Source organism: Shinella sp. GW821-FHT10F02 (genome assembly GCF_058809275.1).
On sequence record NZ_JBXASL010000004.1, the window covers coordinates 112,256 to 336,390 of the forward strand.

The window sequence follows — 224,135 nt, forward strand, 5'->3', positions numbered from 1 at the left end:
GCAAGCTCTTGAAGTATTTTACCCAGAGCGAGCTCCAGGCGATCATCGCCTCCGCGCAGAACCTGCGCGCCATCCCGCCGCATGAATTGCTAGACCTCGTCAACGAGTTCGAAGACCTCTTCACCGAGGGCGCCGGCCTCATGGACAATGCCAAGATGATGGAAGGCATTCTCGAGGAGGGCCTGACGCCGGACGAAGTCGATGGCCTGCTCGGCCGCCGCGCCACCTTCCAGGGCTACGAGACGACGATCTGGGACCGTCTGCAGGACGCCGATCCGGTCTTCGTCGCAAAGTTCCTGCTCAACGAGCACCCGCAGACCATCGCCTATATCCTCTCCATGATGCCCTCGGCCTTCGGCGCCAAGGTGCTGCTGGAGATTCCCGAGGATCACCGCGCCGACATCATCAACCGTACCGTCAACCTCAAGGATGCGAGCCCGAAGGCAACCGTCATCGTGGAAGCGCGCGTCATCGAGATGATCAATGCGCTCGACGCCGAACGCAACTCGATGGGTTCGAACAAGGTCGCCGACCTCATGAACGAGCTCGAAAAGTCGCAGGTCGACGAAATGCTCGCCTCGCTCGAAACGGTCTCCACCGAATCGGTCAAGAAGGTCCGTCCGAAGATCTTCCTCTTCGAAGACGTGCTCTACATGCCGCAGAGAAGCCGCGTGTCGCTGTTCAACGACGTCTCCGGCGACATCATCACGGCCGCGCTTCGCGGCTCGACGATGGAACTGCGCGAATCGATCCTCTCCTCGATCGGCGCACGCCAGCGCCGCATGATCGAATCCGATCTCGCTGCCGGCGACCAGGGCGTCAACCCGCGCGAAGTGGCGATCGCCCGCCGCTCGATCACGCAGGAAGCCATCCGCCTGGCGGCGGCCGGACAAATCCAGTTGAAGGAGAAGGAACAGGCGCGCGAAGCGGCCTGATCCCGCTTGACACCGTAACGCCACAGGCGGAGCGTACTTCCGGCCCGAATCTCCTGAATGGGGATTCGGGCCGTTTCTTTTAGGGAGCGCGACGTGTCGGACGACGACAAAGACAGCAAAACAGAACTCCCGACCGAGAAGAAGATTCGCGATGCGATGGAGAAGGGCAACACGCCCTTCTCGCGCGAAATCACCATCTTCGCATCGACGCTCGCGATCTATCTCTTCCTCGTCTTCTTCATGCCGGGCGGCATCGCGCGCATGAACGAGACGCTGCGCGACTTCTTCGAGCAGCCGGAGGCCTGGAACCTCAAGACCGGCACCGACGTGATCGCGATCTTCCGCCATCTCGGCTGGGAGGCCGCAACGCTTCTGACGCCCATCCTCATCATGATGATGGTCTTCGGCATCGCCTCCTCCGTGTTGCAGAACCTGCCGAGCCCGGTGCTCGAGCGCGTGCGCCCGCAGATTTCTCGCCTCAATCCGGTGAAGGGCCTCGGCCGCCTGTTCGGCAAGCAGGGCCTCGTCGAGTTCGCCAAGTCGCTGATCAAGATCCTGCTCGTCTCGCTCGTCGTGGCGCTTGCCATGCGCGGCAATTATTTCGCCTCGCTCGACACGATGTTCTCCGAGCCGGCGGCGCTGATCATGATGATGACCGCCGACATCAACAAGGTTCTGCTGATCATCCTGTTTGCCACCGCGCTCATCGCCGGCATCGACTTTGCCTGGACGCGCCATCACTGGTTCTCGGAACTGATGATGACGAAGCAGGAGGTGAAGGAGGAAATGAAGCAGTCGCAGGGCGACCCGATCGTGCGCGCCCGCATGCGCTCGATCCAGCGCGACCGCGCCCGCCGCCGCATGATGACGGCCGTGCCGCGCGCCACCCTCGTCATCGCCAACCCGACCCACTTCGCCGTAGCCCTGCGTTACGTGCGCGAAGAAGGCGACGCGCCGGTCGTCGTCGCCAAGGGCCAGGACCTCGTCGCGCTGAAGATTCGCGAGATCGCCGAGGAGAACGGAATACCGGTTTTTGAAGACCCGCCGCTCGCACGCTCAATGTTTGCGCAAGTCTCGGTCGATAGTGTCATTCCGCCGGTGTTTTACAAGGCCGTGGCAGAGCTGATTCACCGGGTTTATGCAGCTTCGCCTCAGACCAGACGGGTAAACTAGATCCGATGAGAAAATGCACCTATTCCGCCGAGCGCGAGAAGATTGTTGCTGAAGCAATCTGCCCGGTCGCCACAGAGCTCCGACTGCTCGACGCCGCCGATCTCGTCTCGTTGTTGCGTTTCGAGTGCTACGGTAACCTGGCCGATCTGGTCTCCTCGGCGGCGGAGCTGTATTTCCTGCCCGGCACGGTGAATTTCGGCGCCGGCGGCGACTACAGCCTCGATTGGGGCACCGAGCCGGAAGTGACGCTCGACATGGAGCTGCGCCCGCAGGGCGTCACGGTCTATGCGAAGCTTCTGTTGCAGAAGGACACGGCAGGCGTGGAAGTCACCCATGTCGCCTTCAACAATCCGTCCGCGGATCCCGACGACAACACGGCCTTCCTGCGCAAGAGCCTCCAGGAGGCGCGCTACGTGAAGTCCGGTGGCAAGGCGCCACCGGCTCTGCACGCTCATTAGAGCATTTCCGCAATTCCGGACGCAAAACCGCTACGCACTTTTGCTGGAATTGCTTTAAGGCAAAAGGCTCGTCAGGTGATGTAGCCGAGGCGGATAGCCTTGGCGATCGCCTGGATGCGGTTAACCGCGTCGAGCTTCGTCGTGGCGGTGCCGAGATAGGCGTTCACGGTGTGCACCGAAAGCCCCATCTTTTCGGCGATCGCTTCCGAGATGCAGCCGTCGCCGGCCATCTGGAGGCAGGCGATTTCGCGTTCGCTGAGCGCTTCGGAGGGCGCGAGCTTCTTTTCCTCGCAGGCCAGCATGTCGATCAGCACCTGGCAGCTCTTCATGTGCATATCGACGATGAGGTCGCTGGACGGCGCGATGAACGGGCCCACGAAGACGACATAGCCGTTGCCATGCGCGCCGAGGCGAATGGGGAAGGCCATGCCCGACCAGGCGAGAAGCCGCGGCGGGAGACGCGTCGTGAAGGGCTCCGCGCCCGATTCGGCGAACTGGTTGTCGCCGGCCCCTTCCCAGATCAGCGGCAGCATGGACGCTTCGAGATGGGCGAGCATGGCGGGGCCGTAGGCTTCGATAAGCGCGCGGGCATTGCCGTCGACATCCTGCGCCCAGTTGTGCAGCGAGAGCGTCAGCTTGCGTGCCGACGGCAGGCCATGGCCGCTGAGGCGAAGCACTGCGAAGTGCTCGGCGCCGATGATCGTCTGCATCACCTGAAGGCGGGAGACGAAATCGGAGGCGCGGGCCGCCTTTGGCGGGCGCGCAAGGCGGATTTCCGTCTCGATGGCCGTGGGGGCGGAAAGCTGGATGTCCATGATGCCCTCCTCAGACCAGGCTGTTGCGAACGGCCCAGGCGATTGCCTCGGACCGCGTCTTGGTCGCGGTCTTGCGCATCACGCTGGTGATGTAGTTGTTGATCGTGTTGCGCGAGATGCCGAGGATGACGGCGATCTCGTCGCTCGTCTTGCCTTCGGCGATCCAGTAGAGGCACTCGATCTCGCGTTCGGTCAGTTCCATCTCGCGATCCTGACGGAGGATCGCGCCCTTGCAGCAGACGCTGGCGAAATAGCCGGTCATGACGCCGACATCGCGCAGCTTGCTCTGGGAGAGGATGAAATGCTCCGGGAAGAGCAGCAGCAGCGACATGCGCGCCCGGCCGACATGGAAGGCGATGACGCAATATTCGCGGCTGACGCCTTTCGGCACCGGAGCGCCCTCGGCGAGGTGGTGGAAGCAGGGCTTCAACAGCCCGAGGCACTTGTCGAGTTCGCTCATGCGGGACTGGCTGGCAAGCACGGAGCCCGCGATGGAGCGCACCATGTCGAACGGCCAGTCCGAGGCCACGACGGTTTCGAGCCCGGCTTCGGGCGAGACATCGTGGCGGACGAGAAGGTAGTGGGACGCGCTGACATAATCGGTCAGCGCTCTCAGACCGGTGGACAGGCCCGCGCGGTTGGCGCAGCGTCCGAGGTGTTGAATCAGAAGCTCACGCGCACTCTTACGCTCACCTGACTCGGCGGAGAATCCATAGGATTCCCAGGCCGCGACATCCGACCGGATCGTTTCCATGATAGCCCCCTGTTCCGATTCAGAACGGACATTCCCGCCTCCTTCCCGCCAAAAGTTCGGAACCGTCCGAACTTCCCCCGGTCAGGCCGCATCGGCGAGAATCACCAAGCGAATCAGTGACTAAAGTGTACATCGGCCATCGCTAAAAACCACCGCCATCTTCTCGGGATTTACTTTTGCCGGCTTCCGTGAGTCGATTCGAAACGGGTGATTTGCCGGCTCACGAAGCGCTTAATCTCGCCGGTGAGCTAGAGGTAAGTGATTGTTAACCATACAATATTCATTTGCCGCAATCGGGGTGCCGCTTGAAAGTGGGCGCTAATTCGATTCACGATTGTGAATAAATAATACAAATCACAACCATAAAGATCATAAACTTTTTGCGAGCATCGGTCGCGTGCGGAATCGGCGGGGCGGGAAGTGACTCCGTCAGCGAAAAAATTGCGCGGATCAGCCAGGCGAGCGTTGCTGAAATGCGACACGAATTGGCAAATCAGCGTCGCCGTTTTGTCATCCGCAAAAGCACGGGCGCGGTCGTTGCCGACCGCGCCCTATGCCTTTTCGAAATTTTGGAACCGTCAGGCCGCTTCCTTGTCAACCGCCCACTTGCGCAGGATCTTGGCAGCGCGTTCCTCGCTGATCTCGACCATGCGGCCGAGGCGGCGTTCCGGGCCTTCCTTGACGCGGCGGTTGAAGGTGCCGTCGCCGTCGTCGCCGGCATTGAGCAGGTCGTCCGTGCTATCGAAGCCGAAGTCCGCACCGAAGCCGTCCATGAGGGTGGCACCGGGGCCGCCGACACCCGCCACCGGCGAGAAGTCGGGCAGTTCGAGGCCGGCCGCATCGCTTTCCAGCGCATTGGCCGAGGCACCGCCGCCGGTGACCGAGCGGACCGCCGGGCGAAGACCGAACCAGACCACCACGATGGCGACGCCCAGGAAGGCCAGCGCATTGATGATGCCACCGAGATTGCGCGTCAGCACTTCCATGATGCCCGGACCTGCCACGGCCTCGTCGAGGAGCTGATGATCGAGGAATTCCATGGCGTTGATCGTCACGATGTCGCCGCGGTCGGTGCTGAGGCCAGCGGCAGAAGAGACGATCTTCTGCATGTCGGCGATGTAGGCATCGATTTTCGCCTGGTCGGCAGGCTCGCCAACCATGGCCGCGATACGGGCGCGGTTGACGACGACGGCGACAGACAGCTTCTCGACCGCAAAGCCGCTGCGCACGGTGGCGACGGTCTTGCTGTTGATCTCGTAGTTGGTCTGCTCTTCCTTCTTGTCGGCTTCGTCGCTCGACTTCTGGCCGTTAGCGTCGCCCTCGGGGCCGCCCTGGGGAATGTTCTGCTCGACTGTCGCGGCTTTATTGTCGGCCTGCTGTTGAGACTTCTGGGTTTCCCGCGTGACGCGGACCGAGCGCTCGACGCGGGATTCCGGGTCGTAGACCGTCTCCTGGATCTGCTGCGAGTCCGTGTTGAGCGAGGCTGTAACGCTGGCGCGGAAATTGTCCATGCCAAGGAAGGGTGCGAGCGCTTTTTCGATATTGCGTTCGACTTCGCTCTGCACGGTCTGTACGGCCGTCAGAGAGCGGTTGACTGCGCCGTTCTCCGCATCGTCGCCGGAGGCGAGAAGCTGGCCGGCGGAATCGAGGATGGTGACGCCGTCGACTTCCAGGCCGGGCACGGAGGCCGCGACGAGATGGCGGATCGCGCCGGCCGATTCACGGCCGACCTGCGCGCTGGCGCGGATCATCACGGAAGCGGTCGGCACCTGCTCCGCCTTGCGGAAGTTGCCGCGCTCCGGCATGACGATGTGCACGCGGGCGGCGGCGATGCCGCTGATCTGCTGGATGGTGCGGGCGATTTCGCCTTCGAGTGCGCGAACGCGCGTCACTTCCTGCATGAAGGAGGTGAGGCCGAGCGAGCCGACCTTGTCGAAGAGTTCGTAGCCGGAATTGGCGCTGCTCGGCAGGCCGCGCTCTGCGAGATAGAGCCGCGCCTTGCCCGTCTGGCCGACCGGCACTTCGATGCTGCCGCCGTCCGTCCCGGTGTTGAAGTCGATATTGGCTTCGGCGAGCGCCAGGCTGATCTGGTTCACGTCGGTCTTTTCCAGACCGACATAGAGTGTCTCGTAAGCGGGTTTGTTAACCAGGATTCCGGCGGCAAGCACCAGACCGACCGAGACGATGGCGGCTCCCGCCAGCATCGCGAGCTTCGCCTGCCCTAGCGAAGCCAGGTTCTTGTAGACTTTCGTCAACTGTTCCAACAGATTCATTCTGTTCCCGCACGGACTAGTCGCCTGGACACCGGGCAACATGCCGGCGCTATCAGACGCATTTTCAATCTCGTGGGACGAAACCGGCGCATTTCCGCACGCGCCGCCTGCCCCATGGAATACCTGGATCTAACTGACCCGACATGGAGACTAGCCGGCGAAACTTGCGCGAGCATTTCGTTGCGGCGCACTGGAGCGTGTCCGCACAACGCAGGACGGCGCCACAGGGGCGCCGCCAAACTCACTGATTATAGTGTGTGGAATCGGCTAGAAGGCCTCGAAATCGCCGACTGCCTTGCCGATCGGCTGGGAATGGCCGTGGCGCATTCCGTTGCTCAGCGCCTTCTGCATATCGGCAAGCTTCACCAGATTGAGCGCCGTCGTGACGTCGACGATCCAGTTCTCCGGAATGCTTGCGGTGATCGTGTCGATGAACTCGGCGAGGCCGCGCGTCTTCTGGACGGCAAGGTCGATGCCTTGCAGCACCATCATGCGCTCCATGGCATTCGCTGCGGTTTCGCCGTGCACGGCGGCCAGTTGCGGCTCGATACGTTCGATCAGGTAGGCGACGTCGTGCAGTTCGGACACGATTCGCATCAGGACATCCGGAAGGGCTTCCTCCATGGCAGTCGCTGCACTCAGATACTCGGCTTGCATGGGTGACCCTTTTTATACCCTGTTCGCTTCCTTGGGGTGCGATTGCCCGGTCAGAAGAATTCGATCGAGCTCTCGACAGGCCTGGCGACGGGTACGGGCCGCTGCTCCAGCGCCACCGTCTTCTGCGTCTCCACCCCTGTCAGCGCATATTGCCGCGCCCGGCCGCTCGACGGCCAGTATTCCAGCTTGCGCCCATGCTCGCCGCCGGTGCTTTCACCGACGACCTTGATGCCTTCGTCCATCAGGAACTGCCGGGCGAACAGCGCGTTCTGCTCGCCGACATTGGAGAAGCGCGCGATCGTCTTCGCGCCCCCGAAAATCTTCGCCTCCAGCCGGTCGCGGCGCGCGCCCTGCTTCAAAAGGCCGTTGATCAGGAGTTCCATCAGGTGCACGCCGTAGCGCGTGGCGTCGCCGCCCGAGGCCATCGCCTCGGCCGAGCCCGGCAGCAGGAAATGGTTCATGCCGCCGACGCCAATGACCGGGTCGCGCATGCAGGCGGCCACGCACGAGCCGAGAATGGTGGTGAGCACCACATTCGGATCGTTGAGGACCTTGTATTCTCCCTGGATGACATGGACGCGGCGCGTCCCGGCGTCTGCTATCATTTCAATGCCCCGAACACGGCTTCGATGGCCGCCTTCATCTTTTCGATGGTGAACGGCTTGGCGAGAACGTTGTTGGCCCCGAGTGCCGCCGCCTTCTGCACCAGCGCGCGGTCGCCCTGCGCGGTGAGGATGATGAAGGCCGCCTTCTTGGTGGTGGGGTTGGACCGCACCGCCTGAAGGAACTCGATCCCGTCCATCTTCGGCATGTTGAAGTCGGAGATGACGAGATGGTGCGGTTGCTGGGCCATGATGGCCATGCCCTGCGCACCATCACCGGCTGCCGTGATCTGCTTGAAGCCGAGCTGTTGCAGGGCATCACCCAGCAGCAGGCGACTGGTCACCTGATCATCGACGATGAGGACTTTGATTTTTTCAGCGATAGACATTATTCGCTCCCTTCTCTACGGGCCGCAGTGATCTTCAAGATTTCCTCCCCAATGGAGGAGAGCGGAAACTGGTGTTCTACGGCGCCCAGCTCGAAAGCCACTCTCGGCATTCCATATACGACGCAGGTTTTTTCATTCTGACCGATGGTCCGCGCCCCTGCATGGCGCATTTTCAACAGGCCGCTTGCCCCGTCCCGGCCCATGCCGGTCAGGATGACGCCGACCGCATTGCGGCCGGCAAGTTCGGCCACCGAATCAAACAGCACATCCACCGAAGGGCGATGGCCGTTGACCGGATCCCGTTCCACCAACCGGCAGCAGGGCGCATGCGGGTTGGAGACCTGGAGATGACGTTCGCCCCCGGGTGCCAGGTAGATCTTGCCGATCTCCAGGCGGGCACCGTCCGTCGCTTCCTGCACCACGGGCGCGCAAAGCCGGTGCAGCCGGTCGGCAAAGCTCTTGGTGAAGGACGGCGGCATGTGCTGGGTGATGACGGTCGGCGGGCAATTGACCGGGAACTTCTGCAAGACCGCGATCAGCGCTTCCACGCCGCCCGTCGAGGCGCCGATGGCGACGACCCGGCGGCCGGGCTTGTAGCTGACGGCCGGGTTGACGTTGGCGGCGGTCGGCGCCAGCGGCGGCACGTCCGTGCGGACCTGGCGGCGCTGCGAGCGGGCCGCGGCCTTCACCTTTTCGGCGAGGTCGCCGAAGGGGCGGGCATCGCCCGGCTGCGGTTTTCCCACGCAATCGAAGGCACCGATTTCCAGCGCCATCAGCGAGGCTTCCGCGCCGCGATGGGTCAGCGTCGAGACCATTATCACCGGCATCGGCCGGAGCTTCATGATCTTGTCGAGGAATTCGAGCCCGTTCATGTTCGGCATCTCGATATCCAGCGTCACGACGTCCGGATTGAGCTGCTTGATCGCGTTGCGGGCTTCCATGGCGTCGCCGGCCTGGCCGACGACGTTGACGTCCGGATCTGCATTGAGCACGGCCGTGATCAGGCCGCGCATGGTCGGCGAGTCGTCGACGACGAGTACGCGCGCGGGTGCCATCATGCGCTCCTCCTGTACTTGCCCGTGTAGCGGTAGGTGGTGATGCCGATATTATCGAACTGGTTCTTCGCCTCGCCCGAGACGCGCTCCGAGTGGCCGATATAGAGGTGGCCGGCGTCGCCGAGCATGCCGGCGAAGCGCGACCAGATCTTCATCTGCGTCGGCTCGTCGAAATAGATGACGACGTTGCGGCAGAAGATCACGTCGAACGGACCCTTGAACGGCCATTGCGCCATCAGGTTCAGCTCGTTGAAGGTGATGAGGCGCTTTACGCGGTCATCGACCTGCCATTTCTGCCGGCCGCCCGCATCCACCTCGCGGAAGAACTGCTTGCGCATGGCGGGGTTGACGGTTTCGAGCGCATTGGCGTCATAGGCACCGGCGCGGGCGATGGCGAGAATCTTCGGGTCGATGTCCGTCGCGAGAATGCGGAAGTCGTAGTCCGCGGCGTTCGGCATCAGCGACAACACGGTGAGCGCGATCGAATAGGGCTCCTGACCATCCGAACAGGCGGCCGACCAGATGCGCACGCGGCCGCCATTGCGGGCGCGCGCCAGGAGGTCCGGCAGAACGTCGCTTTTCATATGGTCGAAATGATGGTTCTCGCGGAAGAAGCGCGTGAAGTTGGTCGTCAGATGCGACAGCATCTCCTTGCGCGGGCCGGCACCGGCGGGCGAGGACACGAGCGCGCAATATTCCCGGAAGCCCTTGAGGCCGAGCTGGCGGATGTGCTTCGACAGGCGCGAATAGACGAGCGAGGCCTTGGTCTCGTTGAGGTAGATTCCGGCATCCGCATAGATCATGGCCGCAATCTCGGAGAGGTCCTTGCGCGTCAGCGGGTATTCGCCGCTGGCAAGGCACTCGTCCGGAGACTGTCTTGCATCGATGGCCGGGGAATAGGTCATGCAGCTTCGCTTTCCGTATGCGGGAACAGGGCATCGAGTTCGATGAGGCAGATCATGCGGCCCTCGATGGCGAGGATGCCGCGGGCGTAGGCCTTCGCCGCCTCATTGGCGATGTCCGGCGTCGGCTGCATGTTGTCGTCGGTCACGGTCAGGATGTCGGACACCGCATCGACCAGCAGGCCCACCACCCTCGTCCCGACCTGGGCGACGATGATGACGTGGCGCACCGTCGGCTCGGCCGGCTTCATGCCGAGGCGCAGCGACAGGTCGACGATCGGCAGAACGGCACCGCGCAGGTTGATCACGCCCAGCACATAGGACGGCGCATGCGGCATCGACGTCGCCGGGGTCCATCCACGGATCTCCCGGACCGACATCACGTTCACGCAGAACTCCTGGTCGCCGATCCTGAAGGCGATCAGTTCCCGTCCGTGCGTGAGATTGTTTGCCGCGTACGTCATTGTCTCTTAACCGGTTGCAGCGAGCGAGATGTCTTGTCTGAGCGATTGGCCGCGCGAGGCGGCGACCACCGCATCGACGTCCAGGATGAGGGCCACGCGGCCGTCGCCGAGAATGGTGGCGGCGGCGATGCCGGGAACGTGGGTGTAGTTGGCCTCCAGGCTCTTGATGACGACCTGGCGCTGGCCCTGGATGGCATCGACCATGAGGGCGCGCTGGCCGCCGCCTTCCGATTCGACGAGGAGGGCCACGCCGTCCATCGGATTGGCCTGCGTATTGCGGAAGTTGAGGATCCGGCCGACATCCACCAGCGGGCAGAAGGAGTTGCGGATCGAGATGAGGCGCTGCGAGGCGCCGAAGGAGTGGATGGCGGAGGCTTCCGGCTGGAGCGTCTCGACGATCGCCGTCAGCGGCACGACCAGCGTCTGGCCGGCAACCGTAACCACCATGCCGTCGAGGACGGCGAGCGTCAGCGGCAGGCTCATGGTGAAGACGGAACCCTGGCCGGGCTTCGACGAGATCGAGATGCGGCCGCCAAGCGCCTGGATCGAGCGCTTGACCACGTCCATGCCGACGCCGCGGCCGGAAAGGTCGGAAACCTTGTCGGCGGTGGAGAAGCCGGCGTGGAAGATCAGGTTGTCGATTTCCTCGTCCGACAGGTTGGCGTCGGCTGCGATGAGATCGTTGTCGATCGCCTTCTGGCGCACCTTTTCGCGGTTGATGCCGGCGCCGTCGTCGGCAAGTTCGATGACGATGCGGCCGGAGCGGTGTTTTGCCGTGAGGCGGACGGTGCCTTCCGGGTTCTTGCCCAGCGCTTCGCGCTTCTCCGGCATTTCCAGGCCATGGTCGACCGCGTTGCGGATCATGTGCGTCAGCGGCTCGGCGAGCTTGTCGATGACGGTCTTGTCGACTTCGGTGTTCTCGCCTTCCGTGATGAGGCGGACCGACTTGCCGGTAATATCGGCGATTTCGCGAACGGTACGGGCCATGCGCTGGAAGACCGGCTTCACCGGCTGCGCGCGGATCGCCATCACCGAATCCTGGATCTCGCGGGTGAGCTGTTGCAGCTCTTCGAGGCCCATATTGATGGAGGACGTGCCGTTGGTGTCGTTCTCGACGACGCTCTGCGAGAGCATCGCCTGGTTGATGACGAGCTCGCCGACAAGGTTGATCAGACGGTCGACGCGGTCGAGGTCGACGCGGATCGTCTGGCCTGCGGCGGCAGCCTGGTTGGCCTGTGCGGCGCTGGCGGCGGAAGCCGCGGCCTTGGCATTCTCCGCGGCGCGGCTTGCGACCTGCGCCACCTTGCTGACAGTTTCGGCGGCGGCAACGGCGGCAGCCGCGTCGCTTTCAATGACGGCCGGCTCTTCGTCACCGCCGGTCGAACCGCCCTCGTCGAGGATCGACAGGTCGAACGGCACCGGCTGCATCGGCAGCTCTTCCTCGTTCGCCGCCTCGCCGACAATCTCTTCCTCGACGGTGCGGATGTCGAGATCGCAATCCCACTCGGCGAATTCGAAGACGGTGCGCACGCCGTCCTCGCCCTTGTCTGTCGTCACCGAGATCTTCCAGGAGAAATAGGCTTCCTCCGGGTTCATCTTGTCGAGCGGCGGCAGGCTGTCCATGTCGCAATAGATGCTCATCTCGCCGAGGCGGGAGAGATCGCGCAGAAGCAGGGCCGCTTCGTTGCCCTTGGCATAGAGATCCTTCTTCGGGCGGAAGAGGATCTGGCAGGTCGGCACGTAGCGATCGGCCGGCTCTTCGTCGAAATCGCCGAAGGAGAAGGGGATCGGCTGGAAGCCTTCGTCGTTGACCGCCGGCTTTTCGACGACCGGCGCCGGCGCGGCCGCCTTGGGAGCAGCAGCCGCAGGTTTCGGCGCGGGGGCCTCGGCGGCGGCCGGCACTTCGCCGTTCGCCAGCGCTTCCAGTTCGCGGATGAGGGTGCGGCTGCGCGCCTCGTCGACGCTTCCGCCGTCGCGCGCCGCATTGGTCAGGTCCGCCAAGACGTCGGCGGATTTCAGCATGACCTTCAGGACGTCCTGGGTCGGCTCCAGCTTGTTGGATCGAACGCAATCCAGTGTCGTCTCAAACACATGGGCGAAGGAAACGAGGTCATCGAGGCCGAATGCACCGGCACCGCCCTTGATCGAATGCACGGCGCGGAACACGGCGTTGACCGTCTCCGGGTCGCGATCCCCATCGTTCAACTTCAAGAGACCGGACTCCAGTTCCGCGAGTTGCTCCTCGCACTCCTGGAAGAAAATCTCTTTGATTTCGTTCATATCCATCGGGAGAAATCCTGGATTAGGCGGTTACGCGCTCGATTGCGTCGATCAGCTTCGTCGGGTCGAAAGGCTTTACGATCCAGCCCGTGGCGCCGGCCTGGCGTGCACGGTTCTTCTTCTCGGCGTCGCTTTCGGTCGTCAGAACGAGGATCGGGATTGCCCGGTACTTCTCGTTGCGGCGAACGCCCTCGATGAAGCCGAAGCCATCGAGACGCGGCATGTTGATGTCGGTGACGATGACATCCGGGTTCGCGTTTTCCAGAACTTCGAGGCCCTCGATGCCGTCTTCGGCCTGGATGGTCTCGAAGCCTGCATTGTTGAGGGTGACGAGAAGCATGTTTCGAATTGTCCGGGAATCATCCACGGTGAGTACTTTTTTCTTCATTGCCTAGCCTCCTGTGCCAGCAAGTGATCAATATTCACGCCAATAAGTTGCATTGTCTTCATGAAAGGTTCGGACACCTTGGCGAAGGTGAAGGGCTGCTTGTCCTCCTCCCAGCTCTTGGCGCCAGCCATCAATACCTGGGCACAGAGCGCACCGACCCGCTCGACCGCCGAAGCGTCGATGACGAGCGGACCGCCCTTCAGCCCCATAAGCTGTGCATGCAGCGCCGTCGCCTCGTTGAGATCGAGGACGGGGGCAAGGCTTAGACTTTTCTGAGCGGCTTTCTTGCTCGCCATTACCGGGTTCCTTGTCTGCGTCTGTGCAAAATCATCGTTGCGTCATTCCGGCCGGCGGGCGGATGGCTTCCTTCCGAAAGCCGGCTGCGCGCCGTCGAGAACCAGTGCCGGGGCCGTCTCTCCGTCATCTCACCCTCCGAAGCCGACGGCGCGAGCCGTGAGGAAATCGAGGGGTGAAGCCTGCACGTCGCTGCGTTCCGCGGCGACACGCGTTTCCGCCGGCGCGGGACGCGGGTTGCGACGAAGGTCGCGGCCCGACGAAACGTGGAATTCCCGGATCGTACGGCCGAGTTCGAGGATGACCGTGTGGAGGTCGCCGCCGGCCTCGCCGACGCGTCCCGCATCCGAAGCATCCGCTTCGAGCGCACGGCCGGCACGGCCGATATCCGCGGTGACGCCGTTCAGCCCTTCGGCATCGACGGCGCTTTCGCGCACGATGCCGGTGATGGCGTCGTTGATGTCGGCAACCTGGCGCACGATGTTGCCGATCGCGTCCTGGGTGCGGTGAACGTGCTCGACGCCGGCTTCCACCTGTGCCTTGGTGCCCGTCACGAGCTGCTTGATCTCACGCGCCGCATCCGCCGAGCGCTGGGCGAGTGCCCGCACTTCCTGCGCGACCACGGCAAAGCCGCGACCACTATCGCCGGCGCGGGCGGCCTCGATGCCGGCATTGAGCGCCAGCAGGTTGGTCTGGAAGGCGATCTCGTCGATGACGCCGATGATCTGGCCGATCTTTTCCGCCGACGCCTCGATATCCGCCATCGCGGACATGGCCTCGCCGACGATGTTGCCGCTTTCGGCGACGGACTGCTGCGTGGTGGCGGCGGCCGACTGCGCCTTGCGGGTCTCGCCCAGCGTCTGGCGCACGCGCTCGACGATGGTGCCGAGGGCATTCGCCGTCTCGATCAGGCTTGCCGACTGCTCGGCGGAGCGGGCCGACAGTGCACCGGCGCCCGAGGCGAGCGTGCCGACGAGGCGATCGGATTCCGTCGCGCGATCGGCGGCGGTGGTGAGGCGGGACTGGATCTCGTCGAGCGCGCCGTTCAGCGTCTCGGCAAGCTCGCGCCAGGCATCCGGCATCTCGCCGGAAACACGCGCGGAGAAATCGAGTGCGGAAAGCGAGCGGATCGTTTCGCCGAAGACGCGGTCGAGTTCCGCGCGGTCTTCGCGACGCTGTTCGCCGAGCGCCCGCTGATGGGCGTGGCGCAACTCGTTGAAGCGCAGCGAGACGCCGATCTCCATATCGACCATCGCGGTGCGCAGGAAAGCGGAGACGAGATCGGTCAGTTCCTGGCGGCGCGCCTTGGCACCGGAGAACATGGATTTCGGCCAGTATTGTTCGATGAGGCCGGTGACGACCGTTTCGACGACGACCGAATGGCCGGCAATGCGCCAGCGCGGGTCGAGGCCCATCTGGCTTTCGCTGTCGGACAGGACTTTGACCCGCTCGGCATAGAGCGCATCGAACCGCGCATCGGTCAGCACGCTCCAGTGGGAGCTCTGGAGGTCGTGCAAGCGGTCGATCTGGCGCTCGCTCTGGAAATGGCGGGCGGCATCGGGAAAGGTCTGGAAGCGCTGGAAGAGATCGCGCAGTGCCGTTTCGACATGCCGTTCGAGGGTCTGGCGGTGGCGGCGGAGCGTGTCGCCCTGCGTGCCTTCGACGCCAGCAAAGCGCAAACGGTCGCGCAGGCTGGCTGCCTGTCCCGTTCGTGCCTGTTCTGCCGGCATTTCCTGCACCAAACTGCTCCCAAACCAACGATGCCCCGGCCACCCGCAATGGATGGACGACTGAATTCTCGCATGGAGAGGTTGGCTACCGAGCCGTGCTCACGCGGCGGCACAGAGATGCCACCCGTCGATCCATGATCAAATTCGGTGAAACTCGAATACCGGCTCGGATCCGGTACGGCGGTTCGGCATCATGCCTGGGTGAGAAATGGCGAATTTCCCATTCCGACGTGTAGAGCAATGTTTATGGTTAATTCCTTGCCTGAAGGTTAATAGTTCATAGCTTGCTTATGGCATTGCTAAAATTAACAGAACCGACGTTGCGTAAGCCACACGCAAGCTCGCGCGCGTAGGGTCTGGGCATGGACTGACAATGATGTCAGGAGGAACGAACAATGATTGTTCTAGGACTGGGCGCCGCGCTGATCGCTTCTGCAACCCTCGCCGCCATCTACCTGCTTCTCGATATCGATGCTGGCCGCGCGCCGGCCAAGGCCCGGGTGTTCTGAAACAGGCCTCAGCGATCGGCAACGAGCGAGCGCCAGCGCGCCGCATAGTCGGCTGCGCCCGGCGGTAATTCTTCCGCAATCGTCACCAGCGCCGGCTCCGGCGCCCTGCCCGCGGCAAGGCAGGCCGCGCCGACGCTCGTGCCTGTCGCGCTGCCGCCGGCCAGCACCGCTCGACCGACCGCCACCTTCAGCATCACCAGGAACGCCCGGTTGGCCGCAAACGGCCCCTCGACGATCACCGGTCCTTCCGCGCCGATGAGATCGAGACAGGTCGCCGTCATCAAAGCGAGATGGAGGGCGATCACGGCCTGGGCTGCATCCTCGCTCAGGTCCTCGCGTGGAACGGTCCATGCTGCCTTGCGGCCGGGGAACGGCCCGGAATCCTCCGGCAGCGACGGGAGCAGCATGGCGCCACGCTCCAGCACCTCTGATATTGCGTCCGGCGGTAGGTTGCCCGACTTTCCGCCCAGCACCGAAAAAGCCCGGCCGCCCATGAAGCGGGCGGAGGGCACCGGCTCGCCGAGCGCATTGACGTTGACGAGCGTGTCGCGCGCCTCGTCCAGCGCGACCGGCCGCGCGCCCATCGCCATCACCACCACCCAGGTGCCCGTCGAGACCACCGCATAGGGCGCCTGCCGCGTCAGCACATAGGGCAGCAGCGAGGCGTTGGAATCATGAATGCCGCAATGGACCGGGATGCCCGGCCTGAGCCCCGCCGCTTGGGCGATTTCGGGGCGGATCGGCCCGAGCACATCGCCCGCCTTGCGGACGGGCGGCATGAGCCCGGTCCAACCCTGGCTTTCCACGAGGCTGGAAAAGCGCCCGTTGCGCGGCTCCCAGAGATCGGCATGGCAGCCAAGCGACGTCACCTCGCTCGCCGCAACGCCTGTCAGGCGGAAGGACCAATATTGCGCATACATGAGGATCCAGCGCGCCCTGGCGAATTTTTCGGGGAAGCGCTTCGACTGCCAGTAAATCTGCAATCCGGCATTGAGGCCGACGGGCAGCACGGGCGTACCGCTTTCCTCGAAGCGCGGACGGACGGTCCGGTATTCTTCGCCGAGTTCCTGCGGCCCGTCATGTTCATAGTCCAGGACGGGAAGGACAAGCGTGCCATCGTCGCCGACAAGAGCTGCCGTGGCGCCGTGGGTAGTAACCGAGATCGCATCGATCGAGTGTTCCCGATTGAGCGCGCCAAGGCTCTCGACGATGAAAGCCCAGAGTTTTTCGGTGTCGAAATGCGGATAGGGCGCGGCCTGCACCACACCGTTCGGCATGGTGCGCGCGGCAACCTCGCGAAAGCTTTCGCCATCAACGAGCACGACCTTGGCATTCGTCTTGCCGATATCGATGACGGCGACGATCATCGGCTCAGTCCATATGGAAGACGGTGACGAGCGGCACGGCGACCGGTTCGTTGTCCGGCTTCGTTTCCATGATGTCCGCCATGAACCCCCACCAGCGCTGCATCACCGGATGGCTCGGCAGGTCCGCCATCGTATGGTCGTCGCGCCGCCAGAGCACGCCGAAGAGCAGGTTGGTCTCCTCGTCGAGATGGATGGAATAGTCCGAGACGCCAACCTCCTTCAGGAGCGTAGAGAGTTCCGGCCAGATCGCATCGTGCCGCGCCTTGTATTCGGCGGCCATGCCGGGATTGAGCCGCATGCGAAACGCGTATTTCTCCATGGCTCAACGGCTCCGGAAGCGGCGGTAGAGGATCGGCAGCGCGATGACGGAGATCAGCAGCAGGCCGATGAAGATCGACATGACGATGCCCGGTACGTTCAGGAGGCCGAAGCCGAAGGTCACCATGCCCATGATCAGCGCCGCCAGCACCACGCCCGGAATGGTGCCGGAGCCGCCAAGAATGTTGACGCCGCCCAGCACGACCATCGTCACCACCTCCAGCTCCCAACCCAGCGCGATGGACGGGCGTGTCGAGCCGAGGCGGGCCGTGAGGCAGATCGAGGCGATCGCCGCCATCAGGCCGGTCAAAAGGAACAGCAAGAATTTGACGCGGCCGACGCGGACGCCGGAGAAAAGGGCCGCCGTCTGGTTGTTACCGATGGCGTAGACGGCGCGGCCGAAATTCGTCTTGTGCAGGACGACGCCGTAGACGATCGCCAAGGCCACGAAGAGGCAGAACTCAAAGGAGAAGACCCACCAGACATAACCCTGGCCGAACCAGGAGAAGCTGGCGGGATAGCCGGTAAAAGCCTTGTCGCCGAGGATGACGAAGGAGAGGCCGCGGAAAAGGCTCATCGTGCCGATGGTGACGACGATGGACGGCAGGCCGAGGCCGGTGACGAGCAGGCCGTTGAAGGCGCCGCAGAGCAGGCCGGTGGCAAGGCCGACCATGACGAGCGCCGGCGTATCGAAGCCGAGTTGCACGGCGTAGCCCATCGCGGTGGAGGTCAAAGCGATGATCGAGGCGACGGAGAGGTCGATCTCGCCGGAAATGATGACCAGCGCCATGGCGAAGGCGATCATCGCCTTTTCGGTGAAGTTGAACGTCGCGTCCGACAGATTCCACGGATCGAGGAAATAGGGCGAGGCGAAGCAATTGACGAGGAAGATCGCCAGCGCCACGGCGACCAGCAACGTCTCCCAGCTTTTCACCAGCCGTGCGCCGCGGCCTTCCAGCCGGTCGGGGATGTGGCGCGCCACCATCTGGGTCTCAGCCATGCACCGCCTCCGCTTTCCTGAGGATGACCCGACCTTTTCGCTTTTCGGCACGCGCATTCACGGCAACGGCGATGATGATGACCATGCCGGAAATCGCCATCTGGGCGAAGGGCGAGATGTTGATGACGGGCAGCGCGTTCTTGATGACCCCAAGGAACAGCGCCCCGAGCAGCGCGCCGCCGACGGAGCCGATGCCGCCGGCAATCGAGATACCGCCGATGACGCAGGCCGCGATGATGTCGAGCTCGAAGCCGGCCGCGATATCGACATAGGCGACGGCGTAGCGCGACACCCAGAGATAGCCGGAAAGGCCGGCGAGCGTACCCGACAGGCAATAGGCGAAGAAGCGCGTGCGGCCGACATCGATGCCGGTATAGACCGCCGCATGCGGATTGCCGCCGACGGCAAAGAAGGCGCGGCCAAGCGGCGTGCGGCGCATCACCACGACCATGATGCCGATGATGACGATCGACAGCCAGGAGAGCAGCGGGAAGCCGAGCACGGCTGCGCGCGGCAAGGCCTTGAAGGCATCGCTCATCTGGTGCGCGTTGATCCAGGCGCCGCCCGACAGCAGGAAGATCAGGCCGCGATAGATGGTGAGCGTGCCGAGCGTGACGACGATCGGCGGGATGTCGAGCTTCCAGACGAGCAGGCCGTTGATCGAGCCGAGCACGGCGCCAAGCGCCATGGCGATGAGGATGACCAGCGGGATCGGCAGGCCCGGCATCGCCGCATTCATCATCGCCGCCACCATGCCGGACAACGCGAGGTTTGCGGCCATCGACAGATCGATGCAGCGCGTCAGGATCACGGCCATCTGGCCGAGCGCCAGGATGATCAGGATCGACGTGTCGTTATAGACATTGGCGAGATTGCCCGGCGTCACGAAGGGCGGGAAGCGGATGGCGATCAGCGCCACCAGGGCGATGATCGCCACGACCAGCAGCATTTCGCGGTTCTTGAGCAAGAGCTTCATGCGGCCTCCTGAATGCCGGCGGCGGCGCGCACGAGTTTTTCGGCGGTGAGATCCGCGCGTTCGAAGCGGCCGGCGATGCGGCCCTCGCGCATGACGATGACCCGGTCGGCCATGCCCATGATCTCCGGGATTTCGGAGGAAACCATGATGACGCTGAGGCCCGAAGCGGCGAGTTCGCTCATGAAAGCGTGCACGGCGGCCTTCGAGCCGATATCGATGCCCTTGGTCGGCTCATCAAGGATGATCACCTTCGGCCGCGTCGCCAGCCACTTGGCGATTACCACCTTCTGCTGATTGCCGCCCGACAGCGTGCCGACGTCCTGATCGAGCGAGGCGGCGCGCAGATCGAGGCGCGCGGTGTATTCCCGCGCCAGCGCAAACTCTTCCGCCATGCGCAAAAATCCGGCACGCGAGGTGCGCGAGAGCGAGGGCAACGTGACATTCTGGAAGATCGGCAGGCCGATGATCGCGCCCTGCCGGCCGCGCTCCTCCGGCACATAGACGATGCCAGCCTCGATGGCTTCCGCCGGCGAGCGGATAACCTTGACTTCGCCATCCAGCCGGACGGCACCGGCCGAGGGCCTGGTGATGCCGATCAGCGACTGCATGAATTCCGAGCGGCCAGCGCCGACGAGGCCGTAGAAGCCGAGAATCTCGCCGCGGCGCAGTTCGAAGTTGATGTCCTCGAATTCGGTCGGGTGGCGATAGCCGGAGACGGTGAGCACCGGTTCGCCGATCGCGACGTCCTGCTTGGGAAAGACCTGGCCGACATCGCGGCCGACCATCAGGCGCACCAGATCGTCCTGCGTCGTCTCGCCGATCAGCCCCTCGCCCACCATACGGCCATCGCGAAAGACGGTGTAGCGGTCGGCGATGCGGAGGATTTCATCGAACTTGTGGCTGATGAAGAGGATCGCCTTGCCATCCGCCTTCAGACGGTCGACCAGTTCGTAAAGCTCGTGGATTTCCTTATGCGACAGGGCAGCCGTCGGCTCGTCCATGATGACGACGCGGGCGTCGATGGAGAGCGCGCGGGCGATCGCGACGAGGTGCTTGTTGGCGATGCCGAGATCGCGCAGACGGATCGACGGATCGAGATCGGCGCCGACACGCGACAGCAGGGCGCGGGCATCGGCGTTCATCCTTTTCCAGTCGATGAGGCTGAGGGCAGTGCGCGGGGCGTGGCCCAGAAAAATGTTTTCGGCGACCGAGAGTTCGTCGAACAGCACGGTCTCCTGATGGATGGCGGTGACGCCGGCTTTGGCCGCGGAATTGGCGGTCGGGAAGCGGGTCTCCACGCCGTCGACGCGGATTACGCCCTCGTCGGGCTGGTAGATGCCGGTCAGGATCTTGACCAGCGTCGACTTGCCGGCCCCGTTCTCCCCGACAAGTGCCGTCACCGAGCCCGGATAGAGCGCGAGCGAGACCTCGGCGAGCGCGCGCACACCGGGAAAGGATTTCGAGATCCCCTCAAGTGCGACAGCGGGCTTCATCCGCGATGTGGTCGTGTCCTGCAGCAAGTCTTGGTCCACTCGTTGGGTTTATTTTGCTCGGTCGCGAGCGATGCGGATGAGGTTGCCCCTCACCCTAGCCCTCTCCCCGCAGGCGGGGAGAGGGAACAGAGGCGGTGCGGCCAGGTTTCCTTCTCCCGTTCACGGGGAGAAGGTGGCCGGCAGGCCGGATGAGGGGCAGTCTCCATTCAGCCGCCAGATCAGAAGATCTTGGCGAACTCTTCGACGTTCTTGGCATCGTAGATGAACGGATCGGCCATGGCGCCTTCGTTCTTATCGTCGAGCTTGACGGTGCCCATGCGGCCCATCTTCAGTTCCGCGCCGGGCTTGGCTTCCGCGCCGCCGATCAGGTCATAGGCGATCATGGTGGCGGAGTAGCCGAGGTCGATCGGGTTCCAGATCGCGAAGGATTTGGAGGCGCCCGACTTCACATGGCCGGCCATTTCGGACGGCAGGCCGAGGCCCGTGACGTTGATCTGGCCGATCTTGCCGGCGTCGGTGACGGCCTGGGCGGCGGCGACGATGCCGACGGAGGTCGGCGCGATGATCGCCTTCAGGTTCGGATGCGACTGGATGAGGCCCTGCGTCTCGCGATAGGACTTGTCGGCAAGGTCGTCGCCATAGACGGTGGCAACCACGTTGATGCCCTTATAGTTGGGCAGAACCTTGGTCATCTCCTCGATCCAGACATTCTGGTTGGTCGAGGTGGCCGTGGCCGAGAGCACGGCGACGTCCCCGCCATCCGGCAGGTTATCGGCAGCGAGCTTGATGATCATGTTGCCGATCAGCGGGTTCGAGGACGGGTTGAGGTGCATCGAGCGACCTTCCGGCGCGACGCCCGAATCCCACGAGATGACCTTGATGCCGCGGTCCATGGCCTTCTTGAGGGCCGGCACCAGCGCATTCGTGTCGTTCGCCGAAACGGCAATAGCATCGACCTTCTGGGCGATCAGCGAGTTGATCACCTCGATCTGGCCTTCGGCGGTCGTCGTCGTCGGGCCGGTATAGATGACCTCGACATCGCCGAGTTCCTTGGCGGCCTCCTGCGCGCCCTTGTTGGCGGCCTCGAAGAAGCCGATGCCGAGCGCCTTGACGACGAGGGCGATCTTCTTGGTTTCCGCCTGCGCGCTGGCCATCATCGCGACCGAGACGGCCGCGGTCACAAGCAATGTCTTCAGAATTTTCACGACTGTTTCCTCCCAGTGAAAATCAACCCGCCGGCGTCATGCCGACGAGGGTGCATTCTGCGTTTTGGCGTCGGTCTGAACGTTTGCGACGATCAGGTTGACGCCGGCCTCCTCCAGCATCGCGGCATCCCTGTCCTCGATGCCCGAATCCGTGATGACGGTTGCGATGCGCTTCAGCCCGCAGAGAATGAGGCTGGAGCGCTTCTTGAACTTGGTGGAGTCGACCAGCACGATGAGTTCGTCGGCCTGGTCGATGAGCTTCTGTTCCGCTTGAATGAGCAGTGGATCGGCCTCCATCAGGCCGAGCGGCCCGAGGCCCTGCGCTCCCATGAACATGCGGCGCGCATAGAAATTGCGCGTCACGTCATTGTCGAAGGGGCTGAGCACGATGTTCTGCTCACGGTAGATCGTGCCACCGGAAAGCATGATCGTGTTCTTCGAATGCTTCAGCAGGTGTTCGGCGATGTTGAACGAGTTGGTGAAGACCTGCATGCGGCGGTTGGTCAGGAAATGCACCATCTGGAACGTCGTGGTGCCGCCGTTGATGATGATCGGGTCGCCATCCTCGCAGAGCCCAACCGCCTCCTTGGCGATCGCCTGTTTCTGGCGGGTGTTCAGTGTCTCGTTCACCGTGAAGGGCCGGCCGGCGAGGCCGACGAACTGCGGCGGATGGAGCGCCTCAGCGCCTCCGCGCACCCGGCGCAGCTTCTTCTGCACATGGAGTGCTGCGATATCGCGGCGGATCGTCGCCTCGGAACTGTCAGTCAGGTCCACCAGCTCGGGCACGGTGACGACCGGCTTTTCCTGAACGGCGGACAGAATGATCCGATGTCTTTCCTTTTCGTGCATGGTTCCTCCAGTGCTGGCAATGCTTCCATCAGGAACGCGCAATGTCAATCACAAGCAATCATATTTTTTCATTGTGCAGCGCAATATGACTGTTTTTGATCGTTTGTGATTGACATCCGCGAAGTTTCCATGAGATTTGAAAGCATGCCTTCAAGCGCGGCGATAGCCTTGCGAATGAGAAACATCGCCTTGCGCATGAGAAACACCGGGAGGAAATGCCGATGCTGGAGAAGAACCAGGGCGCACGCCTTGCAACCCTGTGGGATGACGCAAAGGCGTCGACGATGAGCGAGCCCGAGCGGCTGCTCTATCGTTCCAACCTGCTCGGCTCCGACAAGCGCATCACCAATTACGGCGGCGGCAACACCTCGGCGAAGGTCATCGAGAAGGACCCGCTCGGCGCGGGCGATGTCGAGGTTCTCTGGGTCAAGGGCTCGGGCGGTGATGTCGGAACGATCAAGATGGATGGTTTTGCCACGCTCTATATGGACAAGCTGAACGCGCTGAAGGGGCTCTATCGCGGCCTGGAGCATGAGGACGAGATGGTGGGCTACCTCCCCCACTGCACCTTCAACCTCAACCCGCGCGCCGCCTCGATCGACACGCCGCTGCATGCCTATGTGCCGAAGAAACATGTCGACCACATGCATCCGGACGCGATCATCGCCATTGCCGCCGCGAAGAACAGCCGCGAGCTGACGCAGCAGATTTTCGGCGACGATATCGGCTGGCTGCCCTGGAAGCGGCCGGGCTTTGAGCTGGGCCTGTGGCTCGAAAAGTTCTGCCTGGAAAACCCGACGGCACGCGGCCTCGTGCTCGAAAGCCACGGCCTCTTCACCTGGGGCGATACGGCGAAGGAATGCTACGAGACGACCATCGAGATCATCAACAAGGCGATCGCCTGGTTCGAGGACAACAACACGGCGCCGGCCTTTGGCGGCGCGGTGAAGCCGGTGCTGGCCGCTGCTGAGCGCCGTGCGGTTGCGGAAAAGCTGATGCCGGTCATCCGCGGCATGATCAGTGAAGACGAGAAGAAGGTCGGTCATTTCGACGATGGCGAGGCCGTGCTCGACTTCGTGACGTCGAGGAATCTGGCACCACTCGCGGCCCTCGGTACGAGCTGCCCGGACCATTTCCTGCGCACGAAAATCCGGCCGCTCGTCATTGATTTCGATCCGGCCAATCCGGATATCGACAAGACGCTCGCCGGCCTCGTCGATGCCGTCACCGCCTATCGGGCCGATTACGCCGCCTATTACGAGCGCTGCAAGCGGGATAACAGCCCGGCCATGCGCGATCCGAATGCCGTGGTCTATCTGGTGCCCGGCGTCGGCATGATCACCTTTGCCAAGGACAAGGCGACGGCGCGGATTTCCGGCGAATTCTATGTCAATGCCATCAATGTCATGCGCGGCGCTTCCGGCGTCTCCGACTATGTCGGCCTTCCGGAGCAGGAGGCCTTCGACATCGAATACTGGCTGCTGGAAGAGGCGAAACTCCAGCGCATGCCGAAGCCGAAGAGCCTCGCCGGCCGCATCGCGCTCGTCACCGGCGGCGCCGGCGGCATCGGCAAGGCAACGGCCAACCGGCTGATGGCCGAAGGCGCCTGCGTGGTGCTCGCCGATATCGACGAGACGGCGCTTGCCGCCGCGCAAAACGAGCTTGCCGGCCGCTACGGCAAGGATGTCGTGCGCTCGGTCGCGATGAACGTCACCGACGAGGCGCTGGTGGCGAAAAGCTTTGCCGACACGCTGGTCGAGTTCGGCGGCCTCGACATTCTCGTCTCCAATGCCGGCCTCGCCTCTTCCGCCGTCATCGAGGAAACGACGCTGGAGCTCTGGAACAAGAATATCAGCATTCTCGCCACCGGTTATTTCCTCGTCTCGCGCGAAGCCTTCCGCATCTTCCGCCGGCAGAAGGCTGGCGGCAACGTGGTCTTCGTCGCCTCGAAGAACGGCCTTGCCGCCTCCCCCGGCGCCTCGGCCTATTGCACGGCGAAGGCCGCCGAAATCCACCTCGCCCGCTGCCTTGCGCTTGAAGGCGCCTCCGAGCAGATCCGTGTCAATGTGGTGAACCCGGACGCTGTGTTGCGCGGCTCGAAAATCTGGACCGGCGAATGGAAGGAACAGCGCGCGGCGACCTACAAGACGGACGACCTGGAGGCGCATTATCGCGAGCGCTCCATGCTGAAAATGTCGGTCTATCCGGAGGATATCGCCGAGGCGATCTATTTCCTCGCGTCCGATATGTCGGCGAAATCGACCGGCAATATCGTCAATGTCGACGCGGGCAATGCCCAGTCCTTCACGCGCTGAGGAGATCGACCAATGACGATGATTTCCCAGGACGTGCTTTCGCGCGAGAACGACAGGCGTCTTGCCGATCTGAAGAGCGACTATCAGCATCTTGGCGCGCAGCTTGCCCGCCGTGGCGTCAATATCGATGCGGTGAAGCGCAAGGTCGCGGCCTATGCGGTGGCGGTGCCCTCCTGGGGCGTCGGCACCGGCGGCACGCGTTTTGCGCGTTTTCCCGGCGAGGGCGAGCCGCGCAACATCTTCGACAAGCTGGAGGATTGCGCGGTCATCCAGGAGCTGACCCGCGCGACGCCGACGGTCTCCTTACATATTCCGTGGGACAAGGTAGCGGACCTCAAGGAATTGAAGGAACGGGGCAATGCGCTCGGCCTCGGCTTCGACGCGATGAACTCCAACACCTTTTCCGATGCGCCGCAGCATGAGCATTCCTACAAGTTCGGTTCGCTCTCACACGCCAATGCCGCGACGCGCCAGCAGGCCGTCGAGCACAATCTGGAATGCATCGCCATCGGCAATGCGCTGGGCTCGAAGGCGCTGACGGTGTGGATCGGCGACGGCACGAACTTTCCAGGGCAGGCGAATTTCACGAAAAGCTTCGAGCGCTATCTCGATGCGATGAAGGCCATCTACAAAGAGCTGCCGGAGGACTGGCGGCTCTTTACCGAGCACAAGATGTACGAGCCGGCCTTCTATTCAACGGTGGTGCAGGACTGGGGTAGCAATTACCTGATCGCCCAGGAACTCGGCCCCAAGGCCTATTGCCTCGTCGACCTTGGCCATCATGCGCCGAACGTCAATATCGAGATGATCGTCGCCCGGCTCATCCAGTTCAGGAAACTCGGCGGCTTCCATTTCAACGATTCGAAATATGGCGACGACGATCTTGATACCGGCTCGATCGATCCCTACCGGCTCTTCCTCGTCTTCAACGAGCTGGTCGATGCGGAGGTGCGCCAGGCCGAAGGCTTTGCGCCGGCGCATATGCTCGACCAGAGCCACAACGTCACCGACCCGATCGAAAGCCTGATGCGCAGCGCCATGGAGGTCTGCCGCGCCTATGCGCAGGGGCTGATCGTCGATCGCGCGGCGCTCCTCGGTTATCAGGAGGGCAATGATGCGCTGATGGCCTCCGAGACGCTGAAGGCCGGTTTCCGCACCGATGTCGAGCCGATCCTTGCCATGGCAAGGCTGGAGTCCGGCGGCGCGATCGATCCGGTCGCGACCTACCGGGCGGCGGGCTACCGGGCGAAGGTCACCGGCGAGCGGCCGGCGGTGGCGAGCGGGGGCGGCGGCATCGTCTGAGCGGCTGAAGAGAAGTTTTCAAAGCCCCTTGCTTTCCGGAAAACGGCTGCCAGATTGAGCAGTGACAGAATGATGCTGTCAAAGGGAGCATTCCATGGGCATTGAAAGCATTCTTATTTTCCTCCTCATCGGCGCCATTGCGGGCTGGCTTGCGGGCCTGATCGTCTCGGGCTTCGGCTATGGCCTCATCGGCAATATCGTCGTCGGCATCGTCGGCGCCTTCATCGCCGGTTTCCTGTTTCCCCGGCTCGGCTTCTCCATTGGCGGCGGCATCCTCGCCGCGATCATCAACGCCACGATCGGCGCGGTGATCCTGCTCGTGCTCATCAAGGTTCTCAAGCGCGCCTGACCAAGGCGCAAGAATCCAAAAGGCCGTGGCGGGAAACCGCCACGGCCTTTTCGTTTCAGTTGACGCTCACCGGCTTCGAGCGCATGCGCGACACCGTCTCGCGCTCGGCGCGCTTGCAGCGCATCGGCGGCAGGCCGCGGTCCATCAGCGCCATATCCTCCAGCACCATGTCGCCCATCTTCTTGAAGGCGCTGTCGAGCGCGCCGGCACGGTGCGCCGAACGCACGAAGCCGGCAAGCGTTCGCACCGGATGGTCGAGCGGCAGCGGCTCCTCCGGATAGACGTCGCTTGCCGCAACGATATGGCCGGATGCGACGGCCGCCATCAGCGCCGGGAAATCGACCACGTCGGCGCGGCTGAGCAGGATGAAACCCGCGCCCCTGCGCATCGAGGCGAAGGCTTCGGCGCCGAGGAACCCCTTGTTCTCGCTTGTCACAGAAGCCACAACGAAGACGAAATCGCTCATCGCCAGCACTTCGGAAAGCGACGCCGGCTCGACGCCCGCCTCGCGCAGCATCGACGGCGGCAGCCAGGGATCGAAGACGCGGATTTTCGCGCGGAAGCCGGAAAGCAGGCGGTTCAGCGCGCGGCCGAGATCGCCGAAACCGACGATGCCGATTTCGGAGCCAGACAGAAGGCGTGCGGACTGGTTGCCCTCGCCGCCCCAGAGCTCTTTGCCCTCGCGGAAGGCGACGTCCGCATCGATCACGCCGCGCGCGATGTTCAAGGCCATGGCGAGGCCGAGTTCCGCGACCGGCTCGGCGAAGACCTGTCCCGTCGTCACGACGTGGATGCCGCGCGAAAACAGGATCTCGTAGGGCATGTTGTTGAGAAGGTTGCTCTCGACATTGAGGATGGCGCGCAGTTTCGGCATGCGCGCCAGCGTCTCGGCGGAGAGCGGCGGCTGGCCGAGGATGTAGCGCGCCTCGCCGAGCACGTCGTCGGAAAGTCCGGCGATGTTTTCCGGATCGGCCTCCACGATGCGGTAGGTGCTGCGCAGTTCGGCCGCGGCCTCCCGCGTGAAGATCAGATCAAGCGAGCGCGGCTCGGGCGCGCTGATCACCAGCGGCAGGGGGGCGTCGGTCATGGCTGCTCCGGAGAATGGATGGGGGAATGTTACCAGTCGAGGCCGCGCAGGTTGCGCTCGCGCGACAGCGGCATGCCGCTGCCCGTCGTGGTCACGCCGCTGCGCGTGCAGTCATAGACCGTGCGGCCCCAATGCTGCTGCGTGCTGTTTTCCGGCGGCGGAATGTAGCGCGGCGTGCAGTCCACCCGTTCCTCGGCTTCATGCTCCTGTGTCGTCACGACACCGGGCAGGTCATGAAAAACCTGTGCCTGCGCGGCGGCCGGGGCAAACAGGAGGGTCAGGGCGACAAGGGCCAATCGTATCGTCATCGTCTCTTCCGGCCGGCGGCCGGTCCTTCGTCTTCCACAAAGAAGTACCGCGAGCCGGAAACATGCGCTATAGGCCTCACGATAATCGTGCAGCTTAGATGGGGTTTTTCATGGCAAGTGCAATCCGCTATCACGAAGGCGACATTTCCGCGGCGGATGCGGCCCGCTACACCGGCGCCATCGCCATCGACACCGAGACGCTCGGCCTCATCCCGCGGCGCGACCGGCTCTGCGTGGTGCAGCTTTCGCCGGGCGACGGTACGGCGGATGTCATCCGCATCGCGGCCGGCCAGAAGGAAGCGCCAAACCTGACGGCCATGCTGGAAGATCCGGCGCGCCAGAAGATTTTCCACTACGGCCGCTTCGATATCGCCGTGCTGTTCCACACCTTCGGTATCACCACCACACCGGTGTTCTGCACCAAGATCGCCTCGCGGCTGACGCGCACCTATACCGACCGGCATGGCCTGAAGGACAATCTCAAGGAGATGCTCGAGGTCGACATTTCCAAGCACCAGCAGTCCTCCGACTGGGCGGCCGAAACGCTCTCGCCGGCGCAGCTCGAATATGCCGCCTCCGACGTGCTGCACCTGCATGCGCTGCGCGACAAGCTGAACGCCCGGTTGGTGCGCGACGGCCGGCTGGCCCATGCGGAAGCCTGTTTCGCCTTCCTGCCGACCCGCGCCAAGCTCGACCTCATCGGCTGGGAAGAGACCGACATTTTCGCGCATAGCTGAACCTTTTCGTGCAGGAGCAGCACCAGACCGGGCCGACGCTGGAGCCGCTGCGCCGCGTGATCCGCGGCCGGCTGGCGGCGCTGCCGCCGGGCATCGCCGAATTCGTGCTGTTCGGGCTGAAGCAGGCCTGGGCCTGCCTGTTCGGCGGGCTGATGCTCGCGCTGATCATCCTGACGAAACTCGTCTGGCAGCCGGACTGGCCGATCCATCGCTACGACGCACTGTTCGTGATGGCGCTCGCCATCCAGGTCACCTTCCTCAAGCTCAAGATGGAGAGCTTCGAGGAGGCGAAGGTCATTCTGATCTATCACCTCGTCGGCACGGCCATGGAGATCTTCAAGGTCCATATGGGCTCGTGGGTCTATCCGGAGGAGGCGCTCATCCGCATCGGCGGCGTGCCGCTGTTTTCCGGCTTCATGTATGCCTCGGTCGGCAGCTACATGGCGCGCGCCATCCGCATCTTCGACATGCGCTTCACCCACTATCCGCCCTTCTGGGCGACGGCGCCCCTGGCGATCGCCATCTACGTCAATTTCTACATGCACCATTTTTTCATCGACATCCGCGTGGTGCTCTTCGCGGCGACGGTGCTGCTGTTCTGGCGGGTGCGCATCTACTACACGGTCGAGCAGAAGCCGCGCTGGATGCCGCTCGTGCTCGCGGCTTTCTTCACCAGCATCTTTCTCTGGATCGCCGAAAACATCGGCACGGCGACGGGCGTCTGGCTCTATCCGGGCCAGAAGACGTGGCACATGGTGCCCTTTACCAAGCTCGGCTCGTGGTATCTGCTGCTCTATGTCAGCTTCGTGCTGGTCACGGTCGTCTGCCGACCGCAGCCGCCGGATACCCCCGAAATCCGACGGGCACAGGCTTAACGTTCGGTTAATCGCCTGCGGACTATTCTCCGGCAAGACTGGAGGTTGCCATGTTGACACCCCTGCAAAGCGCGCAGTCCACCGCCGCCGTCTCGGCGATGCAGTCGATCGTCGAGACGATCGAGGATCGGCGCCGCGAGGAAGCGGAAAAGACCAGCGGGCGCAAGACCGACGACGTCCTGCAGCCGGCGGCCCTGCGTTCGGATGACACCGCACGGCAGGCGAATGCCCGCATCAACGAACATTTCTTCGGCAGCAACGGCCGCGGCGAGGATACGCTCGCCAAGCTGATCTCCCGCTTCAGCGACGCGCTCGGCGTGACGCAGCAGGAGGGCGAAACGTCCCGCGCCTTCGCGCAGCGCCTTTCCGACATGCTGACGCTCGTCGACGGCATCGCGCTGCCGGCCAAGCGCAGCACCCTCAACGTGACGCTCGGCGGGCTCGGCACGACGCTGACCGCCGTGAAGCAGGCGATGGCCGGCCCCTCGGACGACCAGACCGCCAACCTCGTCGCCCGCCTCGCCTTCGCCTCCGGTGTGGAGCAGGGCGAGGAGGAAGCGGACGCCGATTTCGAAAAACGCCTTTCCAACATGCTGACGCGCCTGCGCAGCGAATTGCCGACGGACGTGGCGACGCTGGAAAGCAAATCCGGCCTTTCCGACCTCGGCCTCAAGGCGGCGGATCTCGTCGCGGCGATCCGCAGCCCCTACGGCGCGGAAGCGGAGCGCGTGAAGGAAGCGCTTGCCGAGAAGGCGCGCGACGAAAAGGCGCTGACGCCCGAGATGCGCAAGGTGCTCGCCCGTCTGGAAGACGCGGCCGACCCGAAGACCATCGAAGAGCTCAAGCTCGACCGCACAAAGCGCGACCCGACCCGCGTAGAGGATGCCGAGACCCGCGCCGAGCGCGAGGAAACGATCCAATCGCTGGAAGCCGGCGAGAAGCTCGAAGACGTGCAGAAACTGCAAGACGCCGTCGGCCGCGCCCATGAGGATGTGACGAAGGGCAAGACGGACGGCAAGGCACCGGACGACCCGGCAAAAGCCGCGGTCGACACGATCCAGCTGCTTGCAGCCGGTGCCGCGGCAACGGCACTTGCCGAGAAGACGCCGGCGAAATCCGACAAGGCCCCGACCGACGCCAAGGACATCACGGCGGAAACCGTTCGCGATCTCGATGCCGCAAGCGTGCGCGAGCAGGAGGAACGGGAAGAGGCCAAGAAGGAAATCTTCACGCTGCGCGTCGACGACAACGGCATCTACGACCTCATCACCCGCCAGCTCGTGGCCTGACGATCAGGGCTTGCGCCGCACGATGCCGAGCCGGGCGATGACTTCCGGCGGAATGGCGTAGCGGCGGACCGCATCCTTCTGGCTGCGCAGGCCGCACATTTCCCGCTGGATGAAGAAGGCCCAGACCTTGTCGGCGGCGTCGTTCAGGAGGTCCTCGCGTTCCAGCTCGGTGCAGCCGGCGGCGAGGCGCTCGGCAAGCAGCGCCAGCGCCTTCTCGACCTTCAGCCCATGCCGGCCGAGCGCGTCCGCCCGTTCCGACATCAGCTCGTATTCCAGGATGTTCAGCCCCGTGTCCTTGGTGAAGGAGGGGGCGAGCGCCTGCGGCGGGCGTACCGTCATCTCTCGTCTCCAGTCATCGAAGCCAAGATGGAGCGGCAAACGCCCGTCTGCAAGGGGATCAGGCGGCGCGGGCGCGCACCTCGTCGAAGGTCCAGTCGCGCAAAAGCTTGCCATCGCGCCAGACCGGCTGGAGCAGGTTTTCGCGGCCGACCAACTGGTCGACGCGCGCGGCTTCCAGGCCGCTTAAGCCCGTAACCACAGCCTGCCGGCCGGCCTTCGAGGCTTTCAGGTTCATCGTCGCCGGGCGCTTGTAGACGTCGTGCCAGGCGCCGGCCGTATCCTGCCGGGCATTGGCCTTCATGGCGAAGGAATAGGTGTCGCGGTTGACCTTCTGCAAAAGGCCCGCGCCCATGCCGAAGGCGATGTTTTCCGCGGAGAAGCCGAAGGCCTCCAGCCGGCCGAGGATGAGGCCGATATCCGCGGGCGAAATGCCATCGCCCTGGATGACGCGCACGCTGTCGTCGAGCACCTTGTAGCCCTTGGCATTCAGGTGCGTGCCGAAGGCATAGGCGAGCTGGCGCACGACCTGCACGGGCGTCTCCACCGGATCGCCGCTGTCGGGGCGCACGACCAGCGTGCCACCGGCTGTCTGCACCCGCTCCTTCAGTTGCTTGCCCCAGATTTCCGCGACGGCATTGTTGATGTCGTAGCTGTCGGAGACGACGGCATAGAGGCCCTTGGCCCCGAACTTGTCGATCATGTTGCCATAGGCTTCCGCCTCGTGTTCCTGGCCCCAGGAGGTCATGGTCGAGTGCTCGGAAGCCGGGATCGAGAAGCCGGCCATGTCCGCGCCATAGTAGCGGCGGGCGAAGAGCACGGCGCTCACCGTATCCGTGCCCATGAAGTTGACAAGATGCGCCGCACCGCCGATGCCCGCCTGCTCGAAGCTCGTCGTGCCGCGTGCGCCAAAATCGTGCAGGCGGAAGGGGAGGACGGCGGCCGGGTCGTCGCAGGTCTTTTCCAGCAGGGGCTGGATGATCTGCTTCACCTTGCGCGAATTGGAGGCGACCGTGCTCGGATACCAAATGGCGCGCAGAAGCGAGGTCTCGATATAGGAGGTCAGCCAGTAGCAGGCCGGATCGGTGTTCACCACCTGCACGACCGGAACGCCGCGGCGCACCATGGTGCCCTCCGGCAGCGCCTCGATCAGGAGCGGCAGGAAGCCGCCGTGCTTGTTGACGATATGCGCCCAGCCCTCGCGGTTGAACGGCAGGCCATGCGCCGTCACGATCCCTTCGGCCTCTTCGATATCCTGACGCGTGACCGGCTTCGACAGGTAGTCCTTGAGGAACATCTGGAGGCCGAAGAACAGCACTTCCGGCTGCTCGGAATGGCCGCGCGCCTCGACATAGGAGGAAATCGCGCGCGTTTCCGGCGGATACTGCAGGTAGTGGCTGAACTTGTAGCTGTCGGTGTTGAGGATGGGATTGGTGAGGTTCATCGAGGGGGTCTCCGCCGCATCCGCGGCCCGCAAAACACCGGCGGCCAACAGTGCCGAGAAGATTTACGCGAGCTGAGCATAAGGGGCAAGGCCCGTTTCGCGCGACAATTCGGGGTGAACAATGCTGCATGTGCGAAGCGTTTCGGCACGCGTTAGCAATTCGTTAACCATAAAATGCCAATTGTAATGGATAGGAAGTTGTTCGGAATATCGGGCTCGCCCGTCCGGCACAGTTGCAGCGGTTCAGTGTTTCGCCGGGTTACCCGTCGCCTCCGCAGAAATGCCCGGTTCGTCCGGGCCGAAGATCATCACCTCGCAGCGTCGCGCATGATGCGCCATCCGACGAACGATGGAACATTGGCAGGCTTTGCGATGCGGATAGCATCGGCCGGGAAGAACAGGAGGCGGGCATGCTGCCACGAGTGGCACCTACGACCGGGGCACTACAGCCCTCCCTCGCCCTTCAGGCCGGCACCCCCGTCGAGGCCGCCGTCAAGCCGCAGCTTTCCGCCACCGCCCTCGCCAACCTCCGCGCCGAGGTGCTGCTGCGCCTCATCGAGACCATGCTCAAGCACATGCCGCGCACGAGCGAGCCGAGCCCGAGCCGCGACCTGCTCGAGACGCTGCTTGCCGCGCTGAAGACCCTGCCCGGCCGTGAGGGCGAAGGCGGGCGCAAGCTTGCCGACCTTCTCGCCAAGCTGCCGCCAGAACTTCGCCCCGCCGTGGAAAAGCTGATCGGCACCGTGCTTTCCGCCATGCCGACGCGCAGCCTCGTCGAGGTGGTGCGCAACCCGAACGGACCGGAAGCGCAAAAGCTCGCCACCCTGCTGACGGCAAGCCTCGATGCCGACGATCTTCCCACCGCCGGCGCGGAACGCCAGCAGAAGCCGCTCGGTCTCACCGCCCAGCAGCTCGCCGCCGTCGGCCGCCATGGCCCGCAGCAGACCGCCCAGGCGACGCAGATCGCCGGCGATGCGCGCGCCCTCCAGACCGTGCTGAAGCGCATCTTCGATCTCGACAGCGGCAGCAAGCCGCGGACCGTGAGCACGGCGCGCGCGGTGGAGACGGAGCTGGCCCGCCCTGCCACCCTCGCCGGCGCGAACCGCCTGCCGGTTCAAGCAAATACGACAACGCGGACGGAGCTGCCCGTGCCGGCTCCCATCGCCAAGGTCGCCGACCGGCCGCCGGTGGAAGCGACCGAAGCGGTTACCCGCGACAACATCGACACGGAAGAAACGCAGAAAGCGGCCCCGGCCATGAAGCGGGACGAGATACCCGCCAAGGCGCAGACCGCCAATGCCGCCGGCCAGGCGCTCGCCCGCAGCGTGCCGCAAGCCGTGGCGCGCGACCTGCCGCAAGCACTCGTGATGCAGGCCGTCGCCCATCTCGTCGAAAACCTGTCGCCGGAAGAGGCGAAGTTCCTGCAGGCACTGCTGGAACAGCCCATCGATCCGCCGGAGGAGCAGAGCCAGAATCCCCTCAGCACCGAACTGCCGGAACAGGCCGCAGAACAGGCAGTCGAGACCGAAACGGTCGCCGATGGCGGCAAGATGCGCGCCGAGACCGCACAATCGACCCCGGCCCTGCCGCGCCAGACGGCAGAACTGGATGACGCCGTGCCGCTGCCGCAGCCGCGGGAAACCGTCCGGGCCGCCGTCGCGGTCGATACGACGCCCGAGAGGCTGCTTGCAGCAACGGTCTTGCCGCGCGAGGGCGTGCCGCTCGCCTTCGTGCCCTACCTGCCGGCGGAAGAGGATCTTGAATGGTTCGAAACCCGTGACACTGAGAAGGACGAAGAGCAGGCGGAGGGTGAAGGCGAAGGGGACGGCGAGAATGCGGATCCCAATGCCTCGGGCGACGAACCGGAAGAAGCCGCCCCGGAAACCACCGACATGGTGCGCCGGCGCGAGAAAACGGCGGAGATGGTCGGCGTCATCGAGCCGGGCCTCGTCTTCTACCAAAAACTCGGCGACTACTGGACCTGAACGAAAAAGCCCGCGGAGATCGCTCTCCGCGGGCTTCTTATTTTTCAGGCAAGCAAGGCTTACTCGGCGTTGTTGCGGTTCTTCAGAGCCGCGCCGAGGATGTCGCCGAGCGACGCGCCGGAGTCGGACGAACCGAACTGTGCGACGGCTTCCTTCTCTTCGGCGATTTCGAGCGCCTTGATCGAAAGCTGGATCTTGCGATCCTTCTTCGAGAAGTTCAGCACGCGGGCGTCGACGGTCTGGCCGACCGAGAAACGCTCCGGACGCTGTTCGTCACGGTCACGCGACAGGTCGTTGCGGCGGATGAACGAGGTGAGGTCTTCGTGGTTGACGAGACGCACTTCGATGCCGCCATCGTTGATCGCGATGACTTCAGCCGAAACGACGGCGTTCTTGCGCAGGTCGCCAGACGCAGCGGCGTCGCCGACCGAGTCCTTGCCGAGCTGCTTGATGCCGAGCGAGATGCGCTCCTTGTCGACGTCCACATCCAGAACGACAGCCTTGACGACGTCGCCCTTGTTGAACTCCTCGATGACCTGCTCGCCCGGACGGTTCCAGTCGAGGTCGGAGAGGTGCACCATGCCGTCCACGTCGCCGTCGAGGCCGATGAACAGGCCGAATTCGGTCTTGTTCTTGACTTCGCCTTCGACTTCCGTGCCAGCCGGGTGGCTGTGCGCGAAGGCCTGCCACGGGTTCTCGAGGGTCTGCTTGAGACCGAGCGAGATGCGGCGCTTCGTCGGGTCGACTTCGAGAACGACCACGTCGACTTCCTGGCTCGTGGACAGGATCTTGCCGGGGTGAACGTTCTTCTTGGTCCAGGACATTTCGGAGATGTGGATCAGGCCTTCGATGCCCGGCTCCAGCTCGACGAACGCACCGTAGTCGGTGATGTTCGTGACCGTACCGGAGATCTTCTTGCCCGTCGGGTACTTGGTGCCGATGCCATCCCACGGATCCGACTCGAGCTGCTTCATGCCGAGCGAGATGCGGTGGGTTTCCTGGTTGATGCGGATGATCTGAACCTTGACCTGCTGGCCAATGGACAGGATTTCCGACGGATGGTTGACGCGGCGCCAGGCCATGTCGGTGACGTGCAGCAGGCCGTCGATGCCGCCGAGGTCAACGAACGCACCGTAATCGGTGATGTTCTTGACGACGCCGTCAACAACCTGGCCTTCTTCGAGGTTCTGAACGATTTCAGAACGCTGCTCGGCACGCGATTCTTCGAGAACCGTACGGCGCGAAACGACGATGTTGCCGCGACGCTTGTCCATCTTGAGGATTTCGAAGGGCTGCGGGTTGTGCATGAGCGGCGTGACGTCGCGGATCGGACGGATGTCGACCTGCGAACGCGGCAGGAAGGCAACGGCGCCGTCGAGATCGACGGTGAAGCCACCCTTGACCTGGTTGAAGATGACGCCTTCGACGCGCTCGCCGGCTTCGAACTTGACTTCGAGCTTGGCCCAGCTCTCTTCGCGGCGAGCCTTTTCGCGCGAAAGAACAGCTTCGCCCAGCGCGTTTTCGATGCGCTCGACATAGACTTCGACTTCGTCGCCGACCTTCAGCGTGCCGTCCTTGGACTTGGCACCGAATTCCTTCAGCGGTACGCGACCTTCGACCTTGAGGCCGACGTCGACGATGGCGACGTCCTTCTCGATGGCCGTAACGATGCCCTTGGCGACATAGCCTTCGGCCAGGTCGTTAGACGCAAAGGATTCCTGCAGAAGGGCTGCGAAATCTTCGCGCGTGGGGTTTGCTTGAGACATGAAAACTCCTGGTGTGCCACTCGGACACGGGCGCCGGGGGTTAGCGTTGATGATAAACGGAGCTTTGTCCGCTGCCTCGTGAGGCAGCAAATCCGGCGCGGGGACAGGCTTCGTTCTAGTGCTTCAGAGCGGCGTCGATGATCGATTTAGCCGCCGAAAACGCCGCCTCTATACTCATTTCCGAGGTATCAAGCAAGTGCGCATCGTCGGCGGGGCGAAGCGGGCTGTCGGCGCGGCCCATGTCGCGCTCGTCGCGGCGGCGGATATCGTCGAGGATCGTGTCGAAATCAGCCACCCCGCCGCCCGCCACGATCTCGTCCAGCCGGCGCGTCGCGCGCACCTCCGGTGATGCCGTGACATAGAGTTTCACCGCCGCATCGGGGCAGACCACCGTGCCGATATCGCGACCATCGAGCACCGTGCCGGGCTCGCGCGCCGCAAAACCGCGCTGCGCCTCGACCAGCGCCCGGCGCACCGAGGGCATCACGGCGATCTTCGACGCCGCCTCGCCGATGTCGTGGGCGGACAGCACTGTGCGGTCGAGCCCGCCGAGATCGAGATTGCGCGCCACGCCGGCCGCCACCGCCTCGTCGTCGAGCGGCAGCCCGCGATCGATCAGCGCCTTCGCTGTCGCGCGATAGGTCAGGCCCGTATCGAGATGATGAAAGCCATAGTCCTCCGCAATGCGGCGCGACAGCGTACCCTTGCCGGCAGCGGCGGGACCATCGATGGCAATCGTTTTCATAGAACACCCATGTGTCACATGTTTTTCATGAAGGGTGTTAGCGGAAGACGAGGGGCGATGCCAAGAGGCAAGGTGCATGGCGTAAATTCATGAGCCGGCATCGCCACGCGCGAGCGTCAATCGTTCACCTCGATCTTCGCCCCAAGCCCCGCCATCAGGTCCATGAACTCCGGAAAGCTCGTCGCGATCATCGTGGCGTCGTCCACGGTCACGGGATGTTCCGAGACGAGGCCCATGACGAGGAAGCTCATGGCGATGCGGTGGTCGAGATGGGTGGCGACGGCCGCGCCCGAGGCATTACCGAGGCCCTTGCCATCCGGGCGGCCGCGCACGACGAGCGAGGATTCGCCCTCGTCGCAGTCCACGCCGTTGAGCTTGAGGCCGATCGCGACGGCGGAGAGGCGGTCGCTTTCCTTGACGCGCAGCTCTTCGAGGCCGTTCATCACGGTCGTGCCTTCGGCGAAGGCGGCGGCGACGGCGAGCACCGGATATTCGTCGATCATCGACGGGGCGCGGTCTTCCGGCACCGTCACGCCCTTGAGCTCGGAGGAGCGCACGCGCAGGTCCGCGACGTCTTCGCCGCCGGCAAGGCGCGCATTCAACACTTCAATATTGGCGCCCATTTCCTGCAAGGTGAGGATCAGGCCCGTGCGGGTCGGGTTCATCAGCACGTTGAGAATGGTGACATCCGAGCCCGGCACGAGCAGCGCCGCCACCAGCGGAAAAGCTGTCGAGGACGGATCGCCCGGCACGTCGATGACCTGGCCGGTGAGCTTGCCGCGACCTTCAAGCCGGATCGTGCGCACGCCGTCCGCATCCGTCTCGACGGTCAGGTTGGCGCCAAAACCCTGCAGCATCTTTTCGGTGTGGTCGCGGGTCATGATCGGCTCGATGACCGTCGTGATGCCCGGCGTGTTGAGGCCGGCGAGCAGCACGGCGGACTTCACCTGGGCGGAGGCCATCGGCACGCGGTAGGTGATCGGCGTCGGGGTCTTCGGGCCGTGCAGCGTCACCGGCAGGCGGTCGCCGTCGACGGACGTCACCTGAACGCCCATTTCGCGCAGCGGATTGAGCACGCGGCCCATCGGGCGCTTGGTCAGCGAGGCATCGCCGATGAAGGTGGACGAGAAATCGTAGACGCCGACGAGGCCCATGGTGAGGCGGCAGCCCGTGCCGGCATTGCCGAAATCGAGCGGCGCTTCCGGCGCCAGCAGCGCGCCGTTGCCGAGGCCGTTGATGATCCATGTATCGCCGTCCTTGCGGATCTTGGCGCCCATGGCCTGCATGGCCTTGCCGGTGTTGATGACGTCCTCGCCTTCGAGCAGGCCGGTGATGCGCGTCTCGCCGCTGGCAAGGCCGCCGAACATGAAGGAGCGGTGGGAAATCGACTTGTCGCCGGGGATGCGGACGGTCCCGGAAAGGCCTGAGGATTTGCGGGCGGTTGCGGGCCGGCTGCTTGCGCCGTGCGACATGGGCGTCTTCCTTATATACATCCACCGCTCCCCGGAGAGGATCGCCCGGGGAGAACGCGGGCTTGCTATCACAAACGATTTAAAGCGTCATCATCCCGCCGGAAAACATTCGTCCGGGAGCGGCGGCCGTTTTCTCCCGAAGTTTGGCTTTGACAGGATTGCCCAAGACGACTATGGGGACCGGCTAATCATTCTACCGTTCAACGCGCCGGCAACCCGGCCCCGCCGGAAACATACGGCACAGAGAAGGCTTCGACTGTGGCAAAAGCGGAACTCGGAACCAAACGCATCGATCCGGAAACGGGCAGGAAGTTCTACGACCTGAACCGCGATCCGATCGTCTCCCCCTACACGGGCAAGTCTTATCCCTTGTCCTATTTCGAGGAAACGGCTGCTGTCGCCGTTCTCGAAAAGGCTGAGGAAGAGGACGTCAACGAAGTCGATACGGAGAACACCGAAGTCGAACTCGTCTCGCTCGAGGATGCCGACGACGAAGCAGCGGCCGGCGACGACATCCCGGATCTCGGCGACGACGACGTCGAAATCGATGGCGACGAGGACGATACCTTCCTGGAACAGGAAGAAGACGACGATGACGACATGACCGGCCTGATCGGCGTCACCGGCGACGAAGACGAAGTTTAAGCTTTTGATTTTCCGGCCGGTTTCAAAAAAACCGGCCGGATGTCATTTTTCGGCTTGCCATCTCCGATCACCGGAAGTAATAAGCCGCACACCGAACGGACACACCGCTTCGGTTCCCGGAAAACCGGCCATGCCGGACCCGTTATGGGGCTATAGCTCAGCTGGGAGAGCGCTTGCATGGCATGCAAGAGGTCAGCGGTTCGATCCCGCTTAGCTCCACCAAACTTCCCTTGATCCATAAAAACTGAAATCGCCGGAACGCTACGGCTGTTCGCGTGTGCCTGGCACCTCGCGCTGGTCGGCGTCTTCGAGGTCGGTCTTCACGACGAAGGCGTCCGTGTGCTGGCGGGCGGCTTCTCGTACTGCGGCGAGGTTGGGGACGTCGTCGCCTTCGATTTCGCCGTCGCCCTGGTCGATTTCGCGGGCGGCCTGAAACCAGTGATCGTCGGGTTTGCCGTCAGGCTGGCCTTCCTGCTGCCAGAGTTCGTGGGCGCGTTTGCGGATTTTTTCTTCGCGGTCGTCGGTCATGGAGGTGCTCCCTTCGCATTTCAGCAATGAACGAAGGGCGCGGCGGGATGTTCCACGCCCTGCCCTTCGCCTCCGCCGGATTATGTCCCCGCTTGCGCAGGTAAGGAAGCGCGAATAAGCATGGGCTTTCGGGCGTCTCAGGGATTGGACGCACGCCTTGTCGGGGGACAAACATGAGCTTTACGGAAACGACGACCACTTCCTGGTTCTCCAGGCTGAAGGGCGCGCTGATCAAGATCGTGGTCGGCTTCATCCTTCTCATCGCCTGCATCTGGCTGCTGTTCTGGAACGAGGGCCGGTCGGTGAAGACCTACCGCGCACTCGTCGAGGGCGCGGGGCTCGTCGTGTCTGTCGACAATGGCAGCGTCGATCCGGCGAATGACGGAAAGCTCGTGCATATTTCCGGGCCGGTGAAGCCGGTCGGCGTGCCGGAGGACGACGTGCTCGGCATTTCGGCGGATGGCGCGGTCGGCGTCAATCGCATCGTCGAAATGTACCAGTGGATCGAGACCTCGAAGTCGGAGACGCGCAAGCAGCTTGGCGGCAGCGAGGAAACGGTCACCACCTATTCCTACCACAAGGAATGGAAGAGCAACGAGGTCAACTCCAACAACTTCCGCCAGTCGGGCCATGAAAATCCGCAGAAGCCCATCGACGATGCGAGCTTTCCGGTGAAATCCGCCACGATCGGCGCCTTCAGCGTGGATGGCCGCGCGGTCGCCCGCCTCGGCGACGAGCGCCCCGTGCCGCTGACCGCCATCGAGGCGAACCGGATGGGCGAGGCGGTGACGCTCGGCAAGCCGGTCTCCACGATTGCCGGCCAGGCCGTCTTCTCCTTCAACCCGGAGGACCCGCAGGTGGGCGATATCCGTATCCGCTTCGAGCGCTCGGACATTTCCGAAGCGAGCTTCGTCGGCGCGCAGCGCGGCAGCGGGCTGACGCCCTACAAGACGACGAACGGGCGCGACCTCTTCCTGAGCGACGCCGGTCTTCTCGATGCGCCCGCCATGTTCGATGCGGCGCAGAGCGAAAACACCATCATCACCTGGCTGGTGCGGGTCGGCGGCCTCGTCGGCATCTTCGTCGGCTTCGCCTTCATCCTGTCGATCCTCGGCGTGATCGCCGACGTGGTGCCCTTCATCGGCTCCATCGTGCGCTTCGGCACGACGGCGATCGCCCTCATCTTCACCCTGCTGATCGGCCCGGCCGTCATCGCCATTGCCTGGATCGCCTATCGCCCGTTCGTTGCCATTGCGGTTCTCGCCGCCGGCATTGCGATCGCGGCCGGCATCCTCTATCTGCGGCGCGGCAAGGCGGCGGCGACAACACCGGCTCTCGGGAGAGCGTGAAAGCGCCCGCACGACGACAACAGGGCGGGTGACACTTGACCTACTATGCCTCGAAGATCTTCTGGCTCGCGGCCCAGCCCTTGTCGCTTGCCCTCCTGCTGGTCGTGTTCGGCCTGCTGGCCGGGCTGATGCGCTGGAAGCGGCTGCGGACGACGGCAAATATTTTTGCTGCCCTCCTGCTCTTCGTCACGCTGTTCACCTCGACCGGCGCGGTCCTGCTGCAGGTGCTGGAAGACCGCATCCCGCGGGCGGAGCTACCGGCCGGCGGACCCGGCTGCGTCATCATGCTCGGCGGTGGCATCGAGGCGGAGGTGATTGCGGCGCGCGGCGGCTTCGAGATGAACCAGGCCGGCGATCGCTTCATCGAGACGCTGCGGCTGGCGCGGGAGTTTCCCGCGGCACGCATCCTGATTTCCGGCGGCGACGGCTCGTTCAGCGGCAACTATGAGGGCGATGCCGCGGTGGCGACACGCTTCTTCGAGGCTTTCGGGGTTCCTGCCGACCGGCTGATCCGCGAGACGGAATCGCGCACCACCTTCGAGAATGTCGAGAACACCAAGGCGCTATTGGCCGCAAACAGCCTCGACCGCTGCCTGCTGGTGACCTCTGCCTTCCACATGCCGCGCTCGGTCGGTCTGTTCCGCAAGCTCGACATCGACGTCTCGCCCTGGCCGACGGATTTCCGCACGACGGGCCAGGCCGGACTTACCTTCGATTTCAGCCAGCCTTCGACGAACAGCCAGTTGATGACGACGGCATTGCGCGAATGGACAGGCCTGCTCGCCTACTATCTCGCCGGCCGCACGCATGCTCTCTTTCCGCAATAGAAGCTATTTTTTCGAGATCGTGTCGAACTGGGCGCCGCGCACGCGGATCGTCATGATGCAATATTCGGAATCGTCGCGACCGCAGCTAGCGGCATTGGCCTTCAGTTCCAGCACCATGTTGCCGTAGCGCTTCTTCAGCTCGTAGCCGTAGAGATCGGCATTGGCGGCGAGGAAATAGCCGCCCTCGGCCACCTGGATGTAGAATTCATAGGGGCAGCCGACATTGCCGCACAGGCCGCCCGGCGTGCCGTCGCAATTGACCGCGCCGAGATTGACGATGGCGTCGGGAAGGCTGTCATTGTTGAAATCGATGGTTTCGGAAAAGTCCTCGCCGTAGATCGGCGTCTTGCAGCGCTTGGCGACCTCGGCCTGCGCCGTCGCGATGGCATCCGGCACGATTTCCGCCGCGCGGACCGGCAGGACGGTCGAAACGAGCGCTGCGCAGGCAAGCGCCAGGATTCTGATGCGGATGGCCATCTCTCAAACCTTTCCATGGCAGGCGATTCGGTCATTATGCGGACGGGCCGGCGCGCTGCCTGATTCTGCCCGGGTACACGGGCGCGCACTCTAACGCGGCAAAGCTGTCGCGAGGCTTGGCCCGAGAACGGGCCTGTGATGGAAGAGGACAACAAGCGTGCCGATCCTGGAACTGCTCGATTATACCGGTGTGGCGGTCTTCGCTGCCACCGGCGCGCTTTCGGCCTCGCGCAAGCAGCTCGACATCATCGGCTTCCTGTTCCTTGCGGCGGCAACCGGCATCGGCGGCGGCACGTTCCGTGACGTGATCCTCGGCGCAACGCCCGTCTTCTGGGTGGTGAACCCGACCTATCTCATCGTCTGCGTGGTGGTGGCGCTCGTCGTCTTCGTGCTCGCGCACCGCATCGAGTCGCGCTATCGCCTGCTGCTCTGGCTCGATGCGATGGGGGTCTCGGCCTATTGCGTCATGGGAGCGGCCAAGGGCCTTGCCGCGACGGGATCGCCGACGGTCGCGATCACCACCGGCGTGCTGACCGCAAGTTTCGGCGGCATCCTGCGGGACCTGCTAGCGGGCGAGCCTTCCGTGCTGCTGCGGCCGGAAGTCTATGTCACGGCGGCACTCATCGGCTCCGCTGCCTTCACGGCGGCGAGCGTTGCCGGCGTACCACTCTGGCTCGCCTCATCAATCGGAATCGGCGCGGCCTTCATCGTGCGCGGCGGGGCGTTGCGGTTCGGCTGGCGGTTTCCGGTCTACAGGCCGCGGCCGGGGCGGCATCCGGATGACGTGATGTGAGGGTTTAGAGTGCTCTCAAGGCTTGCGCGGGCGCAGGCGGATGATCACATCAACGTGAGCGATCTCCATGCCTTCCGGCGGCTCCGGCAAGTTGCCGATCGCGATATTGCTCACCGGAATGTCGAGAACGTGGTTTTCACCCTCGACGAAGAAATGGTGGTGGTCCGAGACGTTGGTGTCGAAGTAGGTCTTCGAGCTTTCGACCGCGAGAACCCGGATCAGGCCGGCCTCTGTGAACTGGTGCAGCGTGTTGTAGACGGTTGCGAGAGACACCGGAACGCCGGCAGTAACCGCTTCTTCGTGCAGTTCTTCCACCGTCAGGTGGCGGTCGCCTTTGGCGAACAGCAGGTCGGCGAGAGCCACGCGCTGGCGCGTCGGGCGCAGGCCGGAATGGCGCAGGCGCTCTTCGATGGGCAACTCGTGTGCATGCGTCATGGGCGACGGATCCGCTTGTCTGGCCTTGAACAACAATCTTGATATTTCGATATAACTTTAGCGCCGCCGGGATTCAATAGGATTACGGCGCTTGAAAGGCGCGCAACAGGCGGAAAAACCGGGGCCTTTGCTTGCCTCGCCCGAATTTAGGCTGGCTGTCACCGCAAGCATCATGTATGCGGACTGCTGAATTAACGTATCGCCCGGCCAGGGCGCGACGATAAAAAGGGGTGGTCCGGGGTGCTTCAATTCGCGCCTTAGCTGCTCTAAATCTAAACGCAATAAGCGTCTACGCGACCGGGGATGAGACATTCGATGACGACCAGGCAATCCAGCTACAACTATGAGGAAATTCTGAGCTGCGGCCGCGGCGAGCTTTTCGGCCCCGGCAATGCCCAGCTTCCTCTGCCTCCCATGCTGATGGTCCATCGCATTACCGACATTTCCGAAACGGGCGGTGCCTTCGACAAGGGCTATATCCGCGCCGAATACGATGTGCGCCCCGACGACTGGTATTTCCCCTGCCACTTTCAGGGCAACCCGATCATGCCGGGCTGCCTCGGCCTCGACGGCATGTGGCAGCTCACCGGCTTCTTCCTCGGCTGGCTCGGCGAGCCCGGCCGCGGCATGGCGCTCTCCACCGGCGAAGTGAAATTCAAGGGCATGATCCGCCCGACCACGAAGCTCCTGGAATACGGCATCGATTTCAAGCGCGTCATGCGCGGCCGCCTCGTGCTCGGCACGGCCGACGGCTGGTTGAAGGCCGACGGCGAGACTATCTATCAGGCATCCGACCTGCGCGTCGGCCTGTCCAAGGACAAGGAAGCCTGAGGCGGCGGCCTACGCCGCCTTCACCACGAGACGTTCTAGATAAAGGTCAGAAACATGAGACGGGTTGTTGTCACGGGTCTGGGGATCGTATCCTCCATCGGGAACAATGCTGACGAAGTAACGGCGTCGCTGCGCGATGCGCGCTCCGGCATCAGCTTTTCCCAGGATTTCGCCGACCACGGCTTCAAGTGCCAGGTCTGGGGTGCGCCGAACATCGACACGGCCGACCTCGTGGATCGCCGCGCGGCCCGCTTCCTGTCGCAGGGCGGCTCCTGGAACCACGTCGCCATGAAGCAGGCGATCGCCGATTCCGGCCTGGAAGAAGCCGATTACGCCGCCAACGAGCGCGCCGGCATCATCATGGGTTCGGGCGGCCCCTCCACCCGCACGCTGATCGAGGCCGCCGAGATCACGCTGAAGAACAACTCGCCCAAGCGCATCGGCCCGTTCGCCGTGCCGAAGGCGATGTCGTCCACGGCATCCGCCACGCTTGCCACCTGGTTCAAGATCCACGGCGTCAACTATTCGATCTCCTCGGCCTGCTCGACCTCGGCGCACTGCATCGGCAATGCCGCGGAAATGATCCAGTGGGGCAAGCAGGACATCATGTTCGCCGGCGGCCACGAGGATCTCGACTGGACCATGTCGAACCTCTTCGATGCCATGGGCGCCATGTCCTCCAAGTACAATGACACGCCCGCCACCGCATCGCGCGCCTATGACGTCAGCCGCGACGGCTTCGTGATTGCCGGCGGCGCCGGCGTGCTGGTGCTGGAAGAATACGAGCGTGCCAAGGCCCGCGGCGCCAAGATCTATGCGGAAATCGTCGGCTACGGCGCGACCTCGGACGGTTACGACATGGTCGCTCCGTCGGGCGAAGGCGCGATCCGCTGCATGCGCCAGGCGCTTGCCACCGTGAAGGGCGACGTCGACTACATCAACACGCACGGCACCTCGACGCCCGTCGGCGATTCGAAGGAGATCGGCGCGATCCGTGAAGTCTTCGGCGACAAGATCCCGCACATCCAATCGACCAAGTCGCTGACCGGCCATTCGCTGGGTGCAGCCGGCGTGCAGGAATCGATCTACGGCCTCCTGATGATGCAGGCCGGCTTCATCGGCGAGAGCGCGCATATCACCGAGCTCGACCCGGAATTCGACGGCGTGCCGATTGTGCGCAAGCGCATCGACAATGCCAAGATCGACACCGTTCTTTCCAATTCCTTCGGCTTCGGCGGCACGAACGCCACGCTGGTCTTCCAGCGCCACAACGGATGACCAGCATGACGGGGATCATGAACGGCAAGCGCGGCCTCATCATGGGGGTCGCGAACAATCACTCCATCGCCTGGGGCATCGCCCAGAAGCTGGCCGGCCAGGGCGCGGAACTCGCCTTCACCTACCAGGGCGAAGCGCTCGGCAAGCGCGTGAAACCGCTTGCCGCCGAGCTCGGCTCGGACTTCGTCATCCCCTGCGACGTCGAGGACATCGCGTCGGTGGATTCCACGATCGATGCGATCAAGGAAAAGTGGGGCAAGCTCGATTTCGTCGTGCACGCCATCGGCTTTTCCGACAAGAACGAGCTGAAGGGCCTTTACGCCGACACCTCGCGCGACAATTTTTCGCGCACCATGGTCATCTCCTGCTTCTCCTTCACGGAAATCGCCAAGCGGGCGGCAGAACTGATGACGGAAGGCGGCTCGCTCCTAACGCTGACCTATGGCGGCTCGGTGCGCATCATGCCGAACTACAACGTCATGGGTGTCGCCAAGGCCGCGCTGGAAGCCTCGGTGCGCTATCTTGCCGGCGACTACGGCCCGCGCGGCATCCGCGTCAATGCGATCTCGGCCGGCCCGATCCGCACGCTCGCCGGTGCCGGCATTTCGGATGCACGCGCCATGCTCTCCTGGCAGCAGAAGAATGCGCCGCTGCGCCGCACCGTCACCATCGAGGATGTCGGCAATTCGGCGCTCTACCTGCTTTCCGATCTGTCGAGCGGCGTCACCGGCGAAATCCACTACGTGGATGCCGGCTACAACATCACCTCCATGCCGACGCTGGAGCGTCTGGCAAAGGCCGACAGCGAATAGGATTTGCGGCGCGAAGCAAAAGCCTCGCGCCGTCTTCCCCTGCCTTCAAAGCGCCATCAGCACGACGACGAGCAGGATGACCACGGCGAGCACGCCGAGGAACAGCACGCGCACGCGACTGTTCATTTCCGGCACTTTTCCCTCCGCGGCGCGCTTCAGGAAGGCGAGCGGCACTTCGGAGGTCGGTGTGTGCCCCTCCGCCTCCTTCACATCCTTGACGATGACTTCCGCCACATCTTCCGTGATCGGCGGTCTTGCAGGTCCAAAAGCCATTACGGATCTCCTGAACGGAACGGTTCCGTGATGGTGGACCTCTTTCATTGAAATGGCAATCGGTCGCTATTCCAGCACGACGGGCACAAGCGAGAGAACGAGCAGCAGCGCCATCGCGCGGTTGAACAGCCGGAGGCTGCGCTCGCGGGTGATGAACCGCGCAGCCCCGACGCCGACGACGGTCCACGCCACGGTGCTGACAAGGGTCGCGCCGCCGAAGATGACGGCGAAGGCGGCTGGCACCGTCAGGTCTCCGGCGATGCCGCTGCCATAGGTGACGACGGCGCCCGCCACCATCACCCAGAGCTTTGGATTGACGAGTTGCAGCAGCGCGCCCTCGACGACCGTGAACGGCCGCTGCCTACCGCTCTCCGCGGCGAAGCCGGCGGGCGCGGCGTTGGCGATGCGCCAGGCGAGCCAGAGAAGATAGGCGACACCCACCCATTTCAGCACCAGATGCACGCTCGGCTCCGAGACGATCGATCCGCCCGCCGCGGCAACGGCGAAGATGATGACGGCGACACCGATGCCCATCCCGATCGCCACCGGAAGCGTGCGGCGGAAGCCGTAATTCGCCCCGGAGGCCGTCACCATCGTGTTGTTCGGCCCCGGTGTGCCCGCCATGGCGAATGCAAAGCCCGATGCCGCCAGAACCCAAGCCCAATCCATGTCGCTCTCCTCGTCAAACCGGGCAAGCCTAGCCGACCCCATGCGCAACGGGGTTGCCAAGATGCCAAAGCTGGGGAAGAGTTTGGCATCAGCTGCCGTTAACCGGCTTGAACGTTTGTGAGGATTCCAATGCAGCTCGACGACATAGACCGCCGCATCCTGCGCGAATTGCAGCAGGATGGCCGGATGCAGAATATCGAGCTGGCAAGGCGCGTCGGCCTGTCGCCCTCGCCCTGCCTGCGCCGGGTCAAGCTGCTGGAAGAGGCGGGCGTGATCAGCCGCTATGTGGCGGTCGTCGACCAGGCGAAGGTGGGCTTGCAGCTTTCCATGTTTGCCCGCGTCTGGCTCACCGCGCAGGATGCCGAGACGATCGACCATTTCATCGCCGCGATGAAGCGGCTGCCCGAGGTGGTGGAGTGTTACATCATGCTCGGCGAGAGCGACGCGCTGTTGCGCGTCGTCGTGGCGGACCTTGCGGACTACCGCCGCTTCCAGGCGGCGAACCTCACCCGCAAGAACGGCATCCAGAACGTCAAGACGGACGTGCCGAGCGAGACGATCAAGCAGACCTTCGCGCTGCCGCTGTGAGCATTTAGACTAGCGCTTGCCCCATAGGACCTTGAAGCGGGCGTTGCGGCAGACCTCGCCGCTCTCCTTGAAGGCCTCCTTCAGCACCGGCTCATAGGGCAGGCCGCGGTTGGCGACCATCAGCAGGCGGCCGCCGACCTTGAGCGCCTTCGCCGCCGCCTGGGTCATGCCGGCGCCGAGCGCGTGGTCGGCCGCGTGGCCTTCATGGAAAGGCGGGTTCATGACGATGAGGTCGTAGTGGTCGCGCGGCGTCTCGGCCGTCAGGTCGAACCAGTAGTAGCGCGTCGGGATGTTCGGGCAGTTCTCCGCCATGTTCTCCTTGGCGGCTTCGAGCGCTTCGTAATGCGCCTCGAACAGGTCGATGCCCTTCACCTGCGGCGCGCGGCCGCCGAGCATGACGGAGAGATAGCCCCAGCCCGCGCCGAAATCGGCGGCATGGCCGTGGAAATCTTCCGGGATGCGGGTGGCGAGCAGTTCCGACCCGTCGTCGATCCGGTCATGCGAGAACATGCCCGGCGCTGCGGTAAAGCGGCCGACGATGCGCACCGGCTTGGCCGCGAGCTTGGCGATGGCGTCAGCCGGGTCTTCTGGACGGGCGAACCAGATGGCGAGGCCGTGGTATTTCGGCATGTAGTCGCCGGTCAGGCCGAGCTGGTCCAGCCGCTTGCGCATAGACTGGATGCCGTCTTCCTTGCCGCCGGCAACGACGATGATGCCGCCCGTGCGCACGCGGCGCAGCGCTTCCGCGATGCGGTTCTCGTTCTCGCCCTTGTGCTTGTTGATCAGGATCAGCGCGCCGTCATAGTCCTCGCCCTCGACCAGCGGCTTGACGGGCACGCGCACCGCCTCCAGGCCGCGATAGAGCGGGCGAAGCGGCTGGACCGCGTCGAGCATCGCCCCAAAGCCTTCCGGCGGCCGCTGGCCGGCCTCTGCGCCGAGGAACAGATAGCGCTCGTCCTCGCCGGGCATGGCAAGCGTGCCGGAGGCGAAAGGATGGAACAGGGTTTTCAGGGCTTCGCGGGTCATATGGGTGGGCTTTCGGACGGGCGGGAGAACAGATTGAGCATAAGTAAAAGGGGCGCGGAACGTGCCGCTCCGCGCCCCTTTCAAAGGTAGAGGGTACGATTATTCGGCGGCTTCGCCGTCGCCCTTCTTCTCGGCAGCGACTTCCTTGCCGGTCGCCTGGTCGACGACCTTCATGGAGAGGCGAACCTTGCCGCGCTCGTCGAAGCCCATCAGCTTGACCCAGACCTTGTCGCCTTCCTTGACGACGTCGGAGGTCTTGGCAACGCGCTCCTGGGCGAGCTGCGAGATGTGCACGAGGCCGTCGCGCGGGCCGAAGAAATTGACGAAGGCGCCGAAGTCGGCGGTCTTGACGACCGTGCCTTCGTAGATCTGGCCGACTTCCGGTTCCGCAACGATCGAGTGGATCCACTTGCGGGCCGCTTCGATCTCCTTGCCGGAGGACGATGCGATCTTGATCGTGCCGTCGTCTTCGATGTTGATCTTGGCGCCGGTCTTCTCGACGATTTCGCGGATGACCTTGCCGCCCGTGCCGATGACTTCACGGATCTTGTCGACCGGGATGTTCATGACTTCGATGCGCGGTGCGAATTCGCCGAGCTGCGAGCGGCCTTCGGAGATGGCATTGGCCATTTCGCCGAGGATGTGCTTGCGGCCGCCCTGCGCCTGGCTGAGCGCGACCTTCATGATCTCTTCGGTGATACCGGCGATCTTGATGTCCATCTGCAGCGAGGTGATGCCGTCGGCGGTGCCGGCGACCTTGAAGTCCATGTCGCCGAGGTGGTCTTCGTCACCGAGGATGTCGGAGAGAACGGCGAAACGGTCGCCTTCGAGGATCAGGCCCATGGCGATGCCGGCAACCGGCTTGGCCAGCGGAACGCCGGCGTCCATCAGCGCGAGCGAGGTGCCGCAAACCGTTGCCATCGAGGACGAGCCGTTCGACTCGGTGATCTCGGAAACGACGCGCAGCGTGTAGGGGAACTGTTCCGCCGTCGGCAGCATCGGGCGGATGGCGCGCCAGGCGAGCTTGCCGTGGCCGATTTCGCGGCGGCCCGGGGAGCCCATGCGGCCCGTTTCACCGACCGAGTAGGGCGGGAAGTTGTAGTGCAGCAGGAAACGTTCCTTGTACATGCCGGTCAGGCTGTCGACATACTGCTCGTCTTCGCCGGTGCCCAGCGTCGCAACGACGACAGCCTGGGTTTCACCGCGGGTGAAGAGGGCCGAACCGTGCGTGCGCGGCAGGATGCCGACTTCCGAGACGATGGCGCGAACGGTGTCGAGGTCGCGGCCGTCGATGCGGCTCTTGGTGTCGAGAATGTTCCAGCGAACGATCTTGGCCTGGAGGTGCTTGAAGACGGCGCCGATCACTTCGGCGGTGTACTTCGGCTCGACGCCTTCCGGGAAGAAGTGGGCCTTCACCTTCGCCTTGACGGCGTCGACGGCGGCGTAGCGGTCGGCCTTCTGGGTGATCTTGTAGGCAGCGCGCAGTTCGGTTTCGGCCAGGCCCAGCATTTCGGCTTCGAGCGCGGAATGATCTTCCGGGTTGAAGTCGCGGGGTTCCTTGGCAGCCACTTCAGCAAGCTTGATGATCGCGTCGATGACGGGCTGGAAGCCCTTGTGGCCGAACATGACGGCGCCGAGCATGACGTCTTCGTTCAGTTCCTTGGCTTCGGATTCGACCATCAGAACGGCGTCCTGCGTGCCGGCGACGACGAGGTCGAGAACGGACTCGTCCATCTCGTCGAGATGCGGGTTCAGGACGTATTCGCCGTTGATGTAGCCGACGCGCGCACCGCCGACCGGGCCCATGAAGGGAACGCCGGAGATCGTGAGCGCTGCGGAAGCGGCAACCATCGACAGGACGTCGGGATCGTTTTCGAGGTCATGCTGGACGACCGTGACGACGACCTGCGTGTCGTTCTTGTAGCCTTCCGGGAAGAGCGGGCGGATCGGGCGGTCGATCAGGCGGGAAACCAGCGTTTCCTTTTCCGACGGACGGCCTTCGCGCTTGAAGTAGCCACCCGGGATCTTGCCGGCGGCGTAGGTCTTTTCCTGGTAGTTGACGGTCAGCGGGAAGAAATCCTGGCCCGGCTTCGGCGCCTTGGCGGAAACGACGGTGGCGAGAACGACGGTTTCGCCATAGGTCGCGAGAACCGCGCCATCAGCCTGACGGGCGATCTTGCCGGTTTCCAGCTTGAGCGGACGGCCCGCCCATTCGATTTCAACCGTATGGGTATCGAACATGTCTTGTCCTTCTTGGCAGATACGCGCACCGCCGCCCGAAAAGGCGCAGGTGGTCTATCCGCTTTCATGACGCATCATGGGCAAGACAACGGGAGGCTTCCGGGTGTTGGCTCGCGAACTCTGCGGGCGAAGGCTCTTTGAGCCCGGCCGACGACAGGCGCGCGCCTGAAGCATCCTGCAATCCTGCCCCATGACAGGTCATCGGTTGGTTCCGCAGGACCGGCCCATCCGGCCTGCTGGAGAATTCCGTTTCACGAGGCGGTCGCAACCGGCACAGGCAAAACGGTGTGTCCTTATTTCGCAATCCCAAACGCAAAACCGCGGTCCGCGCTCTTGCTGGAATTGCTTTAGCGGAATTCTCTTCCGCGAAAGAAAGCGGCGGGCGCTCGTGAGAACGCCCGCCGAAAAGGCTTAGCGGCGAATGCCCAGGGCAGCAATCAGCTTGCTGTAACGGGCTTCGTCCTTCTTCTTGAGGTAATCAAGAAGCGAGCGACGGCTGGAAACCATGGTCAGAAGGCCACGACGGGAGTGGTTGTCCTTCTTGTGGTCCTTGAAATGGCCGGTCAGGTTGTTGATCCGCTCGGTCAGGATAGCAACCTGGACTTCCGGGGAACCGGTGTCGCCTTCGACAGTTGCATATTCCTTGATCAGCGCAGCCTTGCGCTCAGCAGTAATCGACATCGTATGTCCTTTCATGAATGGAGAACTTAGGACGCCAAAAGCCGGGATGTCGTCCAGCAATGGCCGTGAATGCAAGCGGAGCCTGGGCCCGCATTGCTGGCGGTGCCTATAAACCATTCCCTTATGAAAGGGAAGAGCCGTCGTTCGGGACGCCTAGCGCTGCTCGGCCGGTTGGCTCGGTCCCGCCTCGCGCGTTTCTCCCGGCTGCTTGCAGACGACATAGGCGCCGAAGATCCAGCCGAGCCGTTCGCCCTGCCGCGCGACGAAGAGCCAGTGTTTCTGGCCGATCTTTATCTCGTCGACCACCTCGACCACCGAGCCGTTCGCAAGCGTCGTCAGGATCGTGCCGTTCGGCGCCGTGCGCACGTTGAGCGGCGTGCCCGTGGGGTCGTCGACGTAACATTCGCCATAGGCGGCGAAGGCGGAAGGGGTGGAGGCGGCAAGGCATGCCAGGACGGCGAACACGCGCAAGAAGGACGTCATGAAATAGACCTGCAATGGATATGTCGGAAGAAAGCCGGCTTGCTCATGGCGCGGTGCCCTGCTGGTGGACGTCCTCATCGCGCAGCCGCGCCAGGGGGATCGTCACCCGCCATTCGATGCCGTCGTCATGCACGATAAAATCGAGCTTGGCATCGAGCGCCATGCCGAGCATGCGCTCCAGCACGACGCTGCCGAAACCCTTGCGGCTTGCGGCGATGGCATCCTTGTCGATCGTCGCCCGGCTTTCGCGCCAGACGAGATTGAGATCGTCGCCCGATGTCACCCAGCTCAGCGATACCACGCCCGTCTCATTGGCGAGCGCACCGTATTTCGTGGCATTGGTGGAAAGCTCGTGTAGCGCCATGCCAAGCGTCTGCGAGGCCTGCGGATCAAGCAGCACTGCGGGGCCGGCAATGCGCACGCGCGTCGTGTCGTCGGGCGTGAAGGGCTTCAGCTGGTTCTTGGCGAGTTCGGCGAGGTTCACGCCCTGGGTGGCATTGGCGATCATCAGGTCCGTCGAACGGGCGAGACCGGCGACGCGCTTGCGGAAGGTATCCGCAAAGTCAGCCGCATTGTCCGCACCCGCCGCCGACTGGTTCAGCATGGCCTGGATGACGGTCAGCTGGTTCTTCGAGCGGTGCGCCACCTCGCGCATCAGAAAGCGCACCTCGTTTTCCGATTTGACGCGCGCATCGGCCGCCTCGGCGAGCGCGCGCGACACCGTTTCCAGCTCGGAAATGGCATAGGGGCGCGGCGCGACCCGTTCGCCGTGGCCGAGCCGGCGCGCATCATGCGCAAGCAGCCGCACGTCACGCGACAGCACGCGGGCGATACCGACGGCGCTGGCGGCGGCGAGCGCTGCAAAGACCGCGCCGCCGATCGTCAGCCAGAGGAAGGAGGAGACGGCCGGCCCCTGCACATCCGAGGACTTTGCCCAGGCGATCATGCGCCAGCCGGCAAGCGAGGAGAACTCCGTGACAACCTGATACTCGGTGCCGCCCTGCCGCATGGTGCTGACGCCGAGGCGCAGCGACGGCACGACGCGCAGGAAGAAGGGCGTTCCGGTCTTCTGCTTGTCATCCGTCGAGACGATGACCGTGCCCTCGGAATCAAGCACCGCGGCATTCCAGCCGGGCGAGAGAATATCCGGATTGACCGCGCGCCGGAGCGACTCGGCATTTTTCGTCAGCGTCAACAGCACATGCTGGCCATTGGCAAGGCGCATCGGCTGGTAGACGTTGAACACCCATTGCTGCGCGGTCCTGCCGAAGAACAGGTCCGAGACGATGCGCTCGCCGCGTGCCAGCGCCAGGCCGGCGGAAACCGGCTCCGACGTCGTGTTCAGCACCGTGCCGTACGGCACGCGCGTGTTGAGCAACTGCCGCATCGTCTGGTCGATGACGAGGAAATAGATGTCCGTGCCTTCGAGCGCCTTGGTCGCCTGCCCATGCAGGGACGCGTAATCGCCCTTCTCCAGGCTGTCCGAGGTCGACAGGAAATTCAGCGTCGAGAACATGCCGGAAATCTCGCGCTCGACGGCGCGGTTCACGGCACCCGTCGAGGTGCGCAGCAGCGATTCGAAGATGCGTTCCTGCGCCTCGTTGGTGCGCTTCAGCACGACGATGGAGAAAAGGAAGGACGGAATGACGATGACGAGGATGAGGCAGACGAGGTAGAAGACGACCGGGTGGTGCATGCGCCGGCGGCTCTGAACAGGGCCTGCGCCCTCACCCGCGTCCTCATCGGACACCGTTCTGTCAGTCGGCGCAATCGTCAACGGCCAGCCCTTTCACCCTTCGCCCGCGACCGGGCGAGACGGCAATGCGCCGCCCTGCCCGCTTGTGAGCGAACCTCGCCGGCCATAAAGCCTGTAGCTTGTGGTGAAATCAAGTCGGCAGCGATTGGTTCCGCCGACCCTTTGTTAGCCGGCAAAGACCCGCTTGGGCCGGAATTCACCGCCGCCGATCTCACCGATCGCCACCAGTTTTCCGCGCGCCGTGGCATAGGCCTCGTCCGCCGAAACCGGCGCATCGCGGCCGCGCAGGATGATCGGATTACCCATGCGCAGCCGATGCGCCTGGTCGTCATTGATGACGATCTGCGGCAGGCTGGACAGCGCCTCGCCGGTGTCGATCAGGAAGGCGTCAAGCGCTGCCAGGCGCTCGGCCTCGTCCTCGATCTTCTCCAGCGCCGTAAGCTCGGCGAGCGGCACCATGTCGTCCTCACCGAATGGCGCGACGAAGCTGCGGCGCAGCCCGGAAATATGGCCATAACAGCCGAGCTGGCGGCCGAAATCGCGGGCGAGCGCGCGCACATAGGTGCCCTTGCCGCATTCGACCTCGAATTCCGCCGTGTTCTCGTCCGGGCAGCCGATCAGCGTCAGCCGGTGGATTTCCACCTCGCGCGAGGGGATTTCGACGACTTCGCCTTCTCGGGCGAGATCATAGGCGCGCTCGCCGTCGATCTTGATTGCAGAAAACTGCGGCGGGATCTGCTGGATGGTGCCGGTATATTCGCCGAGGATCGCCTTGATCTCATCGGCGGTCGGGCGCTTGTCGGCGCTCTGCGTCACCGTGCCTTCGAGGTCGTCCGTGCTGCGCTCCTCGCCCCAGGTGACGGTGAATTCGTAGATCTTGCGGCCATCCATGACGTAGGGCACGGTCTTGGTGGCGTCGCCCAGCGCGATCGGCAGCATGCCGGAGGCGAGCGGATCGAGCGTGCCGGCATGGCCGGCCTTCTGCGCCTTGAACAGCCACTTTATCTTGGCGACGGCCTCGGTCGAGCCGAAATCGAACGGCTTGTCGAGGATAAGCCAGCCGGAAATCGGCCGGCCCTTGGGCTTGCGGGGCTTGGACATCTTATTCCTAGGTTATTTGTCGCCGTCGTCGTCGGCGGCAAGATCGCGGGCGACTTCCGGCGAACGCAGGATTTCGTCGATCTTCTTGTAATTGTCGAAGCTCGTATCGTCGCGGAAGCGCACGTCGGGCATGTACTTCATCTGGCGAAGCTGGGAGCCCATACGGCCGCGGATGAACTTTGCGTTCCGGTTGAGCGCCTCGATCACCGTGTCGTGGTCCTTGACGCCGAGCGGCGTCACGAAGGCCGTGGCGTGCTTGAGGTCGGGCGACATGCGCACCTCCGAGATGGAGATCACCGTCGTCTCGATCAGCGGATCGCGCACTTCGCCGCGCTGAAGCACCTGGGTGATCGCCGCGCGCACCTGCTCGCCCACGCGCAGCATGCGTTGCGAGGGCGCTGAGGATGTTGCTCTTACCATGGTCGTCACCTTTAAAAAAATGCGAGCGCCGAAACGATCCGGCGCTCGCATGATGTTTGGATCGCCGGACGCTTAGAGCGTGCGCGTGATGTGCTCCACGCGGAAGCACTCGATCGTGTCGCCGGCGCGGATGTCTTCGTAGTTCTCGAAGGCCATGCCGCATTCCTGGCCCATCGGCACTTCGGCGACTTCGTCCTTGAAGCGCTTGAGCGTCTTGAGCTTGCCTTCGTGGATGACGACGTTGTCGCGTACGAGACGCACGCCGGCACCACGCTCGACCTTGCCTTCGATGACGCGGCAACCCGCGACCTTGCCGACCTTCGTGATGTTGAACACCTCGAGGATCTCGGCATTGCCGAGGAAGGTTTCGCGCCGTTCCGGCGAGAGCAGGCCCGACATGGCCGCCTTCACGTCATCCACCAGATCGTAGATGATGTTGTAGTAGCGGATTTCGAGACCGGCACGCTCGGCCGCGGTGCGGGCCTGTGCGTTGGCACGGACGTTGAAGCCGATGATGGCCGCATTCGACGCCTCGGCAAGCGAGATGTCGGATTCAGTGATGCCGCCGGCGCCCGAATGCACGATGCGGGCACGGACTTCGTCGGTGCCGAGCTTGTCGAGAGCGCCGGCAATGGCTTCGATCGAGCCCTGCACGTCGCCCTTGATGACCAGCGGGAACTCCTTGAGACCCGTGGACTGGAGCTGGCTCATCATCTGCTCGAGCGAGCCGCGCGAACCGGCCTGGCGGGCAACCTGCTTCTCGCGGGCGAGACGCAAACGGTATTCCGAGATTTCGCGGGCACGGCTTTCGTTTTCGACGACGGCGAAGCGGTCGCCGGCAGCCGGCGTGCCGGAGAGACCCAGCACCTCGACGGGCATCGAAGGCCCTGCCGACTTGACGTGTTCACCCTTGTCGTTGACGAGCGCGCGCACACGGCCCCACTGGTCGCCGGCCACGATGATCTGGCCGGGCGTCAGCGTGCCCTTCTGCACAAGAACCGTCGCGACGGCACCGCGGCCGCGGTCGAGTTCGGCTTCGACGACGACGCCCTCGGCGGTACGGTTGACGTTCGCCTTGAGGTCGAGGATTTCGGCCTGCAGCAGCACGGCTTCGAGCAGCTTGTCGAGGTTCAGGCCGTTCTTGGCCGAGACTTCGACGTCGAGCGTTTCACCGCCCATCGATTCGACGAAGACCTCGTGCTGAAGGAGCTGGTTGCGCACCTTCTGCGGGTCGGCTTCGTGCTTGTCGATCTTGTTGATCGCCACGATGATCGGAACACCGGCCGCCTTGGCATGATTGATGGACTCGATCGTCTGCGGCATCACGCTGTCGTCGGCCGCGACCACGAGGATCGCAATGTCCGTCGCCTGCGCACCACGGGCACGCATCGCGGTGAACGCGGCGTGGCCGGGGGTGTCGATGAAGGTTATCTTGTGGCCGTTGTGCTCGACCTGGTAGGCGCCGATATGCTGCGTGATGCCGCCGGCTTCGCCGGAGACGACGCTCGTCTTGCGGATAGCGTCGAGCAGCGAGGTCTTGCCGTGGTCGACGTGACCCATGATGGTCACGATCGGCGGACGGGCTTCCAGATCGCCGTCGTCGTCGGATACATTGAAGATGCCTTCTTCGACGTCGGATTCCGAAACGCGCTTGACGGTGTGGCCGAATTCGCCGGCGATGATTTCAGCCAGGTCGGCGTCGATCAGATCGCCGGGCTTCATCATCTGCCCTTCCTTCATCAGGTACTTGATGACGTCGACGGCGCGTTCGGACATGCGCTGCGACAGTTCCTGGATGGTGATGGTTTCCGGCAGGATGACTTCGCGCATGACCTTTTCGCGGGTCTCCTGCATCTGGCTGCGCTTGAACTTCTCCTGGCGACGGCGCATGGCCGAAAGCGAACGGCCACGCTGCGTGGCGTCCTCGTCGGTCGAAGCGGTCGTCAGCGTCAGCTTGCCCTGGCGGCGGCCATCATCGGCCTTCGGACGTGCCGGGACCTTGGCAGGCTCCGGACGCGTGACCTTGCCACGGTTGACCGGGGCACCGCCGCGCGGGCGTGCTGCCTCTTCCTCTTCCGTCTCGCGACGGCCACGGCCGGGAACGGCTGCAGGCGTGACGGCCGGAGTGGTGCGGGTCGGCTGCGGGCGGCTGTCGGCGCCTGCGGGCGCCGTAACGGCGGGCTTTGCGACCACGACCGGCTCGGCGGCAACTTCGGCCACGGCCGGGGCCGGCGAAGCGGCCTCGATGGCGCGGCGCTCGGCCTCTTCCTTCTCCAGGCGCAGACGCTCTTCTTCGGCGGCCTTCTGGCGCGCTTCCTCTTCCACCTTGCGGCGGGCCTCGTCCTCGGCGCGCTGGCGCGCTTCGGCGGCGTCGCGGATCTGCGCTTCTGCAAGCGCGCGACGACGGGCCTCGACTTCATCGGGGGAAAGCTGGTTCAGCACGACGCCGCCGCGCGGACGGCTATGTTCCACCTGGGGGGTCTGGCGCTGCACCGGGCGCGGCTGCTGCGGCTGCGGCGCGGGCTGGCGCTGCTGCACCGGTGCAACAGGTGCTGCTACCGTGCGTTCGTCTCCCGGGCGGCTGAAGTGGCGCTTCGTGCGGGTCTCGACCACGACGGCCTTCGTCCGGCCACGACCCATGTCCTGGCGAACGGTTCCCTGCTGAACCCCCGAGGGCTTCAGGCTCAGGGTCTTCTTGCCAGCCACACTGATCGTCTTGTCGTCTTCGTTGTCGGTCATTCCGTTCCGTTCCTAAGATCAGAGCCGGATGCGTATCACCAGACTCCGTCGTTCAATTGTGTTCGTCCAATGCGATTTCGGCCGGCCGAATGCCGGTAACCGCGTCATCGGTTGGTATGGCCAGCGCCACCTTTTGCCATCATTTGGCTGTCGCCCCGGTACTTTTCGAGCATGATTGCGCGCTTCACTACACCCTCACCCGCCTGCCCTGCAAGCGCTGCGGCGTGGATAAAAGCATTCTGGCCCAAAAGGCCCTCCAATTCACTCTCCGAGAAGAGCTTGAAGGACGGTATTTCCGTCTCGTCATCGCGCAGGAAGCTTGCCGCCTTGCGCGCCTGGTCAATTTTCCGGACGCCATCGGCGGCGGCATCCGTCGCGTGGAAGACCGCAAGTGCCGCCAATGCACGCACCGCCTGGTCGACCTTCGAGGAACCCGTGATGAACTGGGCCGCCTTGCGCGCCATGTTCATCATGCCGCCAAGCTGGCCCGCCAGAAGACGGTCCACTTCGGCGCCGAGTTCCGCATCCGCCCTGGCTTCCGCCTTCAGCGCCCGCGAAAAAAGCTTCTTGGCGACCGCCTTGTCGACGATCGCCCGTTCGGCCTTCACCCAGCATCCACGTCCGGGGAGCTGACGCTTCAGGTCCGGAACGACATTTCCGTCCGGGCCGGCGACGAAGCGGATCAGATCATCCGCCTCACCCTTTTCGCGCGTCACGATGCACATGCGGTCGTTCACGCCGTCGTCGTCCTTCTTACCCATATAGGTCCTCGCAATTCCGTTCGCAAAACCGTTCATACACTTTTGCTGGAATGCTCGGCCAACGGCGTCTCCAGCGCGCGGGACGCCGATCAGGCGTCCTGCTCGCCGCCTTCGACAACCGGTTCTTCTTCGGTAGCCAGGTCCTCTTCCGTGATCCAGCCAACCGCGAGGCGGGCCTGAACGACCATGGCTTCGGCTTCGGCGCGCGAGACTTCGAGCTTCGAGAACAGGCCCTCGAACTTCTTCGTCTCGCCGTCCTTGCGCTCCGACCAGCCGACGAGATCGTCAGCCGCGCAGCCCGCAAAGTCTTCCATCGTCTTGATGCCGTCCTCGCCGAGCGCGACGAGCATCTGGCCCGTCATGCCGTCGATCTGGCGCAGGTCGTCGGCAACGCCGAGTTCCTTGCGCTTGGCGTCCATCTCGGCCTCGATGCGGTCGAGATATTCGCGGGCACGCGTCTGGATTTCCTGGGCCGTGTCTTCGTCGAAACCGTCGATCGAGGCAATTTCGTCGAGATCGACATAGGCCAGTTCCTCGACGGCGGCAAAGCCTTCGGAGGCCAGAACCTGGCCGACCATCTCGTCGACGTCGAGCGAATCCATGAACAGGTTGGTGCGCTCGTTGAATTCCTTCTGGCGGCGCTCGGACTCCTCGGCTTCCGTCAGGATGTCGATATCCCAGCCGGTGAGCTGCGAGGCGAGGCGCACGTTCTGGCCGCGACGGCCGATGGCGAGCGAAAGCTGCTCGTCCGGCACGACCACTTCGATGCGCTCCGCATCCTCATCCAGAACGACCTTGGCGACTTCCGCCGGCTGAAGGGCGTTGACGATGAAGGACGCCGGATCCTGGCTCCACGGAATGATGTCGATCTTCTCGCCCTGAAGCTCGCCGACGACCGCCTGAACGCGCGAACCGCGCATACCGACGCAGGCGCCGACCGGATCGATCGAACTATCGTTCGAGATGACGGCGATCTTGGCGCGCGAACCCGGATCACGGGCGACGGACTTGATCTGGATGATGCCGTCGTAGATTTCCGGCACTTCCATGGTGAAGAGCTTCACCATGAACTGCGGATGGGTACGCGACAGGAAGATCTGCGGACCGCGCTGCTCGCGGCGCACGTCGTAGACGAAGGCGCGAACGCGGTCGCCGTAGCGCATGTTTTCGCGCGGAATCATCTCGTCGCGGCGGATGATGCCTTCGCCACGGCCGAGATCGACGATGACGTTGCCGTATTCGACGCGCTTGACCGTGCCGTTGACGATCTCGCCGATGCGATCCTTGTATTCGTCGAACTGGCGGTCACGCTCGGCTTCGCGCACCTTCTGCACGATGACCTGCTTGGCCGACTGGGCGGCGATGCGGCCGAAATCCATCGGCGGCAGCGGATCGGCGATGAAGTCGCCGAGCTTGGCGTCCGGGTTGCGGTCGCGGGCAAGCTCCAGCGGGATCTGCGTCGAATAATCCTCGGCCTTCTCGACGACTTCCAGCAGGCGCTGGAGGCGGATTTCGCCGGTCTTGGAATTGATGTCGGCGCGGATGTTCGATTCCGTGCCGTAACGCGAGCGGGCTGCCTTCTGGATGGCGTCGGCCATCGCGGCAAGCACGATCTCGCGGTCGATGACCTTTTCACGGGCCACGGCATCCGCGATCTGCAGAAGCTCAAGCCGGTTCGCACTGACTGCCATTGTCTCAGGTCTCCATGATCAAGCCGGGGCGAAGCCTCCGGTTCCGTCCTCTCCGTTTCGCCCGCGTCGGGGGCAAAACGCACTCACATAGTCATTCGTCGTCTTCGACTTCGTCGTTCTGGTTCGCGGCCTGCGCGGCCTTCGCCTTCTTGTCGGCGGTCAGCGCGTCGCGGATCAGGTCGTCGGTCAGGATCAGCTTACCCTCGGCAAGCGCCGTGAAGGGGATGACGACCGAGGGCTCCTCGCCATAGGCGGGCTGGTCCCGCTCCAGCGTAAAACCGTTTTCGTCGGCGGCGACGATCTTGCCGCGGAAGCGCTTGCGGCTGTCGACGAGGATCGACGTCTCGCACTTCACCAAATGGCCGAGCCAGCGCGTGAAATCCGACTTGCGGACCATCGGCCGGTCGATGCCGGGCGACGACACTTCGAGATGATACGCCTTGTCGATCGGATCCTCAACGTCGAGCACCGGCGAGACGGCCATCGAGACCTTTTCGCAGTCCTCGACGGTCATGGTGCCGTCCGGCCGCTCGGCCATGATCTGCAGGGTCGCGCCGTTCTGTGCCGAAAGGCGAACGCGCACCAGCCGGTAGCCGATCTGCTCGATGCTCGGCTCGATGATCTCGGCGACGCGCCGGTCGAGACCGGTCTCGACGATCAGGCGCGGCTCGACGGCCGCATTTTCTGTCTGGGTCGTGTCGTTCATGACATGCCCTCCCGGGATAGTCGTTATCATGCGCTCGATCGGGGCAATAAAAAAGAGCGGGTCCTCGCGGGCCCACTCTTCATCTGACGATCAAGAATTTGACGGTGATATAGACGCTCTCGCCCGCAATTGCAAGTTCGGCTTCCGAGGTCGGTTTTTCGCCCGGCTTCGACTTGCCGCATTCCCCCGATGGGCTAGATTGCTCGTAACGCTGCGTCGAGAATGAGTGCCTGCCCGTGCCAGACCGGACATCCCCCCTTGCCCCCTTCCGGAACGAAACCTTTCGGCTGATCTGGGCGGCAAGCCTGGTCTCCAACTTCGGGGGGCTCATCCAGGCCGTCGGTGCGGCGTGGATGATGGCCTCGATCTCGTCTTCCGCCAACATGGTCGCACTGGTGCAGGCTTCGACCTCGCTGCCGATCATGCTTTTCTCCGTCGCCGCCGGCGCGCTCGCCGACAATTTCGACCGGCGTAAGCTGATGCTGACCGCCCAGTGTTTCATGCTGACCGTGGCGATCGCGCTGACGCTCTGTACCTGGTACGGCGTCATCACGCCCTGGCTTCTGCTTACCTTCACCTTCCTGCTCGGCTGCGGCACGGCGCTGAACAACCCCGCCTGGCAGGCCTCCGTCGGCGACATGGTGCCGCGCGAGGACCTGCCCGCCGCAGTCTCGCTCAACAGCATGGGCTTCAACCTCACCCGCAGCGTCGGCCCCGCCATCGGCGGCGCGATCGTCGCAGCGGCCGGAGCAGCCGCCGCCTTTGCGGCGAATGTGCTGAGCTACTTCGCCCTGCTCTTCGTGCTCTTTCGCTGGAAGCCGGCCATTCCGCCGCGCACCCTGCCGCGCGAGGATTTCATCCGCGCCATCTCGGCCGGCCTGCGCTATGTCTCGATGTCGCCGAACATCGGCAAGGTGCTCCTGCGCGGCTTTGCCTTCGGCCTCGCGACCAGCTCCATCCTCTCGCTGCTGCCGCTGATTGCGCGCGACCTCGTCTCCGGCGGGCCGCTGACCTACGGCGTGCTGCTCGGCTGTTTCGGGCTCGGCGCCATCGGCGGTGCGCTGATGAATGCGCGGCTGCGCGAACGCTTCACCAGCGAGACCATCGCCCGCCTCGCCTTCACCGGCTTTGCCGTCAGCGCGAGCGTTTCCGCCATCAGCACCACCGCTCTCCTGACCGGCGCCGTGCTGCTGGTTGCCGGTGGCTCCTGGGTCATGGCGCTCTCGCTGTTCAACACGACCGTGCAGCTTTCGACGCCGCGCTGGGTGGTGGCCCGGGCGCTCTCGCTCTACCAGACGACGACCTTCGGCGGCATTGCAGCGGGAAGCTGGATCTGGGGTACGACGGCGGACACGCACGGGGCGCAGACCGCGCTGCTGGCCTCCGCTGTGGTGATGATCGCCGGTGCGGCGCTTGGCCTGCGTTTCGCGCTGCCGGAATTGCAAAGCCTCAATGTCGACCCGCTCAACCGCTTCAGCGAGCCGGACCTGCCGCTAGACCTGAAGCCGAGAAGCGGTCCGATCGTCATCCTGATCGACTACGAGATTGCTGAAGGCGACATTCCGGACTTCCTGGAGGCGATGACCGAGCGGCGGCGCATCCGCATCCGCGACGGCGCCGGGCAATGGGCGCTAATGCGAGATCTCGAAAACCCGACCGTCTGGACCGAGACCTACCATGTGCCGACCTGGGTGGAATATGTGCGCCACAACCAGCGCCGCACCCATGCGGATGCCGCCAACGGCGAGAAGCTGAACCAGCTGCACAGCGGCGCCGAGCCACCCCGCGTCCACCGCATGATCGAGCGACAGACGATCATCCCGCACGAATACGAGCGGTTCAAGCAGCAGGTCGAAATTCACTAGCTCCTAGCGGAGTTTCGTCTTCAGCGAGGCATCCGGATAACAGGTCGGCGTGAGGCCGGCCTTGGCCTGCCAGTCACCGAGCGAGCGGCGCGTCTTGTAGCCCGGCAGGCCATCGACCTTGCCGACGTCGTAGCCCTTGGCGACCAGCGCCTTCTGCATGGCCAGCACATCCGAGCGCAACATCTTGCCGACATCGCCCCATTCGCCGCGGAACGGACCGCTGCCATAGGCGATGCGATCGGCGAGATTGCCGATGAAGAGGGCGTAGAGGTCGGAGTTGTTGTATTCCTTGAGCACATAGAAATTCGGCGTGACGATGAATTCCGGCCCATGCGTGCCGGCCGGAACCAGCATCATGCCGGAGGCCTTCGCCTCGCCGGAGGAAAAGCCCTTGCCGGAAATGCGCGTGATGCCGGTCGATGCCCAGGCCGAGATCGGTTTTTCGAGATCCGGCCCCTCCTGCGCGCAGGAGACGCCCGCCGGAATCGTGACCTCGTAGCCCCAGCCGCGACCGGCCTGCCAGCCCTTCTTGGCGAGGTAGTTGGCGATCGACGCCAGGCTGTCCGGCACCGAGCCCCAGATGTCGCGCACGCCATCGCCATCGAAATCGACGGCATATTGCAGGAAGCTCGTCGGCATGAACTGCGGCTGGCCGAGTGCGCCGGCCCAGGAGCCCTTCAACTGCGCCACCGTCCGGTCGCCGCCATCGACGATGTGGAGGGCTGCGATGAGCTCCTTGCGGAACATGTCCTTGCGCGTCGACATGAAGGCCTTGGTTGCGAGCACCTCCACCGCCGAATAGGGGATTTTCGCGCTGCCGAAGCCGGATTCGCGACCCCAGATCGCGACGACGATCTCGCCCGGAACGCCGAAGCGCTGCTCGACCTTGCGGAGCGTCGCGGCATGGGTTTTCGCAAGGCTGCTGCCCCGCCCCGCCAGCCCTTGCAGGCGCTTTTCGGAGAAATAGGCGCCGGGCGAGGAGAATTCCGCCTGGCTCTGCGACTGTTCCTTCTTGGGCTTCGAGCCCGGCGGCACGAGATCGGGCAGGTCCCAATTGAGCGTCACGCCCTCCATCGCAGCGCGAAAGGTCTTTTCGCTGACCCCGGTTTTTTGCGCGGCCGGCCAGAGGTCCTTGTCGATCCAGGCCCGGAACATCGTCTCGACTTCGCCCTTGGAGGCGGCGTAGGCGGGAAGGGCAGCGGCGAAGAGCGCCAGTGCAAGTATGGGTGCGAAGCGGGCGCGAATACCCCCCTCTGCCCTGCCGGGCATCTCCCCCTCAAGGGGGGAGATCGAATCGTGGCACCGCCTTGCCCCCAGCCGATCTCCCCCCTTGAGGGGGAGATGCCCGGCAGGGCAGAGGGGGGTGAGCCGCAGGAGCCAACCTATCATAATCGAAACCCTTCCCTCAGATCGCCGTGCGGGCGCGCAAAGCGGCCGTCAATGTTCCTTCGTCGAGATAATCGAGCTCGCCGCCGACCGGCACGCCGTGGGCGAGCCGTGTGATCTTCACGTCGAGGCCGGAGAGCTGGTCGGTGATATAGTGGGCGGTCGTCTGGCCCTCGACGGTGGCGTTGACCGCGATGATGAGTTCGCGCACGCCGCCCTTTGCCACACGGTCGACGAGGCCGCGGATGTTAAGGTCGTCGGGGCCGATGCCGTCGAGCGGCGAGAGCGTGCCGCCGAGCACATGGTAGGCAGCGTTCATCGCCGCGGCGCGCTCCAGCGCCCAGAGATCGGAGACGTCCTCGACGACGATGATGACCGTGTGGTCGCGGCGCACGTCCGTGCAGACGGTGCAGGGATCGCTGGTATCGACATTGCCGCAGCACGAGCAGATGCGCACCTTGCGATGCGCCTCGCCCATCGCGTCGGCGAGCGGCCCAAGCAACTGGTCCTTCTTCTTGACGAGATGCAGCGCGGCGCGGCGCGCCGAACGCGGCCCGAGGCCCGGCACTTTCGCCAGGAGCTGGATCAGTTTTTCGATTTCGGGGCCGGTGACTCGTTTTGCCATTGCCGGTATCTAGCCCATATCCAGGGGAAACGGAATCTCGGGAGTTCGACGCGTGATCAAAATCCTCGCCGTGTGCACGGGCGTCGCCCGCCCGGTCCCTGGCAAAAGCTACAAGACCGGCATTTTCAAGACGCCGACCGATGCGGCTATCATGGTGGACCGCGAAGGCCTGCTCGGCGATGCGATCTGCAACAGGAAGCACCATGGCGGGCCGGAACAGGCGGTCTACGGCCTCGGTTCGATCGATCTCGACTGGTGGTCGAAGGAACTCGGCCGGACGATCGAGCCCGGAACCTTCGGCGAAAACCTCGTCATCGAAGGCGTCGACAGCCGCGCGGTCTCCGTCGGCGACCGGTTCGAGACGGAGAGCGTGCTGATGGAGGTGACCTCCACGCGCATTCCCTGCAACACGCTGACCGCGCGCATGGGCGATCCGGGTTTTGCCAAGCGCTTCATGCAGGCCGGTCGGCCGGGCTTTTATTGCCGCGTGCTGCGCGACGGCGTGGTTCAGGTGGGCGACGCGGTGACCTACACGCCGTTCGACGGCGAGCCGGTCTCGATGCCGGAGCTTCTGCGCACCTATGGCCGGAACCTGCCGGAGGACGACCGGCTGCGCTACCTCGCGGCCCCCATCAACGACAAGCTGCGCGCCGCGCTGACCGGCTGATCAGCGGGCGGCAATTGCCGCCGCCGCACCCGCCATCGTCCCGGCGCTGACGCGGTTGGCGATGCGCACGGCGCGCGGGCTCTTGAGGAAGAGCCGGGCGCGGGAGGCAAGGAACACCCAGGCAAGGTCGATTGCCACCAGCACGACGAACATCGTCACGACCAGTTCCAACCAGCCGACCAGCGTGACGGCGCCGAGATCGATGATCGCCGGCAGCAGCGCCACGTAGAACATCATGATCTTCGGATTGCCGAGCGTCACCGTCAGCCCGGCGAAGAACAGTTTCAGGCCGGAACGCGCCTCGGGAAGTGCCGCTTCGTCCGCATCGGTCGGGGCTAACCACATTTTCCAGGCGAGGTAGAGCAGGTAGGCGACGCCAAACCATTTGATGGCGACGAAGGCGGCGTGGAAGGTCTCGGCAATCGCGGCGAGGCCGAGCACGGCGCAGGTGAGCCAGATGCCCTCGCCGATCCACATGGCGGCGAGGAAGGGAAAGACGTCCCTGGCGCCACGCGACAGAACACGGGCAACCAGCGCCGCGATGCTCGGACCGGGCGAGCCCGCCGCCATCATCAGCGCGCCGGCAAAGACAAGCAGGGTCATCAGGCTCATCGAAAATCCTCCTCGAAAAACCCGACCTTATAGAATCAGAACGGCAGTTTGAAGCCGGGCGGGATCGGCAGGCCGGCGGTCAGCGCCTTGGTCTTCTCGGCGGTCAGCGCCTCGGCCTTGTCCTTGGCGTCCTTGTGGGCGGCGACGATCAGGTCTTCGAGGATCTCGACGTCGTCTTCCTTGAAGAGCGACGGATCGACCTTCAGGCCCTTGAGGTTGCCCTTGCCGTCGAGCGTGACCGAGACGAGGCCGCCGCCGGAGGTGCCGGCGACTTCGAGCGCCGCGATCTCCTCCTGCATCTTCTCCATCTTGGCCTGCATTTCCTTGACCTTGCCCATCATGCCCATGATGTCGCGCATCGGTCTCTCCTCTTTTTATTGACTGTCAGGTTTCGATATCGTCGCCGGGCAGGATGTCGCCCTCGGCGGATTCCGCAACGGCCGCGACCTCGATGGTCTCCGGCTCGTCTTCCGTTTCCTGCACCTTGATGCGCACGTCGGTGATCTTGGCGCCCGGAAAGCGCTGCAGGATCGCCGCCACGTCCGGGTCCTGGCGCGCATCGGCGACGCGCGCCTCCTGCGCCTGGGATTCGGCTTCCGACAGGGTCGGGCCGCCGGCCTCGCGCGACAGGATCACCATCCAGCGCGCGCCGGTCCATTCCTGCAAGCGGTTCTGGAGGTCGGGCACCAGCGATTTCGGCGCATCATTGGCAAGGCTGATTTCCAGCCGCCCGGCCTCGACGCTGACCGGACGCACGAAGGCGCGCACGAGCGCGCGCAGCCGGATGTCGCGGTTCTTGGTGCAGAGATCGGCGACATCCGAGAGCGACTTGACCGGCACCAGCGGCACCGCCGCCGGCTGCTCGGCCGGTACGGGCTCGATGCGGCCGACCGGCTCGGGCGCGGGATCGGCCTGCGGCACGGGGCGCAACATGGTCACGGTCGCGCCACCCGACTGGGCGCGCTGGGCCGGGGCGTCCGGCTGCCGTGAGATGGCCGAAACGGAAGCGGCCTGCGACGTCGGCTGGCCGCCGTTGCCGCTATAACCGCCGGATTGCGGCGCGCGAGAACCCTCGCTGCCGGAAAACTCGGCGAGGCGGCGGGCGGCATCTTCCGGCGAGGGCAGGTTTGCGGCATGTGCCAGGCGGATGATGACCATCTCGGCGGCACCGGCCGGGCGACTGGAGGATTCCGTTTCCGGAATACCCTTCAACAGCATCTGCCACATGCGCGACAGCGCGGTGACCGCGATGGAATTGGCGAACTCGACGCCGCGCACCCGCTCGATCTCGCTCAGCGACTGGTCGCCGGTGGCGTCGGGCACATATTTCATGCGGGTGACGAGATGGGTGAAATCGGCAAGGTCCGTCAGCACGACCGGCGGGCTCGCACCGGCTTCGTATTGCGCGGCGAATTCGGCAAGGGCGGAAGCCGCGTCGCCCTTCACGATATGCTCGAAGAGATCGACGATGCGGGCACGGTCGGCAAGGCCGAGCATGGAGCGCACGGCATCCACCTCGACACGCCCACCGCCATGCGCGATCGCCTGGTCGAGGAGCGAGAGGCCGTCACGGGCGGAACCCTCGGCGGCACGCGCGATCATGGCGAGCGCATCGGCCTCGGCCTCGACGCCTTCCTTGCCGAGAATGGTGGTGAAGAGGCCGACGAGATCGGAGGCATCGATGCGGCGAAGGTCGAAGCGCTGGCAGCGCGACAGCACCGTGATCGGCACCTTGCGGATTTCCGTCGTCGCGAAGATGAACTTGACGTGCTCCGGCGGCTCTTCCAGCGTCTTCAACAGGCCGTTGAAGGCCTGCGTGGAGAGCATGTGCACTTCGTCGATGATGTAGACTTTATAACGCGCCGAAACCGGGCGGTAGCGCACCTGCTCGATGATCTCGCGGATATCGTCGATGCCGGTATGGGAGGCGGCGTCCATCTCGATGACATCGACATGGCGGCCTTCCATGATGGCCTGGCAATGTTCGCCGGGCACGCGAAGGTCGATCGTCGGGCGGTCGATCTCGGGGGTCTTGTAATTCAGCGCGCGGGCGAGGATGCGGGCAGTCGTCGTCTTGCCGACGCCGCGAACGCCCGTCAGCATATAGGCCTGCGCGATGCGCCCGGTCTCGAACGCGTTGGTCAGCGTGCGGACCATCGGTTCCTGGCCGACCATCAGGTCGGAGAAATCCTTGGGGCGGTATTTGCGCGCGAGCACCCGGTAGGCGGCGGGTTTTTCGCTGGACGGATTTTTGATGTCGTCGCTCATCGACCCTGCCGTTAATCAAATGTCTGTCCCGACAGGACGGCCAGAAGCAGGACGGTAAGGTGGGAGGCTGGCACGATGACCCGTGCCGGGCTCGTTGGGGCTGCTTCCTTCCGGACCTGACCCGGTTGGCGAGTGGCTCGTCCACCACCAACCTCCCGTCCCCCATATCGGCAATATTCCAACCGAATGCAAGCGCGAGCGACAAAAAACTATTGGGGGAATTTCGATGCCATGGCATGACTCTCTTCCATGATCGCAATTCCGGATGCAAAACCGCAGCGCCCTTTTGCTGGAGTTGCTCATAACAAGCATGCCGGAGGCCCCCGTGAGCGAATTTCGACCCGATGAACGGCTGGCGCGCGACAGCGATCTCCTGACGAAGATCGGCCTGTGCGAACTGCGCCTGATGAAGGATGGCCGCTGGCCCTGGCTGGTGCTGGTGCCGCAGCGCCCGGATGTCAGCGAGATTTTCGACCTGACGCCGCTCGACCAGACCATGCTCGCCTTCGAGACGACGCTGGTCGCCGAGGCGCTGAAGGCCGCAACCGGGGCGACGAAGATCAATACGGGCGCCCTCGGCAATATCGTGCGCCAGCTTCACGTCCATGTCATCGCGCGCAGCGAAGGTGACCCGAACTGGCCCGGCCCCGTCTGGGGTTACGGCACCGCCGAACCCCGCTCGGCCGACGACACCAAGGCCTTTGCAGCCAAGATCCTGGACGCGCTCTCGCCATGAAGCCATCGCTTTTCGATCTCTACCGCCCGCATCCCGAACCGAGCACCATGGTCGCCTTTGCGGAAAACAGCCTCGACCGCCAGTCGGAGCACCGCGCGCCGGACTGCCTGGAACAGGCCTTCAAGGCCGAGACCGTGCATGCCTTTGCGCTGGCCGGTGGCAAGCTCGTCGTCAAGCATGACGAGAAGATCATCGACCCGCTGTTTGCGCCCTACGAGCTTGCCGAACTCGACCCGATCCCGGAGGAATCCATCCTTCTCGGCTATCTGAAGAACGGCGAGCCGCGGCTGGCGATCCCCGTGCGCGCCGATCCGGATGCCTTGCAGGAGCCGCTGAAGGCCACGGACGGGCGCACGCTCTATCGCCAGCAGATGCTCGACGACGACCTGCTCGGCCAGTTCGCGCAGGCCTCCAGCCTGATGACCTGGAACGGCAACAACCGCTTCTGCGGCAAGTGCGGCTCGCCGACGCGCTCGGAAATCGGCGGCTATCGCCGGGTCTGCGAGGCGTGCAGTCACACGATCTTCCCGCGCACCGATCCGGTCGCGATCATGCTGGTCATCGATATCGAGCGCGACCTTTGCCTGCTCGGCCGCTCGCCGCATTTTCCGGAGGGCATGTATTCGTGCCTGGCCGGTTTCCTGGAGCCGGGCGAGACGATCGAGCACACGGTGCGCCGCGAAACATTCGAGGAATCCGGCATCAAGGTCGGCCGCGTGCGCTACCACGCCTCGCAGCCCTGGCCGATGCCACATTCGCTGATGATCGGCTGCTACGGCGAGGCGATCTCCTTCGAGATCCACCGCGACGACAAGGAACTGGAAGATTGCCGCTGGTTCACCCGCGAGGAGACCGCGGCGATGATCGAGCGCAGCGCCTCCTCGGGCGTCGCCCCCGGTTCCACCACGCCTCCGCCGAAGGGTGCCATCGCGCACCGGCTGATGCGCGACTGGCTCGACTGGAAAGGTTAGAAAGCACTCCGCATCGGATGCGCCCGGTAGGTGCCGAGGATGCGGACCTTTTCGGAGAAGAAGCGCAGTTCCTCCAGCGCCTGGCGGACATGCGGCTCGTCCGGATGGCCTTCGATATCGGCATAGAACTGCGTGGCGATGAACTTGCCGCCGATCTGGTAGCTTTCGAGCTTCGTCATGTTGATGCCGTTCGTCGCAAAGCCGCCGAGCGCCTTGTATAGGGCGGCCGGGATGTTGCGCACATTGAAGACGAAGGTGGTGACGACGATGTCGTCGCCGCTCTGCTCCGCCTTCTTCTCGTCGCGCGACAGCACGACGAAACGCGTCATGTTGCTTTCGGTGTCCTCGACGTTTTCCTGAAGGATCGACAGGCCGTAGAGATCGGCGGCAAGCCGCGGGGCAAGGGCCGCCATGGAGCGGTCGCCGGTTTCCGCCACCAGCTTTGCCGCGCCGGCCGTATCGCCGGCGATGACCGGCTTCCAGCCGTTGAGGCGGACGATCTTGCGGCACTGGCCGAGCGCATGGATATGGCTGTGCACCGTGCGGATCTCGTCCTTCGTCACGCCCGGCAGCACCATCAGCTGGAAGCGGATCGGCATGAAATATTCGCCGACGATATGCAGGCGCGATTCCGGCAGGAGATGATGGATATCGGCGACGCGGCCGGCGATCGTGTTCTCGATCGGGATCATGCCGAGGTCCGCATCGCCGTTTTCCACGGCGAGAAAGGCGTCCTCAAAGGTCTGGCAGGGCAGCGGCTCCATGTTGGGGAACATGTCGCGGCTCGCCATGTCCGAATTGGCGCCGAACTCGCCCTGGAAGGCGATCTTGTTGGTCTTCATGATCATGACGGTTCGCCTCAGACTGGGTTGGCCGCGAGGATGGCGCGGGCTTTTTCGAGGTCGGCCGGGGTATCGACGCCAAGCGGCACGGTGTCGACGATCTCGGCATCGATGCGCATGCCCGCTTCAAGCGCCCGCAACTGCTCCAGCGATTCGCGCTTTTCCAGCGTCGACGGCTTCAGTGCGACGAAGGCTTCGAGCGCCTTGCGGCGATACGCATAGAGACCAATGTGATGGTAGAGCGGCCCCTTGCCGTGCGGCGCCGTCGCGCGCGTGAAATAAAGGGCGCGCAGCCGGCTGTCGCTGAGCGGCGAGCCGACGATCTTCACGACGTTCGGATTGGTCTTCTCTTCCTCGTCGCTGATCTCGGTCGTCAGCGTGGCGATGTCGGTCGAGGCGTTTTCCAGCGGGCGAAGGGCGGCGCGGATCGTTTCCGGGTCGATCGTCGGCAGATCGCCCTGCACGTTGATGATGATCTCGGCGCGGCCCTCCGGGTCGCTCTTGGTCAGCGCCTCGTAGATGCGGTCGGAGCCGGACTGGTGATCGACCCGGGTCATCACCGCCTCGAAGCCCGCTGCCACGACAGCGTCAAAAATATCCGTATGATCGACGGCCACGACGACACGGCCCACATCGGCCGCGGCCGCCCGGCGGGCCACCTGGACGATCATCGGCAGGCCGGCAATATCGGCCAGCGGCTTGCCCGGAAGCCGCGTCGAGGCCATGCGCGCCGGAATGAGGACGAGGGTCGTGTCAAAATTGGCGGGTTTCATCTCAGGCCCTTCAAAACCCCCGGGAAAAGTGTCAAAACGTCTCAGTGCGGGGGCTACAATCACTGTTGCAACGAAGCAGCAAAAGACATAGGTTCCGCGCGATTTCAAGACTGGCCGGCGCATGTCCGCTGGTTCCTAGGGGAGCGTTTGGATGAACTCTTATGTGAACATGGGCGTGGGTGCCCTATTGGGCACCGTCTTCGTACTGATGTCCGTGTCGATCGCTTCTGAAGGCATTTTCCACTCGGCGCACCCCGAGAAGGAAGGTTTTGCCATCGTGGCCGAGGAGACCGGCGGCGAGGAAGCGGGCGGCGACGCCCCCGCAGCTGTTCCGATCGCGACCCTGCTCGCCACTGCCGATGCCGGCGCCGGCGAAACCGTCTTCAAGAAATGTGCGAGCTGTCACACCCCAGAGAAGGGCGGACCGAACAAGGTCGGACCCGGTCTCTGGGACATCGTGAACCGCCCGATCGCCTCGCATGAAGGCTTCAGCTATTCCGCCGGCATGACGACCTTCTCCGAAGGCCACAAGGTCGTGTGGGACTATGACCACCTGAACTTCTTCCTCGAAGCACCGAAGAAGCACGTTCCGGGCACCGCCATGGGCTTTGCCGGTCTCAAGAAGAACGACGAGCGCGCCAACCTGATTGCCTACCTGCGCACGCTTTCCGACAGCCCGGCCGCCCTGCCGACCGCGTCGAACGAAGGTGCTGCCGCCACGACCGAGGGTGCAACCACCACCGAAGGTGCAGCGCCCGCCGATGGCGCGGCGACGACCACCGAGGGCGCAGCCCCGGCGGATGGCGGCGCTGCCACCACGACGACGACCGAAGGGACGGCACCGGCCGAAGGCACGACCACCGAAGGCACCACGGAAAAGCCGGCTCAATAAAAGCGGCCCGCATCCAAGACGACAAAACCCGGCCTTCGCGCCGGGTTTTTTGTTGCCTTCAGGTGAGAAGCCAGGCCCAGAAGGAGACGGTGAAGACGCCGAGCGCCGTCGTCATGGTGATGGTCGAGGAGGCGAGCGCATGACCGACGCCGAAATGGTTGGCGAGCAGCCAGGCATTGACGCCCGTCGGCACCGAGGAGGTCAGCACCATCGCGGCCGTCCATTCCGGACTGAGGCCCAAGAGCCGGCAGGCAACATAGACGCAGCCCGGCAACAATACGAGCTTGAGGCTGGTCATGGCGAGCGCGATGCCGGCATTGCCGCCGACCTTGTACTTGTTGAGTGCCATGCCGATCGAGACGAGGGCTGCCGGTGCCGCCGTCGCGGCGAGCTGGTCGACCACCACCTTGACCGGCCCCGCGAGCGGCACGCCGCCGACATGGAACAGCGCGCCGGCCGCAAGGCCGATGACCAGCGGATTGCGCACGAGGCTCTTGCCGATGCCGAGCAGCAGGGCGCCGAAACGCTGCGGCTCGCGCGTTCCGCTCTTGCGCTCCGCACGCTCCATCAGCACCGTGCCGGCGATCATCATGACCGGCAGGTGCACGGAGAGCAGCACGGAGATCGCCACCAGCCCGTCCTCACCCACGATGCGCGAGACGAGCGGAAGGCCGATGAAGACCGTGTTGGCGAAGGCAGAGGAGACGCCGGCGAGCACGCCGATGCGCCGGTCGCGCTTGAAGCCGAGCGTCGCCACCAGATGGGCGATCGTCCAGGTGACGGCGACGCCGGCGAAATAGGCGAGCCAGATGCGCAGCGGCGATTCGCCGGCGAAATCCGCCTCGGCGATGGTGCGAAACAGCAGCACCGGAACCGCCACGCGGAAGACGAATTCGCCGAGCCCCTCGCCCAGCTCCTCCCGCAGATAGCGGGTGCGCACGAGCACCCAGCCGATCAGGATCAGCGCGAAGATGGGCAAGACATTGAGGGCGACATCCGACATGAAACCGTCCGGAAAACAGGGAATGAGAGACGACGGACAGCCGCCCTGGAGCAATTCCAGCAAAAGTGCATAGCGGTTTTGCGCCCGGAATTGCGTAAAAACAAGAAGATAGAGCATTTTCGCGTTTCGGAGAAAAGCGGAAATGCTCTCAAGGCGTCATGGGTAGGCCAAACGTCGGGAAGGGTCCAGCGCGAAGCCGGCGCGAGGGCGCGCCGGAAATGAAAAAAGCGAGGGTTATCCCCCCGCTTCCTCATCCCGACCTGGCCGGGGAAGTGTTTCGCGCGGTGCCAGTACATCCGTGGTCACTGCTGTGCGAAACACGACTTTCGTGTCTGACGAGGTTCTACCGAGCCGCTATTACAGCGGTATGACAGAGGAATGCCCGTCGATGAAAACAAGTCTGCGCGCATATGGTTAACAAAAGGTTAACGCGCGGAGGGCCAAAAATTTTCGCATTTCCGGCGATTGAACGGCAGATCTGAAACGTCTTCCCCCTGGTTCCATGCGCCACCCCCTTCCGGCCTCCCCGACGCGTCCTGTCTTTCGATTGACAAGCCGATCCCGGGTCTGGACAGTGGCGGCGGCAACGAGACGGGCAGCGTTAGAGCATTTCCGCTTTTCTTCGAATCGCGCAAACGCCCTAACGCTTGGTTTTTACGCAATTCCGGACGCAAAACCGCGTTTTGCACTTTTACTGGAATTGCTTGAGGAGGACTTGATGTCTATGCGCGCATTCTTCGGTTTCTCGGCACTTCTTCTTATGGCCGTGGCCTCCCCTCCCCTTCCCGCCAGCGCCCAGGAGACGCGCACCGTCGTAACGACTGAAAACCGCGATTATTTCGGCTTCGACCTGCGCACCGTGCAGGACGTGACGCTGGACCAGTGCAAGGCGGATTGCGTCGACGACCTTTCCTGCCGCGCCTTCACCTACAATCCCAAGGTGAAATGGTGCTTCCTGAAGAGCGATTTCAACCAGCTCAACCCCTTCCAGGGCGCGATTGCCGGCAAGATCGTCAAGGCGGACACGGCTGCCGATATCGGCGCGCCGGCCGCCCTGCCGTTCATTACAGAATATATGATGAGCGACGCCCGCTCCTTCCGCAACGGCCTGTCGCTTGCCGCCGACCAGCAGGGTCAGGGTGTTGAAAGCCTCGCCTCGCTCGGCCGCATCGAGACGGCGTCCGGCCGCTTCGACTACGCGCTGACCGCCTTCAGGGGCGCCCTGTCGCTCGCGCCGGACGACTACTATCTCTGGATGGAGACGGCCGAGTCGATGGCGCGCGCCTTCAACAACAGCTATCTCGCCAGCCAGGGCGCGCTCGCCGCCATCAACGCCTATGAGCTTTCGCGCACGACCGAGACCCGCGCCCGCGCGCTCGCCGTGCTTGCCGATACGCTCGACAAGTCGAGCAACTACCGCGCCGGCATCAACGCCTACAAGGCGAGCCTGGACCTGAAGGACGACGTCGCGGTGCGCTCGGCCTATCTGGGGCTTCGCGCGCGCCAGGGTTTCCGCATCGTCAACCACACGATCGATTCGGATAGTGCTACGCCGCGCGCCTGCGTCGAATTCTCCGAGCCGCTCGTCAAGTCGGGTGCCGACTACGCCTCCTTCGTCACGCTGGATGGCGCCGCACCCAAGGCCGTGGAAGCCAAGGACCGGCAGATCTGCGTCGAGGGCCTGACCCATGGCCAGCGCTACAAGATCGCCTTCCGCCCCGGCCTGCCGTCCGCCGTCGACGAGCCGCTGGCATCCATGGTCGACCTCGACATCTACGTGCAGGACCGCGCCTCCATGGTGCGCTTCACCGGCGACAGCTTCGTGCTGCCGGGCAGCGCGCGCCGCGGCATCCCGATCGTCTCGGTCAACACCGACAGCGCCGACCTGAAGCTCTACCGCGTGGGCGACCGCGCCATCGCCTCGCTGCTCGCCGACAGCCAGTTCCTGACGCAGCTCGACGGCTATTCGGCCGAACGCATCGAAAGCCAGAGCGGCCAGCTCGTATGGCAGGGCAAGATCGACATCTCGCCAGAGCTCAACAAGGACGTCGTCACCAGCTTCCCGGTCGACGAGGCCCTGCCGGAGCGCAAGCCCGGCGTCTACGTGTTGACCGCCGCCGCCTCGAACGGCCGCACCAACGAATGGGAGGCGAAGGCCACCCAGTGGTTCGTCGTCTCCGACGTCGGCCTCACCACCTATGCCGGCACGGACGGCCTCAACGTCTTCGCCCGCTCGCTGGACAGTGCAGCGCCGATCGACGGCGTCGAACTCCAGCTGATCGCCAAGAACAACGAGGTGCTCGGCACCGCGACGACCGATGCGGACGGCCGCGCGACCTTCACCGCCGGCTTGATGCGCGGCACCGCCGCCATGACGCCCGCCGTGATCCTTGCGAAGAAGGGCGATTCGGACTTCGTGTTCCTCGACATGACGCGCGCCGGCTTCGACCTCTCCGACCGCGGCGTCACCGGCCGCCCGGCACCGGGCGCGGTCGACGTGCTCGCCTGGACCGAACGCGGCATCTACCGCGCCGGCGAGACGGTGCATGCGACGGCCCTTGCCCGCGACATCGAGGCGAACGCCGTCGAGAAACTGCCGCTCACCTTCGTCTTCAACCGGCCGGACGGCGTGGAAGACCGCCGCATCGTCAGCGATGGCGCGGCCCTCGGCGGCCATGCCGTCGACCTGCCCTTGCAGGCAAACAGCATGCGCGGCACCTGGACCATGCAGGTCTATACCGACCCGAAGGGTACGGCGATCGGCGAAAAGCAGTTCCTCGTCGATGACTTCGTGCCGGATCGCATCGAATTCGACATGACGAGCGAGGCCAAGGCCATCGAGACCGGCGTTCCGGCAGAAGTCTCCGTCGAAGGCCGCTATCTCTACGGCGCGCCCGGTGCTGGCCTGGAAATCGAGGGCGATGTCACGCTGAAGCCGACGCGCGCGGACACCGCCTATCCCGATTATGTCTTCGGTCTGGCCGATGAAGAGGCGATCGAGGCCAGCAGCACGGCGCTGGAAGGCCTCGACGTGCTCGACGACGACGGCAAGGCGACCTTCGACGTCAATGTCACCGACCTGCCCGCGACGACGCAGCGCCTCGAAGCGCTCGTGACGCTGCGCATGACGGAAGCCGGCGGGCGCGCCGTCGAGCGTTCGCTCACCCTGCCGGTCAAGGCGACCGGCCCGATGATCGGCGTCAAGCCGGAGTTCAAGGACGAGCTTACGGAAAACAGCGTCGCGAATTTCAACGTCATCGCTGTTGGTGCCGACGGCGCCAAGCAGGCGATGCAGGGCATGCCCTGGAAGCTGCTCGCCGTCGAGCGGAACTACCAATGGTATCGCGACGGCAGCTCGTGGCGTTATGAGCCGGTGCTTTCGACCAAGCAGCTGGCGAACGGCACTGTCGATGCCACAGTGGATGGCGGCCAGATCTCGGTTCCCGTCACCTGGGGCCGCTACCGCCTGGAAGTTGAAAGCGCCGAGCCGGACGGCCCGGCCACCAGCATTGAATTCGATGCCGGCTGGTACGTCGCCGCCACCTCGACGGAAACGCCCGACGCGCTGGAAATCTCGCTCGACAAGGAAAACTACGCGGTCGGTGATACCGCAAAGCTGAAGATCTCGCCGCGCCATGCCGGCCAGGTCCTCATCACCATCGGCGCCGAAAGCCTGATCGCCACCCAGACCGCCGCCATCGGCGCCGAGGGCGGCGAGGTGGACATCCCGATCACCAAGGAATGGGGCCCCGGCTCCTACGTCACCGCGACGTTGTTCCGTCCCGGTGCGGACCGTGAAAGCCGCATGCCGATGCGCGCGATTGGCATCACCTGGCTGAAGGTCGACCCCGCGGAGCGCAAGCTCAACGTCGCGCTCGACGTGCCGGAAAAGACGCTGCCGCGCCAGGCGCTCGACATTTCGCTTCAGGTCGCCGGTGCGGGCGCCAACGAGGACGCCTATGTCACGGTTGCCGCCGTCGACGTCGGTATCCTCAACCTCACCCGCTATGAAGCGCCCGATCCGGCCGGCTGGTACTTTGGCCAGCGCCGCCTCGGCATGGAAATCCGCGACCTCTACGGCCGCCTGATCGACGGCTCGCTCGGCGCAACCGGGCGGCTGCGCACCGGCGGCGACGGCGGCGAAGGCGCGCTGCAAGGCAATCCGCCGACCGAAAAGCTCGTCGCCTTCTTCTCCGGTCCAGTGAAGCTCGATGCCGAAGGCAAGGCCAAGGTCAGCTTCGACATTCCGCAGTTCAACGGCACAGCCCGCCTCATGGCCGTCGCATGGACGAAGACCGGTGTCGGCAGCGCCACGAAGGACGTCATCATCCGCGACCCGGTCGTCGTGACCGCCAGCCTGCCGAAGTTCCTCTCCCCCGGGGACCGCGCCGACCTGAGGCTGGACATCGCCAACACGGATGCGCCGGCCGGCGACTACACGGTCGAGATCACGCACAACGCCTCCGTCATGGTCGAGCAGACCGGGGCCGGCCAGACGCTGCGGCTCGAACCCGGCGCAAAGTCCGCGCTCACCCTGCCGCTGATCGGCGGCGAGGTCGGCGACGGCGTCGTCACCGTGAAGCTCTCGAACGGTGCGGGCATGTCGCTCGAACAGGCGCTCAACATTCCGGTGCGCCCGGCCGCCATGCCGATCACCACGCGCCGGCCGATCGAGATCGCCGCAAACGGCAGCCTGACGATCGACGACCAGTTGCTGGCCGACAGCCAGCTTGCCGGCGCCTCCGTCAGCCTCAGCGTCTCGCGCGCAGCCGCCTTCGACATCCCGGCGCTGCTGATGGCGCTCGACCGCTACCCCTATGGCTGCGCCGAGCAGACGACGAGCCGGGCGCTACCGCTGCTCTATCTCAGCGAACTCTCCAAGCAATCCGGCCTGCCGGAGGACACGGAGACGCAGAAGCGCGTGCAGGATGCGATCTACCGCGTGCTCGCCTATCAGTCGTCCTCCGGCAGCTTCGGCCTCTGGGGTCCGGGTTACGGCGATCTCTGGCTCGATTCCTTCGTCACCGACTTCCTGACGCGGGCTCGCGAGCAGAAGTTCGATGTGCCGGAGCAAGCCATGCTGCAGGCGCTCTCCAACCTGCAGAACGCCATCTCCTACGACGTGAATGTCACCAACCAGGGCAACGAGATCGCCTATGCGCTCTACGTGCTCGCCCGCAACCGCAAGGCCGCGATCAGCGACCTGCGCTATTATGCCGACACGAAGCTCTCGGAGTTCTCATCGCCGCTGTCGCGCGCCCATCTTGCCGCGGCCCTCGGCCTCTATGGCGATGCCCAGCGTTCGATGACGATCTTCTCGAATGCACTCGGCCTGTCGCGCGACAGCATCCTGAACGCCAGCCTTTCGCGCAACGACTATGGTTCGTCGCTGCGTGACGGGGCCGCCGTTCTGGCGCTTGCTGCCGAAGCCCGTCCGGTTCCGGATATCATTCCACAGCTCACGAAGATCGTCGCCAAGCAATGGGAAGAAAAGCGCTGGACCAGCACGCAGGAACAGACCTGGATGCTGCTCGCCGCGCGTTCCGTGAAGGATGCCGACAAGGACCTGAAGCTTGAAATCAACGGCGTCGCCCGCGATGGCGGCTATGCCGCGCAGATGACCGGCAAGGCCCTGCTCGAAAACCCGCTGACGGTCGCCAACCGCACCGGCGAGCCGGTCTCGGCCGTGCTCACCACCGTCGCGGCGCCGGTCGATCCGTTGCCCGCCGGCGGCGACGGCTTTGCCATCGAGCGCACCTATTACACGCTCGACGGCGAGGAGGCGAACGTCTCCGAGGCGACCCAAAACGAGCGTTACGTCGTGGTGCTGAAGGTGACGGAGAGCAACGACTGGCCGTCGCGCATCATCATCACGGACCTGCTGCCGGCCGGCTTCGAGATCGACAATCCGAGCCTCGTCGACAGCGCGAAACTGGCGAATTTCGACTGGGTCGGCGAAGTTGAGCCGGCGCATACGGAGTTCCGCTATGACCGCTTCGTGGCTGCCTTCAACCGCAGCGGGGGCGACACCCGCGAGGTGACGCTTGCCTATGTCGTGCGCGCCGTCACCCCCGGAACCTACGATCATCCGGCCGCGCAGGTGGAGGACATGTACCGTCCGCAATACTCCGCCCGTACGGCGACCGGCCGCATGCAGGTCGTCAAGGCCGAGTAAGAGGACCGGTCCATGGCGCTCTGGCGCAAGCTCGTTATCGGCTCCCTTGGCGGGGCGGCGTCCATCGCCGCCCTCGCCTTCGGCCTCGACTATGCGGACAAGGCCTATCCGCCGCCGATCGCGGTTGCCGGCACCGTGTCCAAGGAAGTGCTCGATCGCGACGGCCGGCTGCTGCGCGCCTTCGCCACGCCGGAGGGGCTCTGGCGGCTGAAGACCACGGCGGCCGATGTCGATCCGCAGTTCCTGCGCATGCTCGTCGCCTATGAGGACCGGCGCTTCAACGAGCACCACGGTATCGACCCGCTGGCGCTGCTGCGCGCCGCCGGGCAGCTCGCCACCAACGGCCGCATCGTCTCGGGCGCCTCGACGCTCTCCATGCAGGTCGCCCGCCTGATCGAGCCGCGCGAAAACCGCTCGATGCTGGCGAAACTGCGCCAGATGGCCCGCGCCATCCAGCTCGAACGGCGGCTCTCCAAGGCGGAAATCCTCGATCTCTACCTGACCCTCGCCCCCTATGGCGGCAATCTGGAGGGTGTTCGCGCGGCCAGCCTCGCCTGGTTCGGCAAGGAGCCGAAGCGGCTTTCGGTGGCCGAGGCCGCCCTGCTCGTCGCCCTGCCGCAGCTTCCGGAAAAACGCCGGCCGGACCGGCATCGTGCGGTGGCGGAAAAGGCCCGCGAGCGCGTGCTGAACCGCATGGCGGTCTCCGAGATCATCGGCGAAGGCGAGGCCGAACGCGCTTCCGCCGAGGCCGTGCCGGATCGCCGCCGCCAGCTCCCCTCCTATGCCGCCCATCTTTCCGAAATGGCGCTGCGCAAGGACCCGAAGGCGACCGAGCACAGGACGACGCTCGACCGCAACGTGCAGGACGGGCTGGAAACCGTGGCACGCGAGGCCGCCGAACGGCTCGGCGCGAAAATCTCGATCGCCATGGTGATGGCGGATGCCCGCACCGGCGAGATCCTTGGCGAGGTCGGCTCAGCGGACTATTTCGACGGCCGCCGCGCCGGCTGGATCGACATGACGCGCATCCGCCGCTCGCCCGGCTCGGCGCTGAAGCCGTTCATCTATGGACTTGCCTTCGAGGAAGGCCTGGTCGCGCAGGAAACGATCGTCGAGGATCGGCCGTCCGACTTTTCCGGCTACCGTCCGCGCAATTTTGACATGACCTATCAAGGCGACGTCAGCGTGCGCAAGGCGCTGCAACTGTCGCTGAACGTGCCCGCCGTGCGCCTGCTTGAAGCCGTCGGCCCGACGCGGCTGATGGTGCGCTTCCGCCGCGCCGAGGTGCATGCGGAACTGCCACCGGGCGAAACGCCGGGGCTTGCGATCGGCCTTGGCGGCGTCGGCGTCACGCTGCGCGAGCTCACCCAGCTCTATGCGGCGCTCGCCAATCGTGGCATGCCGGTGCGGCTCGGCGACGGCATTTCGCGCAACGCGTCGCAGATCGAGGGCGAACCGCTGCTCGACCCCGTCGCCACCTGGCAGGTTTCCGACGTGCTTTCCGGCGTCACCCCGCCGACCGGCAGCCGCCGCCTCGGCATCGCCTACAAGACCGGCACGAGCTACGGCTACCGCGACGCCTGGTCCGTCGGCTATGACGGCCGCCATGTGCTTGGCGTCTGGGTCGGTCGCGCCGACAACGGCGCCGTACCTGGCCTGACCGGCTATGGCGCCGCCGCTCCCATCCTCTTCGAGGCCTTCTCGCGCTCCGGCATCGCCATCACCGCGCTGCCGCGCGCGCCGTCCGGCGCCGTGCGCATCGCGCAGGCAGAACTGCCCGCCAGCCTGCGCCGTTTCTCGACCACGACGGGCGGCCTCGTCGCGACCGTGGCGCGCGAGCCGGCGCCCGAAATCATCTACCCGCCGGAAGGCGCCCATGTGGAACTCGGCGCCACCACGAGCACGGACATCTCACCGCTCGTGCTGAAGCTGCAAGGCGGCCGCGCTCCCTTCCGCTGGCTCGCCAATGGCAAGGTGCTGCCCGATGCCTCGCGCCGGCGCACGACGCAGTGGATGCCGGAAGGTGCGGGATTTTCGACGCTGACGGTGATCGATGCGGCCGGACGGGCGGCGAGCGTGCGGGTGTTTATCGAGTAGCAAAGCCTGCCCGCCAATTCGTGGGACCGGATGACGACATTGCCGCGCTCCCCCTCTCCCCCGCGGGGAGAAGGTGGCCCGAAGGGTCGGATGAGGGGGTAGTGCGGATCGAAACCACAGCCTTTGCGCCTGCGCCACCCCCCTCATCCCGCTGCCGCGACCTTCTCCCCGCGGGGGAGAAGGGGACTTTCGGCACCCGGTCGTTTCATATGCAGCCGTCTTCAAGGAGCAGGATAATAGAAGCGCCGGAGTTCAGCTCATGCCCGCTCGGCCGCGATCACTTGCCGGAATCCACCGGCACCCACCCCGGCTTCCGCTTCTCCAGAAACGCCCCGATCCCCTCCGTCGCTTCCGGCGTTTCCCAGGTATCGGCGAGCCGCGTCAGCGTCATCTCGATGACCTTCTCGTCGATCGGCGGAGCCAGCGCATGCGCCAGCGCCTTGGTGGCCGCAACCGCCTCGGGGGACGCCGCGAAATAGGGCGTGATCTCCGCCTCGATCGCCCCGTCCAACTCAGTCACCGCTACGACGCCGCTGACGAGGCCGATGCCCCGCGCGGTCGGCGCGTCGAACAGGCGGGCGGAGGTGGCGAAGCGGAGCAGCGCCGCGGGACCGATGCGGGCGGCGACATAGGGGCTGATCGTTGCGGGGATGAGGCCGAGGCGGGTTTCCGTCAGGCCGAAGCGGGCGCCGTCCACGGCAATCGCGGCGTCGCAAACGCTGATCAGGCCGACGCCGCCGCCATAGGCCTGGCCGTTGACGCGGGCGATCAGCGGTTTCGGCAGGTCGCGCAGCGCCTTGAGCATCAAGGCGAGCCGGCGCGCTTCGGCGATGCGCGCCTCACGCGTGGCGGCCATCTGCTCCTTCATCCAGTTGAGATCGCCGCCCGCGCAAAAACTCTCGCCCTCGCCCGTCAGCACGACGACGCGCACGGCCTTGTCCTCGCTAAGCAGGCCCGCGACGGCGGTCAGTTCGCGGATCATCAGGCCTGATAGCGCATTGTGCTGCGCGTGCCGGCGAAGCGTCAGCGATGCCACGCCGCGCCGATCGACGGATACGGAAATCGTTTCGAAATGCATGGCTGTACCTCCTCTGCGTGGTCGCGGGCGCAAACCGCTAGGCACTTTTCCTGGCATCGGTCTTGCCGGTGATCTGCCGGGCAAAGGCCGCGGCCGCTGCCAGTTTCTCCCGGTCGAGCCCTGTCTCGTATCCCTCGGCCGCCAGCATGTCGGCGACGGCGAGCGTGTCCACATTGCCGCGGGCACCCGGCGCATAGGGGCAGCCACCGAGCCCACCGACCGAGGCGTCGAAGACGGTGAGCCCATGATCGAGCGCCACGCGGATATTGTCGAGCGCCAGCCCGTTCGTATCGTGGAAATGGCCGGCGAGATTTTCGGGGAAGGCGACGGCGAGCACGACATCCAGCATGGCCGCGACCTCCGCCGGCTTGGCACGGCCGATCGTATCGCCAAGGCTCACCTCGTGGCAGCCGAGGCGCAGGAGTTGCCCTGTCACCCGCGCCACCGCGCAAGGCTCGACCGGGCCATCATAGGGGCATTGCACGACGCAGCTCACATAGCCGCGCAGCGGAATGCCGTCCGCCTTCGCCGCTTCGGCAACCGGTCGGGCGCGCTCGATGCTTTCGGCAATCGAGCAGTTGAGATTGGCGCGGGAAAAGCCTTCGGAGGCCGAGAGGAAGACGGCGACTTCATCGACGCCGGCGGCCTTCGCCGCCTCGTAGCCCTTCATGTTGGGCACCAGCGCCGCATAGGAAAGGCCGGGGCGGCGCGCGATGCCGGCCATCACCTTGGCGCCATCGGCAAGCTGCGGCACCCATTTGGGGCTGACGAAACTCGTCGCCTCGATGCGCTGAAAGCCGCAATCCGACAAGAGGTCGATCAGCGCGATCTTGTCCGTAGAAGGAATGATCGCCTTCTCGTTCTGCAACCCGTCGCGGGCCGCCATCTCGACGATTTCGACGCGCCAGCTCATACGGCCTCCTTGGGCTCCAGCGAGAGCAGCAGCGCGCCTTCCGCCACCTGATCGCCGACCGCGACCGGCACCGTCGCCACCACGCCATCACGCGGCGCCGCCAGCACCAACTCCATCTTCATCGCCTCCATGGTGACGAGCGCATCACCCTTGGCAACGCGCGCACCCGGCCCCGCCGAGACGATGCGCACCAGGCCCGGCATGGGCGCCGAGAGCCGATCGCCGCCAGCCGTCGCCTCGCCATGATGGCCGGCCTCTTCGGCGATTGCGAAGGTGTGGGCGTGGCCGGCGAAGAAGACGAGGATATCAGTGCCTTCGCGATGCACGGTTGCGGACAAAACCCGGTCTTCGAACGCTGCGCGGACGGAACGTCCATTAGTTGACTGCACGGCGATATCGGTGGTGATGCCGTTGTGTTCGATATGGAAGCGGTTCGTTTCGCGCGCTGTCACGCGCAGCGCATGTTCCGCATCGCCATGATCGAGGAAAACTGTCTGCGCCGCCTCGCCCCACAGCCGGAAGCTGCGCAGGTGTCCCCAGGGATCCGGATCGGCCGGTGCTTCCAGGAAACCGAGCGCCGCTAGGGCGGCCAGCGCGAAGCCCTCCTCCGAGGCGTCGGGTTCGTTGAGCAGGCTTTCGCCCGCGCGGCCGATCAGGCCCGTATCGACGTCGCCCGCCGCAAAGGGCGGCAGGCGGCAGAGGCGGGCGAGGAAACCGGCATTGGTCGTGACCCCGCCGACGCGGCAGGTTTCGAGCGCCGTTTCCAGCTTTGCCAGCGCTTCCGCGCGGGTGCGGCCGTGCACGATCACCTTGGCGATCATCGGGTCGTAATAAGGCGTGATGAGATCTCCGGCGCGCACGCCGGAATCGATGCGGGCGTCCTGCGGCAGGTCGAAGACGGAAAGGCGGCCGGTCGCCGGCAGGAAATCGCGCGCCGGGTTTTCAGCGTAAAGCCGCGCCTCGAAGGCCCAGCCGTTAATTGAAAGCTCCTCCTGCCGTTTCGCCAGCGGCTCGCCGGCAGCGACGCGGAGCTGCCATTCGACGAGGTCGAGGCCGGTGATCGCTTCCGTCACCGGATGCTCAACCTGCAGGCGCGTGTTCATTTCCATGAAGTAGAAGCGGTCCTGCCGGAGCCCCTCGGAGACGTCGGCGATGAACTCGACGGTGCCGGCGCCGCTATAGCCGATCGCCGCCGCCGCACGTACCGCGGCCTGCCCCATCGCCGCGCGCATTTCCGCCGTCATGCCGGGGGCCGGGGCCTCCTCAATGACCTTCTGGTGCCGGCGCTGGAGCGAGCAGTCGCGCTCGAAGAGGTGCACGACATTGCCGTGTTTGTCGCCGAAAACCTGCACCTCGATGTGGCGGGGTTTGGCCATGTATTTTTCGACGAGCACGCGGCCGTCGCCGAAGGCGCTTTCACCCTCGCGCCGGGCGCTTTCCAGGGCCGCGGCAAAATCCGCTGGATGCTCGACGCGGCGCATGCCCTTGCCGCCGCCCCCGGCGCGCGCCTTGATCAGCACCGGATAGCCCATGGCCTCGGCCTCGCCGGCGAGGAAGGCGGCGTCCTGCCGCTCGCCGTGATAGCCGGGCACGACGGGCACGCCCGCCTTTTCCATCAGCGCCTTGGCCGCATCCTTGAGGCCCATGGCGCGGATGGCGCTCGCCGAGGGGCCGATGAAGACGAGCCCGGCCGCCTCCACCGCCTCGACGAAATCCGGGTTTTCCGACAGGAAGCCGTAGCCGGGGTGTACGGCCTCGGCACCGCTCGCCCTGGCCGCCGCGATGATCGCCGGAATGTTCAGGTAGCTTCTTGCCGCCTCCGCCGGGCCGATGCGGATCGCCTCGTCGGCCATCGCGACATGCAGCGCATCGCGGTCGGCATCGGAATAGACGGCGACCGTCGCGACGCCCATCTGGCGGGCGGTGCGAATGACGCGGCAGGCGATTTCGCCGCGGTTGGCGATGAGGATTTTCCTGAACATGCGCGCTTCGGCTTTCTATTGTGCAGCGATCGCTTCGACTTCGAGCAGCCATTTCTCGTCGAAGATCGAGCAGATGACGACGCTCATCGCCGGGGCATTGGAGCCGAGATAGTCGCTGCGGATCTCGCGGTTTTCGGTCGCGTGGTGGCGGTCCGAAAGATAAGTCGTGACCTTGACGAGATCGGCTTTGGACATGCCGGCCGCTTTCAGCTGGGCGTCGATATTGCGCCAGACCAGCCGGGCCTGGGCCTCAAACCCCTCCGGCACCTTGTCGTCGTCCGACACCGGGATCTGGCCGCTGATGAACAGCAACGTCTTGAAATCCTCGAGCTTCACGGCCTGCGAGTAGCCGCCGCGCGGGTCAGGCGCGTTCTTCGCATTGATCGATTCGCGTTTCATGCTGTCGCTCCTTTACATCCGGAAGATGCCGAATCGGGTGGGCTCGATGGGCGCGTTGAGGGTCGCCGAAAGCGAAAGCGCCAGCACATCGCGGGTCTTGCGCGGGTCGACGATACCGTCGTCCCACAGTCGCGCGGAAGCATAGAGCGGGTGGCTTTGGCGGGCGAACATGTCGATGGTCGGCTGCTTGAAGGCGGCCTCCTCTTGCGTGCTCCAGCTGCCGCCGGTGCGCTCTATGCCCTCGCGCTTGACGGTGGCCAGCACGCCGGCCGCCTGCTCGCCGCCCATGACGGAGATGCGGCTGTTCGGCCAGGTCCAAAGGAACCGCGGCGAATAGGCCCGGCCGCACATGCCGTAATTGCCCGCACCGTAGGAGCCGCCGATCAGCACGGTGATTTTCGGCACATTCGCGGTGGCGACCGTCATGACGAGCTTGGCGCCGTTCTTGGCGATGCCCTCCGCCTCGTATTTGCGTCCGACCATGAAGCCGGTGATGTTTTGCAGGAAGACGAGCGGGATACCGCGCTGGGCGCAGAGCTCGATGAAATGCGCGCCCTTCAGCGCTGCTTCGGAGAAGAGCACCCCGTTGTTGGCGATGATGCCGACGGGCAGGCCATGCAGGGCGGCGAAGCCGCAGACGAGCGTCGTGCCGAAGCGGGCCTTGAACTCGTCGAAGCGGGAACCGTCGACCACGCGAGCGATCACCTCGCGCACGTCATAGGCCGTGCGGGTGTCGGCTGGCACGATGCCGAGCAGCTCTTCCGGATCGTAAAGAGGTGCGTCGCCGTCGCCCGATTTCGTAACGTCCGGCTTACGCGTGTTGAGATTGGCGGCGATCTGGCGGGCGATGGCGAGTGCGTGCCGGTCGTCGCGGGCGAGATGATCGGCGACGCCAGAGAGGCGGGTGTGCACGTCGCCGCCACCAAGGTCTTCGGCCGTCACGATCTCGCCCGTCGCGGCCTTCACCAGCGGCGGGCCGGCGAGGAAGATCGTGCCCTGGTTTTCGACGATGACCGTCTCGTCGCTCATCGCCGGAACATAGGCACCGCCCGCCGTGCAGCTTCCCATGACGACGGCGACCTGCGGGATGCCGGCGGCGGACATCTGCGCCTGGTTGTAGAAGATGCGGCCGAAATGATCGCGGTCGGGGAACACCTCGTCCTGGTTCGGCAGGTTGGCGCCGCCGGAATCGACGAGGTAGATGCAGGGCAGCCTGTTCTCTGCCGCAATCTCTTGCGCACGCAGATGTTTTTTCACGGTGATCGGGTAGTAGGTGCCGCCCTTCACCGTCGCGTCGTTGCAGACGATCATGCATTCGCGGCCGGAGACGCGGCCGATGCCGGCAATCATGCCGCCGGAGGGCGAGGCGCCGTCATAGAGGCCGTGGCCGGCGGTGAGGCCGATTTCCAGGAAGGGGGAGCCGGGGTCGAGGAGTTGCGCGACGCGGTCGCGCGGCAGCAGTTTGCCGCGGGAAACGTGGCGGTCGCGCGCCTTTGCGCCGCCGCCATCCATGGCGAGGCTGGTCGCCTCCTCCACCAGCGCCAGCGCGTCGAGCATCGCCTTGCGGTTTGCCGCAAAGGTCTCGCTGCGGGTGTTCACGGCCGAGGGGATGACCGGCATCACAGCGTCTCCTGGAAGATTTCGCGGCCGATCAGCATACGGCGGATTTCCGACGTGCCGGCGCCGATCTCGTAGAGTTTCGCGTCGCGCAGCAAACGGCCCGTCGGGTAGTCGTTGATGTAGCCGTTGCCGCCTAGCGCCTGGATGGCTTCGAGCGCGAGTTTCGTCGCCATTTCGGCGGAGAAGAGGATGCAGCCGGCGGCGTCCTTGCGCGTCGTCTCGCCACGGTCGCAAGCGCTCGCGACGGCGTAGACATAGGCGCGGGCAGCGTTGAAGGCGACATACATGTCGGCGACCTTGCCCTGCATCAGCTGGAATTCGCCGATCGACTGGCCGAACTGTTTTCGCTCATGCAGGTAGGGCACGACCACGTCGAGGCAGGCGGCCATGATGCCGAGCGGGCCGCCGGAGAGCACGACGCGCTCGTAATCGAGGCCGGACATCAGCACGTTGACGCCGCGCCCCACCGTGCCCATCACGTTCTCCTCTGGCACCTCACAATCGGTAAAGACCAGCTCGCAGGTGTTGGAACCACGCATGCCGAGCTTGTCGAGTTTCTGGGCGGTCGAGAAGCCGGCAAAACCCTTTTCTATGAGGAAGGCGGTGATGCCGCGGGAGCCGGCCTCCGGGTCGGTCTTGGCGTAGACGACCAGCACGTCCGCGTCGGGGCCGTTGGTGATCCACATCTTGTTGCCGTTCAGCACGTAGCGGTCGCCGCGCTTTTCGGCCTTGAGCTTCATGGAGACGACGTCGGAGCCGGCACCCGGCTCGGACATGGCCAGCGCGCCGACATTCTCGCCGGAAATCAGTTTTGGGAGGTATTTCTGGCGCTGCTCCGGCGTCGCGTTGCGCACGAGCTGGTTGACGCAGAGGTTGGAATGGGCGCCGTAGCTGAGGCCCACCGAGGCCGAGGCGCGGCTGATCTCCTCCATCGCCACGCAATGGGCGACATAGCCCATGCCGGAGCCGCCATAGCTCTCCGGCGCGGTGATGCCGAGCAGGCCGAGATCACCCATCTCCCGCCAGAGCGGCATGGGGAAACTGTTGCTGCGGTCGATTTCGGCCGCCTGCGGAGCGATGCGGTCCGTCGCGAAACGCCGCACGCTTTCGCGCAACGCCTCGATGTCCTCGCCGAGCCCGAAACTCATTCCGGCTTCATACATGTTCGTCCTCCCCAATTTCGCGACCTCAGGCGGCCGTCTTCTGCTGCCCTGCCGTGTCGAATGCCGCGCGCATCTGCGGTTCACGCGCCCTCACCCGCTTCGCCGCCTCCTCCTTCACCGGTCCGTAGCCCCGAATCTCGCCGTAAAGCGTGAGAAGCGCAACGGCGGTGTCGAGGGTCTCGCGGCGAAGATTTTGCAGCACATGCGCCACCAGGGCCTCGTAGTCGGCGATGAGCTGGCGTTCCATGCGGCGTTCTTCCGTGCGGCCGAACGGGTCGAAGGCCGTTCCGCGCAGCCCCTTGAGCTTTGCGAGCAGGCCGAATGCCGGCAGCATCCAGCGGCCGAAGCGGCGCTTTTTCGGCCGGCCGTTGGCGTCTTCGCCCTTCAGGAACGGTGGCGCGAGGTTGAAGGCGATGCGGTAATTGCCCTCGAACTGTTCTGTCAGCCCCGCCTTGAAGGCGGGATCAGTGAAGAGCCGCGCCACCTCGTACTCGTCCTTATAGGCGAGGAGCTGGGCGTAGACATGGGCGACGGTGCGGGTCAGCCGGTCGTCGGGGCCGAGCGCCTTTTCCGCCTGGCGGACCTTGTCGACGAGGGCGGTGTAGCGGCCCGCGAGCGCCGTGTTCTGATAGGCTGTCAGGTGCTTGACGCGGTGGGCGATCAGGTCCGGCGTCGCCATGGTTTCCAGCGTTGCCGGGCGTTTTCCGGGCTCCAGCAGGCGCTCGGCGCGGGCCGGATCGGCGGCGATCAGGCGGCCCCAGCCGAAGGCGGAGAGCGTGGCATCGACGGCCACCCCGTTCAGCGCGATTGCCTGTTCGATCGACTGGCGCGTCAGCGGGATCAGGCCCTTCTGCCAGGCGAAGCCCGTCATCAGGATGTTCGTCGCCATGGCATTGCCGGCGACCTTTTCCGCGATGGTCGTGAAATCGAGCAGGTGCGAGGGGTCGCGCAGGGCAGCACGCACCGTGCGCTCGACATCGCCGCGGCGGAAATCGAAGTCGCGCTTTCGCACGAAATCGGCGACCGGCGTCAGCTTGGTGTTGACGACGCCGGTCGTGCGGTGGTGGTCGCAGAGCGTCACGGCGTCCTTCGACGAGGCTACGACGTCGTCGGCGGCGATCAGCAGGTCCGCACCGCCGGTGATGATGCGGGGCGAGGAGACGTCCTGGTCGTGCAGGCCGATGCGCAGGTGGCTCATCACGGCGCCGCCCTTTTGCGCAAGGCCGGCCATGTCGAGGATCATCGGCGACTTGCCGTCGAGATGGGCGGCCATGCCGAGGATGGCACTGATCGTGAGGATGCCCGTGCCGCCGATGCCGGCGATGGCGACATTGTAGGAACGGTCGCCGATCCGGACGATCTCCGGTTCGGGGATGCCAGTGAGGTCCGGGTTCGAGCGAGCGGTCTTGCGCAGGCGTCCGCCTTCCACCGTCACGAAGGAGGGGCAAAAGCCCTTGAGGCAGGAATAGTCCTTGTTGCAGGTCGACTGGTTGATCTTGCGCTTGCGACCGAGTTCCGTGTCGAGCGGCTCGACGGAAACGCAGTTCGACTGGGTGGAACAGTCGCCACAGCCTTCGCAGACGGCCGGGTTGATCATCAGGCGGACCGGCGGGTCCTCCATCAGGCCGCGCGAGCGGCGGCGGCGTTTTTCGGCCGCACAGGTCTGCACGTAGACGATGGCCGAACAGCCGGGCGCATCGCGGATATCGCGCATCACCCGGTCCATCTCGTCGCGATGACGAATGATGACACCCGGCGCGAGCATGGATGGCGAATAGGCTTCCGGGTGGTCGGAGACGAGATAGATCGGCGCGACGCCTTCGTCATAGATCTGGCGCGTCACCGCCTCGGGGCTGATCGGCCCGTCGACGGCCTGCCCGCCGGTCATCGCAACCGCGTCGTTATAGAGCAGCTTGTAGGTGATGTTGACGCGCGCGGCGACCGACTGGCGGATCGCCAGGATGCCGGAATGGTAATAGGTGCCGTCGCCGAGATTGACGAAGATGTGTTTCTCGTCGGTGAAGGGCGCGATGCCGGACCACGGCACGCCCTCGGCGCCCATATGGGTGAAGGTCGTGGTGTCGCGGTCCATCCACTGGACCATGTAATGACAGCCGATGCCGGCCGTTGCGCGGCTTCCTTCGGGCACTTTCGTGGACGTGTTATGCGGACAGCCGGAGCAGAAATAGGGCACGCGCTCGATGGGGGCTGCGTGCGCCTTGCGGATCTTCTCGCGCTCCAGCAGGTAGGCGAGTTCGTCGGCGATGACCTTCTTGAGGCCGGCGTCGAACTCGAAATGCAGGAGGCGCGCGGCAATCGCCCGGGCCACCATGCCGACGGTCAGCGCCTGCGACAGCGGCAGGAAGGCATGGTCCTCATGGTCGAACTTGCCGATGATGCGCGGGCGCTCGCCGTGGTGCCAGTTGAAGAGCTGCTGCTTGATCTGGTTTTCGATGATCTCGCGGCGTTCCTCGACGACGAGCACCTCTTCGAGCCCCTGAGAGAACTCGCGCACACCCTCCGGCTCCAGCGGCCAGGGCATGCGGACCTTGTAGATGCGCATGCCGATCTCGGCCATTTCCGCCGGGCCGAGGGAGAGTTCCTTCAGCGCCTGGAGCACGTCCTCATAGGCCTTGCCCGAAGCGATGATGCCGAAGCGCGCCTTCGGCACGTCATGCGTCACCTCGTCCACCCGGTTGGCGCGGGCAAAGGCGATTGCGGCATAGCCCTTGTAGGTCTGCAACCGCTCGTCCTGCGGCAGCGGCGGATCGGGCCAGCGCAGGCTGAGGCCGCCCGGCGGCAGTTCGAAATTCTCGGGCAGGACGAACTGCCGGCGCTCGCCGGCAAGATCGACGGAGGCGGTGGTCTCGACCGTATCCGAGATGAACTTCATGCCGACCCAGCAGCCGGAATAGCGCGACATGGCGGTGCCGAGCAGGCCGTATTCGACGAATTCGTGGATCGACGAGGGATAGAGCACCGGCATCAGCGCCGACATGAAGGCGTGGTCGGACTGGTGCGGGATGGAGGACGACTTTGCCGAATGGTCGTCGCCGGCAAAACAGAGCACGCCGCCATGTTTCGAGGTGCCGGCGGCATTGGCGTGCTTGAACACGTCGCCGCAGCGATCGACGCCCGGCCCCTTGCCGTACCAGTAGCCGGCGACGCCATCTTTCAGCGCGCCCGGCGAGAGGTGAAGCTGCTGGGTGCCCCAGACGGCGGCGGCGGCCAAGTCCTCGTTGACGCCCGGCCGGAACACGATGTCGTGCGCCGCCAGGTGCTTGCCGGCTTTGGCAAGCTGCTGGTCGTAACTTCCGAGTGGTGATCCGCGATAACCCGAGATGAATGCGGCGGTGTTCAGCCCCGCGGCACGGTCGCGCCGCATCTGAACGATCGGCAGGCGCACGAGTGCCTGGATGCCGGAAAGGAAGATCCTCCCACTTTCCGCCGTATACTTGTCCTCGAGAGAAAAGCTCTGCTTCAGCATGACTTCCTCCTCGATGGCCCTCCTGCGTGAAAGCCATCCTCCATATGTAGGAGCCTACGCCCGGATTGGGAGGAGCGGGTCCTTATTTTCCCCTTGCAGCATCACGATTTAGGAATGGCATCCGCAAAGCGGGCCTCTCAACGCAAAGCCATCCTAGTGGCGCGTCAGATCGGTACGCGGTGGGTGTTCTTCAGCTCGTCGAGGGCGAAGCTGGAATTGACGAATCCGACGCCGGGAAGCTTCAGCAGCGCCTTCTTCAGGATCTCCTCGTACTGGCGCACATTGCTCGTCAGCACGCGCAGAACATAGTCGTGCTCGCCGGTCATCGAATAACATTGCACGACCTCGGGCATGTTCTTCACCGCTTTTTCGAACTCCAGCAGCGTCTCCTCGTCATGCTGCTTCAGCCGCACGAAACAGAAGACGGAAACCTCGAAGCCGACGAGTTTCGGGTCGATCGCGACGATGCGGCCGCGGATGATGCCGAGGCGCTCCATCTCCTTGATGCGCCGCCAGCACGGCGTGTGGCTTAGGCCCACGCGCTCGCCGATCTCGGCCACCGTCAGGTCCGGTTCGCTCTGGAGCAGCCGCAGGATCTTGCGGCTCGTCTCGTCCATGCCGCCCTCGGCCATGGACTAGAGAAGCCCGCGAGAGGAGAGATTGCGCATCAGCGCGGTGATGCCGAAGGTCCAGGGCGGGCATTCGGTGGAAAGGCGGACCGTGTTGGTGAGCGCGCCCAGTTCGGCATTGGAGATCGTCACGCGGTCGCCGGTCTTGTGGGTAAAACCCTGGCCCGGCGCATCGCGGTCTTCCACCGGCGCAAACAGCGTGCCCATGAACAGCATGAAGCCGTCGGGATATTGATGATGTTTTCCGATGGTCTGGGACACGAGATCGAGCGGATCGCGGCTGATCTCGCGCATCGTGCTGCGGCCCTTCAGCACGAAACCGTCCTCGCCTTCGATCAGGAGATCGAGATCGGCCTTGCGCACGTCGTCGATCGCATAGGTCTCGTCGAACAGGCGGATGAAGGGACCGATGGCGGAAGAGGCATTGTTGTCCTTCGCCTTGCCGAGCAGGAGCGCTGAGCGGCCTTCCACGTCACGCAGGTTCACGTCGTTGCCGAGCGTGGCGCCCTTCACGCGACCCTGGCTGTCGACGGCGAGCACGATTTCCGGCTCCGGATTGTTCCACTTGGAAATCGGATGCAGGCCGACCGAGGCGCCCCAGCCGACGGAGGCGAGCACCGGTGCCTTGGTGAAGACCTCCGCATCCGGCCCGATGCCGACTTCGAGATATTGCGACCAGACGCCCTCCTCGATCAGCGCCGCCTTGACCTTGGCGGCCGCGTCCGAGCCCGCCTTCAGGTCGCGCAGACTGTCGCCGATGATCGCGGTGACGCGGCCGCGCACCTTTTCCGCCATGGCCGGATTGCCCGCCGCCTTCTCCTCGATGACCCGTTCGATCATCGACCGGGCGAAGGTCACGCCACAGGCCTTGACGGCCTGGAGATCGCAGGGAGCGAGGAGGTGAAGGCGGGAGAAATCGCCCGCGCCTTCGACCGAGGTTTCGAGCACGGCGTCAACGGCGCCGAGAGATTCGCCCGGCGCAGCGCGGGCAACCGCGGCCGGATCGTCCTTTTCCAGGAGATCGCGCATCGTCGGGAGATCCGCCGACGTGATGTCGAAGAGCGTGCCGTCGCGCACGACCACGATGGCCGGCCCCTGCACATCCGGACGCCAGACGCGCCCGACAAAGGTTCCCCGCGAAAAATCTCCTGCCGTCACCGTCACGCGCGTTCCTCCCAGAATCCTCGTCCCGAGTTCTAGACCGAAAGAGGCGCCGGCGAACAGGGCGAAGACGGCCGCTGGCCGATTTTCCGCTCAGCCATGCACACCGAGCGCATGGGCGACGATGATCGTCGCGGCCAGCAGCAGCACCGTCGCTTCCGCCACCGTCCGCAGGACGAGCCAGGCGGCCGCAAGACGACCCACATGCAGATCATGCTCGAACCAGCGGACCTCGACGATGACGTACCAGAGCAGCGACAGCAGCGAGATCGCCGTGCCGACGGCGACCATCTCCTGGTGGCCGGTGCGGGCGATGTTCATGCCGGCGCTGAGCCCGAAGGCAAAAGGAGCCGCGACGTAGCACTGGCTGTAGAAGGGCGGCTTCAGCGTCTCGCGGTCAAGCGCCGCGCCCGTGCGCCCCAGCAGCCGCACGGCCATCAGCAGCGGAAAGATGCTGAAAAGGAAGGCGCGAAAAATCAGGAGATTGGTGTCGTTGCGCAGCATCTCCGGCAGCATGGCATCGTCCCGGTGGGCGATCAGCGCCAGTTCGAGCCCATGGGCGAAGAGCAGCGTCAGCAAGAGGAAGAGCGGCGGGCTCAGCGTATCCTTGTAGCGCTCCTCCTGCGCATCGCCGAGTTCGACATCGGCATAACGCATCATCTGCTGCGGCCGGCGCAGGGTGCGCCAGAGCGTGACCGGATAGAACACGAGCCAGGAGACGAGCTCGTAGAGAAGTTCTTCCAGCGACTGCAAGAGACGCATGAAATCCATTTTAGGCATCCCCGGTGGCGCGGCCGTTCCGGCATACCGGGTTTTCACGCCAACGAGAAGGCTTGGAAATGGCGGCCCCGGCGGAGCCGCCATTCATGTCACGCCGGGCGGGTGTGCACGGCCGAAACGATGGTGATCGCGGCCAGGAACAGCACCACGCCGCTTGCGACGAAGACGCTCGAAACACCGTTCGCATCGAACAGCGCCCCACCGGCAGCGGCACCGGTCGCGATCGCGAAGTTGATCGCGGCGACGAAGAGGCCGCCCGCACTTTCGGCTTCATCCGGCACGGCGCGGGTGATCCAGGTCGACCAGGCAACCGGCACCGCACCGAAGGCGAGGCCCCAGAGCGCCACCATGGCGGCATCGGCCACGAGATCGCCGCCGAACATCGAGAGCGACAGCGCCAGCGCGCCCATCACGACCGGCATGATCGTCAGCGTCAGGCGCATGGAGCGCTCCAAGAGCACGGCGCCCAGATAATTGCCGAAGAAGGTGGCGATGCCGAAGCCGAGCAGCACGGCCGAAACACCTTCCACGCCGACGCCCGTTACATTCTCAAGGAACGGCCTGATATAGGTGAAGAAGGCGAAGTGGCCGGTGAAGACGAGCAGGATCGCGAACATCGCGAAGCCCACGCCCGGTCGCGCCAGAACCTCGATCAGCGTTCCGAAGCGCGAATGCCCGCGCGGCGGCAGCGACGGCAAGGTCGCAAGCTGCACGACGAGCGCCAGCGCGCCGAGCACGGCGGCCCCGAGGAAGACATTCCGCCAACCGACGATATCGCCGACATAACTTCCGACCGGCGCGGCGAACACCGTCGCCGCCGAAACGCCGAGGAACATCACCGACAGCGCCTTCGGCACCACGGCCTCCGGCACCAGCCGCATCATGGTCGCGGCCGAAAGCGTCCAGAACCCGCCGAGCGCCATGCCGAGCAGCACGCGGCCGACGAGCAGCATGGCGAGGTTCGACGACATCGCCACGAGCAGGTTGGAAAAGATCAGCAGGACCGAAAGGCCGATCAGCACGAGCCGGCGGTCGAGCTTGCGTGTCACCACCGTGATCAAGAGGCTGGTCACCAGCGCCACCGCGGCCGTCGCCGTTACGGCCTGTCCGGCCATGCCCTCCGAAATCCTCAAATCCGCCGCCATCGGCGTCAGCAGGCTTGCGGGCAGAAATTCCGCGCCCACCAGCCCGAACACGCCGAGCGTCATCGCGATCACGGCCCCCCAAGCCGGCCGGACATCCGCCTCGCTCTCCGGCGCGGCTATCGTTGCATCCGTCATGTGCAGTCCCTTTCCTGTTGCAATGCGTGCTCCAACAGGTGGGTTGAAATGCCAGACGCACAATGCCATTTTATCCGCAATGTTTGATCGATCGTCCGACCCAGCCAAAAATGCGCATGATCCCGTCAGCGAACTCCTGATGGGCATGCGCCTGCGCGGTGCGAGCTATGGCAGGCTCCAGCTGACGCCGCCCTTCGGTATCCGCTTTCCGGCGGGTCCGGAAGCCCGTTTCCACTTCGTCGCCCGCGGCAAGGTCTTTTTGCGAACGCATGGCGAGGCGGGCCGCGAACTCGCCTGCGGCGATGCCGTGCTGCTGCCAAGCGGCGGGCCGCACGAGATCGTCACCGGCCCGAACGTCCAGATACGCGATTACGACAGCTACAAGATGACACCGCTCTGCCCCGACGTGGCGGCGGTGGAGGCCTGCGTCAAGGAGACGAGCCGGGAAAACGATACGCTGATCTTCACCGGCCGCATGGAATTCGAGCTCGACACGCTGCATCCGCTCGTCGGCCTCATGCCGCAGGTCATGTCCGTCGGCGCGCTGATCGGCCGCCAGCCGGAACTGATGCCGCTGCTCGACGCCATGGAGCGGGAAATGTCGGAGGAGCGCGTCGGCGCGGCCGGTATCCTCGCCCGCCTTGCCGACGTCATCGCCGCCTCCATCGTGCGTGGCTGGGTGGAATGCGGCTGCGGCGACGCGACGGGATGGATCGAGGCGCTGCGCGACCCGCGCCTCGGCCGCGTCATCGCCGCGCTGCACCGCGAGCCCGGCCGCAACTGGACGCTCGCCGAGATGGCGCACGAGATGGGCAGCTCCCGCTCGGTCTTCGCCAAGCGTTTCGTCGACGTCACCGGTATGACGCCGCAGCGCTACGTGCTGGCGCTGCGCATGCGGCTCGCCGAACAATGGTTCCGCCGCGACAAGCTCTCCATCGACACCGCCGCCCGCCGCCTCGGCTTCGGCTCCCAAGCCGCCTTCGCCCGCGCCTTCAAACGCGTCGTCGGCGAACCACCCGGTCATACGCGCAAGAAGGCGGCGCCGAACGGGGCGGAGCTGGGCAAAATGGGACGGGGAAATGGTGCCGCCGGAAGGCCTTGACCTGGATCGCGGTGTTTACGGGCATTGACGCCGTCTAGCGGGAAGGTAGGCTGGCGGCGAGAGGTATTTTTTGCCTACTCCTTGCCACCATGCTCGCATTGGCTTGATGGTGGGGCTTCTGCGCCTGAAACAACACCTTAAAATTGCATATTATACTAAGGACAGTCTTTTGAGCGAGGCCGACCGGCCTGAACACTGGGGGATGACCAATGACATTTGAGAGCATGGGAGACCTGAACAAGGGCTGGGGAATATGCGGGTTCACCAGTTGTTTCTACGCACTGTACGAGGATCTGGCCGGCACGCCGACCCATGCCAGGATCATCAATGGATCCGTGGCGTTCAATGTCCTCGCGGAAATCAAAACCTATCTGCGAATTCTGCAGGCTGAAGGGCGGCTGGCCGACATCCAGGACATTGAAACTTTTTGCCAGTCCTTCGGCGGCGCCTATGCCAAGTTCACGGTCGCCGACTACTGCAAAAAGATATCGGACGCCGTTCGGTACAGCGACGCGGAAGTGCTGAAACAGGACTTCTCGATTGGCCTGCCACCCACAACCGTCAAGGATTACCTCACCAGAATTTGGGGAATGGATTCAAAAGTCTATCGAGGCACCGACCCCGGCGGCCAATCCATAATCGGCATGACGCACAAGGGATCGTCGACCGGGTGCGACGGCCTGGTTCACTACATGTACAGGGCAAGAAACGGAAAAATCTACAGCTGGGGCCATCCGCCTTATTCAACAATCGAAGCTGCTGCCGATGGCGGCGCACCCCGCCGGAAAGGCTGGCAGATCGGCTGGGTGATCACCCTAAAATAAACGGCTATTCGCCCGATTTGCTCAGGTGCTCGATCAAGGAGCGAACTTTTCCTGTCGCATAGACGATATCTTCGCGCGGCATGTGGACGGTTATCTCAACCTCTTTCCAACCCGCGCCATTCTCGCGAGCATAGATCACGCCGGCCTTCAACGAGGGCAAGACTGCGACTTCGTCATCTGCGGTCCAAAGCTGAACCGAGCATTGAGCATCGGCATATTTCGAGAATGCGCCGGTTGGATCGAAAGCCATAAAATTCTCCAAGCATTTTGCCGAATGAGGTTCAGGCGCCTCGGCGCTTTGCAACACCTATAGAAAAAGCAGGTCGTACACTACTCTCGCCAGCCAAGCACGGTTTGGCACAGGAGGGCGGCACCTGTTCCATACGGAACTGCCGGCGGGGCGGCGATATGAGACCTTCTGATCACCGGATGAGAGAGGCTCATCCCTAACCAACCAGGAGAGACCCCATGCGCAAGTTCATCATTTCCGCCACCGTCGCCATCGTCGCCGCCGTTTCCTTCGCCGCTCCGTCCCAGGCCGGCAACTACGGTTACGGTTACAAGAGCTACGGCCATAAGAGCTACAGCTACGGCCACAAGAGCTATGGTCATAAGAGCTACGGCTACAAGAGCCACTACAAGTCCTACGGCCACGCCAAGCGCTGGAACCCTTACGGCGGCAAGGTCGTCATCAAGTTCGGCTACAACCACTACTGATCCCAGCTGGCGATCAAAGCCATCCTTTGAAGCCCGGATGTTCACGCATTCGGGCTTTGGGCTTTTGGAGTTAGGTCGCCGCTTGTTCTACTATTTTCGCGCGCCATCGCGTCAAACCGCAAACGCCTGAAAATCAACGGGGAAAATGGTGCTGCTAGAGAGATTTGAACTCTCGGCCTCTCCCTTACCAAGGGAGTGCTCTACCCCTGAGCTATAGCAGCATCTTGCGAAGCGGAAGGCGCTTTCGCGTGAGCGAGGGCCTATTGCCACAGGTGATCGGGCAGCGCAAGCGCCGATGTGGCGATTGTCGAAACAAATCTGACACGGACCACGCTTTTTTCCCGCGGGCAAGTTCGCTAAGAGGAGAGGTATGAGTGGTAATGACGACAAGAAGAGCGGGAAGATCCGCACGGAAGCGGAGATCCGCGCCGAGCGGCTGGCCAAGACGCTGCGCGACAATCTCCAGCGCCGCAAGCAGCAGGCGCGTTCGCGTCGCGCGGGCGCGGCGGATGAGACCGTCGGGCTACCCGGCGGCGTGCCTGCCGCAAAAAAAGACGAATCGGACGCTTAGTCGAGCGGGTCTTCACCTTGAAGGCTACGGGGGTGGTTGCGAACCGGGTGCGCGAAAAAAGGCGGGCGGCCGGCATGGACTTCATTTTTCGATTGCGATGCTCTAAAGAGGCCGCCATCTCCGAAAGCCGAAATTCTTTGAGAAAGGCGGGCCCGGCCCGTAATCGCACATGGATCGCATCCGAATTGTAGGCGGCAACGAACTCAAGGGCACCATCCCGATTTCCGGCGCCAAGAATGCTGCGCTGCCGCTGATGATCGCCTCGCTGCTCACCGACGACACGCTGACGCTCGAAAACGTGCCGCATCTGGCCGATGTCGAGCAGCTTATCCGCATCCTCGGCAACCACGGCGCCGACATTTCCGTCAACGGCCGCCGCGAGCGCCAGGGGGAAGGCTATTCCCGCACAGTCCACTTCACCTCGCGCAACATCGTCGATACGACGGCGCCCTACGAGCTCGTCTCGAAGATGCGCGCGTCGTTCTGGGTCATCGGCCCGCTGCTCGCCCGCGAGGGCAAGGCCCGCGTCTCGCTGCCGGGCGGCTGCGCCATCGGCACGCGGCCGGTCGACCTCTTCATCGAGGCGCTGACGACGCTTGGCGCCAAGATCGAGATCGACGGCGGTTATATCGAGGCGACGGCGCCGCAGGGCGGCCTGATCGGCGCGCGCTACACCTTCCCCAAGGTTTCGGTGGGCGCCACGCATGTCCTGATGATGGCGGCGACGCTTGCGCGCGGCACGACGGTGATCGGCAATGCCGCCCGCGAGCCGGAAGTGCAGGATCTCGCCAAGTGCCTGAACGCCATGGGTGCGAAGATCACCGGCGCCGGCACGGCCACCATCACCATCGAAGGCGTCGACCAGCTCTCCGGCGCGCGCCACCGCGTGCTGCCGGACCGCATCGAGACCGGCACCTATGCCATGGCCGTCGCCATGACCGGCGGCGACGTCGTGCTGGAAGGCACGGACGCCTCCCTGCTCGATACCGCCCTTGAGGCGATCCGCCGCTCCGGCGCCGAAATCACCTCCACGGAAAGCGGCCTTCGCGTCGTGCGCAATGGCGGCGGCATCAAGCCGGTCGACGTGGTGACGGACCCCTTCCCCGGCTTCCCGACCGACCTGCAGGCGCAGTTCATGGGCCTGATGACCAAGTCGAGCGGCATTTCGCACATCACCGAGACGATCTTCGAAAACCGCTTCATGCATGTGCAGGAGCTGGCCCGCCTCGGCGCGAAGATCTCGCTCTCCGGCCAGACGGCCAAGATCGAGGGCGTCGAGCGGCTGCGCGGTGCGCCGGTCATGGCGACGGACCTTCGTGCCTCCGTCTCGCTCGTCATCGCCGGCCTTGCCGCGGAAGGCGAGACCATGGTGTCGCGCGTCTACCATCTCGACCGCGGCTTCGAGCGGCTGGAAGAGAAGCTCACGCGCTGCGGCGCCGTGGTCGAGCGCGTCAGCGACTGATCTTCGAAACGCGGCGGAGTTGCAGTCCGCCGCATACCGTCCTATCTCGTGATGGAAGATCGGGATGCCGCAAACCCGCAGCACCCCCGGGAAGGACCACTATGGACAGCCTGAAACTGCTTGCCCTCGACACGGAAGACTTGTCCGTCGTCTCGGCCCATCTCCAGGACGCGGTCTTCAAGACCGACGGCCTCTCCTATGACGCCCGCCACCACGTCTTTTCCGTCGTCGTCAACCGCTTCGTCTGGGAAACGGCGACCGGCCGCGGCAAGGCTTTCGAGCGCCGCCGCGCCGTGGTCGCCTTCAAGCGCGTCAATGCCGTGCGTTCGCTCGGGATCGACCGGAAGGACAAGGACAGCGTCTTCTCCCTGCTCGCCGTCAATTTCACGCCGCAGGGTGAAGGGCCTGACGGCACGCTGGAACTCGTGCTCTCCGGCAATGCCTCCGTCGCGCTCGATGTGGAATGCGTCGAAGTTCAGCTTGCAGATACCGGCGGAGCATGGGAAACCAGCTTGAAACCCCGCCATCCGGCGGTTTGAGGCAGGCGCCGGCGATTTTTCGCCGGAAGACGACAGGGACGGACGACTTGGCGATCAGACTTGACTACCAGAGCAGCGATTTCGAAAGCCGGTTCGCTGCCTTCCTGACGACCAAGCGGGAAGTCTCCGAAGACGTCAATGCCATCGTGCGCACGATCATCGACGACGTGCGCGCCCGCGGCGATGCAGCCCTTGCCGACTATTCCAAGAAGTTCGACGGCCTCGATTTTGCGACCACCTCCATGCGCGTGTCGCTGGAGGAGATCGAACAGGCCTATGACGCCGTCGACCCGAAGATCATCGCCGCCCTGGAACTCGCCGCCCAGCGCATCGAGAAGCACCACGCCCGCCAGCGGCCGAAGGACGACATCTACGAGGACGATATCGGCGTGGGCCTCGGCTCGCGCTGGACGGCGATCGATGCCGTCGGCCTCTACGTTCCGGGTGGCACCGCGAGCTATCCGAGCTCGGTGCTGATGAATGCGGTGCCGGCCAAGGTGGCCGGCGTGCCGCGCGTCGTCATGGTGGTGCCGGCGAAGAGCGGCGAGATCAACCCGGCCGTGCTTGCCGCGGCCCGCATCGCGGGCGTCGACGAAATCTACCGCATCGGCGGCGCGCAGGCCGTCGCGGCGCTCGCCTACGGCACCGAGACGATCCGGCCGGTCGCCAAGATCACCGGCCCTGGCAATGCCTTCGTCGCCGCCGCCAAGCGCCATGTCTTCGGCACCGTCGGCATCGACATGATCGCCGGCCCCTCCGAAGTCCTCGTCATCGCCGATGCGGAGAACGATCCGGACTGGCTTGCCGCCGACCTGCTCGCCCAGGCCGAGCACGATGTCGGCGCCCAGTCGATCCTCGTCACCGACAGCCTGGCGCTGGCCGAGGCGGTGGAAGCCGCCGTGGAGCGCCAACTGAAGACGCTGGAGCGCGCGGAAACCGCGGCGGAGAGCTGGCGCGATTTCGGCGCCGTCATCATCGTGCCGAACCTGAAAAAGGCCATTCCGCTGGCAAACCGCATCGCCGCCGAGCACCTGGAGATCGCGACCGCCGATCCGGATGCGCTGATGGGCGAAATCCGCAATGCCGGCGCCATCTTCGTCGGGCGCCACACGCCGGAAGTCATCGGCGATTATGTCGGCGGCTCCAACCATGTGCTGCCGACCGCCCGTTCCGCCCGCTTCTCGTCCGGCCTTTCGGTGCTCGACTATATGAAGCGCACCTCGATCCTGCGGCTCGGCCCGGATCAGCTGCGCGCGCTCGGCCCCGCCGCCATCACGCTTGCCGAAGCCGAAGGGCTCGGCGCCCATGCCCGTTCGGTCGCCATCCGGCTCAACCGGGAAGGATAGGCGATGGGCACGAGTGGCAGTTTCCGCCTCTGCGACGTGGTGCTGGACGACACGATCGGTCGCGCCACGCCGGACGTGGAGCACGAGCGTGCCGTTGCCATCTTCGACCTCATCGAGGAAAATTCCTTCGAGCCGATCGGCCATGCCGGCGGCCCCTATCGCCTGAACATCTCGCTTCTCGATTCCAAGCTCGTCTTCGCCATCCGCACCGAGGCGGGCGATCCGGTCGCCACCCATATCCTTTCGCTCACGCCGTTCCGGCGCATCGTGAAGGACTATTTCATGATCTGCGAAAGCTATTACCAGGCGATCCGCTCGGCGACGCCCAGCCAGATCGAGGCGATCGACATGGGCCGGCGCGGCATCCACAACGAGGGCTCGCAGACGCTGATGGACCGTCTTTCGGGCAAGATCAAATTCGACTTCGACACCGCCCGCCGCCTGTTTACGCTCGTCTGCGTTCTCTACTGGCGCGGGTGAGCGGATGGAGGGTGTTTCCCCCGTACCCGAGGAAGCAAAGTCGCGAACGCCCCGTTCGATCCTCTTCATGTGCCGCATGAATGCCGTGCGCTCTCCGATGGCCGAGACCATCGCCCGCAGCCTGCTGCCCGGCACCTATGTCGCTTCCGCCGGCGTGCGCCCCGGCGAGCGCGACCCGTTCGTCGATGCCGTGCTGAACGAGGTGGGCCTGTCGCTCGGCCGCCACTCGCCCCATTCGCTGGATGAGCTGGAGGACGACTATTTCGACCTCATCGTGACGTTGGCGCCCGAGGCGCATCATGCGGCGCTGGAACTCACCCGCTCCATGGCCGTCGACGTCATGTACTGGCCGACGCCCGACCCGACGGTCGCGACCGGCACGCGCGAGCAGATCCTCTCCTCCTACCGGGAGGTTCGCGAGTTCCTGAAAATGCTGATAGAGAAGCGTTTGAAGGCCCCCGGATAGGCGCCAGACAGGCCGATTTCCAGCAAATGCAGAAAGCCGGCGCTTCGGTGTTCACAAAGGACCGGGGATTGTGTAGTTTCCGGCAAATTTTTCGAGGCGGGCATCCGGCTCGCCCTCATCCACCCTACAGGAATAACATCACAAGATGGCAAAAGAAGAAGTCCTCGAATTTCCCGGCATCGTGACGGAACTGCTCCCGAACGCCACGTTCCGCGTCAAGCTCGAAAACGAGCACGAGATCATCGCGCACACCGCTGGCCGCATGCGCAAGAACCGCATCCGCGTTCTCGCCGGCGACAAGGTTCTGGTCGAGATGACCCCGTACGACCTCACCAAGGGCCGCATCACCTACCGTTTCAAGTAAGCCAAAGGGCTGCGTCTTTCTTTCAAGGCGCTTCCCGGAGACCCCATGGCGCAGAACGACAAGCTCATCCTTGCATCCGGCTCGCCGCGCCGCGTCGAGCTGCTCGCGCAGGCGGGCATCGAGCCCACGCGCCTGATGCCGATGGATATCGACGAGACGCCGAAGCGCTCCGAGCATCCCCGCTCGCTGGCACGGCGCCTGTCTACCGGCAAGGCGCAGGCGGCACTTGCCGCCATCAAGGGCGACCCGGCCTATGCCGGCAGCTATATCCTCGCCGCCGACACGGTCGTCTCGGTCGGCCGGCGCATCCTGCCGAAGACGGAGATGATCGACGAGGCGTCGAGCGCCCTGCATCTCTTGTCCGGCCGCAGCCACCGCGTCTTCACCGGCGTGTGCCTCATCACGCCGGACCGCACCGTGCGCCAGAAGGTCATCGACACCAAGGTGCGCTTCAAGCGCCTGTCGACCACCGATATCGAACGCTACCTCGCCTCCGGCCAGTGGCGCGGCAAGGCGGGCGGCTACGGCATCCAGGGCATTGCCGGCAGCTTCGTCGTGAAGCTGGTCGGCTCCTACACCAATGTCGTCGGCCTGCCGCTCTACGAGACGCTCACGCTGCTCTCCGGCGAAGGTTTCGACGTGCATGCCGGCTGGGCGGACGCCTGACATGAGCGGTGAGAACGAAAAACCGGTCGCAAAGGTCGCGCCGCTGCGCAAGGCCGTGCCCTGCCCGATCTGCCGCCGCCCCTCCGCCCGAGAGCACTATCCCTTCTGTTCGGATCGCTGCCGCGACGTCGACCTCAACCGCTGGCTCTCCGGCTCCTACGCCATCCCCGTCGCCGACGACGAGGCGAAAGCCGACGAAGACGACGTGTGACAATCCCTGTCACACGAAGAAAACCTAATCTTTTCCGATATTTGAAAAGCCCGCCATTTTTCCCGCAAAAAACCGCCGACAGGGCTGGACACATTTTTGCAAGATGCTATAACCCCGCTCGCTTCCGGGGCGCAACCAAACGCCCCACGGATTTCAAACCGAAATCCACCAGATGCCCGGATAGCTCAGTTGGTAGAGCAGCGGATTGAAAATCCGCGTGTCGGTGGTTCAAATCCGCCTCCGGGCACCATTAAGCCCTTAAAATCATTGAATTTTCGAAAAGCTCTTTGAGCCCGCTTGTGCTGGAAATACGCTAGCACACGTCTAGCACACCCCGCAAAATTGCTCTTTTCCTTCAAGGCCCGCCATGCCTGACCCGGCTTCGGGTTAGCGCAGCTTTAACGCAGGGTGCGCTACCAACGTAGCGTTCGGAGGCCCCATGTTGCAGCGCGCGAAACACCCTAAACAACCCTTTGTTCTTTTCCAGCGCCCTGGCGGCACAATCTGGTCGGTGCGCTTTTCCGCTGGCGGCAAGCAAATCAGAAAAAGCCTAGAAACAGACAACTATGATGAAGCGCATCATCTGGCCTACCAGATATGGAGCGAGGCGAACTATCGGGTGAAGAACGGCTTCACGGCCGTCGTTCGCCCGTTTGAGGTGGTCGCTGAGGAATTCATCAAGCTCGTCATCGCGGAAAGCGAGCGTGACGACCGTAGCGAATATCACCCAAGAGATTGGCCGCCCGTCATCCGTAGATATCTGGTGGGCTTCTTCGGAGACAAACCGATCGACACGATCCGCGAGCCGGATATCGAACGCTACGTTGAATGGCGGCGGACCTATTGGACGACCGGGCCGGGCAAGGACATTCAGTATATTCGCTATGAACGCGACGGAAAAATTCTGCGGCGTTCCGCGAAGCATCAAATCCCTTCGATCAGCCGCCAGAGGGGCGAACTGACCATCGTGCGCGCTCTTTTTAAACAGGCCTTGAAATGGGGATACTGCGGAAAGCTCGATATTGCCGACATCAAGGTTCGCAAGCGTGTCGACAACAGTCGCCCGAGCTTCACACCGGAAGAATTCGAGACGTTCATCGGCACAAGCCTGCAACGCATCTACCCTGATCACAGCGGGCAGGGAAAACTGATCCGTGGCAAGGACGGCCGGGTATGGCGGCAATTCCGGCAAAACATGCACGTCATCGCCGACCGGCTGAAACTTCACGCCCATATCGAAATCGCCTCTGGCAGCGGAATGCGGCCAACAGAGCTTAAGAACCTCAATTGGGGCCATGTCGTCGGCTTTCGTTCCGCCCGGCAAGGCAAGCTGGAAGATCAGGATGTTCGCTTCCAGGTGCAAGGCAAAGGCAAGCACGGCGCAGTGGTCCCACAATTATCCGTCATTCCTTGGCTTCATGCGCTCTGGGATGCTTTCGAGCGGGAAGTCGGACGCGAACCAAATGATGATGATCCTGTTTTCGCCGATCATCACGGCCAACGCATTCAGAGCTTCAAGAAAGGCTTCTCCGAGCTATTGAAGGTCTGCAATCTACAGACGGATTTTCGCGGCGTGGCACGCACCACCTATTCGCTGCGGCACTACTACATCTCGGAGATGATCGCTCGCGGCGTCGATGTCTACGACATCGCCCGAAACACGAGAACGTCGATTGCGATGATCGACAAACACTATGGTCAAGTCAGCACCGAGCGCCGCAAGGATCAATTGAGGCCGGATCATAAGGAGTGGTGAGCGCCGAGTTCACGCTGCGAATGCCCGGAAATGTCCGCTGACCTGCCCCTCGATCACCCTGTAGGCGGTCACACCGTTTTCTACGACAACGACCGCGTAGTAGCTGCCGCTATCAAAGCTGATCTCGCTGACCAGCTCCCTGATCGCGGCATGCGCCTCTGACCGAAGATCATAACGAGCAGCGTCGTCGGCTTGTCTCCATGCGTCTCGCAGCGTGCCAATGCGGTCGCAGGTTTCTGTAGGGCTATCATGCCGAATTGACCTGCGCTGGCGTTCTGCCTGCTGGTGCCGTAGCTCGGCTTCGACGGCCTTCCGTTCGCTTTGCCGGGCTTTCAGTAGATCAACGATAGCGTCCAGTGGTTCGCAATCGTCCTCGATTACTTCTGCCAGCCGCTGCTCTTTCCGGCGAAGCTCTTCCAATTGCAGGGCCAGTTCGGCAATCGTCTCGTCAATCTCCCGATGCGCATCATCGAGCCGTGCAGCGTGCAGCGTCTCTGCGAGATTGAGTTCCTTGGATGGCGACCTCCAGCGGCTCATATCGGAAGTGCCGGTTGCCATCGGCGCAACGATGACCGCGAACATAGTTCGCGCAGACCAGATAGCGACCGTTCTCGTTGCCTTTGACCCGGCTCATCTTCATCGTCATCGACCCACCGCAATGGGCGCAGTGGCAGAGGCCGGTGAAGAGATTGGCGAATGTGCTGCCCTTGCGTCCGGGTTTGCCCGGATTGCTCCGCAGGGCCTGCACCCGCAGGAACAAATCCTTGTCGATAGCAGCGGGAAAATAGTCGGCAATCGGATCGCCATCCGGCACGCGCTTTCCGTCAACGATCCGATGCGGCTGGAACGTGCCGATGACATCCTGCCGGGTGAGCAGCGCCTTGATGACACTCTGATACCATCCGTCCTTGCTCTTGAAGGCGGGAACGCCATCCGCATTGAGCTTGCGTGCAATCACAGTCGCACCGAGGCCGCGCGTTGCCATCTCATAGATCACCTTCACCGTTTCGGCATGGTGGTTCAGCGTGAACTCGTAGCGGCTCGCATCGATCCGCTTGGCGTCGATCCATCCGGGCGTGATGCTGGTGATATGGCCCTTGCCTTCGCGGGCGAATTCCCGCTTGCGCTTAGCAACCGCGCTGATGCGCTCGCTCTTCGTCTGGCTCTCCTCATGACCGCGCGACATGACTGCAAGGCCGATGATAAGCTTGGTCCAATCGCCGTTGAGCCGGTCGCGGCTGTAAACCTGCCGATCGTCGCCCAGCGTCACGATGACGATGCCCGCATTGATGATTGCCATGAACAGCGTCAGCGCATCCGGCACGGCTTCGCGCGATAGCCGGTCGAGGCTTTCGATCAGCAGATAGCTGCCCTTTGGGATTTGCCCGCTCTCGACCATCGCAAGGAACCGACCGAGCGCGCCGGTCTTGAAGTTCCTGCCCTTCCACGCGCTGACGCCCAGGTCCTGCAAGCTGTCGTCCAGAAGCAGAGAGTGTTCGTCCGCAAACGCCTTCGACCGCTCAAGCTGCCGGCGCAGGCTATCCCCGCGAAGCTGCTTACGCGTGCTCATACGGACGTAGGAATAGGCGCGGATCGGAAAGGTGCTGTTGTTGGTGTCTTCGGTGCCCATGACGGCCTCCCCATGTTGCGATCCGCTAACATGGGGCTATCGGGCGGGCGAGCATGAGGGAGTGCGGGGTGCAAATGGCAGCACCGGCGTAAGGCTGCGGCTAGCGGAAAGGAGGTGTCGGGGATCGAAAGAAAGCCGACGCAAATCACCACAGCTCTCAGCAACGGTTGTGACGCCGCAATGGTTAACGAGGCGTTAACGCGAGTTGAGCGCAATGCAACTTGAGCGGACGCTGGTTCGGCTGGCGGGGAACATCACCGCAGGCTTCAAGCATGACCAGCATTCTGACCAACACCTCCGCAATGGCCGCGCTGGAAACCCTGCGCATGATCGGCAGCAACATGGCCGAGACACAGCGGCAGGTCAGTTCCGGGCTGCGGGTCCAGATCGCAGCGGACAATTCAGCGTATTGGTCGATCTCCACAACCATGCGCTCCGACAACATGGCGCTTTCTGCCGTCTCGGATGCGCTCGGGCTCGGCGCTGCAAAGATCGATGTCGCCTATTCGGGTCTCGATGCGACCATAGACGTGCTCGCAGAGTTCCGGGCAAAGCTGGTTGCCGCCAAGGAAGATGGCGTGGACAGAGCCAAGATCCAGACCGAGCTTGACCAGTTCAAGGAGCAATTCGTTTCCATCGCAACATCCGCCAGCTTCAACGGCGTCAACTGGCTGAACACAGATGCTTCGCAGGACCTCAACGTGCTATCAGGATTGCCGACCAGCATCACCTCGTCTTTCATCCGGTCTGCTGGCGGCAATGTGCATGTCGGTACCACAGAAATCGACATGGCCGATCTCAGCCTGTTCAATGTCGGTGGCGGCGGCGCGTTGCAGAAGGATATTCGTTCGCTTGGCGATATCGGCGGGTTTCGCGGCGCAAACACCAACCAGCAGAGCAGCCGCGCCCAAAGCTACTATGCGTTCTCCGGCCCCTTCACGCTCGGAGCCGCCGACACGATCACCCTGGACGTCATGGTCGATGACAGCCCTCTCGCTCCCGGCGTCAGCCATACATTGGTGATCGACCGGGCGGCTGTCGATGCCGCGCTTGGCATGGGCGATGGGATCGTAGCGACCGCACAGGACTTTGGTGCCATTCTCGATCATGTATTCACTGCCAATACCGTCCCGGCTTCTGCTGGATGGGCTGGCGGCAACATCCTGGTTATCTCAAGCGCGGAAACGACAGGACTGCCCGGATCGAGCATCGAGATTGCCAGCGTTACATCGAACTTCGGTTCGGGCAGCTTCGGTGCGGGTCTCGAAAACACACCGCTGTCCGAATTCAACAACCAATATCCGCAATGGAGCTTCAGCTTCACCGGGCCGTTTACGATCTATCGCGATATCGAGTTCAGCTTCGACATTCAGGTAGGCAGCGATCCGGCAACGACGATCACCGTGACGCGCGATATGGTCGATCTCGTAATGGGAACGACAGATGGCAGGGTTCCGTCTGAGGGAGCTTTTGCGGCGCTTCTCGATTATGTTCTGGAGGGACACGGCCTGGATGCCGCACCGATAGCAGGCGGTGTCGTCTTCGACATCGACAAGACGCTGTATCCGAATGCGGGGAGCCGGGCCTATATGCGCATCGGTAATGTCGGTGACAATCTCGGCCCTGCGCCGGATTTCGACATTCTGGACGTCGATATCACCGACCCCGCCAACGATCTCGACAACTATCTGTTCGGCGTCGATGCCATGCTGGAGAAGGTCATATCAGGGGCAAGCACGCTCGGCGCGGTCAAGACGCGCATCGACATGCAAAGTGAGTTCGCGCAAGCCCTCATGGCATCCATCGACAAGGGCATTGGCCGTCTTGTCGATGCCGACATGAACGAAGCTTCGACGCGGCTCAAGGCGCTCCAGACGCAAGAACAGCTTGCTATCCAGTCCTTGCAGATCGCCAACAGCAACGCCGAGAATATCATGCAGTTGTTCCGGTAGTGATAGCATCATTGTCACATCCGCTAGCCAATCTCGTCCTTCGTTGGGGGAGGTTCGAACGCTGCATGAAACTGATCTCGCCATTCTGGCGAGACATGAAACTTCTTGATCATCGCAAAATAGACAGCCGCCATACCACAAGACCAGACAGCATGCTTCTTGATAAAATTAGTCGCTCCTGTCGGCGTCGCTGGAATTGCGCGCAACTCCATAGTTTCCTCTTTTTCATCGGCGTCCTGCCAAAGATCCTCGATCTGCCTAAACGTATAGGGAGCATCGACGTACGCGATAAAATTCCATTGGTAATATTCGAGATCGACGCCAAATCCGATCACGTTCACGTCGTCGAATGCAACGTCGAGGCCGAGCTCCGCCTTAAGAGCGCGAACGACGGCATCGTGGATGTATATTTGTGTGGCCTCCGGATGCCGCCGGTCTTTAACCGGGTTGATGCCTTCAACTACGCTTATATCCCATTCTCGGCTGCGATATTTTTCACGATCTGAACGGCGTGCCGTGATGAAATTAGCGCCGCCGTCGCAAAACACCACCACTGCTACACCAACACCCGATGCAAGCCATTCGATCGGTTGATCAAGAAAATTAAATTTCTTCATCGCGCTTTTTCGAAGATTTACTGCTGCGCTGCTCTTAGCAGTCACGTTGTTGGCATAACGTGAGCGTGAGAAATCGACTGAAAGCGTTTTTTTCTCTCTACCATCCTCAGATCGCCGCAGATGATATCTTGAAAGGCAAAAGGTTGGTCCGTCAAAAAACGGCTCGCCAAGCTCAGGATTTTTCTTCAGGCGTTCATTTTCTTCTTCAACGTGCCGCCGGTAGTTTAGGAACGACGGCGGCAGCTCTGGCTCGCTGTCCTTAAGGTTTCCCACCAAGGTTTCCGGCTCATAACGCCGGTCCGGAGCCGTATCGTATGCCAACCACAGTGTCTTAGTGGCGCCCAATCGCAAAGCTGCGCGCACTGAAGGACCGTAGACAGTCTCAAGATCATATTCATCTGCACTCGCGGTGGTTGACACATGTGCGTTGTCGTCAGCCTGAAAATAGCTTGCCGGTTTGTTTAAGGCTGCTGCGAGTTTTTGAAGATTTTTTTCCCTGACTATTCTTGTTTTCCCTAGCAGCATTTTCCTGATAGCCGGAGCCGTGAGTTCCGCCGCGTCTGCAAGCGCCCTTTCATCCATTTTCATTTGGCTCATTGCCGCACGAAGGCGCTTTGACAAAATGGTCTCAGTTTTTTCCTTGTTCGCCATAGCTCACTCTCACTGAAAGTTTCCGCAAAAGTATCGGTTACGCCTCAAAAACTGGCGCCTAATTTAGGGGTGCCTCAGATCGAAGAGGCATTCCGAAACTAAACTTAGGAGACCAAGATGTCGTATGCTCTTATCGCAATCTGCTACTTTCTTGTCACCTTCGCCGAATGGCCCTGCAAGAAGCGCCTTTCCTGGAGGAGAAAACTTTATCATTCGCGGCACCTCATCTCTCTCCTGATCGCAGTAACGTATCTCGGGATGTGCACCAACCACAATGTCACCTTCCCAACGATCATTGATTTCATCGGGATCACTTGGACGGAACTGGTAACCTAGGCGATATTCTGAATTGGCTCATGACCATCAAGACCCGCCACTCTGGCGGGTTTTCTCGTTTTTGACATTCGAGTTTAGAGAAGCGTTTTCTCACATTGGGATCGACAGTCAGGCTAACTCTTCGCTCGACCTTTTGGCAGACGGCTGTATCCGGGAAACGCGTTCAACGGTTTCGGAAAGGATCACAGCATGTCCCACCTCAAGGCTCTCAAGCTCACCTCCGCAGTCCCGGTTCGCGCTGCCGTCGATCCGGTGCAGCGTGCGCGGGAGAAGATGATCGCGGCGCTGGCCGAGCAGAAGCAGATGGCCGAGGCGAAGATCGCCGGTCAGGCGTTCACGCCCATGCATATCGTGCGCCAGAAGAACGCAGAAGGTGTCCGCGTCGAGGTCGAAACGGCCAAGCGTGTGCGTCAGGGCTGGTTCACTGATGGCAACGGCAAGGTGTTCTTCGCGTTCCGCTATGCGGGCAAGCCCATCGAATTCGCCAAGGACAAGAACGCCATCGAGGCGGGCGAGTTTTCCGCACTGCCGAAGGTCCTCGACACTCTCGTTGAAGCTGTCCGGGCTGGTGAACTCGATGCGCAACTGACCGCTGCAGCCGCCGAGCGCGGCCAGATGCTGCGCAAGCCGAAGTAAACCGCGTAGTTTTCGCGGGACAAGCATCCGAAGGCCATAGGATCATAAATGATCCTATGGCCTTCGCGCGTTCCGACCCTGCCGGAACGCTATCAAAGAGCGCCACGGACGCGCGCATGGGTCTCCGCGCTGTCGCATGCATATTTGCCCTTCGCCGCGTTCCTTGACGTCCCCGTGCGTCTGCGCGATGCGCGTTGCCAGCGGATGCAACGGCGATCAGCACGCGTCCCGCCAGCGCACCGGACGACGGCACTCTCTGCTCGCCCTTTGCGCCATCTGGAATTTTGTTTCGCCGAAATCGAGCGGAGACGAGATGCAGAATTCCTCAAACGACGATCACGACGAGAAGTCGCCACAGGCACATATCGACTTGGCCATGCTATTCATGACCGATCTGCATGTGGGGTCCGAACGCCTCTACAAGATTAAGCGCAAAGGCACGTCGCTGAACCTGCGATACGAGATCGACGGGGAATTGCACCACCGTAACTATCTTTCGGCGTTGTCATGGCGCGCAATCCTGCTGTTTGCGCTGAGCGATGGCAAAGCCGTCACCGTCCACGAGATGGATCGGCCCGGTCGATATCGACGGTTGTTCCCGAACACCCTGCTTCGTCGCCTGCATTGGCACGCGCGGCAGAAGGCAAATTTCCCGCCGGTTGCTCGGCTCTACGATCCGAATGGCGATGTCGTCATATTGCTGACCCGCAGCCGGCTGTGCGGGCATGCCGTCGATGCCCTGCATAACCTCACCGACGGCGGGCCGGTGTTTCAGCCTTTGTGGATTTCTGACATCATGGCGTTGCGCCCGATGCTCGGCATCGATCTCGTTCGCGACGAAACATTCTCGGCTTCCATGCCGATCAGCGCATATCTGGAAGCCGCCGCGATGACAGGCCGGATTGTCGAAGAGCCAGAGCTTGCCGTCTTGCGGATGACCGGCTGTGTGTCCCGGCTCGCAGCCCCGCCCCCATCGAAAGCGGCCCGAAGCGTTTTTGATCAGGCTTGCCGGGAAAATTCAGCCTGGAATGTGCTACCCGTTCAGTCGATCTATGACGACTATTTCTTTTCGCAGACGGCACCGCGTGATTTGGCTGACAGCCGAACGGTATAGGCGGCATTTTTGTGCACGAGAGAGGCCGCGGTCGGGGGCAACCGCGGAGCCCGTTATCAATCGAGAAGTGCAAGCTTGAACACCGTGGCTGCATCCTTACCTTGCCTATCATCAGCAAACATCGCAGCGAACCAGTGGTTCGCGTCGAAGCTGCCATCTATAGAACAGCGGAGATAAACCCCGTTGGGCGATGTCAGCTTCCAATCATTCAATATTTGATCTGGAAGGAGCCCGACATCGTCCGGATGATGCAGGAACGTCCAGCAACTTGGATACTCTACGGCGAATTCGGAAAGCTCCTGGATGAGGTTATCAAGATCAAGACCGTCGTCAAACGGCCAGTTTTCGTGGGCGTGGTGCCAACGCGACACCACACCCGCCCGGTGAACTTCCAAGGTTATCGTCAAAACGCTCCAGCCGCCCGTTGTTTCCAAGTCGCGGAGTAGATTGTCCCACCTTGCAGGTTTGAGGGTCATGGCAATTACTCTCTCGCCTTGCTGGCGAGATAAGCCGCGAACTCACTTCGATAGTTCGCAAGCACACTATCGTCCTCGTTGCGCATGTAGGCGTCATGCGGCGCTATATCACCAGCCTTCGCAGCCGCGTAGATGGGGTTCTTATCAAGCCAATCATCTGGAACGCTCTGGTCAAGCTTCATCTGAAGCACGACCATCCGGCAGCGGACTTCGTTGATTTCCTCGGCCAATGGCCCGTACATTTCATCCCACTCGGTTTGGTAACGATAGATCGCAGTCTCGGCATCAGCCAATACATCGCTAAGCATGGAATTGCTCCTTCAAGCTCTGATTTTCATCTGGGGAGGGATCCGGGGCCTATTTGACCCCGGATTTGTCGTGTTTCACGCCAACTTGGCGTCTTCAGCCGGATTGTTCCCTGTGGCCCGCATCCTGCGGAGAACAACCAGCTCCTCAAGGCGCTGGAACATCTGCCGATAGCTCAGCCCTCGGATGTAGGCATAATCGGCACCTAACACCTGCAAGAGCTTTTCGTCGGAAATGGCATCGCCTTCGGCCGCCAAAATCGTCTGCGCCAGCGGCAGAAGCTCACTAGGCATCGGCCACGGGCAGTGGACGAGTTTGCAACGGTCGCGAATGGGTCCGGCCAACTTCTCAAGATGATTGGTCGTCAGGATGAACAGCGTATACGGCATCAACCTGTCGATTTCGGCCTTGAGGGCATTTTGCGCCGAACCGGAAAAGCCATCCGCTTCATCGATGATGATGATGCTCAACTGCTTCTCGTTGAACTTCGTCACCGATGCGAATGTCGCGATTTTCTCGCGTACGGTGTCGATGGAATTCTCCATGCTGCCGTTGATAAAAAGGATATCGTGCTGCGACACGTCTGCGCAGAGATTTTCGGCAAGTATCCACGCGAAAGTAGTCTTGCCGGTTCCAGCCGGCCCATAAAGCAGGAGAGGCCGGGTGTTGTTGCCACCGACATAGCTTATTGCGGCAAGCTTTTGATCGAAGTGGCGAAAGTCGGACAGCACTTTCGGTCCGTAGGTGACGGCATAATTCATCGTAATCTCCATGTTCGGGAATTGTGGGGTGGCACATAGCCACCCCAGTAAGGTCAACCCTGTACGGCGTCTTCCATCGCAGCCTTGAGGCCGGTTGCCGCCACACCGTTGACGGCAACGGACAGGGTCTTGCTTTCGCTTTCCGGTGCCTCGGCGTCTTCGCTCTCGCTGGTCTTCGCGATGGCAGCGAAAACAGCGTTGAGAACCGCATCCGTATTCAGCGTGAACAGAATATCGTGGCCGCTATTCGGGTTGCGGCGGCTGATATGGACGAGGAAGCCATCGGCGCCATCCTTCATGTCCGCGGCCTGCGCAGCCGGGATGACAAAGACCGGAGTTTGCTGCTTACGCGCCTTCGCCTTGCCGATTTCGGAAGGTTTCTCGACCGACGACTTCGTCTTCTGGAGACGAATGTTCTCAATGCCGCCCTCATCCTTGATCCACTGGACCAGGTCTTCGGGGGCCTTCTTCTTCGCTTCCGCGGCTTCAAGGACCTTGCCGAGCGAACTTGCGCGGCGGCGATCCGTATCACCGAATACGATCTTGACGGCAAGCAAGGCCGAGGAGGTCGCCGCGTTCATGCTGATGTCGAAGATGTTGGCAACCTCACGAAGCTCTTCCGCAGTCGAGGACAGCTGAAGCCGATAGGTTTCGGCAAGGATTTCGTACTTGCGGCGATTGCTCACGGCAAGCTCACCGGCTTCCCACGCTTGGCGCGCGGCGCGCAGTGTGGTGACCTTGGACTTCAGGCTGGTTTCAGCCTGCATCTGTTCGGCCAGGTTGCGCGGGGCCGCAGGGGCGTTTGCAGCAACGTTCTTCTGCGTAGTTTCAGACATTTATCTCTCCTGTATGTCGTGATTGACAGCCAGAAGATCGCCCGGACCCACAAAATCATCACCGAATATTATTTTCGGAGGTTTCGTAGATATTCTTTTATTTTCAATGCTTTAGGCGCGGTCGATTTTTGAGGTCCGGTTTCCGACATGAGAAACGCATTGTATTTGCGCGCAACCTGCTCCGCCAAAGTCAAATCCAGGCGAAGGCGCTTGCTGTTCGGGCTGACCTGCACGGCGGCCTCGATGCAGATGGCCAGTCTCGCCGTGCGTGACTGGATGGCTTTCAAGGCAGGAAAGTTTGGAAGTGATGCCACGTAATAACGCTGTTCAAGCCTCTGAATATCGACAGAGGAAAAATGGCGGGCATCTCCCAATTCACATTCAACTTTCCGCAGAATGACACAAGCATCATAGGATGGCTTCGCGCGCATATCCGCGATGCGTTGCATAAATGGGCCGACTGCAACGGCGGAACCCTTCTTAAGCTTTCGCTCATAATAATAGCTGATCGCCTCGAACCGTTCTTGGGCCGACCCACGCAGAAAAAATGACCATGCTTCTATTTTGTTCTCATCAAGCGCCCGTTTAATGGCGCGTTCACGCGGAAACATGCCATCGTTGAGAAAGTCGTAAAGTGCTTTGCGAATAACCAAAGCACCTCGCGCCAAACGCTTAGGTGATAGTTTGATTTTGTCGGGAATTGGCCAAGGCTCCGGCCAGTAGAGCTTGATGAGCGCCAATTGCTGTAAGGTGAAACCTCGCAAGGGGATGTGCGGGGGTAACACCCTGCGGAATGGCCCTCGCCCTCTTCCGTAGCGTCCCGTAGGGTTTCTCTGTTTGATAAAGTGGTCGAGCCGTGCAGTTTCGTGAAGGAACCATAGCTGCTCGAACAGAGCTATAGCAGCAACGGTACTCATCGGCACAACGTCTGCCCGGAAAACATCGCGCAGACGTTGAACAGCAGGAACATGTGTATAGTGGGGGAAAATGGAGTGATCGACGTGGGGAGAAATGCTGGTCATGGCCGAGATTGCGATGAATTCCTTGCCAATTTATTGTAGCCGATAGTTTCGCTATGCGTCATCGGCAAAGCCATATGCGATGTTCGGGGGAGTTTCGATCCGGGCGGATCATTCGGTGGGATTTTCGATAGTCTTGATATTCGAGTGTTTGTCGTCTTCGACCGTATCAGGGTCGGCGCATGTGTTTCGAAGACGTTCTTGGTTCCTCTTGAACCTTGTCGTTTACTCATGGTTTTCAACTGCCGCTCTGGGAGAGCAGCAATCGTTATGTCAATCCGTACGCACGAGTGACCACCGGCGAGGCCAGGGTGGTGTCATTGCGGACGTATGTGTCAGGCAGCCATGAACTGCCGGGCAAGGACGACCTGATCCGGGCTGAATTGCATGCTGTTCATTTCTTTTGTGCAGTAGTCAGCCGCGCCGTCCACATCGTAGATCGATTGAAAATCCGTATCGCCGGATTGTGTCAGTCGGTTCCACTTCATCAGCGTCAGGACTTCAAGATCGTGGCTCTTCACGGCCGGAAAGCGCAGAAGCCCGTGGGCGTGAATATTCGTCTTGGTATGCTCGATAATGAAAAGACCGTCCGTACGCTGATCTGGTGAAATTTGGCTCCACTTCCGGCCGAGCAGCGCTCGATCCATCATGGCGAGATATTCGCCGATCAAACGTGTCATATCCAGCGTCTTCGATATCTCCGACACTTTCGGTTCGCCCTGATATCTCCACGTCAGCGCCTTGGGTGGTCTCTGATCCTTCTTCTCGCGAGGATCGGTCCTGGCCGTGTCATTCGTCGTCAGGGTGACAAAGGCAGTCGGCTGCATTTGCAGTCCAAGCTTCATATAGGCGTCCCGCAGACGCTGACGTTGTTCCTTGTTGTTATGCTCCATGCCGTCCTCCCGCTGCTCCTTCAGCAGCATCGTTCCGATAAATATCTCAGCTATTTAGCGGTCAGCAGCGGAAGTCTGCGTCAAACAGGTCAGAACCGCATGTATTGAAGGAGGGAGCGAAATGAGCAACGACATCGAATTTCTGGAAACCGTCTGCGAGCGCATGCAGCAGGTGGGGCTCGTGCAAAGCAAGGCCGATTTTTCGGCGCGGATGCTCGGCAAGGGGCCAAGTTATCTCACGTCGATGAGTGCGAGGGATCGAAAGGTGCCGGATGAGGTCATTGCCTATCTTGCCGGACAGCTTCAAGATGGTGTTGCCGGTGACGATGCAGCATTGGCAGGGCTTCACGAGGAAGCGACACGGCACGAACGCGACCGCAAGCACCGTGCCGATATGCTGGAATGGGTAGCTCGGCATCGCGCAACAGAACCGGTTCGGGACGAACCGCGACAGCGCCTGTCCAGCATTCCGCTATCCTTGAGAGAGAAGCTTTCGGGCTGGCTGGGGCGCGGTCGGGTGGTCATGCCCTGACAGATGAGCGGTCGTGTTTCCCAACAACCCGGCTACAGCAAATCGACCGCCGCCTTCATCATGTCGTCGCGTACATCTATGTATCGCTGCGTCGTTGTCAGGTTACGGTGGCCCGCGAGCGTCATGATGACCTTCGGGCTGACACCCGAATGTGCGAGCCTTGTGATGAACCAGCGCCGGCCGCTATGGGATGTGGCACCGTCGAGACCGGCGCTTCGGTAAAGCTGTCCCAGCAGTTGGCAGAGCGTATTCGCGGAGAACGCCGTGCGCTTCTGCGTCAGCAGCAACGGCATATCGGCTGCGCGGTCTTCGGACCATTCGTCCCGATGCCTTTCGATCTCCCGGCGCAGCTTGTCGTTCAGAAATACGACACGCGCATGCCCGCCCTTGGTGACTTCCGCGCTCAGACGCAATTGCTCGCGCACCTTGCCATCGCCGTCGATAACGTCGCGCACGGTCAGCGCGGCAATCTCGCCAACACGCAGCCCCGCGAGATGCGAAAGCATCAGCGCCAGCCGGTTGCGTCCCGCATGTTTCATCTGCGCGACAACGGCCAGCAGCCGCTTGAATTCCGCATCCGTTAAAACCCGAGCTTGCTTCATCAGAACCTCACGAAAGGCAGCGTTTCCATGCCGTTCGTTATGTTGCCGATGAGGGGAAAGGGCGAGCAGCGATTACGCGGCCGGAATTGCTCTACGGGTTCAATGGCTAAGGGCCGTTTGGAGCGGAAACCTCAGGAAATATGCATTTCATTAGGTGTAAAGAATTTGGACCTTTGGACTACCTGGAGCATACTACGATCATGCGCCGATTACTAAAACCGCGTAACCAGCCCTTAAACGCCATGTATGCCTTGTGCCCGATCGAACATTATTCCAGCTCCAGCTACTGCGTTGCCGACCAGGCAAGCAGTAGGCGGTGAGGCGCTAAGGTCAACATCAAGCCGCATACCCAGACGTTCAACAAGTGGACTGATGTCCTTGTGCTGCTGTCGCCATTCCGCATATCCCTTCACAGAAGGACCGCCTACATTGATGACAAACTCATGGCCAAAAAGAATAAAGGCCAAGAACGTCTCTCGTCGCTTTGTAATGAATAAATCGAGGCTATAGCCAGCCTGAACCCACGCGCTGGTTTCAGGATGGTGCATCATAGTTTCTTCGGGAAACACGCTGCGATAGCAATATGGCCAATCATCGAAATTGTCGCCAAATCGAGCCCACCTTCGAATTGGCTCCCAGTGGTCGTCATCTATCAAGAGGTCAATCAACTGAGGGGCATGAAGAAAGCGAAGACTGAGCAACTCCAAGGCCATTTTCGCGAGCAATCTCGACATAAGTTTCTTGGGTGGATCCATCCGCCGTTCAAATAAAAAGGCCGTTTTTTTCTTCGATTGCTCGTTTGCACGTATTTTTTGATGAAACTCCTCGGCTTGCCCTGCGCGCTCGGATTGGATTTCAACGACACCGTTCCTCAGGCGGAGCTCAATCTCAATTTCCGTTCCGGCAAGAAACCCGTATAAAGATGGAGTGCGGCCTCTTTTGTTTGGCACCTGATACCAAGCACGAAGATTGCGAAATGAATGGTCAGCCAGTAAGGGCTGCTCGATCTTGCGCGCAAAGTAATTATTGCACTGGTCGCACACGAAACCGCGCGGTAAAACAGCCCGTGTGTTACCAAGCGACTGTGGAACAATATGCTCGACACTTACTGATGCGCCGGAAGGTCGTTTGCAGAATATGCAGCGCATTATCGCCGGGAAACGCATGTTCGAGGAACTACAAGATATTAAGCTTACCTAATTATATAAATCTAAAATTTACCAGCCCTGCCAAATGTTTTATCTACGGGAAATCGATTTTCATTCTTCGCGATTTTTCGGAGAGCTTCTTCAATAGGATCAAGCCCGAGCCGATCAAAAAGCATCAAAATGTACAGTAGTACATCAGCGGCTTCATCTGCCACTAGCTCCTTTTTTAAATCGGCTGTATTATGGCCGTCCTCCCGCCATTGGAATAACTCTAGTAGCTCACCAGCTTCAATGCTCACAGAGATTGCAAGATCTTTGGGAGTATGGAAACGGCTCCAATCTCGGGCATCGCGAAATCGCCTAAGTTGGCGAATTACCTCGTCAATCTGCTCAGATTTATCCATGGCTAATGTGTTCCTGGTGAGCAACCGCATGTTGCGCGATGGCCACTATTCTGCTTAGGCTAACTCTACATGCATGTCCATATTTTGTGCTGAGACCGTACTTTGGCAGATGCTTATCTAAATATGGCCGAAACGGTACTCCGATCAACAGGCCTCCCTCTGCGCCCTTCTGAGATGATCGCGTTTGCCTATGCGAATAACATGTTGCCATGGCACCTTCATGGCGCTCGTCAGGACAAAACGCTACACGCTCGATTGAGCGAAGATATCGCTCGCAACCGGGAGACCTCGGTTTTCTGTCGCACCGCGCCCGGCACCTTCTTCCTACGCGAATTAATGAAAGGCTCGGCGGAAAAAATACCTGTTTTAACCGAATTCTATGCTCGCCCTCGAAAGAAGGAGCTGAAAAGAGATCACATTTTGACCGTTAAAGCAGGTGATCTCGCTTCCGAGGTCGAGGATGGAATAATCCTGCCGCTCCCCAAACTTCGGAGCCTTATACGAGACGGACGCTATTCATATCGGCCATTCTTGGAAGTCTCCCGCAACGAGGAGCTGATAGCCGTCCATAGCTTTGTCGTCGTATTTCATGAGTTGGAGGTTCTGTCCTTCCGAACAGGTAAATTCCGTCCCATAACAGACCCTCTATACGGCAGCCGAAGTGTCGGAATAGGTGGAGCGGTATTTGCGCAGGACGTCGATCTCCTTTTCGAGAGCATGGCTGGCGTGGTCGCGAATGGTATCGACGAACTGTGTTATGGCATCGGTTTGCCCATGCAACTTGCTGAACGAGCTCGATACGAAGATCAGATGAAGCCTTGGCTTGGGGTATTAATCAAAAAAGGACCACGACATCCAAACGTAATGCATGTGGTGATGGGTTACGCATGCCCTCCCGAATTCTCACCAACCAAAGCAGCCCTGTCGATCAATGATCTTCGCTGGATAGATTTAAGAAAGCCGGCAAATACCTTCGACCAGTATGACGAAACTTCCAAAGAGTTACTTTTGAAGGGAACGCTCGTATCTCTAATTAGAGGGTCAGCACTCTAATGAGCTCCGCCATACGCAGATCTAGGTGGGTATCAGACGCTGATATTGACTATTTGAAATATGCGTTGCGGCTAGACAATACGCCGCGCCAAATCAAGAGAGCCCTGCAAGATATCTGCGGACACTATGAGGCAGAAAGAAAGTTTCAAGATGCTACAGAAATCCGACCGCTAATACATAGCCATCTTCACGGTGCAGATGTCTTAGTCCGGAGGTGGTCTCTTAAGGCTCTCGGGTTAATCGGCGATCCCGATGATACGGTGAGAATTGTTGACCGACTTAAGATTGAACAGGATCGCGAAGCTCAAACTTGGGGTACAGCCGCTCTACTGCGTAATGCCCGTGGACGCGGCATCAATGAGATTTGTGCTGAAGCGAAACTAGAAAAAGATACTTCTCTAGTTCTGGCAGCGAGACTTTACGCCCCTGATGCCTGGCTTAAAAACGAGGCCGAAGCCGTAACCGTTTCCGTTGATGCAGATGATTTGACGTTAAAGTGGGCAATTTTTCTTGCTGGTTATAACCGCGCTCCAGAAGACCTCTTTAGCCCTCGCCATCCCAATGAGGTTTTTCTGGGGGAATTGAATAGTCACCAATCGGATGACATCAGAGAGTATTCGGTGTGGGCTTTGTGGGAGCGTCCCGACTACAATGTAACGCATCTAAAAATTGCCGACCACGATGTTCTTCGCCATCCGGAAAGTGTCAGAAAATGGCTTTATCGCCTGATGCTGCAATCGCCGAACTTGAACAGTTTCAGCCCCGATGTCCTGTCCGAACTTAGGCAGGATAAGTCTCCTTCCGCAAGAGAAGGCTTGGCCCGCGGAGTGGTCGATTTAAAGGACAAGCTGTATAATGCTGAGCTTATGGATTGGGCTGCTCAAGAAAAAGATACCATGGTCCAAGAAGTGCTGCTTTGTTCCCTAGCGGCCCGGCAAATTGAAGACGGAGATATCGCCAGCCTAATCAAATCCCGCTTTCAAGCCGCAGGACCAGGAGCTTCGCTGAGAAAGAAGGTCCTTGCGTCCGCAGCCAATACCCACTTATATCCTGAGTTGCGGCAGATCGAGGCGAAAGATGCCTTTGCTACGCAAGGATTGGCGATTTTTGGTGGAGAGCAATTTGCGCTTCTGCCCGGGGGACTTACATTGAACACTGGACCGACATTCAACGTGAATGGCAATCTTTCCGCTCAAAATCTCGTGGCCGGCGACATGATCAATAGCGCACATGGCGCCGTGCAAAAAATGGACACTGCTCTCACTGCAGACAGAGAAATTCTCGAAATGGTTCTAAACTTCGTTGCTAAGCAGAATATGCCCAGCGATGACAGCAAAGAGATTGTCGCAGTAGTCGAGGCGATCGCAGCGGAGCCCTCCACGCCGAATAAAGAGCGCCTTTTGGGACTTCTGAAGGGATTGGCAGATGGAACCAAACTTGCGGGCGCTGCCGTCTCGGAGGCAGGAAAGATTGCCTCCACCGTAGCTGGGTGGATCGGATAGCTTATGCGCGCGCCTGCCAAAGCTGCGTAATCCTGCGCACGGCCAACTGGATTGCCTCCTGATCTGCCGCATAGAAGTCGTCGCTAAGAAGCTCGAACTCTCGAAGTATGCTTGGTATTAAGTTAGCAACAGCATTTCTGAATTCATTGGTTTCGTGGCTGACCTGTATGGGCTCAAAAATCCCGGTCCTTGTTAAATGAGCAACGTAAGATAGCTTCTTACTCATCAACCAACTGGTTTCGTGATACATGGCTCGGTAGGCAGGCGGTAGATCGGGAAGGGAACGGACGTATGCTGCGGCGTCGACAGCGCAGCGATCAAGAATTACAATTCCTGGCGGGGCGTTTCTCTCTCTAAGCATGTGCGCCGCATAGATCGCCGCGACGCCTTCACCGGTAGCCTTATTTCCGACAACGATGCCTTGCTTTCGGATTTGCTCGCCGAGCCCGGCCAATAGTGCTACCGGTGCTCTTGTAATTTTCTCAACTTCAGACCGAAGTCTTTCGCAAAACGTAGACTTCCCGACACCCTGAGCACCAGTTACGGCCACAAGAATTTGCTTATGGTTCGGCTCTGCTGACATAGATAACCCGGAAAACCCCTACCCCATCCCCATCTATCACATTTTCTTTATGTTGATGCAATCACTGATTGGTGTCAGGGAAAACTTAAAAAGAACCATCCTTATAACTACAACGACTAACACGCTTCGAACGAAGATACTGTTCAAATCTCCTAGCACATTTGCAGCACGAGGCGCATTACCATCAATAAATACAAGATGTTATCTGCCGTTTTTCCAATTGAAAATTCGTGACCGCTCCAAAGCCACGGGCTCGATTGCGGTTTTTCCTTACAGGGACGCAGCTGGTTAAAATTTCGTCCACCCGATTAGCTCCGCGGGGATGAAAAATTTTACTCACGATATTTCTCTCAATCAGGCATGAGACGCTAACGAAATTCGCCGTAATAATCTCAACACCTTAACGAAATTGCAATTTCTCCGCAACGCGGAGTGGTTGCGTGGTCGATAAGTTAGCGTCCTCGGCGCCATCTCTCATGACACACTTGTAAAAAATGAGCGGATCATGAGGCAAGTACGATGTCAAAGGGTGAGCATGCTGTTCGAAGGATCGCCGACAATATTGCCTGGCAAAGATTTTGGCTTTCTGCGATCGCGCTAAAACGCGCTCTTGATTTTAAGTCACCCTTCGATTTCAAAGCGGCAGCGAAATCCGGGCCAACACTCCTAGTAGGAGAAGGCAACTTCAGTTTTTCCGTAGCTCTCTCGGGTTTGCTGGGTAGCGCAACATCGAACATGACGGCGACGACCTTTCAGCCAACGAATGAGTATTCAGATATTACGAGACAAAATGCGAGAATTCTGCGGAGCAGAGGCGTCAGCACGATGGCAGGTGTCGATGCCACAAATCTATCCCAATGGTTTGGTCGAAGAAGGTTTGATTTAATTGTTTTTCAGTTCCCGAATGTCGGCAGTCGTGACCCTCGTTACGGGCGAAATCCCAACCATATCCTGGTTCGGCGTTTTCTTAAGAGTGCAGCGGCGCATCTTTCAGGCGAAGGGCAAGTCGCGATTACCGTCGTAAATAGCTCCCACTATGATGGAGCTTTTGACATGGATGGAGCAGCCGAGCGCAATGATTACGCATTGCCTGTTGCCTATCCGTTCCGCTTTTCGGGCTATGCCGGTTACTCGCATGTGAAGACGAAGGACGACGGCGTTGGAGCCGTCGACGAGAGCGACGAATTTGTGACCTACGTGTTTCGGTTAAAGGAGAGGATTGGCCGCAAATGGATCACGCCTTAGATGCGGCGACCCTGCCTCCGGGTGCCATATACATTACCGAATTCCTTTCCCGAGAGGAGGAGAAGACAATCAAAGATCGGCTCGACGCCGGAGAATGGAGCAATACGCTTAAGCGCCGCGTGCGGCATTTTGGCTATCTCTATGACTATAGAGCGCGTGCCGTTACGGCAGGCGCTTATCTAGGTAAGCTACCTGAATGGCTTGAAACGCTTGCAGAACGATTGGTTACGCGCGGATATTTCGTTGATTTACCAGATCAAGTGATCGCGAATGAGTATTTGCCGGGTCAAGGCATAAGCGCCCACGTCGATTGTGTGCCGTGTTTCGATGACACAATCATTTCGATAAGCCTTTTATCGCAATGCGAGATGATTTTTCGGGAACGGTCTAGTTCCAGATCACTTGCTGTGTTGCTCCATCCACGCTCAGGCATATTGCTGAAGGGGGCGAGCCGATATGACTGGACGCACGAAATTCCAGCCCGAAAGTCAGACGTCGTGGACGGTACGAAAGTGAATCGCGGCAGAAGGATATCTCTGACGTTTCGAAAGGTTACCCAGGCTACTGGAAAACCTTTTTAAAGCAGCCCTCAGCTCCTTGCGGTTCGAGGGCTGTTGTCAGCTTAGCCAAACAGTCGCTTAGCCATACGGGGAAACATTTTGCTGGGGGCCGTAAAACGCCCAGTGAGAATTAGCGTTGCTCATCCCACCGAATTTCGAGGCGTCCCCCGAGCGCCCTTACACCTCGATTGATAGCTCTAAAGTTCGGATATTTGCTGCGGTAGCCGCGGGTTTGAAAATATCTTTTCGTTCCGGCTTCCTCGTCGAAGTCGCGCATGGTCCAGCCTATATCATAACAACGGCTTCGACTTTGATCGAGCGAGATAATGCCGGTGATCTTGTAAGGCTTTTTCTTTCGACGATATCCGTAATAGCGGGCGGCTGACTGGATTCTCCGCCAGTCCACCCCGGGGAAAACCTCGCAGATTTCCTCTTTTCTAGCCTCCGGATAGAGTTTCCGTAGTTGCTGTCTCGCTGACCACTGCCAGGACTGCCTGGGAGGCACCAAACCTAATTTTTGGCAACGTGTTTGGATTGCCTTTTTTGACCGTGTATTCAAAATCTGACGTATGGCGAAATAGTCAGGATAGAAAATCCTACAGACCAGGTCCTCTTCTTCCGTCCAGATTTTATGGCCGCTGATCGTAAATCCCGAGCGTAGTATTCTTGATCGCGCGCGTTCGGCCGAGGCCGCGTTTCTCGCTAGATACGCCAAGTCCATAGCTTGATCTCGCACAAACCGGGGACGGCTACAGCTTCTTCACATTCATAACGCGGAAAGAATTGAATGTCCCCGCTTTGTCGGTGAAGATTTCTACAAGCGCTTTAGGCAGGCCATTCAACTCTCTGAGCTTATACGCCAGGTTAGCGAATTCGAGTTTTAGGTGGTCGATTTCTTTCGCTCGAACCTCAACGATGCGCGCTTCGATTTCTGCTTTCTGGCGGAGAAGATCATCCAGTTCAGACATGCACGACACTCCAATACGCTACTCGACTTTGAGCCGCTGCTACTCTTTCTGTGAAATTACCCCGCGTCCGCTTTTATAGGGGAAGAGCCGGAATGATTTCTGACGGAAAGGTTTTTAAGTATGTTTCTTTGCAGTTGTGTGAAGCTATTTAGCAGCGTCGGCTACCACGTTTCCACGCCATATGCGGCTTGATATCCATCATAAATGTAGTTACATTAAATCATGAAAATTGTATGGGATGAACCCAAGCGGCGAGCCAACCTTGAAAAGCATGGTTTCGATTTTGCCGATGTAAGCGACCTTGATTGGGCGAGTGCCGTCATTGAGGACAGCAAGCCAGATGCCTCAGGCGGAAGGCGCTTCAAGGCTATCGGTTATTTTCGGGATGGGACGGCAGCAGTCATTTTCGCGACACTCGGAACGGAAGCTATATCGATCATCAGCTTTCGCCCTGCAAGCGACAGAGAAAGAAGGAGGCTTCCATGGCCACCAAGACCCAAAAATTGAAAACGTTCGAGCCAGGTCACGGTTATACAAAAGAAGACTGGGATGCCGTCGATTTTCCCGAGTTGACCGACGAAGAGCTTGCCAACATGCGCCCGGCGAAAGAGGTGCTGCCGCCTGAGTTTTTTAAAGCTATCGAAGAGCATCGCAGATCGCGTGGCCGCCCATCGCTGGAGCATCCGAAAAAGCAAGTCACCCTCCGGTTGGACGAAGACGTGATTGCTAAGTTTCGAGCGAGCGGCAAAGGCTGGCAGGGCCGGATGAATGAAGCGTTACGAAAAGCTGCAGGTATATAGCCGGCTCGCAAAATTAGCGCATTTCTAGCACATGCACATAGATGAGGCATATAAACCAACGGCTTAGCGGATGTTTCAACCAGTTGAAAATCCGCGTGTCGGTGGTTCAAATCCGCCTCCGGGCACCACTCTAAGCCATTAAAATCATTTGGTCTTCTAAAAGATCTTTGGGCCCGCTTGTGCTGGCAACACGCTAGCCCACGTTTAGCACAGCCCGCAAAATTGCTCTTTCCCTCACACGGTCACGCGTTGGCGCAGTTTTAGCGCGGGCGTGCCTCCGCGCGGAGCACTTAGCGTGTGCCCACTTTCAGCAATAGCGCGGTCGGGGGACCAGATACTGCCAAGCAGTCAATTATGGGATGGGTCTGAAGGATCGTGATTTCCCGATGGAGAGGCAACCAGCACCGCATGAATTCTGTAATCGATGAGAAAATCTTCCAGCGTTTGTCCCCGCCTCGTTCGGCGGCCGTAACATGAGTGAGCGATCAAGCCCCGTCCCGGAGTGATCGGAGAACGGGGCTTTCGCATCCAAGAGCGACGGATTTTCGAACACTGAAGGAAAATCACAATGACAATTCTGTTTTCGACTGAGGCTGACTTTCTGGGAGCATCGATTGCGGGCGGTGAACTGGACGTCCGCACAGCCGGCTATCTTACGCCGGGCGACGGCGGTGGCCACATCAAGAAGCGCATCTCCACGCCTTCTCCGGTCAAGCCGTGGCACAAGCAGAGCACGGACGGTGCGTGGTGGGAGATCGCCGAAAAGGAATTGAATCCGAAGGCGCTCGGCGTGGTGGGTGACTACACCACAAACGACACGTCGGCATTCCAGGCAACTCTTGACTATGCCGCCGCATTCGGCGTCCCTATCGTTCTCGATGCCATCAATATCGGCATTGTCGGAAGTATCGACCTTCCCGAGAAAATTCGTATTCGTGGCGTCGGCGGAGCAAACATCTACACGTGGCTTCCCACCACGGACAAACTCAACGTGCGCCCCGGCTACAAGCACCTTGTTGGTGGTTCCAACATTTGGTTGAAGGGTGCCGCCACAAAGACTTACTCCACGAACAGATCGGACGGCTTCAGTTCCTTCACCTATGGTCTTTCGTACCTGTTCAAGTCGCCGTGCGACATCCGCGGTCTCGGCATCCTGCAGGACATGAACGTCTATAATTCCGGTGGGACGATAACGACGGGCTCGACAGACAGTAGAGCAAATTACAACGTCGGTTTCGTCGTTCGTTCCTACGGCAGCGTCCTCAAGGATTGCCGGATCTTCGGTTATTGGGGAACCGGAAAGGCGTCGTTCGTCCTTCACTCGCAGCAGTCCCTGGAGAATGTCGATAGCGACTATTTCCGTGCTGAAAACTGCGACTTCACCAGCGTTGCCCTGCTCGGCAAGAACAATGGCGTCGACAACGGCTTGACCGGTTCGACATGGGTCAACTGCGGCATGTATTGCGGTGCAGACCATCACACGCCTGCCGATGGTGACTACACGAAGACGGCTATCCTCATAGACGGTGATAACGGCGTGCGGGGTATTCGCGGGCACAAGTGGCTCGGCGGCAATCTCCGCACTCGCTCCAACACCATTATCAAGCTCGACCACTGCGATAACGTCGCCTTCGAATTTTCGGCAACCGAGACCCCGGCCTTGGCCGGTGTTACGGGTGCTGATCAGCAAGGCGTCGTAACTGGAACCAGCAATACCGGCAACGTGAGAATTATCGCACATGCCCTTTCTTCCTCGGCAAGCTGGGGAATGAATGATCTTGCTGCTGATATCACCGGCTCGCTGATTGCAATTGGTGGGGCGAGCGGTCAGGAAATCCTCGTTTCGAGTGATGGCGTGGGAACACGCATCAAGGCCAATTCGGTTGGTGACAGCGTCATCCAGCTAACGCGCGATTTCACGTCAGAAACATCGGATTGGACCATCATTCGCGACGATGATGCCGACGATAAGTTGGAATTCCGGTATGACAACGCAATTGTCGCCTCGGTCACAAAGATCGGTGCTGTGGAGCTTGCAGGGTCATTGATCAAAACGGCCGGGGAACTCGATCTGCGGGCTGCGGTCAGTCAGAATGTCCGTCTTCGGAGTGGCAGTGCCTCGGCGCTTGTCATTCCGACTGGCGGCGTCTACGGCACGACCACCGCTTCGGCAGCTAACGTCAACATCGCGTCAAACAATACTCTGGCGCGGTCCACGTCATCGGCAAAGTACAAGACCGAGATCGAAGACCTGAGCGAGGCGAGCCGGGATCTGATCTCGAAGCTGCGCCCGGTCTGGTATCGCTCGCTCTGCGAAGGCGACAATAAAGACTGGTCGTATTATGGCCTGATCGCTGAAGAGGTTGCAGCGGTTGATCCGCGTCTCGTTCATTGGCGCACGACCGAAACGACGTTCGACAAGGACGGCGAAGAAGTCGTTACCGAACTCGCAACGCCTGTGGCGGAAGGCGTCATGTACGAGCGTATTGTCGTACACCTTATCGCCAAGGTCAACGAACTTGAAGCGCGCCTTGGCTAGCTTGAAGCATTCGAGTAGCCGCAAATAGATTATCCCCGATGATCGAATTGCTTGGCTAGCTGCAGGAACCGCGCCCCGAAAGGGTGCGGTTCCAACGCTCCCTGACCTTATAGATCGCGACTGGGCCGCCGGCATATTTCTGCGTTATCAGCCGCCCATCTGGGCAACGCGGTTTGCTATCGACGCGGGTTATGAACTTGTGGCCTATGTGTTTCGGTTAATGAGAAGGTTGCCGCAGATGGATCGCGTCTTGGACGCGGAGGCTCTGCCTCCAGGCGTCATGTATTTTCCCGACTTCCTTTCCCGTGGAGAGGAGGAGGCGATCAAAGATCGGCTCGATGCAGGCAAATGGAGCAATACACTCAAGCGCCGCGTGCAGCATTTTGGTTATCTTTATGACTATAGGGCGCGGGCCGTTACGGCAGATGCTTACCTGGGCAAGCTGCCCGAATGGCTTGAAATCCTGGCGCAGCGACTGGTCACGCGCGGATATTTCGCTGAACTGCCAGACCAGGTTATTGCGAATGAGTATTTGCCGGGTCAGGGCATCAGCGCCCACGTCGATTGCGTGCCGTGTTTCGATGACACAATCATTTCGATAAGCCTTTTGTCTCAATGCGAGATGATTTTTCGGGAACGGTCTAGCTCCAGATTGCTTGCTGTGCTGCTCCATCCCCGCTCAGGCATATTGCTAAAGGGGGCGGGCCGATATGACTGGACACATGAAATTCCAGCCCGAAAGTCAGATGTCGTGGACGGTGCGAAAGTTGGCCGTGACAGAAGGATATCTCTGACGTTTCGGAAGGTTACTCAGGTTGCCGGGAAGCCTTTTTGAGGTCGCTTAGCCGTATTGGGAAAGCAATTTGCACGTTCGGAAAACGCTATGATACTGTCGATTTTCCCGAGTTGACAGACAAATCACTTGCCAAGTGCCTTTCACATACGAGGGTGGACGAATGGCCTTTGGTCTGCCACAACCGGTTCGGACGCGACTGCCGATAGTTTTAGATCGGGGTCGGGCGACCGATTGACGTCACGTTGCTGCCGCGAGATCACGCTGGCCGTCCTGTTCTGTCGCATTCCCTGATGAGGTGCCAAGGGTGCCTGGTCGGGAGAGGCGCTCTTCGAGGATCTTCTGCCGTGGCCAAACAACCGAAACTGGAACATTCCGAACTCTCCGGGGAATATACCGAAGAGGACATCACCGTGCTCGTCGATATTTACAGGCCGGCCGGCACGCAGAACGACTGGAAGCTGGAGGTCGTCACGCAGAACGAGGACCTGTTTGAATGGGACGAACCATTCGCCACGGATCGTGAGGCCTTCGATGAATTCCTGGCCACCGTGGCGCGGGATGGCATTCGGTCATTCCTGGAAGAGGATGACGTGCCGACGACGCACTAGGCGTTCTACTCCGCCGCTCGCGGAACGACCCGCGCGGCGGGGAACCTCGGCTGGTTTCCGGAAAACAGCGCTTCGTTGCGCTTCAGCAGCGCTGCCAGCCGGTCAAGGGTGGTGCGGACTTCGGGGCGTTGGCGGTCGTCGTCGTTGACGGCGAGCCAGATGGGATGGGTGAGGTCTTCGATGAGCTCGCCTTCCCGCATCAGGGCGGGCATGCTGTCTCCGAGATAGGCGGGCAGCACGCCGCGGCCAGCGCCGCCGGCGATCAGTTTCGGCAGGAGTTCGGGGGCGTTGGTCCAGGTGTGGATCTGGCCTTCGCGATGGCGGAACACCCATTTTTCGACTTCCGACAAGGCGACTTCCGTGCCGATGGAAATCCAGGGCAGGTCGTCACTGGTGCTGGCCGCGACCGCGCGATAGGCGCAATAGGCGACATCGACCGTGCGACGCACCGCGAAATTGCCGCTCTTCGGCGCGGCGGCGAAGAGGGCCACGGTGCCGCGACGGAAGGTCAGGTCGTCCTCCGGCAGCCAGCGTTTGCAGCAGAGACGGAAAGCGTCACCCGCATGGCGGAGCGCTGCTGTGTTTTCCGCGACGAAGCCGGAAAGCCAGATATCGCCGGCGATGGAGACGATCGGCAGGGTGAAGGCGTCGCCGTGCCATTGGGTGATGTCTGCGACGGTCTTGCGCAGCGTCTGGACATGTTCCATCAGGATCTGGCCGTCCGGCGCCAGCCGGTAGCCCTGCTGGCTGCGGATGAACAGAGTGCGGCCCATGGTGCGTTCCAGCGCCAGCATGCGGCGGCCGATCGTCGGCGGGCTGATGCCTGTCAGCATGGAAGCGCCGGCGAGGCCGCCCTCCGCGGCCACATGATAGAAGAGCTTCAGATCGTCCCAGTCGACTTCGTTCACGTTCGTCTCCACGCCATGGGTCGGACTATAGCGGAAAGTCCGCCCGCCTGCATCGAACGCGGCTGAAACGGCCGTTTCATGCTTGCGTCTACGATCCCCCGGCGCACCCGCCTATCTCTCCTGCAACACGAAACAACGTTTTAAGGAGCAGATCATGAGCCCGGAATGGATGATGGCATTCGATACCGCCGCGAGGCGGAATGATGAATGTAATAAGACACTTGCCGATCCGCTGGAGCGGCCGGAATGGCAGGGGCTTGATGCCCTGTCGCGCCTCTTTTCGCGCTTGCTTTCGCGGCGCATGGCGGAACGGCGACACCGGCCGAGGCGGCCTCTCAAATATGCGAGCGCTTCCATCAATGAATTCAATGGGAGCGTCAGATAAACTGGCGTGAACCGGCGTACGAAACCGGCTAGAGCTTGTCCGCCCCTGCGCGGGCGAGATCTTGCCGGAGTGATTTGCATGACCCTTATCGAAAGCCTCAGCCCGCGATCGCTTCAGGCGCCGGAAAGCGGGATCGTCGAGGTGGTGAATTATGCGCGCGGGCGCGAGGGGCTGATCCCGCTGTGGGTCGGCGAAGGAGATTTGCCGACGCCGGAGTTCATTTCCCGCGCCGCCTCCGATGCTCTGTTGCGCGGCGAGACCTTTTATACCTGGCAGCGGGGCATTCCGGAATTGCGCTCGGCGCTTTCGCGTTATTATGCCCGTCGCTTCGGCGCGGCGCTGCCGGCGGAGCATTTTTATGTCGTCGGATCCGGCATGCAGGCGATCAAGCTTGCCATCGAGGCGCTCGTTTCGCCGGGCGACGATGTCGTCTATCTCACACCGGCCTGGCCGAATTTCGCAGCGGCGGCGGAGCTTTCCGGTGCCAATCCCATCGCCGTAACGCTCGATTTCGCCGGCGGGCGATGGCAGGTGGATCTCGACCGGGTGGAAGCGGCGATCACGCCGAAGACACGCGTGCTCTTCGTCAACACGCCCTCCAACCCGACCGGCTGGACGGCGACGCGCGAAGACCTTGCCAACCTGCTGGCGATCGCGCGGCGGCATGACCTCTGGATCATGGCCGATGAGATCTATGCGCTTTATCACTATGCGGGCGGGCGGGCGCCGTCTTTCCTTGATGTGATGGCAGAGGGCGACCGGGTCGTCTTCGTCAATTCCTTCTCGAAGAACTGGTCGATGACGGGCTGGCGTGTCGGCTGGATCGTCGCGCCGCCGGAAATCGGCCAGGTGCTGGAAAACCTCATTCAATATTCCACCTCCGGCGTGCCGCAGTTCCTGCAGCAGGGTGCGATCGTGGCGCTCGACGAGGGCGATGCCTTCGTGCAGGGGAATATCGACAAGGCGGCGAAGAACCGCGACGTCTTCTGCGATGCGCTGATCGCCACCAACCGGGTGGAAACGCTGAAGCCGGATGGGGCGCTTTATGCGTTCCTGACGATCGACGGTGTCACGGATTCGCGGCTCACGGCGCTCGACATCGTCGATCGCACCAATGTGGGCCTGGCGCCGGGAACGGCCTTCGGCCCCGGCGGCGAGCTCTTCATGCGCGCCTGCTTCCTGCGTGATCCGAAGGACGTGGCGGAAGCTGCCGACCGTCTCGCCCGCTATATCGCGGCGCGCTGACCATTAGGACAGATGGCGGAGCACGAAATCGGCGCGCTCGGCGACCGTCACTTTCGGCAGGATGATTGCCTCGTAGCCGAGCGCCGGATAGACGTCTTTGAGGCGATCATATTCGGCGAGTGCGGCGTCGAGGCCGTGTCGGCGTTCGGGGTCGCCGGCATAGATTTCCGGCCATGGCGGGGTGAGGAAAACCAGCCGGTTGTAGCGATGTTCAGCCGCGAGCGCGGCCAGAACGGGTTCGCGGCTATGCACCTCGAGCGCCGATGCGGCATCGATCAGGCCGCGGTCGAAAAAGACGAGGCCGGGGTGGTCTTGCATTGCCTCTCTATCAGCGAGCGCCATGTCGATTGCACGGTGAGCGAAGGCCGCAAGGTCCTGCCACGGCAAGGCGCTGCCGCCGGTTGCCAATTCCTGCTGCACGATGCGGCGGCCGGGTTCTTCGACGACGGCATGGCCGCGCTGGCGGAGCGCTTCGAGCAGGGTGGATTTTCCGCCGCCGGAGCAGCCGGAGAGCACGATGAAACGGTCGGACATTTCGTCTATCCTTTGAAGCGAGGGGCGTGCGCGGGGTTGCGTCCTGCCGGTGTGCGGGGTGATATGCCTGCCATTCGGACGATTCGGAGGTTGGCATGGCGGTTCTGGTTACGGGTGGCGCGGGTTATATCGGCAGCCACATGGTCTGGGCGCTCGTCGATGCCGGGGAAGAGGTCGTCGTGCTCGACCGGCTTTCCACCGGCTTCCGCTGGGCCGTGGCGCCGGAAGCGCGGTTCTACGAGGGCGATATCGCCGATCCCGCCGTGCTTTCGACGATCTTTGCGGAAAACAGCATCGATGCGATCATCCATTTCGCGGGGTCGATCATCGTGCCGGAATCGGTCGCCGATCCCCTCTCCTATTACGAGAACAACACGGTCAAGTCACGAGCGCTGATCGCGGCCGCCGTCGCGGCCAAGGTGCCGCATTTCGTGTTCTCCTCCACCGCTGCCGTCTACGGCACGCCGGATGGAACCGAGCCAGTGCTGGAAAGCGCTGCCCTTCGGCCGGAATCGCCCTATGGCTCCTCGAAGCTGATGACCGAGATCATGCTGCGCGATACTGCCGCCGCGCATGACTTCACCTATACGGCGCTGCGCTATTTCAACGTCGCGGGCGCCGATCCGCGCGGGCGCACCGGCCAGTCGACGGCGGGCGCCACGCATCTCATCAAGGTCGCCAGCGAAGCCGCACTCGGCAAGCGCAACGGCATGGACGTCTACGGCACGGACTATCCGACGCCGGACGGCACCTGCGTGCGCGACTATATTCATGTCACCGACCTTGCCAATGCGCATCTCAAGGCCTTGCAGCGCATGCGGGCCGGCGGCGGCTCGATCGTCGCCAATTGCGGTTATGGCCGGGGCTTTTCCGTGCTGGAGGTGCTGGAACAGGTGAAGGCGGTGTCCGGCGTGGAATTCCCGGTGCGTTTTGCCGCCCGCCGGCCGGGCGATGCGGTGCTCATCGTCGCCAATCCGTCAGTCGCCATGCAGGAACTCGACTGGAAGCCCGAGCATGACAACCTCGCCTTCATCGTGCGCACGGCGCTCGATTGGGAGGATCACCTCGGCAAGCGCAACCAGCTCTGAGGCTTATTCCTCGCCGAGCAGTTTCTTTTCGTGCTCGATGGCGTGCTGGATGAGCTCAGCCCAGATCCCTTCGTAGAAATCACCATCCAGGCCGTGATCCGTCGCGTTGCGGTGGGCGTTGTCGCGCACTTCCTTCACGCGTTCCGGCACGTCCGCAGGGATGCCGAGGCCGACCTTGATCTCGGCCGCGCGGTTGATGAAGCTCCAGCGTTCGGCGAAGAGCGCCATCAGCGCCTGGTCGACCCGGTCGATGTTTTCTCGGATGTCCGTCATCGTCGTGCAGTCTGCCGCGGTCTTCGCCATGCCGGTCTCCTTCATGGGCAACCGGATAGCAGAGGAATGTTTGGGGGGGAAGGTATCTCTCTGTCGCGAGACACTAGGCCACATGCAGGCCCGGGGGTTAAGCGAAAGGAGGGTGCGGTCCTGTCTTCCACTTGCGGGCCTGCATGCTGGCCGAGGCGGAACCTAGGCATATAAGCTGGCGCGAAGCTGGCTATTTTAACGTAACGTTAGGTTACGTGCCGATGGCGAGCTTGATGGCGAAACCGAGGATGGTGACCGCCAGCACACCGCCCGCCCAGAGCCCCACGAACCATAGAAGTTTTCGCGCGGTGGAGTTCTCCGTCATCAGTGATAGCCCTCCTCCGGATCGACCTTGCCGCGAAAGACCCAGTAGGCATAGGCCGTGTAGCCGAGGATCATCGGCACCAGCACGACCGCGCCGACGAGCAGGAAGGCAAGACTTTCATGCGGGGCGGCGGCCTCCCAGATCGTCAGCGAGGCAGGCACGATATAGGGATAGAAGCTGATGCCGATGCCGGCAAAGCCGAGCACGAAGAGGCCGAGTGCGGCGAGGAACGGCCGGGAATCATGCTCCGTGCGCAGGCCGTGGATCAGCAGCGCGAAGCAGCCGAGCACGAGCAGCGGCACCAGCAGGCTGAAGATGACGGTCGGAAAGCCGAACCAGCGTTCGAAGTAGAGCGGTTCGAGGAAGGGTGTCCACAGGCTGACGATGCCCATGGCCAGAAGCATGCCGATGCCTGCCCTCAGCGCATAGCGCCGCGCGCGTTCGGCAAGCGGGCCGCTCGTCTTCATCACCAGCCAGGTGGCGCCGAGCAGCGCATAGCCGATCAAGAGTGCGAAGCCGGTCGCGATGGAGAACGGCGTCAGCCAGTCCCACCAGCCACCGGTATAGGCGCGGTCGGCGACCGGAATGCCCTGCACGAGGGCGCCCAGCGCCACGCCTTGCGAGAAGGCAGCGACCATCGAGCCGCCGGCAAAGGCGATGTCCCAGAGGAATTCGCCGCGCTTCGTGCGCCAGCGGTATTCGAAGGCGACGCCGCGGAAGATGAGGCCGAGCAGCATCAGCATGAGCGGCATGTAGAGCGCCGGCAGGATCGTCGCATAGGCGAGCGGGAAGACGGCCATCAGCCCGCCGCCGCCGAGCACCAGCCAGGTCTCGTTGCCGTCCCAGACGGGGGCGACCGAGTTCATCATCACGTCGCGGTCGTGTTTTTCCTTGAAGAAGGGAAAGAGGATGCCGACGCCGAGATCGAAGCCGTCGAGGATGACATAGGCGAGCACCGCAAAGGCGATGATGGCCGCCCAGATGAAGGGAAGGTCAAGCGCCATGGTGGTGGCTCCCGGTTTTGGTGGCGATGGCGGGCGTGATGCCGGCGGTGCGAAGCGGGCCGTCCTGCAGATCCGGCATGGGATCGCGCGGCAGGCGGCCCATCAGGCGCAGGATGTAGAAAGTGCCGGCGCCGAAGACGAGGAAATAGACCACGATGAAAGCGATGAGCGAGGTCGCGACGGCGGGCGCATCGATCGGCGCTACCGAATTGGCGGTCAGCAGGTGGCCGTAGACCGTATAGGGCTGGCGGCCGACCTCCGTCGTCACCCAGCCGGCAAGCACGGCGACGAAGCCGGCAGGCCCCATCAGGACGGCGGCGCGGTGCAGCCAGCGGTTCTCGCCGAGCGTGCCCCGCCACCGACACCACAGCGACCAGAGCCCGATGCTCAGCATGGCGAAGCCGATGCCGACCATGATGCGGAACGCCCAGAAGACAATGCCGACCGGCGGATGCAGCTCCTTCGGCACGGAATCGAGGCCGGCAAGCGGGGCGTTCAGTTCATGTTTCAGGATGAGGCTCGAAAGCTTCGGGATCTCGATGGCGTAATCGACGCGCTGCTCGGCCGAGTTCGGAATGCCGAACAGGATGAGCGGCGCGCCATCCGGATGGCTCTGGTAGTGCCCCTCCATCGCCATCACCTTGACCGGCTGGTGCTCCAGCGTGTTGAGACCGTGCATGTCGCCGGCAAAGATCTGGATGGGCGCGACGATCGCCGCCATCCACATGGCCATGGAGAACATCTTTTTCGCGCGCTTCGGTGCGTCGCCGCGCAAGAGGTGGTAGGCGCCGACGCCGCCGACCACGAAGGCGGTCGTGAGATAGGCGGCGAGAACCATGTGCACCAGCCGGTAGGGGAAGGACGGGTTGAAGATCACCGCCCACCAGTCGACCGGAACGAATTGGCCGACATCGTTGACCGCAAAGCCCGCCGGCGTCTGCATCCAGGAATTGGCGGCGAGGATCCAGGTGGCCGAAATCAGCGTGCCGACGGCGACCATGAGGGTGGCGAAGAAATGCAGTTTCGGGCCGACGCGGTTCAAGCCGAACAACATGACGCCGAGGAAGCCCGCCTCCAGGAAGAAGGCCGTCAGCACCTCGTAGCCCATCAGCGGCCCGATGACCGGCCCGGCCTTGTCGGAGAAGACGCTCCAGTTCGTGCCGAACTGGTAGGACATGACGATGCCCGAGACGACGCCCATGCCGAAGGCGAGCGCAAAGATCGTCTTCCAGAAATTGAACAGGGCGAAATAGACCTCGTCCTTCGTCCAGAGCCACAGGCCTTCCAGCACGGCGAGGTAGCTCGCAAGGCCGATCGAGAAGGCCGGGAAGACGATGTGGAACGACACCGTGAAGGCGAACTGGAACCGGGCGAGCAGCGTTGCGTCCAGCGATTCGAACATGGACCGCGTCCTTTCATGAGGCTGCCGCAGGTGACTGCACGTTGCGGCTGCATGAAAGAATGCGGCGCAAAACAGGCAAAGGTCAATTCGGCGGCGCGGCCCACGTTGCCGCACCGCGACAATCGCCCGCGTGCGGCATTTCGGCCGCCGCCGGGCTTAAACGCGAGAAGCTCCCGGTTCGCACCGGGAGCTTCGAGAGTGGAATGACGAAAGGGCTTTGCCGCTTAGCGATCGGCCAGCGTGGAGCTGTCGAGGCCCGGATAATAGTCGCCATCGGCGGGGCCGACGCGCTTCGCGCGGACGTCCTGCCTGGTATATTCCGAATAGGCGCGCGGGTTGCTCTGGCGCTTTTCCTCGATCATCCGGTCCTGCTTCGCGCTGGGCCAGATGCCGTCGTAGTAGCTGCCGCCGGCCAGTGCGGCGGAACCGCCGAAGAGCGTGGCGGCCACCAGCGTGGTGGTAAAGGCTAGGTTGAGGGTCTTGGTCATTGTCATGGTCCTGGTTCAGTCCTGGGAGGAGTATTGGGTAGAAATGCCGGGTCAGCGGTCGTTGCGGTCGACGCCGCGGTAATAGTCGCCGTTGGCCGGGCCGATGTTTTCCGTGCTCCGGGTGCTGGTCACCGCATGGCCGTTGCGAATGCTCTGCGTGGTGAAGCGGTCGATCTTCTGGCTTTGGGTCGGCTCGCGGGAAACACCCGAATAGTAGTCGCCGTCACCGCCGGCGAACGCTGCGGTGCCGCCAAAGACGGAGGCGGCGACAAGGGCGGCGACAAAGGTCGTGTTAAGGGTCTTGGTCATTGTGGTGGTCCTTCTCTATGCGCTTTTGATATGTCTCTGTTTCAAAACTGGCGGGTGAATTTCACCGCGGCCGCGTGACATCGCGCGCTGGTGGCGGGGTCGGTGCGGAGCGCTTTTCTGGGGCGTCCAGGGCGGTCTTTCGGTCGGCACGCTTCGACATCGTCGTTTCCCATCAGTCCTTCCGGGAGCGTTATGTCGCTCTCGTGAAATAAAGATGGTCCCTCAAATTGAAGGATGGAAGGGTCTCAAATTGGAAACAGGTGTCAACGTTTATTGAACGATGAAAACCGGGCTCGCGGAGCACAACCGAAGGCGCATGAAAACAAACAAACCGTCCGGATGGACGGTTTGTTTGCAAAACTGGCACGCCAGCAATGTTCTGATTTCAAATGGGAAATCTTAACGCTCTTCGCACGATCGAAGGTCGTGCGCGGTAAAGGTGCAGCGAGACGCGGCGCCGTTAACGATTGTGGCGGTAAAAATGCCCCGTGCCGATTTCAAGGGCTTCACGAATGTGTGACGCCCTAAAAATCGGCAGAAAGACCCGCTTTGGCGGGCCTTAATTGTGTTCGAATTGCGGCGATCAGCCGGCCCGAAGGTAGTGCTCGGCAAGCTCCGTCCAGAAGGCGGCACCGACCGGCAGCAGGTCGTCGTTGAAATTGTAACCGGGGTGATGGAGCGACTTGTCGTTCTCGCCGCCCTTGCCGCCGAGGAAGAAATAGGTGCCCGGCCGTTCCTTCAGCATATAGGCGAAATCCTCGCTGCCCATGAAGGGCCGCTCAAGGTCGACGACCTTGTCGGCGCCGGCAAAGCGGGTGGCGAGCTGGCGCACCAGGTCCGTCTCGGCCGTGTGGTTGACCGTCGCATCATAGAAGCGCTGGTAATCCACCGTCGCCGTCATGCCGTAGCTTTCGGCCTGGCGCTCGGCGATGAGGCGGATGCGGCGCTCAAGCTCGTCGCGCACCGCGGGGTCGAAGGAGCGGATGCCGACGACGATTTCGGCGCGGCTCGGGATGATGTTGCTGGCAGAGCCCGAATGGAAGGAGCCGACCGTTACGACCGTCGGATCGAGCGGGTGGATGTTGCGCGAGACGATGGTCTGGAGCGCCATGACGATGGAGGCGCCGCCGACGATCGGGTCCAGCGTCTCCTGCGGTTCCGCGCCGTGACCGCCCACGCCGTTCACCGTGATGCGCGCCTCGTCGACCGCCGCCATGATCGGGCCGTCGCGCAGCGCGAACTGGCCGAAGGGCAGGCCCGGCTCGTTATGCAGCGCGAAGACGGCGTCGCAGGGGAATTTGTCGAACAGCCCCTCCTCCACCATGATCTTCGCTCCGCCGAAATTCTCCTCCGCCGGCTGGAAGATCAGGTGCACGGTGCCGTCGAAATTGCGCCGTTCGGCGATCGCCTTCGCCGCGCCGAGCAGCATGGTCGTGTGGCCGTCATGGCCGCAGGCATGCATTTTTCCCGGCGTCTTGCTGGCATAGGGAAGGCCGGTCTCCTCGAAGATCGGCAGGGCATCGATATCGGCGCGGATGCCGATCGACTTGCGGCTGGTGCCATTCACCAGCGTCGCGACCAGGCCGGTCTTGGCGAGGCCGCGCGTGACCTTGTAGCCGTAGCTTTCCAGATGGCGCGCGATGACATCGGAGGTGCGCACCTCCTCCAGGCCCAGTTCCGGGTGCTCGTGCAGGTCGCGGCGGATCGCCACCATTTCGGGCATGGAATTTTGCAGCGTCGTATGGATCGTCATTTCAGGCACCACGCGTGGGGATTTTGCTCTCGAAGTAGCGGAAGGTGACAACCAGGATGGCGGTCAGGCAGAGATAGATGAGCGCCAGCAGCAAGAGCGGCTCATAGGTAATGTAGGTCTCCTGCCGCACCTTGGAGATGACGGCATAGAGGTCGATGACGGTGATGGTCGCCACCAGCGGCGTCGCCTTCAGCTGCAGCACGGTCTCGCCATTCAGCGTCGGCAGGGCGCGGTGCACGGCACGCGGCAGCCAGATGCGGCGGAAGACGGTGAAGGGGCTCATGCCATAGGCGCGCGCGGCCTCCAGCTCGCCCGGCGGCACGCCGGCAAAGGCGCCGCGCATCACCTCGCCCTCATAGGCGGCAAAGGAGAGGGTGAGCGCCGCCACGCCATAGGGCCAGGCCTCGCGCAGATAGGGCCAGAGGAAGGAATTGCGGATTTCCGGAAACTGCGGGAAGAGCGAGCCGAGGCCGTAATAGAGCAGCCAGAGCTGCAACAGCAGCGGCGTGCCGCGGATGACCGTGCAGAAGATCCGCGCCAGCACCTTGAGCGGCCACGGCCCCGTCACCTGCACCAGGCCGATGGGCACGGCGAGGATGAAGCCGAGGATCGCCGTCGAAAACAGCATCAGCAGCGTCACGCCGGCGCCATAGGCGAGGCGGCCGGAATATTTCGGCACCCAGTCCCAGCGCATGAACCAGACGATACAGAAGACGAGGATCGCGGCGATCGCCATCAGCACGATGCGATGCGGCTTGAACATGCTTGCCTTCGTCGGCAATTCGGTCAGCGCGAGGGCGGCAATGGTCGGATCGCTCATCAGGCGGTCCTCGCCATGCCGCGCCGATAATGGCGCTCGATGAAGCCGATCAGCACATTGGAGACCAGCGTGATCATCAGGTAGAGCACACCGGCCGCGCAGAAGAACAGCAGGTAGGCCTTGGTGCTGCCCGCTGCCTGGCGGGTGACCAGCGTCAGCTCGCTGAAGCCGACCACGGCGAGGAGCGCCGTGTCCTTGGTGGCGATCAGCCAGAGATTGGAGAGGCCGGGAATGGCGTGCGGCAGCATGGCCGGCAGCGTGATGCGGCGCATGACCTGGAACGGCGACATGCCATAGGCGCGCGCCGCCTCCATCTGCCCCGCCGGCACCGCCTTGATCGCGCCGCGCAGAACCTCCGTGGAATAGGCGCCCTGCACGACGCCGATGACGAAGATGCCCGCCGCAAGGCCGCTGATATCGACAGGACCGAAGCCGACGAGCGCGGACAACTGGTTCAGCACATCCGTGCCGGCATAGTAGAGAATGAGGATCAGCACGAGCTCCGGCACCGCGCGTACAAGCGTGGTGTAGACCTCCAAGAGGTCCTTGGTGACCGGGCCGCCATAAAGCTTGCCCATGGCGCCGCCGGTGCCGAGGATCAAGCCGAGCGCATAACCGCCGACGGCAATCTGGAGGGACTGCCAGAGCCCCGCCAGCATCACCCCGCCCCAGCCGGGCGGTTCGAGCGCAAGCAGGCTCCAGTTGATCAGCGATCCGGCATCGGCCATGGGGTCTCGTGTCCATTCGAGGAGAAAGGCCGGCGGCAAGTGCCGCCGGCATCAGAGACAGGGCAGACTATCAGCCGCCGTAGACGTCGAAGTCGAAATACTTCTTCGAGAAGGTGTCGTAGGTGCCGTTGGCGCGGATCGCCTTGATGGCGGCGTTGATCTTGTCCTTCAGCTCCGTCTCGCCCTTGCGCAGGCCGACGCCGACGCCCAGCCCGAGGATTTCCGGATCGTCCTTCACGGTGCCCTTCATGTCGCAGCAGGCGCCCTGCTCGGTCTTCAGGAAGTCGGTAAGCGCGATGGAATCGGCCTGCACCGCATCGATGCGACCGGCTGCGAGGTCGTTGTTGGCCTCATCCTGCGTCTGGTATTCCTTGACCGTGGCACCCGCCTCGCCGAAATACTTGTTGGCATAGACCTGGTGGATGGTCGCGACCTGCACGCCGAGCGTCTTGCCGGAGAGGCCTTCCGGCGTCGCGTCGAACTTCACGTCCTTGGCGCCGATGATGCCCGGAGGCGAGTTGTAATACTTGTCGGAGAAGTCGATCGTCTGCAGGCGTTCCGCCGTGATCGACATGGAGCCGATGATCATGTCGATCTTGTTGGTGGTCAGCGCCGGGATGATGCCGTCCCAGGCGACCGGCGTGATGACGCAGTCGAGCTTCGCTTCGGCGCAGATCGCCTTCATGAAGTCCACTTCCCAGCCCTGCCAGTTGCCGGAAGCATCCGGCGAGGTGAAGGGCGGATAGGGCTCGGCGGCAAAACCGACGCGGACCTGCTGGGCAGCCGCGCCCGAAATGGCCGCAAGGCCGATCGCGGCAGCAAGGGCGATTGTCTTCAAGGCACTCTTCATGATTTTCCCTCTGTTGGTTTTTTTGGTTCTCAGTGGATGGAGCTGATGAATTTTTTCAGCCGCTCCGATTTCGGCGATCCGAACAGTTCGTCCGGCGGGCCTTGTTCCTCGATGACCCCGTTCGCCAGGAAGACGACGTGGCTCGCGACATTGCGCGCGAACTTCATCTCGTGGGTGACGAGGATCATCGTGCGCTTCTCCTTGGCGAGGTCGCCGATAACGGAGAGCACCTCGCCCACCAGTTCGGGATCGAGCGCGGAGGTCGGTTCGTCGAAGAGCATGACATGGGGCTGGATGGCCAGCGCCCGGGCGATCGCCGCGCGCTGCTGCTGGCCGCCGGAGAGGAAGGCGGGATAGGCGTCGCGCTTCTCATAGAGCCCGACGCGGCGCAGCAGCGCCTCGGCGCGGCTGATCGCCTCGTCCTTCTTGACACCCAGCACATGCACGGGCGCCTCGATGACGTTTTCGAGGATGGTCATGTGCTGCCAGAGATTGAAGCTCTGGAACACCATGCCCAGGCGGGAGCGCAGGCGCTGCACCTGCTTGCGGTCGGATGGCATCATGCCGCCATGGCCGTCCTTCTTCATGGCGATCGTCTCGCCATGGATCGTCACCGATCCGGCGCTCGGCAGCTCCAGCATGTTGATACAGCGCAGGAAGGTGGACTTGCCGGAACCCGAACCGCCGATGATGGCGATGACATCGCCCTCATGCGCGGTGAGTGATACGCCCTTGAGAACTTCAAGCGGCCCGAAGCGCTTGTGCAGGTCCCTGACCGCGATAGCCTCGGCGCGTTCCGTCATCGTGGAGAGGTCTCCAGCGCACGGAAAATCGATGCATGGATCATGCCAAACTTCCCCTGTTTTTCAGCGTTCCCGCGGGCATCTTCGGCCCGTCGTGACGTCTTGTGGAAAGCATCGTGGCACTTGTTAAGAAATTATTCAAGCGTATAATAGGTCAAACGCTGACTTTTCTGGCAGCGCCCACCCATGATCAAATTTCCAGCAGGAGCATTGAATGACCGCCTACGGTTCGCAGGAAATGTCGGCCCCCCTGATGCGCGTTCTGATGCGCCGCCCCGGCGAGAGCCTGAAGGGGGCCGACGCCGCCAAGTGGCATTACGGCCCGACCTTCGACGGCGCGCGCGCCGTGCACCAGTACAAGGCCTTCGCCGAGCTGGTCGAAAAATCCGGCACCGAGATCATCTGGCTGGAGGACGAGGGCGATGGCCTCGCCGACGCGATGTTCACGCATGATCCGTCGCTGATGTCCGACCATGGTGCGATCCTCTTGCGCATGGGCAAGCCGCTGCGCGTCGCCGAGACGGCGCTGCATGAGAAAGCCTATGCCGAGCGCCAGATTCCGATCCTCGGCCGCATCCAGGGCGAAGGCACGGTCGAGGGCGGCGATTGCATCTGGCTTGACGCCAAGACGCTGGTCATCGGTCGCGGCGTGCGCACCAACCAGGAAGGCATCGACCAGATTTCCGCCATCCTGGCGCCGCACGGCATCACCGTGCTCGCCTATGACCTGCCGCTCTGGCACGGCGAGGAGGCCTGCCTGCACCTGATGAGCGTGATGAGCCCGCTTGCCGAAGACCTGGCGCTCGTCTTCGCGCCGCTGCTGCCGGCGGCCTTTTACCAGCTCCTCAAGAAGCGCGGCATCCGCCTCATCGAGGCGCCGGCCGACGAGTTTCATGCCAGCAACGGCCTGTCGCTCAACGTGCTGCCGACCAGGCCCTACGAGGTCATCATGGTGGAAGGCTTCCCGGCCACCAAGGCGGCTATGGAAGCGGCCGGCTGCACCGTCGAGACCTTCGAGGCGGATGCGCTGTGCATCGCCTGCGAGGGTGGCCCGACCTGCCTGACGCGGCCGGTGCTGCGCCGCGCGGCTTAACGGAGAAAAAATGGCCCGCCGGACCTTCCATCGCGCCCCAGAGGCCGAACGCCGCCACGACCTGATCGAGGCGACGCTCGACTGCATTGCCGAATACGGCCTGGAGGGTGCGACGGTCCGGCAGATCGCCATCAAGGCGGGAGTGACGGCGGGCCTCATCCGGCACTATTTCCAGTCGAAGGAGCATATCCTTCAGGAGGCCTATCGCATCGTCATCGGCCGGCTCACCGAAAAGGCCGAGCGGGTGACCGGCGATCCGGAAACGCGGCTGCGCGACTTCATCGTCATCAACCTGACGGAACCGGTCGCCAACAGCCGCAGCCTCTCGCTCTGGGCCTCGTTCATCAGCCGGGTCAGCGTCGATCCCGAACTCGCCGCCATCCACCGCGAAGGCTACCTGAGCTTTCGCAACGCGCTGGAAAGCCTGCTTGCCGATTTCCTGACGGAGCGCGGCCAGGATGCCTCGCCGGAGCGCTGCCGAACGCTGGCCATCGCCATCAACGGCCTGCTCGACGGGCTGTGGCTGGAAGGCTGCCTTGCCGGCGAACTTTTCGGCGAGAGCGAGTTGGTCGAGATCGCGCTCAACTCGGTCGAAACGCTGCTGGGACTACGCCTGAGGCCGGTCGACGCGACGAGCGCCTGAACCTAAACGACATCAATTGAAATGCGGAGAACGGCCATGCGCTATGCATCCATCACAAACCGGCTTCAGAATCTCGGCTCCGAAAAATGGGCGCTCCATGCCGAAGCGCGGCGCATGAAGGCCGAGGGCAAGCCGATCATCGAGCTCACCATCGGCGAGCCGGACGTACCGCCGGACCCGGTGCTGCTGGCCGAGGCCGTGCGGGCCATGCATGCCGGCCGCTATCGCTATTCCAACGGCCGCGGCGAACCCTCCATCGTCGATGCGCTGGTGCGCAAGTACCGCAAGCGCCGCAGCGACGTCACCGCTGCCAACGTGCTGTGTTTCCCCGGCACCCAGACCGCCCTCTTCGCCGTCATGCTCGGCCTCGTGGAAGCGGGCGACGCCGTGCTCGTCGGCGATCCGCTCTATGCGACCTATGAAGGCGTCATCCGCTCGACGGGGGCCGAGCGCATCGCCGTGCCGCTGCGCCCGGAAAACGGCTTCCACATGAAGGCGGCCGATCTCGAAGCGGCGATCACGCCGGAATGCCGCGTGCTGCTGCTCAACACGCCGCACAACCCAACCGGCGCGGTGCTGAGCGCTGACGAGATCGCCGAAATCGGCGCGGTCTGCCGCAAGCATGACCTGTGGATCGTCTGCGACGAGGTCTACGAACAGCTCGTGTTCGGCGCGACCTTCGCCTCGCCCTTTGACAATCCGGACCTTGCCGAGCGCACCATCGTCGTCTCCTCCATCTCCAAGTCGCATGCCGCTCCGGGCTTTCGCAGCGGCTGGGCGATCGGGCCTGCGGATTTCTGCACGCGGCTGCTCTCGGTTTCGGAGACGATGCTGTTCGGCGGCCAGCCCTTCATCGCCGACATGACGGCCTATGCGCTCGACAACCCGATCGCCACCGCCGCCACGATGCGCGAGACCTATAAGGCGCGCGCCGCCCGCTTCGTCGCATCGCTTTCGCGTGCACCGGGCCTCGTGCCGCTGCCGCCGGAGGCCGGCATGTTCATCGTCGTCGACGTCGCCGAAACCGGCATGAGCGGCGAGGACTTCGCCTGGGCGCTGCTCCGCGAGGAGCTGGTCGCCGTGATGCCGGGTTCGTCCTTCGGCGACGAGGCGGAGGACTATATCCGCCTCAGTTTGACCGTACCCGATGCCCATATCGACGAGGCCTGCCGGCGCATCACCGCGCTTGCCGCCCGATCCGCAAGCCCCAAGGAGCGCCGCGCATGACCACCAAAACCGTAGGCGAAGTTCTCGTCGACCTCCTGGAGGCCAATGGCGTCGACGTCGTGTTCGGCATTCCGGGCGTGCACACGGTCGAGCTCTATCGCGGGCTCGCCGCCTCGAAGATCCGGCACATCACGCCGCGCCACGAACAGGGCGCCGGCTTCATGGCGGATGGGTATGCGCGCGTTTCCGGCAAGCCGGGTGTGGCGCTGGTCATCACCGGCCCGGGCCTCACCAACACGATCACGGCGATGGCGCAGGCGCGGCAGGATTCCGTGCCGATGCTGGTCATCTCCGGCGTCAACCGGCGCGATTCGCTCGGCCATGGCCGCGGCCTCCTGCACGAACTGCCGGACCAGCAGGGCATGATGAAGACGCTGGCGCTCTATTCGCACACGCTGCTCAACCCGGCCGACCTGCCGCTCGTCGTCGAGCGCGCCTTCGCCGTGCTGCTCTCCGGCCGTCCCGGCCCGGTGCATATCGAAATCCCGACCGACGTGATGGCCAAGCCCATCGAGACCGGCAGTTTTCCCCGTGCCGTCGCGACCCGTCCGCGCGCCGATGCGGAAACCCTGCAGCGTGCGGCGATCCTCTGCACCAATGCGACGCGCCCCGTCATCCTCGCCGGCGGCGGCGCGGTGACGGCGGAAGACGAAATCCGTGAGCTTGCGGAGCGCATCGGCGCCCCGGTCGTCACCACGGTCAATGCCCGCGGCATGCTGGCCGGCAATGCACTCTGCGTGCCGGCAAGCCCGAGCCTCAAGGCCGTGCGCCGGCTGCTTGCCGATGCCGACCTCGTCGTCGCTTTCGGCACGGAATTCGGCCCGACCGACTACGACATCAATGTCGATGGCGGCTTCCCGCGGCTGAAAACGCTGATCCGCATCGATATCGACGCCGCGCAGCTCGCCCGCACGCCGCAATCCGGCCTCTCGATCTTTTCCAGCGCCAAGACGGCGGCGGCCGGCATGCTCGGCTTCCTCGAAGGCCACAAGCCGATCGGCAACGGCGCCGCCCGCGCCGAAACCGCGCGCAAGAACGCCTGGAAGGAACTGACGCCGAAGATGCAGGTGGAAGTCGGCGTCATCGACGCGGTGTACCGCGCGCTGCCGAAAGCGATCATCGTCGGGGATTCCACCCAGGCCGTCTATGCCGGCAACTATTATTGCGATGCACCGCGCGCGCGCAGCTGGTTCAATGCGGCGACCGGTTATGGCGCGCTCGGTTACGCCCCGCCGGCGGCGATCGGCGCCGCCCTTGCCGAACCCGATGCGCCGATCGTCTGCCTCGTCGGCGATGGCGGCCTGCAATTCTCGCTGTCGGAAATCGGCTCGGCGGCGGATGCGGATGCGCGCGTGATCTTCCTCGTCTGGAACAATGACGGTTACCAGGAGATCGAAAACTACATGGTCGATGCCGGCATCACGCCGGAAGGGGTCAAACCCTCTGCACCGGATTTCATCGCCATCGGCACCGCCTATGGCGTGCCCTCCGAACGGCTCGCGGACGTGCGCGACCTGCCGGCGGCACTGGAGCGGGCGGGCGGGCGCAACGGCCCGAGCCTCATCGAAATCCACCAGACGAAGACGGCCGGCGCGACGGCCTGATTCGCAGGCACGGCACGCCGGGCGACAAAAAGGCATTGGCCGGGGCGGGTGATCCCGTTCCGGCAAAGCCTGAAATCTCTGGGGTTTCAGCCGGACGGAAGCCTCTTTTGGCCGCCTTACTTTGCAAAACCGTCGTTTATTTGTCATGGATGACCGCGCTGTTTGCCGCCCACCCGCGTCGACGGCTATGGCAACGGGCTCGGGCAAAGGTTGACGGACCAGCAGAAACTTCCACGACCGGTCTATCAAAGGGTGCCGCCCGGTGCGCGGCCGCCCGCGCCGTCCTTTGTCCAGAAGGTGCTCGATTGGGTGCCGATGCGCGACTTCCTGGCGGCTCAGGCGGGTTTCACCGGACGGTTCAACCGCGCGGTCAAGCGGCTCGATCGCGAGGGCGGCCCGGCGATCCCGGCGGCACAAAGCCATTTTCATTTCGGCGAACAGCTTGTCATTCCGGTGGCTGCAAAGAGCCTGACGACGCGGCTTCGCGACAATATTTCCGATCGCGAGCGGCTGCGCTGGATCGGCACGCATTTTCTCGACGGCAGCGACTGGAGCCGGATCGTCGAACCGCTGGAAAACTCTTCCTCGCACGCGGAGATCCTGGAACTTATCGGCACGCGGCAGGATTTTCGCGAGGGCAAGCGCTATCGTGGCTATGCAAAACGCATCCATGACGGCGCCGTCGTCAAGCGCAACCGCATCGTGATCGACACGATCGACAAGCTCGACAACTATTTCGAATATTATCTGGCGCTGATCGCCGACATCGAGACCAACGGCATTGTGCCGCATTCCGATCTCGGCCTGCTCGGCCAGACCGGCCGTCGCCACCGCTGGACGCGCACGCTCTGGCAGGACCTCGCCGAACGCGACATCGGGGTGGCGATCGATGCGGAAGGCCGCCTCGTCCGCCACACCAACGGTAAACATCGCATGGCGGCGGCGCTGGCGCTCGGCATCGAGAGCATCCCGGTCGAAATCCGCCTCGTGCATGCGGGCTGGCTCCGGCAGCAGGCCGACCTGCTCGGGCTTTCCCCGGCCGACGCCCTGCTCGCAACGCTCGAACAGGCCCGCGCGACGGGCTGGCCCGCAACGTAAAAAGGCCCGGCGAACCGGGCCTTTCGAATTGTCGGCCTGCGAAACCTCAGATGGCCGGGCGGCTCTTCAGGAGGTCGCGGATTTCGGTGAGAAGCAGCACGTCTTCCGGCGGCGGCGCGGGCTCGGCAGCACCGGCGGCCTTTTCCTTCTCCAGCGATGCGCGCATGCGGTTCACGCCCTTGATCATCAGGAAGATGATCCAGGCGAGGATCAGGAAGTTGATGAGGACGGTGATGAAGCTGCCATAGGCGAAGACGGCGCCCTGCTCGCGGGCGGCGGCGAGCGACGTTGCCGTCACATTGCCGGAGAGCGCGATGAAGTAGTTGGAAAAGTCGAAACCACCCCCGGTCAAAGCACCGACGATGGGCATGACGAGGTCGTTGACGATGGATTCGACGATCTTGTTGAAGGCTGCACCAATGATGACACCCACGGCGAGGTCCATAACATTGCCGCGGGCGATGAACGCCTTGAACTCATTGAGCATGCGGGTCTCCTTTTGCTGCGACGCAAGGGCAACCTAGTGTAGTTTTTCACGGGAGGAAACTGGGGCCTATCAATATCTAGGGGTTTACACACCGTCCATGTCCACCCCCAACCTTAGACGCAATTTCCTTCCCGGCATCTTTGGCCTATTCTGCGCAAAGAAGGCCGAAGGACTGCGGGAGGAAGCATGCCGGGCTCGCTGATATTCGCCTTGGCGCTCGCCTATCTGCTGCTGCTCTTCGCGGTCGCAAGTTACGGGGACCGCAAGGCCAAGCGCTCCGGCCGAGCATCCAAGGGCCGGCCGCTGGTCTATGCGCTGAGCCTGGCGATCTACTGCACCTCCTGGACCTATTTCGGCGGCGTCGGCCTCGCCACCACGCACGGCCTGGAATTCGCCGGCATCTATATCGGCCCGATCCTGATGTTCACGCTCGGCATGCCGCTGGTGCGCCGCATCGTGACGCTGGCGAAATCCGAACGCCTCACCTCGATCGCCGATTTCGTCGCCGCCCGCTACGGCAAGAATCCGGGTGTCGCTGCAGTCGTCGCGCTGATCTCGCTGATCGGCTACATTCCCTATATCGCGCTCCAGCTGAAGGCGGTTTCGAGCTCCGTCTCGGCCATGGTCGATACGACCGGCTTCGGCATCGCGTCCTCGGGCGGCCTCGTCGACCTGCCGCTGGTCGTGACGCTCTTCCTCGCCTGTTTCGCCATCGTCTTCGGCACGCGGCATACGGACGCGACCGAGCACCAGGACGGCTTGATCCTCGCCATCTCGATGGAATCGCTGGTGAAGCTTGTCGCCATCGCCTCGATCGGCATCTACGTCATCTATTTCATGTTCGACGGGCCGGGCGACCTCTGGCAACAGGCATCGCAAAACGAACGCGTCATGCAGTCGCTGAGCTATGAGACCCCGGTCGCGCGCTGGATTCTGCTGATCGTGCTGTCGGCCTTCGCCATCGTCATGCTGCCGCGCCAGTTCCACGTCACCGTGGTGGAGAACCGCACGGCCGGCGAATTGCGCATGGCGGGCATCCTCTTCCCGCTCTATCTCGTCGCCATCAACCTCTTCGTGCTGCCGGTGGCGATCGGCGGCGTTTTGACCTTCAACGGCACGGGCGACGGCGACCTCTATGTGCTGACGCTACCCATCGCACTCGACCAGCCGGTGCTGACGCTGGTCGCCTTCATCGGCGGCTTTTCCGCCGCCACCGCCATGGTCATCGTGGCATCGGTGGCGCTCTCGATCATGGTATCGAACGACATCGTCATCCCGGTGGTGCTGCGCCGCAACCTGATCGGCGGCGTCGATCAGCAAGACGACCTGTCGCGCATGCTGCTGCGCATCCGGCGGCTCGCAATCTTCTTCGTGCTGCTGCTCGGTTATGCCTATTACCGCGCGGCGACCGCCAATGCCGGCCTCGCCTCGATGGGCCTGCTCGCCTTCGCCGCCATATCGCAGGTGGCGCCGACGCTCCTCGGCGGCCTGTTCTGGCGCAATGCCAATGCGCGTGGCGCCATGGCCGGCATGATCTCCGGCCTCGTCGTCTGGGCCTACCTGCTGTTCCTGCCGAGCATCGGCGTCGCGGACAATGCCTATGTCGCCGAAACCGTGCTCGGCTTCCTCTTCCCCGGCTCCACCATCTTCACCGGCGACAATGCCGATCCGCTGGTCAACGCGACGCTGGTCGCGATGATGGTCAATATCGGCGCCTATGTGGTCGGCTCGCTGACGCGCAACCCGACCTCGCTGGAGCGGCTCCAGGCCGCCACCTTCATCCCCTCCAAACCCCGCCTCGAACGCGCCTTCCGCGGCCGCCGGACCAAGGTGACGGTGAAGGATCTCAAGACGACGATCGCCAAATATCTGGGCGAGGAGCGCATGCAGCGCTCGTTCCACACCTATGAACGCCAGGTCGGCCGCTGGCTGGAAGACAATGCGCCGGCCGATGCCGCGATCGTGCATTTCTCCGAACAGCTGCTTGGCAGCGCCATCGGCTCGTCTTCCGCGCGCCTCGTGCTCTCCCTCGTGCTCCAGCGCATCGACGACACGCCTACGGATACGGACTGGCTGCTCGACCAGGCAAGCGAGGCGCTGCAATATAACCAGGACATGCTGCAGACCGCGCTCGGCCAGATGGACCAGGGCATCGCCGTCTTCGACAGCGCCGGCAACCTCACCGTCTGGAACCGCCGCTTCCGCCAGTTGCTCGACCTGCCGGAATATGTCGGCCAGGTCGGCTTTCCGCTGGCCGATATCGTCGACATCCTGGTGGAGCGCGGCGATATCGCCGAGGCCGACCGCGAGGCAGCGGTGACGCGCACCATGATCTATGACGAACCCTTCGCGCTGGTGCTTTCGGGCGGCGAGCGCATCATCGAAGTGCGCACCAACGCCATGCCCGAAAAGGGCTTCGTCTCCACCTATACCGACATCACCGACCGGGTGGCGGCCGACCGCGCGCTGAAACAGGTCAACGAGACGCTGGAACAGCGCGTCGTCCAACGCACCGCCGAACTGACCCGCGTCAACACCGAGCTTGCGGAAGCCCGCGCCGCCGCGGAAGAGGCGAATATCAGCAAGACGCGCTTCTTCGCCGCCGCCGGCCACGACATCCTTCAGCCGCTCAATGCCGCGCGCCTCTATTCCTCCTCCCTCGTCGAACGGCTCGGCGAGACGGAAAACCGGGAGATGATCCACAATATCGATTCCTCGCTGGAATCGGTGGAGGCCATCCTGGGCGCGGTGCTCGACATTTCGCGCCTCGATACCGGCGCGATGAAGCCGCGCGTGCAGACGGTTCCCCTCAAGGACCTGCTCAAGCGCATCGAGACCGATTTTGCGCCGATGGCGCGGGCGAAGGACCTGAAATTCACCGTGCTGCCCTCGTCGCTCGCCATCCGCACGGACCCGAACCTGCTGCGCCGCGTCGTGCAGAACCTCGTTTCGAACGCCATCAAATACACCAATTCCGGCAAGGTGCTGGTCGGCGTGCGGCGCAAGGGCGGGCAGGCCTTTATCCAGGTGCTCGATTCCGGCATCGGCATCCCCGCCTCGAAATTCCGCACGGTCTTCAAGGAGTTCGCCCGCCTCGACGAGGGCGCGCGCACCGCGCCGGGCCTCGGCCTCGGCCTTTCCATCGTCGACCGCATCTCGCGCGTGCTCTCGCACCCGGTCGAGCTGCAATCGACGCCGGGGCGCGGCACCAGCTTCAAGGTGCGCGTACCGGTCGATGCCGCGGCAAGCCGCCCTGTCGCCGACAAGCCGGCGATCGTGCCCGCGAGCGACGAGCCGCTCCGGGGCCTGCGCGTGCTCTGCATCGACAACGAGCCGAAAATCCTCGACGGCATGCGGCTCCTGCTCTCCGGTTGGGGCTGCGCGGTGACGCTCGCCGAATCGGTGGCGGCGGTGGAAGCGCTGGTGGCGGCCGGGCCGCCCGCGATCGATGCCGTCATTGCGGATTATCATCTCGACGATGGTACAGGGATTGCCGCGATTGCCACGCTGCGGCGCGCGGCGGCACGCGAAGTGCCGGCGCTGCTCGTCACAGCAGACCGCACGCCGGATGTGCGCGCCGAAGCGGAGCGCGACAATATCCTCGTACAGAACAAGCCCGTGCGCCCCGCCTCGATGCGGGCCTGGCTGACGCAGTTTTCCGCGCTGGAGCGGGCGGCCGCCGAATAGGGTTAGGCCGCCGCCTGCGCGCTGCCGATCTTGCCGAGCTGGATGACGGCCTGGGTGCGGCTGTCGACGTTGAGTTTCAACAGGATCGCCGAGACATGCGCCTTGATGGTCGCCTCGGAGACGCCGAGCTCGTACGCGATCTGCTTGTTGAGCAGGCCTTCGGCGAGCATCGCGAGCACGCGCGACTGCTGGGGCGTGAGGGTGCGCAGGCGCGCGATGAGATCGGCCACCTCGCTGTCCTGCTCCGGCGCGCGCACATAGCCGCCCGGCGTGTAGATATTGCCCTCGAGCACCGAGCCGATGCCCTCGCGGATATCCTCGATGGAGGCGGATTTAGAAATGAAGCCGGAGGCGCCGAGATCGAGCGCACGGCGGATGGTGGCCGGATCGTCGCTTGCCGAGACCACCACGACCGGCAGGCTCTGGAACTCGGCGCGAAGCGAGATGAGGCCGGAAAGGCCGCTGACGCCGGGCATGGCGAGGTCGAGCAGCAGCAGGTCGGCATTCGGATTGGCCGTGGCCGCCTGGCGCGCCGCCTCGAAATCGCCCGCCTCGACGATATCCGGATTGCCCGCCATTCCGGTGAGCGCCTGTTTCAAGGCGCCGCGGAACAGCGGATGGTCATCCGCGATGATGATCGTGAGTGCCGATGCCATGCGCTCCCTCCCCAGAGTACAAAGACCAGTATGGACCTCGCGACGGATGCGGCACGGTCTTCGCCGGCTAAGGATGCTCCGTCAGGTCTTTTCGGGGATCGCGTCCGTCCCGGGGGCGGTTTCCTCCTCGCCGTCCTCCAGGTTTTTCACGATGCCCATGAACCTTTGCATCATCTTTTCCATGATGCTCATGGTCCGGTCAATCTCTTCATCCGTGGGTAGTGACGGTTTTACGGCCGTTTGCCCGGTTGCGCCGCCTTTTTCCAACGCTTCGACGCGCTTGGTCAGGAGGTCCAGTTCCTTCTCGAAGGCGGCGCGCTCGTCGGCCGCCATGCGGCAGACGATCTGGCCGTCCTGCTCCCGGCACAGCGAAACCTCGCCCGACACGGTATCGAGCCGCACGAAGCCGCTATCGGTCTTGTCCATGCGATAGCGGCCTTCGCCCTCCGCCTGGGCGGAGCCCGCCAGGAGGACAGCGACGAAGACGAGGGGCAGAGAGCGAATTCGCATGCAAAATCCTCCAAGGACCGGTTCCCGGGCGTGTCGCCGGTGGACATTCGCCGTTCTTTGCGGCAAGCGCTACCGTTGAGAACGGCAGGCAAGGGAGAAACGGGCGAGATGGCCAAAACAATCTACAAGATCGTTCCGGCAAGTCTGTGGCAAAAAGCAAAGGAAGCCGGGATTTTCGAGGGCGCAGCGATCGACCTCACCGACGGCTTCATCCATTTCTCCACAAGCGCCCAGGCAATCGAGACCGCCGCCCGCCATTTCGCCGGCCAGAGCGATCTCCTGCTGGTCGCCGTCGATGGCGACGCGCTCGGCGAAAAGCTGGTTTATGAGGCGTCGCGCGGCGGCGATCTCTTCCCGCATCTCTATGCCGCCCTGCCGCTTGCCGCCGTGCTTTGGGAAAAGCCTCTGCCGCTCGGCCCTGACGGCGCCCACCAGTTTCCGGAGATGAATGCGTGATGTCGCTGCTTTCGACGCTCGGCCGCAAGGGCCTCTTCCTGTTCGATCCCGAGACCGCGCATGGCATGTCGATCGCCGCGCTGAAGACGGGCATCGTGCCGGCCTGCCCGGCGAAGGCCGATCCGCGTCTCGCGCAGACCATCGCCGGCCTCACCTTCCCCAACCCGCTCGGCATGGCCGCCGGCTACGACAAGAATGCCGACGTGCCGGAAGCGCTGCTGCGCCTCGGCTTCGGCTTCACGGAAATCGGCACGGTGACGCCGCGCGCGCAGGAGGGCAACCCGAAGCCGCGCATCTTCCGCCTTGTCGAGGACGACGCCGTCATCAACCGCCTCGGTTTCAACAATGCCGGCCATGCCGCCGCGCTGGAACGCCTGAAGGCCTGCCGGCGCGATGCGCTGATCGGCGTCAATATCGGTGCCAACAAGGACAGTGCCGACCGGGTCGCGGACTATGTCGCAGGCATCCGCACCTTCTACGACGTCGCGCGCTACTTCACCGCCAACATCTCCTCGCCCAACACGCCGGGCCTGCGCGATCTCCAGGCGAAGGATAGCCTTCACGCATTGCTTTCCGCCGTGCTTTCCGCCCGTGCGGAGGAAGCGGCCCGCAGCGGCCGCCAGGTGCCAGTCTTCCTGAAGATCGCGCCGGATCTGACGGAAGAAGGCCTCGACGACATCGCCGAGGTGGCGCTCGCGCATCCGCTGGACGGCCTCATCGTCTCCAACACGACGCTGTCGCGCGCAGGCCTTCGGGATACGCGCCAGGCCGGCGAGGCGGGCGGGCTTTCCGGCAAGCCGCTCTTCGAGAAATCGACCACCGTACTCGCCAAGATGCGCCGGCGCGTCGGCGAAAACCTGCCGCTCATCGGTGTCGGCGGTGTCTCATCCGCCGAGACGGCGGCGGAGAAGATCCGCGCCGGCGCGAACCTCGTCCAGCTCTATTCCTGCATGGTCTATGCCGGTCCGGGCTTGGCCGGCGAGATCGTCGGCGGGCTCTCTCGCATTTGTGATCGCGAGCAGATCGCCTCGATTTCCGCGCTTCGCGGAACCCGTGTCGCCCATTGGGCCGACCGGCCCCTCTGAGCGCCACAACGGAACCAAACTCGCCCGGCAGGGTTTCTCTCCTGCGGGTGGAGTGCGCGGCAGAAGCCGATAACGATCGACGGTAGCCTGCACCGATCCCGCCCAATAACGGCCAAAAAGGCAGGAAGGGACAAGACCATGGACGATCACAACGAAAGGATCCGGCAAAGGGCCCACGAAATTTGGGAAGAAGAAGGTCGCCCGGAAGGCCGCGAATATTCGCACTGGTTGCGCGCCCGGGCGGACGTGAACGAGGCTGAGACCTCAGGGTCGGAGCGGGCCAGCAAGGCAGATATCGCGCAGAGCACGCTTCCGCCCGGCACCGTGCCGGAAAATCCCACGGCGGAAAATCCCGAACGCATCGTGCGGCTGACGCCGGTGCCCGCGAAAAAGCCGCTTGATGTCCGGGACATCGACACCCAGCTCGACCAGCCGTTCTGACGATCAAGCGCCCGGGCCGGGGTTGCGCTCCGGCCCGACGAGCCGGAGCATTTCCAGCCGAAGCGGCATAGCTTCGGCGTCGGATAATGCGGAAAAACAAAAACCTGAAGCATTTCCGGTGAACCGGAAATGCTTCAGGCGAATTGCCGCCCGGCCAGCACGGGTAGCCGCAAGGCCAGGAAAATCCCGCGAAACGCCAGAAACAGATTGAGCGATAGCCAGAGGCCGTGATTGCCCAAGAGCGGCACGAAAATCGCGAGCGCCAGCAGATAACCGGCAAAGGCCGCCAGCATCATGTTGCGCATGGCCGACGACCAGGTGGCGCCGATGAACACACCATCCATCTGAAAGGCGAGCGCGCCGGTGATCGCCGTCAGCGCCGCCCAGGGCAGGTAGGCCGCCGCCTCCGCCCGCACGCTTTCCGTCGTGGTGAGCAGGCCGATGACATCCGACCCGAAGGCGAGGAACAGCGCCGTGGTAAAGGCGCCAAGGCCGAAGGACCAGAGCATGGTCAGCTTCACCGCGCGGTCGAAGGCCGGCCGGAAATTCGCGCCGAACGCGCGACCCACGAGCTGCTCGGCCGCATTGGCGATGCCGTCGAGATAATAGCCGGCAACGAGGAAGATGTTCATCAGCACCGCATTGGCGGCAAGCACGAGCGGGCCGAAGGACGAGCCGATGCGCGTCATGATGGCGAAGGCGCCGATCAGCACGAAGGTGCGGATCATGATATCGCGGTTGAGCGAGAAGAGCGCCTTCAGCCGTGTGCGGGCGAAGATTTCCGCGCGCGTCGGACGGTTCGCCCGGTCGAAGCGCGAGACGACGATGAGGAGGCCGGCCAGCATGCCGATCGTTTCGCCGGCAAGGGTGGCCCAGGCGATGCCGGCAATGCCCCAGCCGAGCCCCAAGCCCAGCGTGATCGACAGAACGATGTTGATGCCGTTGATGATCGCCTGCAGCAGCAGCCCCGTTGTGCCCTGCCCGCGGCCGAGCACGAAGCCGAGCAGCGCATAGTTGGCGAGCGCCATTGGGGCGGAGAGCACGCGGATCGTGAAATAGGTCGTGGTCACCGCGGCAACGCCCGGGCCGGGCGCCATCAGGAAGAGGCCGGCAGACAGGAGGAGCGGCGACAGCAGCGCGATCGCCAGCCCGCAACAGAGCGCGATCGTCAGCGAGCGCCAGTAGACCGCCTGCTCCTCGCGCCGGTCGCCGCGGCCGAAGGCCTGCGCAACCAGCCCCGTCGTGGAGGCGCGCAGAAAATTGAAGCTGCCGAGCAGGAGATCGAAAATCACCGCGCCGACGGCCATTCCGGCCAGCGCATCCGCCGAGCCGAGCCGGCCGGCCACGGCCGTGCCGGTAAGCCCGATCAGCGGCGTCGTCAGGAAGCCGAGCGTCATGGGAATGGCGATCGCCAGCACGAGCCGGTGCGTCACCTCGAAGGGGCCGGCCTCGCCGTTTTCGCCTGCTGCCGTCGCATTCATATTCCCGCCCCGCCCCCGGCTTCAGTTCAGCTCGACAGCACCATGGCCCAATAGGGCCGGTTGCCGGTTGCAGGATTGGAGACGACCGCAACGCCGAGGCCGCGATAGCCGGCACCCAGCATGTTTTCGAGATGTTTCGGCGAGCGATACCAGGCGTCGAAGGCGTCTGCGGCGCTGTCCTGCCCGGCGGCGATGTTTTCCGCCGCCGGCAGGGCGACTTCCATGCCCTTCATCCGCTTCAGGAAATTCGCGCCGAAGCCGATATTGTGCTCCATCTTGCCGGCGGCCGCCATGCGGCTTGCCTGGTCCATCGCCGCGCGGCTCGCCGCCTTGTCGATGGCGAGCATCGGCAGGCCGCGCCCAGCTCGAAGCTTGTTGATCAGCGCGAGCGAGGGTGGCGTCTGGTCGCTGCCGGTGCCGGCGGAGGGCGTCAGCACGCTGGTGGTGGAACAGCCCGCGGCAAGTGCTGCGACGGCGGCCGCGGAGGCGGCAAGAAGGGTGCGTCGGGAAACCATGGTCAGCGGCGATAGCTCAGTATGCGGATGAGAATGAAGACCGGCACGACGATGACGGCGCCGAGCAGCAGGTAGTCACCGATGCGGCCGAGCGCCTTGAAGCCGGTGTTCCACAGGTCGACCACGAAATCGCGGGCGGCAAAGAGGATGTCGTCCGGGTAGAGCCCGAAGACCGACATCAGGAAGCCCACGGCCACCGACAGGATCAGGAGCTTGATAAACACGCGCAGCGGTGTGTCGCCGAGAAACCCGTTCACGCCATTGGACATGGGCTGATTCTCCAAAATTCGTTCGCTTCCAGATAAGCTGTCACCGGTCCCGCGGCAAGCAAGCGGCTTGCCTTCGAGAATTCGCTTGCCTTTTGCCGCGGCCCTGCCATGTAGCTCCGCCAGTTTCCCCGTTTCCACAGGCCCCGATGACGAGCCCGCATTTCTCCTCCGGCGACCTCATCGCCGACCGTCGCGCCGACTACGCCCGCATGTTCGCGGAATCGGGCGAGTTCGCGGAGGCGCAGGAACTCATGGAACAGGCGCTCGAGCAGGTGCCGATGTGGGCCGCCGGCTGGTTCCGGCTCGCCGAATATGCGGAAAAATCAGGCCGGAAGGAGGCGGCGGCGGCCGCGCTCGAAAAAGTCCTGGCCCTCGACCCCACCGACATTTTCGGCGCCGGCCTGAAACTCGCCGTGCTCGGCGCCGCGACCGCGCCCGCAGCCCCGCCAAGCCCCTATGTCGCGCGCCTCTTCGACGACTATGCCGACCGCTTCGATACGGCGCTTGTCGAGCGGCTGGAATACACGGTGCCCCGCACGCTTGCCCGGCTGGTACGTCAACACGCGGGCGAGGACGCGCAGTTCGGCCTCGTCTCGGATATCGGCTGTGGTACCGGCCTGTTCGGCGTGGAAATCCGCGGCCATGCCGGCCGGCTGGAAGGCTTCGACCTTTCCGCCGGCATGCTGGCCAAGGCAGCGGAAAAGGCGGTCTACGGCCATCTGGCGCAGGCCGACCTGTCGCGGCCGGCGGGCGACAGCGGCCTCTTTGCCGATGCGCCGCAAGCGCGCGCCGATCTCGTCAGCGCCGCGGATGTGCTGATGTATCTCGGCGATCTCTCCGAGGTTTTTGCAAGCGCCGCGCAGCTTGCGAAGCCCGGCGGCCTCTTCGCCTTTTCCGTGGAGGATGGCGGTGAAGGGGATGCGCCGCTGCTACGCCCGTCGCTGCGGTATGCGCATCCGGAAGCCTTCATCCGGCGGCGGATGGCGGAGAATGGTTTCGACCTGCTTGCCCTCGAAAAGAGCGTGATCCGGCAGGATGCCGGCCAGCCGGTGCATGGCCTGCTCTTCCTCGCGCGCCGGCAGGCATAGGCTTGCGCCGGCAGCGCTGCGCTATACAACAGCAAAAGACCATCGGAGATCAGGCATGGACGTGGACAAACGGCGTTTCGGCTTCTGGAACCCCACCCCTACCCGCCATACGCCGCTGGAAGATGCGCAGGGCCTGTTTGCGAGCAGCATGATCGCCGCGCTCGGCCTTGCCCTGATGAGCAGCGCCGGGCTGGTGGCAAGCGGCACCGCCGGCGTCGCCTTCATCCTGCACTACCTCACCGGATACAGCTTCGGCCTGTTCTATACGGTGGTGAACATCCCCTTCTACGTGCTGGCGCTCAAACGCCTCGGCTGGGCCTTCACGATCAAGACCATCATCGCCGTCTCGCTCACCTCTTTGATCACCGAGCTGCAACCGCATTTCGTGCGCATCGAGAGCATCGATCCGATGTGGACGGCGGTGCTGGCCGGCATCCTGCTCGGCTTCGGCCTGCTCGGCCTCTACCGCCACCGCGCCAGCCTCGGCGGCGTGGGCGTGCTGGCGGTCTACCTGCAGGAGCGCTTCGGCATTCGCGCCGGCCTCGTGCAGCTCGCCTTCGATCTCGTGGTGCTGGTCGCGGCCTTTTCGGTCGCGGCACCCTTCATCGTGCTCTGCTCGGTCGTCGGCGCCGTGGTGCTCAACCTGTTCCTGACCGTCAACCACCGCGCCGACCGCTATATTGCCATGTGATCCGATTTTTCGCGGGGCGCGGCTTCACATTCGATGGGCCGTCACTAGCTTAAACGCGTGAACAGCTTCGATTCTACCTCTGGCGAATCCGCCACCGGCCTTGCCCTCCTGCCAAAACCCTTCGCCGACTGGTTCGCGGCCAAGGGCTGGCAGCCGCGCGCGCACCAGATGGAACTGCTCGCCCGCGCCACGGCCGGCGAGAGCCTGCTCCTCATCGCGCCGACCGGTGCCGGCAAGACGCTCGCGGGTTTTCTTCCCGCGCTGACCGATCTTACGCGGCGCGGAAAAATCCCGCCCGGCTCCGCCTTCACCGGCATCCACACGCTCTACATTTCGCCACTGAAAGCGCTCGCCGTCGATATCGAGCGCAACCTGATGAAGCCGGTTTCCGAGATGGGCCTGCCGATCCTGATCGAGACGCGCACCGGCGACACGCCGCAGGCCAAGCGCCAGCGCCAGCGGTTGAACCCGCCCGATATCCTGCTGACCACGCCCGAGCAGGTGGCGCTGCTGATCGCCAATGGCGAGGCGGAGCGCTTCTTCAAGGACCTGAAATATGTGATCTTCGACGAGCTGCATTCGCTCGTCACTTCCAAGCGCGGCCACCTGCTGTCGCTCGGTCTCGCGCGGCTACGTCGTCTGGCACCCGGGCTGCGCACCATCGGACTTTCGGCCACCGTCGCCGAGCCGATGGACCTGCGCCGCTGGCTGGTCGAGCAGGCACCGGATGCTGAAACCCATGCCGGGCTCGTCACGGCACCGGGCGGGGCGAAGCCGATCATCACCATCCTAAAGAGCGAGGAGCGCGTGCCGTGGTCCGGCCATTCGGCGAAATATGCCATGCCGGAGGTCTATGAGGCGATCAAGCAGCACAAGACGTCGCTGCTCTTCGTCAACACGCGCAGCCAGGCGGAAATCCTCTTCCAGGCGCTCTGGAACATCAACGAGGATACGCTGCCGATCGCGCTGCATCACGGCTCGCTCGATGTCGGCCAGCGCCGCCGGGTGGAGGCCGCGATGGCGGAGAACAGGCTGCGTGCCGTCGTCGCCACCTCGACGCTCGATCTCGGCATCGACTGGGGCGACGTCGATCTCGTCATCCATGTCGGTGCGCCGAAGGGCGCCTCCCGGCTGGCGCAGCGCATCGGCCGCGCCAACCACCGCATGGACGAGCCGAGCCGCGCCATCCTGGTGCCCGCCAACCGTTTCGAGGTGATGGAGTGTCAGGCGGCCCTCGACGCCAATTATCTCGGCGCGCAGGATACGCCGCCGGTGGGGCAAGGCGCGCTGGACGTGCTCGCCCAGCATGTGCTCGGCATGGCCTGCGCCGCGCCCTTCGACGAGGACGCGCTCTTCGCCGAAATCACCTCCGCCTCGCCCTATACCGAGCTGCCACGCGAAAAATTCGACCGCATCGTGCAGTTCGTCGCGACCGGCGGTTATGCGCTGAAAACCTATGAGCGTTATGCCCGCATCCGCAAGACGGTGGACGGGTTGTGGCGTGTCTCCAACCCTGGGGTCGCCCAGCAATATCGCCTGAACCTCGGCACCATCGTCGAGATGCCGATGCTGAACGTGCGCATGGTCAAGCGCGGTGCAAAAGGCGTGGTCGGCCGTGGCGGCGCGTCGCTCGGCAAGGTGGAGGAATATTTTCTGGAGATGCTGGCGCCCGGCGACACGTTCCTGTTTTCCGGCAAGGTGCTGCGCTTCGAGGGCATCCGCGAGAATGAATGTCTCGTCTCCCAGGCCTTCTCGCTCGATGCGAAGGTGCCCGCCTATGCGGGCGGGAAATTTCCGCTCTCCACCTATCTTGCCGACCAGGTGCGCAGCATGCTGGACGATCCGCAGCGCTGGGGCGCGCTTCCGGATCAGGTGCGTGACTGGCTGGCGCTGCAACGGGACGTCTCAACCCTGCCGAAACGCGACGAGCTTTTGATCGAGACCTTTCCGCGCGGCAGCCGGCACTACATGGTCGCCTATCCTTTCGAGGGGCGGCTGGCGCACCAGACGCTCGGCATGCTGCTCACGCGTCGACTGGAGCGCGCCGGCCGACGGCCGCTCGGCTTCGTCGCCACCGACTATTCGCTCGCCATCTGGGCGCTCGATGACCTCGGCTACACGTTTGCCGTCGAACGGCCGTCGCTCTCAAGCCTGTTCGACGAGGACATGCTGGGCGACGATCTGGAAGCCTGGCTCGATGAAAGCTTCATGCTGAAGCGCACCTTCCGCAATTGCGCCGTGATTGCCGGCCTTATCGAGCAGCGCCATCCGGGCAAGGAAAAGACCGGCCGGCAGGTCACCGTTTCCGCCGACCTGATATACGACGTGCTGCGCAGCCACGAGCCGGATCACATCCTGCTGGAGGCGACCCGCAACGATGCGGCGGCGGGGCTTTTGGATATTCAGCGATTGGGCGATATGCTGGTGCGAATCAAGGGCCACATCACCCACCGCCGGCTCGACCGCATTTCGCCGCTCGCCGTGCCGATCATGCTGGAAATCGGTAAGGAACTGGTGGCGGGCGAGGCGCAGGATTCGCTGCTGGCGGAAGCGGCAGAGGACCTGATCGCCGAGGCGATGGGCGAGACACAGATCTAGAGCATTTCCGGTGAACTCCGGTTCACCGGAAATGCTCTAGGTTTTTATTTTTCCGCATTATCCGACGCCGAAGCGATGCCGCTTCGGCTGGAAATGCTCTAGGATTGAAGACCGCATGCAGAGGCTCGCTCTGGCATCGATGGAGATACAGGATTTTGGCGCCGTCTCGGCCCGCACCGTCGTTGCCGGTGTCGAGGCGGTGTGCGATCCGCTCGGCGCGCTTTACCTGCCGGAAACCCGCCTGCTCGTCGTCTCCGACCTGCATCTCGAAAAGGGCGCCGCCTTCGCGCGCCGCGGCATGCTGCTGCCGCCCTATGATACGCTCGCGACGCTGAAGGTACTGGAAGCTGTGATTACCCGGCACGATCCGGCGATCGTCGTCAGCCTCGGCGACAATTTTCATGACCGCGTCGGCTCCGCCCACCTGCCGGAGATGTTCCGCACGAAGATAACGGAGCTCGCGCGCGGGCGCGACTGGATCTGGATCAACGGCAACCATGATCCGGACGGCACCGTGGACCTGCCCGGCCAGTCGGCCGACGAGTTGCACTATGCCGGCCTCGCCTTCCGCCACGAACCGTCGCTGCTAGCACCTGCGGGCGAGATCGCCGGGCACCTGCATCCCGCCGCCACCGTCGTCCGCCGCGAAAAGGCGGTGCGCCGCCCGTGTTTTGCGACCGATGGCAAGCGCATGCTGATGCCCGCCTTCGGCATCATGACCGGCGGCCTTGATCTGCGCCACAAGGCGATGACCGGCCTCTTCGACCGGCCAAGCCTCGTCGCGCACATGCTCGGCCGCGACCGCATCTATTCGGTGCGCTTTGCCAATCTGATCGGCTAGCTCGCCTTCACCAGCCGGATGATCGTCGATTCGCCGCCGCGCTGCTCGGTGATCGCAAAGACCGTGCCGTCGGGGCCGACCTTGACGTCGCGGATGCGAGCGTCGAGGGCCACGCGCTCCTCGTTGCGCACCCTGTCGCCGTCCATATGCAGCACGACGAGGCCCTCGCTGACGAGGCCGCCGATGAGGAAGGCGCCCTTCCATTCCGGGATGGCATCGCCATTGTAGAAGGCCATGCCGGAGGGGCCGATCACCGGATCCCAATAATAGACGGGCTGCTCGGTGCCTTGCAGCGTCGTGATGCCTTCGCCGACCGGGCCGCCGCTATATTCGATGCCGTAGGTCACCTTCGGCCAGCCGTAGTTCTTGCCCGCTTCCGGGCGGTTCAGCTCGTCGCCGCCCTTCGGCCCGTGCTCGACGGTCCAGAGCCGCCCCTGGCCATCCAGCGCGGCGGATTGCAGGTTGCGGTGGCCGTAGCTCCAGATTTCCGGCAGCGCGCCGTCCGTGCCGACGAAGGGATTGTCGGAGAGCGCCTTGCCTTCCGCATCGATGCGGAAAACCTTGCCGAAGCCCTTGTCGAGATCCTGCGCGCCGACGCGGGTCTCGCGGTCCGAGCGCTCGCCCACCGTCACATAAAGCTGGCCTTCCGGCCCGAAGGCGAGCCGCGAGCCAAAATGCTTGTCGCCGTCATAGGTCGGCATCTGCTGGAAGATGACCTTCACGTCCTTGAGCGCGAGCTTGCCGTCCTCCTCGGTCAGCTCAGCCGAGGCGACCGACGTGCCGTTGCCGCCGTCGCGCGGTTCGGAAAAGGAGAAGTAGATGCGGTTGGAGCTTTCGAAATCCGGCGCCAGCGCCACGTCGAGCAGGCCGCCCTGCCCTTCCGACATTACCGCCGGCACGCCCTCGACCGGCGGGCTCGCCTCGCCGTTCTCCTGCGAGACCACATGCATGGCGCCTTCCTTCGTCGTCACCAGGATGCGGCCGTCGGGCAGAAATTCCATCGCCCAGAGTTGTGGCAGGCCTTCCGCCACGACATCGACGCTGATCTGCGGCACCGCGGCGGGAAGGGCCGCGCGGGTCTGGTTCTCGAAAGCCGGCTTCTGGTCCGGCGCGTTGGCCTCCTCGGTCTCCGCCGTCTGGGCGAAGGCCGGGGCGGAAAGGAGGGTTACGGCGAGCATGGTTCCGGCAAGAAGAGAGGTCGTTCGCATGGCTGTTTCCCTTGGGTTCGATCGCAACGAGACGGCGGATCGCGCATCCGCAATCCGCCCTTAACGTCCGAAGGGGTCGGCACCATGATTTGTTTCAACACATCTCTTCAAGAAATGGTTATCGGTCTCAAGCCGCGGCCGGCGCATAGCGCGTCAGGATCGCGCCGTTGGAAAGCGTCTTGGCCTCGATCAAGTCGAAATCGCGCCGCGCACCGTCCTTGAAGAACGGCGTGCCCTTGCCGAGCTGCACCGGCACGATCGCCAGCATAACCTCGTCGACGAGCCCGGCTTTCAGGAGCGAATTCACCAGGTCGGCGCTGCCGAAGATGTAGATCGTCTTGTCGAGCGCCTGCTTGCGCTGGGTGATCTCGCCGACGATGTCGGCCGTCACCTCGGTGTTGTTCCAGTCGGAGGCCGTGATGGTGCGCGAGGCGACGAGCTTCGGCAGCGCGTTCATATAGTTTTTCACCTCGGCCTCGCCCTCCGCCGTCGTCCAGTAGGCCTTCATGCCCTCATAGGTCACGCGGCCGAAGACGAGCAGGCCGGCGCTCTCGCCGAATTCGCTGCTGAGCTTTTCCAGTTCCGGCCCCCACGCCCTGTTGTGGAAGTCGAGGTCCCATTTCTTCTCGCCCTCGAAGAAGCCGTCGAGCGTTACGAGATTCCAGACGATTACCTTTGCCATCTTTCCGTCCTCCCTTGCGGCATGAGCCGCGTGAAACTTAACCGGTTGCGATTTGCAACTGGTTGATGGATAGCGAAACTGATTGTACTATGCAAGCAGTTTTTGGAGAATCGCATGAAAGATGCCCGCCGCTCGGGTTGCCCGATCAACCTGACGCTTGAAATCCTGGGCGACCGCTGGAGCCTGATCGTGCTGCGCGACATGATGTTCGGCAACCGCCGCCATTTTCGTGAACTGCTGACGAAATCCGACGAAGGCATCGCCTCCAACATCCTGGCGGACCGCCTGCGCCGGCTCGTCGAGGAGGGCCTGATCAGCAAGGCAGACGATCCGAGCCACAAGCAGAAATCGCTCTACAGCCTGACGGAGATGGGCATCGCGCTGGTGCCGGTCTTCGCCATGATGGGCGCCTGGGGGCGGCGATTCCTGCCGGTGACGGAGGAATTGTCGATCCGCGCGGAACTGCTGGAAGACGGCGGTCCCGCGCTGTGGGACGACTTTATGGAGGAGCTGCGCGCCATCCATCTCGGCGCGCCGCGCCCGGCCCGTTCGGTCTTAGGCGAGCTTCAGGCCGCCTATGAGGCGACCGTGGTACGGCGGCTGGCCGCAGCCGCCTGCTGATCAATCCTTGCGGAAGACGACGCTTGCCAGCCAGCCCGTGATGAGGGCGAGGAAAACGGAGAAGGCGCCGTAGGCGAGCGAATTGTTGTAGGCGGCATTCGAGATCATCTGCTCGATGCCGGTCTTCATCACGCGCAGCGGCAGCGCCTTCTCGGCGATGAACACGCCATCGCGGAAAAGGTGGGCACGCACGACATGGGTGCCGTTCGGCACGCTTGCCGGCAGCTTCACCGTCGCCTTGAACAGGCTCGCGCTGATGAACTGCACGCCGCCCGGATCACGCTGGTAGAAACCGCCGCTTTCCTTGAGCCTGCGGAAGGCCTCGCGGAATTCGGTGATGTTGCTGCCGTCGCCGAGGAAGCCGACCGGCGAAAGGCGGATATGCTGGATGCCGACGCCCACACCGTTCAGCATGGCGGGTTCGGCGATCGTCTCGACGTCGCGCGTGCTCGACAGCGAATAGGATTCCGGGACGAGCTCGAAGGTCATCGAACGACGGTTGACCCAGATGCCGAAGATGCGCTCCTTGATGCGCACCGTATTGTTGTCCTTCGGCCCTTCCAGCGCCACGACGATATCGTATTTGCGCTGGGTGAGCAGCGCCGGGTCGTAGCCTTCGATGGCGCCAAAGATGGTGAGGTCGGCGCCGCGGAAATCCGAGGAGATCGCGATCTCGTCGGTCGAGATGCCGATCTCCAGCTTTTCCGGAAATTCCACCGGCGGGTCTTCCAGCACCTGGGCCGCGGCTGGAAAGGCCAGGCCGAGGGCGAAGAGAAGGGCGAGGAGCGCTCTCATCGATAGACCCCCTCGCTGACGACGGAATAGATATCGGCGGGTGTGGCGACCAGATCGACGGCAAGGCGGGCGCCGACGGCGAGAACCAGCAGCGCCAGCAGGGCGCGCAGCTGTTCGCCGCGCAGCTTCTGGCCGACGCGCACGCCATATTGTGCGCCGATCACGCCCGCCACCATCAGGATGAACGCCAGTACGATATCGACGGAATAGTTCGTCGTCGCCTGCACGATGGTCGTGTAGGCCGTGACGAAGATGATCTGGAACAGCGAGGTGCCGACGACGACGTTTGTCGGGATGCGCAGCAGGTAGATCATGGCCGGCACCATGATGAAGCCGCCGCCAACACCCATGATGGAGGTGAGGATGCCGATGCCGAAGCCGAGGCCTATGACCGGAATGACGCTCAGATAGATCTTCGACTTCTTGAAGCGCATCTTCAGCGGCAGGCGGTGCACCCAGCTGTGCTGACCGGGCCGGCGCAGCGAGACGGACTGGTTGTTCGCCGCGCGGCGCAGCGCCCGGATACTTTCGAGCAGCATCAGCGTGCCGACGGTGCCGAGCAGGACCACATAGAGCAGCGAAATGACGAGATCGAGCTGGCCGATGCTGCGCAGGATCGAGAAGATCCATATGCCCGCGGTGGCGCCCGCAAGACCGCCGACCAGCAGCACAGAGCCGAGCTTCACGTCGAGCGTGCCACGCCTAAAATGCGAGAGCGCACCGGAAATCGAGGAGGCGACGACCTGGTTGGCGCCGGTCGCGACGGCGACGATCGGGGGGATGTTGTAGAAGATGAGGAGCGGCGTGATCAGAAAGCCACCGCCGACGCCGAACATGCCGGACAGGAAGCCGACGGCCGCACCCATGCCGAGAATGATGAAGATGTTCACCGAGAGCTCTGCGATGGGCAGATAGACAGTCACAACGATACCCCGATCGGCAATATTTTTCCCGCACGCGCGGATTTATCCAGCAGTCGCTTCACCTGTTCTGCCCGCCGCCGAGTTTCCTCGTCCGGCCAGGCTGCGGATGCACGGAAACGCCGCGCCGCGGGAAGGGAGGCCCCCTCCATCGGCCGGTCGCACCTTGCATCACACAAGGATCGGTCACGTTGCCGTCCTCCACGATAAGACGTCTCAGCGACGCGTATCATCTTGGAGCGACACGTAATTTTTCTACTGCATAATTCCTGAAATCAGGGCCGATTTAAGGATGAGACGTGCAGCGCATACAAAATGCCACAGCGACCTTTGCGTATCATTAACGACACGCGGTGCTGTGGTGAGTGTCATGCCTGCGGGTATGGTCAAAGCCGGAGAACCAGGTTCTCCGGCGATCGGCCGATCAGCTCGGCTGCTTGTTGCGCTTCAGCAGTTCCGTCACCAGCGCGTCGTCGATCTCGCCGGTTTCCTTCTGGCCGACGGACTTCTGGAAGGCCTTGATGGCGGCAACCGTCTTCTTGCCCATCTCGCCATCCGGCGCGCCAGCCTTGAAGCCGTTGTTGTTGAGGATCGCCTGGATGTTGCGGATCGCCTTCTTCATGTCGACGCTGGCGGTCTTGGTCGGCTTGCCGACCCATTCATCCGGCAGGTCGGCCGAGTTGGTCTTTTCGTCCAGCGGCTGCGGCTTCCACAGTTCCATCTTGGCCTTGGCGCTGGAAAGCTGCTCGGGACGCATGGCGTTCGCCACCTCGTCGCGCTTCTGCGCCGCATCGTTGTCGCCGTCGCGGGCGGCGATGGCGAACCACTTGTAGGATTCTTCCAGGTCCTGCTTCACGCCGTTGCCGCGCGCATAGAGGATCGCCAGGTTGAACTGGCTGTCGCGAACGCCGAGCTCGGATGCCTTCTGGAACCACTTTGCGGCACCGTCGAAGTCCGGCTGCGTCGTGCCCATGCCGGTGGCGAGCAGGACGGCGAGGTTGTGCATGGCACTCGCATTGCCCTTGTTGGCCGCGATTTCGTAGAGTTCGCGGGCGCGGGCAAGGTCACGCTCGACGCCCTGGCCTTTTTCATAGAGGTTGGCGAGGCGGTATTCGGCCGGCGCAAAACCGCGGGCGGCGGCAAGCTCGTACCAGCGGGCTGCTTCCGCCAGATCCGTCGCGACGCCGCGGCCTTCCGTGTAGCGCGCGCCGATTTCGAATAGCGCCAGCGCATCGCCTTCGGTCGCAGCCTTGGAAAGCGAGGCCGGGGTGATGGCTTCCGGAACGACGATCGCCGCCGTCTGGGTCTGGTCTAGCGGCGCGGTCTCGGTGGCGGCCGTCGTGTCCTTTTCTTCCGCAAGCGGCTCGGCTTCCGGCGTCGTGACCGGCTCGAAGCCTGCGGTGGCAGCGTCGTCGGTCGTGGCCGGAGCGGTCAGGGCTTCGGAGCCCGTCGCGGAGGTCTCCGTCGAAGGCGATTCGATGACCAGGTCGTTGTCCGTGCCGGCAAGGCCGCGCTCCTCGGCATCCTCGACGGGGGCCGGATCGGTCAGGGCAGCGTCGCCCGTGGGCTCCGTCACGGCGCTGTCGCCGGCGGGCTCCGTTACGGTCTCTTCACCGGCAACCGGTGCGGCGGCGGTGTTCGCCGTCACGGCCTCGCCCGTGCCCGTCACCGTATCGACCGGCGCGGCTTCGTTCGTGTTGGTCGCCGTCTGCTCGACGACGACCGGGGCCTCGTCGCCAGTCACCAGCGTGCTGACCAGCGGATAGGACATGATCACCAGCAGAATGGCGCCGACGGCAAGCAGGATCGGCCGGCGGTGGCGCGACAGCGCGGAGGCAGGCGCATCGCCCTTGGCAACCTTGTCCGATTTCTTGGCCGGAGCGACGCGGGAGATCGTGTCGGCTTCCTCGGCGGCAACCTTTGCGGCGCGGCGGGCGGCGGCGATCTGCGCGGCCACCCGGTCGCCCTCGCCGGCCGTTGCCGTGCGATTGCCCGAGGCCTGGCCAGCGCGCACGCGCTCCAGAATGCGGCGGACGTCCGGCACGCCGGAGCCGGGCTCCAGGAGCTGGTTCGCCTCTTCCGGCGCCAGTTCGTCGGTGGGGTCGATCGAAGGCGTCGGGTCGATCTGGCGGCGCTCGACGACGGGAGCAACCTCCTTGCGGCCCGGCTTGAAGCGGCGCTTCAGGCCGGCCAACAGGCCGACCTTCTTCTGGGCTTCCGCCGGCTGCTCGACGGCAAGGGCCACGGTCTCTTCCGCAATCGCTTCGACAGGCTCCGGCCGCTCGGGAACCGGAATGGTCTCGACCTCGATCTCGGCGAAGCGGCTCTCTTCCTCGCGCGGCTCCGCGACTTCGGCCCTGCGGGTCTCGCCGGCGCCGAAGCCGTCATCGTCAAAAGGGTAGTCGTTACCGTACTGGCTGGAGGCGCGCTCGTTGCCGCGGTCCATGTCCATGGCCATGGCGGGCATTTCGGCGCGCGGCATCGGGCTCTCGCGGCGGCCGAAGTTTTCCCGTGGGGCGTCGAGCTGTTCCAGGCGCCCGGCGATCTGCACCAGCGTGTCGTGCAGGGCGTCGAAGGTGCGCGCGGTGCGCTCCTCGCTGGAGCGGGTCAGCTCTTCGAGCACGCGCAGGTCGTCGGCAAGGGCGGCGATGGCCTCCATGTCGGTCGAGGCGGCCGCAGCCGGGCCGGCATGGCGATAGGCTTCCATCACGGCTTCCGCCGCCTGGCGGGCCGCCTCGACGATATATTCGTCGTTGGTCGCCATGTAATCTTCGATCGTCGCGAGGCGGTTCTCGACCTCGACGGGCACGGCGGCGGTCGACGGCGTGCTGATCAGCGTGGAGAGATGGGCGATCTGGGCTTCCAGGCCGCGCAGCGCTTCATGGTCGCCGACGGGTGCCGTGCGGGTTGCGTCCAGCCGGTCGGCGATTGCCGAAAGACGGCCTTCGATATGGTTGAAGCGGTCTTCCTGGAACGGGCTGCCGACGGGCGCGTCGAGGCCGTCGATGCGGCGGGCGAGTGCGTCCAGCCGCTCGGCCAGTTCGCCGGTGACGCTGCCCTGATCGAGCGCGTCGATCTTGCGGGAAATGTCGGAGAGGTAATAGGCGAGCTCTTCGTTGTCCTGGGTCTGGGCGGGTGCGGCCTGCTGGCTCTGCTCCAGCATCAGCGAAAGCTGCTCGATGCGCTCTTCCAGGCGAAGGGCTGCGCGCTCGTTCGACATTTCCTCGATGCGGCTCGCCAGCGCCTCGATGCGCAGGCCGAGGCCCTGCTCCGGCGCCACCGGGGCCGGGCGGCGGGCGATCATGTCGAGCTGGCCGGCGAGATCGGCGATGCGGCCTTCCAGGCGCTGCATCATCGGATTGTCGGTGACGGATGCCTGCTGCATGCGGCCGGCAGCGGCAATCGCGCGGCTGATCTCGTCGAGGCGCGTATCGAGCCCCTCGAACTGCGAGGTGACGGCGGAGACGAAACGGCCGTCGTCCGGCTGGGACTGGCGGGCGAGCATGTCGATGGCGCGGGCGATCGTCTCCAGCTTGCCTTCCAGCGCATGGATGGCCGGCGTGGCGCTGAGGCCGCCGATCTGGGTCTTCAGTTCGTCGAGCCGGTAGGCAAGGGCTACCAACTCGTCATCGCGCGTCTGGTCGAAAATGGTGAGCTTCTGCTCGACGCCGCTCCAGCGGTCTTCCATGCGGCGCACGGAATCCTCGCGGGCAAGGCCGTCGAGCACGGAACGAAGCTCGTCGAACTCGACGCGCAGCCCGTCGGTCTGGCCGGACTGGCGGCCGAGCTGGTTGATGCCGGTGGAAAGACGCAGCAGTTCCTCGCGCACATCGTCATTGCCATTGCGGCCTTCGGCCACCTGGCGGATGCCGCGGATTTCCGAGCGCAGCGACTGCATCTCGCGCTCCAGCCCGTCGGCAATGTCCTTCTTCAGGTCCTGGCGCAGCGAAACGAGCGCCTTGGCGATGTCCTCGACAGACCCTTCCGCGCGCGCCGGTGCGGCGGCGGCATATCCGGCGTTGGAGGTGCCATAGGCGGTGTGCGCCTGCTGGGCGGCGGCATAATGATCGCTGGAAACGGGGCGGCGCTCCATGCGGGGGACGACGCGCTCGCGCGTGCCTTCGATGGCGCGCTGGCGCTGCATGATCTCGGAGACCGGATCGTCGCGCAGGGGAATGTTGCGCGCCGGCTCGTAGCGGGCGGTTTCGCTGCGCGGCGCGAGCCGCTCGTCCGTCCGCCCACGCGCCTCGCGGCCGTTCGCCATCAGGCCCTCGATACGGGCTTCGAGCCCCTCGATGGTGCGATTGAGCGCATCGAGCGAGGATCTTTCGCCGTGACGTTGCGGGTTTCGCGATCCGTTCATCTTTCGCCTCGCTTTGGCGGCCATCCAGCCTGCCGGGAGATACCCTAGAAGGCACTGCCGCCCCGGCTGCGCCCTTTTATTTCCACTCCGGTACGGGCCTTCGCCCGCCGCCGTCAGCCGTCGGAAACAGTATCGTCCCTGTCTATCCCCGGCCTGCCGCCCGGAATGCACAGAGGGAAACGAATTGATTCCCGATCCCACGCCCTCAAGCGCCACAATTCACGAAACGTGGTAAACAAGGGGTTAATCACCGCGGAAATTTTTTAACGATTTGCTCATAGAATGGCGTTCGGCAGGAAAGACGACCGGTTGCGGCACAGCAGCGGGCGCCCTGGGCGCAGCGCCTCCCCTCCTCTCCCATCCCTCTCCGGCGAAAAATTCCACGCCCTTGCGTTTTGACGTTTACGCAAACGTCAAAGTTTTATAGTATCACTTGCCAAGGACCGGACTCATGTCCGTGGGATAGGTGAGGAACGCGAAAGATGCCGATCTACAAGGCCCCCGTGAATGACACGCTTTTCATCCTGAACGACGTTCTGGCGCTGGAGCGGTACAACAACCTGCCCGGCTTTGCCGACGCGACGGGGGATATGGTGGAGGCGATTGCCGGCGAGGCCGCGAAGGTGGCGGAAGAGGTGCTGTTCCCGGTCAACCTTTCCGGCGACCAGGAAGGCTGCATCCGCAACGACGACGCGACCGTGAAAACGCCGAAGGGTTTCAAGCAGGCCTACGACCTCTACCGCCAGGGCGGCTGGATCGGCCTTGCGGTTCCGGAAGAATTCGGCGGCCAGGGCCTGCCCTATGTGCTGCACACCGCCGTCGGCGAGTATATGTCGTCCGCCAACATGGCGCTCACCATGTATCCGGGCCTGACGCAGGGCGCCATCGCCGCGATCCTCGTGCACGGCTCCGACGCGCAGAAGGCCGCCTACCTGCCGAAGATGGTGGAAGGCACCTGGACCGGCACGATGAACCTGACGGAGCCCCATTGCGGCACCGACCTCGGCCTGCTCCGCACCAAGGCCGTGCCGCAGGCCGACGGTTCCTACCGGATTTCCGGCCAGAAGATTTTTATCTCCGCCGGCGACCACGACATGTCGGAGAACATCGTGCATCTGGTGCTCGCCCGCATCGAGGGCGCGCCGGAAGGCACCAAGGGCATATCGCTCTTTATCGTTCCGAAGTTCATCCTCAAGGACGACGGCGCGCCGGGCGCGAAGAACGGCGTCTCCTGCGGCGCGATCGAACACAAGATGGGCATCCACGGCAACGCCACCTGCGTCATGAACTATGACGAGGCGACGGGCTGGCTCATCGGCGCTGAGAACAAGGGCCTCAACGCCATGTTCGTCATGATGAATGAGGCCCGCCTCGGCGTCGGCCTGCAGGGCCTGTCGATTGCCGAAATTGCCTACCAGAACGCCGCCAACTATGCCCGCGAGCGCCTGCAGGGCCGCTCGCTTTCCGGCGTGAAAAACCCGAACGGCAAGGCCGATCCGCTGATCGTGCACCCCGACATCCGCCGCACGCTGATGACCATAAAGGCCTGGACGGAGGGCGGCCGCGCCTTCACGCTGTGGACGGCGCTGAAATCCGACATCGCCCACCGCTCTGCAGACGAGAAGGAACGCCAGGCCGCCGACGACATCCTCGGCCTGATGACGCCCATCCTCAAGGGCGTGCTCACCGACAAAGGTTTCGACCACGCCGTCATGGCCCAGCAGGTTTTCGGCGGCCACGGCTATATCGAAGAGCACGGCATGAGCCAGTATGTGCGCGATGCGCGCATCGCCATGATCTACGAGGGTGCCAACGGCATCCAGGCGCTCGACCTCGTCGGCCGCAAGCTTGGCATGAATGGCGGGCGCGCCGTCATGGCGCTCTTCAAGGAAATCGGCGATCTCTGCGAGGAGAACCGCAATGACGAGAAGCTCGCCTTCTTCACCAAGCACCTCAAGAAGGGCTTGAACGACCTCCAGGCCGGAACCATGTGGTTCATGCAGAATGCCATGGCCAAGCCCGACAATGCTGGTGCCGGCTCGACCGACTACATGCACCTCTTCGGCCTCGTCACCGTCGGCTATATGTGGGCGAAGATCGCTAAGGCCGCCGAGGACGGCCTTGCGGCAGGCGCCGGCGAGCGCGAGGACTTCTTGAAGAACAAGCTGATCACCGCAAAGTTCTTCATGGAACGCCTGATGCCGGAAACGGCGCTGCGCAAGACCCGCATCGAGGCCGGCGCAGACACGACGATGGAATTGGCGGCCGAAGCGTTCTAGCCTCGAAGAATCAGGCGACCCATTGCGAGTTTGACGGCGCCCGGCGCCGCTAGGGAGAAGAGACCAATGACCGACGTCTTCATCTACGATCATGTGCGCACGCCGCGCGGGCGGGGCAAGAAGGACGGCTCGCTGCACGAAGTGCCGTCCGTCCGCCTCGCCGCCAAGGTGCTGGAAGCGGTGCGCGACCGCAACGGGCTCGATACCGCCAAGGTCGACGACATCGTCATGGGCTGCGTCGATCCGGTGATGGATGCGGGCTCCGTCATCCCGAAGGCCGCCGCCTTCGAGGCCGGCTATTCGACCAAGGCGCCGGGCATGCAGATCTCGCGCTTCTGCGCCTCCGGCCTCGATGCCGTGAATTTCGGGGCGGCGAAGATCGCGCAGGGTGCGGACGATATCGTCATTGCCGGCGGCGTCGAGAGCATGTCGCGCGTCGGGCTCGGCATGTCGGGCGGTTCCTGGTTCATGGACCCCTCCGTCAACTTCCCGGCCTATTTCATGCCGCAGGGCGTCTCGGCTGATCTCATCGCCACCAAATACGGCTTCTCCCGCGACGACGTCGATGCCTATGCCGTCGAGAGCCAGAAGCGCGCCGCGCATGCCTGGCAGAACGGCTATTTCAAGAATTCCGTCGTGCCGGTGAAGGATATCAACGGCCTGACCATCCTCGCCCATGACGAGCATATGCGCCCCGGCACCGACATGCAGGCGCTCGCCTCGCTCAACCCCTCCTTCCAGATGCCCGGCGAGATGGGCGGCTTCGAAGCCGTCGCCATCCAGGCCCATCCGGAAATCGAAGGCATCAATTACGTGCACCATGCCGGCAATTCCTCCGGCATCGTCGATGGCGCGGCCGCCGTGCTGCTCGGCTCGAAGGAGGGTGGAAACATCCTCGGCAAGAAGGCGCGCGGCCGCATCAAGGCTTTCGCCAATATCGGTTCAGACCCGGCGCTGATGCTGACCGGCCCGGTCGACGTCACGGAAAAGCTGCTCGCCCGCACCGGCATGCAACTCTCCGACATCGACCTCTTCGAACTCAACGAAGCCTTCGCCGCCGTGGTGCTGCGTTATATGCAGGCTTTCGACATCCCGCACGACAGGATGAACGTCAACGGCGGCGCCATCGCCATGGGCCACCCGCTCGGCGCCACCGGCGCGATGATCCTCGGCACCGTGCTCGACGAACTGGAACGCCGCGACCTCAACACCGCCCTCGTCACGCTCTGCATCGGCGCCGGCATGGGCACCGCGACGATCATCGAACGCGTCTGAGAAAGTGGCCACGCTCTCTCCGGTCGTCATCCTCGGGCTTGACCCGAGGATCCATCACCCGGAGCTGGATGGTCGGGTCAAGCCCGACCATGACGGAGGAGAGGACAGCGTGTGAAGCCAGATAGATTTCAGGGAAGAGGAATCCCATCATGAGCTACACGAACTTCACCATCGAGACCGACGCCGACGGCATTGCGCTGGTTACCTGGGACATGCCCGACAAGTCGATGAACGTCTTCACCAACGAGGTGATGGACGAGCTGGACAAGATCGTCGACCAGATCGTGGCCGACAGCGCCGTCAAGGGCGTGGTCATCACGTCGGGCAAATCCTCCTTCTCCGGCGGCGCCGATCTTTCCATGATCAAGGCGAGCTTCGACCTGTTGAAGGATGCGCAGGCGAAGGATCCTGCCACCGCCGTCGAAAAGCTGTTTGAGGCCACCGGCCGCATGACCTGGCTGTTCCGCAAGCTCGAAACCTGCGGCAAGCCGTGGGTCTCCGCCATCAACGGCACCTGCATGGGCGGCGCCTTCGAGATGTCGCTTGCCTGCCATGGGCGCGTGGCCTCGAACGCCAAGTCGGTCAAGATCGCGCTGCCGGAAGTCAAGGTCGGCATCTTCCCGGGCGCCGGCGGCACCCAGCGCGTGCCGCGGCTTGCCAATGCACAGGACGCGCTCCAGATGATGACGACGGGCTCGTCGCTGACGGCTGCGCGCGCCAAGGCGATGAACCTCCTGCATCAGGTTGTCGAGCCCGACCAGCTGATCCCGGCCGCCAAGCAGATGATCAAGGATGGCCTGAAGCCGGTGCAGCCGTGGGACGAGAAGGGCTTTAAAGCGCCCGGCGGCGGCATCTGGACGCCGGCTTCGGCGCAGCTCTGGCCGGCAGCACCTGCGATCCTGCGCCGCGAGACCGCGGGCAATTACCCAGGCGCGCTCGCCATCCTGAAGTGCGTCTATGAGGGCCTGCAAGTGCCCTTCGAGACGGGGCTGAAGATCGAGCAGCGCTACTTCACCCATATCCTCCAGACGACCGAAGCCTTTTCGATGATCCGGTCGCTGTTCATTTCCATGCAGGAACTCGGCAAGGGCGCGCGCCGCCCGGCGGGCGTGCCGAAGGCGGAGTTCAAGAAGGTCGCCGTCATCGGCGCCGGCTTCATGGGTGCCTCCATCGCCTATGTCACCGCCGCTGCTGGCATTCCGGTCGTGCTGATCGACCGCGACCAGGAAGCGGCCGACAAGGGCAAGACCGTATCGGAAGGCCTCGTCACCGGCGCCGTCGGCAAGGGCCGCATGTCGAAGGAGGACGGCGAGAAGCTGCTTTCCCTCATCACGCCGACGCCGGATTATGCCAACCTCGCCGATGCCGACCTCGTCATCGAAGCCGTCTTCGAGGACCGTACCGTTAAAAAGGAGGTCACGGAGAAGATCGAGGCCGTGTTGAAGGAGGACGCGATCCTCGCCTCCAACACCTCGACGCTGCCGATCACCGGGCTTGCCAAGAACTCCAAGCGGCCGGAGCAGTTCATCGGCATCCACTTCTTCTCGCCGGTCGACAAGATGATGCTGGTGGAAGTCATCCTCGGCAAGGAGACCGGCGACAAGGCGCTTGCCACCGCGCTCGACTATGTCGCGGCCATCAAGAAGACGCCGATCGTCGTCAACGACACGCGCGGCTTCTACGTCAACCGCTGCGTCTTCCGCTACATGGCGGAAGCCTATGACATGCTGATCGAAGGCGTGCCGGCGGCAATGATCGAGAATGCGGCCAAGATGGCCGGCATGCCGGTCGGACCGCTGTCGCTGAACGACGAAGTCGCCGTCGATCTCTCCTACAAGGTCTTCAAGGCCGCCATCGCCGATCTGGGCGAGAAGGCCGTCGATCCGCGCCATCTGGACCTGGTGACGAAGCTGGTGGAGGGCGAAGGCCGCCTCGGCCGCAAGGCCGGCAAGGGCTTTTACGACTACCCGCCGAAGCCCGCCAAGAAGAAGCTGTGGCCGGGCCTGAAGGCCCTCTACCCGCAGCAGAAGGCGGACGATGTTGACGTGAAGGTGCTGAAGGAGCGCCTGCTCGTCACCATCGCGCTGGAAGCGGCGCGCACCATGGAAGAGGGCATTGTCACCGATCCGCGCGAGGCCGATGTCGGCTCCATCCTCGGCTTCGGCTTCGCCCCCTATACCGGCGGCACGCTGTCCTACATCGACGGCATGGGTGTCAAAACCTTCGTCGCGCTCTGCGAAAAGCTCGCCGCCAGCTACGGCAGCCACTTCCAGCCGACACCGCTGCTGAAGGACATGGCCGCCAAGGGCGAGACCTTCTACAGCCGTTTCGCACCGCAGGAGAAGAAGGCGGCCTGAGCCGCCTTCCCTTCTTCATGACGCTGGACTGACCGCTCGAAGCAGACGCAGCGCGCCCTAGAAGGTGATCTTGATCGAAGGCGCGCTGCGCTTCGCCTCCCCGTGATACACGGCCTCGATATTGTTGCCGTCGGGATCGATGAGGAAGGCGGCGTAATAGCCGGGGTGATAGGGCCGCAGGCCGGGCGCGCCATTGTCCTTGCCGCCGGCGCCGAGGCCGGCCCGGTGGAAGGCCTCGACCATGGCGTTGTCGGCCGCCTGGAAGGCGACGTGGTGGCGGCCGGTCAGCTTGCCCGCTGCCGCCTCGCTGTCGATGCTCGAGACGACGAACTCGTCCACCCAGAAAAAATCCTCCCCGACGCCGCCGATCGGAATTTTCAGCGCATCGAAGATGGCTTCGTAGAACCGACGGCTTGCCGACAGGTCGCGCACCACGAGCTGGATATGGTCGATGAGGCGACCGCGATAGAGTTCCTGCGTTTCCATGCCTGAAGCTCCCTTGACGATGAAAGCCTTCTAGCTAGGTCGCAGGCGCAAACCGTCAACGGCGAAAGCCTGTTCCGCGCGGAACAGCGGTCGTTCAAGCGATATGGGAAAGTCTGGTCACTGGATGAGAGAGGCTCATCCCTCACAGAGATCAGGAGAGACCCCCATGCGCAAGATCATCGTTTCCGCCACCATCGCCCTCGTTGCAGCCGTTTCCTTCGCCGCCCCGTCGCAGGCCGGTTACTACAGCTACGGCTACAAGCCGCATTGCTTCGTCAAGAAGATCCATTCCTACGACTACTACGGCAACCTGATCGTCAAGAAGATCAAGATCTGCAAGTAAGCGTCACGCCCACTGACCTCCCCGAAGGCCCGGATGTTCCCCTGCATCCGGGTCTTTTGCCGTGTGGATCACGCCGGGCGCGGGGCCTCGGCCATCTGCACCAGCAGCTCCGCGCGCGTGCCCACCGGGCGGGTGGCATAGGCGAGTTTGGCGCCGAGGCTGGAGGCCATGGCGCCGATGATCTTGGAGCCGAGGCCGGTGCCGCGCACCGGGCCTTCGCCGCGCCAGCCGATGCCGTCATCCTCGACGAAGAGCAGCGCATTTTCCGGATCGAGGCGTGTGAAGCCGACGCGCACCTCGCCGCCCGTTTCGCCATAGGCATATTTGAAGGCGTTGGTGACGAGCTCCGTCACGATGACACCGAGCGAGACGGCGCGGTCGGTCGGAACGTGCAGCGGCTCCAGCATGCGGTTGAGGCGGACATTGCGGCCATGGCCCTGCATTGACGTGTCGAGCTCGGACAGCAGCGTCGAGAGGTAGGCGCCCATGTCGACATGGCGCACATCTTCCGACGTATAAAGTCGGCGGTGGATGCCGGCGATGGCGGTGATGCGGGCCTGCGTCTCGGAAAGCGCCTGCCTGACGGCCTCGTCGGAGGCGCTCGACATCTGTAGCCGGATAAGGGCCGCGGCGAGCGCCAGCGAATTGCCGACGCGGTGATTGACCTCGGCGAGCAGCACTTCGGCGCGCTCCTTGGCGAGCCGGATCTCCAGCTCGGCCTTGAGTTTCGCCCGCTTCAGCTCGGCATTTTCCAGCGCCTGGCCGAGTGCATTGGCGAGCAGCGGGATGAAATCGTCGCCAACCGACTTGATGACATAGTCCGCAGCACCCGCCTTCAGCGCCTCGACGGCGACCTGGGCGTCGTTCGACCCCGTCACATAGACGACCGGCACCGCGCCCGGCGCATCGGCGAGCTCCTTCAGGAAGGACAGGCCCGTGCCCGCCTTCAGGAAGTGATCGAGCACCACGGCATCGATATCGCCTTCGGCCAGCAGCTCGCGGCCGCGTTCCAGGTCCTCCGCATGCAGCACCGTATAGCCGAGACGACCGAGCGCCCGCTCGGCAAGCCGCGCGAGGATCGGATCGTCGTCGATATAGAGGATGCGGACAGGACCTTCCTTCATTTACTGCGTCTCGGGGATCTGGATGACGGAGAAGAACAGGCCGAGCTGGCGGATCGCATGCGCGAAGCTCTCATATTCGACCGGCTTGGTAATGTAGACATTGGCGCCGAGATCGTAGCAGCGCTGGATTTCCCGCTCGTCGTCCGTCGTCGTGAGGATGACCACCGGCAGGCGCTTGGTATGGGTATTGGTCTTGATCTTCTGCAAGATGTCGATGCCCGACATGTCCGGCAGGTTGAGATCGAGCAGGATCAGCAGGAACCGGCCGGCGCTGGCGAGGCCCGAGCGATCCTTGCCCAGCACGAAATCGAGCGCTTCGGTGCCGTTCGTGAACGGCACGACCTCGTTGTGCACGCCGGCGCGGCGAATGTTCTTCTCGATGAGGCGCGCATGGCCCTCGTCATCCTCGATCATGACGATGGTGACTTCCTTGCCCAATCCGTTCATGCCTGCATACTCCTGACTACTTTGCTGAGATCGGGCGGCAGACGCAGCACGAAGGTGGTCCCCTGCCCGAGTTCCGATCGGATGACGATATCACCGCCAAGATTGCGCATCAGTGAACGCACATGCGCAAGGCCGATGCCTTCGCCGGGTTTGTCCTGGGTGCCGGAGCGGCGGAACAGCTCGAAGACCCGCTCGTGGTCTTCCGGCGCGATGCCGCGGCCGTTGTCGGTGAATTCGATGACGAAGCCGGCGCGGCCGCCATTGCGCGCGCTGACGGAAACGCGCAGCGGCCGGCCGGGCGACTGGTACTTGATGGCGTTGTCGAACAGGTTGCCGAACACCTGCTCCAGCGACAACCGGTCTGAAATGACGGTCGGCAGATTGCCGTCGATGGTAACCTCGCCGTCGGATTCGCTGACCTGGTGGTTGACCGCGGCAGCCCCCCCTTCGACGAGGGCCTTCAGGTCCACCCGCTCGATCCGCAGTTCCCGCCGGCCATCACGCGAAATCTTCAGGATGGCGTTGATCAGGCCGTCCATCTTCTTGGTGGAGGAGCGGATGAAGCCGATCGCTTCCGGCAGGTCTTCGGAGGCCGCGCGGCGGGCTTCGAGGATGTCGGCCTCGCTCGGCGCCTTGCCGTCGGCGAGCACGTAGTTCTGGATGGAGGACAGCGAGGCCTGGAGCTCGCTGGTGAAACCCATGATGTTGACGAGCGGGGCGCGAAGGTCGTGCGTGACGATATAGGCGAAACGCTGGACTTCCTGGTTGGCGCGGATCAGCTCTTCCGTGCGTTCGTCGACCCGCTTCTCCAGCGTGGCGTTCAGCGTCTCCACCTCGCGCCGGGCAACGATGATATCACGGGTATATTGCGCGACGACCGTGGCCGCGCCGCCCATGACGCCGATGATGGCGATGGCGCCGATGATCGTCGTCCAGCGCAGCGCACCGGCCGACCACAGCATATCGATCACGCCCTCCTGAAGGCGGCGGTCGGCATCGGCCATGATATCGCCAAGCTGGTCGCGGAGCTGGTCCATCAGAATACGACCGCGATCCGTCTTGACCTGGGCCACGGCATCCGCCGACCGGCCTTCCTGGATGGCCGTCACCGTATCGGCAAGCTCGCCGAGCTTGTCGGCGATGAGGCGATCGATCGTGGGAATGCGCGCGGCATATTCGGGGAAACGGGAGGCCTTTTCCGCCAGCGACTTCTGCCGCTCGGAAACGGCCTTCAGCGCTTCGTCATAGGGCGTGCGAAAACCCGCTTCCCCCGTGATGATGAAGCCGCGCTGGCCGGTTTCGGCGTCCTTGAGGGTGGACAGAAGGTCAGCGGCGGCGCTGCGCGTCGCGCGGATTTCGATCAGTTCGGCAAAATAGGTCTGCACCTTGCCGACGAGCAAAAGCGACGTGCCCACGATGCCGAGCAAAGCAATCATGCCTGCGATGAGCAGGATAATCGTCGAGCGCACGAATGCGGCGTTCGATATCGGCATTCCACCCCCCGGTTAAAGCCGTCCACAGGACGGCGACAATATCGTTATAGGGCCTGCATGCAACTGACCAGCGTCAAGTACAAGGGGAATCTTTTGGTTGTTTCGCGACTTAACAGCTCAAACGCGCGCCCGGAAACGTGCGGCGAAGCGTTCGCTGGCAATGATGATCATGCCGGCCGAAATGATCAGCACGGCGCCGGCAAAAACGTTCGAGCCGGGCACGTCGCTCCAGATGAGATAACCGAGCACAAAGGCCCAGACGAGCGAGGAATATTCGAAGGGGGCGAGCACCGAAACCGGCGCCCGGCGCATGCCCTCGAACATCGCGAACTGGCCGATACCGGCCACCACGCCGGTGCCCGCCATCAGCGCAAGATCGGTCGCCGAGACCGACTGCCAGACGAAGGGCATGGCGAGGGCCGTGTAGAACACGAAGAAGCCGCTCGATATGGTCATCTGCACCGGGGTGCGCTCGTGCAGCGCCGTCTTGCGCAGCAGGACCGTCGCGATCGCCCAGAAGATGGCGGCCTGCAGGGCGAGATAGACGGGCAGCGACAGTTCCAGGCCCTTGACCGCCACGCCGCAGGCGATGACCACGCCGACAAAGCCGGTCGCCACCGCAAGCCAGCGATAGCCCGGGACCTTCTCGCCGAGGATCGGCACCGAGAGGATCGTCATGACGATGGGCGAGGCATAGTAGAGCGTCGTCAGCTCGGCGAGCCCGAGGTCGCGTGCCGCGGTGTAGTAGGAAAGCCAAGCAGCGAGAAGCAGCAGATTGCGCAAAAAGAGCGGCTTCAGCACAGGCGAATAGCGCGCGCTGCGCAGAAGCGGCCGGCCGCCCCAGGCAAGACAAAGTGAGAAAATCGTGACGCTGCGCACGAAAAGGATCTGCCAGACAGGCAGCGCCGCGACGAGCCATTTGACCGACGCATCCTGCACGGAAAACAGGAAATAGGCGAAGGACGTCAGCAAAATGCCGGAAGTGACGGTCTTGTGCACGGGATGGACCTCGAAAACGCGACGAAGCCGCGCAATCCTTGATAGCGCGCCGTTCGTTGCGGCGAAAGTGGCTGAAAATCACGGGTTGAAGGAAATTTTTCCCACCCTGCCGCGCACCTCCCGCAACCCGCCGCGAAAAGTCCGCCGGGCGCCAAATTTCAGCGTGCAAGCGGGGCGTGACGGGTATATGCGCGGGACCATGGACTCCAAACGACTCGGCTATGTCTTCACCCTGCTCGCCATCCTGATTTTCAGCCTGCAGGACTCCATCTCGAAACATCTCGGCAGCGTCTATCCGCCGGTCTTCATCGCCATGATACGCTTCTGGGCGTTCGCTGCCTTCGCCATCGTGCTCGGCGCGCGCAGCCCGGGCGGGCTACGGGCGGCGGCGGCGACGAAACGGCCGGTTTTGCAGATCATGCGGGGCGCCATCCTCGCATTCCAGATCGTCATCACTATCACCGCCTTTACGACCGTCGGCCTCGCCCGCTCGCAGGCGATCCTGGCCTCCGGGCCAATCTTCGTGGCGCTGCTCTCGATGCCGCTGCTCGGCGAGCGCGTGGGCTGGCGGCGCTGGACGGCGATCGGCGTCGGCCTTTGCGGCGTGCTGATCATCGTCAATCCAGGCAGTGTCGCCTTCGAACCCACCGTCCTGCTGCCGCTCCTCGCGGCTCTGATGTTCGCGATCTATGTCATCGCGACCCGCCTCGCCAGCCGCGAAGACAGCGCCTCGACCAGCTTCTTCTATATCGGCGTCGCCGGCGCTGTAGCGATCTCGCTGATCGGGCCGTTCTACTGGACCAATCTTGCCCCCGTCGACTGGCTCTGGATGGGCATCGTCTGTATCACCGGCATGTCGAGCCACTATTTCCTGATCCGCGCCTACGATCTGCTCGATGCTGCGGCCGTGCAGCCGCTCACCTATCTCCAGGTCGTGCTGGCGGCGATCGTCGGCGTCACCGTCTTCGGCGAGACGCTGAACCTCAACATGGTCGTCGGCTCGGCCATCGTGGTCGGTGCCGGCATCTTCACCATCTGGCGCGAAAGCGTGGTGGCTCGGCGGCGGGCGGCCGAAAAATCGTCCGGAAATGAAACAGGAAAATAATCCTTTTTTCTTTACTCGGAAAACGTCCTTCGCTATGCTTCCGGGCAATCGGACCGGCGCGTGCCGGTCCGCCGCCTTGGCAGGGTTTCTCAACATGTTCTCCCACGACCGGATCTGGGCGGCAATCGACGCCCTCGCCGAGCGCAACCGGCTCTCCCCGTCCGGCCTTGCCCGCCGCGCCGGGCTCGATCCCACGTCCTTCAACAAATCGAAGCGACAGGGTGTGGACGGCCGCCAGCGCTGGCCGTCGACGGAATCGATCGCCAAGGTGCTCGACGCGACCGGCGCCTCGATCGACGAGTTCTTCACGATCTCAGACGTCACGCGCGATATCGCGCTGCCGCAGGGCGCCTTTCCGCCACAGACCGGCACCATTCCGCTGCTCGGCTTCGCGCAGGCGGGCGCCGGCGGCTTTTTCGACGATGGCGGCTTTCCCGCCGGTCAGGGCTGGGACGTGGTCGAATTCCCCGCCGGGCCGGAACGCAAGGCCGGCGTTTATGCGCTGGAGGTACAGGGCGACAGCATGATGCCGCTCTACCGCGACGGAGACGTGCTGATCGTCGAGCCGGGCGCGCAGGTGCGCCGCGGCGACCGGGTCGTGGTGAAGACCCGCGAAGGCGAGGTCATGGCCAAGGTGCTGCACCGCCAGAGCCCGCGCACGATCGAGCTCGTCTCGCTCAATCCCGAGCACCCGAACCGCAATTTCGACATGGACGAGGTAGACTGGATCGCCCGCATCATCTGGGCGAGCCAATAGGACGCCGGTCCTTTAGCCGCCGTAGAGATTGACCGGAAAATAGCGCAGGTAGATTTCCTGCAGGCGGCCGTTGCGCGACAGCGCCAGAAGCGCATGGTCGATGGCGCCGGCAATCGCCGTGTCCTCCTTGCGGAACATGATCGTCAGGCCTTCGCCGAGGAACTGCTCCGACACGTAAGGCCCATCAAACAGGCGGCAGCAGCCGGCGGATTCCGTGCCGTTCGTCCAGAAGGCGAGTTGCATGCCGTCGCCGAAGACGGCGTCGACCTTGCCGTCCTTGAGGCTTGCGAGCAGGGCCGTGCGATCGGGAAACACCTCCGCTTTCAGGCGCGGGAAAAACGCCTTCACCATCGCCTCGTGCGCGCTTGCCGCAACGACCCCCACCCGCTTTCCATCCAGGGCCGCCGCCGTCTCGCCTGCGGGCGGCGTCTTCTTCGTCACGGCGAAGCGGGCCGGCAGGCGCATGAAGGGGCGGGAGAAGAGGAACCGCTTGCGCAGATCGGCGGTCACGGCCACGCCTGCGGCGACTGCCTCGCCATTGCCATCGACCAGCGCCTTTTCCAGTTCCGGAAAGGTTACCGCCTGGATCTGGCATTTTTCCGTCAGCGCCAGTTCCCGGCAGACCTCACGCACCAGATCGACATGGAAGCCGGCAAGCTTGCCGGTCTGGTCGATGAAATTGAACGGCGGAAAATCGACCGTGGTGAGGAACCGCAGACGCACGATGCCCGAGAGATCCGGCCGCGCGATGCGCTCGCGCGTGTCGAACAGGATCGGCAGGTCAACCGCCGAGCGCTCCTGCGCCGCGGCGGCCCGCGGGGTCATCACCGCCATCAACAGGCAAAGCGCAAGAAGCCCATAGATTTTGAGAGGTGAAATTTCGCTATGTCTCATTACAATCAACTTAGAGTTAAAAAAGGGTACCGCCGATAAACGGGAGCGATAGCTGCATGCGACTGGCAGAATATCCTGACGATATCGCTTTCGCCACCGCAATCGGCATCATGCCGAGGCCATGCGGCCCACCCTGCGAGGAACACATCCCGCCGCGCCTGATGACGGAAGCCCGGCTCTTCCGCCGGCTCGGCCTGTCGAAGACGCTGATCTCCACCATGCTGGTGCGCGCCAGCCAGCACGGCACGACGCTGGAATCGGAATTGCTGGCCAGCGGCGCGGTGTCGGAAGAGATCTACTACGAGGCGCTGGCCGAGATCCTGCACCTTCCCTTTCTCACCCGGATCGACCCGGCTCAGCTCGAAGACCTTCCCGGCGTGGACACGCAACTTGTCGAACCGACCGTCGTGCGGCTTCGCCATCCCGCCCGCGCGCCGACGACGGCGATCGTGCCGAGCGCCGAGCGGCTGGGCTATCTCACCGAGCGGCTTGCCCATGCGCCGGCCCTGCGCACGATGATGGCCGCGACCACACCCTCGGCCTTGCGGGCCGCCCTCTGGCAGGCCGGCTGCAACCGGCGGGTGCGCGACACGGTGGATCAGCTTTTCGCCACGATGCCGGAGGCAAGCGCCCGCATCACGCTCTGGGGGCGGCAAGGGTTTTACACCGGCATCGTGCTGGCGCTCCTGCTCTCGCTCGCCATCGCCGCGCCGACGCTTGCGCTGATCCTCCTGCACATCGCGACGACCCTGCTTTTCTTCGCCACCTTCCTGGTCCGTCTCGTGGCGCTTATCGCCAAAAAGCGGGAGGCAGGACGAGTTCTGGCCCGTCCGCCTGCCCGACCGCGTCCGGTCTATTCCGTCTTCGTCGCGCTCTACCGGGAGGCGGCCGTCGTGCCGCAGCTCATCGAGACCCTGAACAAGATCGAATGGCCGGCCGCCTGCCTCGACATCAAGCTGATCTGCGAGGCCGACGACCGGGAGACGCTCGACGCGCTGGCCGCCATGCCGCTCGGCCGGCAATATGAGGTGGTCGCAGTGCCACCCGGCCGGCCGCGCACCAAGCCCAAGGCGCTCTCCTATGCGCTGGGTGCCGCGCGCGGCGAATATCTGGTGATCTACGACGCGGAGGATCGGATCGATCCGCTCCAGCTCGAGGAAGCGTGGCGCACCTTCGAGAGCGGTCCTCGGGAGATCGTCTGTCTGCAAGCGCCGCTCGTCATTACCAATGTGCGGGAGAGCTGGTTGAGCGCCCTCTTCGCGCTCGAATATGCCGGGCTCTTTCGGGTGCTGCTGCCACGACTTGCCGCTGCTCGCCTGCCCATGCCGCTCGGCGGCACGTCCAACCATTTTCGCACGCGTGTGCTTCAGCAGGTGGGCGGGTGGGATCCCTACAATGTCACCGAGGATGCCGACCTGGGGCTCCGCCTCTACCGCCTCGGCTATCGCTGCGGCACGATCACCCGGCCGACCTATGAAGAGGCGCCGAGCGGACGGGATGCCTGGCTTGGCCAGCGCACGCGCTGGTTCAAAGGCTGGCTGCAAACCTGGCTGGTGCTGATGCGCCGGCCCTCGCGGCTGGTGCAGGACATGGGCCTCTGGCCAAGCTTCGTCTTCCAGGTGCTGATCGGCGGGCTCATCCTCTCCTCACTCGCCCATCCGCTCATCATCGCCTATATCGGCATGATCACCTGGTCGCTGTTCTTCAAGTCCGCCTATACGGTCGGGCCGTTCGAGCTCACGATGTTCACCATCGACATGGTCAACATCTTCGGCAGCTACGCGGTCTTCGTCGCTCTCGGGCGAGGCGGAATGACGCCCGGCGAACAGGCGGCCGCAGGCTGGCGCTGGGCGCTGACGCCGGTCTACTGGCTGTTCCTGTCATTTGCCGCCTGGCGCGCGGTCAAGGAGCTCTGCAACGACCCGTTCTTCTGGAACAAGACGACCCACCGCCCGGCGCAGACGGAGACCGAGGTGGAAGCCGGCTAAGAAAGAGGATGTCGGGCGGCTGGAGCGGGTAGCGGGAATCGAACCCGCGCGTTCAGCTTGGGAAGCTGACAGGCTACCATTACATCATACCCGCAAGGCAGCGCGACGGCGCAGTCATTCAACAGTTCGCCCGGCGTGTCAAGCGCGCGACATGCCCGGTGGGCTATACTAGATTGGCGTCCGGATTTCATCGATTCGTTCGGAGCCAAAGCAACCTATGATCCAGTTCGCCACCTCAACCGGGACGGTCTCGGTCAAAAATTGGGGCTATGAGCTGCAAGGGCTGAACGGCAATGCGCTCGACCCGGCCCTGCTCGCCTCGGCCACCCATGACCTGCTGGTAATCGACGCTTCGCGGGACGGAACCGATGCGGGCCGATTTTCGCAAGACGAGATCACGCGCATGAAGGACGGCATGGGCGGCCGCTCCGTCGTCATCTCCTATACCTCGATCGGCGAAGCCTCGGACTTCCGCGACTATTGGGACAAGGACTGGACGACGACCGGCACGGCGATGGGACGGTTGACCGGCGAGGCACCGGACTGGCTTGGCCCGGTCAATCCCGACTGGCCGGAGAGCCGCAAGGTCCGGTATTGGGATTCCGACTGGCAGAAGATCATCTTCAACGACCAGAAGACCGGCGAAGTCGATGCCATCGTCAAGGCAGGTTTTGACGCGGCCTATCTCGATATCGTCGACGGCTATTATTTCTGGGGCGCGGAGATTTCCGCGAAGGACAAGCAGGCGGGCGACCCGGCAAACGTCAAGCAGGCGGCGCAGCGCATGGTGGATTTCATCGTGGACCTGACCGCGCATGCGCGCGAGAGCAACCCGGATTTCTTCGTGATCCCGCAGAACGGCGCATGGATTCTCGACGACCTGGGCTCCGACACCGCGCGCAAAAAGGCCTATCTCGATGCCATCGGTGGCATTGCGGTGGAGGACCTCTACTTTCGCGGCGATGCGGACGAGAACAATCCGCTGCGCCCGGACGAGGAGACCATCGCCACCCTGAAGCGGGATTTTCTGGACAAGGGCATACCGGTCTTCGTCGTCGACTACATCAATGGCAGCAAGCGGGTCGCCGACTTCAACAAGATGGTGCTGGAAGACGGTTTCATCCCCTTCGCCTCGCCCGACCGGGATCTCGACCGGCTGGTCGGCACCCATGACGGCGATCCGGCCTATATAAAACCTTCGGCGAAGGCGGATGTGTTGCGCGGCTCGAAGCTCGCGGACACGATCCATGCGCTGGCTGGCAATGACAGGATCGACGGCCGGGCCGGCAACGATTGGCTCTATGGCGGCGCGGGCAAGGATACGCTGACGGGTGGCGCAGGTGCGGACAGGCTGAAGGGAGGTGCCGGCGCCGATACCTTTGTCTTCAAGTCCATCAAGGATTCGACCGTTGCCGCTTCCGGGCGCGACACGATCGGCGATTTTTCCGCAAAGGACGGCGACAGGATCGACCTGAAGACCATCGACGCGAGCACGAAAACCGCCGGTGACCAGGCCTTCGCCTTCATCGGCACCCAGGCTTTCCACAAAAAGGCGGGCGAGCTGCGCTATGAGACCAAGGCCGGCGACACCCTTGTCTTCGGCGACGTCAACGGCGACGGCAAGGCCGATTTTTCCATCCGGCTCGACGCGGCGATCACGCTCACGAAAGGCGACTTCATTCTTTAGCCGGCTTAGGGCTTCGCCGGCTCATCTATGAACAGCCGGCGCGTATGGCAATCAGCCCGCCTCGGCGGGCATGAGCCCCCGCACTTACAAAATTATCCCGCGCGAAAATGTTTGGAGAGTTTCAGGCCCTGCGCCTGGTAGTTGGAGCCAAGGCCGGTGCCGTAGAGGCCTTCGGGGGCGTCGAGCATGTGCTCGTAGATGAGGCGGCCGACGATCTGGCCGTGTTCCAGGATGAAGGGCACTTCGTGGCTGCGCACCTCCAGGACCGCGCGGCTGCCGGAGCCGCCGGCGGGCGCGTGGCCGAAGCCGGGATCGAAGAAGCCGGCATAGTGCACGCGGAATTCGCCAACGAGCGGGTCGAAGGGCGTCATCTCCGCGGCGTAGAGCGGCGGGACATGCACGGCCTCGCGCGAGACGAGGATGTAGAACTCGTCCGGATCGAGGATCAGCTCGTTGCGGCCGCGGCTGAACAGCGGCTCCCAGAAATCGAAGATATCGTGCTGGTTCTTGCGGTCGACATCGACGACGGAGGTGTGGTGCTTGCCGCGATAGCCGATGAGGCCATCCGGGCCGGTGCCCTTGAGGTCGATCGACAGTGCGATGCCGCCCCCGGAGACGTTCGGCGTGTCGCTCGCCACCAGCGTGTCGCTGCCGTGCAGCGCCAGCAGTTCGCTTTCGCCGAGCAGGGCATTGCCCTTGCGAAAACGGATCTGCGACAGGCGCGAGCCTCGGCGCACGACGATCGGGAAGGTGCGCGGCGAGATTTCGAGATAGAGCGGGCCGGAATAGCCGGCCGGGATCTTGTCGAATTCCTGGGCGCGATCGGTGATGACGCGCGTGAAGATATCGAGGCGGCCGGTGGAGCTTTTCGGGTTCGCGGAAGCCGCGAGTTCGGCCGGCAGGTCGAGGCTTTCCATCAGCGGCACGATATAGACGCAGCCGGTCTCCAGCACCGCGCCGACCGAGAGGTCGATGACGTGCAGTTGCAGCCGGTCGAGCTTGTCGGCGACGAGATGCGACGGCCCCGGCAGGAAGCTGGCGCGCACGCGGAAGGCGCGTGCGCCGAGGCGCAGGTCGAGGCTTGCCGGCTGGATCTGGTCGTCGTCGAGCGGGGCCTCGCTTTTCAGCCGGCCGCCGTCGAACAAGCCACGAATGGCGTTGTCCGCCAGAATACCTGTGCTGCGCACCGCAGAGCCACCCATCATCATAAAGTCCCGTCAGAAGGCCGCACAAAACCAAATGCCGGCAATTGACGCAAGCGCGGGCGCGCAGTATTAGCAAAGTTATCCCGTGGTGATTTGGCCGGCCGGCTTGCAGCCACGTAAAACAAGTAGCTAAAAAGGCCGGGTTCAAAACCGGCCTGCTTTTGCGGCCGGTTTTTTTGTTTGAAGGCAACGATCACATGAGCAAGTCCTGGCGCCCGGCCACCCAACTCGTTCACGGCGGAACCACCCGCTCCCAGCATGGCGAAACCGCAGAGGCAATCTTCCTCACGCAAGGGTTCGTCTATGACACGTCCGCGGCCGCCGAGGCCCGCTTCAAGGGCGAGACGGACGGCTTCATCTACGCCCGCTACGGCAGCCCCACCAACGACATGTTCGAAAAGCGCATGTGCCTGCTGGAAGGTGCGGAGGATGCGCGCGCCACCGCCTCCGGCATGGCCGCCGTTTCCGCCGCGATCCTCTGCCAGCTGAAGGCCGGCGACCATATCGTTGCCGCCCGTGCGCTGTTCGGTTCCTGCCGCTGGGTGGTCGAGACGCTCGCGCCGAAATACGGCATCGAATGCACGCTGATCGACGGCCGCGACCTCGCCAACTGGGAAAAGGCGATCCAGAAGAACACCAAGGTGTTCTTCCTCGAAAGCCCGACCAACCCGACGCTGGAAGTGATCGACATCGCGGGTGTCGCTAAGCTCGCCAACCAGGTCGGCGCCAAGGTCGTCGTCGACAACGTGTTCGCCACGCCGCTCTTTCAGAAGCCGCTCGAACTCGGCGCGCATGTCGTCGTCTATTCCGCCACCAAGCATATTGATGGCCAGGGCCGCTGCCTTGGCGGCGTTGTGCTGTCGGACAAGGCGTGGATCGACGAGAACCTGCACGACTATTTCCGCCACACCGGCCCGGCCATGTCGCCATTCAATGCCTGGACGCTGCTGAAGGGCATCGAGACGCTACCGCTCCGCGTCAAGCAGCAGACGGAGAATGCCAGCCGCATCGCCGATTTCCTCGCCGAAAGCAACAAGGTCGCCCAGGTCATCTATCCGGGCCGCAAGGACCATCCGCAGGCCGATATCATCGCCAAGCAGATGACGGGCGGCTCGACGCTGGTCTGCTTCGAGCTGAAGGGCGGCAAGGAAGCGGCCTTCGCTTTGCAGGATGCGCTCGAGGTGATCAAGATCTCCAACAATCTTGGCGATGCGAAAAGCCTGATCACCCATCCGGCGACGACCACGCACAAGAACCTGACGGACGAGGCGCGCGCCGAACTCGGCATTTCCGCCGGCACGGTGCGCCTGTCGGCCGGCATCGAGGACAGTGAAGACCTGATCGAGGATTTTTCGCGCGCCCTTGCGAAGATCAACGCCTGATCCTCGACACCACGAAACGGACAAATGCGGAAGCACCGGCCGAAGCGGCCGGTGCTTTCTTTGCTTATCCTTGACGAAACCATATTCCTGTAGAATAGCAGGAGCTAATCAGTTCAAGGCTTGCCCATGTATCGTGCGCTTACCCGCGACATCGAAGTGACCGTAGAGCCGTACTACCTGGCCGATCAGTCCGATCCTGACGACAGCCGCTATGTCTGGGGTTACCGGGTGGTCATCGCGAACCATTCCGATGTCGTCGTCCGGCTGATGACGCGCTACTGGCACATCACCGACCAGAACGGCCAGGTGGACGAGGTCAACGGTCCGGGCGTCATTGGCGAGCAGCCGGTGCTGCGCCCCGGCGATACCTATGAATATTCCTCCGGCTGCCCGCTCGAAACGCCGTCCGGCATCATGTTCGGCCGCTACCGCATGGAAGCGGAGAACGGCGAAGCCTTCGACGTCGCCATCCCCGCCTTCTCCCTGGATACGCCAGGGCAGCCACGCGTCCTGAACTGAGTACGCGTGCTCTTCTACTGCTACTGCGGCAAAACTTCCGCCGCCTCGAAGCGGTAGGTGGTCGAGCAGAATTCGCAGGTGAGCTCAATCTCACCCTTGTCGTCCGTCGTGTGGGCGATCTCCTCGGCGCTCAGCGCTGCGAGCACGCCCTTCAGCTTCTCGCGCGAACAGGAGCAGCGGTCCAAGACCTGCTGCGGCTGGTACACACGCACGCCGCGCTCGTGGAAGAGCCGGAACAGCAGCCGTTCGGTGCCGACATTCGGATCCGTCAGCTCGTCGGCGTCGATCGTCTCGACCATCGCCTTGGCTTCCGCCCAGTTGTCGTCGTCGGCGATCTTGTGGCCGGCCTCGTCGCCGTCGCCGCCCGGAAGATCGGGCTGGCGCATGCGCTCCGGCGCCTGCGGCAGGAACTGCGCGACCATGCCGCCGGCCCGCCAGCGGTGACGCACCTTGCCATCCGCATCGCGATCGAACAGTTCGGCGACACCAAGGCGCACCTTGGTCGGGATTTGTTCCGACTGGCGGAAATAGACGCCGGCGATCTCTTCCAGCGTATGGCCATCGAGCGGCACAATGCCCTGGTAGCGCTGGGTATGCGCGCCCTGATCGATGGTGAAGGCGAGGATGCCCTTGCCGAGCAGTTCGTGCGGCTCGGTCCGGCCCTCGGCAATCGCCGCATCGAGCGCTTCCTGGTCGAAGCGGGCATAGGCGCGCACATTCTCCGGCGCGGAGAAATCGGCGACCAGCAGATCGACGGGGCCGTCGCCCTTGGTCTGGACGATCAGCTTGCCTTCGAACTTCAGCGAGGTGCCGAGCAGCACGGTCAGCGCAATCGCCTCGGCAAGCAGCCGCGCGACGGGGGCCGGATAGTTGTGACGGCCCAGAATGCCGTCGAGCATGGGGCCGAGCTGGACCGCGCGGCCGCGCACGTCGAGGCCCTCCACCTGGAACGGCACGACATGATCGTCGCCAGCATAACCGGGCTCTCCGAGTTTCAGGGCATTCTCAGCCATCATCATCCTGCTCCTTGCACGCCGGGAAGCCGCCGGGCCAGAGGCCCCGCTTCGGTCAGACCGGCGTTCTACCGTGATTTCGCGCTCCTGCCGCCCGATAATTCCATAGAGAGCGGGCATGCGCCAGAGAGAGCGCCTTACAGCGCTCCGTGATGGCCCCTAGATCGTGCCGCGCGCGGTATTTTTCAAGATGGCGTCAGACGGCGCCAAGGCACCAGGCAAGGATCGATTTCTGCGCATGAAGACGGTTTTCCGCCTCGTCGAAGACCACCGACTGCGGGCCGTCGATCACCTCGTCGGTGACCTCCTCGCCGCGATGCGCCGGCAGGCAGTGCATGAAGAGGGCGTTCTCGTTTGCCCGCGCCATAAGCTGCTTGTTCACCTGGTAGGGCTGGAAGATGTTGTGGCCGCGGGCGCGGTGTTCCTGATTCATCGAGACCCAGGTGTCGGTGACGATGAGGTCGACGCCCTCGACGATGGCGTCCGGATCATGGCCGAGCAGGATGTTGCCGCCATTGTCGCGTGCCCAGTTCAGGATCTTGTCGTCCGGCTCGGAGCCCATCGGCACGGCCATCTTCATCGTATAGCCGAAGCGGGCCGAACCCTCGACGAAGGAATGCAGCACGTTGTTGCCGTCGCCTGTCCAGGCGAAGGTCTTGCCCTTCGTCGAGCCGCGATGCTCCTCGAAGGTCATGATGTCGGCCATGATCTGGCAGGGATGCGTCAGGTCCGTCAGCGCATTGATGACCGGCACGGTGGCGTGTTCGGCAAGCTCCAGCAGGCGGGCATGGTCGGTGGTGCGGATCATGATGGCATCGACGTAGCGCGATAGAACCTTGGCCGTATCACCGATCGTCTCGGCGCGGCCGAGCTGCATTTCCGTGCCCGACAGGAACAGCGTCTCGCCGCCGAGCTGGCGCATGCCGACGTCGAAGGAGACGCGGGTTCGGGTCGAGGGCTTCTCGAAGATCATGGCGAGCATCTTGCCGGCGAGCGGCTTTGCCTCCGTGCCGGCCTTGCTGGCGGCCTTGCGCGTGTGCGCATCGTCCATGATGACGCGGAGATCGCTTTCCGAAACGGCGGAAAGGTCGAGAAAATGCTTGGCCATGATGTGTCCTGTCTGTCCGGTCCTTTGATGCTGCCGCGACCTTTGCGCGTCACGAGTGACGCGCGGCGCGGCAGTGCTCAGGCCGCCTTGGCGGCGCTGAGCTTTTCGGCAGCCCGCTCGATGCGCGCAAGCCCCTCGCGCGCCTCCTCGGTGGTCACCGTCAGCGGCGGCAACAGCCGCAGCACATTGTCGCCCGCCGGCACGGCGAGCAGCTTTTCCGCACGCACGGCCTTGAGCAGTTCGGCGGTCGGTATCCTTGCCTTGATGCCGAGCATCAGGCCCTCGCCGCGGATATCCTCGATGATCTCGGGGAAGCGATCCTTCAATGCCGCGAGACCCTGGCGGAAGACGAGCGCCACGTCGCGCACATGATCGAGGAAGCCCTCTTCCAGCACGACGTCGAGCACCGCATTGCCGACCGCCATGGCGAGCGGGTTGCCGCCATAGGTCGAGCCATGTGTGCCGGCGACCATGCCGGCAGCCGCTTCGTTCGTGGCAAGGCAGGCGCCGAGCGGGAAACCGCCGCCGATGCCCTTGGCGACCGCCATGATATCCGGCGTGACGCCCGACCATTCATGGGCGAACAGGCGCCCGGTGCGGCCGACGCCGGACTGTACCTCGTCGAGAACCAGCAGCAGGCCGTATTCGTCGCAGAGCTGGCGCAGCTCCTGCATGAATTCCTTCGGCACCGGGCGGATGCCGCCCTCGCCCTGCACCGGCTCGATCAGGATCGCGGCCGTCTCTTCGGTGATCGCATCCTTGACGGCGGTGATGTCGCCGAAGGGGACCTGGAGGAAGCCGGGGGCCTTGGGGCCGAACCCTTCGAGGTACTTTTCCTGGCCGCCGGCGGCGATCGTCGCGAGCGTGCGGCCGTGGAAGGCGCCTTCGAAGGTGATGATGTGGAACTTGCCGGGATGGCCCTTGGCGAAATGATAGCGGCGCGCGGTCTTGATCGCGCATTCCAGCGCTTCGGCGCCCGAATTGGTGAAGAACACCTTGTCGGCGAAGGTCGCCTCCGTCAGGCGGCGGCCGAGGCTTTCCTGGCCCGGAACCTCATAGAGGTTCGACAGGTGCCAGACCTTGTCGGCCTGGTCCTTCAGCGCGGCGACGAGATGCGGATGCGCATGGCCCAGCGAATTGACGGCGACGCCGGCGGCGAAGTCGAGATATCGCTCGCCATCCTCGGCGATCAGCCAGACGCCCTCCCCGCGCGTGAACCGGAGCGGTGCACGCATATAGGTTTCATAGAGCGGCGCGGCATCGGCCATGGCGCGGATCCTCCGAAAAAGAGATGCGGAAAAACGTGAACGCGGCTTGACTTTTCCAGGCTCCAGAAAAATCAAAAGCCGCCTTTCGGCGGCATGCGGCACTATCGGCATTTCAGGCCGGGATGTCAACAAATCGCACCCCGAAATAGTGCTGAACCTCCCGCAAGGTGAGGATTCACGCCACGCGCGGAAGGTGTCGCTATCGAGTCACACCCGGCCAGCAAGTTGGGGAAAACTCGGAAATCGATTCGCCCGGATTCCTGCGACTCTTGTCACAGAGTCCCCCAAACTCTAGGTTAAAGACCAATTACTAGACTGCATGCGGCGGAACTAGTCACCAAAAGAGTTAGGGCGTTCAAATTCCGGACCCGTCCGGAACGCGATGAGGGATTCCCGCATTGCGAGCGCCGAGCGGAGACGAGAGATGAACTGGACAGACGAGCGGGTCGAGAAACTCAAGAAGCTCTGGAGCGAGGGCCTGAGCGCGAGCCAGATCGCGGCACAGCTCGGCGGCGTCAGCCGCAACGCGGTTATCGGCAAGGTGCACCGGCTTAACCTGCCGGGCCGCGCCAAGGCCGGCGGCACGCAGAGCGCGTCGCGCCCCAAGCGCCCGGTGCCGGCAGCCCCGCGCCCCGCGACGACCTTCCAGGCCCGCGCCGTGACGGCCCGTTCCGTGGTGCGCCCGGCCGGCAACACCATCACCAAGGAAGAGGTCGAGACGGATTTCGAGACGCAGCGCGAGCAGCTTCCGGTTCCGTCCAACGGCAACAACGTGGTCGTGCCCATGTCGCGCCGGCTCGAGCTGACCCAGCTCACCGAGCGCACCTGCAAATGGCCGATCGGCGACCCGCTGAACGACGACTTCCACTTCTGCGGCAACGAGTCCCCGGACAACTCGCCCTACTGCACCTACCACCAGCGCCTCGCCTACCAGCCCTCGGCCGAGCGCCGCCGGATGCGGTGATCTTTTCCACGACGGCACATGCGATGCGGACCCGAAAGGGTCCGTTTTCGTTTGTGATGTAGGGCCGGACCATACTCCAAAACGCAAACAGGCCCCGAAGGGCCCATTTTCGTCCTTGGGAGGAAAGGGGTCGCTCAGGCTTCCAGCGAATAGCCTGCGCCGCGCACCGTGCGGATGACGTCCTGCATGTTGGCGAAGTTGAGCGCCTTGCGCAGGCGGCCGACATGCACGTCGACCGTGCGTTCGTCGACATAGATGTCGTGGCCCCAGACGCCATCGAGAAGCTGCGAGCGCGAGAAGACGCGGCCGGGCGAGGTCATCAGGAATTCCAGCAGGCGGAATTCCGTCGGGCCGAGGCGGACTTCGCGGGTGCGGCGGTGCACGCGATGCGTCTCGCGGTCGAGCTCGATATCGCCGCAGCGCAGCACCGTCGAGACGACTTCCGGCCGGGCGCGGCGCAGCATGGCGCGCACGCGGGCGACGAGTTCGGGCGTCGAGAACGGCTTGACGACATAGTCGTCGGCGCCGGTGGCGAGCCCGCGCACGCGCTCGCTCTCTTCGCCGCGTGCCGTCAGCATGATGATCGGCAGGCGTTCGGTCTCCGGCCGCTGGCGCAGCCGCCGGCACAGTTCGATGCCCGAAACGCCCGGCAGCATCCAGTCGAGGATGAGGAGGTCCGGCATGCGCTCCTGCAAGCGCACTTCGGCCTCGTCACCGGAGAGGATCGTATCGACCTCGAAACCTTCGGCTTCGAGGTTGTAGCGCAGGAGGACGCTCAACGCCTCCTCGTCTTCCACGACGGCGATTCTGGGCACCATGGAGGCAAAACTCCTTACTCGGAGGCTTCAGTGACGTCGGCAGTGACCACTGACGTCGAGGTGTCGTCCTTCGGGCGTTCGCCTTCGGGCTGCGAGCCGGTCGCCATGTAGTAGATGGTTTCCGCGATGTTGGTCGCATGGTCGCCGATGCGCTCGATGTTCTTGGCGCAGAACAGGAGATGGGTGCAGGGCGTGATGTTGCGCGGATCTTCCATCATGTAGGTGAGGAGTTCGCGGAACAGCGAGGTGTAGATCGCGTCGATCTCGTCGTCGCGCTCGCGGATGGCCTTGGCCTTCTCCACCGAGCGGGTGGCGTAGACGTCGAGCACTTCCTTGAGCTGGATCAGCGTCAGTTCGGCGAGGTGCTCCAGGCCGCGGGTAAGCTTGCGGGGCATACCCGAGCTCTGCACGGCGATGACGCGCTTGGCAGTGTTCTTGCCGAGGTCGCCGACGCGCTCCAGTTCGGCCGCGATACGGATCGCGCCCATGATTTCGCGCAGGTCCGCAGCCACCGGCTGGCGCTTGGCGATCGTGACGATCGCCTTCTCGTTGATCTGGCGCTCGGCGGTGTCGAGGATGACGTCTTCCGAGATCACCTTCTGCGCCAGCGCACCATCGGTGGTGACGAGCGCACGGACAGAGTCCGCCACCATCTGCTCGGCCGTGCCACCCATTTCGGAGATGCGGCGGGAGAGGTACTTCAGTTCTTCGTCATAAATCGAGACAATATGGGTCGATGACATGGTTGTGTCCTTAATGCGCTCGGATTTTCAGGGGGTTCGGCGACGATGGCGTCAGCCGAAGCGGCCCATGATGTAGTCCTGCGTGCGCTGGTCATCCGGGTTGGTGAACATCTTGTCGGTGTCGTTCTCCTCGACGAGGTTGCCGAGGTGGAACATGGCGGTGCGCTGCGAAACGCGGGCCGCCTGCTGCATCGAGTGCGTCACGATGACGATCGTGAAGTTGGCGCGCAGCTCGTGGATCAGTTCCTCGACCTTTGCGGTCGCGATCGGGTCGAGCGCCGAGCAGGGTTCGTCCATCAGGATGACTTCCGGGCTGACGGCGACAGCGCGGGCGATGCACAGGCGCTGCTGCTGACCGCCGGAGAGGCCGGTTCCGCCTTCGAGCAGGCGGTCCTTCACCTCGTTCCACAGGCCGGCCTTCTGCAGGCTGGACTCGACGATGGCGTCCATGTCGGCCTTCGCCTTGGCGAGGCCGTGGATGCGCGGGCCGTAGGCGACGTTCTCGTAGATCGACTTCGGGAACGGGTTCGGCTTCTGGAAGACCATGCCGACGCGGGCGCGCAGTTCGACGACGTCGATGTTCGGATCGTAGATATCGTCTGTGTCGAGCGTGATGCGGCCGGTAACGCGGCAGCCTTCGATAGTGTCGTTCATGCGGTTCAGTGTGCGCAGGAACGTCGACTTGCCGCAGCCCGACGGGCCGATGAGCGCCGTCACGGTGTTCTGGCGGACATTGAGGTTCACGTCATAGAGGGCGCGCTTGTCGCCGTAATAGACCGAAACGTCCTTGCCGATCATCTTGTAGGAAATGTCGTTCATTTTCTTGTCCAGCGCTTTCTCGACTGCTGCTTCTGACATCATGTTCATCTGTTTGGTCCTTCTACCAACGCCGCTCGAAGCGGCGGCGCAACAGGATGGCGCCAACATTCATGAGGATGAGGAAGACGAGGAGGAGGATGATAGCACCCGATGTGCGCTCCACGAAGGCGCGCTCCGCCTCATTCGCCCACATGTAGATCTGCACCGGCAGCGCCGTTGCGGGTTCGAGCGGCGTCGACGGGATATCGGCGACGAAGGCAACCATGCCGATGAGCAGCAGCGGCGCGGTTTCGCCAAGCGCGTGGGCGAGACCGATGATGGTGCCGGTCAGGATGCCGGGCATGGCAAGCGGCAGGACGTGGTGGAACACGGTCTGCATCTTCGAGGCGCCGAGGCCGAGCGCTGCCGAGCGGATGGACGGCGGCACGGCCTTCAGTGCCGAACGGGTCGCGATGATGATCGTCGGCAGCGTCATGAGGGTCAGCACCAGGCCACCGACGAGGGAGGCCGAGCGCGGGAAGCCCGCAAAGTTGACGAAGACGGCGAGACCGAGCAGACCGTAGACGATCGACGGCACGGCGGCGAGGTTGTTGATGTTGACTTCGATGAGGTCGGTGAAGCGGTTCTTCGGTGCGAACTCTTCGAGATAGATCGAGGCCGCAACGCCGATGGGCAGCGCCAGCACCAGCACGATCAGCATCATGTAGAGCGAGCCGACGGCAGCGACGGCGACGCCGGCGGCCTCCGGACGGCTCGATGCGCCGTTGAGGAAGATACCGGTGTTGAAGTGCTTGGAAAGCGCGCCGCTTTCGGCAAGCTGGTTCATCCAGCCGATCTGCTTGTCGGAGATCTTGCGGTTGTTCTCGGCGACGGCCAGATCGATCTGGCCCTTGAAGGCGGAATCGAGGTCGCCGTGCGCAAGGAAGGTCACGGTCTGCGTGGTGCCGATGATCGACGGATCGGCGGTGACGAGATCGCGCAACTGGGTGCGGACGCTGTCCGAGATCATGCCGTTGACAGCGCGAAGGCCGGCACGGTCGTCTTCGCCGACACGAAGCACCTTGGCGAGCGCATTGCGGGCGACGACCGGATAGTTGGCCGATACCAGCTTCTGCGGATTGGTGGCCCGCTCGTTATCCTTGTCGATGATCTGCTCGGAGAACTCGACCGGAATGGTGATCATCGACTGCTGGAATGCGGTGTAGCCCTTGGAGACGACCGAAAACAGCAGCAGGAACAGGAAGATCAGACCGAAGGCAATCGCAGCCATGCCGTAGAGGCGGAAGCGACGTTCGGCGGCATAGCGGCCGCGCAGGCCGATATCGCGGCGTTCGGGCTTGGAGGCAGCACCTAGGGCGGCCGTAGTAGGGCTCGTGGAGACCTGGCTCATTCGTACTGCTCCCGGTATTTGCGCACGATGTAAAGGGCGTAGATGTTGAGGCAAAGCGTGATGAAGAACAGCGTGATGCCCAGCGCGAATGCCACCAGCGTCTGAGGCGAGGTGAATTCAAGGTCGCCCGTCAACTGGCTGACGATCTTGACGGTCACGGTCGTCATCGGCTCGAAGGGGTTGAGCTGGATGCGGGCGGCAACGCCGGCGGCCAGGACCACGATCATCGTTTCACCGACGGCGCGCGAGGCGGTCATCAGCAGGGCGCCGACGATGCCCGGCAGTGCGGCCGGCAGGATGACGCGCTTGATCGTTTCCGAGCGGGTGGCGCCCAGGCCGAGCGAACCATCGCGCATGGCCCGCGGAACGGCGGTGATGATGTCGTCCGACAGCGAGGAGACGTAGGGGATCAGCATGATACCCATGACGAAACCGGCTGTCAGAACGCTCTGCGCCTGGATGAAGTTGGAATAATCACCGGTGACGAGGCCGTTGAGCTGCTCGGAAAGGTCGCGCAGGAACGGACCGACGGTCACGAGGGCGAAGAAGCCGTAGACGATGGTCGGGATGCCGGCCAGCACTTCAAGCAGCGGCTTTGCAACCGAGCGGACGTGACGCGAAGCATATTCCGACATGTAGATCGCGGCGAAGAGCCCGACCGGCACGGCGACCAGCATGGCGACGAGGCCGATATAGAGCGTACCGGCAAGCAGCGGGATCAGGCCGAACTGGCCGGAGGAGTCCGTCGAGCCGGCGGCGGCGAAACGCGGATCCCAGACCGTGCCGAAGAAGAACTCCCAGGCAGGCACCCGGTTGAAGAAGTGGATGGCTTCCGTTGCCATGGAGGCGACGATGCCGACCGTCGTCAGGATAGCGATCGACGAGGCGGCGATGAGGCCGACCAACATGACGCCTTCGACCCGGTTGCGGGCGCGGAACCGCGGTGCAATGGCGCGGTAGGAGAAAAACGCGCCGACGGCCGCGGCCAGGACGACGAGGATCGACAGGAAGGTGCTGCTCGCCCGCGACATGCGGCTGAGATCATCGGCGGACTTCAGCATGTAGGGCGCCGGGTCGGCGGCAAGCGGCACGCCCTTGGTGGCGAGCAGGCTGCGGGCGGTGGTGCCGTCCTTGAACAGCGCTTCGCGTTCTTCCGCCGAGAGCATCGCCATACCGCGGGCAATGGCGCCGATCATGTTGTAGCCGAGGTTCTGCTCGGCCTGCGACGTCGCCTTCACCTCTTCGGGAAAGCCCGCGCGAACGGTCGAACTGATGTAAATCGGGCTGGCAATAATCCAGACCAGCAGCACGACGATTGCCGGAAGCATGGCCCATATCGCAACGAAAGAGCCGTAATATCCTGGCCGCGAATGCAGGTTTGAGAGCCTGCCGCCGGCAAGCGCATTGGCGCGCCAGCTACCGACCATATAGCCCGCCACGCCGATGACGGCGACGACGAGCAAGAGAAGGGAAATACTCATTTAGGAAATTCTCCCGGCGAGATCATCTGCGCTGTCATTTTGTGTTTCGCAAAGCTGCTGACGGGCTTTGCTGGAAGTGCCCCCGGGCGCGCAAACCGCTCAAAAGGGGCGGCCGGCGCGAAGAACGCGCCGGCCAGAGACAATTACATGATCTTGCCGTCTACGAAGGCCTTACGGATTTCTTCGCGCTCTGCATCGGGAGCAGCGACGAGGCCGTATTCAACCAGCGGGGAGTCCGGGCCGATCATGTCTTCGCTCGTGAAGAACTCGACATATTCCTTCAGGCCCGGGATAACGCCGAGATGTGCCTTCTTGACGTAGAAGAACAGCGGGCGCGAAACCGGGTATTCGCCGGAAGCGATCGATGCGGAGGTCGGAACGATGCCGCTGATGGTGGCGACCTTCAGCTTGTCGGCATTGTTTTCGTAGAAGGAAAGGCCGAACACGCCGATACCGGACTTGTTGGCAGCGATGCGGGCGAGCGTTTCGGTGTAGTCACCGTCGATGTCGACAGCCAGACCGTCCTTACGAACGGCTACGCACTTGGAAAGCTGTTCCTTGGCGTCGGCGATAGCAGCCTTGATGACGTCCTGGGCGCCCGAGTCCTTGCAGCCGTGAGCGAGGATCTTCTCTTCGAAGACTTCGCGCGTGCCGTGCTTCGAGCCCGGGATGTAGGCGGCGATTTCGGCGTCCGGCAGGTCCTTGTTGATTTCCGACCACTTCTTGTAGGGGTTGGCAACCAGCTTGCCGTCGACGACGACTTCAGCGGCGAGCGCCTGGTAGAGGTCCTTCGGCTCGAGCTTCAGGTCGGCATTGCCGGCGTCGGTTGCGAAGACGATGCCGTCGTAGCCGATCTTGACTTCCTGGACTTCGGTTACGCCAGCAGCCTTGCAGGCTTCGATTTCGTCAGCCTTCATCGGACGCGATGCATTGGCGATGTCGATGCTGTCCGGGCCGACGCCCTTGCAGAATTCCTTGAGGCCGCCGCCCGTGCCGCCGGATTCGACGATCGGGGTCTTGAAGTCAGGGAAGGTCTCGCCGAACGTCTCGGCAACGATCTTGGCGTAGGGAAGGACGGTGGAGGAGCCTGCGATCTGGACCTGGTCGCGCGCAACGGCAACGCCTGCGAATGCGGCGGAAGCGACAAGCGCCGCGACTGTGAGCTTAAGAGATTTCATCTGGGTTCTCCCGAAGAGGACATATGTGGGAAGCGCAGGTTTCGCGCTCTCTGCCGTTGACCGGCGGCTCTTCTCTAAACCCCGATCGCCCTCCCTTTTATGTCAGTTTGACGAAACATTTGTGACATGCCAAACGCCTGAAATTGCTTCGCTATTTTAAACGAGGCGACGAAGGCGTAATTCTTTGTGTCAAAACTTCACGGTAAACACCGTGCCCTTGCCCACCTCGGACTTCACGACGAGGCGTGCGCGGTGGCGGGTCAGGATGTGCTTGACGATGGCAAGCCCCAGGCCTGTGCCTTTCTTGGAACGGCTGGCCTCGACGTTAACCCGATAGAAACGTTCGGTAATCCGCGGCACATGTTCCGGCGGGATTCCGGGGCCGTAGTCGGTGACGCTGAGCTCGACCGGCACTTCGCCCCCGCCGGTGAGCGAAACGTCCACCCGCTTGCCCTCCTGGCCATATTTGCAGGCATTCTCGATCAGATTCTCGAAAACCTCGACGAGTTCGTCCCGGTCGCCCGGCACGATGACGGGATGTTTCGGCAGGTCGAGCACGACCTCGATGCCGAGATCGCTGGCGAGCGGCTGCAAACTGTCACGCACATGGCCGAGCAGCGGCACGAGATCGACGGTCTGGTCCGGCGTGAGGTTGGAGCGCAGTTCGAGGCGGGAGAGCGACAGCAGGTCGTCGACGAGGCGGCTCATGCGCGTCGCCTGCTCGTGCATGATGCCCAGGAAGCGCTCATGCGCCTTGACGTCGTTCTTGGCAGGGCCTTGCAGCGTCTCGATGAAACCGCGCAGCGACGCCAGCGGCGTGCGCAGCTCGTGGCTGGCATTGGCGATGAAGTCGGAGCGCATGCGGTCGATGCGGCGGGCCTGCGAGACGTCGCGGAAGGTCAAGAGCCAGAGCGGCTCGCTCGTGCGGTCGGCGAGCGGGGCGATGCGCACGACATAGACGGTCTCGGAGGGCAACCGCTCGGCATGTTCGGTCTCGCGCGGCTGGCCACTGGCGATCGCGTCGCGCACCATGTCGAGGATGCCGGGCGCGCGGATACGGCCGGCAAGGTCGCTGTTGCGGGGGATCGCGCCGAAAATCGCCTCGGCGGCGCGGTTCTGGAGCTTGACGGTCTCGCGTCCGGACAGGAGCACGGCTGGCGCATCGAGCGCCCCGAGCACGGCGGCAATGGCGGAGAGGTCCTCTGCCGGCGCAACGGGCGGGGCAGCGGCCGGCACGGGCACGGCGACCGCCGCCATGGCGCGGATGGCGGTATCGGCCATGCGGCGCTCGGTGCGCAGCAGGCCTGCAATGACGAGCAGCAGCACGGCAAAGGAGACCCAGCCGAGATGCATGCCGGCAAGCCACATGACGAAGCCGACAAAAAAGGCCGAGGCAATGAGAACGCGTTCGCCCCACAGTTGTATCGCCAGCCAGCCGAGGACCGTCCGCTGATCTGCCACCGCCACCCATTCCCTTGCAAGCATCGTATCCTCCGCACCTCCATCGATTCTCCATGGATAGCGCGGCTTCATGACATGTTTTTCACGGCGCGCTTGAATTCGCAATCCGGTTGTGGCCACCTCTTGGTGTAGCGGCCTTGGCCGTGGGCAATTTCTGAAGGAGTGCACGATGGCGCAAGAAGCCGAAAGCCGGGCTGTTGAGCTGGATATCGACGACAAGAAGCGGGTGTTCGACATCGACGATCCCAAGCTTCCCGACTGGATCGATAAAAAGGCTTTCAGCTCCGACGACTATCCCTATGACAAGAAATTCGACGGCGACGAGTATGAGGAGACGCTCGAAGCGTTGCAGGTCGAGCTCGTCAAGGTGCAGTTCTGGCAGCAGAAGACCGGCAAGCGCATCATGGCGGTCTATGAGGGGCGCGACGCCGCCGGCAAGGGCGGCGCGATCCACGCCACCATGTCCAACATGAACCCGCGCTCCGCCCGCATCGTCGCACTCACCAAGCCGACTGAAACCGAGCGCGGCCAGTGGTATTTCCAGCGCTATGTCGCGACCTTCCCGACGGCCGGCGAATTCGTGCTGTTCGATCGCTCCTGGTACAACCGCGCCGGCGTCGAGCCGGTCATGGGTTTCTGCACGCCGGAACAGTACGAGAAGTTCCTGAAGGAGACGCCGCGCTTCGAAAAGATGATCACCTCGGAGGGCATCCATCTCTTCAAGTTCTGGCTGAACATCGGCCGCGAGATGCAGCTGAAGCGCTTCCACGACCGCCGGCACGATCCGCTGAAAATCTGGAAGCTCTCCCCGATGGATATCGCCGCGCTCAACAAGTGGGACGATTACACGGACAAGCGCGACCGCATGCTGAAGGCGACCCATACGGACCATGCGCCCTGGACCGTGATCCGCGCCAACGACAAGCGCCGCGCCCGCATCAACCTGATCCGCCACATCCTCAAAACACTCGACTATGAGGGCAAGGACAAGAAGGCGATCGGCGAGATCGACGACAAGATCGTCGGATCGGGGCCCGGCTTCGTCAAGTAAGGCTCATTCGCCCGGCAGGATGCGGACGGCATAGAGATTGACGCTCGCATCCGCGCCGGTGATATCGCTGTTGACCAGGAGATGACCCGGCTCGCTCGGCGAGAGCGAGCCCTCGAACTCCACCTGGAACAGGATATCGGTGCGTTCCGAGATCGTGAACCGATGGCGGCCACAGCCGCCCATAGAGCCGAAATCGCATTCGACGGAAACCTGCACCGGCTTGCCGCTGACCGATTGCACGGTGAGCGCCACCGTCGAGGTCTTGCCGCCCATTTCGCCGAGAACGTCCGGCGACACCTCGACCAGCACCGCGCCGTCGCGATCCGGATTGGTGGAGGTGACGCGCACGGCGGGGCCTTCATTCGTGCTCACCGCCTCGAAACGGCCGGCACTCCCCGCGGAAAGCTTCGCCGTATCGGCCGGCGCGAAGACCGCGCGCCAATCGGCGGAGAAGCGGCTTTGCGTGTCCAGCGCCTTCTTGATCGGGTCCTCGCCCGCAAAATCCTCGCCGGAGACGGTGGCAGGCGGATTGGAACCATCGCCATCCTGGAGATCGTCGAGCAGCCCGCTCGTCTGCACCCACCAGGCAAGCGCGCCGAAGGCCGCGATCAGCGTGGCGACGACCAGCAGGAAGGAGAACAGCCGCCCGCGGCGCCGGCGCGCCTTGGCGACGCGCTCCGGCCGGAAATCCGAGGCCTGGCTCGCTGCCGCCGCGCCGGCTGCCGATGTGGTGGCCTTGCTGCTCTTGGCAAAACCGTCCGCGCGCTCCGGCCGCATGGCGCCGAGATCGCTGGCGCCGGCCGGCTGGCGTTCCTCCATGCGCGGCTCGGCGTCGATCGTCGGCTCGGGCCGCACATCGCGTTCGGCGCGCAGCACCGGCTCCGACCGCGCTTCCACGACGGGCTCGACGCGAACCTCATGGGCTGCGGCGGCGTGCAGCTCGGCGCGTTCCTCGGCCTCGATCTGGTGAATGGTCGCTTCCAGCCGGTGGCGCTGGGTGGCGATCGTCTCGGGGTCGTTGATCTCCTGCTTGCGCAGGCCCGCTTCCAGCGCATTGCGCGCCGACTGGTAGATGCGCGCCCGAACTTCGGCATTGGCGCGTTCGGAACGCGCCAGCGCGTTTCTGATTGCCGTTTCCAGTCCGCTCACATCCGACCCTTCTACGGGAGCCGCCAAAGGCTGCGGCCATGACACATCTGTGGAAAGAGCTCCACTTTCCGGCTTTCGTTCGTTTTTGCGTAACGTTTGCGGGGAATTTGCGCAAGCCTTCCGACAGAAACTGCTGATGCTTCGCCGGGGATAAGCGCCGCGCGGGAGCCTGTGCGGTGCTCGGCTGCGCGGCTTAGAAGAAGAGAACCAGCCCCGCCCAATATTCCCTCGTCTCCCGCTCCACAGCTCTCAGCCCGTCACCACCCCTTTTCAGAGCGGATTCTCGCTGTTATGGTTTTGACGTTTTCGTAAACGTCAAAACAGACAGGACTTCCGCCATGGCCCTGCCCGCGATCCTCAAGGACAAGCTGCGCCTGCCCGTCGTCGGCGCGCCGCTCTTCATCGTCTCGCACCCCGCGCTGACCCTTGCACAATGCAAGGCCGGTGTCATCGGCGCCTTCCCGGCGCTGAATGCGCGCCCGGAATCCCAGCTCGACGAATGGCTGGCGGAAATCACCGAGGGCCTCGCCGCGCATGACGCCAAGAACCCGGACCGCCCAGCAGCGCCCTTCGCCGTCAACCAGATCGTGCACCGCTCCAACACGCGGCTGGAACACGACCTGATGATGTGCGTGAAATACAAGGTGCCGGTGGTGATTTCCTCGCTCGGCGCCGTGCCGGAGGTGAATGCGGCGATCCATTCCTATGGCGGCATCGTGCTGCACGACGTGATCAACAACCGCCACGCCAATTCGGCAATCCGCAAGGGGGCCGATGGTCTCATCGCCGTTGCGGCCGGTGCCGGTGGCCATGCCGGCCCGCTCTCGCCCTTCGCGCTGGTCCAGGAGATCCGCGAATGGTTCGACGGCCCCCTGCTGCTTTCGGGCGCCGTCGCCACCGGCGGCGCGATCCTCGCCGCCCAGGCGATGGGCGCCGACATGGCCTATATCGGCTCGCCCTTCATCGCCACGACCGAGGCGCGCGCCAGCGACGCCTACAAGCAGACGATCGTCGAAAGCGCCGCCGCCGACATCGTCTATTCCAACTATTTCACCGGCATCCACGGCAACTACCTGAAACCCTCCATCCTCGCCGCCGGCCTCGACCCCGACCACCTGCCCGATGCCGACCCTTCGAAGATGGACTTCGAGAAGGCCACGACCGGCGCAAAAGCCTGGAAGGACATCTGGGGCTGCGGCCAGGGTATCGGCGCAATCAAGGCCGTCACTCCCGTCGAGGACCTCGTCGCCCGTCTGGAGCGCGAATACCACACCGCGAAGGGCCGCCTCTGCGCGTCGTGAACCGGCAATAGCGCTGCATTGCACAAGGAAAAATGCGGAAGTTGAAACTCCCCGCTTGAAATCTCCTCCCATTGCGGTTATCAGCGCACCCATTCCGGTCCCGACACACTTCGGGACCCGGTTAGGCCGCTTTAGCTCAGTTGGTAGAGCACGTCATTCGTAATGACGGGGTCACGTGTTCGAGTCACGTAAGCGGCACCATTCACTTTCAATTGGTTAGTTTCAATCCAAGCCTCCGCCCGTCAGGGCATGCGGCCTCACACTTGCGTGCCTGCCTCATGCGGCGTGGCGGAGATCTGTTTCTTCAGGCGGGTGGCGGCCATGGCGTAGCCGCCGGCAGCGCCGTCGATGAAATGCATGTGGTCGCGCTTGAGCGCGGTCGGCACGATGCAGGTCATCAACGCTGAGTCCTGGCGATGCAGGCCGAATCGGCAGATGCCGGCGCTTGCGGCTTGCTCAAGCCGTGCCTCGATCTCGCGAAGCCTTTTCGGGTCGATGTCGATGGTCATTTTCAGGCCGTCGTCGAACTTGCGGAAATCCGCATTGCGCGCGACATCCTGCCGATAGACCCGCGCGTCGAAACCGCCAAGCTTCATGCCAAAGCGATAGAGCGCGACCGTCAGAAAATATTGCCCCAGAATGAACAGCCGGTGCGAAAAGCGCTTGTCCTTCGGCGCGGTTTTCGTTTCCGCCGACAGGCCTGCCAGCGACAGCCCGATCTGCGGTCCTTCCTGCGCGACGGGATGGCCCTCCCGTTCCTCGCCGGCGGCGAGCGCGACGATATCGACGATCAGCGCCTGAAACGGCTCCAGGTTGCCGGGTGCGACGGGAACCGCGATGATCGAGACGATGTCGCCGTGGCGGGACCGGATCGGGTTCCAGCGGCAGGACAGGCCGGTCAGGTCCGGACGGGCGCCGGGCTGCGCTGGCGGAACGGCGAAGAGGCCCTCCTTCATGCGTGCTTCGGCCCAACTCGAACCGCCGCCGGCAAACATCGCATAGGAGAGGTCCGGCGTAACCTGAAACCGCGCGATGCGGACTTCCCGGCCGGCTGCGTTGATATCCGCCACAGGAACAAGCGCGGCGCGCAGGGTCAGCTTCAGTTCCTCGCTGACCCAGGCCTGCACCGCCGACAGCGCGTCGCGCGCCTTCTCCACCCCCGACGGCGGCACGGCGACCACGGCGCCATCGCCGCCGAAGACGAAGGGAAGGTCGCTGTTACCGAGCGCATTCAGGATGGCCGAGATGACGCTGGCGCCGGCCATGTTGACCGCCTTGTAGCGGCCGGCCTCGATCGTACCGGTGGAATCGACGATGTCGGCCGTCGCCAAGGCCCAGTCGGCCGGCAAAGCCCGGTAGTTCCGGCTATCGGCAACGCCTGCGAAATCGACGAAAACTGGAAGCGTGCTGAAAAATGTTTCGCTGGACAGACTGGTCATGCTTCGAGGCTACCATATTCGCGCATGGCAGGCGACGGATTGCGATGCGGTGCCGGAGCCCGCCCATGGGGCGGGCTCCTCTTGCTTATTCGCTTTCGTCGCATTCGGTGATTTCGCAGACGGATTCTTCCGTTGTGCGGTTGGCGCATTCGGTCAGTGCCTTTTCCCGGGCAGACCCTTCGTTGTCGTAGCTGTAGCTGTAGCCGTAGCTGCCCTCTTCGGACACGGCGATGCAGCCCCAGGCGAGCGCCGATGTGGTGGATGTGGCGAAAACAGTCGCCAGGACGAGGGCGGCGAGCCCTGTCCGCTGAACGGATGTCATGTTTTAGTCCCCCAAGAAACTGCGCAAGACGCGCAAGCGGAGACTATGGTTGCGGCCGTGAAATTTGCAAGCGGATGCAGGGGCTTCGCGCGCGCAATCTGCTCTATGTAGCCGGCTCAGCCGACATTGCGCTCCTGCTCGATGCGCGTGGCGGCCTCGGTTGTCGGGTCGAGGATGATCGGCGACGGCGGCGCTTCGGCGGCGTCCACTTCGCGGATCCATTCGCGCCAGATGGCGACGAGGAGCGCCATGAGGACCGGACCGATGAAGAGCCCGAGGAAACCCATGGTCTTCACGCCGCCGATGAGGCCGAAGAAGGTGGGCAGGAAGGGCAGCTTTATCGGGCCGCCGACGAGGCGGGGGCGCAGCGTCTTGTCGACGATGAAGAGTTCCACCGAGCCCCAGATGAAGAGCGCGAGGCCGGCAACGGGCGAGCCGCTGGAGACGAGATAGACCGAGACGAGGGTGAAGGAGAGCGGCGCGCCACCGGGGAAGAGCGCCATGATGCCGGTGATCACGCCGAGCGTGACGGCGGACGGCACGCCGGCGATCCAGTAGGCGACGCCGAGCACGATGCCTTCGCCGATGGCGATCAGCGTCATGCCGGTCACCGTGGAGCTGATCGTCGCCGGCACGATGCGCGAAATGCGCTCCCAGCGCATCGGCAGGATGCGCTCGCCGAGGCGATCGACCTGGCCGGCGAAGGATTGGCCGTCGCGATAGATGAAGAACAGCGCGATCAGCATGAAGAGCATGGCGAGCAGCAGGCCGAAAGCCTTGCCGCCGGCGGCGAGCGCCACCCGGTAGATATTGCCGATATTGGCGCCGCTGACGATCTGCGTCAGTTCGCCGATCGCGCCCGGATGATCGAGGAAGCGCGTCCATTGCATGTCGAGCCAGCCGCCGATGACCGGCAGCGCGCGGATCCAGTCCGGCGTCACGGCCCCGGTGCGGTTCGTCTCCACCGCCCAGCCGATCCAGTCGCGGATCTCGTGGAAGGCATAGGTCGACGCGATCATGATCGGCCCGACGATGAAGGCGAGGATCAGCAGAATGGCGATGGAGGCGGCCAGCGTGCGATTGCCGCCCACCTGCGCGAGCAGGCGCGCATAGAGCGGCCAACTAGCAAAGGCGATGACGAGGGCAGCCAGCACCGGCACGACGAAGCCATGGAAGAAATAGATGCCGGCGAAGACGATGAGGACGAGGAGCCAGCGCGCCGCCGAGATCGGGGATATGAGCGCGACGCTGCTCGGGCGCGCCGCGCCGAGAAACCGGGGCTCACTTTTGCGATGTTCCGAATGCAGCAAACTCGTCCACTCCCATGAGGCCGGCAAGCGGCCGGACCATCTAGATAAGGTCTACTAGAAGAATGTTAAACATATACGCGGTTTTTAGGGCCGGGGCGCGATGAGACGCCGCAGCCCGCCGCAATTACCCGCCTTGTAAAAAAGCTGTGTGACGTTGCGCCGACCGATTGTTGACGTTTACGTCAATGTAAGCTAGCGATAGCCCTTGATGGCGCCCGCCAAAAGCATCATCTTGTCCGCATCGGATGGTTGGAGGAACCTTCGGTGCCGGCGGGACGGATGATGCCCGCGCGCAAGAGGAGGAGCATGCATGTCGGCCACAGTCCAGGACACTTCCACGCAACCGACCGGCCGTTTCTGGCTTGCCTCCTATCCGGAGGGCATGGCGGGCGAGATCGCGCCGCTCGGCCATGCGTCGATCGGTGCCCTCGTCGAAAGCTGCTGCGCCCGCTATGCTGATCGTCCCGCCTTTACCAGCATGGGCAAGACGCTGAGCTTCAAGGATTTCGAAGCGGCATCGGCAAAGATCGCCGTCTGGCTGCAGGCGCAGGGGCTGGAAAAGGGCGACCGCGTGGCGGTCATGATGCCGAACATCCTGCAGAACCCCGTGATCATCTTCGGCATCCTGCGCGCCGGCCTCGTCGTCGTCAACGTCAATCCACTCTACACGCCGCGCGAGCTCGAACACCAGCTGAAGGATGCGGGCGCCAAGGCGCTGTTCGTGCTGGAGAATTTCGCAAGCACGGTGGCGCAGGTCGTTTCGCGCACGGCGGTGAAGCATGTGGTCGTCACCACGATGGGCGACATGCTGGGGCTCAAGGGGCTGATCGTCAATTTCGTCGTGCGCCGGGTGAAGAAGCTGGTGCCGGCCTGGTCGCTGCCGGGGCATATTCCCTTCAGGCAGGTCATGGCGGAGGGTGCGCGCGGCGCGCTGAAGCCGGTCAGCGTCGCCCCCGGCGATACGGCCTTCCTGCAATATACCGGCGGCACGACGGGCATTTCCAAGGGCGCGACGCTGACCCATGCCAACCTGCTCTCCAACATGGAGCAGATCAAGCTGTGGATCGAGCCGACCTTCCGGGTGAAGGCGCGGCCGGACCAGCTCGTCTTCATCTGCGCGCTGCCGCTCTACCATATCTTCGCGCTGACGGTGAACGGGCTGATGGGCATCGCGCTCGGCGGCCATAACGTGCTGATCGCCAATCCGCGCGACATCCCGGCCTTCGTCAAGGAACTGTCGAAGTACCGTGTCCACATCTTTCCCGGCCTCAACACGCTGTTCAACGCGCTGATGAACAATCCGGATTTCTCCAAGCTCGACCTCTCCGAACTGGTGCTGACGCTCGGCGGCGGCATGGCGGTGCAGCGGCCGGTCGCCGAACGCTGGCAGGCGATGACGGGATGCGCCATCACGGAGGGCTACGGGCTTTCGGAAACCTCGCCGGTCGCCACCGCCAACCGCTTCGACAAGCCGGAATTCACCGGCACGATCGGCCTGCCGCTGCCCTCGACGGATATCGAGATCCGCGACGACGACGGCAACACGCTGGCGCTCGGCGGGATCGGCGAGATCTGTATTCGCGGCCCGCAGGTCATGGCCGGCTACTGGCAGCGGCCGGACGAGACGGCGAAGGTGATGACGCCGGACGGTTTCTTCCGTTCCGGCGATATCGGCTTCATGTCGGCGGACGGTTTTACCAAGATCGTCGATCGCAAGAAGGACATGATCCTGGTTTCCGGCTTCAACGTCTTCCCGAACGAGGTGGAGGAAGTGGCGATGTCGCTGACCGGCATCCTCGAATGCGCGGCGATCGGCGTGCCGGACGAACATTCCGGCGAGGCGGTGAAACTCTTCGTGGTGCGCCGGGACCCGGCGCTGACGGAAGCCGACGTGAAGGCGCATTGCGCGGCTAACCTCACCAACTACAAGCGGCCGCGCTTCATCGAGTTCCGCACCGAACTGCCGAAATCCAATGTCGGCAAGATTCTCCGCAAGGACCTTCGCGGCTAAACGGCGACCTGGGTTAAATCGATTTAGTTTTTTCGGGCAAGCCGCGTTTTCGGTCTTGATTTGCGCATGCCAAAGCGACTAGCTAACCGGCATCGTCCAAAGCCAAGGAAGACGCCGATGAACGCGCTTGTCGAAAAGCTGAAATCCATCGTTCGCGATACCAACGCCACAGACATAAGGGCCGCCTTTGCGGCCGATCCTGAGCGGTTCTCCCGCTACAACGCCAAACTCGGCGACTTCCTCTTCGACTATTCGAAATGCGCGGTGAACGACGCCGTGCTCGACGGGCTGGAGGCACTCGCCAGGAATGCCGGCGTCGAGACGAAGCGCGACGCGATGTTTGCCGGTGCGATCATCAACATCACCGAAGAGCGCGCGGTGCTGCATACGGCGCTGCGCAACCGTTCCAACACGCCGGTGCTCGTTGACGGCAAGGATGTGATGCCGGATGTGAACGGTGTGCTCGACGCCATGGGCGCCTTTGCCGACGGTATCCGCTCGGGTGCGTTGAAGGGTGCGATGGGCAAGAAGATCACCGACGTCGTCAATATCGGCATCGGCGGCTCGGACCTCGGCCCGGTCATGGCGACGCTGGCGCTCGCGCCCTTCCATGACGGCCCGCGGCTGCATTTCGTCTCCAACATCGACGGCGCGCATATTGCCGATACGCTGAAGCTGCTTGAGGCCGAGACGACGCTCGTCATCGTCGCCTCGAAGACGTTTACGACGATCGAGACGATGACCAATGCGGCGACGGCGCGCAAGTTCATCGCCGATGCGCTGGGCGATGCCGCCGTCGGCAGCCATTTCTGCGCGGTCTCCACGGCACTCGACAAGGTTTCGGCCTTCGGCATCGACGAAACACGCGTTTTCGGCTTCTGGGACTGGGTCGGCGGGCGCTATTCCATCTGGTCGGCGATCGGCCTGCCGCTGATGATCGCGATCGGCAAGGAAAACTTTGCCGAGTTCCTGGCTGGCGGCCATGCCATAGACAATCATTTCCGCGAGGCGCCGTTCCGCGAAAACATCCCGATGCTGCTCGGCCTCATCGGCTATTATCATCGCAACGTGCTCGGTTATCCGTCGCGCGCCATCCTGCCCTATGACCAGCGCCTGTCGCGTTTCCCGGCCTATCTCCAGCAGCTCGACATGGAATCGAACGGCAAGTCCGTGACGATGGATTCGACGCCGGTCGAGGGCCAGACCGGCCCGGTCGTCTGGGGCGAGCCCGGCACCAATGGCCAGCACGCCTTCTACCAGCTCATCCACCAGGGCACGACGGTCATTCCGGCCGAATTCATGATCACGGCGAACGGCCACGAGAAGGACCTGCGCCACCAGCACCAACTGCTCATCGCCAATTGCCTGGCGCAGTCGGAAGCCCTGATGAAAGGCCGCACGCTTGAGGAGGCCAAGGCGCAGCTCACCTCCAAGGGCATGGACGAGGCGAAGGCGGACAAGATCGCGCCGCACCGCGTGTTCTCCGGCAACCGCCCGTCGATCACCATGGTCTATGACAGCCTGACGCCCTTTGCGCTCGGCCGGCTGATCGCGCTCTACGAGCACCGCGTCTTCGTGGAAGGCGCGCTGTTCAACATCAACTCGTTCGACCAGTGGGGCGTGGAGCTCGGCAAGGAGCTGGCGACGGGCCTGCTGCCGGTCATCGAGGGCAAGGAGAGCGCGGAAGGCCACGATTCGTCGACGGCCGGCCTTGTTGCGGCCCTGCTGAAGGCCGCGAGCTAACGCTCGTCAGGAGCGAAGGCTGAGACGGCGTGCCGCGAAAGCACCGCGCGGCACGCGGGTGAGGTTTCCGAGGAATTCGCGCGCGCAGGCGCTCCAGCTATAGGTCATGGCGCGGCCACGGGCGACGTCCTTCGGGATGTCGAGCGCAGCAAGAGCCGCTTCCCGCAGGTTCTCCGACAGCGCGCCGCCTTCGCCGAGAACGTCCTTCGGGGCGGTGACCGGGAAGGCTGCGACCGGGACGCCGCTCGCCAGCGCTTCCAGCATCACATTGCCAAAGGTATCCGTGCGGCTCGGGAAGACGAAGACGTCGGCCGAGGCGTAGACGTTCGCCAGCTCCTCGCCGGTCTTGCGGCCGAGGAAATGCACATCCGGATACCGCTGGCGCAGCATCGCAAGGTCCGGCCCGTCACCGACGACGACCTTGCTGCCCGGCAGGTCGAGGCTCAGGAAGGCCGGGAGGTTCTTTTCCACCGCGACGCGGCCGACATTGAGAAAGATCGGCCGCGGCAGGCCGAGATCGCGGCGTTTTGCCGGATCGAACAGTTTCGTATCGACGCCGCGCGACCAGCGCTTGATGCGCACGAAGCCGCGCGCCGCCATTTCCGCGCCGAGCGACTTGGTCGCCACCATCATGCCGTCGCCGGCATTGTGGAAGCGGCGCAGCCACCAGTAGCTGACGCTTTCCGGGATAGGCAGGCGGGCGCTGATGAATTCGGGAAAACGCGTGTGATAGGCGGTGGTGAAGGGCAGCCGGCGCTCCAGGCAGGCGCTGCGCGCCGCCATGCCGAGCGGGCCTTCCGTGGCAATGTGGATATAGTCGGGCGCGATCTTCTCGATCTCGGCCAGCACGCGGCGCTTCGAGGTGATGGCGAGCCGGATTTCCGGATAGGACGGCAGCGGCACCGTGGTGAATTCCTGCGGCGTCAGAAAGACGACGTCGATGCCCTCTTCCGCCATCGAGCGGGCGAGCTCTTCGAGCGTGTGCACGACGCCGTTCAATTGCGGGCGCCAGGCATCCGTCACGACGAGAATGGTGGGAGCCCGGCCATTCGACCGGGCGGCGGCAAGCGAATCTGTGGCGGTGTGGTCGAGCATGGCCCCTTTGACCATGCTGCGATGACAGGCAAATGAAAGGGCACTTTCAGCCTGTTTTCACCACCTTGCCCCACCCTCTGTCGTCATCCTCGGGCTTGACCCGAGGATCCATGCGGCACGCGCGGCGCTTGTGGCGTGGATGCTCGGGTCAAGCCCGAGCATGACGGAGGAGAGGTTGCGGCCTGTGTCCTGCCGGCTCAGGCGAGCCCGATTTCCTTTGCCCAAGGCGGGTTTGCGCCGGCGCGCGAGACGGTGACCGCCGCGGCCTTGGCGCCGAGCGCCAGCACCTTGGCGATCTGGTCCTGGTCGAGCTTCGCCACCTGCTCCTTGGTCAAGAGGTTCTGCATCTTCAGCGAGGCGAGCACGCCCGCATCGAACGTATCGCCGGCGCCGACCGTGTCGACCACGCTGACGCGCTCGCTCGGCACCGTGACCTTGTGGTTCGCGGTGTAGCCGACGGCGCCTTCCGCGCCGCGCGTCACGACGACGAGTTTCGCGCCGTGGTGCAGCCAGTGGCGGGCGAGCGCTTCCTCGTCGCCTTCGAGCCCGAACCAGGCGAGGTCCTCGTCGGAGAACTTCACAATGTCGGACATCGCCGCCATGCGGCGGATGCGGGCCATATGGGCATCCTTGTCCTTGATGAAGCCGGGACGGATGTTCGGGTCGAGCGAGATGACGCGTTTTTCGTGTTCGCGTGCCAGAAGCGCCTCGTAGGTGGAGCCGCAGGGCTCGGGGATCAGGCTGATCGCGCCAAAATGCAGCGCCTCGCAGTCGTCGCCGAGGGCGGGAAGCTCGGCCTCGGTGATCATGCGGCCGGCGGTGCCTTCGTCGTAGAAGGCGTAGGTCGCGTGGCCGTCGACGAGCTTGACGAAGGCGACGGTGGTCGGGCGCGACAGCGTTGCGCAATAGCTGTAGTCCACGCCGCTTTCCTTCAGCGTGCCGCGCAGGATATCGCCCATCATGTCGTCGGAAAGGCCGGTGAAGAAGCCCGTTGGCACGCCGAGGCGGCCGAGCGCAATCGCCGTGTTGAAGATCGCCCCGCCGGCATAGGGGGCATAGGCATCCTCGCCGAGCGTCGACGTGCGCGGGAGCATGTCGATCAGCGCTTCACCACAACACAGGATCATCAGACTTCCTCCAATCGAACTTTCAATCGATTTAAACGATCATGGCGGAAAGCGCCAGAGCCTTTTAGCGAGCGCCTTTAAGACGTCGGCAGCTCCGCGACGCCGCCATGGGCGGCCGACCAGACGAGCGGCGCATCGAAGAAGGCGGCGACGGAAGCGAGCGTCGCATCGTCGAAAAGCTTTTCCTCGCGCGCGACGGCCAGCACGTCACGCCAGGTGCCGATATGGTGCAGCTTGACGCCGCCATTGGCATATCGGGCTTCCGCTTCCTGGAAGATGCCGTAGTAGAACAGTGCCATGCCGTGATCCACCACGCCGCCGGCCGCGCGGATCGCGTCGATGAAGGTGAACATCGAACCGCCGACGGTGACGAGGTCCTCGATGACCAGCACGCGGGCACCCTCCGGCATTACGCCCTCGATCTGCGCATTGCGGCCATGGCCCTTCGGCTTCTTGCGCACGTAGACCATCGGCAGGCCGAGGCGGTCGGCCAGCAGCGCGGCGAAGGGAATGCCCGCCGTCTCCCCGCCGGCGATCACGTCGAAGCGCTCGAAACCGGCATCACGGGTGATGGTGGCGGCGGCGAAATCCATGATGGCCGAGCGGATGCGCGGATAGGAAAGCAGCTTGCGGCAATCCATGTAGACCGGGGAGGCCATGCCGGAGGCGAGCTTATAGGGTTCTTCCGGGCGGAAATGCACCGCCTTGATCTCCCACAGCATGCGGGCCATCAGCCCCGCCATCACGTTTTTGTCCGGAAAGGAATTGGAAAACATCGGCATCTCCCCACATGGCTGTCTTACCGTGCGCATAGCAGCAAGAGACGCGGCTTTCCAGCATGCCTGACACGAAAAACCCTCCCCGGAGGCCGGGGAGGGTTTTTCTGGAGGATCAGAGTATCGCGAATGCTTAGGCGGCGACGGTCTTGCCGGCAGAAGAGCGGGCGTCCAGCGAATAGGCGCCGGGGCCGAAGGCGGCGAGCACGAGGAAGCCACCGGCGATCGTGATGTTCTTCCACATCATCAGGCCGTTGAAGAGGGTAAGCAGGCCGTTTGCGCCTTCCGGAAAGTCCGGAACGTTGATCGCGCCGCTGTGGAACACGAGAGCTGTGAACACGCTGAAGGCGGCAAGAAGGTAAGCGGCGATGCGCGTCTGGAAGCCGACGAGCACGAAGAGGCCAGCGACGACTTCGAAGAGACCGGCGAGGTAGGCAAGCGCGGTCGCGGCCGGCAGGCCGGCACCGGCGATCATGCCGGCGGTGCCCGACGGATCGATGAGCTTCGGATAACCGGCAGTGATGAACATGAGGGCGAGAAGAATGCGTCCGACGAGGACGACGACGTTCTGTTGCATGGAAAGCTCCTGAGGCTTTGGTTGTTTGCGTTGGCAGAGAGATATCAGTTTTCCGTCGTCAAACTAGACGGGCGATCGGGATACAGATCGTTCGCTTTTTGTGAACGACGCCTTGTTCCCGCCGGAACAGAACCCTCGCCCCAGCCGTGCAACAAACGAGACACGACACCCCACCTCAGAAATCTCCAGCCGGAGCCCCCCATGCGCCACTATCTGCTCGCCCTCGCGCTCGCCGCCGCCTCACTTGCTTTCACCGCGCCCGGCCATGCCGGCACGGCCTATGCGGACGGCTATTACGGCCACTACCAGCAGACCTGCATCACCAAGCGCATCCGCACGGAAGGCGCCTATGGCAAGACCGTCACCAAACGCGTGCGTATCTGCCAGTAGAAGACGGGACTGCCCCGGAACTCTCCGTTCTTTTCTGTTGCATGCGCCCCGCGGCTGGGCGAAGATTTGAGCCGAGCGGCGCGTCTTCGTTTCGTCAGCGGCGGTCGGGGGAAACCGGATATGAACGAGATCAACAAAAGCGGCGCGTTCTGGCGTTCCTTCCCGATTTTCGAGGGCTTTGGCAAGGATACGATCGGCGAGATCGCGGCCATCGCCTCCTTGCGCAAATGGACGGCGGGCACGGTGATCTTCCAGCGCGGCGACGAGGGCACCTACCTCATCGCTCTGGTTTCCGGCCGCATCAAGCTTTCGCTCATCACGCCGCAGGGCAAGGAACTGTCGCTGCGGCAGCTCGAAGCCGGCTCGGTGCTCGGCGAAATGGCGATCCTCGACGGCCAGCCACGCTCTGCCGATGCCACCGCCGTCGTCGCGACCGAAGGCTACGTCATCTCCAAGCGCGACTTCCTGGAAGTCCTCACCCGCAACCCGACGGCCGCGCAGGCGATCATCCACTATCTCTGCACCAAGCTGCGCGAGACGACCGAGCAGCTCGAAACCATAGCGCTCTACGATCTCGAAGCCCGTGTCGCGCGCTTCTTCCTCGCGACGCTGCGCAACATCCATGGCGAGGACCTGCCGGAGAGCGCCAATCTCCAGCTTTCGCTGAGCCAGACGGAGATCGCCAGCATCGTCGGCGCCAGCCGGCCGAAGATCAACCGGTCGATCCTCGCGCTTCAGGAGGCGGGCGCCATCCGCCGCAACGAGGGCATCATCCATTGCCATATCGGCCGGTTGCAAACCATCGCCGAGCCGGATGACGACTAGGGGCATGATCGCCAAGAGATACAGACCGCTTGCCGCCGGCCTCGTGGCGAGCTTTGCCGGTGCGCTGGCACTCTTCTTACTTGGCGAAACGGCGTTGGAGCGGCAGCGCGAGTTCTATTTCGATGCGCTGACCCAGACGGTCCCGGTGGAGACGAGCGACCGGATTGTCGTCGTCGACATCGACCGCAAGGCCTTCCAGAGCGCGCCGGAAAAAGACTGGACGCGCACACAGACGGCGACGCTGATCGAGCGGCTGGCCGCCGCCAAGCCGACGGCGATCGCCTTCGACTTCGTCTTCAGCACCGATTGCACGGCGGACGAGCCGGCGAATGCCGCGCTGGCGGGTGCCATCGGCAAGACGCCGACCATTCTCGGTTTCCTCATCGGCGAGACGCTGGACGGCGCGCCGCATCCGGTGCCGGCGCTTGCCTTGCACAGGCCGGTGGATGTGCCGGAACTCTGGTTCATCGACGGCACGGAAAGCTCCTGCCCCTTCCTGCAAGACAAGGCCGCCGCCGCCGCGGCATCCTTCCTCGTCGGCGACGAGGATGCGGTGGTGCGCCGCGTGCAGGCCTATGCGATCGTCGGCAATGCGGCCTATCCGGCACTCGGCGTGGAGGCGGCGCGGCTGGCAGCGGGGGCACGCACGCCAGTTCTGGGCGGCACGCCGGCCTGGCTGCGCCACGATTCGCGCATCATGCGGCTCGACGAGGACGGCAGCCTGCGCTTCGTCGCGAGCAGCGCCGGCACGATCGGTGCCCGCACCTTCTCGGCCGCCGATATCGTGGCGGGCCGGGTGCCGGCGGAGAAGATCGCCGGCAAGGTCGTGCTGATCGGCAGCAGCCTGCCCAATCTCGGCGGGCTGCGCACCAGCGCCTCCATGCCGCTCGAACCCTCCGTGCAGATCCATGCGGATGTGGCGAACGCCATCCTGACCGACCATATCCCGATGCGCGATACCGGCCTCATACCGATCGAGGCGGGCTTCGCCTTTGTCGCCGGCGCGGCGGTAGCACTTGCAGCCGCGCGGTTGCGCCCGCTCTGGGCGGCACTTGCCGGTCTCGGGCTGGTCGGCATCGTCTTCGGCGCGTCGGTCCTGCTCTATATGCGAACGGCGCTGCTCTCCGATGCGGTCGGCGTCACGCTGATCGTGGCGACGGCGGCGCTGGTCACCGGCCTTCTGCAATTCACCCATGTGCGCCGGGCCGAAGCGACGGCGCGCCTGCGCTTCGCGCAATACCTGCCGCAGTCGGTGGTCTCGCGCTACATCGACAATCCGGACCTCGGCCGCGTGGCCGGCGAAGAGCGGCAGGTGACGGCTTTGTTCACCGATATCGAGGGCTTTTCCACGCTTGCCCAGAAGATCGGCCCGCATGACCTCGTCAGGCTGCTCGACATCTATTTTTCCGAGGTGAACGCGCTCGTCGCGCGCCATGGCGGCATGGTGGACAAAGTGGTGGGCGACGCCGTGCATGCGCTGTTCAACGCACCCGACGATCTCGACCGCCATGTCGACAAGGCGCTCGCCTGCGCCGATGAAATCCGCACGTTGACGGAAGAAATGCGCCGGCGGCCGACCTTCCTCGACCGGGACTTCGGCCGCACGCGTATCGGCGTGGAGACGGGCATGGCCGTGCTGGGGGAAGTCGGCATCGGCGGCAAGCTCGACTATACCGCGCATGGCGACGCGGTGAACCTCGCCGCACGGCTACAGGATGCCAACAAGTTCCTAGGCACGCAGATCTGCGTTGGCCCGAACGCAGCCGGCGAAACCAGCCGGCCGCTGCGCGCCATAGGCAGCCATGAAATCCGTGGCTTCGGCACGATGGAACTCTTTACGCTCGATTAGTTTTTCGCAATTTCCGGACGCAAAACCGCTTCACACTTTTACTGGAATTGCTTTAGCGAATCCCGGCGCTCGCATAGGCCTCGCGGATGCGGGCCTCGCCCC

Annotated in this window: 211 protein-coding genes, 5 tRNA genes, 1 other RNA gene, 2 pseudogenes and 1 riboswitch (2 of these 220 running past the window's edge); of the genes and pseudogenes, 90 read left to right on the top strand and 129 right to left on the bottom strand. The window is 63.3% G+C overall.

Going from position 1 to position 224,135, the window contains the following annotated elements:
• The 3 genes in view from fliG to AC1RWL_RS13680 are tightly spaced (at most 57 nt apart) and all read left to right on the top strand, a layout consistent with a single transcriptional unit that may run on beyond the window.
• Window positions 1-935, top strand: partial view of a flagellar motor switch protein FliG gene (fliG, locus tag AC1RWL_RS13670; protein ID WP_493094995.1) — the 3' portion only. Its footprint begins 106 nt before the window's first position; the window shows 935 of its 1,041 coding nt (coding positions 107-1,041); the start codon falls outside the window, past its left edge; its stop codon occupies window positions 933-935.
• 57 nt (window positions 936-992) lie between these two features.
• Window positions 993-2,108 (top strand): flagellar biosynthesis protein FlhB, encoded by a 1,116-nt coding sequence (gene flhB, locus AC1RWL_RS13675; RefSeq protein WP_256120753.1) that lies wholly within the window; start codon window positions 993-995, stop codon window positions 2,106-2,108.
• 5 nt (window positions 2,109-2,113) lie between these two features.
• Entirely contained in the window at window positions 2,114-2,566 is a 453-nt protein-coding gene (locus AC1RWL_RS13680) for a BspJ family T4SS effector nucleomodulin (protein WP_256120754.1), read from the top strand.
• Between the two features lie 71 nt (window positions 2,567-2,637).
• Here AC1RWL_RS13680 and visR read toward each other — a convergent pair whose 3' ends face one another.
• From visR to AC1RWL_RS13780, 20 genes are all read right to left on the bottom strand, one after another.
• Window positions 2,638-3,381: a transcriptional regulator VisR gene (visR, locus tag AC1RWL_RS13685; RefSeq protein ID WP_493094996.1), complete on the bottom strand. Its 744-nt coding sequence runs from the start codon at window positions 3,379-3,381 to the stop codon at window positions 2,638-2,640.
• 10 nt (window positions 3,382-3,391) lie between these two features.
• Window positions 3,392-4,135 carry a transcriptional regulator VisN gene (gene visN, locus AC1RWL_RS13690; protein WP_435267549.1) on the bottom strand — a complete coding sequence of 248 codons (744 nt, stop codon included), beginning with the start codon at window positions 4,133-4,135 and terminating at the stop codon, window positions 3,392-3,394.
• A 578-nt stretch (window positions 4,136-4,713) separates the two neighbouring features.
• A complete protein-coding gene (gene fliF / locus AC1RWL_RS13695; protein ID WP_492649947.1) occupies window positions 4,714-6,408 on the bottom strand; it encodes a flagellar basal-body MS-ring/collar protein FliF in 1,695 nt (564 codons plus the stop codon).
• Window positions 6,409-6,675: 267 nt separating this feature from the next.
• Window positions 6,676-7,065 (bottom strand): chemotaxis protein CheT, encoded by a 390-nt coding sequence (gene cheT, locus AC1RWL_RS13700; RefSeq protein ID WP_256120759.1) that lies wholly within the window; start codon window positions 7,063-7,065, stop codon window positions 6,676-6,678.
• A gap of 50 nt (window positions 7,066-7,115) precedes the next feature.
• On the bottom strand, window positions 7,116-7,670 hold the full coding sequence (cheD, locus tag AC1RWL_RS13705) for a chemoreceptor glutamine deamidase CheD (RefSeq protein WP_256120760.1): 555 nt from the start codon (window positions 7,668-7,670) through the stop codon (window positions 7,116-7,118).
• Complete coding sequence (locus tag AC1RWL_RS13710) at window positions 7,667-8,056, bottom strand: response regulator (RefSeq protein WP_069059978.1); 390 nt, start codon at window positions 8,054-8,056, stop codon at window positions 7,667-7,669. Before AC1RWL_RS13710 ends, cheD begins: the two co-directional genes overlap by 4 nt.
• Entirely contained in the window at window positions 8,056-9,114 is a 1,059-nt protein-coding gene (gene cheB / locus AC1RWL_RS13715; RefSeq protein ID WP_493094997.1) for a protein-glutamate O-methylesterase CheB, read from the bottom strand. Before cheB ends, AC1RWL_RS13710 begins: the two co-directional genes overlap by 1 nt.
• Complete coding sequence (gene cheR, locus AC1RWL_RS13720; RefSeq protein WP_256120762.1) at window positions 9,111-10,016, bottom strand: protein-glutamate O-methyltransferase CheR; 906 nt, start codon at window positions 10,014-10,016, stop codon at window positions 9,111-9,113. Before cheR ends, cheB begins: the two co-directional genes overlap by 4 nt.
• Window positions 10,013-10,477: a chemotaxis protein CheW gene (locus AC1RWL_RS13725; protein ID WP_256120763.1), complete on the bottom strand. Its 465-nt coding sequence runs from the start codon at window positions 10,475-10,477 to the stop codon at window positions 10,013-10,015. Before AC1RWL_RS13725 ends, cheR begins: the two co-directional genes overlap by 4 nt.
• Window positions 10,478-10,483: 6 nt before the next feature.
• Window positions 10,484-12,763, bottom strand: coding sequence for a chemotaxis protein CheA (locus AC1RWL_RS13730; protein WP_439630044.1), 2,280 nt, complete (start codon window positions 12,761-12,763; stop codon window positions 10,484-10,486).
• Between the two features lie 16 nt (window positions 12,764-12,779).
• Window positions 12,780-13,145, bottom strand: a complete 366-nt coding sequence (cheY1, locus tag AC1RWL_RS13735; RefSeq protein ID WP_069059983.1) for a chemotaxis response regulator CheY1 — start codon at window positions 13,143-13,145, stop codon at window positions 12,780-12,782.
• Window positions 13,142-13,441 (bottom strand): STAS domain-containing protein, encoded by a 300-nt coding sequence (locus AC1RWL_RS13740; protein WP_134649657.1) that lies wholly within the window; start codon window positions 13,439-13,441, stop codon window positions 13,142-13,144. Before AC1RWL_RS13740 ends, cheY1 begins: the two co-directional genes overlap by 4 nt.
• A gap of 129 nt (window positions 13,442-13,570) precedes the next feature.
• Window positions 13,571-15,169, bottom strand: coding sequence for a globin-coupled sensor protein (locus AC1RWL_RS13745; protein WP_493095305.1), 1,599 nt, complete (start codon window positions 15,167-15,169; stop codon window positions 13,571-13,573).
• 517 nt (window positions 15,170-15,686) lie between these two features.
• Window positions 15,687-17,045, bottom strand: coding sequence for an FGGY-family carbohydrate kinase (locus AC1RWL_RS13750; protein ID WP_493094998.1), 1,359 nt, complete (start codon window positions 17,043-17,045; stop codon window positions 15,687-15,689).
• A gap of 4 nt (window positions 17,046-17,049) precedes the next feature.
• Entirely contained in the window at window positions 17,050-17,364 is a 315-nt protein-coding gene (gene rhaM / locus AC1RWL_RS13755) for an L-rhamnose mutarotase (protein WP_493094999.1), read from the bottom strand.
• Between the two features lie 3 nt (window positions 17,365-17,367).
• Window positions 17,368-18,363, bottom strand: a complete 996-nt coding sequence (locus AC1RWL_RS13760; RefSeq protein WP_493095000.1) for an ABC transporter permease — start codon at window positions 18,361-18,363, stop codon at window positions 17,368-17,370.
• Window positions 18,356-19,339 carry an ABC transporter permease gene (locus tag AC1RWL_RS13765; protein ID WP_493095001.1) on the bottom strand — a complete coding sequence of 328 codons (984 nt, stop codon included), beginning with the start codon at window positions 19,337-19,339 and terminating at the stop codon, window positions 18,356-18,358. The genes AC1RWL_RS13760 and AC1RWL_RS13765 overlap by 8 nt, the downstream gene beginning before the upstream one ends.
• A complete protein-coding gene (locus AC1RWL_RS13770) occupies window positions 19,336-20,832 on the bottom strand; it encodes a sugar ABC transporter ATP-binding protein (protein ID WP_493095002.1) in 1,497 nt (498 codons plus the stop codon). Before AC1RWL_RS13770 ends, AC1RWL_RS13765 begins: the two co-directional genes overlap by 4 nt.
• Before the next feature lie 218 nt (window positions 20,833-21,050).
• Window positions 21,051-22,037 carry a rhamnose ABC transporter substrate-binding protein gene (gene rhaS, locus AC1RWL_RS13775; protein ID WP_493095003.1) on the bottom strand — a complete coding sequence of 329 codons (987 nt, stop codon included), beginning with the start codon at window positions 22,035-22,037 and terminating at the stop codon, window positions 21,051-21,053.
• Between the two features lie 36 nt (window positions 22,038-22,073).
• Complete coding sequence (locus AC1RWL_RS13780) at window positions 22,074-22,886, bottom strand: DeoR/GlpR family DNA-binding transcription regulator (RefSeq protein WP_256120770.1); 813 nt, start codon at window positions 22,884-22,886, stop codon at window positions 22,074-22,076.
• Window positions 22,887-23,107: 221 nt separating this feature from the next.
• On the opposite strand from AC1RWL_RS13780, the gene AC1RWL_RS13785 reads away from it, so the two are divergent.
• The 3 genes from AC1RWL_RS13785 (at window position 23,108) to AC1RWL_RS13795 (ending at window position 26,852) form a co-directional block, all read left to right on the top strand.
• Window positions 23,108-25,201: a bifunctional rhamnulose-1-phosphate aldolase/short-chain dehydrogenase gene (locus AC1RWL_RS13785; RefSeq protein ID WP_493095004.1), complete on the top strand. Its 2,094-nt coding sequence runs from the start codon at window positions 23,108-23,110 to the stop codon at window positions 25,199-25,201.
• A 12-nt stretch (window positions 25,202-25,213) separates the two neighbouring features.
• Window positions 25,214-26,503, top strand: a complete 1,290-nt coding sequence (gene rhaI, locus AC1RWL_RS13790) for an L-rhamnose catabolism isomerase (protein WP_493095005.1) — start codon at window positions 25,214-25,216, stop codon at window positions 26,501-26,503.
• A gap of 94 nt (window positions 26,504-26,597) precedes the next feature.
• A complete protein-coding gene (locus AC1RWL_RS13795; RefSeq protein WP_256120773.1) occupies window positions 26,598-26,852 on the top strand; it encodes a GlsB/YeaQ/YmgE family stress response membrane protein in 255 nt (84 codons plus the stop codon).
• A gap of 55 nt (window positions 26,853-26,907) precedes the next feature.
• Here the strand turns inward: AC1RWL_RS13795 and AC1RWL_RS13800 are convergent, their stop codons facing one another.
• Window positions 26,908-27,939 (bottom strand): hydroxyacid dehydrogenase, encoded by a 1,032-nt coding sequence (locus tag AC1RWL_RS13800; protein WP_493095006.1) that lies wholly within the window; start codon window positions 27,937-27,939, stop codon window positions 26,908-26,910.
• 29 nt (window positions 27,940-27,968) lie between these two features.
• A complete protein-coding gene (locus tag AC1RWL_RS13805) occupies window positions 27,969-28,247 on the bottom strand; it encodes a hypothetical protein (RefSeq protein ID WP_493095007.1) in 279 nt (92 codons plus the stop codon).
• A 110-nt stretch (window positions 28,248-28,357) separates the two neighbouring features.
• Here AC1RWL_RS13805 and AC1RWL_RS13810 point away from each other — a divergent pair, with 110 nt between their 5' ends.
• The 3 genes from AC1RWL_RS13810 to AC1RWL_RS13820 are packed head-to-tail and all read left to right on the top strand — an operon-like array spanning window position 28,358 to window position 31,148.
• On the top strand, window positions 28,358-28,984 hold the full coding sequence (locus tag AC1RWL_RS13810) for a ribonuclease D (protein ID WP_493095008.1): 627 nt from the start codon (window positions 28,358-28,360) through the stop codon (window positions 28,982-28,984).
• 8 nt (window positions 28,985-28,992) lie between these two features.
• The gene (locus AC1RWL_RS13815; protein ID WP_493095009.1) at window positions 28,993-29,859 is read left to right on the top strand and encodes a DUF817 domain-containing protein; all 867 of its coding nucleotides are present in this window, start codon (window positions 28,993-28,995) and stop codon (window positions 29,857-29,859) included.
• A 50-nt stretch (window positions 29,860-29,909) separates the two neighbouring features.
• Window positions 29,910-31,148, top strand: coding sequence for a hypothetical protein (locus AC1RWL_RS13820; RefSeq protein WP_493095010.1), 1,239 nt, complete (start codon window positions 29,910-29,912; stop codon window positions 31,146-31,148).
• 3 nt (window positions 31,149-31,151) lie between these two features.
• On the opposite strand, the gene AC1RWL_RS13825 is transcribed toward AC1RWL_RS13820, so the two are convergent.
• Together AC1RWL_RS13825 and AC1RWL_RS13830 are read right to left on the bottom strand one after the other, a co-directional pair.
• Complete coding sequence (locus AC1RWL_RS13825; RefSeq protein ID WP_256117800.1) at window positions 31,152-31,487, bottom strand: DUF6665 family protein; 336 nt, start codon at window positions 31,485-31,487, stop codon at window positions 31,152-31,154.
• A gap of 58 nt (window positions 31,488-31,545) precedes the next feature.
• Window positions 31,546-32,928 carry a nicotinate phosphoribosyltransferase gene (locus AC1RWL_RS13830; RefSeq protein WP_493095011.1) on the bottom strand — a complete coding sequence of 461 codons (1,383 nt, stop codon included), beginning with the start codon at window positions 32,926-32,928 and terminating at the stop codon, window positions 31,546-31,548.
• 410 nt (window positions 32,929-33,338) lie between these two features.
• Between AC1RWL_RS13830 and AC1RWL_RS13835 the strand changes: the two genes are divergently transcribed.
• A complete protein-coding gene (locus tag AC1RWL_RS13835) occupies window positions 33,339-34,913 on the top strand; it encodes a hypothetical protein (RefSeq protein WP_493095014.1) in 1,575 nt (524 codons plus the stop codon).
• A gap of 59 nt (window positions 34,914-34,972) precedes the next feature.
• On the opposite strand, the gene rpsA is transcribed toward AC1RWL_RS13835, so the two are convergent.
• From rpsA to aroA, 3 genes are all read right to left on the bottom strand, one after another.
• Window positions 34,973-36,679 (bottom strand): 30S ribosomal protein S1, encoded by a 1,707-nt coding sequence (gene rpsA / locus AC1RWL_RS13840; RefSeq protein ID WP_256117804.1) that lies wholly within the window; start codon window positions 36,677-36,679, stop codon window positions 34,973-34,975.
• A gap of 115 nt (window positions 36,680-36,794) precedes the next feature.
• Window positions 36,795-37,424 carry a (d)CMP kinase gene (gene cmk / locus AC1RWL_RS13845; RefSeq protein ID WP_493095015.1) on the bottom strand — a complete coding sequence of 210 codons (630 nt, stop codon included), beginning with the start codon at window positions 37,422-37,424 and terminating at the stop codon, window positions 36,795-36,797.
• Window positions 37,425-37,540: 116 nt separating this feature from the next.
• Entirely contained in the window at window positions 37,541-38,896 is a 1,356-nt protein-coding gene (gene aroA / locus AC1RWL_RS13850) for a 3-phosphoshikimate 1-carboxyvinyltransferase (RefSeq protein WP_493095016.1), read from the bottom strand.
• 258 nt (window positions 38,897-39,154) lie between these two features.
• Between aroA and AC1RWL_RS13855 the strand changes: the two genes are divergently transcribed.
• Window positions 39,155-39,541 (top strand): TIGR02300 family protein, encoded by a 387-nt coding sequence (locus tag AC1RWL_RS13855; protein WP_256117808.1) that lies wholly within the window; start codon window positions 39,155-39,157, stop codon window positions 39,539-39,541.
• Between the two features lie 146 nt (window positions 39,542-39,687).
• Window positions 39,688-39,763 (top strand) — tRNA-Ala (locus tag AC1RWL_RS13860).
• Between the two features lie 39 nt (window positions 39,764-39,802).
• On the opposite strand, the gene AC1RWL_RS13865 is transcribed toward AC1RWL_RS13860, so the two are convergent.
• The gene (locus AC1RWL_RS13865) at window positions 39,803-40,069 is read right to left on the bottom strand and encodes a DUF2934 domain-containing protein (RefSeq protein ID WP_413818659.1); all 267 of its coding nucleotides are present in this window, start codon (window positions 40,067-40,069) and stop codon (window positions 39,803-39,805) included.
• A gap of 173 nt (window positions 40,070-40,242) precedes the next feature.
• Between AC1RWL_RS13865 and AC1RWL_RS13870 the strand changes: the two genes are divergently transcribed.
• A complete protein-coding gene (locus tag AC1RWL_RS13870; protein WP_493095017.1) occupies window positions 40,243-41,418 on the top strand; it encodes a TMEM43 family protein in 1,176 nt (391 codons plus the stop codon).
• Window positions 41,419-41,453: 35 nt separating this feature from the next.
• Window positions 41,454-42,245, top strand: a complete 792-nt coding sequence (locus AC1RWL_RS13875; protein WP_493095018.1) for a YdcF family protein — start codon at window positions 41,454-41,456, stop codon at window positions 42,243-42,245.
• A gap of 3 nt (window positions 42,246-42,248) precedes the next feature.
• Here the strand turns inward: AC1RWL_RS13875 and AC1RWL_RS13880 are convergent, their stop codons facing one another.
• Window positions 42,249-42,722: a hypothetical protein gene (locus AC1RWL_RS13880; RefSeq protein ID WP_493095019.1), complete on the bottom strand. Its 474-nt coding sequence runs from the start codon at window positions 42,720-42,722 to the stop codon at window positions 42,249-42,251.
• 157 nt (window positions 42,723-42,879) lie between these two features.
• Between AC1RWL_RS13880 and AC1RWL_RS13885 the strand changes: the two genes are divergently transcribed.
• Window positions 42,880-43,515, top strand: coding sequence for a trimeric intracellular cation channel family protein (locus tag AC1RWL_RS13885; protein ID WP_493095020.1), 636 nt, complete (start codon window positions 42,880-42,882; stop codon window positions 43,513-43,515).
• A 15-nt stretch (window positions 43,516-43,530) separates the two neighbouring features.
• Here the strand turns inward: AC1RWL_RS13885 and irrA are convergent, their stop codons facing one another.
• Window positions 43,531-43,950 (bottom strand): iron response transcriptional regulator IrrA, encoded by a 420-nt coding sequence (gene irrA, locus AC1RWL_RS13890; protein ID WP_256117815.1) that lies wholly within the window; start codon window positions 43,948-43,950, stop codon window positions 43,531-43,533.
• Window positions 43,951-44,265: 315 nt separating this feature from the next.
• Between irrA and fabA the strand changes: the two genes are divergently transcribed.
• From fabA to fabI, 3 genes are read left to right on the top strand one after another with little or no spacing between them, the layout of a single operon-like run.
• Window positions 44,266-44,781 carry a 3-hydroxyacyl-[acyl-carrier-protein] dehydratase FabA gene (gene fabA / locus AC1RWL_RS13895; protein ID WP_256117816.1) on the top strand — a complete coding sequence of 172 codons (516 nt, stop codon included), beginning with the start codon at window positions 44,266-44,268 and terminating at the stop codon, window positions 44,779-44,781.
• A 54-nt stretch (window positions 44,782-44,835) separates the two neighbouring features.
• On the top strand, window positions 44,836-46,059 hold the full coding sequence (gene fabB / locus AC1RWL_RS13900; RefSeq protein WP_256117817.1) for a beta-ketoacyl-ACP synthase I: 1,224 nt from the start codon (window positions 44,836-44,838) through the stop codon (window positions 46,057-46,059).
• Between the two features lie 5 nt (window positions 46,060-46,064).
• Window positions 46,065-46,871 (top strand): enoyl-ACP reductase FabI, encoded by an 807-nt coding sequence (gene fabI, locus AC1RWL_RS13905; protein ID WP_493095021.1) that lies wholly within the window; start codon window positions 46,065-46,067, stop codon window positions 46,869-46,871.
• Window positions 46,872-46,916: 45 nt separating this feature from the next.
• Here fabI and AC1RWL_RS13910 read toward each other — a convergent pair whose 3' ends face one another.
• Window positions 46,917-47,144, bottom strand: a complete 228-nt coding sequence (locus AC1RWL_RS13910; RefSeq protein ID WP_256117823.1) for a hypothetical protein — start codon at window positions 47,142-47,144, stop codon at window positions 46,917-46,919.
• 66 nt (window positions 47,145-47,210) lie between these two features.
• Window positions 47,211-47,813: a LysE family translocator gene (locus AC1RWL_RS13915; RefSeq protein WP_493095023.1), complete on the bottom strand. Its 603-nt coding sequence runs from the start codon at window positions 47,811-47,813 to the stop codon at window positions 47,211-47,213.
• Between the two features lie 129 nt (window positions 47,814-47,942).
• Between AC1RWL_RS13915 and AC1RWL_RS13920 the strand changes: the two genes are divergently transcribed.
• Window positions 47,943-48,401, top strand: a complete 459-nt coding sequence (locus AC1RWL_RS13920; RefSeq protein WP_493095024.1) for an Lrp/AsnC family transcriptional regulator — start codon at window positions 47,943-47,945, stop codon at window positions 48,399-48,401.
• 9 nt (window positions 48,402-48,410) lie between these two features.
• On the opposite strand, the gene AC1RWL_RS13925 is transcribed toward AC1RWL_RS13920, so the two are convergent.
• From AC1RWL_RS13925 to rimP, 11 genes are all read right to left on the bottom strand, one after another.
• Window positions 48,411-49,427, bottom strand: a complete 1,017-nt coding sequence (locus AC1RWL_RS13925) for a class I SAM-dependent methyltransferase (RefSeq protein ID WP_493095025.1) — start codon at window positions 49,425-49,427, stop codon at window positions 48,411-48,413.
• Window positions 49,428-49,526: 99 nt separating this feature from the next.
• Window positions 49,527-51,668: a polyribonucleotide nucleotidyltransferase gene (gene pnp, locus AC1RWL_RS13930; RefSeq protein ID WP_256117828.1), complete on the bottom strand. Its 2,142-nt coding sequence runs from the start codon at window positions 51,666-51,668 to the stop codon at window positions 49,527-49,529.
• A gap of 411 nt (window positions 51,669-52,079) precedes the next feature.
• Window positions 52,080-52,349, bottom strand: coding sequence for a 30S ribosomal protein S15 (gene rpsO / locus AC1RWL_RS13935; protein WP_230807809.1), 270 nt, complete (start codon window positions 52,347-52,349; stop codon window positions 52,080-52,082).
• 153 nt (window positions 52,350-52,502) lie between these two features.
• Window positions 52,503-52,832 (bottom strand): SH3 domain-containing protein, encoded by a 330-nt coding sequence (locus AC1RWL_RS13940; RefSeq protein WP_493095026.1) that lies wholly within the window; start codon window positions 52,830-52,832, stop codon window positions 52,503-52,505.
• 43 nt (window positions 52,833-52,875) lie between these two features.
• Window positions 52,876-54,582 (bottom strand): sensor histidine kinase, encoded by a 1,707-nt coding sequence (locus tag AC1RWL_RS13945; protein WP_439629935.1) that lies wholly within the window; start codon window positions 54,580-54,582, stop codon window positions 52,876-52,878.
• Window positions 54,583-54,753: 171 nt separating this feature from the next.
• On the bottom strand, window positions 54,754-55,689 hold the full coding sequence (gene truB, locus AC1RWL_RS13950; protein WP_435267520.1) for a tRNA pseudouridine(55) synthase TruB: 936 nt from the start codon (window positions 55,687-55,689) through the stop codon (window positions 54,754-54,756).
• A gap of 12 nt (window positions 55,690-55,701) precedes the next feature.
• Window positions 55,702-56,109, bottom strand: coding sequence for a 30S ribosome-binding factor RbfA (rbfA, locus tag AC1RWL_RS13955; RefSeq protein ID WP_256117838.1), 408 nt, complete (start codon window positions 56,107-56,109; stop codon window positions 55,702-55,704).
• A gap of 72 nt (window positions 56,110-56,181) precedes the next feature.
• Window positions 56,182-58,848: a translation initiation factor IF-2 gene (gene infB, locus AC1RWL_RS13960; RefSeq protein WP_256117839.1), complete on the bottom strand. Its 2,667-nt coding sequence runs from the start codon at window positions 58,846-58,848 to the stop codon at window positions 56,182-56,184.
• A gap of 104 nt (window positions 58,849-58,952) precedes the next feature.
• Complete coding sequence (locus AC1RWL_RS13965) at window positions 58,953-59,609, bottom strand: RNA-binding protein (RefSeq protein WP_256117841.1); 657 nt, start codon at window positions 59,607-59,609, stop codon at window positions 58,953-58,955.
• A gap of 89 nt (window positions 59,610-59,698) precedes the next feature.
• Complete coding sequence (nusA, locus tag AC1RWL_RS13970) at window positions 59,699-61,300, bottom strand: transcription termination factor NusA (protein ID WP_439614995.1); 1,602 nt, start codon at window positions 61,298-61,300, stop codon at window positions 59,699-59,701.
• 91 nt (window positions 61,301-61,391) lie between these two features.
• Window positions 61,392-62,006 carry a ribosome maturation factor RimP gene (gene rimP / locus AC1RWL_RS13975; protein WP_256117843.1) on the bottom strand — a complete coding sequence of 205 codons (615 nt, stop codon included), beginning with the start codon at window positions 62,004-62,006 and terminating at the stop codon, window positions 61,392-61,394.
• Between the two features lie 236 nt (window positions 62,007-62,242).
• Here rimP and AC1RWL_RS13980 point away from each other — a divergent pair, with 236 nt between their 5' ends.
• On the top strand, window positions 62,243-63,871 hold the full coding sequence (locus tag AC1RWL_RS13980) for an MFS transporter (protein WP_493095027.1): 1,629 nt from the start codon (window positions 62,243-62,245) through the stop codon (window positions 63,869-63,871).
• A 3-nt stretch (window positions 63,872-63,874) separates the two neighbouring features.
• On the opposite strand, the gene AC1RWL_RS13985 is transcribed toward AC1RWL_RS13980, so the two are convergent.
• Window positions 63,875-65,140, bottom strand: coding sequence for a lytic murein transglycosylase (locus AC1RWL_RS13985; protein ID WP_493095028.1), 1,266 nt, complete (start codon window positions 65,138-65,140; stop codon window positions 63,875-63,877).
• Window positions 65,141-65,276: 136 nt separating this feature from the next.
• Complete coding sequence (gene recR, locus AC1RWL_RS13990; protein WP_439629928.1) at window positions 65,277-65,882, bottom strand: recombination mediator RecR; 606 nt, start codon at window positions 65,880-65,882, stop codon at window positions 65,277-65,279.
• 55 nt (window positions 65,883-65,937) lie between these two features.
• Here recR and AC1RWL_RS13995 point away from each other — a divergent pair, with 55 nt between their 5' ends.
• A complete protein-coding gene (locus AC1RWL_RS13995) occupies window positions 65,938-66,549 on the top strand; it encodes an MOSC domain-containing protein (protein WP_493095306.1) in 612 nt (203 codons plus the stop codon).
• Here the strand turns inward: AC1RWL_RS13995 and AC1RWL_RS14000 are convergent, their stop codons facing one another.
• From AC1RWL_RS14000 to ffs, 4 genes are all read right to left on the bottom strand, one after another.
• Window positions 66,550-67,161, bottom strand: coding sequence for a LysE family translocator (locus tag AC1RWL_RS14000; protein WP_493095029.1), 612 nt, complete (start codon window positions 67,159-67,161; stop codon window positions 66,550-66,552). It abuts the gene before it with no gap.
• Between the two features lie 35 nt (window positions 67,162-67,196).
• The gene (locus AC1RWL_RS14005) at window positions 67,197-67,520 is read right to left on the bottom strand and encodes a YbaB/EbfC family nucleoid-associated protein (protein WP_256117849.1); all 324 of its coding nucleotides are present in this window, start codon (window positions 67,518-67,520) and stop codon (window positions 67,197-67,199) included.
• 25 nt (window positions 67,521-67,545) lie between these two features.
• On the bottom strand, window positions 67,546-69,429 hold the full coding sequence (locus AC1RWL_RS14010) for a DNA polymerase III subunit gamma/tau (protein ID WP_493095030.1): 1,884 nt from the start codon (window positions 69,427-69,429) through the stop codon (window positions 67,546-67,548).
• Window positions 69,430-69,488: 59 nt separating this feature from the next.
• Window positions 69,489-69,585: signal recognition particle sRNA small type (gene ffs, locus AC1RWL_RS14015), an RNA gene on the bottom strand.
• A gap of 154 nt (window positions 69,586-69,739) precedes the next feature.
• Between ffs and AC1RWL_RS14020 the strand changes: the two genes are divergently transcribed.
• Entirely contained in the window at window positions 69,740-70,165 is a 426-nt protein-coding gene (locus AC1RWL_RS14020) for an HIT domain-containing protein (protein ID WP_493095031.1), read from the top strand.
• Complete coding sequence (nudC, locus tag AC1RWL_RS14025) at window positions 70,162-71,136, top strand: NAD(+) diphosphatase (protein WP_493095032.1); 975 nt, start codon at window positions 70,162-70,164, stop codon at window positions 71,134-71,136. The genes AC1RWL_RS14020 and nudC overlap by 4 nt, the downstream gene beginning before the upstream one ends.
• On the opposite strand, the gene AC1RWL_RS14030 is transcribed toward nudC, so the two are convergent.
• Together AC1RWL_RS14030 and AC1RWL_RS14035 are read right to left on the bottom strand one after the other, a co-directional pair.
• Window positions 71,133-71,984, bottom strand: a complete 852-nt coding sequence (locus tag AC1RWL_RS14030; RefSeq protein ID WP_256117854.1) for a prephenate dehydratase — start codon at window positions 71,982-71,984, stop codon at window positions 71,133-71,135. The genes nudC and AC1RWL_RS14030 overlap by 4 nt on opposite strands.
• 11 nt (window positions 71,985-71,995) lie before the next feature.
• The gene (locus AC1RWL_RS14035) at window positions 71,996-72,751 is read right to left on the bottom strand and encodes a 3-deoxy-manno-octulosonate cytidylyltransferase (protein WP_256117855.1); all 756 of its coding nucleotides are present in this window, start codon (window positions 72,749-72,751) and stop codon (window positions 71,996-71,998) included.
• 151 nt (window positions 72,752-72,902) lie between these two features.
• Between AC1RWL_RS14035 and AC1RWL_RS14040 the strand changes: the two genes are divergently transcribed.
• Window positions 72,903-73,643, top strand: coding sequence for a c-type cytochrome (locus AC1RWL_RS14040; RefSeq protein WP_439629920.1), 741 nt, complete (start codon window positions 72,903-72,905; stop codon window positions 73,641-73,643).
• A gap of 58 nt (window positions 73,644-73,701) precedes the next feature.
• Here the strand turns inward: AC1RWL_RS14040 and AC1RWL_RS14045 are convergent, their stop codons facing one another.
• A complete protein-coding gene (locus AC1RWL_RS14045; protein ID WP_435267512.1) occupies window positions 73,702-74,646 on the bottom strand; it encodes an AEC family transporter in 945 nt (314 codons plus the stop codon).
• A 724-nt stretch (window positions 74,647-75,370) separates the two neighbouring features.
• On the opposite strand from AC1RWL_RS14045, the gene AC1RWL_RS14050 reads away from it, so the two are divergent.
• Together AC1RWL_RS14050 and pbpC are read left to right on the top strand one after the other, a co-directional pair.
• Window positions 75,371-80,821 carry an alpha-2-macroglobulin family protein gene (locus tag AC1RWL_RS14050; protein ID WP_493095307.1) on the top strand — a complete coding sequence of 1,817 codons (5,451 nt, stop codon included), beginning with the start codon at window positions 75,371-75,373 and terminating at the stop codon, window positions 80,819-80,821.
• Window positions 80,822-80,833: 12 nt separating this feature from the next.
• Window positions 80,834-82,918, top strand: coding sequence for a penicillin-binding protein 1C (gene pbpC / locus AC1RWL_RS14055; RefSeq protein ID WP_493095033.1), 2,085 nt, complete (start codon window positions 80,834-80,836; stop codon window positions 82,916-82,918).
• A gap of 277 nt (window positions 82,919-83,195) precedes the next feature.
• Here pbpC and AC1RWL_RS14060 read toward each other — a convergent pair whose 3' ends face one another.
• The 11 genes from AC1RWL_RS14060 to AC1RWL_RS14110 all read right to left on the bottom strand — a co-directional run bounded on the left by AC1RWL_RS14060 (window position 83,196) and on the right by AC1RWL_RS14110 (window position 97,410).
• Window positions 83,196-83,996: a crotonase/enoyl-CoA hydratase family protein gene (locus AC1RWL_RS14060; RefSeq protein WP_493095034.1), complete on the bottom strand. Its 801-nt coding sequence runs from the start codon at window positions 83,994-83,996 to the stop codon at window positions 83,196-83,198.
• A 37-nt stretch (window positions 83,997-84,033) separates the two neighbouring features.
• Complete coding sequence (locus AC1RWL_RS14065) at window positions 84,034-84,909, bottom strand: hydroxymethylglutaryl-CoA lyase (RefSeq protein WP_493095035.1); 876 nt, start codon at window positions 84,907-84,909, stop codon at window positions 84,034-84,036.
• Complete coding sequence (locus AC1RWL_RS14070) at window positions 84,906-86,891, bottom strand: acetyl/propionyl/methylcrotonyl-CoA carboxylase subunit alpha (RefSeq protein WP_493095036.1); 1,986 nt, start codon at window positions 86,889-86,891, stop codon at window positions 84,906-84,908. The genes AC1RWL_RS14065 and AC1RWL_RS14070 overlap by 4 nt, the downstream gene beginning before the upstream one ends.
• A gap of 15 nt (window positions 86,892-86,906) precedes the next feature.
• Window positions 86,907-87,290: a RidA family protein gene (locus AC1RWL_RS14075; protein ID WP_493095037.1), complete on the bottom strand. Its 384-nt coding sequence runs from the start codon at window positions 87,288-87,290 to the stop codon at window positions 86,907-86,909.
• A 12-nt stretch (window positions 87,291-87,302) separates the two neighbouring features.
• Complete coding sequence (locus AC1RWL_RS14080) at window positions 87,303-88,910, bottom strand: carboxyl transferase domain-containing protein (protein WP_493095038.1); 1,608 nt, start codon at window positions 88,908-88,910, stop codon at window positions 87,303-87,305.
• A complete protein-coding gene (locus AC1RWL_RS14085) occupies window positions 88,910-90,058 on the bottom strand; it encodes an isovaleryl-CoA dehydrogenase (RefSeq protein WP_414714044.1) in 1,149 nt (382 codons plus the stop codon). The genes AC1RWL_RS14080 and AC1RWL_RS14085 overlap by 1 nt, the downstream gene beginning before the upstream one ends.
• A 40-nt stretch (window positions 90,059-90,098) precedes the next feature.
• On the bottom strand, window positions 90,099-93,560 hold the full coding sequence (locus tag AC1RWL_RS14090) for an indolepyruvate ferredoxin oxidoreductase family protein (protein WP_493095039.1): 3,462 nt from the start codon (window positions 93,558-93,560) through the stop codon (window positions 90,099-90,101).
• A gap of 164 nt (window positions 93,561-93,724) precedes the next feature.
• Window positions 93,725-94,192, bottom strand: coding sequence for an Lrp/AsnC family transcriptional regulator (locus AC1RWL_RS14095; protein WP_493158383.1), 468 nt, complete (start codon window positions 94,190-94,192; stop codon window positions 93,725-93,727).
• A gap of 3 nt (window positions 94,193-94,195) precedes the next feature.
• Complete coding sequence (locus AC1RWL_RS14100; protein WP_493095308.1) at window positions 94,196-95,347, bottom strand: fumarylacetoacetate hydrolase family protein; 1,152 nt, start codon at window positions 95,345-95,347, stop codon at window positions 94,196-94,198.
• Window positions 95,348-95,443: 96 nt separating this feature from the next.
• The gene (locus AC1RWL_RS14105; RefSeq protein WP_493095040.1) at window positions 95,444-96,121 is read right to left on the bottom strand and encodes a permease; all 678 of its coding nucleotides are present in this window, start codon (window positions 96,119-96,121) and stop codon (window positions 95,444-95,446) included.
• A gap of 98 nt (window positions 96,122-96,219) precedes the next feature.
• A complete protein-coding gene (locus tag AC1RWL_RS14110; RefSeq protein WP_256117871.1) occupies window positions 96,220-97,410 on the bottom strand; it encodes an MFS transporter in 1,191 nt (396 codons plus the stop codon).
• 79 nt (window positions 97,411-97,489) lie between these two features.
• Here AC1RWL_RS14110 and AC1RWL_RS14115 point away from each other — a divergent pair, with 79 nt between their 5' ends.
• Together AC1RWL_RS14115 and AC1RWL_RS14120 are read left to right on the top strand one after the other, a co-directional pair.
• Window positions 97,490-98,512, top strand: a complete 1,023-nt coding sequence (locus AC1RWL_RS14115) for an AraC family transcriptional regulator (protein WP_493095041.1) — start codon at window positions 97,490-97,492, stop codon at window positions 98,510-98,512.
• A gap of 209 nt (window positions 98,513-98,721) precedes the next feature.
• Window positions 98,722-99,336: a hypothetical protein gene (locus AC1RWL_RS14120; protein WP_493095042.1), complete on the top strand. Its 615-nt coding sequence runs from the start codon at window positions 98,722-98,724 to the stop codon at window positions 99,334-99,336.
• Between the two features lie 4 nt (window positions 99,337-99,340).
• Here the strand turns inward: AC1RWL_RS14120 and AC1RWL_RS14125 are convergent, their stop codons facing one another.
• Window positions 99,341-99,586 (bottom strand): hypothetical protein, encoded by a 246-nt coding sequence (locus tag AC1RWL_RS14125; RefSeq protein WP_493095043.1) that lies wholly within the window; start codon window positions 99,584-99,586, stop codon window positions 99,341-99,343.
• Between the two features lie 218 nt (window positions 99,587-99,804).
• Here AC1RWL_RS14125 and AC1RWL_RS14130 point away from each other — a divergent pair, with 218 nt between their 5' ends.
• Window positions 99,805-100,053, top strand: a complete 249-nt coding sequence (locus tag AC1RWL_RS14130) for a hypothetical protein (protein WP_439625910.1) — start codon at window positions 99,805-99,807, stop codon at window positions 100,051-100,053.
• A 146-nt stretch (window positions 100,054-100,199) separates the two neighbouring features.
• Here the strand turns inward: AC1RWL_RS14130 and AC1RWL_RS14135 are convergent.
• Window positions 100,200-100,274: transfer RNA gene (locus AC1RWL_RS14135), tRNA-Thr, on the bottom strand.
• Between the two features lie 149 nt (window positions 100,275-100,423).
• Between AC1RWL_RS14135 and AC1RWL_RS14140 the strand changes: the two genes are divergently transcribed.
• From AC1RWL_RS14140 to AC1RWL_RS14190, 11 genes are all read left to right on the top strand, one after another.
• On the top strand, window positions 100,424-100,624 hold the full coding sequence (locus AC1RWL_RS14140) for a hypothetical protein (protein ID WP_493095044.1): 201 nt from the start codon (window positions 100,424-100,426) through the stop codon (window positions 100,622-100,624).
• A 169-nt stretch (window positions 100,625-100,793) separates the two neighbouring features.
• Entirely contained in the window at window positions 100,794-102,086 is a 1,293-nt protein-coding gene (gene murA / locus AC1RWL_RS14145; RefSeq protein ID WP_493095045.1) for a UDP-N-acetylglucosamine 1-carboxyvinyltransferase, read from the top strand.
• 101 nt (window positions 102,087-102,187) lie between these two features.
• Window positions 102,188-102,625 (top strand): DUF2948 family protein, encoded by a 438-nt coding sequence (locus AC1RWL_RS14150; RefSeq protein WP_493095046.1) that lies wholly within the window; start codon window positions 102,188-102,190, stop codon window positions 102,623-102,625.
• Between the two features lie 47 nt (window positions 102,626-102,672).
• Window positions 102,673-103,971: a histidinol dehydrogenase gene (gene hisD / locus AC1RWL_RS14155; RefSeq protein WP_493095047.1), complete on the top strand. Its 1,299-nt coding sequence runs from the start codon at window positions 102,673-102,675 to the stop codon at window positions 103,969-103,971.
• A gap of 3 nt (window positions 103,972-103,974) precedes the next feature.
• Complete coding sequence (locus AC1RWL_RS14160) at window positions 103,975-104,451, top strand: UPF0262 family protein (protein WP_256117886.1); 477 nt, start codon at window positions 103,975-103,977, stop codon at window positions 104,449-104,451.
• A 4-nt stretch (window positions 104,452-104,455) separates the two neighbouring features.
• On the top strand, window positions 104,456-104,917 hold the full coding sequence (locus AC1RWL_RS14165; RefSeq protein ID WP_435269649.1) for an arsenate-mycothiol transferase ArsC: 462 nt from the start codon (window positions 104,456-104,458) through the stop codon (window positions 104,915-104,917).
• Window positions 104,918-105,062: 145 nt separating this feature from the next.
• Window positions 105,063-105,281, top strand: a complete 219-nt coding sequence (gene infA, locus AC1RWL_RS14170) for a translation initiation factor IF-1 (protein ID WP_007759621.1) — start codon at window positions 105,063-105,065, stop codon at window positions 105,279-105,281.
• Between the two features lie 45 nt (window positions 105,282-105,326).
• The gene (locus tag AC1RWL_RS14175; RefSeq protein ID WP_256117889.1) at window positions 105,327-105,947 is read left to right on the top strand and encodes a Maf-like protein; all 621 of its coding nucleotides are present in this window, start codon (window positions 105,327-105,329) and stop codon (window positions 105,945-105,947) included.
• A gap of 1 nt (window position 105,948) precedes the next feature.
• Window positions 105,949-106,158 (top strand): DNA gyrase inhibitor YacG, encoded by a 210-nt coding sequence (yacG, locus tag AC1RWL_RS14180; protein WP_439631469.1) that lies wholly within the window; start codon window positions 105,949-105,951, stop codon window positions 106,156-106,158.
• A gap of 174 nt (window positions 106,159-106,332) precedes the next feature.
• Window positions 106,333-106,408 (top strand) — tRNA-Phe (locus AC1RWL_RS14185).
• A 189-nt stretch (window positions 106,409-106,597) separates the two neighbouring features.
• On the top strand, window positions 106,598-107,914 hold the full coding sequence (locus AC1RWL_RS14190) for a tyrosine-type recombinase/integrase (protein WP_493095048.1): 1,317 nt from the start codon (window positions 106,598-106,600) through the stop codon (window positions 107,912-107,914).
• A gap of 9 nt (window positions 107,915-107,923) precedes the next feature.
• Here AC1RWL_RS14190 and AC1RWL_RS14195 read toward each other — a convergent pair whose 3' ends face one another.
• Together AC1RWL_RS14195 and AC1RWL_RS14200 are read right to left on the bottom strand one after the other, a co-directional pair.
• Window positions 107,924-108,451: a hypothetical protein gene (locus tag AC1RWL_RS14195; RefSeq protein WP_493095049.1), complete on the bottom strand. Its 528-nt coding sequence runs from the start codon at window positions 108,449-108,451 to the stop codon at window positions 107,924-107,926.
• Window positions 108,381-109,544 carry a recombinase family protein gene (locus AC1RWL_RS14200; RefSeq protein WP_493095051.1) on the bottom strand — a complete coding sequence of 388 codons (1,164 nt, stop codon included), beginning with the start codon at window positions 109,542-109,544 and terminating at the stop codon, window positions 108,381-108,383. Before AC1RWL_RS14200 ends, AC1RWL_RS14195 begins: the two co-directional genes overlap by 71 nt.
• Window positions 109,545-109,816: 272 nt before the next feature.
• Here AC1RWL_RS14200 and AC1RWL_RS14205 point away from each other — a divergent pair.
• Both AC1RWL_RS14205 and AC1RWL_RS14210 read left to right on the top strand, forming a co-directional pair.
• Window positions 109,817-110,383, top strand: a pseudogene (locus AC1RWL_RS14205) (flagellin N-terminal helical domain-containing protein); the annotation flags it as partial.
• Window positions 110,384-111,184: 801 nt separating this feature from the next.
• A pseudogene (locus tag AC1RWL_RS14210) lies at window positions 111,185-111,496 on the top strand (flagellin); the annotation flags it as partial.
• Window positions 111,497-111,519: 23 nt separating this feature from the next.
• On the opposite strand, the gene AC1RWL_RS14215 reads toward AC1RWL_RS14210, so the two are convergent.
• Window positions 111,520-112,764, bottom strand: a complete 1,245-nt coding sequence (locus AC1RWL_RS14215; RefSeq protein ID WP_493095052.1) for a helix-turn-helix domain-containing protein — start codon at window positions 112,762-112,764, stop codon at window positions 111,520-111,522.
• 525 nt (window positions 112,765-113,289) lie between these two features.
• Here AC1RWL_RS14215 and AC1RWL_RS14220 point away from each other — a divergent pair.
• Window positions 113,290-113,736 (top strand): DUF6641 family protein, encoded by a 447-nt coding sequence (locus AC1RWL_RS14220; protein ID WP_493095053.1) that lies wholly within the window; start codon window positions 113,290-113,292, stop codon window positions 113,734-113,736.
• Between the two features lie 187 nt (window positions 113,737-113,923).
• On the top strand, window positions 113,924-114,850 hold the full coding sequence (locus AC1RWL_RS14225; protein ID WP_493095054.1) for a DUF2958 domain-containing protein: 927 nt from the start codon (window positions 113,924-113,926) through the stop codon (window positions 114,848-114,850).
• Window positions 114,851-114,906: 56 nt separating this feature from the next.
• Here AC1RWL_RS14225 and AC1RWL_RS14230 read toward each other — a convergent pair whose 3' ends face one another.
• The 6 genes from AC1RWL_RS14230 to AC1RWL_RS14255 all read right to left on the bottom strand — a co-directional run bounded on the left by AC1RWL_RS14230 (window position 114,907) and on the right by AC1RWL_RS14255 (window position 119,171).
• Window positions 114,907-115,326, bottom strand: coding sequence for a hypothetical protein (locus tag AC1RWL_RS14230; protein ID WP_493095055.1), 420 nt, complete (start codon window positions 115,324-115,326; stop codon window positions 114,907-114,909).
• A 5-nt stretch (window positions 115,327-115,331) separates the two neighbouring features.
• Window positions 115,332-115,634: a hypothetical protein gene (locus tag AC1RWL_RS14235; RefSeq protein WP_493095056.1), complete on the bottom strand. Its 303-nt coding sequence runs from the start codon at window positions 115,632-115,634 to the stop codon at window positions 115,332-115,334.
• Between the two features lie 75 nt (window positions 115,635-115,709).
• The gene (locus tag AC1RWL_RS14240) at window positions 115,710-116,393 is read right to left on the bottom strand and encodes an AAA family ATPase (RefSeq protein ID WP_493095057.1); all 684 of its coding nucleotides are present in this window, start codon (window positions 116,391-116,393) and stop codon (window positions 115,710-115,712) included.
• A 53-nt stretch (window positions 116,394-116,446) separates the two neighbouring features.
• Window positions 116,447-117,229 (bottom strand): hypothetical protein, encoded by a 783-nt coding sequence (locus AC1RWL_RS14245; protein WP_493095058.1) that lies wholly within the window; start codon window positions 117,227-117,229, stop codon window positions 116,447-116,449.
• A gap of 68 nt (window positions 117,230-117,297) precedes the next feature.
• Window positions 117,298-118,251, bottom strand: coding sequence for a hypothetical protein (locus AC1RWL_RS14250; RefSeq protein WP_493095059.1), 954 nt, complete (start codon window positions 118,249-118,251; stop codon window positions 117,298-117,300).
• Window positions 118,252-118,583: 332 nt separating this feature from the next.
• Complete coding sequence (locus AC1RWL_RS14255; RefSeq protein ID WP_493095060.1) at window positions 118,584-119,171, bottom strand: hypothetical protein; 588 nt, start codon at window positions 119,169-119,171, stop codon at window positions 118,584-118,586.
• Between the two features lie 91 nt (window positions 119,172-119,262).
• On the opposite strand from AC1RWL_RS14255, the gene AC1RWL_RS14260 reads away from it, so the two are divergent.
• Window positions 119,263-119,673 carry a DUF6626 family protein gene (locus AC1RWL_RS14260; RefSeq protein ID WP_493095061.1) on the top strand — a complete coding sequence of 137 codons (411 nt, stop codon included), beginning with the start codon at window positions 119,263-119,265 and terminating at the stop codon, window positions 119,671-119,673.
• A gap of 32 nt (window positions 119,674-119,705) precedes the next feature.
• Here AC1RWL_RS14260 and AC1RWL_RS14265 read toward each other — a convergent pair whose 3' ends face one another.
• From AC1RWL_RS14265 to AC1RWL_RS14275, 3 genes are all read right to left on the bottom strand, one after another.
• Window positions 119,706-120,275 carry a tyrosine-type recombinase/integrase gene (locus AC1RWL_RS14265; RefSeq protein ID WP_493095062.1) on the bottom strand — a complete coding sequence of 190 codons (570 nt, stop codon included), beginning with the start codon at window positions 120,273-120,275 and terminating at the stop codon, window positions 119,706-119,708.
• Between the two features lie 233 nt (window positions 120,276-120,508).
• The gene (locus AC1RWL_RS14270) at window positions 120,509-121,441 is read right to left on the bottom strand and encodes an HNH endonuclease (RefSeq protein ID WP_493158385.1); all 933 of its coding nucleotides are present in this window, start codon (window positions 121,439-121,441) and stop codon (window positions 120,509-120,511) included.
• 44 nt (window positions 121,442-121,485) lie between these two features.
• The gene (locus AC1RWL_RS14275) at window positions 121,486-121,827 is read right to left on the bottom strand and encodes a nucleotide pyrophosphohydrolase (protein WP_493095064.1); all 342 of its coding nucleotides are present in this window, start codon (window positions 121,825-121,827) and stop codon (window positions 121,486-121,488) included.
• A 174-nt stretch (window positions 121,828-122,001) separates the two neighbouring features.
• Here AC1RWL_RS14275 and AC1RWL_RS14280 point away from each other — a divergent pair, with 174 nt between their 5' ends.
• Together AC1RWL_RS14280 and AC1RWL_RS14285 are read left to right on the top strand one after the other, a co-directional pair.
• Complete coding sequence (locus tag AC1RWL_RS14280; protein WP_493158387.1) at window positions 122,002-122,880, top strand: hypothetical protein; 879 nt, start codon at window positions 122,002-122,004, stop codon at window positions 122,878-122,880.
• A 65-nt stretch (window positions 122,881-122,945) separates the two neighbouring features.
• Complete coding sequence (locus AC1RWL_RS14285) at window positions 122,946-124,382, top strand: HEAT repeat domain-containing protein (protein ID WP_493158389.1); 1,437 nt, start codon at window positions 122,946-122,948, stop codon at window positions 124,380-124,382.
• 1 nt (window position 124,383) lies between these two features.
• Here the strand turns inward: AC1RWL_RS14285 and AC1RWL_RS14290 are convergent, their stop codons facing one another.
• On the bottom strand, window positions 124,384-124,965 hold the full coding sequence (locus AC1RWL_RS14290; protein WP_493095067.1) for a hypothetical protein: 582 nt from the start codon (window positions 124,963-124,965) through the stop codon (window positions 124,384-124,386).
• Window positions 124,966-125,484: 519 nt separating this feature from the next.
• Between AC1RWL_RS14290 and AC1RWL_RS14295 the strand changes: the two genes are divergently transcribed.
• Together AC1RWL_RS14295 and AC1RWL_RS14300 are read left to right on the top strand one after the other, a co-directional pair.
• On the top strand, window positions 125,485-126,210 hold the full coding sequence (locus tag AC1RWL_RS14295) for a class I SAM-dependent methyltransferase (RefSeq protein ID WP_493095068.1): 726 nt from the start codon (window positions 125,485-125,487) through the stop codon (window positions 126,208-126,210).
• Window positions 126,195-126,791 carry an alpha-ketoglutarate-dependent dioxygenase AlkB gene (locus AC1RWL_RS14300; RefSeq protein ID WP_493095069.1) on the top strand — a complete coding sequence of 199 codons (597 nt, stop codon included), beginning with the start codon at window positions 126,195-126,197 and terminating at the stop codon, window positions 126,789-126,791. The genes AC1RWL_RS14295 and AC1RWL_RS14300 overlap by 16 nt, the downstream gene beginning before the upstream one ends.
• Window positions 126,792-127,519: 728 nt before the next feature.
• Here AC1RWL_RS14300 and AC1RWL_RS14305 read toward each other — a convergent pair.
• Complete coding sequence (locus AC1RWL_RS14305; RefSeq protein WP_313526810.1) at window positions 127,520-127,738, bottom strand: hypothetical protein; 219 nt, start codon at window positions 127,736-127,738, stop codon at window positions 127,520-127,522.
• Between the two features lie 222 nt (window positions 127,739-127,960).
• Between AC1RWL_RS14305 and AC1RWL_RS14310 the strand changes: the two genes are divergently transcribed.
• From AC1RWL_RS14310 to AC1RWL_RS14330, 5 genes are all read left to right on the top strand, one after another.
• Window positions 127,961-128,245 carry a BrnT family toxin gene (locus AC1RWL_RS14310; RefSeq protein ID WP_493095070.1) on the top strand — a complete coding sequence of 95 codons (285 nt, stop codon included), beginning with the start codon at window positions 127,961-127,963 and terminating at the stop codon, window positions 128,243-128,245.
• On the top strand, window positions 128,221-128,538 hold the full coding sequence (locus AC1RWL_RS14315; RefSeq protein ID WP_493095071.1) for a BrnA antitoxin family protein: 318 nt from the start codon (window positions 128,221-128,223) through the stop codon (window positions 128,536-128,538). The genes AC1RWL_RS14310 and AC1RWL_RS14315 overlap by 25 nt, the downstream gene beginning before the upstream one ends.
• Before the next feature lie 568 nt (window positions 128,539-129,106).
• Window positions 129,107-131,077 carry a tail fiber domain-containing protein gene (locus AC1RWL_RS14320; RefSeq protein ID WP_493095072.1) on the top strand — a complete coding sequence of 657 codons (1,971 nt, stop codon included), beginning with the start codon at window positions 129,107-129,109 and terminating at the stop codon, window positions 131,075-131,077.
• A gap of 238 nt (window positions 131,078-131,315) precedes the next feature.
• The gene (locus AC1RWL_RS14325; protein ID WP_493095073.1) at window positions 131,316-131,912 is read left to right on the top strand and encodes an alpha-ketoglutarate-dependent dioxygenase AlkB; all 597 of its coding nucleotides are present in this window, start codon (window positions 131,316-131,318) and stop codon (window positions 131,910-131,912) included.
• A gap of 305 nt (window positions 131,913-132,217) precedes the next feature.
• The gene (locus tag AC1RWL_RS14330; RefSeq protein ID WP_319323828.1) at window positions 132,218-132,481 is read left to right on the top strand and encodes a hypothetical protein; all 264 of its coding nucleotides are present in this window, start codon (window positions 132,218-132,220) and stop codon (window positions 132,479-132,481) included.
• A gap of 5 nt (window positions 132,482-132,486) precedes the next feature.
• Here AC1RWL_RS14330 and AC1RWL_RS14335 read toward each other — a convergent pair whose 3' ends face one another.
• A complete protein-coding gene (locus AC1RWL_RS14335) occupies window positions 132,487-133,389 on the bottom strand; it encodes a LysR family transcriptional regulator (RefSeq protein ID WP_493095074.1) in 903 nt (300 codons plus the stop codon).
• A 154-nt stretch (window positions 133,390-133,543) separates the two neighbouring features.
• Here AC1RWL_RS14335 and AC1RWL_RS14340 point away from each other — a divergent pair, with 154 nt between their 5' ends.
• Together AC1RWL_RS14340 and AC1RWL_RS14345 are read left to right on the top strand one after the other, a co-directional pair.
• Window positions 133,544-133,774 (top strand): hypothetical protein, encoded by a 231-nt coding sequence (locus AC1RWL_RS14340; protein ID WP_493095076.1) that lies wholly within the window; start codon window positions 133,544-133,546, stop codon window positions 133,772-133,774.
• Window positions 133,775-133,852: 78 nt separating this feature from the next.
• Complete coding sequence (locus AC1RWL_RS14345; RefSeq protein ID WP_493095077.1) at window positions 133,853-135,019, top strand: pyridoxal phosphate-dependent aminotransferase; 1,167 nt, start codon at window positions 133,853-133,855, stop codon at window positions 135,017-135,019.
• 3 nt (window positions 135,020-135,022) lie between these two features.
• Here the strand turns inward: AC1RWL_RS14345 and AC1RWL_RS14350 are convergent, their stop codons facing one another.
• Window positions 135,023-135,553 (bottom strand): AAA family ATPase, encoded by a 531-nt coding sequence (locus tag AC1RWL_RS14350; RefSeq protein WP_493095079.1) that lies wholly within the window; start codon window positions 135,551-135,553, stop codon window positions 135,023-135,025.
• Window positions 135,554-135,648: 95 nt separating this feature from the next.
• Here AC1RWL_RS14350 and galE point away from each other — a divergent pair, with 95 nt between their 5' ends.
• Window positions 135,649-136,641 (top strand): UDP-glucose 4-epimerase GalE, encoded by a 993-nt coding sequence (galE, locus tag AC1RWL_RS14355; protein WP_435266581.1) that lies wholly within the window; start codon window positions 135,649-135,651, stop codon window positions 136,639-136,641.
• Between the two features lie 3 nt (window positions 136,642-136,644).
• On the opposite strand, the gene AC1RWL_RS14360 is transcribed toward galE, so the two are convergent.
• The 10 genes from AC1RWL_RS14360 to AC1RWL_RS14405 form a co-directional block, all read right to left on the bottom strand.
• Window positions 136,645-136,944, bottom strand: a complete 300-nt coding sequence (locus AC1RWL_RS14360) for a chorismate mutase family protein (RefSeq protein WP_493095080.1) — start codon at window positions 136,942-136,944, stop codon at window positions 136,645-136,647.
• 324 nt (window positions 136,945-137,268) lie between these two features.
• Window positions 137,269-138,273, bottom strand: a complete 1,005-nt coding sequence (cydB, locus tag AC1RWL_RS14365; RefSeq protein WP_493095081.1) for a cytochrome d ubiquinol oxidase subunit II — start codon at window positions 138,271-138,273, stop codon at window positions 137,269-137,271.
• Window positions 138,263-139,675, bottom strand: a complete 1,413-nt coding sequence (locus AC1RWL_RS14370; protein ID WP_435266583.1) for a cytochrome ubiquinol oxidase subunit I — start codon at window positions 139,673-139,675, stop codon at window positions 138,263-138,265. Before AC1RWL_RS14370 ends, cydB begins: the two co-directional genes overlap by 11 nt.
• Window positions 139,676-139,899: 224 nt before the next feature.
• Complete coding sequence (locus AC1RWL_RS14375; protein ID WP_435266584.1) at window positions 139,900-140,163, bottom strand: hypothetical protein; 264 nt, start codon at window positions 140,161-140,163, stop codon at window positions 139,900-139,902.
• Window positions 140,164-140,214: 51 nt separating this feature from the next.
• Window positions 140,215-140,472, bottom strand: a complete 258-nt coding sequence (locus AC1RWL_RS14380) for a hypothetical protein (protein WP_435266585.1) — start codon at window positions 140,470-140,472, stop codon at window positions 140,215-140,217.
• 583 nt (window positions 140,473-141,055) lie between these two features.
• Complete coding sequence (locus AC1RWL_RS14385) at window positions 141,056-142,225, bottom strand: M20 aminoacylase family protein (RefSeq protein ID WP_493095082.1); 1,170 nt, start codon at window positions 142,223-142,225, stop codon at window positions 141,056-141,058.
• 1 nt (window position 142,226) lies between these two features.
• Entirely contained in the window at window positions 142,227-143,045 is an 819-nt protein-coding gene (locus AC1RWL_RS14390) for an ABC transporter permease subunit (protein WP_435266587.1), read from the bottom strand.
• A complete protein-coding gene (locus tag AC1RWL_RS14395; RefSeq protein ID WP_435266588.1) occupies window positions 143,045-143,773 on the bottom strand; it encodes an ABC transporter permease in 729 nt (242 codons plus the stop codon). Before AC1RWL_RS14395 ends, AC1RWL_RS14390 begins: the two co-directional genes overlap by 1 nt.
• 70 nt (window positions 143,774-143,843) lie before the next feature.
• Entirely contained in the window at window positions 143,844-144,623 is a 780-nt protein-coding gene (locus AC1RWL_RS14400) for a transporter substrate-binding domain-containing protein (RefSeq protein ID WP_493095083.1), read from the bottom strand.
• A 29-nt stretch (window positions 144,624-144,652) separates the two neighbouring features.
• Window positions 144,653-145,426, bottom strand: coding sequence for an ABC transporter ATP-binding protein (locus AC1RWL_RS14405; protein WP_439631442.1), 774 nt, complete (start codon window positions 145,424-145,426; stop codon window positions 144,653-144,655).
• A 214-nt stretch (window positions 145,427-145,640) separates the two neighbouring features.
• On the opposite strand from AC1RWL_RS14405, the gene AC1RWL_RS14410 reads away from it, so the two are divergent.
• From AC1RWL_RS14410 to AC1RWL_RS14430, 5 genes are all read left to right on the top strand, one after another.
• Window positions 145,641-146,519 carry a dimethylarginine dimethylaminohydrolase family protein gene (locus tag AC1RWL_RS14410; protein ID WP_493095084.1) on the top strand — a complete coding sequence of 293 codons (879 nt, stop codon included), beginning with the start codon at window positions 145,641-145,643 and terminating at the stop codon, window positions 146,517-146,519.
• Window positions 146,520-146,529: 10 nt separating this feature from the next.
• A complete protein-coding gene (locus AC1RWL_RS14415; protein ID WP_493095085.1) occupies window positions 146,530-147,162 on the top strand; it encodes a TetR family transcriptional regulator C-terminal domain-containing protein in 633 nt (210 codons plus the stop codon).
• Between the two features lie 36 nt (window positions 147,163-147,198).
• A complete protein-coding gene (locus AC1RWL_RS14420) occupies window positions 147,199-148,389 on the top strand; it encodes a pyridoxal phosphate-dependent aminotransferase (RefSeq protein WP_493095086.1) in 1,191 nt (396 codons plus the stop codon).
• Entirely contained in the window at window positions 148,386-149,993 is a 1,608-nt protein-coding gene (locus tag AC1RWL_RS14425) for a 5-guanidino-2-oxopentanoate decarboxylase (RefSeq protein WP_493095087.1), read from the top strand. Before AC1RWL_RS14420 ends, AC1RWL_RS14425 begins: the two co-directional genes overlap by 4 nt.
• A gap of 162 nt (window positions 149,994-150,155) precedes the next feature.
• Window positions 150,156-151,091, top strand: a complete 936-nt coding sequence (locus AC1RWL_RS14430; protein WP_493095088.1) for a hypothetical protein — start codon at window positions 150,156-150,158, stop codon at window positions 151,089-151,091.
• A 46-nt stretch (window positions 151,092-151,137) separates the two neighbouring features.
• Here the strand turns inward: AC1RWL_RS14430 and mscL are convergent, their stop codons facing one another.
• Entirely contained in the window at window positions 151,138-151,578 is a 441-nt protein-coding gene (gene mscL / locus AC1RWL_RS14435) for a large conductance mechanosensitive channel protein MscL (protein ID WP_493095089.1), read from the bottom strand.
• A gap of 186 nt (window positions 151,579-151,764) precedes the next feature.
• On the opposite strand from mscL, the gene AC1RWL_RS14440 reads away from it, so the two are divergent.
• Window positions 151,765-155,265 carry a hybrid sensor histidine kinase/response regulator gene (locus AC1RWL_RS14440; protein ID WP_493095090.1) on the top strand — a complete coding sequence of 1,167 codons (3,501 nt, stop codon included), beginning with the start codon at window positions 151,765-151,767 and terminating at the stop codon, window positions 155,263-155,265.
• Between the two features lie 2 nt (window positions 155,266-155,267).
• On the opposite strand, the gene AC1RWL_RS14445 is transcribed toward AC1RWL_RS14440, so the two are convergent.
• Both AC1RWL_RS14445 and AC1RWL_RS14450 read right to left on the bottom strand, forming a co-directional pair.
• Window positions 155,268-155,921, bottom strand: a complete 654-nt coding sequence (locus tag AC1RWL_RS14445) for a response regulator (RefSeq protein ID WP_493095091.1) — start codon at window positions 155,919-155,921, stop codon at window positions 155,268-155,270.
• A gap of 81 nt (window positions 155,922-156,002) precedes the next feature.
• Window positions 156,003-156,431, bottom strand: a complete 429-nt coding sequence (locus tag AC1RWL_RS14450) for a hypothetical protein (protein ID WP_256117926.1) — start codon at window positions 156,429-156,431, stop codon at window positions 156,003-156,005.
• Window positions 156,432-156,539: 108 nt separating this feature from the next.
• Here AC1RWL_RS14450 and AC1RWL_RS14455 point away from each other — a divergent pair, with 108 nt between their 5' ends.
• The 3 genes from AC1RWL_RS14455 (at window position 156,540) to AC1RWL_RS14465 (ending at window position 158,413) form a co-directional block, all read left to right on the top strand.
• Complete coding sequence (locus AC1RWL_RS14455) at window positions 156,540-156,887, top strand: DUF952 domain-containing protein (RefSeq protein ID WP_493095092.1); 348 nt, start codon at window positions 156,540-156,542, stop codon at window positions 156,885-156,887.
• Window positions 156,887-157,972 (top strand): quinone-dependent dihydroorotate dehydrogenase, encoded by a 1,086-nt coding sequence (locus tag AC1RWL_RS14460; protein WP_493095093.1) that lies wholly within the window; start codon window positions 156,887-156,889, stop codon window positions 157,970-157,972. Before AC1RWL_RS14455 ends, AC1RWL_RS14460 begins: the two co-directional genes overlap by 1 nt.
• A gap of 138 nt (window positions 157,973-158,110) precedes the next feature.
• On the top strand, window positions 158,111-158,413 hold the full coding sequence (locus AC1RWL_RS14465) for a DUF2934 domain-containing protein (protein ID WP_493095094.1): 303 nt from the start codon (window positions 158,111-158,113) through the stop codon (window positions 158,411-158,413).
• 134 nt (window positions 158,414-158,547) lie between these two features.
• Here the strand turns inward: AC1RWL_RS14465 and AC1RWL_RS14470 are convergent, their stop codons facing one another.
• From AC1RWL_RS14470 to AC1RWL_RS14480, 3 genes are read right to left on the bottom strand one after another with little or no spacing between them, the layout of a single operon-like run.
• Window positions 158,548-159,894 (bottom strand): MATE family efflux transporter, encoded by a 1,347-nt coding sequence (locus tag AC1RWL_RS14470; RefSeq protein ID WP_493095095.1) that lies wholly within the window; start codon window positions 159,892-159,894, stop codon window positions 158,548-158,550.
• A 26-nt stretch (window positions 159,895-159,920) separates the two neighbouring features.
• On the bottom strand, window positions 159,921-160,409 hold the full coding sequence (locus tag AC1RWL_RS14475) for a CAP domain-containing protein (protein WP_493095096.1): 489 nt from the start codon (window positions 160,407-160,409) through the stop codon (window positions 159,921-159,923).
• Window positions 160,410-160,411: 2 nt separating this feature from the next.
• A complete protein-coding gene (locus AC1RWL_RS14480; protein WP_493095097.1) occupies window positions 160,412-160,678 on the bottom strand; it encodes a DUF6460 domain-containing protein in 267 nt (88 codons plus the stop codon).
• Between the two features lie 146 nt (window positions 160,679-160,824).
• Here AC1RWL_RS14480 and AC1RWL_RS14485 point away from each other — a divergent pair, with 146 nt between their 5' ends.
• From AC1RWL_RS14485 to pdeM, 4 genes are all read left to right on the top strand, one after another.
• Window positions 160,825-161,766: a class I SAM-dependent DNA methyltransferase gene (locus tag AC1RWL_RS14485; RefSeq protein WP_493095098.1), complete on the top strand. Its 942-nt coding sequence runs from the start codon at window positions 160,825-160,827 to the stop codon at window positions 161,764-161,766.
• Window positions 161,767-161,821: 55 nt separating this feature from the next.
• Window positions 161,822-162,457, top strand: coding sequence for a YitT family protein (locus AC1RWL_RS14490; protein ID WP_493095099.1), 636 nt, complete (start codon window positions 161,822-161,824; stop codon window positions 162,455-162,457).
• A gap of 57 nt (window positions 162,458-162,514) precedes the next feature.
• Window positions 162,515-165,055, top strand: a complete 2,541-nt coding sequence (locus AC1RWL_RS14495) for a ligase-associated DNA damage response DEXH box helicase (protein WP_493095100.1) — start codon at window positions 162,515-162,517, stop codon at window positions 165,053-165,055.
• Between the two features lie 115 nt (window positions 165,056-165,170).
• Window positions 165,171-165,896, top strand: a complete 726-nt coding sequence (pdeM, locus tag AC1RWL_RS14500) for a ligase-associated DNA damage response endonuclease PdeM (protein ID WP_439614951.1) — start codon at window positions 165,171-165,173, stop codon at window positions 165,894-165,896.
• Here pdeM and AC1RWL_RS14505 read toward each other — a convergent pair.
• Together AC1RWL_RS14505 and AC1RWL_RS14510 are read right to left on the bottom strand one after the other, a co-directional pair.
• Complete coding sequence (locus AC1RWL_RS14505; RefSeq protein WP_493095101.1) at window positions 165,893-167,104, bottom strand: PQQ-dependent sugar dehydrogenase; 1,212 nt, start codon at window positions 167,102-167,104, stop codon at window positions 165,893-165,895. The two genes, pdeM and AC1RWL_RS14505, sit on opposite strands and share 4 nt — an antisense overlap.
• A 127-nt stretch (window positions 167,105-167,231) precedes the next feature.
• Window positions 167,232-167,786 carry a dihydrofolate reductase family protein gene (locus tag AC1RWL_RS14510; protein WP_256117948.1) on the bottom strand — a complete coding sequence of 185 codons (555 nt, stop codon included), beginning with the start codon at window positions 167,784-167,786 and terminating at the stop codon, window positions 167,232-167,234.
• A 114-nt stretch (window positions 167,787-167,900) separates the two neighbouring features.
• Between AC1RWL_RS14510 and AC1RWL_RS14515 the strand changes: the two genes are divergently transcribed.
• Complete coding sequence (locus tag AC1RWL_RS14515) at window positions 167,901-168,407, top strand: winged helix-turn-helix transcriptional regulator (RefSeq protein ID WP_493095102.1); 507 nt, start codon at window positions 167,901-167,903, stop codon at window positions 168,405-168,407.
• Here AC1RWL_RS14515 and AC1RWL_RS14520 read toward each other — a convergent pair whose 3' ends face one another.
• The 3 genes from AC1RWL_RS14520 to AC1RWL_RS14530 all read right to left on the bottom strand — a co-directional run bounded on the left by AC1RWL_RS14520 (window position 168,408) and on the right by AC1RWL_RS14530 (window position 174,485).
• Window positions 168,408-169,202: a TIGR02186 family protein gene (locus AC1RWL_RS14520; protein WP_439631413.1), complete on the bottom strand. Its 795-nt coding sequence runs from the start codon at window positions 169,200-169,202 to the stop codon at window positions 168,408-168,410.
• Entirely contained in the window at window positions 169,199-170,125 is a 927-nt protein-coding gene (locus AC1RWL_RS14525) for a sulfite exporter TauE/SafE family protein (protein WP_493095103.1), read from the bottom strand. The genes AC1RWL_RS14520 and AC1RWL_RS14525 overlap by 4 nt, the downstream gene beginning before the upstream one ends.
• A 421-nt stretch (window positions 170,126-170,546) precedes the next feature.
• Window positions 170,547-174,485 carry a peptidoglycan-binding protein gene (locus AC1RWL_RS14530; RefSeq protein WP_493095104.1) on the bottom strand — a complete coding sequence of 1,313 codons (3,939 nt, stop codon included), beginning with the start codon at window positions 174,483-174,485 and terminating at the stop codon, window positions 170,547-170,549.
• 482 nt (window positions 174,486-174,967) lie between these two features.
• Between AC1RWL_RS14530 and AC1RWL_RS14535 the strand changes: the two genes are divergently transcribed.
• From AC1RWL_RS14535 to AC1RWL_RS14545, 3 genes are all read left to right on the top strand, one after another.
• The gene (locus tag AC1RWL_RS14535; RefSeq protein ID WP_493095105.1) at window positions 174,968-176,764 is read left to right on the top strand and encodes an acyl-CoA dehydrogenase C-terminal domain-containing protein; all 1,797 of its coding nucleotides are present in this window, start codon (window positions 174,968-174,970) and stop codon (window positions 176,762-176,764) included.
• A gap of 66 nt (window positions 176,765-176,830) precedes the next feature.
• On the top strand, window positions 176,831-178,039 hold the full coding sequence (locus AC1RWL_RS14540; RefSeq protein WP_493095106.1) for an acetyl-CoA C-acetyltransferase: 1,209 nt from the start codon (window positions 176,831-176,833) through the stop codon (window positions 178,037-178,039).
• A gap of 146 nt (window positions 178,040-178,185) precedes the next feature.
• The gene (locus tag AC1RWL_RS14545) at window positions 178,186-180,396 is read left to right on the top strand and encodes an FAD-dependent oxidoreductase (RefSeq protein ID WP_493095309.1); all 2,211 of its coding nucleotides are present in this window, start codon (window positions 178,186-178,188) and stop codon (window positions 180,394-180,396) included.
• Window positions 180,397-180,453: 57 nt separating this feature from the next.
• Here AC1RWL_RS14545 and AC1RWL_RS14550 read toward each other — a convergent pair whose 3' ends face one another.
• Window positions 180,454-180,882, bottom strand: a complete 429-nt coding sequence (locus tag AC1RWL_RS14550; protein WP_493095107.1) for a VOC family protein — start codon at window positions 180,880-180,882, stop codon at window positions 180,454-180,456.
• Between the two features lie 166 nt (window positions 180,883-181,048).
• Between AC1RWL_RS14550 and AC1RWL_RS14555 the strand changes: the two genes are divergently transcribed.
• Window positions 181,049-181,225: a hypothetical protein gene (locus tag AC1RWL_RS14555; RefSeq protein WP_256118222.1), complete on the top strand. Its 177-nt coding sequence runs from the start codon at window positions 181,049-181,051 to the stop codon at window positions 181,223-181,225.
• A gap of 68 nt (window positions 181,226-181,293) precedes the next feature.
• Here AC1RWL_RS14555 and AC1RWL_RS14560 read toward each other — a convergent pair whose 3' ends face one another.
• The 4 genes from AC1RWL_RS14560 to AC1RWL_RS14575 form a co-directional block, all read right to left on the bottom strand.
• Window positions 181,294-182,349 (bottom strand): sensor histidine kinase, encoded by a 1,056-nt coding sequence (locus tag AC1RWL_RS14560; protein WP_493095108.1) that lies wholly within the window; start codon window positions 182,347-182,349, stop codon window positions 181,294-181,296.
• The gene (locus tag AC1RWL_RS14565) at window positions 182,350-182,796 is read right to left on the bottom strand and encodes a response regulator (RefSeq protein WP_069060116.1); all 447 of its coding nucleotides are present in this window, start codon (window positions 182,794-182,796) and stop codon (window positions 182,350-182,352) included.
• Entirely contained in the window at window positions 182,793-184,289 is a 1,497-nt protein-coding gene (locus AC1RWL_RS14570) for a sensor histidine kinase (protein WP_439631397.1), read from the bottom strand. The genes AC1RWL_RS14565 and AC1RWL_RS14570 overlap by 4 nt, the downstream gene beginning before the upstream one ends.
• Window positions 184,290-184,406: 117 nt before the next feature.
• The gene (locus AC1RWL_RS14575; RefSeq protein WP_493095109.1) at window positions 184,407-185,288 is read right to left on the bottom strand and encodes a DMT family transporter; all 882 of its coding nucleotides are present in this window, start codon (window positions 185,286-185,288) and stop codon (window positions 184,407-184,409) included.
• 199 nt (window positions 185,289-185,487) lie between these two features.
• Here AC1RWL_RS14575 and AC1RWL_RS14580 point away from each other — a divergent pair, with 199 nt between their 5' ends.
• On the top strand, window positions 185,488-186,393 hold the full coding sequence (locus AC1RWL_RS14580; protein ID WP_493095110.1) for a DMT family transporter: 906 nt from the start codon (window positions 185,488-185,490) through the stop codon (window positions 186,391-186,393).
• 94 nt (window positions 186,394-186,487) lie between these two features.
• On the top strand, window positions 186,488-187,150 hold the full coding sequence (locus AC1RWL_RS14585) for a S24 family peptidase (RefSeq protein WP_256117968.1): 663 nt from the start codon (window positions 186,488-186,490) through the stop codon (window positions 187,148-187,150).
• A 12-nt stretch (window positions 187,151-187,162) separates the two neighbouring features.
• On the opposite strand, the gene AC1RWL_RS14590 is transcribed toward AC1RWL_RS14585, so the two are convergent.
• Window positions 187,163-188,044, bottom strand: a complete 882-nt coding sequence (locus AC1RWL_RS14590; protein ID WP_493095111.1) for a transporter substrate-binding domain-containing protein — start codon at window positions 188,042-188,044, stop codon at window positions 187,163-187,165.
• 56 nt (window positions 188,045-188,100) lie between these two features.
• On the opposite strand from AC1RWL_RS14590, the gene AC1RWL_RS14595 reads away from it, so the two are divergent.
• Window positions 188,101-190,032 (top strand): glycosyltransferase family 2 protein, encoded by a 1,932-nt coding sequence (locus AC1RWL_RS14595; protein WP_493095112.1) that lies wholly within the window; start codon window positions 188,101-188,103, stop codon window positions 190,030-190,032.
• A 20-nt stretch (window positions 190,033-190,052) separates the two neighbouring features.
• Here AC1RWL_RS14595 and AC1RWL_RS14600 read toward each other — a convergent pair.
• A tRNA-Gly gene (locus AC1RWL_RS14600) sits at window positions 190,053-190,126 on the bottom strand.
• Between the two features lie 123 nt (window positions 190,127-190,249).
• On the opposite strand from AC1RWL_RS14600, the gene AC1RWL_RS14605 reads away from it, so the two are divergent.
• Window positions 190,250-191,719: an MJ1477/TM1410 family putative glycoside hydrolase gene (locus AC1RWL_RS14605; protein WP_493095113.1), complete on the top strand. Its 1,470-nt coding sequence runs from the start codon at window positions 190,250-190,252 to the stop codon at window positions 191,717-191,719.
• A 92-nt stretch (window positions 191,720-191,811) separates the two neighbouring features.
• Here AC1RWL_RS14605 and AC1RWL_RS14610 read toward each other — a convergent pair whose 3' ends face one another.
• On the bottom strand, window positions 191,812-192,921 hold the full coding sequence (locus AC1RWL_RS14610; protein WP_493095310.1) for a 2'-deoxycytidine 5'-triphosphate deaminase: 1,110 nt from the start codon (window positions 192,919-192,921) through the stop codon (window positions 191,812-191,814).
• A 78-nt stretch (window positions 192,922-192,999) separates the two neighbouring features.
• A riboswitch (SAM riboswitch) is annotated at window positions 193,000-193,078 on the top strand.
• Between the two features lie 43 nt (window positions 193,079-193,121).
• On the opposite strand from AC1RWL_RS14610, the gene AC1RWL_RS14615 reads away from it, so the two are divergent.
• Window positions 193,122-194,306, top strand: coding sequence for an O-succinylhomoserine sulfhydrylase (locus AC1RWL_RS14615; RefSeq protein WP_439614932.1), 1,185 nt, complete (start codon window positions 193,122-193,124; stop codon window positions 194,304-194,306).
• 126 nt (window positions 194,307-194,432) lie between these two features.
• On the top strand, window positions 194,433-194,825 hold the full coding sequence (gene apaG / locus AC1RWL_RS14620) for a Co2+/Mg2+ efflux protein ApaG (RefSeq protein WP_256117977.1): 393 nt from the start codon (window positions 194,433-194,435) through the stop codon (window positions 194,823-194,825).
• A 20-nt stretch (window positions 194,826-194,845) separates the two neighbouring features.
• Here the strand turns inward: apaG and AC1RWL_RS14625 are convergent, their stop codons facing one another.
• The 3 genes from AC1RWL_RS14625 to AC1RWL_RS14635 form a co-directional block, all read right to left on the bottom strand.
• Window positions 194,846-195,838, bottom strand: coding sequence for an Hsp33 family molecular chaperone (locus AC1RWL_RS14625; protein WP_435266626.1), 993 nt, complete (start codon window positions 195,836-195,838; stop codon window positions 194,846-194,848).
• Between the two features lie 196 nt (window positions 195,839-196,034).
• Complete coding sequence (gene argF / locus AC1RWL_RS14630) at window positions 196,035-196,946, bottom strand: ornithine carbamoyltransferase (protein WP_256117979.1); 912 nt, start codon at window positions 196,944-196,946, stop codon at window positions 196,035-196,037.
• 77 nt (window positions 196,947-197,023) lie between these two features.
• Entirely contained in the window at window positions 197,024-198,214 is a 1,191-nt protein-coding gene (locus AC1RWL_RS14635; RefSeq protein ID WP_493095114.1) for an aspartate aminotransferase family protein, read from the bottom strand.
• 424 nt (window positions 198,215-198,638) lie between these two features.
• Here AC1RWL_RS14635 and AC1RWL_RS14640 point away from each other — a divergent pair, with 424 nt between their 5' ends.
• Window positions 198,639-199,178, top strand: coding sequence for a GcrA family cell cycle regulator (locus tag AC1RWL_RS14640; RefSeq protein ID WP_435266629.1), 540 nt, complete (start codon window positions 198,639-198,641; stop codon window positions 199,176-199,178).
• Window positions 199,179-199,312: 134 nt separating this feature from the next.
• On the opposite strand, the gene phoB is transcribed toward AC1RWL_RS14640, so the two are convergent.
• The 7 genes from phoB to phoR all read right to left on the bottom strand — a co-directional run bounded on the left by phoB (window position 199,313) and on the right by phoR (window position 207,092).
• Window positions 199,313-199,996: a phosphate regulon transcriptional regulator PhoB gene (gene phoB, locus AC1RWL_RS14645; protein ID WP_256117983.1), complete on the bottom strand. Its 684-nt coding sequence runs from the start codon at window positions 199,994-199,996 to the stop codon at window positions 199,313-199,315.
• Window positions 199,997-200,010: 14 nt separating this feature from the next.
• The gene (gene phoU, locus AC1RWL_RS14650) at window positions 200,011-200,739 is read right to left on the bottom strand and encodes a phosphate signaling complex protein PhoU (RefSeq protein ID WP_439614929.1); all 729 of its coding nucleotides are present in this window, start codon (window positions 200,737-200,739) and stop codon (window positions 200,011-200,013) included.
• Window positions 200,740-200,790: 51 nt separating this feature from the next.
• Entirely contained in the window at window positions 200,791-201,606 is an 816-nt protein-coding gene (gene pstB / locus AC1RWL_RS14655; RefSeq protein ID WP_256117986.1) for a phosphate ABC transporter ATP-binding protein PstB, read from the bottom strand.
• Window positions 201,607-201,619: 13 nt separating this feature from the next.
• A complete protein-coding gene (gene pstA / locus AC1RWL_RS14660; RefSeq protein ID WP_493095115.1) occupies window positions 201,620-202,948 on the bottom strand; it encodes a phosphate ABC transporter permease PstA in 1,329 nt (442 codons plus the stop codon).
• The gene (gene pstC / locus AC1RWL_RS14665; RefSeq protein WP_435266631.1) at window positions 202,945-204,429 is read right to left on the bottom strand and encodes a phosphate ABC transporter permease subunit PstC; all 1,485 of its coding nucleotides are present in this window, start codon (window positions 204,427-204,429) and stop codon (window positions 202,945-202,947) included. The genes pstA and pstC overlap by 4 nt, the downstream gene beginning before the upstream one ends.
• A gap of 143 nt (window positions 204,430-204,572) precedes the next feature.
• A complete protein-coding gene (locus AC1RWL_RS14670; protein WP_493095116.1) occupies window positions 204,573-205,607 on the bottom strand; it encodes a substrate-binding domain-containing protein in 1,035 nt (344 codons plus the stop codon).
• A 189-nt stretch (window positions 205,608-205,796) separates the two neighbouring features.
• The gene (gene phoR, locus AC1RWL_RS14675) at window positions 205,797-207,092 is read right to left on the bottom strand and encodes a phosphate regulon sensor histidine kinase PhoR (RefSeq protein WP_493095117.1); all 1,296 of its coding nucleotides are present in this window, start codon (window positions 207,090-207,092) and stop codon (window positions 205,797-205,799) included.
• Window positions 207,093-207,237: 145 nt separating this feature from the next.
• Between phoR and ppk2 the strand changes: the two genes are divergently transcribed.
• Window positions 207,238-208,119, top strand: a complete 882-nt coding sequence (ppk2, locus tag AC1RWL_RS14680; protein ID WP_256117991.1) for a polyphosphate kinase 2 — start codon at window positions 207,238-207,240, stop codon at window positions 208,117-208,119.
• Window positions 208,120-208,122: 3 nt separating this feature from the next.
• Here ppk2 and AC1RWL_RS14685 read toward each other — a convergent pair whose 3' ends face one another.
• Window positions 208,123-209,268 carry a biotin transporter BioY gene (locus AC1RWL_RS14685; protein ID WP_493095118.1) on the bottom strand — a complete coding sequence of 382 codons (1,146 nt, stop codon included), beginning with the start codon at window positions 209,266-209,268 and terminating at the stop codon, window positions 208,123-208,125.
• Between the two features lie 338 nt (window positions 209,269-209,606).
• On the opposite strand from AC1RWL_RS14685, the gene AC1RWL_RS14690 reads away from it, so the two are divergent.
• Both AC1RWL_RS14690 and AC1RWL_RS14695 read left to right on the top strand, forming a co-directional pair.
• Entirely contained in the window at window positions 209,607-210,569 is a 963-nt protein-coding gene (locus AC1RWL_RS14690; RefSeq protein WP_493095119.1) for an NAD(P)H-dependent flavin oxidoreductase, read from the top strand.
• A 125-nt stretch (window positions 210,570-210,694) separates the two neighbouring features.
• Window positions 210,695-210,770: transfer RNA gene (locus AC1RWL_RS14695), tRNA-Thr, on the top strand.
• Between the two features lie 56 nt (window positions 210,771-210,826).
• Here AC1RWL_RS14695 and AC1RWL_RS14700 read toward each other — a convergent pair.
• The 3 genes from AC1RWL_RS14700 to AC1RWL_RS14710 form a co-directional block, all read right to left on the bottom strand.
• Window positions 210,827-212,008: a DUF3095 domain-containing protein gene (locus tag AC1RWL_RS14700; protein WP_493095120.1), complete on the bottom strand. Its 1,182-nt coding sequence runs from the start codon at window positions 212,006-212,008 to the stop codon at window positions 210,827-210,829.
• Between the two features lie 85 nt (window positions 212,009-212,093).
• Window positions 212,094-212,330: a DUF4189 domain-containing protein gene (locus tag AC1RWL_RS14705; protein ID WP_256118001.1), complete on the bottom strand. Its 237-nt coding sequence runs from the start codon at window positions 212,328-212,330 to the stop codon at window positions 212,094-212,096.
• A gap of 116 nt (window positions 212,331-212,446) precedes the next feature.
• Window positions 212,447-213,568 (bottom strand): AI-2E family transporter, encoded by a 1,122-nt coding sequence (locus AC1RWL_RS14710; RefSeq protein WP_256118351.1) that lies wholly within the window; start codon window positions 213,566-213,568, stop codon window positions 212,447-212,449.
• A 382-nt stretch (window positions 213,569-213,950) separates the two neighbouring features.
• Here AC1RWL_RS14710 and AC1RWL_RS14715 point away from each other — a divergent pair, with 382 nt between their 5' ends.
• Window positions 213,951-215,651 carry a long-chain fatty acid--CoA ligase gene (locus AC1RWL_RS14715; protein ID WP_493095121.1) on the top strand — a complete coding sequence of 567 codons (1,701 nt, stop codon included), beginning with the start codon at window positions 213,951-213,953 and terminating at the stop codon, window positions 215,649-215,651.
• 117 nt (window positions 215,652-215,768) lie between these two features.
• Window positions 215,769-217,394, top strand: coding sequence for a glucose-6-phosphate isomerase (pgi, locus tag AC1RWL_RS14720; protein ID WP_493095122.1), 1,626 nt, complete (start codon window positions 215,769-215,771; stop codon window positions 217,392-217,394).
• A 6-nt stretch (window positions 217,395-217,400) separates the two neighbouring features.
• On the opposite strand, the gene AC1RWL_RS14725 is transcribed toward pgi, so the two are convergent.
• The 4 genes from AC1RWL_RS14725 to AC1RWL_RS14740 form a co-directional block, all read right to left on the bottom strand.
• Window positions 217,401-218,504: a glycosyltransferase family 4 protein gene (locus tag AC1RWL_RS14725; RefSeq protein ID WP_493158392.1), complete on the bottom strand. Its 1,104-nt coding sequence runs from the start codon at window positions 218,502-218,504 to the stop codon at window positions 217,401-217,403.
• A gap of 182 nt (window positions 218,505-218,686) precedes the next feature.
• Entirely contained in the window at window positions 218,687-219,616 is a 930-nt protein-coding gene (locus tag AC1RWL_RS14730; RefSeq protein ID WP_493095124.1) for a carbohydrate kinase family protein, read from the bottom strand.
• A gap of 77 nt (window positions 219,617-219,693) precedes the next feature.
• Window positions 219,694-220,392: an orotate phosphoribosyltransferase gene (locus AC1RWL_RS14735; protein WP_256118006.1), complete on the bottom strand. Its 699-nt coding sequence runs from the start codon at window positions 220,390-220,392 to the stop codon at window positions 219,694-219,696.
• A gap of 133 nt (window positions 220,393-220,525) precedes the next feature.
• Window positions 220,526-220,969, bottom strand: coding sequence for a DoxX family protein (locus tag AC1RWL_RS14740; protein ID WP_369431658.1), 444 nt, complete (start codon window positions 220,967-220,969; stop codon window positions 220,526-220,528).
• 201 nt (window positions 220,970-221,170) lie between these two features.
• On the opposite strand from AC1RWL_RS14740, the gene AC1RWL_RS14745 reads away from it, so the two are divergent.
• The 3 genes from AC1RWL_RS14745 to AC1RWL_RS14755 all read left to right on the top strand — a co-directional run bounded on the left by AC1RWL_RS14745 (window position 221,171) and on the right by AC1RWL_RS14755 (window position 224,033).
• Window positions 221,171-221,359 (top strand): hypothetical protein, encoded by a 189-nt coding sequence (locus tag AC1RWL_RS14745; RefSeq protein ID WP_256118012.1) that lies wholly within the window; start codon window positions 221,171-221,173, stop codon window positions 221,357-221,359.
• A gap of 120 nt (window positions 221,360-221,479) precedes the next feature.
• Complete coding sequence (locus tag AC1RWL_RS14750; RefSeq protein WP_256118013.1) at window positions 221,480-222,184, top strand: Crp/Fnr family transcriptional regulator; 705 nt, start codon at window positions 221,480-221,482, stop codon at window positions 222,182-222,184.
• A gap of 7 nt (window positions 222,185-222,191) precedes the next feature.
• Complete coding sequence (locus AC1RWL_RS14755) at window positions 222,192-224,033, top strand: CHASE2 domain-containing protein (RefSeq protein ID WP_493095311.1); 1,842 nt, start codon at window positions 222,192-222,194, stop codon at window positions 224,031-224,033.
• Between the two features lie 52 nt (window positions 224,034-224,085).
• Here the strand turns inward: AC1RWL_RS14755 and AC1RWL_RS14760 are convergent, their stop codons facing one another.
• Window positions 224,086-224,135, bottom strand: the end of a protein-coding gene (locus AC1RWL_RS14760; protein WP_493095125.1) for a FecR family protein. Its footprint extends 589 nt past the window's final position; only the last 50 of its 639 coding nucleotides appear in the window; its start codon lies beyond the right edge, outside the window — the gene reads right to left on this strand; it ends in the stop codon at window positions 224,086-224,088.

Excerpts from the sequence above, each read along its gene's own strand:
- flhB (WP_256120753.1), top strand. The coding sequence starts at position 993 with ATGGGGATTCGGGCCGTTTCTTTTAGGGAGCGCGACGTGTCGGACGAC.
- AC1RWL_RS13680 (WP_256120754.1), top strand. The coding sequence starts at position 2,114 with ATGAGAAAATGCACCTATTCCGCCGAGCGCGAGAAGATTGTTGCTGAA.
- visR (WP_493094996.1), bottom strand. The coding sequence starts at position 3,381 with ATGGACATCCAGCTTTCCGCCCCCACGGCCATCGAGACGGAAATCCGC.
- visN (WP_435267549.1), bottom strand. The coding sequence starts at position 4,135 with ATGGAAACGATCCGGTCGGATGTCGCGGCCTGGGAATCCTATGGATTC.
- fliF (WP_492649947.1), bottom strand. The coding sequence starts at position 6,408 with ATGAATCTGTTGGAACAGTTGACGAAAGTCTACAAGAACCTGGCTTCG.
- cheT (WP_256120759.1), bottom strand. The coding sequence starts at position 7,065 with ATGCAAGCCGAGTATCTGAGTGCAGCGACTGCCATGGAGGAAGCCCTT.
- cheD (WP_256120760.1), bottom strand. The coding sequence starts at position 7,670 with ATGATAGCAGACGCCGGGACGCGCCGCGTCCATGTCATCCAGGGAGAA.
- AC1RWL_RS13710 (WP_069059978.1), bottom strand. The coding sequence starts at position 8,056 with ATGTCTATCGCTGAAAAAATCAAAGTCCTCATCGTCGATGATCAGGTG.
- cheB (WP_493094997.1), bottom strand. The coding sequence starts at position 9,114 with ATGATGGCACCCGCGCGCGTACTCGTCGTCGACGACTCGCCGACCATG.
- cheR (WP_256120762.1), bottom strand. The coding sequence starts at position 10,016 with ATGACCTATTCCCCGGCCATCGATGCAAGACAGTCTCCGGACGAGTGC.
- AC1RWL_RS13725 (WP_256120763.1), bottom strand. The coding sequence starts at position 10,477 with ATGACGTACGCGGCAAACAATCTCACGCACGGACGGGAACTGATCGCC.
- AC1RWL_RS13730 (WP_439630044.1), bottom strand. The coding sequence starts at position 12,763 with ATGGATATGAACGAAATCAAAGAGATTTTCTTCCAGGAGTGCGAGGAG.
- cheY1 (WP_069059983.1), bottom strand. The coding sequence starts at position 13,145 with ATGAAGAAAAAAGTACTCACCGTGGATGATTCCCGGACAATTCGAAAC.
- AC1RWL_RS13740 (WP_134649657.1), bottom strand. The coding sequence starts at position 13,441 with ATGGCGAGCAAGAAAGCCGCTCAGAAAAGTCTAAGCCTTGCCCCCGTC.
- AC1RWL_RS13745 (WP_493095305.1), bottom strand. The coding sequence starts at position 15,169 with ATGCCGGCAGAACAGGCACGAACGGGACAGGCAGCCAGCCTGCGCGAC.
- AC1RWL_RS13750 (WP_493094998.1), bottom strand. The coding sequence starts at position 17,045 with ATGATCGTCGCCGTCATCGATATCGGCAAGACGAATGCCAAGGTCGTG.
- rhaM (WP_493094999.1), bottom strand. The coding sequence starts at position 17,364 with ATGGAGAAATACGCGTTTCGCATGCGGCTCAATCCCGGCATGGCCGCC.
- AC1RWL_RS13760 (WP_493095000.1), bottom strand. The coding sequence starts at position 18,363 with ATGGCTGAGACCCAGATGGTGGCGCGCCACATCCCCGACCGGCTGGAA.
- AC1RWL_RS13765 (WP_493095001.1), bottom strand. The coding sequence starts at position 19,339 with ATGAAGCTCTTGCTCAAGAACCGCGAAATGCTGCTGGTCGTGGCGATC.
- AC1RWL_RS13770 (WP_493095002.1), bottom strand. The coding sequence starts at position 20,832 with ATGAAGCCCGCTGTCGCACTTGAGGGGATCTCGAAATCCTTTCCCGGT.
- AC1RWL_RS13780 (WP_256120770.1), bottom strand. The coding sequence starts at position 22,886 with ATGCACGAAAAGGAAAGACATCGGATCATTCTGTCCGCCGTTCAGGAA.
- AC1RWL_RS13785 (WP_493095004.1), top strand. The coding sequence starts at position 23,108 with ATGCTGGAGAAGAACCAGGGCGCACGCCTTGCAACCCTGTGGGATGAC.
- rhaI (WP_493095005.1), top strand. The coding sequence starts at position 25,214 with ATGACGATGATTTCCCAGGACGTGCTTTCGCGCGAGAACGACAGGCGT.
- AC1RWL_RS13795 (WP_256120773.1), top strand. The coding sequence starts at position 26,598 with ATGGGCATTGAAAGCATTCTTATTTTCCTCCTCATCGGCGCCATTGCG.
- AC1RWL_RS13800 (WP_493095006.1), bottom strand. The coding sequence starts at position 27,939 with ATGACCGACGCCCCCCTGCCGCTGGTGATCAGCGCGCCCGAGCCGCGC.
- AC1RWL_RS13805 (WP_493095007.1), bottom strand. The coding sequence starts at position 28,247 with ATGACGATACGATTGGCCCTTGTCGCCCTGACCCTCCTGTTTGCCCCG.
- AC1RWL_RS13810 (WP_493095008.1), top strand. The coding sequence starts at position 28,358 with ATGGCAAGTGCAATCCGCTATCACGAAGGCGACATTTCCGCGGCGGAT.
- AC1RWL_RS13820 (WP_493095010.1), top strand. The coding sequence starts at position 29,910 with ATGTTGACACCCCTGCAAAGCGCGCAGTCCACCGCCGCCGTCTCGGCG.
- AC1RWL_RS13825 (WP_256117800.1), bottom strand. The coding sequence starts at position 31,487 with ATGACGGTACGCCCGCCGCAGGCGCTCGCCCCCTCCTTCACCAAGGAC.
- AC1RWL_RS13830 (WP_493095011.1), bottom strand. The coding sequence starts at position 32,928 with ATGAACCTCACCAATCCCATCCTCAACACCGACAGCTACAAGTTCAGC.
- AC1RWL_RS13835 (WP_493095014.1), top strand. The coding sequence starts at position 33,339 with ATGCTGCCACGAGTGGCACCTACGACCGGGGCACTACAGCCCTCCCTC.
- rpsA (WP_256117804.1), bottom strand. The coding sequence starts at position 36,679 with ATGTCTCAAGCAAACCCCACGCGCGAAGATTTCGCAGCCCTTCTGCAG.
- cmk (WP_493095015.1), bottom strand. The coding sequence starts at position 37,424 with ATGAAAACGATTGCCATCGATGGTCCCGCCGCTGCCGGCAAGGGTACG.
- aroA (WP_493095016.1), bottom strand. The coding sequence starts at position 38,896 with ATGTCGCACGGCGCAAGCAGCCGGCCCGCAACCGCCCGCAAATCCTCA.
- AC1RWL_RS13865 (WP_413818659.1), bottom strand. The coding sequence starts at position 40,069 with ATGACCGACGACCGCGAAGAAAAAATCCGCAAACGCGCCCACGAACTC.
- AC1RWL_RS13870 (WP_493095017.1), top strand. The coding sequence starts at position 40,243 with ATGAGCTTTACGGAAACGACGACCACTTCCTGGTTCTCCAGGCTGAAG.
- AC1RWL_RS13880 (WP_493095019.1), bottom strand. The coding sequence starts at position 42,722 with ATGGCCATCCGCATCAGAATCCTGGCGCTTGCCTGCGCAGCGCTCGTT.
- irrA (WP_256117815.1), bottom strand. The coding sequence starts at position 43,950 with ATGACGCATGCACACGAGTTGCCCATCGAAGAGCGCCTGCGCCATTCC.
- fabA (WP_256117816.1), top strand. The coding sequence starts at position 44,266 with ATGACGACCAGGCAATCCAGCTACAACTATGAGGAAATTCTGAGCTGC.
- fabB (WP_256117817.1), top strand. The coding sequence starts at position 44,836 with ATGAGACGGGTTGTTGTCACGGGTCTGGGGATCGTATCCTCCATCGGG.
- fabI (WP_493095021.1), top strand. The coding sequence starts at position 46,065 with ATGACGGGGATCATGAACGGCAAGCGCGGCCTCATCATGGGGGTCGCG.
- AC1RWL_RS13910 (WP_256117823.1), bottom strand. The coding sequence starts at position 47,144 with ATGGCTTTTGGACCTGCAAGACCGCCGATCACGGAAGATGTGGCGGAA.
- AC1RWL_RS13915 (WP_493095023.1), bottom strand. The coding sequence starts at position 47,813 with ATGGATTGGGCTTGGGTTCTGGCGGCATCGGGCTTTGCATTCGCCATG.
- AC1RWL_RS13920 (WP_493095024.1), top strand. The coding sequence starts at position 47,943 with ATGCAGCTCGACGACATAGACCGCCGCATCCTGCGCGAATTGCAGCAG.
- AC1RWL_RS13925 (WP_493095025.1), bottom strand. The coding sequence starts at position 49,427 with ATGACCCGCGAAGCCCTGAAAACCCTGTTCCATCCTTTCGCCTCCGGC.
- pnp (WP_256117828.1), bottom strand. The coding sequence starts at position 51,668 with ATGTTCGATACCCATACGGTTGAAATCGAATGGGCGGGCCGTCCGCTC.
- rpsO (WP_230807809.1), bottom strand. The coding sequence starts at position 52,349 with ATGTCGATTACTGCTGAGCGCAAGGCTGCGCTGATCAAGGAATATGCA.
- AC1RWL_RS13940 (WP_493095026.1), bottom strand. The coding sequence starts at position 52,832 with ATGACGTCCTTCTTGCGCGTGTTCGCCGTCCTGGCATGCCTTGCCGCC.
- truB (WP_435267520.1), bottom strand. The coding sequence starts at position 55,689 with ATGTCCAAGCCCCGCAAGCCCAAGGGCCGGCCGATTTCCGGCTGGCTT.
- rbfA (WP_256117838.1), bottom strand. The coding sequence starts at position 56,109 with ATGGTAAGAGCAACATCCTCAGCGCCCTCGCAACGCATGCTGCGCGTG.
- infB (WP_256117839.1), bottom strand. The coding sequence starts at position 58,848 with ATGACCGACAACGAAGACGACAAGACGATCAGTGTGGCTGGCAAGAAG.
- AC1RWL_RS13965 (WP_256117841.1), bottom strand. The coding sequence starts at position 59,609 with ATGGGTAAGAAGGACGACGACGGCGTGAACGACCGCATGTGCATCGTG.
- nusA (WP_439614995.1), bottom strand. The coding sequence starts at position 61,300 with ATGGCAGTCAGTGCGAACCGGCTTGAGCTTCTGCAGATCGCGGATGCC.
- rimP (WP_256117843.1), bottom strand. The coding sequence starts at position 62,006 with ATGAACGACACGACCCAGACAGAAAATGCGGCCGTCGAGCCGCGCCTG.
- AC1RWL_RS13985 (WP_493095028.1), bottom strand. The coding sequence starts at position 65,140 with ATGCCCGGCAGGGCAGAGGGGGGTATTCGCGCCCGCTTCGCACCCATA.
- recR (WP_439629928.1), bottom strand. The coding sequence starts at position 65,882 with ATGGCAAAACGAGTCACCGGCCCCGAAATCGAAAAACTGATCCAGCTC.
- AC1RWL_RS14000 (WP_493095029.1), bottom strand. The coding sequence starts at position 67,161 with ATGAGCCTGATGACCCTGCTTGTCTTTGCCGGCGCGCTGATGATGGCG.
- AC1RWL_RS14005 (WP_256117849.1), bottom strand. The coding sequence starts at position 67,520 with ATGCGCGACATCATGGGCATGATGGGCAAGGTCAAGGAAATGCAGGCC.
- AC1RWL_RS14010 (WP_493095030.1), bottom strand. The coding sequence starts at position 69,429 with ATGAGCGACGACATCAAAAATCCGTCCAGCGAAAAACCCGCCGCCTAC.
- AC1RWL_RS14020 (WP_493095031.1), top strand. The coding sequence starts at position 69,740 with ATGCCGGAGGCCCCCGTGAGCGAATTTCGACCCGATGAACGGCTGGCG.
- nudC (WP_493095032.1), top strand. The coding sequence starts at position 70,162 with ATGAAGCCATCGCTTTTCGATCTCTACCGCCCGCATCCCGAACCGAGC.
- AC1RWL_RS14030 (WP_256117854.1), bottom strand. The coding sequence starts at position 71,984 with ATGATCATGAAGACCAACAAGATCGCCTTCCAGGGCGAGTTCGGCGCC.
- AC1RWL_RS14035 (WP_256117855.1), bottom strand. The coding sequence starts at position 72,751 with ATGAAACCCGCCAATTTTGACACGACCCTCGTCCTCATTCCGGCGCGC.
- AC1RWL_RS14040 (WP_439629920.1), top strand. The coding sequence starts at position 72,903 with ATGAACTCTTATGTGAACATGGGCGTGGGTGCCCTATTGGGCACCGTC.
- AC1RWL_RS14045 (WP_435267512.1), bottom strand. The coding sequence starts at position 74,646 with ATGTCGGATGTCGCCCTCAATGTCTTGCCCATCTTCGCGCTGATCCTG.
- AC1RWL_RS14050 (WP_493095307.1), top strand. The coding sequence starts at position 75,371 with ATGCGCGCATTCTTCGGTTTCTCGGCACTTCTTCTTATGGCCGTGGCC.
- pbpC (WP_493095033.1), top strand. The coding sequence starts at position 80,834 with ATGGCGCTCTGGCGCAAGCTCGTTATCGGCTCCCTTGGCGGGGCGGCG.
- AC1RWL_RS14060 (WP_493095034.1), bottom strand. The coding sequence starts at position 83,996 with ATGCATTTCGAAACGATTTCCGTATCCGTCGATCGGCGCGGCGTGGCA.
- AC1RWL_RS14065 (WP_493095035.1), bottom strand. The coding sequence starts at position 84,909 with ATGAGCTGGCGCGTCGAAATCGTCGAGATGGCGGCCCGCGACGGGTTG.
- AC1RWL_RS14070 (WP_493095036.1), bottom strand. The coding sequence starts at position 86,891 with ATGTTCAGGAAAATCCTCATCGCCAACCGCGGCGAAATCGCCTGCCGC.
- AC1RWL_RS14075 (WP_493095037.1), bottom strand. The coding sequence starts at position 87,290 with ATGAAACGCGAATCGATCAATGCGAAGAACGCGCCTGACCCGCGCGGC.
- AC1RWL_RS14080 (WP_493095038.1), bottom strand. The coding sequence starts at position 88,910 with ATGCCGGTCATCCCCTCGGCCGTGAACACCCGCAGCGAGACCTTTGCG.
- AC1RWL_RS14085 (WP_414714044.1), bottom strand. The coding sequence starts at position 90,058 with ATGAGTTTCGGGCTCGGCGAGGACATCGAGGCGTTGCGCGAAAGCGTG.
- AC1RWL_RS14090 (WP_493095039.1), bottom strand. The coding sequence starts at position 93,560 with ATGCTGAAGCAGAGCTTTTCTCTCGAGGACAAGTATACGGCGGAAAGT.
- AC1RWL_RS14095 (WP_493158383.1), bottom strand. The coding sequence starts at position 94,192 with ATGGCCGAGGGCGGCATGGACGAGACGAGCCGCAAGATCCTGCGGCTG.
- AC1RWL_RS14105 (WP_493095040.1), bottom strand. The coding sequence starts at position 96,121 with ATGGATTTCATGCGTCTCTTGCAGTCGCTGGAAGAACTTCTCTACGAG.
- AC1RWL_RS14110 (WP_256117871.1), bottom strand. The coding sequence starts at position 97,410 with ATGACGGATGCAACGATAGCCGCGCCGGAGAGCGAGGCGGATGTCCGG.
- AC1RWL_RS14115 (WP_493095041.1), top strand. The coding sequence starts at position 97,490 with ATGTTTGATCGATCGTCCGACCCAGCCAAAAATGCGCATGATCCCGTC.
- AC1RWL_RS14120 (WP_493095042.1), top strand. The coding sequence starts at position 98,722 with ATGACATTTGAGAGCATGGGAGACCTGAACAAGGGCTGGGGAATATGC.
- AC1RWL_RS14125 (WP_493095043.1), bottom strand. The coding sequence starts at position 99,586 with ATGGCTTTCGATCCAACCGGCGCATTCTCGAAATATGCCGATGCTCAA.
- AC1RWL_RS14130 (WP_439625910.1), top strand. The coding sequence starts at position 99,805 with ATGCGCAAGTTCATCATTTCCGCCACCGTCGCCATCGTCGCCGCCGTT.
- AC1RWL_RS14140 (WP_493095044.1), top strand. The coding sequence starts at position 100,424 with ATGAGTGGTAATGACGACAAGAAGAGCGGGAAGATCCGCACGGAAGCG.
- murA (WP_493095045.1), top strand. The coding sequence starts at position 100,794 with ATGGATCGCATCCGAATTGTAGGCGGCAACGAACTCAAGGGCACCATC.
- AC1RWL_RS14150 (WP_493095046.1), top strand. The coding sequence starts at position 102,188 with ATGGACAGCCTGAAACTGCTTGCCCTCGACACGGAAGACTTGTCCGTC.
- AC1RWL_RS14160 (WP_256117886.1), top strand. The coding sequence starts at position 103,975 with ATGGGCACGAGTGGCAGTTTCCGCCTCTGCGACGTGGTGCTGGACGAC.
- AC1RWL_RS14165 (WP_435269649.1), top strand. The coding sequence starts at position 104,456 with ATGGAGGGTGTTTCCCCCGTACCCGAGGAAGCAAAGTCGCGAACGCCC.
- infA (WP_007759621.1), top strand. The coding sequence starts at position 105,063 with ATGGCAAAAGAAGAAGTCCTCGAATTTCCCGGCATCGTGACGGAACTG.
- AC1RWL_RS14175 (WP_256117889.1), top strand. The coding sequence starts at position 105,327 with ATGGCGCAGAACGACAAGCTCATCCTTGCATCCGGCTCGCCGCGCCGC.
- yacG (WP_439631469.1), top strand. The coding sequence starts at position 105,949 with ATGAGCGGTGAGAACGAAAAACCGGTCGCAAAGGTCGCGCCGCTGCGC.
- AC1RWL_RS14190 (WP_493095048.1), top strand. The coding sequence starts at position 106,598 with ATGTTGCAGCGCGCGAAACACCCTAAACAACCCTTTGTTCTTTTCCAG.
- AC1RWL_RS14195 (WP_493095049.1), bottom strand. The coding sequence starts at position 108,451 with ATGAGCCGCTGGAGGTCGCCATCCAAGGAACTCAATCTCGCAGAGACG.
- AC1RWL_RS14200 (WP_493095051.1), bottom strand. The coding sequence starts at position 109,544 with ATGGGCACCGAAGACACCAACAACAGCACCTTTCCGATCCGCGCCTAT.
- AC1RWL_RS14215 (WP_493095052.1), bottom strand. The coding sequence starts at position 112,764 with ATGGCGAACAAGGAAAAAACTGAGACCATTTTGTCAAAGCGCCTTCGT.
- AC1RWL_RS14220 (WP_493095053.1), top strand. The coding sequence starts at position 113,290 with ATGTCCCACCTCAAGGCTCTCAAGCTCACCTCCGCAGTCCCGGTTCGC.
- AC1RWL_RS14225 (WP_493095054.1), top strand. The coding sequence starts at position 113,924 with ATGCGCGTTGCCAGCGGATGCAACGGCGATCAGCACGCGTCCCGCCAG.
- AC1RWL_RS14230 (WP_493095055.1), bottom strand. The coding sequence starts at position 115,326 with ATGACCCTCAAACCTGCAAGGTGGGACAATCTACTCCGCGACTTGGAA.
- AC1RWL_RS14235 (WP_493095056.1), bottom strand. The coding sequence starts at position 115,634 with ATGCTTAGCGATGTATTGGCTGATGCCGAGACTGCGATCTATCGTTAC.
- AC1RWL_RS14240 (WP_493095057.1), bottom strand. The coding sequence starts at position 116,393 with ATGAATTATGCCGTCACCTACGGACCGAAAGTGCTGTCCGACTTTCGC.
- AC1RWL_RS14245 (WP_493095058.1), bottom strand. The coding sequence starts at position 117,229 with ATGTCTGAAACTACGCAGAAGAACGTTGCTGCAAACGCCCCTGCGGCC.
- AC1RWL_RS14250 (WP_493095059.1), bottom strand. The coding sequence starts at position 118,251 with ATGACCAGCATTTCTCCCCACGTCGATCACTCCATTTTCCCCCACTAT.
- AC1RWL_RS14255 (WP_493095060.1), bottom strand. The coding sequence starts at position 119,171 with ATGCTGCTGAAGGAGCAGCGGGAGGACGGCATGGAGCATAACAACAAG.
- AC1RWL_RS14260 (WP_493095061.1), top strand. The coding sequence starts at position 119,263 with ATGAGCAACGACATCGAATTTCTGGAAACCGTCTGCGAGCGCATGCAG.
- AC1RWL_RS14265 (WP_493095062.1), bottom strand. The coding sequence starts at position 120,275 with ATGAAGCAAGCTCGGGTTTTAACGGATGCGGAATTCAAGCGGCTGCTG.
- AC1RWL_RS14270 (WP_493158385.1), bottom strand. The coding sequence starts at position 121,441 with ATGCGTTTCCCGGCGATAATGCGCTGCATATTCTGCAAACGACCTTCC.
- AC1RWL_RS14275 (WP_493095064.1), bottom strand. The coding sequence starts at position 121,827 with ATGGATAAATCTGAGCAGATTGACGAGGTAATTCGCCAACTTAGGCGA.
- AC1RWL_RS14280 (WP_493158387.1), top strand. The coding sequence starts at position 122,002 with ATGATCGCGTTTGCCTATGCGAATAACATGTTGCCATGGCACCTTCAT.
- AC1RWL_RS14290 (WP_493095067.1), bottom strand. The coding sequence starts at position 124,965 with ATGTCAGCAGAGCCGAACCATAAGCAAATTCTTGTGGCCGTAACTGGT.
- AC1RWL_RS14295 (WP_493095068.1), top strand. The coding sequence starts at position 125,485 with ATGTCAAAGGGTGAGCATGCTGTTCGAAGGATCGCCGACAATATTGCC.
- AC1RWL_RS14300 (WP_493095069.1), top strand. The coding sequence starts at position 126,195 with ATGGATCACGCCTTAGATGCGGCGACCCTGCCTCCGGGTGCCATATAC.
- AC1RWL_RS14305 (WP_313526810.1), bottom strand. The coding sequence starts at position 127,738 with ATGTCTGAACTGGATGATCTTCTCCGCCAGAAAGCAGAAATCGAAGCG.
- AC1RWL_RS14310 (WP_493095070.1), top strand. The coding sequence starts at position 127,961 with ATGAAAATTGTATGGGATGAACCCAAGCGGCGAGCCAACCTTGAAAAG.
- AC1RWL_RS14315 (WP_493095071.1), top strand. The coding sequence starts at position 128,221 with ATGGCCACCAAGACCCAAAAATTGAAAACGTTCGAGCCAGGTCACGGT.
- AC1RWL_RS14320 (WP_493095072.1), top strand. The coding sequence starts at position 129,107 with ATGACAATTCTGTTTTCGACTGAGGCTGACTTTCTGGGAGCATCGATT.
- AC1RWL_RS14325 (WP_493095073.1), top strand. The coding sequence starts at position 131,316 with ATGGATCGCGTCTTGGACGCGGAGGCTCTGCCTCCAGGCGTCATGTAT.
- AC1RWL_RS14340 (WP_493095076.1), top strand. The coding sequence starts at position 133,544 with ATGAGCCCGGAATGGATGATGGCATTCGATACCGCCGCGAGGCGGAAT.
- AC1RWL_RS14345 (WP_493095077.1), top strand. The coding sequence starts at position 133,853 with ATGACCCTTATCGAAAGCCTCAGCCCGCGATCGCTTCAGGCGCCGGAA.
- AC1RWL_RS14350 (WP_493095079.1), bottom strand. The coding sequence starts at position 135,553 with ATGTCCGACCGTTTCATCGTGCTCTCCGGCTGCTCCGGCGGCGGAAAA.
- galE (WP_435266581.1), top strand. The coding sequence starts at position 135,649 with ATGGCGGTTCTGGTTACGGGTGGCGCGGGTTATATCGGCAGCCACATG.
- AC1RWL_RS14360 (WP_493095080.1), bottom strand. The coding sequence starts at position 136,944 with ATGGCGAAGACCGCGGCAGACTGCACGACGATGACGGACATCCGAGAA.
- cydB (WP_493095081.1), bottom strand. The coding sequence starts at position 138,273 with ATGGCGCTTGACCTTCCCTTCATCTGGGCGGCCATCATCGCCTTTGCG.
- AC1RWL_RS14370 (WP_435266583.1), bottom strand. The coding sequence starts at position 139,675 with ATGTTCGAATCGCTGGACGCAACGCTGCTCGCCCGGTTCCAGTTCGCC.
- AC1RWL_RS14375 (WP_435266584.1), bottom strand. The coding sequence starts at position 140,163 with ATGACCAAGACCCTCAACCTAGCCTTTACCACCACGCTGGTGGCCGCC.
- AC1RWL_RS14380 (WP_435266585.1), bottom strand. The coding sequence starts at position 140,472 with ATGACCAAGACCCTTAACACGACCTTTGTCGCCGCCCTTGTCGCCGCC.
- AC1RWL_RS14385 (WP_493095082.1), bottom strand. The coding sequence starts at position 142,225 with ATGACGATCCATACGACGCTGCAAAATTCCATGCCCGAAATGGTGGCG.
- AC1RWL_RS14390 (WP_435266587.1), bottom strand. The coding sequence starts at position 143,045 with ATGAGCGATCCGACCATTGCCGCCCTCGCGCTGACCGAATTGCCGACG.
- AC1RWL_RS14395 (WP_435266588.1), bottom strand. The coding sequence starts at position 143,773 with ATGGCCGATGCCGGATCGCTGATCAACTGGAGCCTGCTTGCGCTCGAA.
- AC1RWL_RS14400 (WP_493095083.1), bottom strand. The coding sequence starts at position 144,623 with ATGAAGAGTGCCTTGAAGACAATCGCCCTTGCTGCCGCGATCGGCCTT.
- AC1RWL_RS14405 (WP_439631442.1), bottom strand. The coding sequence starts at position 145,426 with ATGACGGAACGCGCCGAGGCTATCGCGGTCAGGGACCTGCACAAGCGC.
- AC1RWL_RS14410 (WP_493095084.1), top strand. The coding sequence starts at position 145,641 with ATGACCGCCTACGGTTCGCAGGAAATGTCGGCCCCCCTGATGCGCGTT.
- AC1RWL_RS14415 (WP_493095085.1), top strand. The coding sequence starts at position 146,530 with ATGGCCCGCCGGACCTTCCATCGCGCCCCAGAGGCCGAACGCCGCCAC.
- AC1RWL_RS14420 (WP_493095086.1), top strand. The coding sequence starts at position 147,199 with ATGCGCTATGCATCCATCACAAACCGGCTTCAGAATCTCGGCTCCGAA.
- AC1RWL_RS14425 (WP_493095087.1), top strand. The coding sequence starts at position 148,386 with ATGACCACCAAAACCGTAGGCGAAGTTCTCGTCGACCTCCTGGAGGCC.
- mscL (WP_493095089.1), bottom strand. The coding sequence starts at position 151,578 with ATGCTCAATGAGTTCAAGGCGTTCATCGCCCGCGGCAATGTTATGGAC.
- AC1RWL_RS14440 (WP_493095090.1), top strand. The coding sequence starts at position 151,765 with ATGCCGGGCTCGCTGATATTCGCCTTGGCGCTCGCCTATCTGCTGCTG.
- AC1RWL_RS14445 (WP_493095091.1), bottom strand. The coding sequence starts at position 155,921 with ATGGCATCGGCACTCACGATCATCATCGCGGATGACCATCCGCTGTTC.
- AC1RWL_RS14450 (WP_256117926.1), bottom strand. The coding sequence starts at position 156,431 with ATGCGAATTCGCTCTCTGCCCCTCGTCTTCGTCGCTGTCCTCCTGGCG.
- AC1RWL_RS14455 (WP_493095092.1), top strand. The coding sequence starts at position 156,540 with ATGGCCAAAACAATCTACAAGATCGTTCCGGCAAGTCTGTGGCAAAAA.
- AC1RWL_RS14460 (WP_493095093.1), top strand. The coding sequence starts at position 156,887 with ATGTCGCTGCTTTCGACGCTCGGCCGCAAGGGCCTCTTCCTGTTCGAT.
- AC1RWL_RS14465 (WP_493095094.1), top strand. The coding sequence starts at position 158,111 with ATGGACGATCACAACGAAAGGATCCGGCAAAGGGCCCACGAAATTTGG.
- AC1RWL_RS14470 (WP_493095095.1), bottom strand. The coding sequence starts at position 159,894 with ATGAATGCGACGGCAGCAGGCGAAAACGGCGAGGCCGGCCCCTTCGAG.
- AC1RWL_RS14475 (WP_493095096.1), bottom strand. The coding sequence starts at position 160,409 with ATGGTTTCCCGACGCACCCTTCTTGCCGCCTCCGCGGCCGCCGTCGCA.
- AC1RWL_RS14480 (WP_493095097.1), bottom strand. The coding sequence starts at position 160,678 with ATGTCCAATGGCGTGAACGGGTTTCTCGGCGACACACCGCTGCGCGTG.
- AC1RWL_RS14485 (WP_493095098.1), top strand. The coding sequence starts at position 160,825 with ATGACGAGCCCGCATTTCTCCTCCGGCGACCTCATCGCCGACCGTCGC.
- AC1RWL_RS14490 (WP_493095099.1), top strand. The coding sequence starts at position 161,822 with ATGGACGTGGACAAACGGCGTTTCGGCTTCTGGAACCCCACCCCTACC.
- pdeM (WP_439614951.1), top strand. The coding sequence starts at position 165,171 with ATGCAGAGGCTCGCTCTGGCATCGATGGAGATACAGGATTTTGGCGCC.
- AC1RWL_RS14505 (WP_493095101.1), bottom strand. The coding sequence starts at position 167,104 with ATGCGAACGACCTCTCTTCTTGCCGGAACCATGCTCGCCGTAACCCTC.
- AC1RWL_RS14510 (WP_256117948.1), bottom strand. The coding sequence starts at position 167,786 with ATGGCAAAGGTAATCGTCTGGAATCTCGTAACGCTCGACGGCTTCTTC.
- AC1RWL_RS14515 (WP_493095102.1), top strand. The coding sequence starts at position 167,901 with ATGAAAGATGCCCGCCGCTCGGGTTGCCCGATCAACCTGACGCTTGAA.
- AC1RWL_RS14520 (WP_439631413.1), bottom strand. The coding sequence starts at position 169,202 with ATGAGAGCGCTCCTCGCCCTTCTCTTCGCCCTCGGCCTGGCCTTTCCA.
- AC1RWL_RS14530 (WP_493095104.1), bottom strand. The coding sequence starts at position 174,485 with ATGAACGGATCGCGAAACCCGCAACGTCACGGCGAAAGATCCTCGCTC.
- AC1RWL_RS14535 (WP_493095105.1), top strand. The coding sequence starts at position 174,968 with ATGCCGATCTACAAGGCCCCCGTGAATGACACGCTTTTCATCCTGAAC.
- AC1RWL_RS14540 (WP_493095106.1), top strand. The coding sequence starts at position 176,831 with ATGACCGACGTCTTCATCTACGATCATGTGCGCACGCCGCGCGGGCGG.
- AC1RWL_RS14550 (WP_493095107.1), bottom strand. The coding sequence starts at position 180,882 with ATGGAAACGCAGGAACTCTATCGCGGTCGCCTCATCGACCATATCCAG.
- AC1RWL_RS14555 (WP_256118222.1), top strand. The coding sequence starts at position 181,049 with ATGCGCAAGATCATCGTTTCCGCCACCATCGCCCTCGTTGCAGCCGTT.
- AC1RWL_RS14560 (WP_493095108.1), bottom strand. The coding sequence starts at position 182,349 with ATGAAGGAAGGTCCTGTCCGCATCCTCTATATCGACGACGATCCGATC.
- AC1RWL_RS14565 (WP_069060116.1), bottom strand. The coding sequence starts at position 182,796 with ATGAACGGATTGGGCAAGGAAGTCACCATCGTCATGATCGAGGATGAC.
- AC1RWL_RS14570 (WP_439631397.1), bottom strand. The coding sequence starts at position 184,289 with ATGCCGATATCGAACGCCGCATTCGTGCGCTCGACGATTATCCTGCTC.
- AC1RWL_RS14580 (WP_493095110.1), top strand. The coding sequence starts at position 185,488 with ATGGACTCCAAACGACTCGGCTATGTCTTCACCCTGCTCGCCATCCTG.
- AC1RWL_RS14585 (WP_256117968.1), top strand. The coding sequence starts at position 186,488 with ATGTTCTCCCACGACCGGATCTGGGCGGCAATCGACGCCCTCGCCGAG.
- AC1RWL_RS14590 (WP_493095111.1), bottom strand. The coding sequence starts at position 188,044 with ATGAGACATAGCGAAATTTCACCTCTCAAAATCTATGGGCTTCTTGCG.
- AC1RWL_RS14595 (WP_493095112.1), top strand. The coding sequence starts at position 188,101 with ATGCGACTGGCAGAATATCCTGACGATATCGCTTTCGCCACCGCAATC.
- AC1RWL_RS14605 (WP_493095113.1), top strand. The coding sequence starts at position 190,250 with ATGATCCAGTTCGCCACCTCAACCGGGACGGTCTCGGTCAAAAATTGG.
- AC1RWL_RS14610 (WP_493095310.1), bottom strand. The coding sequence starts at position 192,921 with ATGGGTGGCTCTGCGGTGCGCAGCACAGGTATTCTGGCGGACAACGCC.
- AC1RWL_RS14615 (WP_439614932.1), top strand. The coding sequence starts at position 193,122 with ATGAGCAAGTCCTGGCGCCCGGCCACCCAACTCGTTCACGGCGGAACC.
- apaG (WP_256117977.1), top strand. The coding sequence starts at position 194,433 with ATGTATCGTGCGCTTACCCGCGACATCGAAGTGACCGTAGAGCCGTAC.
- AC1RWL_RS14625 (WP_435266626.1), bottom strand. The coding sequence starts at position 195,838 with ATGGCTGAGAATGCCCTGAAACTCGGAGAGCCCGGTTATGCTGGCGAC.
- argF (WP_256117979.1), bottom strand. The coding sequence starts at position 196,946 with ATGGCCAAGCATTTTCTCGACCTTTCCGCCGTTTCGGAAAGCGATCTC.
- AC1RWL_RS14635 (WP_493095114.1), bottom strand. The coding sequence starts at position 198,214 with ATGGCCGATGCCGCGCCGCTCTATGAAACCTATATGCGTGCACCGCTC.
- AC1RWL_RS14640 (WP_435266629.1), top strand. The coding sequence starts at position 198,639 with ATGAACTGGACAGACGAGCGGGTCGAGAAACTCAAGAAGCTCTGGAGC.
- phoB (WP_256117983.1), bottom strand. The coding sequence starts at position 199,996 with ATGGTGCCCAGAATCGCCGTCGTGGAAGACGAGGAGGCGTTGAGCGTC.
- phoU (WP_439614929.1), bottom strand. The coding sequence starts at position 200,739 with ATGTCATCGACCCATATTGTCTCGATTTATGACGAAGAACTGAAGTAC.
- pstB (WP_256117986.1), bottom strand. The coding sequence starts at position 201,606 with ATGAACATGATGTCAGAAGCAGCAGTCGAGAAAGCGCTGGACAAGAAA.
- pstA (WP_493095115.1), bottom strand. The coding sequence starts at position 202,948 with ATGAGCCAGGTCTCCACGAGCCCTACTACGGCCGCCCTAGGTGCTGCC.
- pstC (WP_435266631.1), bottom strand. The coding sequence starts at position 204,429 with ATGAGTATTTCCCTTCTCTTGCTCGTCGTCGCCGTCATCGGCGTGGCG.
- AC1RWL_RS14670 (WP_493095116.1), bottom strand. The coding sequence starts at position 205,607 with ATGAAATCTCTTAAGCTCACAGTCGCGGCGCTTGTCGCTTCCGCCGCA.
- phoR (WP_493095117.1), bottom strand. The coding sequence starts at position 207,092 with ATGCTTGCAAGGGAATGGGTGGCGGTGGCAGATCAGCGGACGGTCCTC.
- ppk2 (WP_256117991.1), top strand. The coding sequence starts at position 207,238 with ATGGCGCAAGAAGCCGAAAGCCGGGCTGTTGAGCTGGATATCGACGAC.
- AC1RWL_RS14690 (WP_493095119.1), top strand. The coding sequence starts at position 209,607 with ATGGCCCTGCCCGCGATCCTCAAGGACAAGCTGCGCCTGCCCGTCGTC.
- AC1RWL_RS14700 (WP_493095120.1), bottom strand. The coding sequence starts at position 212,008 with ATGACCAGTCTGTCCAGCGAAACATTTTTCAGCACGCTTCCAGTTTTC.
- AC1RWL_RS14705 (WP_256118001.1), bottom strand. The coding sequence starts at position 212,330 with ATGACATCCGTTCAGCGGACAGGGCTCGCCGCCCTCGTCCTGGCGACT.
- AC1RWL_RS14715 (WP_493095121.1), top strand. The coding sequence starts at position 213,951 with ATGTCGGCCACAGTCCAGGACACTTCCACGCAACCGACCGGCCGTTTC.
- pgi (WP_493095122.1), top strand. The coding sequence starts at position 215,769 with ATGAACGCGCTTGTCGAAAAGCTGAAATCCATCGTTCGCGATACCAAC.
- AC1RWL_RS14725 (WP_493158392.1), bottom strand. The coding sequence starts at position 218,504 with ATGGTCAAAGGGGCCATGCTCGACCACACCGCCACAGATTCGCTTGCC.
- AC1RWL_RS14730 (WP_493095124.1), bottom strand. The coding sequence starts at position 219,616 with ATGATCCTGTGTTGTGGTGAAGCGCTGATCGACATGCTCCCGCGCACG.
- AC1RWL_RS14735 (WP_256118006.1), bottom strand. The coding sequence starts at position 220,392 with ATGTTTTCCAATTCCTTTCCGGACAAAAACGTGATGGCGGGGCTGATG.
- AC1RWL_RS14740 (WP_369431658.1), bottom strand. The coding sequence starts at position 220,969 with ATGCAACAGAACGTCGTCGTCCTCGTCGGACGCATTCTTCTCGCCCTC.
- AC1RWL_RS14745 (WP_256118012.1), top strand. The coding sequence starts at position 221,171 with ATGCGCCACTATCTGCTCGCCCTCGCGCTCGCCGCCGCCTCACTTGCT.
- AC1RWL_RS14750 (WP_256118013.1), top strand. The coding sequence starts at position 221,480 with ATGAACGAGATCAACAAAAGCGGCGCGTTCTGGCGTTCCTTCCCGATT.